At 60.1% G+C, this 224,484-nt stretch carries 206 protein-coding genes, 2 pseudogenes and 2 riboswitches (1 of these 210 only partly in view); of the genes and pseudogenes, 91 read left to right on the top strand and 117 right to left on the bottom strand.

Annotation, left to right across the window (positions count from 1 at the left end):
* From ACIQWP_RS17060 to ACIQWP_RS17070, 3 genes are all read left to right on the top strand, one after another.
* On the top strand, positions 1-676 hold the 3' portion of the coding sequence (locus tag ACIQWP_RS17060) for an aldehyde dehydrogenase family protein (protein ID WP_402789304.1). Its footprint begins 857 nt before the window's first position; the window shows 676 of its 1,533 coding nt (coding positions 858-1,533); its start codon lies beyond the left edge, outside the window; it ends in the stop codon at positions 674-676.
* Positions 677-681: 5 nt separating this feature from the next.
* Positions 682-1,917, top strand: coding sequence for a pyridoxal phosphate-dependent aminotransferase (locus tag ACIQWP_RS17065; protein WP_402789306.1), 1,236 nt, complete (start codon positions 682-684; stop codon positions 1,915-1,917).
* 123 nt (positions 1,918-2,040) lie between these two features.
* The gene (locus ACIQWP_RS17070) at positions 2,041-5,076 is read left to right on the top strand and encodes an FAD-binding and (Fe-S)-binding domain-containing protein (protein ID WP_402789309.1); all 3,036 of its coding nucleotides are present in this window, start codon (positions 2,041-2,043) and stop codon (positions 5,074-5,076) included.
* A gap of 85 nt (positions 5,077-5,161) precedes the next feature.
* Here the strand turns inward: ACIQWP_RS17070 and ACIQWP_RS17075 are convergent, their stop codons facing one another.
* The gene (locus tag ACIQWP_RS17075) at positions 5,162-6,265 is read right to left on the bottom strand and encodes a saccharopine dehydrogenase C-terminal domain-containing protein (RefSeq protein WP_402789312.1); all 1,104 of its coding nucleotides are present in this window, start codon (positions 6,263-6,265) and stop codon (positions 5,162-5,164) included.
* Positions 6,266-6,403: 138 nt separating this feature from the next.
* Between ACIQWP_RS17075 and ACIQWP_RS17080 the strand changes: the two genes are divergently transcribed.
* Positions 6,404-6,835, top strand: a complete 432-nt coding sequence (locus ACIQWP_RS17080) for an Lrp/AsnC family transcriptional regulator (RefSeq protein ID WP_402789315.1) — start codon at positions 6,404-6,406, stop codon at positions 6,833-6,835.
* A 10-nt stretch (positions 6,836-6,845) separates the two neighbouring features.
* Here ACIQWP_RS17080 and ACIQWP_RS17085 read toward each other — a convergent pair whose 3' ends face one another.
* From ACIQWP_RS17085 to ACIQWP_RS17120, 8 genes are all read right to left on the bottom strand, one after another.
* The gene (locus ACIQWP_RS17085; protein ID WP_402789318.1) at positions 6,846-7,670 is read right to left on the bottom strand and encodes an ABC transporter ATP-binding protein; all 825 of its coding nucleotides are present in this window, start codon (positions 7,668-7,670) and stop codon (positions 6,846-6,848) included.
* Complete coding sequence (locus ACIQWP_RS17090; RefSeq protein WP_402789321.1) at positions 7,667-8,656, bottom strand: ABC transporter ATP-binding protein; 990 nt, start codon at positions 8,654-8,656, stop codon at positions 7,667-7,669. Before ACIQWP_RS17090 ends, ACIQWP_RS17085 begins: the two co-directional genes overlap by 4 nt.
* A 2-nt stretch (positions 8,657-8,658) precedes the next feature.
* Entirely contained in the window at positions 8,659-9,516 is an 858-nt protein-coding gene (locus tag ACIQWP_RS17095) for an ABC transporter permease (RefSeq protein ID WP_402789324.1), read from the bottom strand.
* Between the two features lie 4 nt (positions 9,517-9,520).
* Entirely contained in the window at positions 9,521-10,525 is a 1,005-nt protein-coding gene (locus ACIQWP_RS17100) for an ABC transporter permease (protein ID WP_402789327.1), read from the bottom strand.
* Positions 10,526-10,643: 118 nt separating this feature from the next.
* Entirely contained in the window at positions 10,644-12,545 is a 1,902-nt protein-coding gene (locus tag ACIQWP_RS17105) for an ABC transporter substrate-binding protein (protein WP_402789329.1), read from the bottom strand.
* Between the two features lie 128 nt (positions 12,546-12,673).
* Positions 12,674-14,182: an alpha-N-arabinofuranosidase gene (locus tag ACIQWP_RS17110; protein ID WP_402789331.1), complete on the bottom strand. Its 1,509-nt coding sequence runs from the start codon at positions 14,180-14,182 to the stop codon at positions 12,674-12,676.
* Positions 14,183-14,400: 218 nt separating this feature from the next.
* Complete coding sequence (locus tag ACIQWP_RS17115; protein ID WP_402789334.1) at positions 14,401-15,330, bottom strand: ArsR/SmtB family transcription factor; 930 nt, start codon at positions 15,328-15,330, stop codon at positions 14,401-14,403.
* A 157-nt stretch (positions 15,331-15,487) separates the two neighbouring features.
* Positions 15,488-15,988: an invasion associated locus B family protein gene (locus ACIQWP_RS17120; protein ID WP_402789337.1), complete on the bottom strand. Its 501-nt coding sequence runs from the start codon at positions 15,986-15,988 to the stop codon at positions 15,488-15,490.
* A 162-nt stretch (positions 15,989-16,150) separates the two neighbouring features.
* On the opposite strand from ACIQWP_RS17120, the gene ACIQWP_RS17125 reads away from it, so the two are divergent.
* Both ACIQWP_RS17125 and ACIQWP_RS17130 read left to right on the top strand, forming a co-directional pair.
* Positions 16,151-16,573: a GNAT family N-acetyltransferase gene (locus ACIQWP_RS17125; RefSeq protein WP_402789340.1), complete on the top strand. Its 423-nt coding sequence runs from the start codon at positions 16,151-16,153 to the stop codon at positions 16,571-16,573.
* Between the two features lie 292 nt (positions 16,574-16,865).
* Positions 16,866-17,888: an LLM class flavin-dependent oxidoreductase gene (locus ACIQWP_RS17130; protein WP_402789343.1), complete on the top strand. Its 1,023-nt coding sequence runs from the start codon at positions 16,866-16,868 to the stop codon at positions 17,886-17,888.
* Positions 17,889-18,007: 119 nt separating this feature from the next.
* Here the strand turns inward: ACIQWP_RS17130 and cml are convergent.
* Positions 18,008-19,208: pseudogene (gene cml, locus ACIQWP_RS17135) on the bottom strand (CmlA/FloR family chloramphenicol efflux MFS transporter).
* Positions 19,209-19,544: 336 nt separating this feature from the next.
* Between cml and ACIQWP_RS17140 the strand changes: the two are divergent.
* Positions 19,545-21,047 (top strand): methyl-accepting chemotaxis protein, encoded by a 1,503-nt coding sequence (locus ACIQWP_RS17140; protein WP_402789346.1) that lies wholly within the window; start codon positions 19,545-19,547, stop codon positions 21,045-21,047.
* Positions 21,048-21,138: 91 nt separating this feature from the next.
* Here ACIQWP_RS17140 and ACIQWP_RS17145 read toward each other — a convergent pair whose 3' ends face one another.
* Positions 21,139-22,017 carry a LysR family transcriptional regulator gene (locus ACIQWP_RS17145; protein ID WP_402789349.1) on the bottom strand — a complete coding sequence of 293 codons (879 nt, stop codon included), beginning with the start codon at positions 22,015-22,017 and terminating at the stop codon, positions 21,139-21,141.
* A gap of 170 nt (positions 22,018-22,187) precedes the next feature.
* On the opposite strand from ACIQWP_RS17145, the gene bla reads away from it, so the two are divergent.
* The 8 genes from bla to ACIQWP_RS17185 all read left to right on the top strand — a co-directional run bounded on the left by bla (position 22,188) and on the right by ACIQWP_RS17185 (position 31,007).
* Positions 22,188-23,084, top strand: coding sequence for a class A beta-lactamase (gene bla, locus ACIQWP_RS17150; protein WP_402789352.1), 897 nt, complete (start codon positions 22,188-22,190; stop codon positions 23,082-23,084).
* 97 nt (positions 23,085-23,181) lie between these two features.
* Complete coding sequence (gene ampC, locus ACIQWP_RS17155; RefSeq protein ID WP_402789895.1) at positions 23,182-24,369, top strand: class C beta-lactamase; 1,188 nt, start codon at positions 23,182-23,184, stop codon at positions 24,367-24,369.
* A gap of 532 nt (positions 24,370-24,901) precedes the next feature.
* The gene (locus ACIQWP_RS17160; RefSeq protein ID WP_402789355.1) at positions 24,902-25,318 is read left to right on the top strand and encodes a hypothetical protein; all 417 of its coding nucleotides are present in this window, start codon (positions 24,902-24,904) and stop codon (positions 25,316-25,318) included.
* 198 nt (positions 25,319-25,516) lie between these two features.
* The gene (locus ACIQWP_RS17165; RefSeq protein WP_402789898.1) at positions 25,517-26,206 is read left to right on the top strand and encodes a GntR family transcriptional regulator; all 690 of its coding nucleotides are present in this window, start codon (positions 25,517-25,519) and stop codon (positions 26,204-26,206) included.
* Positions 26,207-26,274: 68 nt separating this feature from the next.
* Positions 26,275-27,789, top strand: a complete 1,515-nt coding sequence (locus ACIQWP_RS17170) for a putative N-acetylmannosamine-6-phosphate 2-epimerase (protein ID WP_402789357.1) — start codon at positions 26,275-26,277, stop codon at positions 27,787-27,789.
* A 47-nt stretch (positions 27,790-27,836) separates the two neighbouring features.
* Positions 27,837-29,162 (top strand): ABC transporter substrate-binding protein, encoded by a 1,326-nt coding sequence (locus ACIQWP_RS17175; RefSeq protein ID WP_402789360.1) that lies wholly within the window; start codon positions 27,837-27,839, stop codon positions 29,160-29,162.
* Positions 29,163-29,317: 155 nt separating this feature from the next.
* Positions 29,318-30,184 (top strand): carbohydrate ABC transporter permease, encoded by an 867-nt coding sequence (locus tag ACIQWP_RS17180; protein WP_402789362.1) that lies wholly within the window; start codon positions 29,318-29,320, stop codon positions 30,182-30,184.
* 1 nt (position 30,185) lies between these two features.
* Positions 30,186-31,007 (top strand): carbohydrate ABC transporter permease, encoded by an 822-nt coding sequence (locus tag ACIQWP_RS17185; protein WP_402789364.1) that lies wholly within the window; start codon positions 30,186-30,188, stop codon positions 31,005-31,007.
* 87 nt (positions 31,008-31,094) lie between these two features.
* On the opposite strand, the gene ACIQWP_RS17190 is transcribed toward ACIQWP_RS17185, so the two are convergent.
* The 4 genes from ACIQWP_RS17190 to ACIQWP_RS17205 are packed head-to-tail and all read right to left on the bottom strand — an operon-like array spanning position 31,095 to position 34,526.
* Positions 31,095-32,081, bottom strand: coding sequence for a branched-chain amino acid ABC transporter permease (locus ACIQWP_RS17190; protein ID WP_402789368.1), 987 nt, complete (start codon positions 32,079-32,081; stop codon positions 31,095-31,097).
* Positions 32,078-32,986 carry a branched-chain amino acid ABC transporter permease gene (locus tag ACIQWP_RS17195; protein WP_402789371.1) on the bottom strand — a complete coding sequence of 303 codons (909 nt, stop codon included), beginning with the start codon at positions 32,984-32,986 and terminating at the stop codon, positions 32,078-32,080. Before ACIQWP_RS17195 ends, ACIQWP_RS17190 begins: the two co-directional genes overlap by 4 nt.
* Positions 32,983-33,732, bottom strand: a complete 750-nt coding sequence (locus ACIQWP_RS17200; RefSeq protein WP_402789374.1) for an ABC transporter ATP-binding protein — start codon at positions 33,730-33,732, stop codon at positions 32,983-32,985. The genes ACIQWP_RS17195 and ACIQWP_RS17200 overlap by 4 nt, the downstream gene beginning before the upstream one ends.
* Positions 33,729-34,526 (bottom strand): ABC transporter ATP-binding protein, encoded by a 798-nt coding sequence (locus ACIQWP_RS17205; protein WP_402789377.1) that lies wholly within the window; start codon positions 34,524-34,526, stop codon positions 33,729-33,731. Before ACIQWP_RS17205 ends, ACIQWP_RS17200 begins: the two co-directional genes overlap by 4 nt.
* 122 nt (positions 34,527-34,648) lie before the next feature.
* Here ACIQWP_RS17205 and ACIQWP_RS17210 point away from each other — a divergent pair, with 122 nt between their 5' ends.
* From ACIQWP_RS17210 to ACIQWP_RS17245, 8 genes are all read left to right on the top strand, one after another.
* On the top strand, positions 34,649-35,383 hold the full coding sequence (locus ACIQWP_RS17210; protein ID WP_402789380.1) for a GntR family transcriptional regulator: 735 nt from the start codon (positions 34,649-34,651) through the stop codon (positions 35,381-35,383).
* Entirely contained in the window at positions 35,380-35,868 is a 489-nt protein-coding gene (locus ACIQWP_RS17215) for a DUF3830 family protein (protein ID WP_402789382.1), read from the top strand. Before ACIQWP_RS17210 ends, ACIQWP_RS17215 begins: the two co-directional genes overlap by 4 nt.
* A 1-nt stretch (position 35,869) precedes the next feature.
* Positions 35,870-36,223, top strand: a complete 354-nt coding sequence (locus ACIQWP_RS17220; RefSeq protein ID WP_402789385.1) for a TIGR04076 family protein — start codon at positions 35,870-35,872, stop codon at positions 36,221-36,223.
* A 5-nt stretch (positions 36,224-36,228) separates the two neighbouring features.
* Positions 36,229-37,284 (top strand): aldo/keto reductase, encoded by a 1,056-nt coding sequence (locus tag ACIQWP_RS17225; RefSeq protein WP_402789387.1) that lies wholly within the window; start codon positions 36,229-36,231, stop codon positions 37,282-37,284.
* Positions 37,281-37,709 carry a hypothetical protein gene (locus ACIQWP_RS17230; RefSeq protein ID WP_402789390.1) on the top strand — a complete coding sequence of 143 codons (429 nt, stop codon included), beginning with the start codon at positions 37,281-37,283 and terminating at the stop codon, positions 37,707-37,709. Before ACIQWP_RS17225 ends, ACIQWP_RS17230 begins: the two co-directional genes overlap by 4 nt.
* Before the next feature lie 55 nt (positions 37,710-37,764).
* Positions 37,765-39,021, top strand: coding sequence for an ABC transporter substrate-binding protein (locus ACIQWP_RS17235; RefSeq protein ID WP_402789393.1), 1,257 nt, complete (start codon positions 37,765-37,767; stop codon positions 39,019-39,021).
* 130 nt (positions 39,022-39,151) lie between these two features.
* Positions 39,152-40,441: an NAD(P)/FAD-dependent oxidoreductase gene (locus ACIQWP_RS17240; protein WP_402789396.1), complete on the top strand. Its 1,290-nt coding sequence runs from the start codon at positions 39,152-39,154 to the stop codon at positions 40,439-40,441.
* Positions 40,442-40,615: 174 nt separating this feature from the next.
* Positions 40,616-41,833: an SfnB family sulfur acquisition oxidoreductase gene (locus ACIQWP_RS17245; RefSeq protein ID WP_402789399.1), complete on the top strand. Its 1,218-nt coding sequence runs from the start codon at positions 40,616-40,618 to the stop codon at positions 41,831-41,833.
* A gap of 86 nt (positions 41,834-41,919) precedes the next feature.
* Here ACIQWP_RS17245 and ftsZ read toward each other — a convergent pair whose 3' ends face one another.
* From ftsZ to ACIQWP_RS17265, 4 genes are all read right to left on the bottom strand, one after another.
* A complete protein-coding gene (gene ftsZ / locus ACIQWP_RS17250; protein ID WP_402789401.1) occupies positions 41,920-42,927 on the bottom strand; it encodes a cell division protein FtsZ in 1,008 nt (335 codons plus the stop codon).
* A 378-nt stretch (positions 42,928-43,305) separates the two neighbouring features.
* Positions 43,306-44,511, bottom strand: coding sequence for an acyl-CoA dehydrogenase family protein (locus ACIQWP_RS17255; protein ID WP_402789404.1), 1,206 nt, complete (start codon positions 44,509-44,511; stop codon positions 43,306-43,308).
* A 72-nt stretch (positions 44,512-44,583) separates the two neighbouring features.
* Positions 44,584-45,627, bottom strand: a complete 1,044-nt coding sequence (locus tag ACIQWP_RS17260) for a substrate-binding domain-containing protein (protein WP_402789407.1) — start codon at positions 45,625-45,627, stop codon at positions 44,584-44,586.
* Positions 45,628-45,845: 218 nt separating this feature from the next.
* Positions 45,846-46,517, bottom strand: a complete 672-nt coding sequence (locus ACIQWP_RS17265; protein WP_402789410.1) for a TetR/AcrR family transcriptional regulator — start codon at positions 46,515-46,517, stop codon at positions 45,846-45,848.
* A 107-nt stretch (positions 46,518-46,624) separates the two neighbouring features.
* On the opposite strand from ACIQWP_RS17265, the gene ACIQWP_RS17270 reads away from it, so the two are divergent.
* The gene (locus ACIQWP_RS17270; protein ID WP_402789413.1) at positions 46,625-47,992 is read left to right on the top strand and encodes a cytochrome P450; all 1,368 of its coding nucleotides are present in this window, start codon (positions 46,625-46,627) and stop codon (positions 47,990-47,992) included.
* A 45-nt stretch (positions 47,993-48,037) separates the two neighbouring features.
* On the opposite strand, the gene ACIQWP_RS17275 is transcribed toward ACIQWP_RS17270, so the two are convergent.
* On the bottom strand, positions 48,038-49,075 hold the full coding sequence (locus tag ACIQWP_RS17275) for a dipeptidase (RefSeq protein ID WP_402789416.1): 1,038 nt from the start codon (positions 49,073-49,075) through the stop codon (positions 48,038-48,040).
* A 680-nt stretch (positions 49,076-49,755) separates the two neighbouring features.
* On the opposite strand from ACIQWP_RS17275, the gene ACIQWP_RS17280 reads away from it, so the two are divergent.
* The 3 genes from ACIQWP_RS17280 (at position 49,756) to ACIQWP_RS17290 (ending at position 51,985) form a co-directional block, all read left to right on the top strand.
* Positions 49,756-50,859 (top strand): helix-turn-helix domain-containing protein, encoded by a 1,104-nt coding sequence (locus tag ACIQWP_RS17280; RefSeq protein ID WP_402789419.1) that lies wholly within the window; start codon positions 49,756-49,758, stop codon positions 50,857-50,859.
* A gap of 272 nt (positions 50,860-51,131) precedes the next feature.
* Positions 51,132-51,353 (top strand): hypothetical protein, encoded by a 222-nt coding sequence (locus ACIQWP_RS17285; protein ID WP_402789422.1) that lies wholly within the window; start codon positions 51,132-51,134, stop codon positions 51,351-51,353.
* 194 nt (positions 51,354-51,547) lie between these two features.
* Positions 51,548-51,985, top strand: coding sequence for a VOC family protein (locus ACIQWP_RS17290; RefSeq protein WP_402789424.1), 438 nt, complete (start codon positions 51,548-51,550; stop codon positions 51,983-51,985).
* A gap of 138 nt (positions 51,986-52,123) precedes the next feature.
* On the opposite strand, the gene ACIQWP_RS17295 is transcribed toward ACIQWP_RS17290, so the two are convergent.
* A complete protein-coding gene (locus ACIQWP_RS17295; protein WP_402789426.1) occupies positions 52,124-52,501 on the bottom strand; it encodes a hypothetical protein in 378 nt (125 codons plus the stop codon).
* Between the two features lie 131 nt (positions 52,502-52,632).
* Positions 52,633-53,253 carry a glutathione S-transferase gene (locus tag ACIQWP_RS17300; RefSeq protein ID WP_402789429.1) on the bottom strand — a complete coding sequence of 207 codons (621 nt, stop codon included), beginning with the start codon at positions 53,251-53,253 and terminating at the stop codon, positions 52,633-52,635.
* Positions 53,254-53,361: 108 nt separating this feature from the next.
* Here ACIQWP_RS17300 and ftrA point away from each other — a divergent pair, with 108 nt between their 5' ends.
* Positions 53,362-54,405: a transcriptional regulator FtrA gene (ftrA, locus tag ACIQWP_RS17305; RefSeq protein WP_402789432.1), complete on the top strand. Its 1,044-nt coding sequence runs from the start codon at positions 53,362-53,364 to the stop codon at positions 54,403-54,405.
* A gap of 6 nt (positions 54,406-54,411) precedes the next feature.
* Here ftrA and ACIQWP_RS17310 read toward each other — a convergent pair whose 3' ends face one another.
* The 4 genes from ACIQWP_RS17310 to ACIQWP_RS17325 form a co-directional block, all read right to left on the bottom strand.
* Complete coding sequence (locus ACIQWP_RS17310) at positions 54,412-54,837, bottom strand: hypothetical protein (protein WP_402789434.1); 426 nt, start codon at positions 54,835-54,837, stop codon at positions 54,412-54,414.
* 117 nt (positions 54,838-54,954) lie between these two features.
* Positions 54,955-55,779, bottom strand: a complete 825-nt coding sequence (locus tag ACIQWP_RS17315) for a hypothetical protein (protein WP_402789437.1) — start codon at positions 55,777-55,779, stop codon at positions 54,955-54,957.
* A gap of 242 nt (positions 55,780-56,021) precedes the next feature.
* Positions 56,022-56,390 carry a hypothetical protein gene (locus ACIQWP_RS17320; protein ID WP_402789440.1) on the bottom strand — a complete coding sequence of 123 codons (369 nt, stop codon included), beginning with the start codon at positions 56,388-56,390 and terminating at the stop codon, positions 56,022-56,024.
* Positions 56,391-56,596: 206 nt separating this feature from the next.
* The gene (locus tag ACIQWP_RS17325) at positions 56,597-57,619 is read right to left on the bottom strand and encodes a LacI family DNA-binding transcriptional regulator (RefSeq protein ID WP_402789443.1); all 1,023 of its coding nucleotides are present in this window, start codon (positions 57,617-57,619) and stop codon (positions 56,597-56,599) included.
* 140 nt (positions 57,620-57,759) lie between these two features.
* Here ACIQWP_RS17325 and ltnD point away from each other — a divergent pair, with 140 nt between their 5' ends.
* From ltnD to ACIQWP_RS17355, 6 genes are all read left to right on the top strand, one after another.
* Positions 57,760-58,695 (top strand): L-threonate dehydrogenase, encoded by a 936-nt coding sequence (gene ltnD / locus ACIQWP_RS17330; RefSeq protein ID WP_402789901.1) that lies wholly within the window; start codon positions 57,760-57,762, stop codon positions 58,693-58,695.
* Between the two features lie 3 nt (positions 58,696-58,698).
* Positions 58,699-59,973 (top strand): 3-oxo-tetronate kinase, encoded by a 1,275-nt coding sequence (otnK, locus tag ACIQWP_RS17335; RefSeq protein WP_402789446.1) that lies wholly within the window; start codon positions 58,699-58,701, stop codon positions 59,971-59,973.
* Positions 59,970-60,620, top strand: coding sequence for an aldolase (locus tag ACIQWP_RS17340; RefSeq protein WP_402789449.1), 651 nt, complete (start codon positions 59,970-59,972; stop codon positions 60,618-60,620). Before otnK ends, ACIQWP_RS17340 begins: the two co-directional genes overlap by 4 nt.
* A gap of 2 nt (positions 60,621-60,622) precedes the next feature.
* Positions 60,623-61,387: a hydroxypyruvate isomerase family protein gene (locus ACIQWP_RS17345; RefSeq protein WP_402789452.1), complete on the top strand. Its 765-nt coding sequence runs from the start codon at positions 60,623-60,625 to the stop codon at positions 61,385-61,387.
* A gap of 99 nt (positions 61,388-61,486) precedes the next feature.
* A complete protein-coding gene (gene denD / locus ACIQWP_RS17350; protein ID WP_402789454.1) occupies positions 61,487-62,473 on the top strand; it encodes a D-erythronate dehydrogenase in 987 nt (328 codons plus the stop codon).
* A complete protein-coding gene (locus ACIQWP_RS17355; RefSeq protein ID WP_402789457.1) occupies positions 62,470-63,246 on the top strand; it encodes an SDR family oxidoreductase in 777 nt (258 codons plus the stop codon). The genes denD and ACIQWP_RS17355 overlap by 4 nt, the downstream gene beginning before the upstream one ends.
* Before the next feature lie 59 nt (positions 63,247-63,305).
* Here ACIQWP_RS17355 and ACIQWP_RS17360 read toward each other — a convergent pair whose 3' ends face one another.
* Both ACIQWP_RS17360 and ACIQWP_RS17365 read right to left on the bottom strand, forming a co-directional pair.
* Positions 63,306-64,268 carry a S1C family serine protease gene (locus ACIQWP_RS17360; protein WP_402789460.1) on the bottom strand — a complete coding sequence of 321 codons (963 nt, stop codon included), beginning with the start codon at positions 64,266-64,268 and terminating at the stop codon, positions 63,306-63,308.
* Positions 64,269-64,441: 173 nt separating this feature from the next.
* Positions 64,442-64,924: a MarR family winged helix-turn-helix transcriptional regulator gene (locus ACIQWP_RS17365; protein ID WP_402789463.1), complete on the bottom strand. Its 483-nt coding sequence runs from the start codon at positions 64,922-64,924 to the stop codon at positions 64,442-64,444.
* Between the two features lie 93 nt (positions 64,925-65,017).
* On the opposite strand from ACIQWP_RS17365, the gene ACIQWP_RS17370 reads away from it, so the two are divergent.
* A complete protein-coding gene (locus ACIQWP_RS17370) occupies positions 65,018-66,232 on the top strand; it encodes an FAD-dependent monooxygenase (protein ID WP_402789466.1) in 1,215 nt (404 codons plus the stop codon).
* A 105-nt stretch (positions 66,233-66,337) separates the two neighbouring features.
* Positions 66,338-66,970, top strand: coding sequence for a lysozyme inhibitor LprI family protein (locus tag ACIQWP_RS17375; protein ID WP_402789468.1), 633 nt, complete (start codon positions 66,338-66,340; stop codon positions 66,968-66,970).
* 170 nt (positions 66,971-67,140) lie between these two features.
* Here the strand turns inward: ACIQWP_RS17375 and ACIQWP_RS17380 are convergent, their stop codons facing one another.
* The 4 genes from ACIQWP_RS17380 to ACIQWP_RS17395 form a co-directional block, all read right to left on the bottom strand.
* Complete coding sequence (locus ACIQWP_RS17380; protein ID WP_402789471.1) at positions 67,141-68,370, bottom strand: c-type cytochrome; 1,230 nt, start codon at positions 68,368-68,370, stop codon at positions 67,141-67,143.
* Positions 68,367-70,133: a GMC family oxidoreductase gene (locus ACIQWP_RS17385; protein WP_402789474.1), complete on the bottom strand. Its 1,767-nt coding sequence runs from the start codon at positions 70,131-70,133 to the stop codon at positions 68,367-68,369. Before ACIQWP_RS17385 ends, ACIQWP_RS17380 begins: the two co-directional genes overlap by 4 nt.
* A gap of 10 nt (positions 70,134-70,143) precedes the next feature.
* Positions 70,144-70,899 (bottom strand): gluconate 2-dehydrogenase subunit 3 family protein, encoded by a 756-nt coding sequence (locus ACIQWP_RS17390; RefSeq protein WP_402789477.1) that lies wholly within the window; start codon positions 70,897-70,899, stop codon positions 70,144-70,146.
* Between the two features lie 535 nt (positions 70,900-71,434).
* Positions 71,435-71,683, bottom strand: coding sequence for a hypothetical protein (locus ACIQWP_RS17395; protein ID WP_402789480.1), 249 nt, complete (start codon positions 71,681-71,683; stop codon positions 71,435-71,437).
* A gap of 372 nt (positions 71,684-72,055) precedes the next feature.
* Here ACIQWP_RS17395 and ACIQWP_RS17400 point away from each other — a divergent pair, with 372 nt between their 5' ends.
* Positions 72,056-72,214 carry a hypothetical protein gene (locus ACIQWP_RS17400; protein WP_402789482.1) on the top strand — a complete coding sequence of 53 codons (159 nt, stop codon included), beginning with the start codon at positions 72,056-72,058 and terminating at the stop codon, positions 72,212-72,214.
* A 259-nt stretch (positions 72,215-72,473) separates the two neighbouring features.
* Positions 72,474-73,694: an ROK family protein gene (locus tag ACIQWP_RS17405; protein ID WP_402789485.1), complete on the top strand. Its 1,221-nt coding sequence runs from the start codon at positions 72,474-72,476 to the stop codon at positions 73,692-73,694.
* Positions 73,695-73,769: 75 nt separating this feature from the next.
* Here the strand turns inward: ACIQWP_RS17405 and ACIQWP_RS17410 are convergent, their stop codons facing one another.
* The 8 genes from ACIQWP_RS17410 to ACIQWP_RS17445 form a co-directional block, all read right to left on the bottom strand.
* Positions 73,770-75,797, bottom strand: a complete 2,028-nt coding sequence (locus ACIQWP_RS17410) for a beta-N-acetylhexosaminidase (protein WP_402789488.1) — start codon at positions 75,795-75,797, stop codon at positions 73,770-73,772.
* 22 nt (positions 75,798-75,819) lie between these two features.
* Entirely contained in the window at positions 75,820-76,290 is a 471-nt protein-coding gene (locus tag ACIQWP_RS17415) for a GNAT family N-acetyltransferase (RefSeq protein ID WP_402789491.1), read from the bottom strand.
* A gap of 13 nt (positions 76,291-76,303) precedes the next feature.
* Positions 76,304-77,230, bottom strand: a complete 927-nt coding sequence (locus tag ACIQWP_RS17420) for an ABC transporter ATP-binding protein (RefSeq protein WP_402789495.1) — start codon at positions 77,228-77,230, stop codon at positions 76,304-76,306.
* Entirely contained in the window at positions 77,227-78,042 is an 816-nt protein-coding gene (locus tag ACIQWP_RS17425; protein WP_402789497.1) for an ABC transporter ATP-binding protein, read from the bottom strand. The genes ACIQWP_RS17420 and ACIQWP_RS17425 overlap by 4 nt, the downstream gene beginning before the upstream one ends.
* Positions 78,039-78,941 carry an ABC transporter permease gene (locus ACIQWP_RS17430; RefSeq protein WP_402789501.1) on the bottom strand — a complete coding sequence of 301 codons (903 nt, stop codon included), beginning with the start codon at positions 78,939-78,941 and terminating at the stop codon, positions 78,039-78,041. The genes ACIQWP_RS17425 and ACIQWP_RS17430 overlap by 4 nt, the downstream gene beginning before the upstream one ends.
* Entirely contained in the window at positions 78,938-79,921 is a 984-nt protein-coding gene (locus tag ACIQWP_RS17435) for an ABC transporter permease (protein WP_402789504.1), read from the bottom strand. The genes ACIQWP_RS17430 and ACIQWP_RS17435 overlap by 4 nt, the downstream gene beginning before the upstream one ends.
* Before the next feature lie 21 nt (positions 79,922-79,942).
* Positions 79,943-81,511: an ABC transporter substrate-binding protein gene (locus ACIQWP_RS17440; RefSeq protein ID WP_402789904.1), complete on the bottom strand. Its 1,569-nt coding sequence runs from the start codon at positions 81,509-81,511 to the stop codon at positions 79,943-79,945.
* 557 nt (positions 81,512-82,068) lie between these two features.
* Positions 82,069-82,464 carry a RidA family protein gene (locus ACIQWP_RS17445; RefSeq protein WP_402789507.1) on the bottom strand — a complete coding sequence of 132 codons (396 nt, stop codon included), beginning with the start codon at positions 82,462-82,464 and terminating at the stop codon, positions 82,069-82,071.
* A gap of 256 nt (positions 82,465-82,720) precedes the next feature.
* On the opposite strand from ACIQWP_RS17445, the gene ACIQWP_RS17450 reads away from it, so the two are divergent.
* Together ACIQWP_RS17450 and ligD are read left to right on the top strand one after the other, a co-directional pair.
* Positions 82,721-83,515 carry an SDR family NAD(P)-dependent oxidoreductase gene (locus ACIQWP_RS17450; RefSeq protein ID WP_402789509.1) on the top strand — a complete coding sequence of 265 codons (795 nt, stop codon included), beginning with the start codon at positions 82,721-82,723 and terminating at the stop codon, positions 83,513-83,515.
* Between the two features lie 90 nt (positions 83,516-83,605).
* Complete coding sequence (ligD, locus tag ACIQWP_RS17455; protein WP_402789512.1) at positions 83,606-84,493, top strand: non-homologous end-joining DNA ligase; 888 nt, start codon at positions 83,606-83,608, stop codon at positions 84,491-84,493.
* Between the two features lie 2 nt (positions 84,494-84,495).
* Here the strand turns inward: ligD and ACIQWP_RS17460 are convergent, their stop codons facing one another.
* The 5 genes from ACIQWP_RS17460 to ACIQWP_RS17480 all read right to left on the bottom strand — a co-directional run bounded on the left by ACIQWP_RS17460 (position 84,496) and on the right by ACIQWP_RS17480 (position 87,159).
* A complete protein-coding gene (locus ACIQWP_RS17460) occupies positions 84,496-85,062 on the bottom strand; it encodes a methyltransferase family protein (protein ID WP_402789514.1) in 567 nt (188 codons plus the stop codon).
* A 3-nt stretch (positions 85,063-85,065) separates the two neighbouring features.
* A complete protein-coding gene (locus tag ACIQWP_RS17465) occupies positions 85,066-85,803 on the bottom strand; it encodes a glutathione S-transferase (protein ID WP_402789517.1) in 738 nt (245 codons plus the stop codon).
* A gap of 262 nt (positions 85,804-86,065) precedes the next feature.
* Positions 86,066-86,380, bottom strand: coding sequence for a plasmid stabilization protein (locus tag ACIQWP_RS17470; RefSeq protein ID WP_402789520.1), 315 nt, complete (start codon positions 86,378-86,380; stop codon positions 86,066-86,068).
* A 39-nt stretch (positions 86,381-86,419) separates the two neighbouring features.
* Positions 86,420-86,614, bottom strand: a complete 195-nt coding sequence (locus tag ACIQWP_RS17475; protein WP_402789523.1) for a hypothetical protein — start codon at positions 86,612-86,614, stop codon at positions 86,420-86,422.
* Positions 86,615-86,889: 275 nt separating this feature from the next.
* Positions 86,890-87,159 carry a DUF2934 domain-containing protein gene (locus tag ACIQWP_RS17480; RefSeq protein ID WP_402789526.1) on the bottom strand — a complete coding sequence of 90 codons (270 nt, stop codon included), beginning with the start codon at positions 87,157-87,159 and terminating at the stop codon, positions 86,890-86,892.
* Between the two features lie 334 nt (positions 87,160-87,493).
* Between ACIQWP_RS17480 and ACIQWP_RS17485 the strand changes: the two genes are divergently transcribed.
* From ACIQWP_RS17485 to ACIQWP_RS17495, 3 genes are all read left to right on the top strand, one after another.
* Positions 87,494-88,957: a phosphatidylserine/phosphatidylglycerophosphate/cardiolipin synthase family protein gene (locus ACIQWP_RS17485; protein WP_402789528.1), complete on the top strand. Its 1,464-nt coding sequence runs from the start codon at positions 87,494-87,496 to the stop codon at positions 88,955-88,957.
* 123 nt (positions 88,958-89,080) lie between these two features.
* Positions 89,081-89,920, top strand: a complete 840-nt coding sequence (locus tag ACIQWP_RS17490) for an endonuclease/exonuclease/phosphatase family protein (protein ID WP_402789531.1) — start codon at positions 89,081-89,083, stop codon at positions 89,918-89,920.
* A 103-nt stretch (positions 89,921-90,023) separates the two neighbouring features.
* A complete protein-coding gene (locus ACIQWP_RS17495) occupies positions 90,024-90,821 on the top strand; it encodes an NAD-dependent epimerase/dehydratase family protein (protein WP_402789533.1) in 798 nt (265 codons plus the stop codon).
* A gap of 3 nt (positions 90,822-90,824) precedes the next feature.
* On the opposite strand, the gene ACIQWP_RS17500 is transcribed toward ACIQWP_RS17495, so the two are convergent.
* The 11 genes from ACIQWP_RS17500 to kdpF all read right to left on the bottom strand — a co-directional run bounded on the left by ACIQWP_RS17500 (position 90,825) and on the right by kdpF (position 103,567).
* The gene (locus ACIQWP_RS17500) at positions 90,825-91,871 is read right to left on the bottom strand and encodes a sulfate/molybdate ABC transporter ATP-binding protein (RefSeq protein ID WP_402789536.1); all 1,047 of its coding nucleotides are present in this window, start codon (positions 91,869-91,871) and stop codon (positions 90,825-90,827) included.
* 11 nt (positions 91,872-91,882) lie between these two features.
* Positions 91,883-92,755, bottom strand: a complete 873-nt coding sequence (cysW, locus tag ACIQWP_RS17505; protein ID WP_402789539.1) for a sulfate ABC transporter permease subunit CysW — start codon at positions 92,753-92,755, stop codon at positions 91,883-91,885.
* A complete protein-coding gene (gene cysT / locus ACIQWP_RS17510; RefSeq protein ID WP_402789542.1) occupies positions 92,745-93,602 on the bottom strand; it encodes a sulfate ABC transporter permease subunit CysT in 858 nt (285 codons plus the stop codon). Before cysT ends, cysW begins: the two co-directional genes overlap by 11 nt.
* 6 nt (positions 93,603-93,608) lie before the next feature.
* Positions 93,609-94,637, bottom strand: a complete 1,029-nt coding sequence (locus ACIQWP_RS17515; RefSeq protein ID WP_402789545.1) for a sulfate ABC transporter substrate-binding protein — start codon at positions 94,635-94,637, stop codon at positions 93,609-93,611.
* A gap of 161 nt (positions 94,638-94,798) precedes the next feature.
* Entirely contained in the window at positions 94,799-95,254 is a 456-nt protein-coding gene (locus ACIQWP_RS17520; RefSeq protein ID WP_402789548.1) for a PTS sugar transporter subunit IIA, read from the bottom strand.
* Positions 95,255-95,357: 103 nt separating this feature from the next.
* On the bottom strand, positions 95,358-96,050 hold the full coding sequence (locus tag ACIQWP_RS17525; RefSeq protein ID WP_402789551.1) for a response regulator: 693 nt from the start codon (positions 96,048-96,050) through the stop codon (positions 95,358-95,360).
* On the bottom strand, positions 96,047-98,758 hold the full coding sequence (locus ACIQWP_RS17530) for a DUF4118 domain-containing protein (RefSeq protein ID WP_402789554.1): 2,712 nt from the start codon (positions 98,756-98,758) through the stop codon (positions 96,047-96,049). The genes ACIQWP_RS17525 and ACIQWP_RS17530 overlap by 4 nt, the downstream gene beginning before the upstream one ends.
* Positions 98,759-98,822: 64 nt before the next feature.
* The gene (locus ACIQWP_RS17535) at positions 98,823-99,425 is read right to left on the bottom strand and encodes a K(+)-transporting ATPase subunit C (RefSeq protein ID WP_402789557.1); all 603 of its coding nucleotides are present in this window, start codon (positions 99,423-99,425) and stop codon (positions 98,823-98,825) included.
* 12 nt (positions 99,426-99,437) lie between these two features.
* Entirely contained in the window at positions 99,438-101,525 is a 2,088-nt protein-coding gene (kdpB, locus tag ACIQWP_RS17540; protein WP_402789560.1) for a potassium-transporting ATPase subunit KdpB, read from the bottom strand.
* A gap of 221 nt (positions 101,526-101,746) precedes the next feature.
* Complete coding sequence (gene kdpA / locus ACIQWP_RS17545) at positions 101,747-103,450, bottom strand: potassium-transporting ATPase subunit KdpA (protein WP_402789563.1); 1,704 nt, start codon at positions 103,448-103,450, stop codon at positions 101,747-101,749.
* A gap of 27 nt (positions 103,451-103,477) precedes the next feature.
* A complete protein-coding gene (kdpF, locus tag ACIQWP_RS17550; RefSeq protein WP_041678183.1) occupies positions 103,478-103,567 on the bottom strand; it encodes a K(+)-transporting ATPase subunit F in 90 nt (29 codons plus the stop codon).
* 647 nt (positions 103,568-104,214) lie between these two features.
* On the opposite strand from kdpF, the gene ACIQWP_RS17555 reads away from it, so the two are divergent.
* Complete coding sequence (locus tag ACIQWP_RS17555; RefSeq protein WP_402789567.1) at positions 104,215-105,234, top strand: LacI family DNA-binding transcriptional regulator; 1,020 nt, start codon at positions 104,215-104,217, stop codon at positions 105,232-105,234.
* A 24-nt stretch (positions 105,235-105,258) separates the two neighbouring features.
* On the opposite strand, the gene ACIQWP_RS17560 is transcribed toward ACIQWP_RS17555, so the two are convergent.
* The 7 genes from ACIQWP_RS17560 to ACIQWP_RS17590 form a co-directional block, all read right to left on the bottom strand.
* Positions 105,259-106,269 carry a zinc-dependent alcohol dehydrogenase family protein gene (locus ACIQWP_RS17560; protein ID WP_402789570.1) on the bottom strand — a complete coding sequence of 337 codons (1,011 nt, stop codon included), beginning with the start codon at positions 106,267-106,269 and terminating at the stop codon, positions 105,259-105,261.
* Positions 106,270-106,373: 104 nt separating this feature from the next.
* Entirely contained in the window at positions 106,374-107,432 is a 1,059-nt protein-coding gene (locus tag ACIQWP_RS17565) for a carbohydrate kinase family protein (RefSeq protein ID WP_402789573.1), read from the bottom strand.
* A complete protein-coding gene (locus ACIQWP_RS17570) occupies positions 107,432-108,103 on the bottom strand; it encodes a D-lyxose/D-mannose family sugar isomerase (RefSeq protein ID WP_402789576.1) in 672 nt (223 codons plus the stop codon). The genes ACIQWP_RS17565 and ACIQWP_RS17570 overlap by 1 nt, the downstream gene beginning before the upstream one ends.
* The gene (locus tag ACIQWP_RS17575; protein ID WP_402789578.1) at positions 108,100-109,257 is read right to left on the bottom strand and encodes a Gfo/Idh/MocA family protein; all 1,158 of its coding nucleotides are present in this window, start codon (positions 109,255-109,257) and stop codon (positions 108,100-108,102) included. Before ACIQWP_RS17575 ends, ACIQWP_RS17570 begins: the two co-directional genes overlap by 4 nt.
* A 21-nt stretch (positions 109,258-109,278) precedes the next feature.
* On the bottom strand, positions 109,279-110,103 hold the full coding sequence (locus ACIQWP_RS17580; RefSeq protein WP_402789581.1) for a class I fructose-bisphosphate aldolase: 825 nt from the start codon (positions 110,101-110,103) through the stop codon (positions 109,279-109,281).
* A gap of 222 nt (positions 110,104-110,325) precedes the next feature.
* Positions 110,326-111,327, bottom strand: coding sequence for a Tim44 domain-containing protein (locus ACIQWP_RS17585; protein WP_402789584.1), 1,002 nt, complete (start codon positions 111,325-111,327; stop codon positions 110,326-110,328).
* Positions 111,328-111,462: 135 nt separating this feature from the next.
* A complete protein-coding gene (locus tag ACIQWP_RS17590; protein WP_402789587.1) occupies positions 111,463-111,684 on the bottom strand; it encodes a hypothetical protein in 222 nt (73 codons plus the stop codon).
* 352 nt (positions 111,685-112,036) lie between these two features.
* On the opposite strand from ACIQWP_RS17590, the gene ACIQWP_RS17595 reads away from it, so the two are divergent.
* Positions 112,037-112,315: an HU family DNA-binding protein gene (locus ACIQWP_RS17595; RefSeq protein WP_402789589.1), complete on the top strand. Its 279-nt coding sequence runs from the start codon at positions 112,037-112,039 to the stop codon at positions 112,313-112,315.
* A gap of 134 nt (positions 112,316-112,449) precedes the next feature.
* Here ACIQWP_RS17595 and ACIQWP_RS17600 read toward each other — a convergent pair whose 3' ends face one another.
* From ACIQWP_RS17600 to nrdH, 5 genes are all read right to left on the bottom strand, one after another.
* Complete coding sequence (locus ACIQWP_RS17600; protein WP_402789592.1) at positions 112,450-113,280, bottom strand: glycerophosphodiester phosphodiesterase family protein; 831 nt, start codon at positions 113,278-113,280, stop codon at positions 112,450-112,452.
* A 198-nt stretch (positions 113,281-113,478) separates the two neighbouring features.
* Positions 113,479-114,453 (bottom strand): class 1b ribonucleoside-diphosphate reductase subunit beta, encoded by a 975-nt coding sequence (nrdF, locus tag ACIQWP_RS17605; protein WP_402789595.1) that lies wholly within the window; start codon positions 114,451-114,453, stop codon positions 113,479-113,481.
* 20 nt (positions 114,454-114,473) lie between these two features.
* On the bottom strand, positions 114,474-116,627 hold the full coding sequence (nrdE, locus tag ACIQWP_RS17610; protein ID WP_402789598.1) for a class 1b ribonucleoside-diphosphate reductase subunit alpha: 2,154 nt from the start codon (positions 116,625-116,627) through the stop codon (positions 114,474-114,476).
* Complete coding sequence (gene nrdI, locus ACIQWP_RS17615) at positions 116,615-117,010, bottom strand: class Ib ribonucleoside-diphosphate reductase assembly flavoprotein NrdI (RefSeq protein ID WP_402789601.1); 396 nt, start codon at positions 117,008-117,010, stop codon at positions 116,615-116,617. Before nrdI ends, nrdE begins: the two co-directional genes overlap by 13 nt.
* Positions 117,011-117,021: 11 nt before the next feature.
* Positions 117,022-117,243, bottom strand: coding sequence for a glutaredoxin-like protein NrdH (nrdH, locus tag ACIQWP_RS17620; protein ID WP_402789604.1), 222 nt, complete (start codon positions 117,241-117,243; stop codon positions 117,022-117,024).
* Positions 117,244-117,491: 248 nt separating this feature from the next.
* Positions 117,492-117,710: riboswitch (cobalamin riboswitch) on the bottom strand.
* A gap of 161 nt (positions 117,711-117,871) precedes the next feature.
* Between nrdH and ACIQWP_RS17625 the strand changes: the two genes are divergently transcribed.
* The gene (locus ACIQWP_RS17625) at positions 117,872-119,110 is read left to right on the top strand and encodes a hypothetical protein (RefSeq protein WP_402789607.1); all 1,239 of its coding nucleotides are present in this window, start codon (positions 117,872-117,874) and stop codon (positions 119,108-119,110) included.
* A gap of 173 nt (positions 119,111-119,283) precedes the next feature.
* Here the strand turns inward: ACIQWP_RS17625 and ACIQWP_RS17630 are convergent, their stop codons facing one another.
* Positions 119,284-120,429 carry an acyltransferase family protein gene (locus tag ACIQWP_RS17630; protein ID WP_402789610.1) on the bottom strand — a complete coding sequence of 382 codons (1,146 nt, stop codon included), beginning with the start codon at positions 120,427-120,429 and terminating at the stop codon, positions 119,284-119,286.
* Positions 120,430-120,800: 371 nt separating this feature from the next.
* Here ACIQWP_RS17630 and ACIQWP_RS17635 point away from each other — a divergent pair, with 371 nt between their 5' ends.
* Genes ACIQWP_RS17635 through ACIQWP_RS17660 form a run of 6 tightly spaced genes read left to right on the top strand, consistent with a single transcriptional unit; the run spans position 120,801 to position 128,122 of the window.
* The gene (locus ACIQWP_RS17635; protein WP_402789613.1) at positions 120,801-121,814 is read left to right on the top strand and encodes a LacI family DNA-binding transcriptional regulator; all 1,014 of its coding nucleotides are present in this window, start codon (positions 120,801-120,803) and stop codon (positions 121,812-121,814) included.
* Between the two features lie 22 nt (positions 121,815-121,836).
* Positions 121,837-123,156 carry an ABC transporter substrate-binding protein gene (locus tag ACIQWP_RS17640; protein ID WP_402789617.1) on the top strand — a complete coding sequence of 440 codons (1,320 nt, stop codon included), beginning with the start codon at positions 121,837-121,839 and terminating at the stop codon, positions 123,154-123,156.
* A 49-nt stretch (positions 123,157-123,205) separates the two neighbouring features.
* The gene (locus ACIQWP_RS17645; RefSeq protein ID WP_402789620.1) at positions 123,206-124,051 is read left to right on the top strand and encodes a carbohydrate ABC transporter permease; all 846 of its coding nucleotides are present in this window, start codon (positions 123,206-123,208) and stop codon (positions 124,049-124,051) included.
* Positions 124,048-124,881 carry a carbohydrate ABC transporter permease gene (locus ACIQWP_RS17650; RefSeq protein WP_402789623.1) on the top strand — a complete coding sequence of 278 codons (834 nt, stop codon included), beginning with the start codon at positions 124,048-124,050 and terminating at the stop codon, positions 124,879-124,881. The genes ACIQWP_RS17645 and ACIQWP_RS17650 overlap by 4 nt, the downstream gene beginning before the upstream one ends.
* A 29-nt stretch (positions 124,882-124,910) precedes the next feature.
* Positions 124,911-127,019: an ADP-ribosylglycohydrolase family protein gene (locus ACIQWP_RS17655; RefSeq protein WP_402789626.1), complete on the top strand. Its 2,109-nt coding sequence runs from the start codon at positions 124,911-124,913 to the stop codon at positions 127,017-127,019.
* On the top strand, positions 127,019-128,122 hold the full coding sequence (locus tag ACIQWP_RS17660) for an ABC transporter ATP-binding protein (protein ID WP_402789629.1): 1,104 nt from the start codon (positions 127,019-127,021) through the stop codon (positions 128,120-128,122). The genes ACIQWP_RS17655 and ACIQWP_RS17660 overlap by 1 nt, the downstream gene beginning before the upstream one ends.
* Before the next feature lie 71 nt (positions 128,123-128,193).
* On the opposite strand, the gene ACIQWP_RS17665 is transcribed toward ACIQWP_RS17660, so the two are convergent.
* Positions 128,194-128,931: a GntR family transcriptional regulator gene (locus ACIQWP_RS17665; RefSeq protein ID WP_402789632.1), complete on the bottom strand. Its 738-nt coding sequence runs from the start codon at positions 128,929-128,931 to the stop codon at positions 128,194-128,196.
* Between the two features lie 151 nt (positions 128,932-129,082).
* Between ACIQWP_RS17665 and ACIQWP_RS17670 the strand changes: the two genes are divergently transcribed.
* Positions 129,083-130,396 (top strand): MFS transporter, encoded by a 1,314-nt coding sequence (locus ACIQWP_RS17670; protein ID WP_402789635.1) that lies wholly within the window; start codon positions 129,083-129,085, stop codon positions 130,394-130,396.
* A 29-nt stretch (positions 130,397-130,425) separates the two neighbouring features.
* On the top strand, positions 130,426-131,628 hold the full coding sequence (gene manD, locus ACIQWP_RS17675; protein ID WP_402789637.1) for a D-mannonate dehydratase ManD: 1,203 nt from the start codon (positions 130,426-130,428) through the stop codon (positions 131,626-131,628).
* Positions 131,629-131,649: 21 nt separating this feature from the next.
* Here the strand turns inward: manD and ACIQWP_RS17680 are convergent, their stop codons facing one another.
* The 5 genes from ACIQWP_RS17680 to sfnG form a co-directional block, all read right to left on the bottom strand.
* Positions 131,650-132,768 carry an FUSC family protein gene (locus ACIQWP_RS17680; protein ID WP_402789640.1) on the bottom strand — a complete coding sequence of 373 codons (1,119 nt, stop codon included), beginning with the start codon at positions 132,766-132,768 and terminating at the stop codon, positions 131,650-131,652.
* 229 nt (positions 132,769-132,997) lie between these two features.
* Entirely contained in the window at positions 132,998-133,540 is a 543-nt protein-coding gene (locus tag ACIQWP_RS17685) for a DUF1269 domain-containing protein (protein ID WP_402789643.1), read from the bottom strand.
* A 51-nt stretch (positions 133,541-133,591) separates the two neighbouring features.
* On the bottom strand, positions 133,592-133,882 hold the full coding sequence (locus ACIQWP_RS17690) for a hypothetical protein (protein WP_402789645.1): 291 nt from the start codon (positions 133,880-133,882) through the stop codon (positions 133,592-133,594).
* Positions 133,883-134,063: 181 nt separating this feature from the next.
* Positions 134,064-135,695: a Na+/H+ antiporter gene (locus ACIQWP_RS17695; RefSeq protein WP_402789648.1), complete on the bottom strand. Its 1,632-nt coding sequence runs from the start codon at positions 135,693-135,695 to the stop codon at positions 134,064-134,066.
* A gap of 368 nt (positions 135,696-136,063) precedes the next feature.
* Complete coding sequence (gene sfnG / locus ACIQWP_RS17700; RefSeq protein WP_402789651.1) at positions 136,064-137,167, bottom strand: dimethylsulfone monooxygenase SfnG; 1,104 nt, start codon at positions 137,165-137,167, stop codon at positions 136,064-136,066.
* A gap of 668 nt (positions 137,168-137,835) precedes the next feature.
* Between sfnG and ACIQWP_RS17705 the strand changes: the two genes are divergently transcribed.
* A complete protein-coding gene (locus tag ACIQWP_RS17705) occupies positions 137,836-138,600 on the top strand; it encodes a putative nucleotide-diphospho-sugar transferase (RefSeq protein WP_402789654.1) in 765 nt (254 codons plus the stop codon).
* Positions 138,601-138,639: 39 nt separating this feature from the next.
* On the opposite strand, the gene ACIQWP_RS17710 is transcribed toward ACIQWP_RS17705, so the two are convergent.
* The gene (locus tag ACIQWP_RS17710) at positions 138,640-139,569 is read right to left on the bottom strand and encodes a phytanoyl-CoA dioxygenase family protein (protein WP_402789656.1); all 930 of its coding nucleotides are present in this window, start codon (positions 139,567-139,569) and stop codon (positions 138,640-138,642) included.
* A 97-nt stretch (positions 139,570-139,666) separates the two neighbouring features.
* Between ACIQWP_RS17710 and ACIQWP_RS17715 the strand changes: the two genes are divergently transcribed.
* Positions 139,667-140,491, top strand: coding sequence for an AraC family transcriptional regulator (locus ACIQWP_RS17715; RefSeq protein WP_402789659.1), 825 nt, complete (start codon positions 139,667-139,669; stop codon positions 140,489-140,491).
* Between the two features lie 42 nt (positions 140,492-140,533).
* Here the strand turns inward: ACIQWP_RS17715 and ACIQWP_RS17720 are convergent, their stop codons facing one another.
* Positions 140,534-141,427 carry a helix-turn-helix domain-containing protein gene (locus tag ACIQWP_RS17720; protein ID WP_402789662.1) on the bottom strand — a complete coding sequence of 298 codons (894 nt, stop codon included), beginning with the start codon at positions 141,425-141,427 and terminating at the stop codon, positions 140,534-140,536.
* A 95-nt stretch (positions 141,428-141,522) separates the two neighbouring features.
* On the opposite strand from ACIQWP_RS17720, the gene ACIQWP_RS17725 reads away from it, so the two are divergent.
* Together ACIQWP_RS17725 and ACIQWP_RS17730 are read left to right on the top strand one after the other, a co-directional pair.
* Positions 141,523-143,085: a 4-hydroxyphenylacetate 3-hydroxylase N-terminal domain-containing protein gene (locus tag ACIQWP_RS17725; RefSeq protein WP_402789665.1), complete on the top strand. Its 1,563-nt coding sequence runs from the start codon at positions 141,523-141,525 to the stop codon at positions 143,083-143,085.
* 10 nt (positions 143,086-143,095) lie between these two features.
* Positions 143,096-143,608: a flavin reductase gene (locus ACIQWP_RS17730; protein WP_402789667.1), complete on the top strand. Its 513-nt coding sequence runs from the start codon at positions 143,096-143,098 to the stop codon at positions 143,606-143,608.
* A gap of 88 nt (positions 143,609-143,696) precedes the next feature.
* Here the strand turns inward: ACIQWP_RS17730 and ACIQWP_RS17735 are convergent, their stop codons facing one another.
* The 8 genes from ACIQWP_RS17735 to ACIQWP_RS17770 all read right to left on the bottom strand — a co-directional run bounded on the left by ACIQWP_RS17735 (position 143,697) and on the right by ACIQWP_RS17770 (position 154,137).
* Entirely contained in the window at positions 143,697-144,398 is a 702-nt protein-coding gene (locus ACIQWP_RS17735) for an ABC transporter ATP-binding protein (protein ID WP_402789670.1), read from the bottom strand.
* Complete coding sequence (locus ACIQWP_RS17740; RefSeq protein WP_402789672.1) at positions 144,395-146,110, bottom strand: ATP-binding cassette domain-containing protein; 1,716 nt, start codon at positions 146,108-146,110, stop codon at positions 144,395-144,397. Before ACIQWP_RS17740 ends, ACIQWP_RS17735 begins: the two co-directional genes overlap by 4 nt.
* Complete coding sequence (locus ACIQWP_RS17745) at positions 146,097-146,966, bottom strand: branched-chain amino acid ABC transporter permease (protein ID WP_402789675.1); 870 nt, start codon at positions 146,964-146,966, stop codon at positions 146,097-146,099. Before ACIQWP_RS17745 ends, ACIQWP_RS17740 begins: the two co-directional genes overlap by 14 nt.
* A 106-nt stretch (positions 146,967-147,072) precedes the next feature.
* A complete protein-coding gene (locus ACIQWP_RS17750) occupies positions 147,073-148,254 on the bottom strand; it encodes an ABC transporter substrate-binding protein (RefSeq protein ID WP_402789678.1) in 1,182 nt (393 codons plus the stop codon).
* A gap of 52 nt (positions 148,255-148,306) precedes the next feature.
* Complete coding sequence (locus ACIQWP_RS17755) at positions 148,307-149,968, bottom strand: amidohydrolase (protein WP_402789681.1); 1,662 nt, start codon at positions 149,966-149,968, stop codon at positions 148,307-148,309.
* Between the two features lie 454 nt (positions 149,969-150,422).
* The gene (locus tag ACIQWP_RS17760) at positions 150,423-150,920 is read right to left on the bottom strand and encodes a lysozyme inhibitor LprI family protein (RefSeq protein WP_402789683.1); all 498 of its coding nucleotides are present in this window, start codon (positions 150,918-150,920) and stop codon (positions 150,423-150,425) included.
* Between the two features lie 226 nt (positions 150,921-151,146).
* The gene (locus tag ACIQWP_RS17765; RefSeq protein WP_402789686.1) at positions 151,147-152,625 is read right to left on the bottom strand and encodes an aldehyde dehydrogenase; all 1,479 of its coding nucleotides are present in this window, start codon (positions 152,623-152,625) and stop codon (positions 151,147-151,149) included.
* 57 nt (positions 152,626-152,682) lie between these two features.
* Entirely contained in the window at positions 152,683-154,137 is a 1,455-nt protein-coding gene (locus ACIQWP_RS17770; RefSeq protein WP_402789688.1) for an APC family permease, read from the bottom strand.
* A 316-nt stretch (positions 154,138-154,453) separates the two neighbouring features.
* Between ACIQWP_RS17770 and ACIQWP_RS17775 the strand changes: the two genes are divergently transcribed.
* From ACIQWP_RS17775 to ACIQWP_RS17850, 16 genes are all read left to right on the top strand, one after another.
* Positions 154,454-155,239, top strand: coding sequence for an IclR family transcriptional regulator (locus ACIQWP_RS17775; RefSeq protein WP_402789691.1), 786 nt, complete (start codon positions 154,454-154,456; stop codon positions 155,237-155,239).
* Positions 155,239-156,492 (top strand): Tm-1-like ATP-binding domain-containing protein, encoded by a 1,254-nt coding sequence (locus ACIQWP_RS17780; protein WP_402789693.1) that lies wholly within the window; start codon positions 155,239-155,241, stop codon positions 156,490-156,492. Before ACIQWP_RS17775 ends, ACIQWP_RS17780 begins: the two co-directional genes overlap by 1 nt.
* On the top strand, positions 156,489-157,139 hold the full coding sequence (locus ACIQWP_RS17785) for an HAD-IA family hydrolase (RefSeq protein ID WP_402789695.1): 651 nt from the start codon (positions 156,489-156,491) through the stop codon (positions 157,137-157,139). Before ACIQWP_RS17780 ends, ACIQWP_RS17785 begins: the two co-directional genes overlap by 4 nt.
* Before the next feature lie 17 nt (positions 157,140-157,156).
* Entirely contained in the window at positions 157,157-158,512 is a 1,356-nt protein-coding gene (locus tag ACIQWP_RS17790; RefSeq protein WP_402789698.1) for an aspartate aminotransferase family protein, read from the top strand.
* Between the two features lie 2 nt (positions 158,513-158,514).
* Complete coding sequence (locus tag ACIQWP_RS17795) at positions 158,515-159,798, top strand: aspartate aminotransferase family protein (RefSeq protein ID WP_402789701.1); 1,284 nt, start codon at positions 158,515-158,517, stop codon at positions 159,796-159,798.
* Between the two features lie 6 nt (positions 159,799-159,804).
* Positions 159,805-160,824, top strand: coding sequence for a homoserine kinase (locus ACIQWP_RS17800; protein WP_402789703.1), 1,020 nt, complete (start codon positions 159,805-159,807; stop codon positions 160,822-160,824).
* A gap of 54 nt (positions 160,825-160,878) precedes the next feature.
* Positions 160,879-161,265 (top strand): 5-carboxymethyl-2-hydroxymuconate Delta-isomerase, encoded by a 387-nt coding sequence (locus ACIQWP_RS17805; RefSeq protein ID WP_402789706.1) that lies wholly within the window; start codon positions 160,879-160,881, stop codon positions 161,263-161,265.
* Positions 161,266-161,308: 43 nt separating this feature from the next.
* Positions 161,309-162,826, top strand: a complete 1,518-nt coding sequence (gene hpaE / locus ACIQWP_RS17810; protein WP_402789708.1) for a 5-carboxymethyl-2-hydroxymuconate semialdehyde dehydrogenase — start codon at positions 161,309-161,311, stop codon at positions 162,824-162,826.
* A gap of 40 nt (positions 162,827-162,866) precedes the next feature.
* Complete coding sequence (hpaD, locus tag ACIQWP_RS17815; protein ID WP_402789711.1) at positions 162,867-163,847, top strand: 3,4-dihydroxyphenylacetate 2,3-dioxygenase; 981 nt, start codon at positions 162,867-162,869, stop codon at positions 163,845-163,847.
* A 68-nt stretch (positions 163,848-163,915) separates the two neighbouring features.
* Positions 163,916-165,370: an NADP-dependent succinate-semialdehyde dehydrogenase gene (gabD, locus tag ACIQWP_RS17820; RefSeq protein WP_402789713.1), complete on the top strand. Its 1,455-nt coding sequence runs from the start codon at positions 163,916-163,918 to the stop codon at positions 165,368-165,370.
* Positions 165,371-165,393: 23 nt separating this feature from the next.
* On the top strand, positions 165,394-166,266 hold the full coding sequence (locus tag ACIQWP_RS17825) for a fumarylacetoacetate hydrolase family protein (protein ID WP_402789715.1): 873 nt from the start codon (positions 165,394-165,396) through the stop codon (positions 166,264-166,266).
* The gene (gene hpaH, locus ACIQWP_RS17830; RefSeq protein ID WP_402789718.1) at positions 166,266-167,069 is read left to right on the top strand and encodes a 2-oxo-hept-4-ene-1,7-dioate hydratase; all 804 of its coding nucleotides are present in this window, start codon (positions 166,266-166,268) and stop codon (positions 167,067-167,069) included. Before ACIQWP_RS17825 ends, hpaH begins: the two co-directional genes overlap by 1 nt.
* Before the next feature lie 11 nt (positions 167,070-167,080).
* Positions 167,081-167,887 carry a 4-hydroxy-2-oxoheptanedioate aldolase gene (gene hpaI, locus ACIQWP_RS17835; RefSeq protein WP_402789720.1) on the top strand — a complete coding sequence of 269 codons (807 nt, stop codon included), beginning with the start codon at positions 167,081-167,083 and terminating at the stop codon, positions 167,885-167,887.
* A gap of 166 nt (positions 167,888-168,053) precedes the next feature.
* Positions 168,054-168,842 carry an SDR family NAD(P)-dependent oxidoreductase gene (locus tag ACIQWP_RS17840; RefSeq protein WP_402789722.1) on the top strand — a complete coding sequence of 263 codons (789 nt, stop codon included), beginning with the start codon at positions 168,054-168,056 and terminating at the stop codon, positions 168,840-168,842.
* Positions 168,843-168,857: 15 nt separating this feature from the next.
* Positions 168,858-169,637, top strand: coding sequence for a MoaF C-terminal domain-containing protein (locus tag ACIQWP_RS17845; RefSeq protein WP_402789725.1), 780 nt, complete (start codon positions 168,858-168,860; stop codon positions 169,635-169,637).
* Between the two features lie 7 nt (positions 169,638-169,644).
* Entirely contained in the window at positions 169,645-170,034 is a 390-nt protein-coding gene (locus tag ACIQWP_RS17850; RefSeq protein ID WP_402789728.1) for a nuclear transport factor 2 family protein, read from the top strand.
* 41 nt (positions 170,035-170,075) lie between these two features.
* Here ACIQWP_RS17850 and ACIQWP_RS17855 read toward each other — a convergent pair whose 3' ends face one another.
* The 13 genes from ACIQWP_RS17855 to ACIQWP_RS17915 form a co-directional block, all read right to left on the bottom strand.
* The gene (locus ACIQWP_RS17855) at positions 170,076-171,020 is read right to left on the bottom strand and encodes a helix-turn-helix domain-containing protein (protein ID WP_402789731.1); all 945 of its coding nucleotides are present in this window, start codon (positions 171,018-171,020) and stop codon (positions 170,076-170,078) included.
* 37 nt (positions 171,021-171,057) lie between these two features.
* Positions 171,058-171,774, bottom strand: coding sequence for an ABC transporter ATP-binding protein (locus tag ACIQWP_RS17860; RefSeq protein ID WP_402789734.1), 717 nt, complete (start codon positions 171,772-171,774; stop codon positions 171,058-171,060).
* A gap of 1 nt (position 171,775) precedes the next feature.
* Positions 171,776-172,480 (bottom strand): ABC transporter ATP-binding protein, encoded by a 705-nt coding sequence (locus ACIQWP_RS17865; RefSeq protein WP_402789736.1) that lies wholly within the window; start codon positions 172,478-172,480, stop codon positions 171,776-171,778.
* Entirely contained in the window at positions 172,477-173,514 is a 1,038-nt protein-coding gene (locus tag ACIQWP_RS17870) for a branched-chain amino acid ABC transporter permease (protein ID WP_402789739.1), read from the bottom strand. The genes ACIQWP_RS17865 and ACIQWP_RS17870 overlap by 4 nt, the downstream gene beginning before the upstream one ends.
* Positions 173,511-174,377 (bottom strand): branched-chain amino acid ABC transporter permease, encoded by an 867-nt coding sequence (locus ACIQWP_RS17875; protein WP_402789742.1) that lies wholly within the window; start codon positions 174,375-174,377, stop codon positions 173,511-173,513. The genes ACIQWP_RS17870 and ACIQWP_RS17875 overlap by 4 nt, the downstream gene beginning before the upstream one ends.
* A gap of 170 nt (positions 174,378-174,547) precedes the next feature.
* Positions 174,548-175,801, bottom strand: coding sequence for an ABC transporter substrate-binding protein (locus ACIQWP_RS17880; RefSeq protein ID WP_402789745.1), 1,254 nt, complete (start codon positions 175,799-175,801; stop codon positions 174,548-174,550).
* Positions 175,802-175,860: 59 nt separating this feature from the next.
* Positions 175,861-177,456 (bottom strand): GMC family oxidoreductase, encoded by a 1,596-nt coding sequence (locus ACIQWP_RS17885; RefSeq protein ID WP_402789748.1) that lies wholly within the window; start codon positions 177,454-177,456, stop codon positions 175,861-175,863.
* A 2-nt stretch (positions 177,457-177,458) separates the two neighbouring features.
* Entirely contained in the window at positions 177,459-178,865 is a 1,407-nt protein-coding gene (locus tag ACIQWP_RS17890; RefSeq protein WP_402789751.1) for an aldehyde dehydrogenase family protein, read from the bottom strand.
* A gap of 102 nt (positions 178,866-178,967) precedes the next feature.
* A complete protein-coding gene (locus ACIQWP_RS17895) occupies positions 178,968-179,954 on the bottom strand; it encodes a helix-turn-helix domain-containing protein (RefSeq protein ID WP_402789754.1) in 987 nt (328 codons plus the stop codon).
* A 97-nt stretch (positions 179,955-180,051) separates the two neighbouring features.
* Positions 180,052-180,573, bottom strand: a complete 522-nt coding sequence (gene hpaR, locus ACIQWP_RS17900; protein WP_402789756.1) for a homoprotocatechuate degradation operon regulator HpaR — start codon at positions 180,571-180,573, stop codon at positions 180,052-180,054.
* Between the two features lie 126 nt (positions 180,574-180,699).
* Entirely contained in the window at positions 180,700-181,407 is a 708-nt protein-coding gene (locus ACIQWP_RS17905) for a GIN domain-containing protein (protein WP_402789759.1), read from the bottom strand.
* 34 nt (positions 181,408-181,441) lie between these two features.
* On the bottom strand, positions 181,442-182,014 hold the full coding sequence (locus ACIQWP_RS17910) for a DUF1700 domain-containing protein (RefSeq protein WP_402789762.1): 573 nt from the start codon (positions 182,012-182,014) through the stop codon (positions 181,442-181,444).
* Positions 182,011-182,337 (bottom strand): PadR family transcriptional regulator, encoded by a 327-nt coding sequence (locus ACIQWP_RS17915; RefSeq protein ID WP_402789765.1) that lies wholly within the window; start codon positions 182,335-182,337, stop codon positions 182,011-182,013. Before ACIQWP_RS17915 ends, ACIQWP_RS17910 begins: the two co-directional genes overlap by 4 nt.
* Positions 182,338-182,515: 178 nt before the next feature.
* Here ACIQWP_RS17915 and ACIQWP_RS17920 point away from each other — a divergent pair, with 178 nt between their 5' ends.
* The 3 genes from ACIQWP_RS17920 (at position 182,516) to ACIQWP_RS17930 (ending at position 184,815) form a co-directional block, all read left to right on the top strand.
* Positions 182,516-183,481, top strand: a complete 966-nt coding sequence (locus tag ACIQWP_RS17920) for an alpha/beta hydrolase family protein (RefSeq protein WP_402789907.1) — start codon at positions 182,516-182,518, stop codon at positions 183,479-183,481.
* 78 nt (positions 183,482-183,559) lie between these two features.
* Complete coding sequence (locus ACIQWP_RS17925) at positions 183,560-183,979, top strand: NUDIX domain-containing protein (protein WP_402789768.1); 420 nt, start codon at positions 183,560-183,562, stop codon at positions 183,977-183,979.
* A gap of 362 nt (positions 183,980-184,341) precedes the next feature.
* Entirely contained in the window at positions 184,342-184,815 is a 474-nt protein-coding gene (locus tag ACIQWP_RS17930) for a MucR family transcriptional regulator (protein WP_402789771.1), read from the top strand.
* 154 nt (positions 184,816-184,969) lie between these two features.
* On the opposite strand, the gene ACIQWP_RS17935 is transcribed toward ACIQWP_RS17930, so the two are convergent.
* The 3 genes from ACIQWP_RS17935 to ACIQWP_RS17945 all read right to left on the bottom strand — a co-directional run bounded on the left by ACIQWP_RS17935 (position 184,970) and on the right by ACIQWP_RS17945 (position 188,467).
* Positions 184,970-186,241 (bottom strand): CynX/NimT family MFS transporter, encoded by a 1,272-nt coding sequence (locus ACIQWP_RS17935; RefSeq protein ID WP_402789774.1) that lies wholly within the window; start codon positions 186,239-186,241, stop codon positions 184,970-184,972.
* Entirely contained in the window at positions 186,238-186,912 is a 675-nt protein-coding gene (locus ACIQWP_RS17940; RefSeq protein WP_402789777.1) for a FadR/GntR family transcriptional regulator, read from the bottom strand. Before ACIQWP_RS17940 ends, ACIQWP_RS17935 begins: the two co-directional genes overlap by 4 nt.
* Before the next feature lie 331 nt (positions 186,913-187,243).
* The gene (locus ACIQWP_RS17945; protein WP_402789779.1) at positions 187,244-188,467 is read right to left on the bottom strand and encodes an MFS transporter; all 1,224 of its coding nucleotides are present in this window, start codon (positions 188,465-188,467) and stop codon (positions 187,244-187,246) included.
* Between the two features lie 93 nt (positions 188,468-188,560).
* Between ACIQWP_RS17945 and ACIQWP_RS17950 the strand changes: the two genes are divergently transcribed.
* Positions 188,561-189,574 (top strand): LacI family DNA-binding transcriptional regulator, encoded by a 1,014-nt coding sequence (locus ACIQWP_RS17950; RefSeq protein WP_402789782.1) that lies wholly within the window; start codon positions 188,561-188,563, stop codon positions 189,572-189,574.
* A gap of 153 nt (positions 189,575-189,727) precedes the next feature.
* Here ACIQWP_RS17950 and ACIQWP_RS17955 read toward each other — a convergent pair whose 3' ends face one another.
* Positions 189,728-190,420, bottom strand: coding sequence for a GntR family transcriptional regulator (locus tag ACIQWP_RS17955; protein WP_402789785.1), 693 nt, complete (start codon positions 190,418-190,420; stop codon positions 189,728-189,730).
* A gap of 324 nt (positions 190,421-190,744) precedes the next feature.
* Between ACIQWP_RS17955 and ACIQWP_RS17960 the strand changes: the two genes are divergently transcribed.
* The 6 genes from ACIQWP_RS17960 (at position 190,745) to ACIQWP_RS17985 (ending at position 197,846) form a co-directional block, all read left to right on the top strand.
* Positions 190,745-190,867, top strand: a complete 123-nt coding sequence (locus ACIQWP_RS17960) for a hypothetical protein (protein WP_402789788.1) — start codon at positions 190,745-190,747, stop codon at positions 190,865-190,867.
* Positions 190,864-192,690: an ABC transporter ATP-binding protein gene (locus ACIQWP_RS17965; protein WP_402789791.1), complete on the top strand. Its 1,827-nt coding sequence runs from the start codon at positions 190,864-190,866 to the stop codon at positions 192,688-192,690. Before ACIQWP_RS17960 ends, ACIQWP_RS17965 begins: the two co-directional genes overlap by 4 nt.
* Before the next feature lie 44 nt (positions 192,691-192,734).
* Positions 192,735-194,270, top strand: coding sequence for an ABC transporter substrate-binding protein (locus tag ACIQWP_RS17970; RefSeq protein WP_402789794.1), 1,536 nt, complete (start codon positions 192,735-192,737; stop codon positions 194,268-194,270).
* A 63-nt stretch (positions 194,271-194,333) separates the two neighbouring features.
* On the top strand, positions 194,334-195,257 hold the full coding sequence (locus ACIQWP_RS17975) for an ABC transporter permease (protein WP_402789797.1): 924 nt from the start codon (positions 194,334-194,336) through the stop codon (positions 195,255-195,257).
* Between the two features lie 5 nt (positions 195,258-195,262).
* A complete protein-coding gene (locus tag ACIQWP_RS17980; RefSeq protein ID WP_402789800.1) occupies positions 195,263-196,111 on the top strand; it encodes an ABC transporter permease in 849 nt (282 codons plus the stop codon).
* 4 nt (positions 196,112-196,115) lie between these two features.
* Positions 196,116-197,846: a M14 family metallopeptidase gene (locus tag ACIQWP_RS17985; protein ID WP_402789802.1), complete on the top strand. Its 1,731-nt coding sequence runs from the start codon at positions 196,116-196,118 to the stop codon at positions 197,844-197,846.
* Here the strand turns inward: ACIQWP_RS17985 and ACIQWP_RS17990 are convergent.
* Positions 197,843-198,706, bottom strand: a complete 864-nt coding sequence (locus ACIQWP_RS17990; protein ID WP_402789805.1) for a LysR substrate-binding domain-containing protein — start codon at positions 198,704-198,706, stop codon at positions 197,843-197,845. The genes ACIQWP_RS17985 and ACIQWP_RS17990 overlap by 4 nt on opposite strands.
* 103 nt (positions 198,707-198,809) lie before the next feature.
* Here ACIQWP_RS17990 and ACIQWP_RS17995 point away from each other — a divergent pair, with 103 nt between their 5' ends.
* The 3 genes from ACIQWP_RS17995 (at position 198,810) to ACIQWP_RS18005 (ending at position 201,906) form a co-directional block, all read left to right on the top strand.
* Entirely contained in the window at positions 198,810-200,078 is a 1,269-nt protein-coding gene (locus ACIQWP_RS17995; protein ID WP_402789808.1) for a YbfB/YjiJ family MFS transporter, read from the top strand.
* A gap of 3 nt (positions 200,079-200,081) precedes the next feature.
* A complete protein-coding gene (locus ACIQWP_RS18000; RefSeq protein WP_402789811.1) occupies positions 200,082-200,564 on the top strand; it encodes a YybH family protein in 483 nt (160 codons plus the stop codon).
* Positions 200,565-200,640: 76 nt separating this feature from the next.
* The gene (locus ACIQWP_RS18005; protein WP_402789813.1) at positions 200,641-201,906 is read left to right on the top strand and encodes a glycoside hydrolase family 5 protein; all 1,266 of its coding nucleotides are present in this window, start codon (positions 200,641-200,643) and stop codon (positions 201,904-201,906) included.
* Between the two features lie 44 nt (positions 201,907-201,950).
* Here ACIQWP_RS18005 and ACIQWP_RS18010 read toward each other — a convergent pair.
* Positions 201,951-202,700 (bottom strand): annotated as a pseudogene (locus tag ACIQWP_RS18010) (glycosyltransferase family 2 protein).
* Positions 202,701-202,942: 242 nt separating this feature from the next.
* Complete coding sequence (locus tag ACIQWP_RS18015; RefSeq protein WP_402789815.1) at positions 202,943-203,737, bottom strand: SDR family NAD(P)-dependent oxidoreductase; 795 nt, start codon at positions 203,735-203,737, stop codon at positions 202,943-202,945.
* Positions 203,738-203,932: 195 nt separating this feature from the next.
* Between ACIQWP_RS18015 and ACIQWP_RS18020 the strand changes: the two genes are divergently transcribed.
* Positions 203,933-204,871, top strand: coding sequence for a GlxA family transcriptional regulator (locus ACIQWP_RS18020; RefSeq protein WP_402789818.1), 939 nt, complete (start codon positions 203,933-203,935; stop codon positions 204,869-204,871).
* Between the two features lie 116 nt (positions 204,872-204,987).
* The gene (locus ACIQWP_RS18025; protein ID WP_402789821.1) at positions 204,988-205,590 is read left to right on the top strand and encodes an inorganic diphosphatase; all 603 of its coding nucleotides are present in this window, start codon (positions 204,988-204,990) and stop codon (positions 205,588-205,590) included.
* Positions 205,591-205,696: 106 nt separating this feature from the next.
* On the opposite strand, the gene ACIQWP_RS18030 is transcribed toward ACIQWP_RS18025, so the two are convergent.
* Together ACIQWP_RS18030 and ACIQWP_RS18035 are read right to left on the bottom strand one after the other, a co-directional pair.
* Positions 205,697-205,855: a helix-turn-helix domain-containing protein gene (locus ACIQWP_RS18030; protein ID WP_402789824.1), complete on the bottom strand. Its 159-nt coding sequence runs from the start codon at positions 205,853-205,855 to the stop codon at positions 205,697-205,699.
* An 18-nt stretch (positions 205,856-205,873) separates the two neighbouring features.
* Positions 205,874-206,002, bottom strand: coding sequence for a hypothetical protein (locus ACIQWP_RS18035; RefSeq protein WP_402789827.1), 129 nt, complete (start codon positions 206,000-206,002; stop codon positions 205,874-205,876).
* A gap of 75 nt (positions 206,003-206,077) precedes the next feature.
* Between ACIQWP_RS18035 and ACIQWP_RS18040 the strand changes: the two genes are divergently transcribed.
* Positions 206,078-206,209 carry a hypothetical protein gene (locus ACIQWP_RS18040; protein WP_402789830.1) on the top strand — a complete coding sequence of 44 codons (132 nt, stop codon included), beginning with the start codon at positions 206,078-206,080 and terminating at the stop codon, positions 206,207-206,209.
* 288 nt (positions 206,210-206,497) lie between these two features.
* Here the strand turns inward: ACIQWP_RS18040 and ACIQWP_RS18045 are convergent, their stop codons facing one another.
* From ACIQWP_RS18045 to ACIQWP_RS18055, 3 genes are all read right to left on the bottom strand, one after another.
* Positions 206,498-207,106: a hypothetical protein gene (locus tag ACIQWP_RS18045; RefSeq protein WP_402789833.1), complete on the bottom strand. Its 609-nt coding sequence runs from the start codon at positions 207,104-207,106 to the stop codon at positions 206,498-206,500.
* 480 nt (positions 207,107-207,586) lie between these two features.
* Positions 207,587-208,777: a formaldehyde dehydrogenase, glutathione-independent gene (fdhA, locus tag ACIQWP_RS18050; RefSeq protein WP_402789836.1), complete on the bottom strand. Its 1,191-nt coding sequence runs from the start codon at positions 208,775-208,777 to the stop codon at positions 207,587-207,589.
* Positions 208,778-209,002: 225 nt separating this feature from the next.
* A riboswitch (cobalamin riboswitch) is annotated at positions 209,003-209,203 on the bottom strand.
* 188 nt (positions 209,204-209,391) lie between these two features.
* Positions 209,392-210,726, bottom strand: coding sequence for an aspartate aminotransferase family protein (locus tag ACIQWP_RS18055; protein WP_402789838.1), 1,335 nt, complete (start codon positions 210,724-210,726; stop codon positions 209,392-209,394).
* A gap of 143 nt (positions 210,727-210,869) precedes the next feature.
* Between ACIQWP_RS18055 and ACIQWP_RS18060 the strand changes: the two genes are divergently transcribed.
* Entirely contained in the window at positions 210,870-211,418 is a 549-nt protein-coding gene (locus ACIQWP_RS18060; RefSeq protein WP_402789841.1) for a cupin domain-containing protein, read from the top strand.
* Positions 211,419-211,910: 492 nt separating this feature from the next.
* On the opposite strand, the gene ACIQWP_RS18065 is transcribed toward ACIQWP_RS18060, so the two are convergent.
* From ACIQWP_RS18065 to ACIQWP_RS18095, 7 genes are all read right to left on the bottom strand, one after another.
* The gene (locus ACIQWP_RS18065; RefSeq protein ID WP_402789844.1) at positions 211,911-212,288 is read right to left on the bottom strand and encodes a hypothetical protein; all 378 of its coding nucleotides are present in this window, start codon (positions 212,286-212,288) and stop codon (positions 211,911-211,913) included.
* A 56-nt stretch (positions 212,289-212,344) separates the two neighbouring features.
* The gene (locus ACIQWP_RS18070) at positions 212,345-214,363 is read right to left on the bottom strand and encodes an SUMF1/EgtB/PvdO family nonheme iron enzyme (protein ID WP_402789847.1); all 2,019 of its coding nucleotides are present in this window, start codon (positions 214,361-214,363) and stop codon (positions 212,345-212,347) included.
* A gap of 45 nt (positions 214,364-214,408) precedes the next feature.
* Positions 214,409-214,804, bottom strand: coding sequence for a hypothetical protein (locus ACIQWP_RS18075; RefSeq protein ID WP_402789849.1), 396 nt, complete (start codon positions 214,802-214,804; stop codon positions 214,409-214,411).
* A gap of 124 nt (positions 214,805-214,928) precedes the next feature.
* The gene (locus tag ACIQWP_RS18080) at positions 214,929-216,179 is read right to left on the bottom strand and encodes a hypothetical protein (protein ID WP_402789852.1); all 1,251 of its coding nucleotides are present in this window, start codon (positions 216,177-216,179) and stop codon (positions 214,929-214,931) included.
* Positions 216,180-216,346: 167 nt separating this feature from the next.
* Complete coding sequence (locus tag ACIQWP_RS18085) at positions 216,347-219,193, bottom strand: peroxidase family protein (RefSeq protein WP_402789855.1); 2,847 nt, start codon at positions 219,191-219,193, stop codon at positions 216,347-216,349.
* 212 nt (positions 219,194-219,405) lie between these two features.
* Entirely contained in the window at positions 219,406-221,121 is a 1,716-nt protein-coding gene (locus ACIQWP_RS18090; RefSeq protein ID WP_402789858.1) for a thiamine pyrophosphate-binding protein, read from the bottom strand.
* Between the two features lie 404 nt (positions 221,122-221,525).
* Positions 221,526-224,078, bottom strand: a complete 2,553-nt coding sequence (locus ACIQWP_RS18095) for a patatin-like phospholipase family protein (protein WP_402789861.1) — start codon at positions 224,076-224,078, stop codon at positions 221,526-221,528.
* Between the last annotated feature and the right edge of the window lie 406 nt (positions 224,079-224,484).

The following is a 224,484-nucleotide window of genomic DNA, read 5'->3' on the forward strand; positions in this document are numbered from 1 at the left end:
CGCCTTCGGCGCCATGGGCACGGCCGGCCAGCGCTGCACGACGCTGCGCCGCCTCTTCGTCCACAGAAGCGTCTACGATCAGCTCGTACCGCGTCTGAAGAAGGCTTATCAGAGTGTCTCGGTCGGCGACCCCCTGCATTCCCAGGCTCTCGTCGGCCCGCTGATCGACAAGACCGCGTTCGACGGCATGCAGAAGGCCGTTGCCGAGGCCAAGGCTCATGGTGGCTCCATCACCGGCGGCGAGCGCATCGATGTCGGCCACGCCGACGGCTATTACGTAAAGCCAGCACTGGTGGAAATGCCGAAGCAGGCAGGCCCTGTTTTCGAAGAGACCTTCGCGCCTATCCTTTACGTCATGCCCTATGACGATTTCGATACCGTCATCGACGAGCACAATGCCGTTGCCGCCGGCCTTTCGTCGTCAATCTTCACGCGCGACATGCAGGAATCCGAGCGCTTCCTCGCAGCCGATGGCTCCGATTGCGGCATCGCCAACGTCAACATCGGCACGTCTGGCGCCGAAATCGGCGGCGCATTCGGTGGTGAGAAGGAAACCGGCGGCGGCCGTGAATCCGGCTCGGACGCCTGGAGAGCCTATATGCGCCGGGCGACCAACACGGTGAACTACTCCAAGGCCCTGCCGCTGGCGCAGGGTGTCTCCTTCGACATCGAGTAAGCTCCATGACGATCGCCACGAGAATCGATGAGGCGGCATTTAAGCCCGCCTCGCGGATCGCCTCTATCGGCGTTTCCACCATTCTTCAGATTGGCGCGCGCGCCAGTGCGATGAAGCGGAAAGGCCTGCCAGTCATTATCCTCGGCGCCGGCGAGCCGGATTTCGATACGCCTGATAATGTGAAGGAAGCGGCGAAAGCCGCCATCGATCGTGGCGAAACGAAGTACACCGCGCTCGACGGCACGCCAGAGCTGAAGAAGGCGATCGCCGGAAAATTTCAGCGCGAAAACGGCATCGACTACGCGCTCGACGAAATAACCGTGGCGACGGGTGCCAAGCAGATCCTGTTCAACGCCTTCATGGCGTCGATCAATCCGGGCGACGAGGTCATCATCCCGACACCCTACTGGACCTCCTATTCCGATATCGTCGAAATCTGCGGTGGCGTGCCCGTTCTGATCCCTTGCGATGCCGAAGCCGGCTTTCGCCTCAAGGCTGATCAGCTGGAAGGGGCAATCACGCCGAAGACGCGCTGGCTGCTGCTCAACTCGCCGTCGAACCCATCGGGTGCGGCCTATTCCAAGGCCGACTATCTGCCGCTGATCGAGGTGCTGCTGCGTCATCCGCATGTCTGGCTGATGGTCGACGACATGTATGAGCACATCGTCTATGACGGATTCGAGTTCGTCACGCCCGTTGCGATCGAGCCTAGCCTCAAGAGCCGCACGCTGACGGTCAACGGCGTCTCCAAGGCCTATGCCATGACCGGCTGGCGTATCGGCTATGCCGGCGGCCCCAAGGCGCTGATCAAGGCGATGGCGGTCATTCAGAGCCAGGCGACGTCCTGCCCCTCCTCCGTCAGCCAAGCGGCGGCGGTTGCCGCACTCAATGGCCCGCAGGGCTTTCTTTTAGGTCGCAAGGCAAGCTTCCAGCGTCGGCGCGATCTGGTGGTCGGAAGGCTGAACGCTATCGAGGGTCTGGATTGCCTTGTACCGGAAGGTGCCTTCTACACATTTTCAGGCTGCGCCGGCGTGCTCGGAACGACAACGCCATCCGGAAAGTCCATCGAAACGGATGCGGACTTCTGCGCCTATCTGCTCGATGAAGCCCATGTTGCCGTCGTACCCGGCTCGGCCTTCGGACTGTCGCCCTATTTCCGCATTTCCTACGCGACGTCGGAAGCCGATCTTGTCGAGGCCCTCGATCGCATCGAAAGGGCCTGCGCGGCTCTCCGGCGCTAAAGCAATTCTCGTGGAAGCGCGAAGTCGAACTGCGTGAAAACAAAGAGATAGAGCATCTCCGTAATTCTGTTTAGAAACGGGGATGCCCTAGTCATCGCGTAAAGCGCCGGAAGCCTTCACATCATGATACCACGCCTCGTTTCGGCGAAAGACAGCCTCAGACAGCAGATCGGCGCCCTTACGCGCCGACTGACTGCACTCAACTTTCAAGGCCATGTCGAGACGGATGACGGCGCGCGGACGGTCGCCTCGACCGACAATTCCATCTATCAGATCAAGCCGGCCGCAATTCTCTATCCTCGCGGCGCCAACGACCTGAAGGTCATCGCAGCCACCATATCCGAGCCTGCCTTCTCCGACCTTGCCATCACACCGCGGGGCGGCGGAACCGGGACGAACGGTCAATCCCTGACATCAGGCATCGTCATCGACTGCTCCAGGCATATGGACCGCATTCTGGAGATCGATCCAGTACGAAGGATCGCGCGTGTCGAGGCTGGCGTCGTCAAGGATCAGCTCAACAAGGCGCTCAAGCCATACGGGCTGTTCTTCGCACCCGAACTTTCCACCTCCAACCGCGCTACCATTGGCGGCATGATTTCCACCGATGCCTGCGGTCAGGGCTCGTGTCTCTACGGCAAGACCAGCAACCATGTTCTCGGCCTTCGCGTGGTGCTTTCCGATGGCAGCGATTGGTGGTCGCGCCCGCTCGCCGAGACCGAGCTGGAAGAGATCAAGACTCGCAAGGATCGCATTGGAGAGATCCACAGGGTCGTCGATGCAATCGCCAGGGACAAAAGCGAACTGATCGCGGCGACCTTCCCCAAGCTCAATCGCTACATAACCGGCTACGATCTCGCCCATATCAGACACGACGACGGCCGCTTCGATCTCAACGCGGTACTGTGCGGCTCGGAAGGCACGCTTGCCATGATCGCCGAGGCCGAACTCAACGTGCTGCCCATCCCGGCGCAATCGGCTCTCATCAACATTCGCTATGACAATTTCAACGCGGCGCTTGAGGATGCACGGCGGCTGGTGGCGCTGAAGGTTGCTTCGGTCGAGACGGTCGACGAGAAGGTGCTGGGTCTCGCCAAGGGCGATATCGTCTGGACCGGCATCGCCCACTTCTTCCCCGAGGATGCCTCCGGCGCGGCCAATGGCATCAATATCGTCGAAGTACTGGCTGATGACGGCCACGAACTGGAGCGCAAGCTGGCGGATGTGACCACCGCCCTCGATAACAGCTCTTCCGCGCGCCACAAGGGCTATACGGTCGCCCGCGAAAGGGCCGAGATCGAGGCGATCTGGTCGATGCGCAAGCGCGCTGTCGGCTTGCTTGGCAATGTCGAAGGGCCGGTGCGGCCCGTCCCGTTTGTCGAGGACACCGCCGTTCCCCCGGAGCATCTGGCCGCTTACATCAGCGAGTTTCGCGCGCTTCTCGATGCCGAGGGGCTGGATTACGGCATGTTCGGCCATGTCGATGCGGGCGTGCTGCATGTCCGCCCTGCCCTTGATCTCACCCGCGCCGACCATCAGCCGCTCGTCCGCAAGATCAGCGACGGCGTCGTTGCCCTCACCCGCAAATATGGCGGCGTGCTTTGGGGCGAGCATGGCAAGGGCGTGCGCTCGGAATATGTACCCGCCTACTTCGGTGATCTCTACCCCAGCCTGCAGGAGATCAAGCGCGCCTTCGACCCGGGAGATCGGCTCAATCCCGGCAAGATCGCTTCCGGCTCATCGCGCTCGTTGCTCAAGATTGACGAAGTGTCACTGCGCGGTGACTTCGATCGCGTTATCGGCAACGATATCCGCGCCGCCTTCGATAATGCCGCCTATTGCAACGGCAACGGCGCCTGTTTCGATTTCGATGCCACAAGCCCGATGTGCCCTTCCTTCAAGGCGACAGGCGATCGTCGCTACTCTCCAAAGGGGCGCGCAGCGCTGATGCGGGAATGGCTGCACCTGCTCGCCGAGCGGAGGGTCGATCCGCGGCACGAGGCGGAAGTGCTACGTCGCACCAACCCTCTCGGCAATCTCCTGCGGCGGGCGGTCAACTCGCTCAATCCCACCAACCGAGATGACTTTTCCCACGAGGTGCGGGCGGCGATGGACACCTGCCTCGCCTGCAAGGCCTGCGCCGGCCAATGTCCCGTCAAGGTCAGCGTCCCGGCCTTCAGATCGAAATTCCTTGAGCTCTATTATGGTCGATACCTTAGGCCGCTGAAGGACCCAATCGTCGCCGCCATCGAAACGACATTGCCGCAGATGGCGCGCTTCAGGCCAGCCTATAATCTTATGACTGGTTCCCGCACCGGCCAGACCTTGCTACGGCTTGCCGGCCTCACCGCGCTTCCGACCATGCCTGCCATATCGCTCGAACGGGAAGCCGGTCGTCTCGGCGTGCGGATCGCCACGCCGGAACATCTACAGAAACTCTCGTCGGAAGAGCGCGCCCGTGCGGTCGTCATCATTGCCGATGTGTTCTCGGCTCATTTCGACCCGGCGGTCGTACTGGCTGCGCTCAAACTCGTCCTGAGAATGGGCTTCAAGCCGTGGCTCGCCATGTCGCAGAGCAACGGCAAGGCCCTGCATGTGCATGGCTATCTCGGCCGCTTCGAAAGGGCGGCAGGGAAATCCCGTGCCTATCTCGATCGCATCTCGCAGACGGGCATCCCGCTTGTCGGCATCGATCCGTCTATGACGCTCACCTATCGCAGCGAATATGCCGCCCTGCCCTCTGCCCGGCTACAGGCGCCGGTGCTGCTGCTTCAGGAATGGCTCGCGGCTAATCTCGACCGATTGCCGCCGCCACGGGCGTTGCCGCAAGAGCGCTTCACGCTGCTTGCCCATTGCACGGAACGGACGAATGCTCCGGCCGCCCTCAAGCAATGGTCCGCTCTCTTCGGGAAATTGGGTATCAAGCTCGATATGGCCGATGTCGGCTGCTGTGGCATGGCCGGCACCTTCGGCCATGAGCTGCGCAATCGCGCCATCTCGGAAAAGCTCTACGCGATGAGCTGGCAGGACAAGATCGCCGAGCACGGCAATCAAACCGTGGTCATGGCAACCGGCTTCTCCTGTCGTTCGCAGGTTGCCAAGATTGATCGTCAGACCATCCAGCATCCCGTTGAGATTCTCGATCGGCTGATTGCCTAGCCGCTTCAGAGCCGCTGCCAGCGGCCAAAACACATGTGGCGCCCGAAGGCGCCACATCTCGAAAATAGTAAGTGGAAATAGCCGCTTAGACTGCTTCTCTCATCCTGAATTTCTCCAGGCTGTAAACCTGCCCGAAGCGATTGTTAAGGAAGTCACCGAGGTCGATTTCCTCCTGGCAGACGAAGCCCTTGGCGGGAAGCTTGCCATGCGAAAGCAGATCGAGAACCGTCGTGATGCCGGCGGCCGTGGTGATCTGGATGGCGCTCATCTTCTTGCCGGCGACGACGCCCGCATAAACCTTGTTGGCATAGGTCTCCTGCATGTAGCGGCCATCGCGCCAGCCACAAACAGTGACGAAGACGACGACCACGTCCTGCATGGTGGCGGGCAGCGCGTTTTCGAACAGATCCTTCAGCACATCGCGACGGTTCTTGAGGTTCAGGTCGTTGAGCAGCGCCTTGATGATGGCCTGGTGGCCGGGATAGCGGATGGTGCGGTAGTTCATGGTGCGCACGCGGCCAGCGAGCGTCTTGGCGAGCGTGCCGAGGCCGCCGGACGTATTGAAAGCCTCATAGGTAACGCCATCGAGGGAGAATTCCTCCCGCTCTTCCATGGCTGGCACGGTGACCAGCTTGCCTTCGACGATCGCTTCGCACGGCTCGATATATTCGTTGATGAGGCCGTCCGTGCTCCAGGTCAGATTGTAGTTCAGGGCGTTGGACGGATATTGCGGCAGTGCGCCAACGCGCATGCGGACACTGTCGAGGCTGTCAAAACGCTTGGCAAGATCATTGGCGACGATCGAGATGAAGCCCGGTGCCAGGCCGCACTGCGGGATGAACGCGGTGTTTGCCCCTTGCGCCAGCTCTTCAACCTTCTTCGTCGTGGCGACATCTTCGGTGAGATCGAGATAATGAACGCCAGCTTCAAGCGCCGCTTCCGCGACGAAGCCTGTGAGATGGAACGGCGCTGCCGATAATACGGCGAACTTGCCCTTCAGGACCGCAACAAGCCCGGCGCGGTCTGCGATATCGACGGCGGCGGTGGAAATCGCAGGGTGGCGATCGATCTTGACCAGCTGCTCCTGGCTGCGGTCAGCGACGACAACCCTGTAATCGCCTGTATCGGCCAGAATGAGAGCGATCGCCCCGCCGATCTTGCCTGCACCGATGACCACTATGTCCTTCATATAAATCCCCTGCATTTCATTGATAAGATTTTTATAAGTGTAGGCAGGAGTTGAACGATTCATAGCGACATAAAACGCATTTCGTTGTATAATTCTATACAAAACGACGAAGATATTTCGCAGAATGCAGGAAACGTCATGCAAGTTACAGATAAGGACCGCGAACTGATCGCCTTGCTGGGCCAAAATGCCCGCATGCCGGTGGCAACGCTCGCCAAAAGGCTGTCGTTGTCGCGCACCACCGTCCAGGCGAGGCTCGAGCGATTGGAGCGAGAAGGTGTGATTGCGGGCTATGGTGTGCGGCTGTCGGAGACCTATCTTTCCAGCCTTATCCGCGCGCATGTGCTGATCACCATCGCGCCGAAGGCGCTGTCGGCCGTGACGGCGTCGCTGGACGCAATCCCCGAGGTGACGACGCTTCATTCTGTCAGTGGCACCTTCGATCTGATCGCCATTATCGCGGCGCCGTCGATCTCTGAGCTGGACCAGCTGATCGACGGCATCGGCACGATCGACGGCGTCGAGCGCACCCTGTCATCCATCATTCTTTCGACGCGGATCTCACGCTAGCACCGGCATATCAGCCAAGCGTCGCCGGCTCCATCTCAGGGGTGGTGGAAAGGACTGCCTCCTTCAAAGCCCGCGAATAGGGATGCTGCGGGTTGTCGAGAACGGCGCGAGCGCCACCCTGCTCGACGATCTCGCCCTTCTTCATGATGATGATGCGGTCGCTGATATAGTAGGCAGTCGCCAGATCATGGGTGATGTAGATGATCGAGAGACCGAGCTCCTTCTTCAGCTGACCGAAGAGATTGACGATCGCCATTCTAAGCGACGCATCGACCATCGAGACCGGCTCGTCGGCCACCAATAGCCGCGGCTGCGGAATGAGTGCTCGGGCGATCGCGGTTCGCTGCAACTGCCCGCCCGACAGCTCATGCGGAAATCGCCCCTTCACCTCGGCAAGCGTCAGGCCGATATGGGCGAGCGCCGTATCGGCCATATGCTCGATTTCGGCACGACTCGGACGAGATCTATCGGGCGAAAAATTCTGCGCTGTTTCAAATAGATATCGGTCGATCCTCTTAAGCGGATTGAACGCCTCGAACGGGTTTTGAAGGACTGGTTGAACTTCGCGCATGAAGGCCCGCCGCTCACTCTTGCCGTGAACGGCAACGGGACGCCCGCGAAAATTCAGGCTTCCCTCGGTCGGCGCCGTCTGACCGAGGATCATCGCCGCAATCGTCGACTTTCCCGAGCCGGATTCACCGACGATGGAGAGGATTTCCGGCTCCTCTCCCAAGGTCAAACTGACATCATGCACCGCCACTATCTGACGATGGCTGAGCATGCCGCCCTGACGATAGATCTTGCTGACATGCTGGAGTGAAAGAAGATCGCTCAAACGTGTCCTCCCGTCACTGCGAAGCAGGCAACGCGCCGATCCGGCTCGACGGCCACCATCGGCGGCGCTTCGCGGCTGCAGATATCCATGCGCTTCGGACAGCGCGGATGAAAACGACACCCCTCCGGCGGCATGGCAAGATTGGGCGGTCGGCCCTCAAGCGACGGGCGCTCGGAGGCGTCGCCGATCCGCGGCAGGCTTGCGACCAGATGCTGCGTATAGGGATGCAGCGGCAGCTGGAAGAGCTTGCGCGTCGGCGCCTCTTCCACCAGCCGGCCGGCATAGACGATGCCGATTCGGTCGGAAACCGCGGCGTGAACGCCCATGTCATGGGTGACGAACAGGAAGGACGAGCCCATCTCGCGCTGGATCTCGCGGATCATCGACAGCACGTCGCGCTGGACGATGACATCGAGCGCCGTCGTCGGTTCGTCGGCGATGATGAATTCCGGCGTCAGGATGGTGGCGAGCGCGATCGTCATGCGCTGCCGCATGCCACCGGACAATTCATGCGGATAGGCGTCGAGGAGATGGGCGTCGAGCTTCAATCGCTGGAGATGAGCGCCTACGCGGTCGAAGAAGGTGGCGCGATCGGCCTTCATGTGGCGGAAGGCGAAATCGGTGAACGAATGCCGGATACGCCGCACAGGATTGAGCACGTTCATCGAACCCTGCATGATGTAGGAGAGATGCCGCCAGCGAAGCGACGCCCGCTGCTCCGGCGTCATCGCGTATATATCCTGCGTTCCGCCGTTGAAGTGAAAATTGACTGCACCCGATACAACGCGAAGCGGCGGCCGGATGGCACCCGCGATCGTCTTGATCAGCGTCGTCTTGCCGCTGCTCGATTCACCCGCAACGCCATAGATCTCGCCGCGACCGATCGACAGGCTGACATCATCAACCGCCCGCACCTCTCGGTCGATGCCGTAGAGGAAAGCCCGGTAATATGCCTTGAGGTTGTTGACCTCGACGACAGCCTCCATGCCTAGCCCCCCATCCGGTTCAAACGACTGCGAGGGTCGTTGTATTCATTCATCGACATCGACAACAGGAAGAGCGCCATGAACAGCACGACGATGGCGGCGACGGGTGCTGCGACCCACCACCATGTGCCGGCGATCAGCGCCGAATGCGCATTGGCCCAATAGATCATCATGCCCATCGTCGGTGTCTCGATGTCGGTGAAGCCGAGCACCGACAGCGTGATCTCCATGCCGATCGACCAGATCATATTGTTCATGGTCGTGGCGAAGACGATCGGCAGCACATAGGGCAGATGCTCCTGGACGAGGATCTTGGACATGCTCATGCCGGAATAGACGCTCTGGGTGGTGAAGGGCCGCGTTTTCAGGCTGATCGCCACGGAGCGGATCAGGCGCGCGTCGTAGGACCAGCCGAGCGCCGCCATGACGACGATCAGCACCGTCCAGGTCATGCCGTCCTTCAGCACGAAATAAAACAGAATCAGCAGCGGAAACTGCGGAATGACCATGATGCTGTCATTGATCGCCATCAGCACGCGATCGACGGCACCGCCGGCATAGCCCGCCACCAGCCCGACCACCAAAGAGATGATACGGGACAGAAAAGCGACGCCGATGCCGAAATACAGCGTGTTGCGCAGCGCGACGGCAAGCTGCCAGAAGACGTCCTGCCCACGCGACGTCGTGCCCAGCCAATAGTCCCCATCCGGCGGCATGTCGGGTGGCAGCAAATAGAGGTCGGAAGGACCATAGGGCGAGAAATAAGACAGGATCACCATGCCGACGATCACGGCAAACAAAAGCAGGCCGCAGAGGAATTCGCCATTCTGTCGAGCAAGATCACGAACGATCGTCAGCATGGGCCTATTCCACCTTGATGCGCGGGTCGATCAGCGGACCCAGTATGTCGATGATGAAGACGGCGGCGGCAACGCCGACGATCGACAGCGCGCTTAGCCCCAAAACAAGGCTGTAGTCGCCGGCATGCACGGCCGAAATCAGGAGATTGCCGATGCCGGGATAGCCAAAGACGATCTCGGTGATCACGGTGCCGTTGAAGACAGCACCGAGCGACATGGCAAGGCCGGTGAACTGCGGCACCATGGCATTGCGGGCGATATAGGAGCGCAGAATCTTGCGCTTCGGCACGCCGCCGAGCTCGGCGAAGACAACATAGTCCTCGGTGATGATATTGGAGACGAGCGCCCGCATACCGATGAGCCAGCTACCGGTCCCAACGAGGATCAGCGACAGCGCCGGCAGGATGGAGTGGCGCAGGATGTCGAGTACCAGCGTCAAGGAGAGATCCAGATTGGTGTTCATCTCATAGCCGCCATTGATCGGCAGGATCGGCCAGATGTAGCCGAACAGGATGATGAGAACGAAGGCAAGGATGTAATAGGGTATCGGCTGCATGGCGATGAAGACGAGACTGATCGCCTTCAGCAACATGCTCTTGCGATAATAGCCCGCCAGCGCGCCGATCATGTTGCCAAGCAGGAATGTGATGATGACAGAAACGGTCATCAGCCCGATCGTCCAGGGCAGCGCCCTGGCAATAATGGCAGAAACGGGCGTCGGAAATGCCGAGAGCGATGGCCCGAGATCGCCGGTCGCAAGGCGTCCCCAGAAATGCAGATATTGCTGCCAGATCGAACCTTCGAGCCCGTAGAGTTCGCGAAGGGACTGACGCATCAGTTCGACGGCGCGGGGATCGGATTGGCCCATCTGCTGGATGGCGCCGATGCTTTCCTCGACGGGGTCGATCGGCGTCATATGCGTGATGAAGAACGTCGCGGAGATGCCGAGGAAGACAACGAGCAGAAACTGGCCAAATCGTTTCATTACAAAAACTGGATAGGACGTCATGCCGTCGTCTTCCTTGCTGCTCGCAGCTCACCGCTGATCGAAAAGATCGCCGGTCCGCTTCTCGCGCCCGGCGATAGGTGCCTGATGCGGCATATCTGCCGCATCAGGGTAGGGAGATTTACGGCTGTGCCGGCTTGAGCTTCACCATCATCAACCGCGAGTTTGCCCAATTGGGAACGGGGTCGGTATAGGGATCTGCGATCGTCGGGTAACCCTTCCAGTAGGTCGTATCCATAGACGTGAAGACGTTATAGGACATCAGCGGAATGGTCGGCATTTCGCGGGCCACCAGCTTCAGATAGTCCTTGCCAAGCTCGATACCTTTCGGATCATCGGCGCTGATGCGACGAATGTTCTCGATGATCTTGTCGAGCTCAGGATTGGACCAGCGTTGCCAGTTACGTGGCGCCTGGTTCTCACCCTTCTTGGCGACGAATTCCGAATGCCAACTGTCGAGGAAGAAGGACAGGTCGGGATCGCCGCCCCATGTCTCGACGCTCCAGGCGATGGCGACTTGGTAGCTGCCGGGCTGCAGCCCCACCTGCCAGAGATTTGTCGTCGGCGCCGCCTTGGAGTCGATCCCGAAGGCCGCCCATTGCTGGGCGATCAGCGTGCCGGCCCGAGTGAAGACGGAGCGGGTGTCGCCCTCGACCGTCAACCGGATCTTGAAGGGTTGGCCATCCGGCGTCATCCATTTGCCGCCCACCTTCTTGAAGCCAGCCTTTTCCAGAAGCTCGGCGGCCGCCTGCGGATCGGGCTTCCACCAACCATAGCCGAAGGCGGCGCTGATCGCGGCCGGATCGGTCGGGATCTGATCCTTAAACTTCGGCTGCTTGCGCAGGATATCGGCAATCTGCTGGCCGATCGTTGGATCATAGGGTTTGATCTTGCGCTTGCCGGTGTCGACCTCGAAATTCTTCAGCCAATCCTGCAGCGGCGCCTGATAGTCGGTCATGGCAATCGCGGTCGGCGGAACACCGAGCGCGGAAAGCGTCGCCGCGCCGCGATAGCTCGCCATATCGACGGCCTTGATATCGATCAGCAGCGCCAAGGCCCAGCGTACGTCGGCATTTTGGAACAACGGGTCCTGATTGTTGAAGATCACCGCCGGCAACGTCGGATCGGGATGGGCGAAGGGGAAGCCGGGGAACCAGCTTTCGACCGTCTTCGACTTTTCCTTCAGCGTGAACATGCCCTCCGGCGTGTTGTCGTGAATGATATCGAGGTTATGTTCCAGCTGGGCGATGGTGCGCTTATCCGGCGGACCGGGATCGACATAGCTCACATATTTCGGCGCCGGCTCGCCGAAGCGGCCAAGCGAGGTACGCTGCCAGTCGTCGCGCTTCTCCCAGGTGTACCATTTGCCCTGCGGGTCAAAGGCCTTCAGCTTGTAGGCGCCGAGCGAAATGGGATTGGCGTTATCATAGCGGACGGGATCGGCGACCTTCTCGAAGACATGCTTCGGCATGATCCACGCCCCGTTCCAGCGGACGGTAAAGATCGCATGGAAGCGCGAATTCGGCTTTTTCAGCTTAAAGACAACAGTGTAAGGGTCGGGCGCCTCGACGCTTGCAACCTGCACCGAGAAAGCCGCGCTCCAGACCATGCCCGGATGGTCCATCTGCGTCTTGACGGTGTAGACGACATCGTCTGCGGTGAATTCGACGCCGTCGCTCCAGTAGAGACCTTTGCGCAACTTCACCGTCATCTGGGTGAAATCATCATTATATTGCGGCTTGTCGGCGGCGAGCGAATTGTCCCAGGCCGAGCCGCCCAATCCCTTTTCCGGATCGATGTACCAGAGCGTATCCATGGTCAATTGCTGGAGACCGGTCGAAACACCGCCGCCGCCATTGACCCAGATGTTGAACCAGCCGGGATTCTTGATCGTTCCCTCCGGGTTCTCGACGATCAAGGTCTCCTTGCGAGGCAAGGACGCAAAATCCTGAGCCTTGGCTGTCGCGACGAGGCCGAATGTGGCCAGCGCGACGCCGAAAGCGAGCTTTTTCCATTGCTGCATGATCTCTCCTCCCTTTGTTGTCGATTGAGCGCAGTGCCGAACAGGGTCGGGCGGACCGCGACTTTCTTCCCCTTATGCTTCCCAAGCCAAGCGGGACCGCCTCCTCGCGATCCAGCAGCCGCCGTCTGTCACACCGACAGTCGGATCACCGTGTAGGACAGCGGTTTCAGCGTGGCGCGAAGCCGACCGTCCTCCACTTTCGCGTCGCCCGTGTTTGTGGGAACCACAGCATTCGGATGGGATGCCGTGTTGACCGCACGCAAGTCCTCATGAACCATCTCGTGCTGCTCGATGACGCGGGCGCCGGCAAAGCCCTCCAGTCGGGTATCGAGATCGAGCGAACTGTTGGGATGGCGATTGACGGCGAATAGCGTCACCATCTTGCCCACCTCGTCGTGAACCGCCGATACATCGAGATAAGGCACGTCGTCGGCCTCGTCGCTGTCATAGGTCGGACCATCGGTGATGAGACGCAGCGCATAACCGCGACCGTATTTCGAGGCGAAATAAAGCGGATAATAGATGGTCTGCCGCCATGCCGGGCCGCCATCTTCCGTCATGATCGGCGCAATGACGTTGACGAGCTGCGCGATGCACGCAATGCGGACGCGATCGGCGCGGCGAATGAAGGTATTGAGGATGCCGCCGACTTGCAGCACATCCTCGAAATTATAGACATCCTCAAGCAGATGCGGCGCATCCGGCCATTCGTCCCGCGCCAGAATATCCTTGTCCTGCTGGTTGGAATGGTACCAGACGTTCCATTCGTCGAAGGAGATGCCGATCGTCTTCTTCGAGCGCTTCTTCGCCTTGATATAGTCGATGACGCCGCCGATGGTGACGATGTAGCGATCGAGCTTTTCCGCCTTGGCCAAATAGTTGAGCGTATTCCTCTCGCGATTAGCGAAATACATGTGCAGCGAGATGTGATCGGCGCTGTCGTAGCACTGGTCGAGAACCTGCGCTTCCCAATCCGGATAGGTCTTCATGTCGGAATTGGAAGAACCGCAGACGACTAGTTCCAGCGATTTGTCGAAACCGCGCATGGCTTTTGCGGTTTCATCGGCGAGACGGCCATATTCGAAGGCCGACTTGTGACCGACCTGCCAGGGGCCATCCATCTCGTTGCCGAGGCACCACAGCTTCACGCCGTGGGGATCAGCCCAGCCGTGCTTGCGCCGCAGGTCCGACCAATAGGTGCCGCCGGGATGGTTGCAATATTCGAGGAAGTTGCGGGCGTCGTCGAGACCGCGTGAGCCGAGGTTGACGGCAAGCATCGGCTTGGTGTTGGCCTTCCTGCACCAATCGACGAATTCGTTGACGCCGATCTGATTGCTCTCGCGGGTTCGCCAGGCAAGATCGAGGCGCACGGGGCGCTCTGATCGTGGCCCGACGCCGTCCTCCCAGTTATAGGCGGAAACGAAATTGCCGCCGGGATAGCGGCAATAAGGCGAGTTCAGCTCGCGCACGAGCTCGATAACGTCCTTGCGAAAACCATGCTCATCGGCAGTTGGATGGCCTGGCTCGTAGATGCCGCCATAGATCGCCCTGCCGAGATGCTCGAGAAAGGAGCTGTAGAGCCGATCGTCAATATCGGCAATTCGGAAATCACGGTGGACGATCACATGCGCCTTCACGGCCTTCCTCCCTTATATATCAAATATCTCGTTCTTATACCTTGATCTTGATATACTTTTGGAGGGCCGTCAACGCAGCTGAAACGAAAAACAGCACAAAGGCAGCAAGGCCAGTACCTGTACATCGACAATATAAATAGCAAAAACAATAGTTTATAAAAAATATGACTTATCGGAATTTTACTCCGGTCACGTGTTATATATCACATTTTTTGATATTATTGCGCCAGATCAATGCGCATCAGGATATCGCGGCCGTAATTGCCGAAACCACGACCGAAAATATTGACGCCGCCCGTGTTGCGGGCATCTTCGGCAATCCCCACCCGCAGACGGATCGAGGAATGCTGGCCGATAGCGAGATCATCGACGGTCACGTCGGAAGCGGCAACGCCGTCAATGAACGTGCCCTTCTTCGAGATTCGCCAGGTCTTGAGCTTGCCGTATTGAGAGCCTTCCAACTTCCACCAGCCTGGCGTGAAGGCCCCGCGCTTGTCGCCGTAATCGCCGGGTGACGTCCACGTGCCGACGGCGACACCGTTGATCCAGACGGTGATGTCGGACGGCCAGTCCGGATTGGTGCCGGGCACCTCGGAGGACAGCTCCATCGAGAATTCGATGGCGTTGACATTTCTGTTCAAGATCTTGGCATTGTTCGGGAATTTATATTCGACATGGCCGCGGCCGAACCAGAGAAGGCCGGCCTGCATGCGCTGCGGATCGAGAAAGTAATCAGGAACATCGAGCAGGCCGATCACGCCCTCGGTCGAACATAGGCCGCACGGCGCATGCGTCTCGCAGCTCGTATAGAGGCCGATCGGCATGGCGACTTCGATCACGTCTTCATCGTGCTTGAAGGCCTGATCCTCGAAGCTCAGCAGAATTTCGTCGTAAAGCGCAGTGCAGATCTTCTGGTAGCCCTTGCGCGCTTTCGCAGCCTTGGTCTCGACAAGACCGGCCTCCTCCAGGATCATAATGCCCGTTGCGACCGTCGATTGCGGCAGATCCAGTTCCCGGGCGATCTCGTTCACGTTCAACGAGCCCTTGACGCAGAGCAGCTTCAACATGTCGACGCGTGCCGGCGCCGAAAGCGCCCTGAAGACCGCCGCGTTCTCACCCGCATAAATTGTTAGAAAGCCGCGCTTCATCGAATCCCGAATACCCCATCAACAGCTTTCATTTATATCAGGATTTTTGATTTCACAAGAGATATCGGCTCGAACGCCCTGACAGGCGCCTTCCCTGGGGAATAGGAAGGCGCCATTCCGCTCAGCCGCTACACAACTCGGTGTAAAGCCGATGGCCTCATTTGCATGTCTCTATCCGCTTCAAGGCAGCCGTAATACCGGAGAGCGAGTAGGAATAGCTCGTTTCTGTGCCTCGCCTGGAGCTTGCCTGCAGCTGCAGCTGGGCGCCGCCTTTCATGGCGCTCACCAAGGTCGGTTCCTGCCCCTCGTTCCTCACCCAGCCGTGCCGGTCTTTCGTAAACATCGGGAAGCTCTTGTCGCCGACCGTCGCCGTCATCTGCGCGCCGTCTTTCAGGTCATAGCCCATGGCCGCTTCCGGAACCAATTTGCCGCCGGGGGACAGGCGCGAGACGATGAAGAAGTTGTCGCCATGGTCGACACTGGCGGGCTGCTGCGCAACCGGCCGCGATAGAACATAGCAGCTGACGCTGTCGCCGGATTTATAAGAATATGCGCCCCAATGATCGAATTGGTCGATACGAACGGGCACTTCCGCATGGGCGATACCAGCACCGAATGCGACAAAGACCAGAGCGGGGGCGAAATTTCTTGCAAACATAATTTCCTGCCATTTCTTGTTTCAAGGACATTGAAAGCGAGAGATGTACTCACACACGGGCGGCAGTTTCGGTGCGGTGCGTTATCCGATTGTTAACGTGTTCCTTAAAATTTGTTCATGTTAGAAGACACGCAGAGAACCATACCGGAGGAGAGTGCAACCATGTCGAGCGTTACCATTTCGGTGCTGGACAGTCCGTCGGACGCCGATCGCCGTTCAATTCTCGCGCCTCTGGACGCCTTCAATACGGCCAAGGCCGGCAACGAGAACTACGAGCCGATCGCCGTCGTGCTCCGCAACGAAACAGGCGGTATCGTCGGCGGCATCTGGGCGCAGCTTTACTTCGACTGGGCCTTTATCGAACTTCTTTTCGTCCCCGAAAGCCTGCGCGGCGGGGATTTCGGATCGAAGCTGATCCACGAGGTGGAGGAAATCATCAGGGCGAAAGGTGCTGTCGGCATATGGCTCGATACATTCAGCTTTCAGGCGCCGGGCTTCTATGAACGGCAAGGCTATGAACGCTTCGGCGCGCTCGAAAACTATCCGAGAGGCATGACGCGTTTCTTCTATCGCAAGGTCTTTTGATCGTCAGCGCCAAGCCCGAGACATTCGCACTCAGAACGAGCAAGCCGAACCCACTGAACTGTCAAGGCTTCATCCATTTTCACCGCCTCTATCGGCGTTGACGATCAGTTCACAGATTGCGCTGTTCCATGCAACCGCATCCATGCACATATACGCGCATGAACTCGCGGCCTTTGCGAGCCATGGCATGAAGAGGCATGCAAGAGATGTATCGAATATGTCTCGCCGCATCTGCCTGGACGTGCGTGGCGCAAAATCGAGCCGTGCCAACCGGATACAGTAGGATGATATCATGAAGAAGATCGGTTTCCTTTCATTCGGCCACTGGACGCCTTCACCCCAATCGCAGACACGCTCGGCGTCCGACACGCTGCTGCAATCGATCGATCTTGCCGTGGCTGCGGAACAATTGGGCGCGGACGGCGCCTATTTTCGCGTGCACCATTTCGCGCGTCAGCTTGCTTCACCCTTCCCGCTGCTGGCAGCCGTCGGCGCCAAGACCAGCCGCATCGAAACCGGCACGGCCGTCATCGACATGCGCTATGAGAACCCGTTCTACATGGCCGAGGATGCGGGCGCTGCCGATCTTATCGCCGGCGGACGTCTCCAGCTCGGCATCAGCCGCGGTTCACCCGAACAGGTGATCGATGGCTGGCGCCACTTCGGCTATGCCCCGATGGAAGGCGAAAGCGATGCCGACATGGGGCGTCGGCACACGGAAGTGCTGCTCGACCTCCTGCGCGGCGAAGGATTTGCCCAACCCAATCCCCGGCCGATGTTCCCCAATCCACCCGGTCTGCTGCGCCTGGAACCCCATTCCGAGGGCCTGCGCGAGCGCATCTGGTGGGGCGCCGGCTCCAACGCCACGGCGGTTTGGGCGGCAAAGCTCGGCATGAACCTGCAAAGCTCGACGCTTAAGGACGATGAAAGCGGCCTGCCCTTCCACGTCCAGCAAGCCGATCAGATCAAGGTCTATCGCGAGGCTTGGAAAGAGGCCGGACACAAGCGCGAGCCGAGGGTGTCGGTCAGCCGCAGCATTTTCGCGCTGGTGAATGATCTCGACCGCGCCTATTTCGGCCGTAGCGGCCAGGATGCGGACAAGGTCGGTTTCATCGATGAGAACACCCGCGCCATTTTCGGCCGCAGCTACGCCGCCGAGCCGGACGTTTTGATCGAAGAGCTGGCAAGGGACGAAGCCATCGCGGCAGCGGACACGCTGCTCCTGACCGTGCCGAACCAGCTCGGGGTCGACTACAACGCCCATGTCATCGAAAGCATCCTGACTCATGTCGCGCCGGCATTGGGCTGGCGTTGATACCAGTCTGGCGATAGGCGCCCGCATTGGCAGGAAATAACGTCAAGCTGCCCGCGAAACCTGAATTTCGCGGGCAGCCATTTCAGATGCATCCCATGGAGGTCGCACGCCTAGCAAATTCAAGCCAAGGCATTGCGACGTCCCAACATATGAAGTGCTGCCAGCACCAATAATGCCATGACGGCGGAGAAAGCCACCAGCGGCCATGCGCTATCGCCATCCAGGACGGTGACTGCCAGCGTCCCCGCCAGGCTCACGATCAAGCTCTGAATGCAGAAATAGAACGCCACGGCCGATCCGGCGATGTCGCCGAATTCCGCAAGCGCTCCATTCGCCGTTACTGATCCGGCGAAGACGATGCCGACGGCCATGATCCACATCGGAAGCACAAAGCTTGCGAAGGACGGCGAGCCGTAGAGCTGACCAACCGCAAGGGCAGCCGCGCCGGCAAGCAGCAGCGTCATGCCCCGTGCCACACAGCCAGCGACGCCCCATTTCTCGACGAACGAGCCGGCAAAGCGTGTCGTTACGATCATCACGACGGCCACCGTTGCGAATGCGACGCTGAAACCGAGTTCCGAATAGCCGGCCCGGCCGATCAGCACGCGCGGCGCGGTCGAGAAGAACACGAAGAAGGTTGCCCATGCCCGCACTGAAGGCCAGCGTGTAGGTCCAGAATGGGCGGCTTGTGAAAATCGGCCATATGGAGCGTCGTGGCTTGGTTGAGCCCTGAGGCCGCGTTTCATGCCACTTCACCATCGCATGGAGGGTGGCAGCCAGAGCCAGAATCGCGAGCAATATGAAGATGGCGCGCCATCCGAACCGATCGGCGATCATTGCACCTGCTATCGGGCCGAGTGCCGGCACGAAGGACAGTATCGCGCCGAATGTGGCGTAGATAATGGCCTGTTCCGGACGATTGCCGTAGACATCCCGCACGGTCGCGAAGGTCGCGACCAAGACTGCGGAAGCGCCTATCGCCTGCAGCAGGCGGCAGAGCACGAAGGCTGCCGCGGTCGACGACAGGGCCGCTCCGAGGGAAGCGGCGGCAAAGAGAACCGCCCCTGCAAGCAGGACGGGGCGACGACCGATACGATCCGAAAGCGGGCCGAACGCGACCTGCCCGAGACCGAGCATGATCATATAGAGGCTCAGCGTCAGCTGAATCACCGAGGGCGTCGTGTTTAAAATGCCGGGCATCGACGGCACGACGGGAAGATAGATATCCATGGCCAGCGAGGCGAGGATATCAAAAGGCGCCATCAGCAGCAGCGCCGCCGGCAGCGTGTGGGCCCATGACGACGGGCGTGTATTGGACATGTTAAAATTCCGCTCGAAAGAGAGTTCGGGCGGCGTCTGCCTCGGATTTCAATCAGGATGAGTTCGACAGCACGCCGCAACAACAAGAAGCTGTTGCGGCTTATCTATCTGCTGACTTGGAGTTCCCCATACCAATTGCTCCGTGGCGAGATACTTGATGGTGGCTAGCCTTTAACAGATGCCGCCAGGTCCGGCAATGATGTTGCAATCCGCAGACAGCCACAACCGCTACCTGTGAAACAGTTGGTCGCACTCTCGAAAATGAGGTGTGAATCTAATGAATTGTTAACCATGACCATGCCCTAACTGCTTGTAATTTCTTTCTTGGAGCAGATTATGGTGCGCGCATCGAAAATGGACGAGTTGAACGATCGGCTCGACTTTGTTGGACTGGGACAGGATGCCCGGCAGGCTCTCTCGGAGCTACAGCCGACCATCGAAACCGCCGTCAAAGGCTCCCTGGATGCCTTCTACGAGAAGATCACCAAACATCCGGCAATGTCGAAGCTGTTCTCGTCGCAGCAGCATGTGGCGCATGCCAAGTCCAAGCAACAGGACCATTGGAAGACGATCGCTTCGGGCAAATACGGCCCCGACTATGTCGAAGCGGTATCGGCTGTCGGCAGGACCCATGCCCGCCTGGGTCTCGAGCCGCGCTGGTACATCGGCGGCTACGCTCTGATCCTCGAGGGCATGGTGCGATCGATCGTCGCGCAGCAGCTCAACGGCTTCATGCAGCGCAAGCATGAGCAGGCCTTGTCGCGGCGGCTGTCGGCGATCGTCAAGGCCGCGCTCGTCGACATGGATTACGGCATTTCGGTCTATCTGCAGGTGCTCGGCGATGAGCGGCATCGGGCAGAAGCCGAGCGGGCCGCCGCACAGCGCGAGCAGGAGCGCGCCCTCAACGCACTCGGCCTCGCCCTGAACGGCCTTGCGAACGGCGACCTGACGGCCGATATCACCGAGGCCCTTTCGACCGAGTTCGAAGCTCTGAAGAGCAATTACAACGAATCGCTCGCATCCCTCGGCACGGCGATGCAGCACATCGAGGATTCGGTGACCCGCGTTCGCGATGAGGCCGGTTCGATCTCATCTGCCGCCGACAACATGGCACGGCGCACGGAACAGCAGGCGTCCGCGCTTGAGGAAAGTGCCGCTGCCATCGACCAGATCACCACGATCTCCGAACAGACGGCCGAGCGGACACGCGAGGTACAGGCGATCGTCAGGGAATCCGCCTCTGAGGCGGAGCGCTCGCGCGAGGTCGTTCAGCAGGCCGTGTCCGCCATGGATGATATCGAGACCTCCTCGCGCAAGATGACCGACATCATCTCCGTCATCGACGATATCGCCTTCCAGACCAACCTCCTCGCGCTGAATGCCGGCGTCGAGGCGGCACGAGCCGGCGAACAGGGCAAGGGCTTCGCGGTCGTCGCCCAGGAAGTCCGCGAGCTGGCACAGCGTTCAGCCACCGCCGCAAAGCAAATCAAGGACCTGATCGACAGGTCGTCGAACGACGTGCGCCGTGGCGTCGAACTGGTCAACCGCACGGGCGAGGCACTGTCCCTGATCGGCAATCAGGTCGCCTCCATCGACAGGAATGTCGGCGCCATCGCCCGCTCGACGCAGGAACAGGCCGTCGGCATTAGCGAGATCAACTCTGCGGTGCGCAACATGGACCAGATGACCCAGCAGAACGTGGCGCTGATGGAGGAGACGAACGCCTCGACCCGGCACCTCGCCGATATCAGCAACGAGCTCGCCGGTCTGGTCGGCCGGTTCAAGACGGTGCGCTCGGGCACGCGAACCGGGGCTGTGCGGCTGAAGCTCGCAAGCTGAGGCCGCCGCCGCTTGCCATCATTACCGGCGTTGTAGTCGTATCATTCAAAATGGCCCCACACAGATTTGGGGCCATTTCTTGCTGCCCAGCCTATCCCGGCATCTCCTCGATCTCCGCAAGCAGCCATCGGCGAAACACCTTCATCGACGCCGTCTCCGCCCGCGATTTCAATCTGGTTAGCCAATAGCTTCCGGTCATCGCGGTAATCTGGAACGGCTGCATGATCCTGCCGGCCTCGATGTCATGAGAAAACATCGCGACGGGCACGAGCGCGGCACCGACGCCGCGCGCCGCAGCCTCCACCAGCGTCAGCGACGAATCAAACATCCAGCCGCGAAGATGCGGCGGCGGCAGATCCGCCGCCCTGAACCAGAGCGACCATTCATCGATCCGATAGGATCGCAGCAGCTCGACCTCGGCAAGATCGGCAGGCGTGCGCAATCGCGCGCCGATATCGGGCCTACAGACCGGGGAGAGCGGCGCATCCATCAGATGGATCGCCTCGGTTCCATGCCATGCGCCGTCACCGAAGCGCAGGAAGAAATCCAGCCCGTCGAGCACCATGTCGGCGCGGTTGTTGTTGGTCTTCAGGCGCAGATCGACATGCGGATGCTGCGCCTTGAAGCCACCGAGACGCGGCAGCAGCCAACCAATGGCAAAGGTGCCGACGACGCCCACGGTCAGGATCTCGGCAAAATTTCCTTCCTCCAATTGGCTGAGTGTCGCGCTCATGCGGCGAAAGGCGTCGGTCAGCACCGGCAACAGCGCGTGGCCTTCATCGGTCAGGGCAAGACCGCGCGGCAGGCGCTTGAAGAGGGTCACTCCCAGCACATCCTCGAGCGCCTTGACCTGATGACTGATCGCCGTCTGCGTAACCCGAAGCTCGAGGCCCGCGCGCGTAAAACTGCAATGCCGTGCCGAGGCTTCGAAAACGCGCAGGGCGTTCAGCGGCAGCTGTGAGATGTCCATTGTGTCCTAAGGCCAAGTTTTTCTCATGTCTAAGCCCATAATTGATCGTTTGTCTAGGCCACGAAGCAACGCCATAGTCTGGCTCGCAAGGTGATTTGCCGGGTCCCAATGACGTCCACGGGTTCCGATAGGCGCACCTTTTGCCCAACATAAATCGAAGTGGAAACAAGATGACGATCTTATTGTCGCGCCGGCAAAGCCTTGCCGGTGGCCTGCTTGCGCTGCCTGTTCTCGCAGGGCTAAGCGCGGTTGGACGTGCTGCAGACGACACGTCGGGTGAGGCGCAGATTGCCGCGCTCGAAAGCAAGCATCCGGGCCGCATCTGCGTCAGCATTCTCGACATGGCCAGCGGCAGGCGCATTGAACACCGTGGCGACGAGCGCATCCTGATGTGCAGCACCTTCAAGGCCCTGGCGGTGGCTCTGGTGCTCGCTCGCGTCGACAAAGGCGAGGAAAAGCTCGACCGGCGCATTCGCTACTCGAAAAGCGATCTTGTCGACGGCTCGCCTGCGACCGGAGCGCATGTGGGCGATAGTCACGGCATGACCGTCGCGGATCTTTGCACTGCGGCGATGACGCTCAGCGACAGCACAGCCGCCAATCTATTGCTTGCAAGCTTTGGCGGCCCGAAGGCGCTGACAACCTTCTGCCGCAGCCTTGGCGACGAGATCACCCACCTCGACCGCATCGAGCCGGAACTGAACTACCACGATACGCCGGACGATCTGCGCGATACGACGACAGCGGCCGCCATGTTGGAAAACCTGCGGCGGCTCTTGTTCACTGATGTACTTTCACCGTCATCACGATCGCAGCTTGCGACCTGGCTGATCGTGAACAAGACGGGCGATGCCCGCCTGCGCGCCGGCCTTCCGAAGGATTGGCTGGTGGGTGACAAAACCGGAACGAACGGTGACAAAGCCGGTAATGCCAACGACATCGCGGTAATCTGGCCGTCGAGCCGCGCGCCCATCATCGTAACAGCCTATTGCCAAATCCCGGCAATCGCAGCCGATGAGCGTAATGCCATCATTGCCGAGATCGGCCGTATCGCCGCAACGATCTGAGATCACAAGCATCGGGTAATAGGCGCCGCCAATTACCCCTTTTCCGACCGCACGATCTTGCGCGGCCGATCATCATAATGAGGATATCATCTTGAACATACGTTTCAAATCGCTGCCAAAGCTCGGCATTGTCGCGAGTTGCCTTTTTTACGGCATCGGCGCCCATGCCGCGGAGGACACAGACCAAAAGCAGCTGGAGAGGGTGGTCAACGAAACCATCCGCCCGCTCATGAAGGAAAACGACGTACCAGGCATGGCAATCGCGATTACCGTGAAGGGCAAGCGCTATGTCTTCAACTACGGCGTCGCCTCGAAGGAGAGCGGCCAGACGGTGACGAACGAAACGATCTTCGAGCTCGGCTCCATCAGCAAGACCTTTACCGCCGCCCTTGGCTCCTACGCCCAGATCAGCGGGAAGCTGTCCTTCTCCGACAACGCGGCGAAATACATGCCGGAGCTTGCGGGCAGCAGCTTCGACAAGATTACCCTCCTCGATCTCGGAACATTCACGGCGGGCGGTCTGCCGCTGCAGTTTCCGGATGGCGTGACCGATCAGGACAAGATGGTTGCCTATTATCGCAACTGGCACCCTTCCTTTGCGCCCGGCACATACCGGCAATATTCCAACCCCAGCATCGGCCTGTTCGGCTATCTGGCGGCGCAGGCCATGGGCAAACCCTTCGATACGTTGATGCAGGACAAGATTCTTGTGGGTCTTGGCCTCAGCCACACCTACGTTCGCGTTCCACCGGCCGAGATGGGCAACTATGCCTATGGCTATTCGAAGCAGGGCAAGCCGATCCGCGTCAATCCCGGCGTTCTCGACACGCAGGCCTATGGCATCAAGACCACCGCATCCGACATGCTTGCCTTTCTCGAAGCCAATATGGGCGGCGTGAAGATCGACGGTACACTGCAGCGCGCTATCGATGCGACGCATGTCGGCTATTACGGCGTCGGCAACATGACGCAGGCGCTCGGTTGGGAGATCTATGCCTATCCGACGACGCTTGCCCGGCTCCTGGCCGGCAACTCGTCCGACATGGCGCTAGATCCGCATAAGATCGACCGCCTCGACCCACCGCAACAGCCGCGTAAGGACGTCCTGCTGAATAAAACGGGTTCGACGAATGGCTTCGGCGCCTATGCGGCCTTCATTCCCGCCCGGCAGGTCGGCATCGTCCTGCTGGCGAATAGGAATTTTCCGATCCCCGCGCGCGTTTCAGCCGCCTACAAGATCCTGGCCGCTGTCGAAAACCTGCCGGGATCGAACGAGGCGCAGTAGAAACTGGATGTGAAGATTTAGTCCGCCTCAACAAACGGCCGGCCCTCGCAAAAGCTGAAGAGGCCGGCCAACGTCATTTTACGAGTTACCAGCAGACCGGTGTGGGGCAGGATCGGCTTGGGAGGCCTCTGTCCCGTTGAAGAATTCCTGCAGGAGCCGGGTTATGCGCTCTGGCGATGTACCCTTTGCATACTCTTCCTGCATCCGGCGTCTGACTAACATTTCCAAGACTGACATGTCTTTCACCTCATAATTCCGGCGCAAGGAAAATGTCGCTCTCAATGACGTGGGAGGCAAGTTACAGTTTTTTCATGATTTTAGCGGCACCGCCGGAAGACTTCCGGCTTGCCGTCACCGCTTCCGCACCTGACGCGAAGTTAATCGGAGCGTGACCGATCTGCCACTTGCCAAAAGTCGGCTCATCGTAGAATTGAAAGCGGCCAAACGGTCGGTTGTTTGCGCTTCCTTAACTTCCGTGCTTTAGCGGGCCACACCCCGACCTTTGGATGATGTCGCCTGCAAGGAATGAATAATGCCCATAAAAAAAAGCTCTGCCTCTGACGTTTTCCAGCGCAAGATTTCGGATTTTTGCGATATGCGGCTCAAGCCGCTGCTTCAGCCGCGTAGCTTCGAGAATATCAAAGGCTTCATGATCGGTCTGATCGTGTTCCAGTCGCGTCCCCCTCTTCGGGCAGGACGTGTGGACTTCCAGGAAATCGCCGCCCTCTGTGGCATGAACGAAGAAGTGAGCCCGGAATTCAAGCGGGCTGCCCAGCCCGGCTTCGACGCTATCCTTCGCTGGCTGAGGGCAACGAAAACCAATACGGCGCGCATTTCGCCTTCCGTCTCCACGACCCGCATTTCACCTGCCGCCCGCGCGAAGGCGCCTCTGCGGGTCTCCGGCAAGCCTATGCCGGCACAGCCCGAACGCCGCGCCTTGGCCTCCTAAAACGAACTTCATACCGGTCCGCCCTTGTGGACCGGTATGCCCTTTACCAGTCTCGACAGATCACAAAAACCTCTACAGTATAATACCAGTATCGAGCAGGGCGAAATTTTCGCCGCCGTACCATCGAAGGGAAGGTTTGCCTTGGCAACTGATATTATCGAACTGGTCAGAAGTGAGCTTGCTTCCGGCGCTCAAGGGATGCCGCTCTACAAGCAGTTGAAAAGCGCGATCGAAGCGGCCATTCGCAGCCATGCCTTCAAATCCGGCTCGGTGCTGCCGGGCGAACGATCGCTTGCGGAAACCCTCTCCCTATCGCGCGTCACCGTTCGTAAGGCGCTTGCCATGCTGGAAGAGGAAGGCATGCTGAGCCGGCGACAGGGCGCGCGCAGCGAGATCGGCTCGCGCGTCGAAAAATCCCTTTCCACCCTCACCAGCTTCTCCGAAGATCTGCGCGCCCGTGGAATGGAACCAGGCTGTGTGTGGATTTCCAAGCAGTTAACCCGACCCTCGCCGGCCGAAATGATGGCGCTCGGCATCTCTGCCAATGCGCAGGTCCTGCGTATGCGCCGCGTGCGGACCGCAGACGGCGCCCCGATCGCAGTCGAACATGCCGCCGTGCCGGTTCGCTTCCTCCCCTCGCCTTCGCTCGTCGGCGACTCCCTGTACGAAGCACTCGCCGAGCACGGCTTCCTCCCGAAGCGCGCCGTGCAGCGCATGCGCGCGCGCGCCGCCACGCAGGAGGATGCGCAGCATTTGCGTTGCGAGCCAGGCGCGCCGATCCTGACGACCGAACGGCGATGTTTTCTCGCCGACGGAGAGATCGTCGAATATTGCGAGACCCGTTACAAGGGAGAGGTCTACGACTTTGTCTTCGAACTGCAAAGATAATACCAGTTTAAAACCGGTTGCTTTCTGGTGACCATTCTCTATCGTTGCACTCCGAAAAGGGGTGCCGAATGCGCAAGGAAGATCTCAATCTGAGCCTCATCGTCTCATGCCAGCCCGTACCGGGCGGGGCGATGGACGAGGCCATTTTCGTCAGCGGTTTCGCGCGTGCGGCGCTGGCCGCTGGCGCCCGCGCGCTGCGCATCGAATCGGCTGCCTATGTCGCGGCCGTCCGGGCCGCCGTCGAGGCGCCGATCATCGGCATTGTCAAGCGTGACCTCGATGACAGCCCGGTGCGCATCACTCCCTTTATCGCCGATGTCGAGGCGCTGGCCGACGCCGGCGCAAATATCATCGCCTTCGATGCCACCGACCGGCCGCGTCCTGAAACGATCGAGGCGCTGCTGGCCGCCATCAAGGCGCGGGGGCTGCTGTCTATGGCGGATTGCTCCTGCGTGGAGGATGCAAAACGCGCCCTCGACGCCGGCGTCGACTTCGTCGGCACGACCATGTCGGGCTATGTCGGCAGCGCCGAACCGGTCGAGCCGGATATCGCCCTGATAGCCGCCATGCGGCAGCTGACACCCTATGTAATCGCGGAAGGCCGTATTCGCACGCCCGAACAGGCGGCCGACGCCGTGCGAGCCGGCGCTTGCGCCGTCGTCGTCGGCTCGGCGATCACGCGAACCGAGCATGTGACATCCTGGTTTGATGACGCAGTCTCCGCTGCCTTCTTGGAGCGCGATGGCGCAACACTGGCGATCGATATCGGAGGTACGAAAAGCCTGGCAGCGCTTGTCCGAGGTTCGCAGGTGCTTGCGGAAACGACGATCGCAACCAGCAGAGAAGCAGGCCCGGACGCCTGGCTGGCGGCCATCGCAGAACAGTCAAAATCCTGGGCCGGTCGATATGAACGCGTTGGCGTCGCCGCGACCGGCTTGATAAACGACGGACGTTGGTCGGCCCTCAATCCCGCCACGCTGTCAATTCCGGACGGTTATCCGCTGGCGGCACAAGCCAGCAAGCTTTTCGGCAAGCCGGCCTTTACCGTCAACGACGCCCAGGCCGCGGCCTGGGGCGAACACAGGTTCGGCGCCGGCAATAACGAGGATACCGTCTTCCTGACGATCTCCACCGGCATCGGCGGCGGCGTCGTGGTCAACGGGCGGCTGCTGCTTGGGCTTGCCGGTCACTTCGGCCTCATCCGCAGCCCCACAAACGACCAGTCCCCATTGGAAGATGTCGCCTCAGGCCGATGGATGGCAGCCGAAGCCGCCCGCGCCGGGCATCCGGCCGAGGCGCCGGAGATCTTCCGCAAAGCGCGCGAGGGTGCCGGCTGGGCGGAGGCAATCGTCGCACAGTCCGCGTCGCGCGCGGCCCTTCTATGCCGCGACATTCAGATGATGTTCGCACCAAAGCGTATCGTCATCGGCGGTGGCATCGGTCTGGCCTCCGGCTATCTCAAGGTCATAGGCGCGCAACTCGCTGGTTTGCCTCAGCATCTCGCACCTCACCTGGTTGCCGCAAGCCTTGGTTCCCATGCCGGCATCATCGGCGTGGCGGACCTTGCTGGGCGTCATCGATGAACAAACCTGCCTAGTTCGACCAACAACGATAAAGAAAGGGAACAAGAATGAAATTCAAACACATATCATCCGCACTGCTTGCCCTGATGCTGTCGGCGACGGCGTTGCCGGGACTGGCAAACGCCAAGGTCGTCGTCCTCGGCTGGCCGGGAGGTTCCGAGGAAACGGCGCTGCGCGCCACCGCCGATCTCTACAACAAGACGGCATCGGATGCCGACAAGGTCGAGCTTCTGTTCTTCAACCGCGACGGCTTCTTCGACAAGCTGCAGGCCGATATGGCGGCCGGCTCCAATGCCTTCGACGTCAATCTGGTCGCGACCTATTCGATCGGCCGCTATGCGCCCTATATGGAGCCGATCGAGCTCAATGCCGACGCCTCCAAGGTGTTCGGCGATACCGTGCTGAAGACCATGCAGTTCGACGGCAAGCAATATGGCGTGCCGACTGATCTGTCGCTGCATTTCATGTATTACCGCAAGGATCTCGTCGATGCCCTCATCGCCGATCCCGATGCCAAGGCGAAGTATGCCGAGATCTCCAAGAAGTATCTCGGCAAGGAGCTTGCCCCCAAGCAGCCCGATGATTGGACCTGGGATGATTGGGCAGCCACGTCACTCTATTTTAGCAAGCAGGTGAACCGTCAAAGCCCGGTCCGCTATGGCACCGTGCTGCAGATGAAGAACCTGCTGTTCAACATGATGGTGTTCCAGTCCCTGCCGCGCTCCTATGGCGGCGACTGGATGGACGCGAGCGGCAACGTCACGATCGACTCGGATGCCTATAAGACTGCGCTGAAGCTCTACAAGACGCTTTACGACGCCGGCGCCTCGCCGAAGGATTCGCTGAGCTACGAATATGCGGAAACCAACGCCGCCTTCAGCTCGAGACAGGCCGCGACCGCCCTGCAATGGAATGCAGCGGCGGCCGAGCTCACCGATGCGAAGAAATCGCCCGCTGTCGCCGACGTCACCGGCATCGTTGCGCCACCGGCGGGGCCGAACGGACGCGCCGACCATATTCACGGTCTCGGCCTCGGGCTGAACAAGAATGCGCAGAACAAGGAGGGCGCGGTCAAGTTCCTCAAGTGGCTGTCCTCCGAGGATGCCGCCCTTGCCTATGCGCGCGCCGGCGGCTCCCCCGCATTGACGCCGGATGTCGTCGCCAAGGTGGCAAAGGAGCGTCCCGATCTCGTGAAGCTCGGCGAATTTGCCAGCAAGTACGGCTACGTCATGACGGGTGCCACCTCGGCCAAGGCCCTTTCCGTCTATGAGCTGCAGGCCAAGGAATTCACCGGCTACTGGTCCGGCCAGCAGAGCCTCGACGATGCGCTTGCCCATACCAAAGCGGGCATGCAGGATCTCCTGAAGAAATAAGGACAAGGCCGGGTGCCTGCTTTGGACCAATTCCAGGAAAAGTGTATTGCGGTTTTCCGTCCGGAATTGCGTAAAAACAAAAGAATAGAGCCTTTCCGCGATTCGAAGAAAAGCGGAAAGGCTCTAGCGGCATCCGGCCAAAACGGCTGACACCCATGGCTCTTGTAAAACGCTCTGAAGGCAGGCTCTACCTGGCACCCCTTGTCGGGTTTCTGCTGCTGTTCCTCGGCTTCCCGGCCCTCCTCAATCTCGTCTATTCCATCTCGACAGTTTCGTTCGAGACCCTGCGCAGTCCCCGGATCAGCGGCTTTGGCAATTATGTCTCGGCGCTCACGGACGCGTCGTTCTGGCAATCGGTCTGGTTCTCCTTGCGCTTCGGCATCATCACGGCTGTCTCGGAGTGTCTGCTCGGCCTTTTCCTGGCGATTTTCCTCAAGCCGCTTCTGTCGGCGCGGCCCGTGCTGATGGCGCCGATGATGCTGCCTTTGATGGTCGCGCCCGCCATGGTCGGCCTCATGTATCGCCTCGTGCTGCACGAATTCGCCGGACCCGTGCCCTACTATCTGTTCGAGTGGTTCGGCGACAGCCCGGCCTTCCTCGACTACACGAACGCCTTTCGCACGCTCATCGTCGTCGAAGTGCTGCAGTGGACGCCCTTCGCCTTTCTGCTCTTCTACGTCGCCTATATCGCCATTCCCGAGGATGTGCGCGAAGCGGCGGCACTGGACGGCGCGACCGGCCTACAACGGCTATGGCGCATCGAATTGCCGCTGATGATGCCGACGCTGATCGTCGCCTTCTTCATCCGCTTCATCGACGGCTTTCGCGTGTTCGACAACGTCTACGCCCTGACAGGCAGCGGCGCTGGCGGATCGACGACGTCACTGTCGATTTACATCTATCAGGCCTTTTTCAAGGAAGGCGCCATCGGCAAGGCGGTCGCAGCCTCCGTCGTACTGTTCATCACATCGCTGCTGGTTCTCTCCGGTCTGAACTGGCTGGGCGCGCGAAGGAAGAAATGAGATGCTGAAGCCTCTGCGCTGGATCGTCTACGGCATCGTGGTCCTGGCCATGAACTTCCCGATCCTCGTCACTCTCATCACCTCGTTCAAGACGACGCGCGAGATCTCCGGCAATCCCGGCCTTTGGATCGAGCAGCCGACCTTCGACAACTATCTGAAGGTACTGACGGACACCGAGCGCTTCAATATCTTCCTCTATCTCGCAAACAGCGCGGCGGTGGCGCTCACCGGCACGTTGCTGGCGATCCTGCTCTCCTTCCCCGCGGCTTACGTGATAGCCCGCGGCGAGACCGGGCAGAAGATCCTGCTGCCGCTCGTCGTCAACCTTCGCGCCGTGCCGCTGGTTGTCTTCGCGATCCCGCTTTACATGATGTATCAATGGCTCGGCCTGCTCGATACGAGGATCGGCCTGGGGTTGATCCTGACGATCGTCAACATCCCGCTGGCGCTGGTGATGCTGGTCAATGCCATATCCGACATTCCGGTGGAACTCGATGAGGCCGCGACGGTCGACGGCGCCAGCGTTTTCCAGATCATGGTCAGGGTCATTCGTCCGGTGGTCCGACCCGCGCTTGTCACCACCTTCATCTTCGGCTTCATCACCGCGTGGAACGAATTCCTCTTTGGGCTGATGCTGACGACCAACCGAGCCGTGCCGATGACGGTCGGCGCTTCCTTCTTCTTCGCCGCCAGCGGCGGCGGCGTGCAATGGGGCCTGGCATCCGCCGTCATGATCCTCGGCGCCTTGCCGCCGGCTCTCCTTGGCCTCGTAATGTATCGGCAGCTTTCGGGCTCGATGACGGCGGGCGCAGTCAAAGGCTAGCGTCCGCGGGAGCTGCAATCCGAGACATGATCCAACCCCATGCGCCCCGAAGGCATAGGCAACATTCAAACCCCTCCTGACGCCGCCCTACGAGGCGGCGTTACTCTCATCCGCGACCGGCTTCGGTTGCGGCGTGACCGCGGCTCGACGCTTCGGCATGTCGCCAAAGAGGCCGCCGGGGCGCACGAGCAGGATGACGCAGAGCATGACACCGATCGCGACGATCTGCAGCGAGGCGGCGCGCGCCTGCTGTTCCGGCGACACAAGTGCGCTCGTCAGCGCGCCGGAACCCGCCCAGATCGCCCAGACCAGAACGCTGCCGACAATGGCGCCCTTGTTGCTTCCCGAGCCACCGACGATCAGCATGACCCACACCTGGAAAGTCAGGATCGGAACATAGTTGTCCGGTGCGATGAAGCCGATGAAATGCGCCTGTATGGCGCCGGCAAGCCCCATGATGGCGCCGCCGACGGCAAATGCCTGCACGCGATAGAAGCGAGCGCTCTTGCCAAGCGAAACGGCGGCACGCTCATCCTCGCGCAGCGCCTTCAACACTCGTCCCCAGGGGCTTTTCGCCAGATGCTCGAGCGCGAAATAGACGACCAACATCACGACGACGACGACGCCGAGATTGGCGAGATTGAAGAGTAGCGGCGTTTCGGCAAGGCTGGAGAATGGGCGAGGAATGAAGCCGATGCCGAAGGGTCCGCCGGTCAGCTTTTGCGCATTCAGCGCGACGAGCTGAACGACGACAGCGACGCCGAAGGTGGTGATCGCCAGGTAATCCGATTTCAACCGCAACGTCGCCACGCCAATGATGGCGGCGGCAAGACCGGCCACGACCATCGCACCCAGCCAGCCGACGAGGATCGGTAGATCGAATCCGCCAAACCGCCCGGCCGTATCCGGCGTCGTCAACAGGGCCGACGTATAGGCGCCGATGGCAACGAAGCCTGCGAGACCGACGTTGAACAGGCCGGTCAGGCCCCATTGCAGATTCAGGCCGAGCGTGATGAAGGAAAAGATCAGCGCCGTGGTCAGGAAGAAGGCGCCGTAGCCGATAATGTCCATCATCGCTCTCTCACTCCGAAAAGGCCGATCGGCCGGATGAACAGCACTGCCATCAGGATGAGGAAGGAGATGGCGGCGCGCCATTCTGCACCGATCAGTTGAACAGCGGCCGCCTCGGCAAGACCGATGATGAGGCCGCCGAGAACCGCGCCCGGCACGCTGCCGATACCGCCGAGAATGGCCGCGGCAAACATCGGCAGCAGCATGTCGAAGCCCATCAGCGGACGGATCTGCACGAGAATGCCGATCATGACGCCGGCGACGCAGGCCAGGCCCCCGCCGATCAGCCATGTCACGCGCACGACCTTGGCGACATCGATGCCGACGACACGCGCAAGCGCCGGGTTCTGGCTGAGCGCCTGCATGGAACGGCCCGTCTGTGTCCTCGTCATCAGCATATGCACACCGAAGACCAGAAGTGCCGTAACGATCAAAAGGGCAATCTGATCGGGCGTGATGCGGATGCCGAAGCCGACGGGCATGGCGATCTGGATGGCGCGGCTGAAATAGGTCGGGCGCGAGGTGAAAAGAAACTCGAGCAGGCTGCGCAGCGCCATGGATGCGCCGAAGCTCGCCATGACGACGATGATCGACTGGCCCTTGGCCCGCAGCCTGGCAAACAGCACCTTGTCGAGCGCAAGAGCCAGAACGCCGGTAAAGCCCATGGCGGCGATGACCGCCACGATCAGCGGCCAGCCAAAAGAGAGCGGGCCGATCGGCGCGACCTTGCCGAAGATTGCGCCGATGGCGCTGACGACGGCAAGGGTCGCATAGGTGCCCCAGGCCATGAAATCGCCATGGGCGAAATTCGAAAAGCGCAGGATCGAGTAGGTCAGCGTGACACCGATGGCGCCAAGGCCGATCATCGAACCTGTCAGCAATCCGTCGACGATGAATTGCAGGTTCATGCCGTACCTCCTGTTGCCGGCGCAGTCGGGCGCTGTCCAAGATAGAGTTCGGCCACGACAGGGTCGTTCCAAAGCTCCGAGGCAATCCCTTCGTGCCTGTCCTTGCCCTCGACGAGGACATAGGCGCGGTCGCCGATGGCGAGCGCCGCCTTGGCATTCTGCTCGACAAGAAGAATGGTGACGCCCGACTTGCGGATATCGGTCAGCATGTCGAAGACCATGGAGACGAACTTCGGTGAGAGACCTGCAGAGGGTTCATCAAGGACGAGAAGCTTTGGATGCACGATGAGGGCACGCGCAACGGCCAGCATCTGCCGCTGCCCGCCCGAGAGATTGCCTGCCGCGATGCGGCGATGACGGGCAAGATCCGGAAAGGTTGCATACATTTCTTCGATGCGCGTAGGCACGTCCTTTGGCCTCAGAATGCCGCCGGCAACCTTCAGATTGTCTTCGACGGACATCAGCGGGAAGACATTTTCCGTCTGCGGCACAAAGGCGAGGCCGAGCCGCACCATGTTATGCGCAGGCGCGCGGGTGATATCTCTGCCCGCCAGTTCCACCTTGCCGCCTTCGACCGGCACGAGGCCGGCAATCGCCTTGATAAAGCTAGACTTCCCGGCACCGTTAGGCCCGAGGACGACAACGATCTCCTTTTCCGCGACGGTAATCGAGGCACCGCGGACGATCGGTACGCCCGGTTCGTACCCGGCGACGAGATCGCGAACGATGAGAACGGGTTCGCTCATGCCGCGCCTCCCAGATAGGCTTCGATGACGCGCGGATCGCGCGCCACCTCTTCCGGCGTGCCCTCGCAAAGAAGCTGGCCGCTCGCCATGACGAGCACGCGGTGACACAGGCGCGTCACCATATCGATATTGTGCTCGATCAGGAGAAAGGTGACGCCGCGCTGATTGATATCGCGGATACGATCGATGATCGTCTCAAGCAGAGTGGCATTGACGCCTGCTGCCGGTTCATCGAGCAGAATGAGCGCCGGATCGGCCATCATGACGCGGGCAAGCTCCAGAAGCTTGCGCTGCCCGCCGGACAAAACTCTTGCCGGCTCGTGCGTCAGGCGCGTTAGATGGACGAGCTCGAGCAGCTCCATTGCCTTGGCTTGAGCGGCCCTTTCTTCGGCAGCCACCTTCCACGGACGCAGGAAATTCGTGAGCAGACGTTCGCCCGACTGATCCTGGGCGGCCAGCATGACATTGTCGAGAAGCGACAGATTGGGGAACGGACGCGGAATCTGGAAGGTCCGTCCGAGCCCGCGACCGATCCGGCGATGAGCAGCCTCGCCCGCGACAGGTATCCCGTTCAACGTGATCTCGCCGCTGCTCGGCGCGACGCTGCCGGCCAGCAGATCGAACATCGTCGTCTTGCCGGCGCCGTTCGGGCCGATCAGGCCGAGAATTTCGCCTTGCCGCACGTCGAACGAAACATCGCCGACGGCAATGATGCCACCAAAACGGCGCACAACGTTCTTTGCGCTCAGAACGGGCCGGGCTTCCTCCCCATGCCGTTCACTTATCGTACTCATGAGATCCCTCTGGTCGGAAGGCGGTCGCAGCCGCTCCCTGATTATTTGATTTGTGATCACACTTGCATTGATCACGCTAATCAGCTTTAATCCACTCTGCAAGCCGAAAAAAGGGATTTCGAATGCAAAAGGCCACCGCCGACAAGAGCGATCCGATTGCCGCGCAGCTTGCGCCCGTTGGCCGTGAGACGGTGCAGGACCGCGTCTATTCCGAGCTTCGACGCGCGCTGATCGGTGGCCTTTTCGAACCGAGCCAGGTGCTGACCATCCGTGGCTTGGCCGATGCGTTGATGACCAGCACCATGCCGGTGCGCGAGGCGCTCGGCCGATTGATTACTGAAAAGGCGCTGGAAGCCCTCCCCAACAGATCCGTTCGCGTGCCGCCGATCACGCTTGAGCGCATGGATGACCTCTTGCGCGCCCGCATCCTCATCGAGGGCGAGGCAATCGCGCTCGCGGCCTCCCGCATGACCCCGCGACAGATCGCCAACATCGAGAGCATGCTCGGTGAATGGGACGAAATGCGCGCGCTGAAACAGAAGAAGGACGTCGACCGGGAGGTCACGCTCAATCAGGCTTTCCATTTCGAGATCTACCGCGCCTGCGGCTCGGCGGTCTTGATCCCGATGATTGAAAGCCTGTGGCTGCAATCCGGCCCCTGTATCCGCGTCGCCATCTATGCCTTCTCGGATGCCGGCGAAGTCGACACCGCTCATTATCACCGCACCATCGTCAAGGCGATGGCCGCACAGGATGCCGAAGAAGCCCGCAATGCGCTGGCCGCAGATATCAGCCGGCCTTTCACCTTCCTGCGCAGCAAACTCGAAGCCGATTCCAAGAAGGGCCTATCCGCATGAGCCAACGCGCCATCAAGATCTCCGAACCACGCTCCGGCCTCAGCGTCTTTGCGCCGTTGCTGGAGGCCAAGGCGCCCGACAACGCTGCCTTTCTCTGGAATTATCTCAGCGAACCGCGCGTGGTCGGCGGCATTCATGCCATGTGGACCGGCCCCGAAATCTCCTGCCCGATCCCGCCGGCCCATCTGAAAGGCGTTTCCTATGCGAGCGCCCTGCCCGCCGAGAATGCGACGCTGACACCGCAGCCCGGCGATATCGTGCTCAGCTATGTGCCACCGCGCATGTGGGGCGGCAATCCCGACGCCATCTTCGATATCGGCCTGTTCTATGGACAAGGCGCGCGGCTGCTTTTCCCGATCGGCTGGCTTGCCGGCAGCGTCGTCGCACAGGTCCGGCCCGAGGAACGCGAGCAGTTCGCCGCTGCCTGCGGCATCATCCGTCGCAATGGCGCCTGCGACGTTACCTTCGAGCGTGCGGAGATCTGAGATGGCAGCGGCAACCGACGACAGTTTCGAGCTGTTCGACCTTAGGGTCGAGGCCATCATCCCCGAGGGCAAGCCGATCTATTGCGGTGCCAAGCCGGGCGACTATTTCGAACTGAAGGGCGAGATGCTGTCCCTGCCGCCGGGACAGGGCTTCTCGATCTACTCCATCTCCGCCGTGTTGCCGTTACTGGCAGCCAAGCAGCGGCCGACCCACAAGAATGACTGGATGACCTCGGACGCGGACATCGCCTGCCCCGACCCCAACTGCGCGAGCCGGCTGCGGATCGTCAGAACGGGCAAGCGGCGGTTCAGCCACGCCGAAACAACGGCCGTGCCGTTGCCCGAAGGAGAATGAACCGCATGACCGCCAAGACTTTTGAGCTCAGTCCCGGATACAAGATCTCCCGCGTCATTCGCGGCGGCTGGCAGCTTGCCGGAGGACACGGCACCATCGATCGCGCCCAGGCCGTGAGCGACCTGATCGCCGCTTTCGACGTCGGCATCCGCACCTATGACTGCGCCGATATCTATACAGGCGTCGAGGAGCTGATCGGCGATGCACGGGAGCGGCTTCGCAATGAGCGCGGCGAGGAAGCTGCGAGTTCGATGAAGGTACACACGAAGCTCGTGCCCGATCTCGAGAAGCTGGCAACGATCAGCCGCGACTATATTCGCGGCATCGTCGACAAGTCGCTGCGTAAGCTGAAGACGGAGCAGCTCGACCTGGTGCAGTTTCACTGGTGGGACTATTCGCTGCCGGGCTATCTCGAAGCCCTGAGCTGGCTGGACGAGATGCGCCGTGAAGGCAAGGTGCGCAATGTCGGCACCACGAATTTCGACACGTCGCACATTGCTGAAATCCTCAATGCCGGCATCCCCCTGGTCAGCCAGCAGCTGCAATATTCGGTTCTCGATCAGCGCCCGTCGCACAGTCTCGCCAAGCTCGCCGCTGAGAATGACGTGAAATTCCTCTGCTACGGCTCAGTGGCCGGCGGTTTCCTGAGCGACAAATGGCTGGGCCAGCCGGAACCGGACATGCCGCTCGAGAACCGCTCTCTGGTCAAATACAAGCTGATTATCGACGATTTCGGCGGCTGGGAGCTGTTCCAGTCGCTGCTCGGCGTTTTGAAAGCCATCGGCGATCGCCACGGCGTCGATATCGCCACCATCGCCAGCGCCTGGGTGCTGGAGCAGCCGCAGGTCGCCGCCGTCATCGTCGGCGCCCGCAATCAAGCGCATGCGCTCGCCAATGCCAAAATCATGGATATCGCGCTTTCGGACGAAGACCGCCGGCAGATAGACGACATCATCAGCCAAAGCCCAGGCGTTGAAGGCGATGTCTATACATTGGAACGCGATCGCACCGGCAGGCACGGCTCGATCATGCACTACAATCTCAACGCGGGGAAAGTATGAGCCAGGAATCGCCCCTCTTTCGAAAAGCCAGCGCCGAGGTTGTCGATTTCCATCGCTTCTTCGAGGATTGGTACGACGCGGCAACCGCCGACGACACCGATTTCGGCCGCTGCGAGCGGACCTTCGGCCAAGCGTTTCATATGATCCCGCCGACCGGCCGCATCTTCGATCGCGCTCAGACCATCGAGTTGATCCGCGCAAACCGGGCAACCTTTCAGGACAATTTCACCATCGAAATTTCGGATATCCGCGCGAGCTATGAAACCGCGGATACGATCGTGCTGACCTATATCGAGGCTCAGTCCCGCGCCGGCAAATTCAGTCGGCGGCAGGCAAGCGCGGTCTTCACGGCAAGTTCATCGACACCCAACGGCGTCGAATGGCAGCATCTGCATGAAACCTGGCTGCAGATGCCGGACAACTGACAGGTTCCTAAAAAAACCAGAAGCGAAAATCGTTGACCGAACAAGGGGAACAAAGATGAAGAAGACGATATTTCAAATCACCACGGCTCTCGCGCTCCTTACCGCAGCCGGCGCCGCCAATGCCGCAGACTGCAAGGTAACGGTCGGCCTGGTGATGGAATTGACCGGCCCCGCCGGCGAATACGGCCAGGCGGGCGCCAAGTCCGTCGAAATGGCCTTCCGCGATATCAATGCCGCCGGTGGCGTGCATGGATGCGATCTCGTGACGGATACGCGCGACAGCCAGAGCCAGGGCAATGTTGCCGTCGATGCGGCCACGCAGCTCGTGCAGGTGAAGAAGGTGCCGGCCATCATCGGCGGCATCATCTCCTCGGTCACGATCCCGATCCTGACCTCGGTGACGGCACCTGCCAAGATCGTGCAAGTATCGCCCGCCGCCTCCTCGCCGACGCTGACGGCGCTTGGCCACGACGGCAAGACCAACGGCATCTTCTTCCGCACCATCACCTCGGATTCGCTGCAGGGTATTGCGGCCGCCAAATATGCGATCGACAAGGGCTTCAAGAAGCTTGCGATCATCCACGTCAACAACGACTTCGGCGTCAACATGGTCGCGGAATTCTCCAAGGCCTACAAGGCGCTCGGCGGCACGATCGTCTCGACCACGCCTTATAATGAGAAGCAGTCGAGCTATGCCTCCGAAGTCACAGCCGGCATGGGCGGTGATCCGGATGGTCTTTATCTCGTCAGCACACCGGTCGACGGCGCGACCATTGCCCGTACCTGGATCTCGCAAGGCGGCCCGCAGAAATTCCTGCTCAACGACGGCATGAACAGCCCGGACTTCATCGATTCCGTCGGCGCCGACTATCTGAAAGAGGCCTACGGCACCTCCTCGGGCACGACACCGACGCCATCGACCGATTACTTCAACAAGAACTACAAGGATTTCTCAGGCATCGAGCCGACCAACCCGGCCGCGGACCGCGCCTACGATGCCGGCGCGATCGTCGGCCTTGCGCTGGCGATCGCCGGCGACGACACATCCAAGGTAAAGGATGCGATGTTCAAGGCCGTCGATCCGAAGGGCACGCCGATCTATGCCGGCAAGGAAGAGTTCGCCAAGGCGCTTGGCCTGATCAAGGAAGGCAAGCCAATCCGCTATGAAGGCGTCATCGGACCGGTCTCCTTCGATCAGTATGGTGATATCACCGGCCCCTTCCGCCTTTGGAAGATTGCCGACGGCAAGGTCGCCACCGATGGCCAGCTGTCGATGGAGGACGTCGCCGCGCTCAAGGACAAGATCAAGTAGGCATCCTTTCCATAAACGGCGAGGCGCACCAACGGACGCGCCTCGCGCGAAGACATCCTGGCGTAACCCCCTTTAGCGGCTGATCGGTCGACACCGCCATCCGGCATAGTTATTGAGAGATCATCCGCTGATGGCCAGCAACGTTGCCAATCCGACCTTGTGGACGCTGACGGCGGGGTCAGCGCCCGAACTTTCTAGCACCACACCTTCCCGCTCGGACGTCATCGTGATTGGCGGCGGCTTCACCGGCCTGACCGCAGCGCTTCACCTTGCCCGTTCCGGCCGATCCGTCACCGTCCTCGAGGCCGGGCGGCTGGGCGCCGGCGCGAGCGGCATGAATGCCGGCTTCGTCGTCCCGAACTTCGCCAAGGCAGATCCAGCAACTGTCCGCCAGAAGCTGGCGCGCGATAAGGCGGACGCCCTATTGTCGTTGGTCGGCGCGGGCGCCGACGATGTCTTTGCAACGATTGCATCAGAAGAGATTTCTTGCGACGCGGCACAGACCGGCTGGCTGCAACCGGCCTATGGCGACGACATGGCTGCAATCTTGCGTCAACGAGCAAAGGATTGGACGGAGCTTGGCCGTCCCGTTGAATTTCTCGACGCACGCGTCATCCAAAACGAAACAGGCATGGAGATCTATTCCGGCGGATTGCTTGATCATTCCGGCGGCACCATTCATCCATTGAGTTATCTCTATGGGCTTGCGCGTGCCGTGATCCGGCGCGGCGGCGCGATCTGCGAGAACGGCAGGGTCGAAGGCGTCGAACGACATGGCGGTACCTGGCGCGTCAGCCTCGCCGGTCGCGAAATCGAAACGGATGTCGTCATCCTCGCCACCAACGCCTTTACCGATGGCATAGCCGCGCGCATGGGCCGAACCGGCGTGCCGCTGAAGGTCTATCAGGTCGCAACAAAGCCGGTCGATGACGACACCGTTGCACGGATCGCTCCGCATCGCCGGCCCGTCGGCGACACGCGCTCCAATCTCTTCACCTACCGGCTCGATCGCGACAACAGGCTGATCAGTGGCGGCATGGCCATCAATCCGATTGGCGCCTTCGAACGGGTCGGCCGCGCCATTGTCGACCGGCTCGCATCCGAACTCCGCCTACCGCGTCATCCCGGCGTGGAGATCGTCTGGACCGGAACCGCGATCATGACGCCGGACTTCCTGCCGCGTCTTTACCGTTTCGGCGATGGCTTCTTCGGAGGGATCGGCTGCAATGGCCGCGGCATCGCCATGACGGCACAGCTCGGCCGAACGCTTGCGAGATTGGCACTTGGCGAAACGGCGGGCTCCCTGCCGATCCCGCTCCAATCCAGCCGTCCTCTGCCATTCCACGGTTTTGCACCGGTCGTCGCCTCGCTTGCGCTGGCGCACGCACGCTTCGATGATTGGCGAGCCGGGCGCCGATAGTCGGCCGGAAGATCCATCTTTATCGTCGCCGACACAGCCTCAGGCAGTAATTGACCATTAATTCTATAGAGAAAGAAATTAAGACGCGACCACATCCCCAAAAACGAAATGCCTTTCCTCGTAGCCCGGCTTTGAATGCTGCATCGTGGCGCCGAATGAAATCGGAGCCTGCCTATGAACGCGCAATTGCACCATATCAACGCCACGCATCCCGAAGCCGACTTGCTGGAGACCGAGCAACAGGCGCTGGCCGTTGCGCAGGCACTGGCCGCACGTTTTGCCGCAAACGCCTCGGAGCGTGACAGCGAAAGGCTGCTTCCGTTTGCCGAGATGGATGCGCTGTCACAATCCGGATTGCTGGCGATTACCGTTCCAGAGGAGTATGGCGGCCTGGATGTCTCGAATGCCATTCTGGCCGAGATCACGGCGATTCTGGCACAGGCCGATGGCTCGCTGGGCCAGATCCCGCAGAATCATTTCTACATCCTCGAAGCCTTGCGTGTCGACGGCTCGGAAGATCAGAAGCGCTACTTCTTCGGCCGCGCGCTTGCCGGCGATCGTTTCGGCAACGCGCTGTCCGAGCGCGGCACGAAGACCGTCGGGCACTACAACACCCGTATTACCCGCGACGGTCCGGGCTATCGCATCAACGGCCGCAAATTCTATTCGACAGGCGTTCTCTTTGCCGACTGGGTGACCGTCTTCGCGCTGGACGAGGCCGACAAGCTGGTCATGGCCTTCGTTCCAAGGGGCACGGAAGGCGTCGAAATCATCGATGACTGGGATGGCTTCGGGCAGCGCACGACCGGTAGCGGCACTACGGCTCTCAATAATGTCTACGTCAATGCCGACCACGTCGTCCTGCATCACAAAGGCTTCGAACGCCCGACGACGATCGGCTCGGTCGGTCAGATCATCCATGCCGGCGTCGATCTCGGCATCGCAAGAGCCGCCTTCGCCGAAACACTGGATTTCGTAAAAACCAGATCGCGCCCCTGGACGGATAGCGGCGTGGAGCGCGCGACCGACGATCCGCTGACGATCGCCAAGGTCGGGCAGATCGCTATCCGACTGGAGGCTGCAACCGCGACCATCGAGCGCGCCGGCCGCAAGGTCGATGCCGCCCAGGTCGAGACGACGGAAAAAAGGGTGGTCGAGGCGACGCTCGCTGTTGCGGCGGCCAAGGTGCTGACGACGGAAATCGCCATCGAGGCGACGAACACGCTGTTCGAGCTTGCCGGAACGGCATCGGTCAAGCTCGACCTCAATCTCGACCGGCACTGGCGCAATGCCCGCACGCATACGCTTCATGATCCCGTTCGCTGGAAATATCACGTCGTCGGCAATTACCACCTCAACGACGTCACTCCGCCGAAGAATGGTGCGCTCTGACGGATAGGCAGACAAAAGCCCCGCCGCGGGCGCCGGGGCTTCAATAGCATTAGAGGGTTAAATCAGGGCAACCAGGCAGGAGCCTATCAGTACCGATCCGCATTGATTTCCCCGGACTGACTAGCGGAGGCCGCGAGACCTTCCAGACCGGTTGCAACGACCGATACCCTGAAGACGCCATCGAGGTTCCTGTCGAAGATCGCGCCGACAACGATATCGGCATCCGCGAAGACTTCGTCGCGTATGCGGCTGGCGGCCTCGTCGACCTCGAACAGCGTCATGTCCGTGCCGCCGGAAATGGAGATCAGCACGCCGCGGGCGCCCTTCATGCTCATGTCGTCCAGGAGCGGGTTGGCAACGGCGGCATCCGCGGCTTTCAAGGCGCGGCCCGGCCCCGTCGCCTCGCCCGTTCCCATCATGGCTCGACCCATTCCACGCATGACGGATTTGACGTCGGCGAAGTCGAGGTTGATGAGGCCTTCCTTGATAATCAGATCGGTGATGCAGCTGACACCCGCATAGAGGACCCGGTCTGCCGTCACAAAAGCATTGGCGAAGGTGGTCGTGGCATCCGCAATGCGAAACAGGTTCTGGTTGGGAATGACGATGACGGTGTCGGCACTTTCGCGCAGGCGCTCGATACCTTCGTCGGCGGTACGCATGCGTCGGTTGCCTTCGAACGTAAAGGGCTTGGTGACGACGCCGACCGTGAGGATGCCCGCCTGCCGCGCGACCTGAGCGATGATCGGGGCGGCACCTGTTCCGGTGCCGCCGCCCATTCCGGCCGTGATGAAGCACATATGCGTGCCCTGGAGATGATCCATGATCTCATCAATGGATTCCTCAGCGGCCGCGCGTCCGATTTCCGGCAGGGAGCCGGCACCGAGACCTTCCGTCACCTGTGCGCCCAACTGAATGCGTCTCGTCGCTTTCGACATCGCCAGCGCCTGCGCATCCGTATTTGCCGCGATGAATTCGACGCCCTGAAGTTTTTCCGCGATCATATTGTTGATCGCGTTGCCGCCGCCACCGCCGACACCCACAACGGAAATCTTCGGTATAACCTCGGAGAGTGGGGTGCGGATATCGGGCATAAAGAACTCCATTGGATCAATTTCATTCTCGATCGCGATCGCCTGCCGCTTGTCAAAGCGGACACCGGAGCGATTCGCGCGAGCGAAGAGATCCTAGTGAGGAACGTGTGCGCATTGCGGCGTGTGCCGGCCGCCCTCCACAGAATAATGAGTTGAACACAGGATTTGTGAGGCAAATATCGAAAGATGCATCATCCCGGCATCGTGTGAAGCCCACACCGGGGGAGTGCGCACAAAGCCGCGGTGGGTTTTGACCTCGGTCAAACCCGCATTGAAAGCCGGTCGCGGTGATCGATCTTGAGTATGGGTGGAGTCATCGCCGACATGGACTGCGACCCCACCCGCTTTTCAGATTGCGCGACGTCTTCCCCTCGGCATTCAACTGTAGAGGCTCACCTCGGGGATCTTGTCGTTGAGAATGAACTCCCCGACTTCCTTGGCCTTGTAGAAGACAGGATCGTGCAAGGTGTGCGTCCGGACATTGCGCCAGAAGCGGTCGAAGCGATGCTTTTCGGCGGTCGAACGCGCGCCAGTGAGCTCGAAAACCCGGGCGGTGACATCGAGAGAGACATGCGTGGCGTTCACCTTCGCCGCATAGGCTTCGGCCGCCGCCTCGCCGCGTTCCCGCGCCGTCGCCTTGTGGCCCCGTGCGAGCGCCTCCTGAACCACGACGGCAGCACTATCGGCCAAGGCAGCCGATGCCTTCAAGGCGGCGGTGAATTCACCGACACGCTCGAGAATATACGGATCGTCCGATGCACGCTCGACGCCGGACGTGATCCAGGGCCGCGTCGTGGTGCGGACATAATCGACAGCCTCGCGCAATGCGCCTTCGGCCGTGCCGAGATAGAAGTTCACGAAGACCAGCTGGATAAGCGGCGTATTGAAGGTCGCAAGCACCGGCGCCTCGCTGCCGACTGTTGCCGCCCTGTCCAGATCCTCCTCATAGACAGGGAAGTCGTGGAACTCGACGCTGCCACTATCGGAAAGGCGCTGACCGAAATTATCCCAGTCGTCATTGGCCTTGTAGCCAGCCCGATTGGTGGGAACGGCAAAGCCGACGATCCTGTCATCAAGCGCGGCATTGGCATTGATATAATCGGAGACATGCGCTGCCGTGGAGAAGGATTTGCGGCCATTCAGAACATAGCCGTTGCCGCGGCGCGTCAGCACGAGGCCGGGATCGCGCGGATTGACCGCAGCGCCCCAGTAAAGGCTGTTGGCAACCGTCTTGCCGCCGAGTTCCTGCGCGCGCGCCTCGTCGAAAGCCCAATTGATATATTGGCTATTGACGTAGTGATAGCCGAGAAGCTGGCCGATGGAGCTTTCACCGCGTGCAAGAATGCGCACCAGCCGCAAGCCATCCACCCAATCGAGACCGCCGCCGCCGATCTGCGCGTCATGCAGCGCGTTCAGTAGCCCGGTATTCTTCAGTTTGACGATTTCGCCGAGCGGCGGCCGACCTTCGCGATCAAGCTCTGCGGCACGCTTGGAGAGATCCGCAGCAATCTCTTCGGCCCTGGCAAAGAAATCCTCCCGCGTGGCGTTTCGATCGCTCGCGAAGACGACGTTGGACTGGCTCATGATATGAACTCCGGTTCATGGACGTAATCCGGCGGGATCGGAAGGTCCCGCCGGCAAATCGAGGACGGCCGCTTAGAAAAGCTTGTCCGGTATCCAGCTGGCGGTCACCGCATCGCTGGCGCTGAAGGCCGGAACTTTCTTGGCCAGTTCCTCGATCGTCTGGACGTTGGCCGCACGAAGCCCCTCCTGCGTCAGCAGTGTCGGCTTGACGGTGATCTGATGCGGAACATCCTGGCCTGCCACCTGCAGGGCGGCAGCACGAATGGAGACAGCGCCGACGACGGCAGGGTTGGTCGCGACGGTCGCAACCCAAGGGCTGCCCGGCTCGGTGATCTCCTGAATGTCGGCCGTCGATACATCAGCCGAATAGATCTTCAGCTTATTGGCGATGCCGAGATCCGTGGCGGCAAGCTTCACACCGCGTGCGAATTCATCGTAGGGCGCGAAGATGACTGATATATCGGGATTGGCCGCGAGCGCTGCCTTGGCCTGATCGGCGGTCGAGGTCGCCGTGGTATCGCTGACATTGCCGAAACGGGCCTTTTCGACCACGCCGACATTCTGCTTCTTGAACGTTTCCCAGACCTCGTTACGGCGGTCGAGCGGCGCGAAACCAGCGACGTAGACATAGCCTGCCTTGAAACTGTCGCCATTCTCCTTGGCGATCTGCTTCAAGGCGAGATCGGCAAGCTCGTGGTCGCTCTGTTCGACCTGCGGGATCTTCGGATTGTTGAGATTGACGTCGAATGCCACGACCTTGATGCCCTTGTCGAGCGCTTGCTGAACGACATCGCCGAGCGATTCCGGCAGGCCATGGTCGATGACGATGGCGGAGACGCCGAGATTGATCGCCTGGAGAATCTGTTCGCGCTGCGCGGCAGCGTCCTGACGCCCGGGGAAGACGCGCAGATCGATATCGAGCGCCTTCGCCTGTGCTTCAGCGCCGGCCTGATAGGCCTGGAAGAAGTCGCCGGCGGATATGTAGCTGACCAAGGCGATCTTCACGCCACCCTTGTCAAAGGGCGCGGGGGCGCCATTCACACCGCCAGCCAACGCCGCCTGCGCAAGAAAAAGCGGAGTAACGGCCGACAGGGCAAGCCGTGTGATAAGTCTCATCGTCGCGATCCTCACGATCCATCGGAAGCGTCGTCTGACGGACAGATAACCCTGCGACGCATATGATTATTAGATATAATCTCTATGCTTTTAGTAGATTAATTCATCCGATTTTCGCTAGCTTCGGAGATTCTTTGTTCGTCGGCGGAATGGTTGGCGGCAAGGACTTGCCCCGTAAATGAGCCGCCTCCCCCAATTCAGACCCAGACGGATAGACCTCAGGCAAAAGGCTCCGCGAGCATCTCCTCGAGATCCGCCCTCGCCTCGAGCGAAAGATAGGGGCGTAACAGGCTTGCGACCTGACTGAGCCCCCAATGCACATGCTGGGGGGTAAGATCGCCAACCCCTTCCTGAAGGCCGAGATAGACGGCCCAATAGGTCGCAACGATCCGCATATTGGTCATCAGTGCCTTGCGATCATCCGCGGCGGCGCTAATCAGCCCGGCATCCTCCATGCGCTGAAAGATGGCATCGACGGAAACACGCATACCGGCGCTGACCATCAGGATCGGCGCTCTCAATCCCGGTGCGATTGCCAGCAGACCGGGAATATCGCGAAACAGGAAACGGTGGGTCCAGACGAGCGAGAACCATTTGCGCAGAAAACCGGCATAGGCTTTCGAATCCGCTCCCTGGACCGTATCGGCCTGCCTGACGAGCGCCAACGCATCAGCCTCGAAGCGGGAAAACAGGGCCAGCACCAGCGATTCCTTGGTGCGGAAATGATAGTAGAGGTTGCCCTGATTGATGTGGACGGACTTGGCGATTTCCGCCGTGGTCACCGCCTCCGGGCCTTTGAGGTTGAAGAGCGACAGTGTCGAGACGAGGATTCGTTCGCGCGTATCGGGCCGCGCCGCCGCCTCCGTCGTCTTGCCTTTGTTGGCAGTCATGTCGGTTCCCCCCTTGAAGCCCTAAGGTATCCACCTTATTCTCTGTAAGGCAAATACCTTAATGCTGATCTACAGGCATCCGCCGGGCTGAACAAGGAGACTGAAGGATGAATGCACACGCGAACGGTGCCGATCTCCCGCAGACGACGTATCCACTCACCCCGCGCTCGATGCCGCATGTCCTCTTGTCACTGATCCGCAATCCGCTCGAGGCGCTGCCGCCGGAAATTTTCACCAAGCCCGTGGTTTTTACCCGGATGGGCGGCAAAATGCGTGTCTATCTCGCCGAACCGGAGCTCATCTATCAGACGTTGGTTCGCAATTCCGATGCGCTCGGCAAAGGCGACGATGTACGCCGCGTCCTGGGTCCTGCGCTTGGCAACGGCATACTTACATCCGATGGCGCGCATTGGAAATGGCAGCGCCAATCCGTGGCCGGCGCCTTTCGCCATGAAAAGCTTCTCGAACTTCAGCCGGCCATGATTGCAGCCGCCGGGCGCAGGCGCGACCTCTGGCTCGCCCACAAGAATGCCTCCCTCGACCTGTGCCAGGAAATGATGCGTACCACCTTCGATATTATCGTCGAAACGATGATGTCGGGTGGCGATGGCATCGATGTCGACAAGGTCGAGCGCAACATCACCAATTTTCTGAAGCCGACAGGATGGAAATTCGCGATCGGCCTTCTTGGCCTGCCCGACTGGATGCCCCATCCCGGCAAGGAGAAGGCGCGAGCGGCCGTCGCTTTCCTGCGAGCGACCCTTGGAACGGTAATCGCCGAGCGGCGGCGAAGCGGCGAGGAAAGAAGCGATCTGGTTTCCATGCTGCTCGAAGCCGCCGACCCCGAAACCGGCCGCATGATGTCTGACGAGGAGGTCATCAACAATCTGATGACCTTCATTACGGCCGGACACGAGACCACGGCGCTCGGCCTTGCCTGGACCTTCCATCTTCTCGCCCGCCACCCCGACTGCCAGGCGAAGCTCTTCGAAGAGATCGCCGAGGTGACCGGCGGCGGCCTATTGCTTGCCGAGCATGTCGGCAAGCTTACCTATGCCAGACAGGTCTTTTCCGAAGCCATGCGGCTTTATCCGCCGGCACCGATCATCTCGCGCGCAGTGGTGCGTGATTTTACCATCGGCGCCTATACGATCCCGGCCGGCACGATCATCTATGTGCCGATCTATGCAGTGCATCATCATGCCGACCTTTGGGAAGATCCGCAGATCTTCGATCCCGATCGTTTCGAACCAGAGGCGGCCAAAAACCGCCATCGCTACGCCTTCATGCCCTTTGGCGCCGGTCCGCGCGTCTGCATCGGCAACGGCTTTGCCGTGATGGAAGCGGTCGCCATCCTTGCTGTCCTTTTGCAGAAATTCCGTGTGACCGGCTCGAACGAGCCCTCGCCGAAGCCAGTCATGAAGGTCACATTGCGGCCGATGCATCCGCTATCGATCAATCTTATCGAGCGATAGACGAGCCGGCTGCTCCACCTTCAGCAGAAGCGAGAGCGTTTCGCCTCAGCCGCCCCAGGTCTGCTCGAGGACACGAACCCAATTCTGATGCGCGATCTTCGCGAGCGCCCCGTCGTCGAAGCCATGCGCGCGCAGAGCGTCGATCAGCTTCGGCAGGCCGCTCGCATCGCCGAGCGCCGCCGGAATGGTCGTGCCGTCGAAATCGGAACCGAGCGCCACATGCTCGATGCCGATCCGCTCGGCGATATAGGCGACGTGGCGAACGAGGATATCGAGCGGCGTATCCGCATTCCTCACGCCATCGTCACGCAGGAAGAGCACGCCGAAGTTGATGCCGACCAGACCGCCGGTGTCGCGGATCGCATCAAGCTGCCTGTCGGTCAGGTTGCGACTGTGCGGGGAAAGCGCGTGGGCATTGGAATGCGAGGCGACCAGCGGCGCATTAGACAATTTCGCAATATCCCAGAAGCCCTGCTCGTTCATGTGCGAGAGATCGATCATGATCCTGAGTTCGTTGCAGGCGCGAATCAAGTCCTTGCCGGCGTCGGTGAGGCCCGGGCCGATATCCGGCGTCGAGGGGAAGCGGAAAGGCACGCCATGGGCAAAGACGTTCGAACGGCTCCAGACGGGTCCAAGCGTGCGCAGGCCGGCCTGATGCAAGACATAAAGGGCATCGAGATCGGCGGCGACCGCTTCCGCGCCTTCGATATGGAACACGGCAGCGAACTGGCCTTCGGCGATCGACTGCTTGATGTCGGCGGCCGAGCGGCAAACTTTCACCGCTCCTTCCGACCGGGCCTCGATCGCGAGAAGAAGCCGCGCCATGGCCAGGGTTTCATTCAGCGCGTCGGGCTGGGCAGGGGTCGCGAAATCGCCGTTCTCTGGCTTAGGCTGATCCGGCGACGGGATGAATATGGCGCAGAGCCCGCCTGCCAAGCCGCCATGACGGGCGCGGGGCAGATCGATATGTCCAGCAGCTTCGCCATTCAGGAAAGCGTTGACGGAATTCAAGCCGCCACGGCGCAGCCGGAGCAGCACGTCGTTGTGGCCATCAAAGACGGGGATTATCGAAGATTCGGTCATGTCTCATTCCAAAAACTGCAGTTGATATCTGCGTGGGTAGGCTTGGCGGGATGGGCAAATGCAAACCACGCACGCGGTCTGCGAAGAACGGAACTGGTCGCTCGCAAGACACAGGGTCAAAGAACGTCGGGAAAATACGATAGCGGCCGAGCCGTGCCAAGCCGGACGTGCCAAAAGCGGAACGGTTTTGGACCGATTTGCAAAATCGCCCACATAAAGCGAGCTTTCGCTTTCACTTGGAAGAGCCGGCGCGGAGGATACAATCCTTTCGCCGCATCAGACCAATAAAATGTATTGGCGCGACACAGGCGGGCTCTGTCAATTGCCATATTTTGGGACAATTGCAGCGGGAATATAAGTTTGACGACCCGTAAGGCTTGCCTTTTCGAAAAGGCGCAGCAAATGAAAGCCTTAGTGTGATAAAAGAGCTGAAGAGACACGGCAGGGATTGCGGCATTCCGGCTCGCGGAAGAGGACAGCTCGAGACAGGTTTCAGACCCTATCCGATCGAAGCAGGGGTCAGTATCCCCTGGTCGTGGATGAAGAGTTGACGGCGATGCCCATTTTCTGCCCCGGTGGTGTTCGAGGAGACCGGATTGTCTGATTTGCGACGCGAAGAACGATCCGAATCTGCGTCAGACGAGACGAAGGAACAGCCATGGCGCAAGGACAGAAAATCCTTGCAGTCAGATCGGCGGCGCTTTCCGCGACAGGAGGAAGCGGCGACAGAGGAAGCGCTGCCTCCGCCAGCCTTGCAGCCATTGAAGTTCTCGACTCGCGACATCGAGCCGGCCGAGCAATTTGCCGCCTGGCAGGCCTATGTCGCTCCCGTGGCCGACGTCCGACTGCCGGATAATGTCTCGCCGGAAGCCGGCTTCGCTGCGGACCACATCGCCTGGAATCTCGGCGGCATGCTCATCGTTCAACAGGACACGCCGCCCCACAGCTACATGCGGTCACAGGCGAAAGCGAAAACCAATCACATCGATCACTGGCACATTTCCTTGCTGAGCAGTGGCCGCACCTGGACAGAGGTCGATAGCCGTGTTCTGGAGGGCAAGCCGGGCAAGGTGGAGCTGCGATCTTTGGGACATCCTTTTCGCGGGCGGTCCACCGAGGCGAAAACGCTTTCGCTGTTTCTGCCGAGAGCGCTGCTGTTTGACGTTCCCACACCCGTGGAGATCGAGAACAACGCCGCTCTCTCCGGCGTATTCACCAATATGCTGATCCAGTTTCTCGATAGCGTCGAAGACAATCTTCCGCGCTTTGCAGCCACCGACCTGCCGCATGTCGTTCAGACGGTACGCAATATGATTGTGGCTTCCGTTTCGACATCAGCGGCTCAATCGACCGGCATGGAGCAGCATAGCACCCTCGCCGTGACTGAGCGCGTGCGGCGGTTCGTCGAAGGCAATCTCAACTCAGGGGATCTGACGGTCGAGCGCATCTGCCGCGAGCTCGGCATATCCCGTACCAGGCTCTATCAGATATTCGAGCAATATGGCGGCGTGCATCACTATATTCAGCGCCGCCGTCTCCTCTCTGCCCATGCAGCCCTCAGCGATCCTGCCAATCGCGAGCAGATCGTCGACATCGCCTTTGCCGTCGGGTTTTCATCGGCTGCGCACTTCAGCCGGGCCTTCGGCAAGGAATTCGGCTACAGCCCTCGTGAGGCCAGAAACCTCACCATTCCGCGCTATCTCGGGCAGGTCATCTCGCCGGCGACGTCCGACAGCAGCCATTCCTTCGACGAGTGGCTGAAAACGCTCGGCTATTATCACTAGACAGCGAATTCTCATGCGCTTTGGACGTTAGCGCGGCCGCTCGGCGCGCGCGTCAATGGCGCGTGCTCCCTCGCCAATCCACAGGCAGGCCAGAATACCGCACTTCAGCAATCGCGAAAATGGACGCTGCTGCAAGTTTCTGGATGCACGGCTAACGACATATGATGCGTAACTCATTAAAAATGAAGGGGAATAGTCGCTTGGACACCGAAGCCCTAGTGTTTGGTTAATGTACCCTGCGTCCACCGGGGCAAGTCATAGGGAAAACAGCAATGGTATCGACTCGCCAGACAATCGAGATCAGCAAGCCTCAGCATCCAGTCAATGACGCATACCGTGCAGTCGAGCGCGAAGAAGTCCTTGAAGTGGCTTTTCGTGATTTCGTTCAAATGATGCTCGCCGCCGGCTGGAATGAACCGGAGGTCGCTTTGACCCTGGCCGATATTGCCGATGATTATGTGATGGCCCTCGCTGTTAGAGTTGCGGACAAATAGTGTTGCGTGTCCGTCCGCGCTCCGCAGGGGTGAGCACGAACGGTTAGAAGCAACTCTTCAGCATGCCGTCGGTGACACCGCTCAACACAACAAGAGGCGGGTCATCGACGGCATGAAATTTATTCAACAAGCAGCAAGCATGCCTCCTTCATGCCCTGCCCCGTCAAGGCAAGATTTGCAGAAAGCGAGTCACGATGAAGGTCAGGCAACATCTCTGGTTCCGGCATGACATGGAAACAGCGATCGAACTCTATACGGCGCTTATTCCAGGTTCAGCAGCCGGATGGGTCTCAAATATTCTAACCGACAATGCGAATGGGCCGGCCGGTAGCGTAAAGTTCGCCGGCTTCACACTTGGAAATCGCCCCTATATGGGCTTCGAGGCAGGGCCGTTCGATCGCTCGGATCATTGCTCCTTCATCACCGTCGAGTGCGCGACACAAGACGAGGCGGATCGTTTGCGGCATGCACTGGGAACAGACCATGCGGACGATCGCGGACACGTGAGAGATCCGTGGGGCATATTTTGGCAATTCCGGGTCAGGTCGCAGGATATCAACGCCGAAACATCTGCCAAATCTGAGCAAATCAACGACGTCATTGCCACGACAAAGAGGTTCGCTGTCGCCTGAAAGCGCGCGAGGAGACCATCGCAAAATTCAACGGTCGCGGCAAACGCATCCCTTTCAGCCAGTCGAAAGCATGCGCTGCCGTGAAAGTAGGCGGAGGCCGATCCGCAATCGGCTTCCGCTTACGCACTATTTCGAGCGTTAGTTGATAACCGGGCAACCGCGCCGATTAGCGAAGACCATGCGGTCGGGGCCGCCGTCATTCCAGCCGCGAACGACGATGCGCCGCCCGTTGCTATCGATCGAATCGATGCGCCGGAAACCTTCGGAGCGCGCGGCACGCATCAGCTCACGCCTGTCGCAGCCCCGATCGCGATCCCAACCCCGATCGCCGTCACGATCACGATCACGATCGCGCGGCGGGCCTCTCCAGTCCCGACCTTGGTCGCGTTGCCAGGGCGGCGGTGCGTAGCCATCATCGCCACCATAATACTGAGCTGCGGCGACAGAGGTCATCAGCTGCAACGCGGCCAGTCCGACCACTGCAACACGCGAAATCCGTACCAAACGTTCAAGCATTCCCTTACCCCCATTTCCTGTCTTGTGGACAGGGAAGAGATACTCCGATTCGCATGAACTCCGCCTGAACGCTGCCGGAGCCCGATGGTGCATGCTGCCGCAAAACCACAGCGCACTCCACCCGGCATCTCTCAGCTGAAGGGAAAGGCACGAAACTCTTCGCTAGCCTCGGCGCGCGCCGAGAGCGCATGAAGGCGCGGACAGGCCTTTGCGTCGACGGCATCGGGCAGCATCTCGCGTGTGAAACGAAGCGCAACCGCACTGGTGATGTCCGCCTGCAGCGGCCGCGTTTCGAAGAGCCAGGAATCCGCCTTCGGCATTTCAGCTTCCAGCAGGCGATATGCCGCGGCAAGCTGGCCATGGACCCGATCGAGCCAGGGCCGGTGCTGCTTTTCGGCCGGGCGCAGATTGTGTTCGTAGACAATCTGAACCGTCTTTTCGCACGCTGCCAGGGCAAGGCCGACGATCCGCAGAGAACGGACCTGGGCCTGCGGATCGAAAGGCATGAGACTACGCCCGGGCACGGCGATGCGCTCGGCATGCTCGAGTATCAGGCTTGATTCCATCAAGACGATCCCATCACCTGTAACGAGCGTCGGCGCCTTCACGACAGGGTTGATATCGGCGAAGGCCTCGAAAGCCCGGAAGACGGAAAGCGGCTCGTGCACGAACGCGATATCGAGCGCGCGAAGCGAGATCGCCACACGCCTGACGAAAGGCGAGTCCAACATTCCGATCAGTCTCATATCCATCACCGTTCCCTTGCTCGATCACAAGGACCGCCACGCGATCCATGGGAAATACTAGTCCTGTGCAGACAGCTATTGCCAGTGGCCGAAAAAGCCATTACCGCAAGGATCATGCCAAAGAACAGCAATCCGCTTGTCGTCATTGCCGCCTATGACCAGCTCTGCACGTTCGAATTCGGATGCGCTTTCGAAGTGTTCGGATTGTCGCGGCCGGAAATGGGTCCGGGCTGGTATCGCTGCATGACGGCGGCGATAGAACCGGGACACATTCGGGCTGCCGGCGGCCTCACCGTCAATTCGGACGGCGGCCTTGAGCTGTTCGATCAGGCCGATACGATCGTCATACCCGGTTGGCGTGCGCCGGACGCCGCAGTTCCCGGGCCATTCCTCAACGCACTGCGCAAGGCGCATGCAAGAGGCGCCCGGCTGGTGTCGATATGCGGAGGAGCCTTCGTGCTGGCTCAAACCGGCCTGCTCTCCGGCAGGCGCGCCACGACCCATTGGCATCACGCCAGAAGGCTTGCGGCCGGCTATCCGGAGATCGATGTCGAACCGCATTCCCTCTATGTCGACGAAGGCGACATATTGACATCGGCCGGCAGTGCCGCCGGGCTCGATCTTTGCATTCATATCGTGCGCAAGGATTTCGGCGCCAAGGCGGCCAACAGCGTGGCCCGGCGTCTTGTCGTTGCCGCCCACCGCGAGGGCGGCCAAACGCAGTTCATCGAGCGGCCGGTCGCGGCGCGCGGTCCCACGCGACTGTCCGCACTGCTGGATACGATCCGAGGAAGCCTTGTCCAACAATGGAGCGTCGAGCGCATGGCAGAGGAAGCCTGCATGAGCGTGCGAAGCCTCCATCGCCACATTCGCGAAGCCACGGGGACCCCACCGGGGGAATGGCTCCTGAACGAGCGTCTCGCCCGAGCGCGCGAGCTTCTGGAGGAGACAAGTCTTCCCGTTTCGGTCGTTGCGACACATATCGGCCTGGGAAGCGCCACGAACTTCCGCCACCATTTTCGTGCAAGCGCCGGATTGTCACCGGCGGCCTATCGATCGCGATTCCGCAGCGCCGGTATCGAGCAAAAATCGCGCACGTTGGATGAGAATGAGTTCGAAGGCTGTTTGGTTGCCGTCGCCAATCCTGGGTTCGACTAGCGATATCTATCGCGATTTTGACCTCTTGGAGACATAAGATCTACTTTCAGCTGCGCGGCGGGGGCGCGCGCTCACTTGCGAAAACCGATCTCCATCGTGCCAGTCCGTGATTGCCGAATGAACCGACCGGGACAGAAACATCGCCCCCGCCAGGCAGTAGAGCAGCACGATGATGGCCGCTTCGACGATCAGGGGCAGAAATGCAAAACGAGCGCCGGGGCTTTCTTCCTCTTCGGGGAGCAGATCGGGCAGCCCGAGGATCATGGCCGTCACAGGCGAGGCCAGTATCGCGACGAAAGCTGCGCCATGAATCCAAAGGCGGAACCGAGGTAATTTTCCCGCGACCCAAAAGGCCAAGAGGGGAGCGCCAATATTGCATAGCAAGCCGAGTGAAACCGCGATCTCCGTCGGCAGGATCGAATCGCCTTGCATGAATTCCCAATCCCTCAGCGCTACCCAGATTAGTACCACGCACTCGAACTGACAACCACTCGTACGCTACCATGCCCAGTAGGCGTAGGACCTTTCACGGCCGCTGACAGCCGGAAATCATTGCCACCACGCCTCGCGTCTATGCCATTTGAGATCACGACGGCGGCTCTTTCCATCAGCCTTCCTGTCGCCCTTCAAATGATCCAGATAGCCACCCAAAACGCTGTTGATGAAGACATGGGTTTTCGTCAGGCTCGAGCCGAGCCGCCTGAACTTGGCTTCCTTGTCTCTTTCCATCTGCTGAAGCACTTTCCAGAAGACGAAGCTGTCATGAGTTTCCTTCATCGTCAGGAAATAGCCCGAGGAATAGGCGCCTTCGAAGCGGTCTACAAAGGTCAATATTGCCGGATGGCGCAGATTGTATCCCACCCATCCGCATTCGGGGTAGATTCGCCTGTTCAGATAGGCGGCAAGCTGATTTCCGCGCGGCGCGATCCCATCGAGAAAGCTCTTCGGAATCGCTCTATGGGTCACCGTATCGGCATCAAGCCATATCAGTTGATCGACCATGCCGTGATAGCGCCTGATAGCATCGGCAATGGCAAAGACCTTGTTGGAAAAACGCACGGCATCCCAACGGAAATCACGCACCAGCCCATTGCGTGACGGAATATAGCCATTTGCCTGCGGATTGTTGCCATGGGCCTCGCGAAAATCGCGCAGCCGGGACAGGGACTTGCAATGGTCGAACACCAGAAGACGCCGATCCTTCTCCTCGATTTCGACATCCTCGGCATAGACGACCAGAGAAACATCTTTCGGCCAGCAGGCAAGGAAGGTCTCGATGCATTTCTTGCCGTATTCACGATAGCCCTTCTCATTGAAGGTGGTGACAACGATATGGCTCAACTCTTCCCGCTGCCACGGATTGGTAAGGAACATCGGCAATCGGACTCCAAAGCAAGGTAAACTCTTGACGATCTATCCGATCGTTTTGCCGTGCCGGTTTCCGAATGTTTCCAAATCGTGAATTTTCCGGGAAATCTTATTGCTAAGCGTAGCCTTACAGTGCCGCATGCCATCATGCATGCGTCAAGGCGCATCAAGCCCACACCCAAATGCCGCCGATGTGCATCCCGACAACGGAGCCGGTTTCGCCCGCCGGCCGCGACTATGCGTGTGGCTCATTTAATAGTGAAATCGGTCTTTTCCATCACTTTGCCATCGACGGAAAACTCGATCTCGTAGCTCCCGACGGGCCAACCGTTGTTTGGTTTCGTCATCGCTGATTTCACATTGTTGATCAGGGAGCCGATGTGCAGATCGACACTGTCGATCTTGTAGTTCGGCCGCGCCGCTCCGCCGGTGTCGACGGCAATCCATGCGATATTCACCTCACTCCCCGACGACACCTCCTTGGTCAGATGCGCGGAAACAAAAATCTTCGGCGTATTCGGGGCGAAACTGGCTTGCGCTGGTTCCGAACCTTCCTTGGCGGAAATGACGATGTTTTCAAAGCCGGCAGCCCACACACCCGATGAGATGGCGACCATGGCACTGACAAATCGTAGACTGGGGGAAACGCATTCTCGAAGATCCTTTGCTTGAGAAGAGCATGTCGTGCCGAGCAAGAGAAGCCGTCAAGGGGCGCCACGGTTCCCGAGTTCAAGCAACCAAAGAAGGGGATATTGGTCCCTATCGCGTGCTGGCAAGGCTTCGACTTTCATCGCTCCTTCGCGAGAATTGCCTTATTGGGAGATTAGGAAGCGCGGCCGGCGGTCACATAGTCATCAACTCCGACGATTGTCGGCTTGAACACGATGGTTTTCCGCGCCGCATGCTGTTCTGTCGCCACCGCCTGCCGCACCAGTTGCGCCGCAACCTCGCCGATTGCGCGCCGGGGCGAGCAAGACGTTGCGATCGGCGCCGGTAAAGAACTGATCAGGTCCAGCCCGTTGAAGCCGGCGATCAGGATCTTCTGGGGAACTGCAACGCCCAGCTGCATGCAGGCAAACAATCCGCCGCTCGCCATGTCGTCGTTGGAATAATAGATGCAATCGAGATCCGGCACCGCCGCAAGCATCGCCATTGTCAGCTGTTTGCCGAGCGCGATTGAGGAAAAGGCATCGTCAATCCGTTGCTCGGCAAAGCCGAGACCATGCGAATGCAATACGCGCTCGAAGCCGTCCTTGCGCTTGCCCGCCCGCAGATCCCTACCCAGCGCGCTGCCGACATAGCCAAACCGCCGTCGCCCGGCCGCGATCAGCGCTCGGGCCATATCTTCGCCCGCCGCACCATGTGACAAGCCGACATTGAAATCGATCGGCGTGCCATCGAGATCCATCAGCTGAATGACCGGAATATTGGCATGGCGGAGCAAGTCCACCGTCTCTTCAGGTTGATCGAGCCCGGTGACGATGATGGCGCAGGGTTGCCAGGAGAGCATGTCGCGAATGATCGCCCGCTCCTTTGCCACATCATAGTCGGATATGCCGAACACGGCCTGCATGCCGGAACCGTCCAGCCCGGCGGAAATACCGGCAAGCACCTCTGGAAAGACGATATTCGACATGCTGGGAACGACGACGGCGACCAGATTGGTGCGCTGCGCGGACAGCGAGAGCGCCAGCCTGTTGCCCACATAGTTTATCCGCGTCGCCGCCTCGATCACTCTGTCGCGTGTCTCGCCGGAGACGTCTGCAACACCGCGAAGCGCACGCGATGCCGTCATCTTGCTGACGCCCGCTTCGATCGCGACTTCTTCCAGAGTGGGTTTGCGCATCCCCAAGCAACCCTCGATGAACCATGCCGGCCGGCTCGTTGCCGTTCCTCTTCATAGAATATTTCACGGAAAAGGCAAACATCCGCCTCTTGACAATCACCGACAATCTGAGGCTTGTTACCGATACCGGTATCGATAACATGGCTCTAAATCACAGAGGTAACGCCGTGCAGCACACGAAGAAGGCCGCCGTCATCGGCCTGGGGTCCATGGGTTGGGGCGCAGCCTTGTCGCTTCTCAAGGCAGGGTTCGCCGTCCGTGGCTGCGATGTTCGCAGCGAGGTCCTTGCCCGTTTTGCCGATGCCGGCGGCCTGCCCTCCACGACGCCTGCCTCAGCCGCCGAAGACGCTGACGTGATCCTCGTCTACGTCGTCAACAGCAAGCAGGTCGAAGAGGTGCTTTTCGGGCAGAACGGTGCCTTGGAAACCGCATCGCCCTCCACCGTATTCCTGCTCTGCACCACCATGGCGCCGAGTGCCACGACAGCCATTGCCGAAAGGCTCGAGGCAGCCGGCATGCGCGTCATCGACGCCCCCGTCTCCGGCGGTCATGTTCGTGCGCTTGCAGGCGAGATCACCGTTATGGCGTCGGGTGCGCCTGAGGCTTTCGATCACGCAACGGACGTGCTTGAGGCCATCTCGGCCAAGGTCTTCCGGCTCGGCGACCGCCCCGGCGCCGGCTCGCAAGTCAAGATGATCAACCAGTTGCTTGCAGGCGTGCATATCGCAGCGACAGCCGAAGCGATGACGCTTGCCGCCAAGGCCGGCATCGACCTGAAGACGCTCTATGAGGTGATTCGCGTTTCTGCGGGCTCGTCCTGGATGTTCGAGAACCGCGGCGAGCACATCGTATCCGGCGATTACACGCCGCGCTCGGCGGTGAACATCTTCGTCAAGGATCTTGGCATCGTGACGTCGGAAGCCGGCAAAGCCGGCGCCGTCACCCCGCTCGCAGCAGCGGCGCTGGATCTCTTTGTGGAAGCATCGCAAGCGGGTCTGGGCCTGGAGGATGACGCAGCCGTCGCAAAGATCCTGGCAGCCAAGAGCGGCGCCCACCTGCCCGGCGTCAAGGACTAGGCCATGACACTCCTGCTTGGCTGCATCGCGGATGATTTTACCGGGGCGACCGATCTTGCCGCGCTGCTCGCCCGCAGTGGATTGCCCGTTTCGTTGCGGATCGGCATACCAGAAGAAAAGCGCCGTCGGGACGAGACAGCAGCCTTCGAGGTCATCGCATTGAAATGCCGGACATCGCCGGTCGACATCGCCGTCGAACAGGCCCGGCAAGCGCTGCAATGGCTGAGGGAAGCCGGCGCCAGCCGCTTCTTCTGGAAATATTGCTCGACATTCGACAGCACGGCCAATGGCAATATTGGCCCGGTCGCGGACATGCTGATGGCGGAGACTGGCGCGACGCAGACGATCTATTGCCCAGCCTTTCCGGAGAACGGGCGCAGCGTCTTCATGGGCCATCTCTTCGTCGGAGAACAGCTTCTGTCGGAAAGTCCGATGAAGGACCATCCGCTGACGCCGATGCGCGATTCAAGCCTCATCCGGCTTCTGACGCCGCAGGTGGCCGGCCCAGTCGGCCTGGCCAATCGCAATATCGTCTCGAAAGGCCCGACGGCACTCAGGGCGAGATTGGCGCAACTCGGTGATGACGGCATCCGGCATGTGATCGTCGATGCCGTTGGCGACGATGATCTCGGCACAATCGCGGCTGCATCATTCGACATGCCGCTGCTGACGGGCGGCAGTGCGATCGCTGGCCAGCTTCCGCGACTTTATCTTGAGCAAGGGCTGGTAACCCTCCCTCAACATCAACAGGCACTGCCAAAAGTCACAGGCGGCGCCATCGTTCTGTCCGGCAGTTGCTCTGCCATGACGCGCAAGCAGGTCGCCAACTATGCCGGCAAGGTCGCCAGCCTGCGGCTCGATCCGATCGCACTTGCACAGGACGGTGCAACCGCCGCGCTGGAATGGCTAGGTCGGCAATCCCCCGATACGGCCAAGCTCATCTACGCCACCGCCGAACCCGACGACGTTCGGCGGGCTCAGGAGCGATTGGGACGGGAAAAAGCTGGGCAAGTCGTCGAGGACGCCCTTTCCGAAGTCGCGCGCGAAGCCTTCCGTTATGGTACGCGCCGCTTCGTCGTTGCAGGCGGCGAGACCTCGGGCGCGATCACCCAGGCCCTCGGCGTCACGCATCTGACGATCGGACCGGAGATCGCGCCGGGCGTCCCCTGGACATTCGCGGCCGTAAGTGGGGAGCCGATTGCCCTCGCCCTAAAATCTGGCAATTTCGGCGGCGAAGGCTTCTTCTCAGATGCCTTTGACCTGTTGGAGGGCGCATGAGCGAAGAAGCCGCATTGCGCGAACAAATATGTGTAATGGCCAAGTCGCTTTACGATCGCGGCCTGACCGCCGGCTCCTCCGGCAATATTTCCGCCCGCCTCAGCGACGGTCGGCTGCTGGTGACGCCTACGGGTAGCTCCTTCGGGCGCCTCGATCCCGCCCGTCTCTCGCTGTTCGATAGCGAAGTACGCCTGATCGGCGGCGACAGGCCGACGAAAGAAATGCCGCTGCACGCCGCCTTCTACGAGACGCGGCCTAAAAAGACCGGCGCCGTCGTCCATCTCCATTCCAGCCATTCGGTTGCACTCTCGATCCTGCCCGACGTCGATGCCGACAACATGCTGCCGCCCCTGACGGCCTATTCAATCATGAAGCTCGGCAAGGTGAAGCTTCTGCCCTATTTCATGCCCGGCGATCCGGCCATGGGCGATGCCATTCGCGGCCTTGCCGGCAAGCGCAGCGCCGTAATGCTGGCGGCACATGGTCCGGTCGTTTCTGCCAGGGATCTGGAAGCGGCAGTCTATGCGATAGAGGAACTGGAGGAGACGGCAAAGCTTGCCATGCTGACGCGCGGGGCCAATCCGTCGTTGCTGACGGATGCGCAGATCGCCGAGCTCGTTCGCACCTATGATGTGGAGTGGGACTGAACATGATGCGCTTTTCCGCCAATCTGGGATTCCTGTGGCAGGAGCTTTCGCTTCCTGATGCGATCCGCGCCGCCAAGGCTGCAGGTTTCGATGCCGTGGAATGCCACTACCCCTATGACACGCCCACTGAGGCCGTGCGTCAGGCACTGGAAGAAACCGGTCTTCCCATGCTCGGTCTCAATACCGCCCGCGGCAATGTCGCGGCTGGCGATAACGGGCTTGCTGCCATTCCGGGACGCAAAGAGGAAGCGCGCCGGGTTATCGATCAAGCGATCGACTATGCAGCCGCCATCGGCGCGCGGAGCGTGCATGTGATGGCCGGCAAGGCTTCGGGCGAGGAGGCGCGCGCCACCTTCATCGCGAATCTGGGTTATGCCTGCGAACGCGCTGACAAGGCGGGCGCGACCGTGTTGATCGAGCCGCTCAATCACCGCGATGCGCCGGGCTATTTCCTGCAGACGGCAGATCAGGCGCTGGACATTATAACTGCGGTCGGCGCCGAGAACCTCAAGCTGATGTTCGACTGCTATCACATCCAGATCATGCAGGGCGATCTGACACACAGGCTGCAGGCGCATATGACCGCAATCGGCCATATCCAGATCGCCGCCGTGCCGGATCGCCGCGAACCGGACCATGGGGAGATCAATTACCGTCATCTTCTGCAGTTTCTGGAAGAGCTTGGCTATGACAGGCCGATCGGCGCGGAATATCGGCCGGCGACCACGACGGACGCGGGATTGGCCTGGCTACAGGCATACAGATGAAATGAGGGCCTGCATCCCGGATGTCTGAAGGCCATCAAAGAGATTCGCTCGGGAATTCTCCCGAACACTGACACCCGCTGATGGGGAGGAAAAGCCGATATGCATGTTTTGATCTTGGGCGCTGCGGGCATGGTCGGCCGCAAGCTTGTCAACCGCATCGCCGCCGAGCCGAAGGCTCTCGGACAGACGATCGATCGCCTGACCCTGGTCGATGCCTTCCAGCCGCCGGTGCCGGAAGCGCTTGCATCGGTATCGAAAGCCCTGACCATCGATCTTGCGACATCGGGCGTTGCCGACAAGCTCATCGAAGATCGCCCGGATATGATCTTCCATCTCGCCGCCATCGTCTCCGGCGAAGCCGAGGCCGATTTCGACAAGGGCTATACCGTCAATCTCGACGGTACGCGGGCGCTGTTCGAGGCCATCCGCCAGCAGGGCCTGAAATCCGCCTATGCCCCGCGCGTCATCTTCGCCTCCTCCATCGCCGTGTTCGGAACCCCCTTCCCCGACGTCATCGGCGACGAATTCCTGACCGCGCCTCTGACAAGCTACGGCACCCAGAAGGCGATCACGGAACTTCTGCTCGCCGACTATTCGCGGCGTGGCTTTTTCGACGGCATCGGCATCCGTCTGCCGACAATCTGTGTGCGCCCCGGCGCCCCGAACAAGGCTGCTTCCGGCTTCTTTTCCAACATCCTGCGCGAACCGCTCGCCGGCAGGCAAGCCATTCTGCCTGTCAGCGATACCGTGCGGCATTGGTTCGCGAGCCCCCGCTCGGCTGTCGGCTTCTTCGTACACGCCGCGACGCTCGACACGGCGAAGGTCGGGCCGCGGCGCAATCTCACCATGCCTGGGCTTTCGGCACTTGTTTCCGACGAGATCGATGCCCTGCGCCGTGTCGGCGGCGACAAGGCCGTTGCGCTCATCCGGCGGGAACCGGACCCGGTGATCGAACGGATCGTCGCCGGCTGGGCGACCCAATTCGACGCCAAGCGCGCGAGCGATCTCGGCTTCAAGGCCGAACGGAGCTTTGACGAGATCGTGCAGGCACATATCGAAGACGAGCTCGACGGGAGGGTCGCATGACGCAGGCGTCATCGCACACGCAAAACGCAATCGCTTTGGTGACCGGCGGCGGTACGGGTATCGGCCGAGCCATCGCCAAGGCACTTGGTTCGGCGGGCTTCAAGGTCGTCATATCGGGACGCCGGGCTGACGTTCTCGAAAAGGCAGCCGACGAACTCTCCGCGGAAACGGGGGCGGAGTTTCTTGCTGTTGCGGCCGATGTCAGCGACCCAACGTCCGTCCGCAGCCTTTTCGATGCCATTGCCGGCCGCTATGGCCGCCTTGACCTCCTGGTCAACAATGTCGGCATGGGGCTGCCGGCGGTGCCAATGGAGGAGCTGAGCTTTGAGCAATGGAATGCCATTCTCGGCGCGAACCTGACCGGCGCATTCCTATGCACGCAGCAGGCGTTCCGCTTGATGAAGGCCCAGATGCCGCAGGGCGGCCGCATCATCAACAACGGCTCGATCTCGGCAACGACGCCACGGCCGCATTCCGCACCCTATACGGCCACGAAGCACGCAATCACCGGCCTGACGAAATCGACGGCACTCGATGGCCGGCCCTTCGATATTGCCTGCGGCCAGATCGATATCGGCAATGCCGCCACCGACATGACGGCGCGGATGAGCGCGGGCGTGCTGCAGGCGAATGGCGGCACAGCGGCGGAACCGACGATCTCGGCGGAGCATGTGGCACGCGCCGTCGTCTACATGGCCACGCTGCCGCTTGACGCCAACGTTCTCTCCATGACCGTCATGGCAACGAAAATGCCGCTCGTCGGCAGAGGTTAAATAGACAATCGGCAGCGTCGTGGGTGTGACGCTGCCGATATTACAAACTGGCGCATGGGCTAGATGGCGGGGCGCGCAGAAGGCCTCACTTGCCTGCGCTCGATCAAACCGCCGACGCTGAAGATCAAAACCTCGATCTCGGTATCGATCTTGTCGCCATCAAGCAGCCTGACGATATCGTCTATGCCAGAGACTGGGTGGCCGCTGATGGCAAGCAGATAGTCGCCCTCCTGCAGACCACCCTTTTCGGCCGGACTATCCTTTTCGACGCGACGCAAACGCACGGCCGTCGAGTGCGTGACGCCGGCCTCCAGTGCAATGCGCCGATGTAACTCGACCGTATCGGCGGCAATACCGATATAGGCGCGTCTGACGTGGCCGAAGCGCAGGATTTCGGAGACGACGTGCTTTGCCGTGTTGGAGGCAACCGAAAAGGCGATGCTCTGCGCGCCCTGGATGACCGCCGTATTGACGCCAATCACCTCGCCGGCCGACGAGACGAGCGGACCGCCGGAATTGCCGGGGTTGAGGGCGGCATCCGTCTGGATGATGTCTTCCATCAGCCGCCCGCTGGCGGCGCGCATCGACCTGCCAAGCGCCGAGATGATGCCGGCGGTAACGGTCCATTCGAAACCAAGGGGATTGCCGATGGCGATGGCGATGTGGCCGCGCTTCAGCGATTTGGAATCCCCGAGCTTGGCCCAGTTGCCGGGCCAGTCATTGGCGCGAATGAGTGCAAGGTCGGTATCCGGATCGCGTCCGAGCACCCTTCCCTCGACGGTTGTCCCTTCCGGGGTCTTGATGCGCACGGCCTTCGCATCCTCGACGACATGATTGTTGGTAACAACGAGGCCATCCGGTGAAATGGCGAAGCCGGAACCGTGTCCGGCGCGGCCGCCCAGCCGCTCGATCCGGCTGACGGCCGGCCCGACGAGATCGACGGCACTCGATACCGATTGGGAATAGGCATCCAGCAGACCCGCGTCGGATGACGGCTGGATGTCGCGATCAATGAAGCCCATGAAAACTCCTCCGACGCAGGCGCGTCGCTACGAGGACCGGCAGCAACTGTTGGAAAGCAGGAGACTGTCAGTTCGACAGATTAAAATGATGACTACTCAAATGAGATGTCGCTCCGTCGAGTTCAAGGGTCGGCCGGACGCGCACGAGCGCAGCCTTGCTTCGGCAGCCGAAATCAGCCCTTGTCCTGCTGCAATAGCCGGTCGAGTTCGCGCTCCTGCATCTCGATCGCTTGCATAATGAACCGCAAAACCACCCGCTTTTCCGCCTCGGAAAACTGCTCGAGCATTTGCGCGCCGGCCGCCGCGATCGGGCCATAGGCTTCTCGTCCCAGCCTGATCGCTTTCTCGGACGGCGCCACCAGCACGCGACGCCGGTCGCTCGGATCGGGAATGCGGTGGAGAAGGTCGCGGGCCGAGAGCCGATCGATCAGCGCCGTGACCGATGGAGGCGCAAGGCCGATGGCCTTGGCGACGGCGTTTGCGGGTTGCGGCGCGCGCATGATCACGCTGAGGCAACGGCGCTCGGCGCTGTTCAGCCCATGCAGCTTGCCGAAGGTTTCGTCGAAGCTCTCGGTCGCCTCCTGCCAGCGCATGCAGGCAAAGCTAATGGCTTCAACAAGACGTTCAGTTTCTTCATTTGACTTTTGTTCGATCATCGAATAATTCATTCGTCAAACTATTTGAAGGAAGAACCAATGTGCCCTATTGAAGAGCATGCAGCAACCGCTAATCGAGCAACGGGTTCGGAGATGACGATCGGCATATGCGGCGCCGGCATTGGCGGGCTTGTGCTGGCGCTCCGTCTGGCAAAACTTGGCTTTCGACCGATAGTGTTCGAAGCCCGCTCGAAAGAAGCCGCTTTGTCCGAAGGTGAGTTTTTGACGCTTGCCTCCAACGGCATGAACGGGCTGCGGACGGTGGATTGCCACGAGGCGGTACTGCGCCAGGGATTGGAGACCCGTGCCATCGAACTCTGCAATGCCCGCGGCAAAAGGCTCGCACTCGTCGATCAAAGCGACCATCTGGCAACCTTCGGGACGCCCGCCGTGACGATCAAGCGCGGCACCCTGACCGCCATCCTGATCGAGAAGTGCCAGAAGGAAGGCATCGCCGTGCAATTTGACCGGCGCGTGACCAAGGTCGACAATCATGCACACACAGTAACGCTCGCCTTTTCCGAAGGAGCCAGTCTTGCCGTTGACCTGCTGGTCGCCGCCGACGGGCTGCGATCCCTGGTCCGCGCGCATGTGTTCCCGGATTACCCCCTGCCGCAGTTTACCGGCCTGATCGGCACAGGCGGCATCGTCAATGCGGACATTCCGGATACGGATGGCGTGATGCGCATGACCTTCGGAGAGAGGGCCTTCTTCGGCTACATCAAGACGGCATCCCATCCCGTCTATTGGTTCGATTCTTTCCCTGCCGATACGCCTGATGCGGTGCGCGCATTGGAACCCGAGGCACTGGCCGCTCACCTTCGCCAGATACATGCGGACGATCCTGAACCCAACATGTCGATCCTGCGTGCCATCGACAGCATCGAACGCAGCTATCCCATCTTCGATATGCCACAGCTTCCGATCTGGTCCAAGGGACGCGTGGCGCTGCTCGGAGATGCCGCCCATGCGATCGGCCCGCATTCCGGCCAAGGCGCCTCGATGGCGATTGAGGATGCGGTGGTCCTGTCGGCCTGCCTGGCGGATACGCTCGACTACGGCCATGCCTTTGCCCGTTATGAAGCCCTGCGGCGACCGCGTATTGCGCGCGTGGTGAAACTCACCCGGCAAAATGCTTCCCGGAAGAGGAAAAACAGTCGACTTAGCCTGTTTCTAAGAGATTTGCTTTTGCCTCTGCTCATTCCGATGAGCGTCCGGGCCGGCCGCAAATTGTTTGCGTATCGGGTCGATCTCGATCCCCTGGAGGTAGGGCATTCGGTTGAGGGTGGCCGCAAAGACGCCGCCTGAAACGCCGGGGCGATATTCGTCGGGCATGACTGCAGTCATCGACACGACCTTTACGAAGCCGCGACACGACATAGTTAGCGGGGATACCGGACAATGGAGGTATCCATGAGGATTTCGAGATCAGTCGCGGCGATGGTCGTCATCGGCTTGTTTGCGGCACCCGTCGAAGCCGCAGGAATCGATTGCGCGAAACCCGCCTCAGCAAGCGATCACATGATTTGTCGGGACAAATCGCTGCTTGCCCGAGATGCGATCGTCAGGGACCTCTATGCCGCCGCTTTGAAGCACGATGAGGCCGATAAGATCCGGGAGCGGCAACGGCGCTGGATTGCGACGGTGCAGTCCTGCGGCGATGCGGCCTGTATCCGGCAAGCCTATGACGACCAGATCGGCTTTCTCCTCACGACCAAGGGCGGGCGAAGCACATCGGCTGATTTCCAGTCGAACACCAGCGACGGCAACGAGGGCCATCTTGCGATTTTCGGACCAGTTGATGGTCTCGTCGCTGTTTCGCTCGCCTCGACCTATGTCGGCCCGGGCGGCGCCGAAGCCGGCGATGTCAATGCCGATGGCGTTGACGGTGTTGTGCCTCTGACGAGAGAGCACGCCCAGCTCTCCAGAGACGCGTGCAAGATCAGCCTTGATCGCCTCAACGCAAAGACCTGGCGCGTGTCGCAGGCGGGCGTGTGCGATTTTGCGAACGGCGTAACCTTGCAGGGCACCTACCTCAAGCAATGAGATGGCCTAGCTCGCGGGCAGGAATCGCGCTTGCTTGCGCAATGCCTGCTCGTGATCATGGGTGCAGCCTGGAGCGATTCAGCTTTTCATGGAATCTCTGAAGCGCTCTATCTCTTTGTTGTCACGCAATTCCGGACGGAAAACCGCTGCGCACTTTTCCTGGAATTGCTCTAGTTCTGCGCACTTCCTCTTATATCGCTGACATCGCTTGCGCTGACCGGCGCAGCAGCATTGCCCCAGCTGTTGCGAACATAGGTCAGCACGTCGCTCACCTGCTGGTCGCTGAGCCTCCATGCAAATGATGGCATGGCAGGAGTCGTCTGCTTCGACGGCGTGTAGACACCCTGGCTTCCCGCCAGCACGACATGGCCAAGCGTCTCCGCGCTCGGCTGCTGGACGAGGCTGTTGCCGGCCAGCGCCGGAAACAACGGCATGGCGCCCTTTCCATCCAGGCCATGGCAGGCCGAGCAGGTGTCGTGGTAGATCGCGCCACCCGCCACCATGCGCCCGTCATCCACCTTCAGCGGCGCTGGTTTTTCCGCCGAAGCAGCGGTGAGGCTCTTCAGATAGACCGCAATCGCCTTCAGGTCGGCGTCCTTCATTAGAGACGTCGATTGTGCGATGGCCTCCGCCATCGGGCCGGAAGCGATCGTCTTGTCCGTCGAGCCGGTCTTCAGATAGGCGACGATGTCATCCTCGCTCCATGACCCGATGCCGACATGAGGATCGCCGGTGATATTGGGAGCATACCAACCCTGCAGCGAAGCCCCCTGCAGAAATTGAGAGTCCTTGTCGGCGCCGAGGAAGGATTTGGGCGAATGGCATGTCCCGCAATGACCCGGTCCCTGAACGAGATAGGCGCCGCGATTCCACTCGGCCGTCTGCTTCTCGTCCGGCACGAAAGCCTGCGGATCGAAATTCAAGAGATTCCACCCCCACATGGAGAGCCGGATGTTGAGCGGGAATGGCAGCTGGTTGGCGACGACCTTGTTTTTCACTGGCTGCAGTGTGGTCAGATAGGCCCACATGTCGGACAGATCCCGGTCCGACATCTTGCTATAGGCCGGATAAGGCATGGCCGGATAAAGCCGGATGCCATTATGGCCGGTGCCGGTCTTCATCATGCGGATGAAATCGGCCTCGCTCCAATTGCCGATGCCGGTTTCCTTGTCCGGCGTGATGTTCGGCGGCACCAGGGCGCCGAAGGGCGTCTGCAACGGTTCGCCGCCGGCAAAGGGCTGCCCATCCTGCTTGGTGTGACAGGCCGAACAGTCGCCGAGAACGGCCTGATAGCGGCCGTTGATGACTCTATCCGCAAGATCGGTAGAGTCTGCAAAAGCAATGTTGGCGGATGCCGAGAGGGCGCCAAAGGCGATCAGAATGGAGAGTTTCTTCATCATGCCGACACCAGGGGAGCACCGGGGTTGCGGAGATATTGGTTGCGGATCGCATCCGCCGCGACAAAGGCCAGCGCACCCACAGTCCCTGTCGGGTTCTTGCCGGCATTGTGGGCAAAGGCGGAAGCGCCGATGACGAACAGGTTCGGCACATCCCAGCTCTGCAGATAGCGATTGACGGCGCTGATCTTCGGATCGGCGCCCATGATCGCGCCGCCTGTATTGTGCGTGCTCTGATAGGGCACCGAATCCCAACCCTTCTTGCGCCGCGCATTGTTGTACTGACGCGCGCCGAGCGCCTTGGCGATATCCTCCATGCGATCGGAAAGGTAATCCGACATCTTCAAATCATTGTCGGGGAAATCGAAGGTGATACGCAGCAGCGACCGTCCGAAGCGGTCCTTGTAGGTCGGATCGAGATCAAGGTAATTGCCTTGCGTCGGATAGCTCGATCCCTGTGAGCTGTAGGTCATGGTGCTCTTGTAGGCCTGGGTGGTCGCAGCTTTCCATTTCGACCCCCAGCGCGGCGTGCCAGGCGGCACCGGCCGCATGGCGATCGGCCTGCCATTGGTGGGAATGCAGTTGATTCCTGCGCCGCCGACGAAGCCGACCGAGCCGTGATCGAAGGCATCGCCATTGAAATCGTCGACCGACTGGCCGAGCGCACCGGAGGCGATGAATGGATTGAAGTTCTTGTCGTCGAAGAAGACCTGCATCCCGGCATTGGTCTGGTAACAGTAGTTGCGCCCGACCGCGCCCTCGCCGCTATTCGGATCATAGGGCTTGCCGATACCCGACAGCAGCATCAGGCGCACGTTGTGGAGCCCATAGGCACAGAGCAGCACCATATCGGCCGGCTGGAAAAACTCCTCGTCGGAGGTATCGACATAGGTGACGCCCTTGGCCATCTTGCCGGAGCCGTCGAGATCGACACGCAGCACTTCGCTATCCGTGCGCAGCTCAAAATTCTTCTTCTTCATCAAGACCGGCAGGATCGTCGTCTGCGCGCTGGCCTTGGAATAGTTGGCGCAGCCGAAGCGTTCGCAGAAGCCGCAAAGAGTGCATTCGCCCATCGCAATCCCAAGCGGATTGATGTAGGCCTTCGAGAGGTTCGCCGACGGGGTCGGGAATGGATGGTAACCGAGCTTGCGCGCCGCTTCGGCAAAGAGGCTTGGCGCATAGCTCATTTGCATCGGCGGCAGCGGATAATCCCGCGCCCTTACATCTTCGAAGGGATTGCCACCCTCCTGGATCTGCCCTTTGATGTTGCCAGCTTTCCCGGAAATACCGGCCAGATACTCGAACCTGTCGTAGAAGGGCTCCATTTCCTCGCCGGTCACGCCCCAATCCTGGAGCTGCAGGCCGTCGAACTTCGGCGCACCGTAACGTTCCGTCAAATGGGACTTGATGCGGAAGTCGCTGTCCCAGAAGCGCCAGGTATGACCATTCCAGTGGACGCCGGCCCCGCCGACGCCGTTGCCGGGCAGGAAAGAGCCATAGTCGCGCATCGGCAAGGCCGTCTGCGAGAGATTGTTGCGCATCGTCATCGCCTCGACGCGCGGCTGCAGGAAAAGGTCGCGCCGGATGCCGTAACGCAGCTCGTCCTGAACATAACCGATATTGAAATCGGTCGCCGTGTCCCGCCAGGGTCCGCGCTCGATGGCAAGAACATCCAGTCCCTGCTCGGTCAGCTCATGGGCGAGAATGGAGCCGGTCCAACCGAGACCGACGATGACGACATCTCTACGGGGAAGAATCTTTGTCATGGCTGGCCTCCTACTTTTCCGCCCAGAACGGCTGGCTTGCTATGGAAATCGGCGGATGCGGATAGGGCTCGTTGAACTTGCCGACATGATCGCGGTAGTCGTAACGCGCACCGGGGAAACCCAGCATCTTCCACGAGGCCATGTCCTTGTTGCCGCCATAGACCGGATCGGCGAAGAACCCTTCCATGACATTGGCGAGGATGACGTTGAACAGGGCCTTGCCGTCGACATTGTTGCCGAGCTTGACCTTGCCTGCCTCCAGATCCGTCAGAAAGCCGTCCTGCTCTTCCGGAGGGAGATCGGCGAAGGCTTTGCCACCCTTGTTCTGCTTCAGATAGGCATCGATCTCCGCCAGACCTTTGCGGTAGATCTGTGCCGGATTGTCCGCCCCCTGATAGCCCTGGGTCGGCAGGCCGGGCAGGAAAGGTCCCTGCGTATAGAGCCGGCTGGAATTGCCATAGGACCCAGCCAGTTGCCGGTCGAGATAAATGGCACAGCCCGCTTCCTTGCCGCCGATGCTGAGATTGTCGGCCGGGATCATCCGATCCGCGATCGCCTCGATCGTGCGCGCTTCCAACTCCGTGAAGAACTTCCAGCCACCGGGCATCACCTGCCTCGGCGGATCGGCGGCGTAAGACGTCCAAGGGAGATTGCCGCCTTGATATGTTCGCGCCAGCACCGGGCCGGCGCTTCCGGCAAGAACAGTCAGGGCAACGGAGGAAAGGAAATGGCGCCGCGACAGGCGCTTGGGACAGAGTTCGGACACTGGGGGCTCCCGATTGGCAAGATGATACAGGCTATCGTCGGTCGTACGTCAGAAGCGCCACCGGTCACCGCCGCAATCATCCAGCGCGGGCGACCGGCAGGGATGGGGAATCCGCAGAGCGCCGATTCCACCCGCAGTATACATACCCACATGCAGAATCCCATACATAATATGAATCAAAGGGTGACAAGATGCCTTTGAAAACTTGAGCTTTCCGGTTGATTTTAAAGGAATAACGGCTGCGAGCCGTTCGCGTGATCGCCACCGTGCCGGCGCGGGAAAGATCGCCGATGGTTAACCGGGCTTTACTTGTCTCTTGGTTGCCGCCAGCGGCGCCAAGCTCGGCAAAACGTAAGGTCTGGATGACGATCGGGAGAAATCAGGCACGGTTGATCGCAGGCACGCAAATGCCTGACAAGGCAGGTCTCGCGACATCGCGATAGCATTGCACGCCGCGTCATCACGCGATGACCAATGCGTTGCGACCCGGCCGTCAGCGACGGCCGAAGTCCTTTGAAAAATCGAAATCGTGCGATCAGCCGCCGGTCGCGTCGGAGGTGCACTTCTTGACGAAGCTCGTCTTGGCGGCGCCAGCGAGCTTCTTCGATGCCGCTTGCGTATCGCAGGCGCTCGCCGCATCCTTCTCGCATTTCTTGGTAAAGCTGGTCAGAGCGGCGCCTGCCAGCTTCTTGTCGGCCGCCTGGGCCTTGCATGTGGCATCCGCCGCCATCGCACCGCCGGCAATGCAGGTCGAGACAATGGCAATTCCGAGCAGTCTGATCATCGAATTCCTCCGGGGCTCACCACGGCAAAAGGCCGAGGTAAACAAACAATAACGCAATGCCAACTGCAGTAAAGAGACGCTCTGAGCAACGCGAGGATCATGCATTTCCTCATCCGATGGAACGTGTGCCAAAGACAATTAACGCCTAACTATTGGCGCAACCTCAACTTCGAGTTTTCCAGAAGTGTTGCTTTACTGCCGCAGCGGGAAATTTGATTGATTGTCCCGTTTCACTATAGAAATCAATTTGCTAGTTGGATGCGATTTCAAATCTGAACTCTCAGGAATTCACCTAAAAATTGATCCTAGATTGCCTCCGAAAGACCGACGTGAATCTCACCACCCATTCGAATGCAGCGTGAAAGCAAGTCCGTGAACGCCAAGATCACCTTCGGACTCGCCACTATCGCAATACTTGTCGGCTACAACAGCCTTGGCTTGGATGTAAAATACCTTGTCTACTTCGCGATCCTCATGATCGCCGTTGCGGTTGGCGCATGGATGGACAGCATCGCAGAGGACGAAGATTGAAATCCATCGTCCTCAAAAGGCGATGCAAACATCCTCGGGCACCTTCTGAACTGGAGTGACAAGTCTGATCTCTTCGGAAAAGAGGCATGCGTATCAGGCATCGGCCCTCGATTGTTTGGCCTGGTACGCCTTGAAGAGTTCGACAAAAGAATAGAGACTAGCCACATTGGGGCAAACAACGGCGCACTGCCGCCCTCCTCTCACGCAATGGCAAAGCGTGAAATGTAACAACACGAACTGAATGCTCTCCAATCCTCTCATGAAGACAATTTCAGGCACGAATCTCGAACAGGCCAAATCGCACAACCGGCGTGTCGTGATCGAAGCCATCCGCACCAATGGGCCGATGTCGCGCGCAGCCATTGCCCGCATGACGGCACTCACCACCCAGACGGTTTCGAATATCGTGGAGGAGCTCGCGCGTTCGCACCTGCTGATCCCGATGGAGGTGCAGAGGATCGCGCGCGGCCAGCCGATCACTCCCTATGCCATCAATCCGACCGGCGCTTATTCCATCGGCCTCGAGCTTGGCCGTCAGCGCGCCGCCGGCGTGCTGACGGATCTGTCCGGCACGGTCTGCGCCCGCATCGAATATCATGTCGACAGGCCGGGACCGACCGAGGCGATGCCGGTGTTTGCCGAGATCGTCAGAGATCTGCAGCAAGCCTTTTCCTTCGATCGTGATCGACTACTCGGCGTCGGCGTCGCCCTCCCCGGACGCTACGCCGACGGCGGCGTGACATCGCTGAGCCCGCTCAATCTCCCGGGCTGGCAGGATTTCCCCGTTGCAAGCGAACTCGAGCGGCTCATCAATCTGCCCGTGCTCGTCGAAAACGACGCGACGGCCGCGGCAATCGGCGAGCGGCTCTATGGCGTTGCCCGCGGTCTTGGCAGCTTCGTCTATCTCTTTCTGGCGGGTGATGGCGGCATCGGCGCCGGCATGTTCCTGGACGGCCATCTCTACAAGGGCAGCCGCGCCAATGCCGGCGAGATCGGCCATATCATTGTCGAGCCGCATGGCAGGCTCTGCACCTGCGGCAAGCGCGGTTGCCTGGACCGCTATGTCTCCCCATCCGTCGCTTATGAATGTCTTGGCATCAAGGATGCCCAGGAGCTGGACCCGGATGAGCTGGATGCGATGATCGCAGCCAACAGCCACGGCCTGCAGGTCTGGCTGGAACAGGCGGTGCAGCCGCTGCGGCAAACGATCGATTTCCTTGAGCTTGCCTTCGATCCGCAGACGATCGTGCTTGGCGGCAGCGCGCCGACATCCCTCATGATCGGATTGGCCGAGCGCGTGGAGCCGCTGCACATTCCGGTGAACCCGGCGGAAAAGCGGACCATTCCGCGCCTGATGATCGGGGCAACCGGCAGGGATACCGCCATTCTCGGCGCGGCTGCCTTGCCGATCTTTTCAGAGACGAACCCGCAATTCGATGTCCTGCAGAAGCCGCTGACGCATCGCGCGAGCGTAGGTTAGGCAAATCGCTCTACGACCAGCTTCGCTCAAGCGCGACCCGTGCGGGGCCGCGCTTGAGGGCCATGCATCAAGCTGTCAAAATTGATGCAGGCCGTAAAGCAGCGGCATCGTGCCGGCAAGCGCCCTGAAGCGCTCCCAGGATTTTGCCGATGGCCTGGTCCAGCCGGTTTCCGCCAGTGCCGAAAGGCGTGGGAAGACAAGCCGATCGAAGACGGCGCGGTCGGTCATCGGTTCCGACCAGATGCAGGCCTGTATGCCGCGCAGCTTTTCCTTCTGCACATCGGTCCAGCCGCCGATCGGATCGAAGGTGTAGATCTTCTCCGCATCGGAATAGCCGGCCCAACTGCCACCCGGCTCGTCCCAGTCGGGGCGCATTGCCATGTCGAGATAATAGACCTGGCCTGGGCAGACGACGATCTCATATCCGCGTCCGGCAAGCTCGGCCGCGACTTCGACATTGCGCCAGCTGCAGAGATAGCTCTTGTCCTTGTCGATCCTGTCGCCATGCGCCGCCTCTTCCCAGCCGCCGGTCACGCAGCCCTTCGAGGCGAGAAATGCCTGGATGCGCTCCAGAAATTCGGCCTGAAGGACAGCCGCGCCCGAACCGTGAATATCGTCGGCTCCATGCGTATTGGTGATGACGTTCAGGCGCTTGGCATGTGCATCGGCAATCTCGTCGCCGGCAAGTTCGCGCAGCTGCGTCAACGCTTCCGGCGAGCCGGACCAGGCGCCCAGAGGCACCTCGTCGGCACCGATATGGATGGTCTTGAACGGGAAGAGTTCGATCAGTTCGGACAGGATCGTCTCGATCACCTCATAAGTCTTCTCGCGAGCGGGATTGATGCAATTGTCCGGGAAGCCCTGAACCGAATAATAGCTGCCAATTTCGTTCGGATCGCGAAGCTCCGGGATCGCCTGCTGCATCGCATAGCAATGGCCCGGCATGTCGATCTCTGGCAGGATTTCGATGCCGAAGCCCTTGGCGTAGCTGACGATCTCGCGAACCGCTGCCTTGGTGTAATAGCCGCCGGTGCGAGCCGGGCTCGAGCCCAGAAGCGGAGGCATCGGCAGGCCGTGGCCGCGCCATGCGCCGATCTCCGTCAATGCCGGATAGGCGTCGATCTCGACACGCCAGGATTCATCGTCGGACAGGTGCCAGTGCAAGCGGTTGAGCTTGTTCCAGGCCAGCACGGCCATCAGCTTCTTGATTTCAGCCGAACCATAGAACTGGCGTGCAACGTCGAGATGCAGGCCGCGCCAGCCCATGGCCGGTTCGTCGACGATCTCGCCAGCCGCCGGAAAATGGAAAGCCTGCGGATGCAGGCGCGCGCCGCGCCAGATCTGGCCGATCGTCACGAGGCCATAGACAAAGCCGGTCTGGGAGCTTGCCTCGACGGTGATGATCTCCGGCGAAAACTCCAATCTATAGGCCTCGGGGCCAAGACCTTCCGTCTGACGCAGCACCACCGCCACAGCGCCTTCCGCCTCGGAGCGGACAAGACCTTCGGCGGCGAAGAGATGCTCGACAAGAGCCGTGAAGCTTGCGGCTGCGGCCTGTGCCTCCGGCGTATTCGCCTTCAAAGCAAAGCCTGCCGGCAGCGGACGGCGAGAGGAAACGGTAACGCGGTTCGGCCAGGGAATGATCGAGAGCGGAACAGGCGGATTGGCCGGAACGGGATAGATTTCGGCGCCGCGCTTCAATGGCGCATTGCTCGACGACGTGCGCGTCGGCTCGGCGGCAAGCGATACGGCGGTTCCATTCGGCAGCGCCAGATAGGCACTGGTGGCGCCATCGGTCCAGTGACGGAACGGCCAGCTCAGCGCATGAACCGTGATGGTCCATGTATCGCCGGCTCCCAGCACGAAGCCCTCCGGCGGCTGAAACTCGGTAAAATTGGAAAGCCGTTTTGTCACAGTCGCACCTTCGACGACGCCGGCTGGGTCGACGCGGCCAGGACCGCTGACGCAGAGCGCGAAGCCCGAAAGCGGCTCCGATGACAGGTTCTTCAGCCGCAGGACGTAGGAAAACTCCTTGTCGCCGGTCGGCGGGTTCCAGGTTGTTTCAAGCCGCAGAGCCAGGGATCGCGGTGTGGACATGAGCATTCTCTTTTCTTTACTGGATCGTTCAAAGCTTGAGCATGCCGGCATAAATGCCGGGCTCGGAATTGGGGATCTGCATCGCGCCGACCGTCTTCTCGTAGAATTCCGAAGGGCCGACGTCGCCAATGACGGTGTAGGCGTAGCCCATGGCCTTCTGGTCGTTGAGGCAGGCAAAAAGCAGCGCGCGGCCGATGCCGAGGCCGCGAACGCTTTCGTCGACGCCGGTCGGTCCGAAGAAGCCGCGCGCCGTCGCCTCGTGGCAGGCAAAGCCGACAAGCTCCTGATTGCGCGTGGCGACGAAGCATGTCGGCGGCTGGCGCGTCATCGCTACCGTCGTCTCGCTCGCCCAGCCCTGACTGAAATGTTCGGCCACCCAGCCGGTGATGAGCCGCAGCTCCGGCGGCAGCGCGCGCCGGATGGTGACGTCAGCCTTCGCCATGCGCTCAGCCGATTGCGTGTCGACCGGCAAGGTCGATAGATTGACCAGGTAATCCAAGGCAAAAATCCTTCTAGTTCGATGCGACGAGCGCACGCATGAAATGATTGGGACCGATCTGTTCGACCTCGGTCGAGATCGGCCGGCTGAGCGCACGGATCTTCTCCGCCTGCTCCAGGAAGCGAGCGCTACCGCCGGTCACGAACCTGCGGCCGCCATCCGGCACCGCTGAAAGCAGAAGCTGCGTATAGGGGTGCTTCGGATTGGCGAGGACGGCATTGGTCTCGCCCCACTCGACCATCTGGCCGGCAAACATCACCACGATCCCCTCTGCGACATGGGCGGCCGTTGCGATATCATGGGTGATGTAGAGCATGGCGAGATGGTTTTCCCGCTTCACCCGCGCCAGTAGTTCAAGAATGTCCTTGCGGATCGAGACGTCGAGCATCGACGTCGGCTCGTCCGCTACGAGCACGCTCGGCGAAACTGCCAAGGCGCGGGCGATGTTGACGCGCTGGCGTTGCCCCCCGGAGAGCTCGTGCGGAAATTTCTGGCGCGTCACCGAAGGGTCTAGCCCGACGCTTTCAAGCAGCTGCGCTATATCATCGTCCCGTTCGGCCTTCGGCTTGTCCTCACCGTGCAACTGCAGCGGCCTTGCGATGTGATGATTGATCGTGAAGGCCGGATTAAGCGACGAGAACGGGTCCTGGAAGACCATCTGGACGTCCTTGCGGTACATCCGCTCTTCCTTGCCGGAGCCGCGTGAGCTGCGATCCTGTCCGCGGAAAAGCAGTTTTCCAGCGGTCGGCTTGTCGAGCCGGGCGATGATGCGGGCGCATGTGGTCTTGCCGCAGCCTGATTCGCCGACGAGCGCCAGCGCCTTTCCCGCAAACAGCGAAAAGGAAACGCTCTTCAATGCATGCACGGAGCCGAAATGGCGCTGGATATCATCGAGCCGGATGATGGGTTCTGCGGTCACTGCCTGCATCTGCGGTTTCATGCGAAAACTCCGGAAAGGTGGGCGCTGGCCGGAAGCTGCGGAATGGCGTTCCAGAGCTTGCGCGTATAGTCATGAACCGGCGACTGGCTGACCTGGGAGACATCGCCGACCTCGACCAACTCGCCCTTCAGCATCACGCCGATACGATGGCAGAGCTGCGCCATCAGATGCAGGTCGTGGGTGATGAACAGCACCGAGAAACCATAGGTCTGCTGGAGGTCGAGAACCTGCTCCAGGATCTCCCGCTGCACGACGACATCGAGAGCCGTCGTCGGTTCGTCCATGATGATGAGTTCGGGGCGCAGCGCCAGGCAAATGGCGATGACGATGCGCTGGCGCATGCCGCCGGAAAACTGGTGCGGATAGTCGCCGACGCGATGCGGAGGAATGCCGACCAGCTTGAACATTTCTTCGGCGCGGGCACGCGATTCCTGGCGCGAGCATCCGGTATGGCGATGCAGCACGTCATGGAATTGCGCTTCCACCCGCATCAGCGGGTTGAGCGAGTTCATGGCGCTCTGGAACACCATGCCGATGCGCTTCCAGCGGATCTTCTGCAGATCGCCTTCCGGCATCTTGAGTAGATCCTGCCCGTCGAGCCGGATGCTGCCACCGCTGATCCAGGCGGGAGCCTTGGAGAGCCGCGTGATCGCATAGGCGATCGTGCTCTTGCCGCAACCGGATTCGCCGGCAAGACCGAAGATCTCGCCTCGGCCGATGTTGAAGGACACGTCCTTCACCGCGCGGAAGTCGCCCTTGTCGAGCAGATAGTCGATGTTGAGGTGTTCGATCTCAAGCAGATTGTCGCTCATTGGCCTGACCTCATCATGCGATTGCGGGCGCGCGTCAGGCGAAACCAGCGGGTCAATGCCGGGCCGGAGCGCAATTGCGGATTGGCGATTTCGTCGAAGGTGAAGTTGATCAGCGCAAGGCCAAGCCCCGTCAGCGCGATGCCGATGGCGGGAATGCCGATATCCCACCAAGCACCGACCATGATGGCCGAGGCATTCTGGGCATTGTAGAGCATGGTGCCCCACGTGACCTTCAGCGGATCGCCGAAACCCAAATATTCGAGCGTGGTCTGGGCAACGATCGCGTAGATGATGCTGCCGACCAGATTGATGCCGATGAGCGGCGTCAGGTTGGGCAGGATCTCGACGAAGATAACGCGCCAGGCCGGCTCGCCGATCATCTTGGCGGCTGTCACGAAATCGCGGGTGCGCAGCGCCATCGTCTGCGAACGCGTCATGCGTGCGCCCCAGGGCCACGAGGTCAATGCGATGATGATCATGATCGTCATCGGACCGACCGTGCCCGCGAAGGAGGCAAGCAGGATAAGCAGCGGCATGTTCGGTATGACCAGTACGGCATTGGTCGCAAGGTCGAGTGCGGCGTCGGTCTTGCCGCCCGTATAACCGGCGATGAGACCGATGGCGGTGCCGATGATGGTAATCGCGATGCCGGTGGCAAAGCCGACGGAAAGCGAACTTCTGGCGCCCCAGACGAATTGTTTATAGACATCGCGACCCATTTTGGTGGTGCCGAAAACATGTTCGACGGATGGCGGCTGATGCGACCGGCCGACGCGGGCGCCGGGTTCGCCGGGTGCGATGATCGGCGCGAAGATCGCCATCAGGCACAGCGCCGCAACGATGATGAAACCGACAAGCGCTTTCTTCTGGCTGAAAATAGTTCGGAAGGAGAAGCTCATCGGCCTGTCTCCCTCAATCGCGGATCGACAAGGCCGTAGATAATATCGACGATGAAATTCGCGCCAAGGGTCGCCAGCGTCATCAGCAGCAATTGCCCTTGGATGACGGGATAGTCGCGTGCCACGCTGGCGGTAAACAGCGTCAGGCCGAGGCCTGGATAATTGAAGACGATCTCGGTGACGATCGAGCCGCCGAACACGGCGCCGAGTATCAGCGCGAGATTGGTGAGGACAGGTAAGAGCGCATTGCGTGCGCCGTAGCCGAACATGACGGCGAGGTTGCTCAGCCCCTTGGCTCGCCCCATCGTCACATAGTCCTCTCCGAGCACGACGATCATCGACGATCGCATGGTCGTCTGGAACTCGCCGATAAGGAATGGAGACAGCGTCAGGACCGGCAGTATCGCATGCATGAAGACGCTGCCGAAGAAAGTGAAGTTGAAGCCCGGATCGAGATTGGGATCATAGGCATATCCCACGGGGAACCAGCGCAGCGACACCGCGAAAACGAACAGGCTGGTGAGCGCCACGATGACGGGCGGTATCGAAAACAGGATGACGGCGAAGGGCGATACGATCGTATCGAACCGCCCGCCGCGCCTCCAGGCTGCAATCGCGCCGAGCACGACGCCGACGCAGAGCGAAAAAATGATCGCGGTGACGACAAGGAAAACGGTCCACAGCGTGGCCCGGCTCAGCACCTGGACCACCGTCTGCGGATAATACTTCACCGAAACGCCAAGATCGAAGGTGGCAAGGCCTTTGAGATAGCCGAGGAACTGCATCATGATCGGCTGATCGATCTCGCCGAAGCGGGCCTTGATCGCCTCGACAGCCGCGGGCGTGGCCCGCGGCCCGAGCTGGGCGACCATGGCATCTACGGGACTCCCCGGCATAAGCCGGGGAAGAATGAAGTTCACGACGATCGCGAAGGCCAAGGCCACCGCATAGACGCCGAGGCGCCGGCTTGAAACACGCATGTCTGTTCCTTCGCTGTGGTCTTATTGGACCGGCTTCAGACGCAGCAGATGCATGAGACGCATGCGGTTGTTATCGTGGTTCTCCGGGTTCATCACCGGGTCCTTGTCCGTGACCCAACCGGTGAAACGCTTACTGGAATACTGATACCAGGTCGGGCCGTTGAAGACGGGAACAACCGGGAAGTCGTCGGCAATCAGCACCTGGATGTCGTTGAAGATCTTCTTGTGATCCTCATCCGAAGACGACTTCAGATATTGATCGAAGAGCGCATCGAGCTTCGGGTTGGAGTAGCGCGGTGCGGAGACTGTGAGCTTGCCGGCATAGTTGGTCGACAGGCTCTGATAATAACCCTGGAACGGCGTGGCGCTGTCGGCGCGCGAATTCATGACGACATCGAAGCTGCCATCGAGAAGCTGCTTGCGCCACTGCTCATATTCAGGCGTGGCGACGGAGGCATTGATGCCTGCGGCGCGCAGCCCTTCGACTGCGATCTGCACGGCATCGATCCAGTCGGTCCAGCCGTTCGGCACGATGATCGGGAAGGTGATCGGTTTGCCGCTCGGCGTGGTGCGGAAGCCGTCTGCACCCTTCTTATAGCCGGCATCATCGAGAATCTTGTTCGCCTTGTCGGTATCGAAGCCCATGAAGGCGTCCTTGTCGCCTTCGGCGGCCTTGTTGCGCCAGCTTTCGAAGCGCGGCGGCAGGCCGCTCGCATGCAGGTTGACGACCGGATAGCCGAAGCCGGCAATATCGACCATCGACTTGCGGTCCATCACCAGGCTGAAGGCATGGCGGAAATTGAGATCCTTGAAAGCCTCGAGGTTGCCGGCATTGCTCGACTTGAAGTTCATCTGGAAGGCAACGGTTTCAGCCGGCGGCTGCCAGTAACCATTGTGCTGCGGGTCGAGTGCGACAAAGGTCTTGTCGATCTGCGGCAGGAACGAACCGATCCAGTCGACGGTGCCTTCCGGCAGCAGCGCCAGCATCTGGTCGTTGCCCGAGATCTGCGGCAGGCGCAGGCAATCGACATGCAGCGACGCCGCATCCCAGTAATTTGGATTGCGGCACTGCTCGTAAACCTGCGGCGTAAAGCGGCGAACCTCGGTCATCGGGCCGGAGCCGACCGGCCTTTCATTCTTGAAGGCGACCGGATCGGCAACATCCTTCCAGATATGCTCCGGCACGACGGCGAGATCGGCGAGCGATTCGGGGAATTCGGAATTTATGGCCTTGAGGTTGATCTTCACCTGGGTCGGCGAAGGCGCTTCGACGGAAGCGACGGTCTGGCCAACGCCAACGGTATCGACGGCCGGGTTCTTCAGCATCAGGTCGATCGTGTATTTTACGTCGGCCGAAGTCAGCGGCTGACCATCCGACCATTTCACGCCAGAACGCAGATCATAGGTGATCGACTTGAGATCGTCGGAGAACTTGTAGTTCGTCGCCAAGCGCCAGACCGGCTTGCCTCCGTCATTGGCGTTGAAGATGACCAGTGGCTCGTAGATGAAGTCCATCGTGCTCTGACGACGACCGGCCAGGTCGAAAGGATTGAAGTTGCTGACCCAGCTGGTCTGCTCCTCGATGTGCATTGTCAGCACGGATTCCGCTGCGGAGGCGACGCCCGCACCAAATGCCAACGAAGCGCCAAGCGCTGCCGCTACCCAGGATGTCCGTTGAAATAGATTCCGCAATGACTTTTTCCTCATTCCCATTTTCAGCCCCTCTTGCTGTTTTGGAGTAGTCAATCAAATTGATTTAATCGTGAGTTTCGAGACTCGTCAATCGCTGATTGGAAATCAACAGGCATTGATTTCGACGTTTGCAGGAACGCCTCGGCTGCCCGGCGGCGATCTATTGCCATCCAGGGTCGGTAGAGAAATTCGCGACTTGTGCAACTCTCGCCAGCGGCCATGACGGGGAACGCGAAGTGACGCATCGCGCGTTGGCGCGACGAAAGCAGCCGTCAAAGGGAATAGGAAACCTATCGTCAATGCCGGAGCGAAGTGCCGACACTAAAGATGTGACGATCAGATGTGTCGGAGATCAGCCAACCGCTTGGCGTCCCCCACTCAGGGGAAACGCCGGATAGTTCGGATTGCGATACGGCAATGCCCCATCGCAATCGAAACGGCAGAGGCAGTTACGCCTAGTCGAGCGGCTTGTAGGCGATGACGTCCATTTCGACCTTCACATCGACCATCATCGGCGATTGCACCGTCGAGCGCGCCGGCGGATGATCGATGAAATGCTTCTCGAAGACGGCGTTGAAGCTCGAGAAATCGCGCGCGTCGTCCAGCCAGACATTGACCTTCACAACGTGTTCGAGCGTGCAATCGGCAAGGGCAAGAACATCCTTGATATTGGCGATGACCTGCTCGGTCTGCCTGACGATGTTGCCGGTGACGATTTCGCCGTTGATGGTCGGCACCTGGCCCGAAACATAGACGAAATCCCCGGCCCTGACGGCCTTGGCGAAGGGGCGCCGCTGGCCGCCGGCCTGATTGTCGGCGACGTCGAAACGGATCAGCTTGTTCTTGCTCATGATATGTTCGGTCTCTCCCTGTTGCCGGAAGCCGCAAAGCCAGCATATCAGAACGATAAAGAGCAGGCGCGCGACTCTCCTGCGCTCTTCCATATCCGCCATGGCGCGGTCACGCCAGATCGATTCGCCGCTGGCCGACGCCTCACATGCGACCGCGTCTTTTTGTCGGCATCGCCGTCATTGCCTTGCCGCGCCCGCCCCTGTTAAGACTGAGCCGATTTCGTCATATGATTGTTGAGCTTCAGGAGGAGCCGCCATGACCGAACTCGCGCAATCGCTCGCGTCCATTCGCATTCCCGATCTTGCCGGCAAAAGGGCGTTGATAACAGGCGCTTCGACGGGCATCGGAGCCGCCGTCGCACGCGCCTTTGCCGCACAGGGCATGAAGATCGGCCTGCACTTCAATGCAAGCCGCGAGCCGGCTGAAAAGCTAGCCGCTGAAATCACGGCCAGCGGCGGAACAGTCCATCTCATCCAGGGCGATGTCTCGCGGGACGGCGAGAGCGAGCGCGTCGTCAAAGACGCAGCCGAAGCTCTGGGCGGTCTCGATGGCCTCATCAACAATGCCGGCGGCATGCTGGGGCGGCTTCCGACCGCCGACATGACCGATGAGCATTATGAGCGGGTAATGAACCTCAATGCCCGTTCCGTACTCGCGGCGACCCGCGCCGCCCATCCTTACCTCAAGCGGCAGGGCGGCTTCGTCATCAACACGACCTCGATCGCCGCGCGCAATGGCGGCGGCAACGGCGCGATCCTCTACGCGGCTTCCAAGGGCTTCGTCTCGACGATAACCCACGGTCATGCGAAAGAATTCGTCAACGACAAGATCCGCGTCAATGCCGTCGCACCAGGCGTCATCGCGACGCCGTTCCACGACCGCTATACCAACGACGAGCAGATGGAACTGCAGCGCAGGACGATCCCCATGGGCTTCGTCGGCACATCGGAGGATTGCGTCGGCGCCTACCTCTTCCTCGCCTCTCCGACGCTATCCGGCTATATCACCGGCCAGATCATCGAGGTCAATGGCGGCCAGCTCATGCCGTAAAATGCGGCTATCGATCGCTTTGTGTGCCGGGCAATGCTAATCTTGCACGGCGTGACGCCTTCGCGGCGCGGAAAACGGAGCGCATGCAATATGGCAGAGACGCCCATCCAGGACGGCATCAAGACATCAGTGGAATTGACGCATCCAGAGCGAATCTACTGGCCCGACGACGACGTCAGCAAACAGGACCTGCTTGATTACTACGCTTTGGCCTGGCGGCGCATGGCACCCTTCGTCGCCAATCGCCCCCTCGCTCTCCTGCGCTGCCCCGACGGCATCGAGGGGCCGCGCTTTTTCCAGAAGCACGTCTGGAAAGGGATCAACCGGCATATCGAGGAAATCGCCGATCCGGAGGATAAGGACCTCGCGAAACTCCTGAAGATCGAGGATTTCGACGGTTTGGCCGCTCTCGTCCAGTCGGCGGCGCTGGAGATCCACCCCTGGGGTACGACGACGGACCATTGGGAAAAGCCCGACATGGTCATCATGGACCTCGATCCGGGCGAAGATGTCGCCTGGAGCAAGGTCGTGGCCGCAGCGAAAGAGATCAGGGAACGCTTCTCCGCCCTGGGACTAACCTCCTTCGTCAAGACCTCGGGCGGCAAGGGCCTGCATGTGGTCGCGTCCGTCAAGCCGCAGGCGACCTGGCCTGACATCAAGGATGCGGCCGAAGCGATCGCCCATGCCATGAGCGCCGATAGTCCTGAGGCATATTTGTCGGTTGCCAGCAAGGCTAAGCGGGCTGGCCACATCTTCATCGATTATTTGCGCAACGGCCGCGGCAATACGGCCGTTGCACCCTATTCGACCCGCGCGAGAAAGGGTGCCGCGGTGTCGATGCCGGTCAGCTGGGAGGAATTGGACGGCAAGATCGGGCCGGCCTCTTTTACCGTCAGGAACGCAGCCTCACGCCTCGGCCAATCGAGCCCCGATCCCTGGGCCGATTTCTTCAAGGCAGCAACGCCACTCAAGGTCTGACGCTACACCAGAAAGGGGACCAGTGCCGGCGTGCTGGCCTTGTAGTCGGCATAAGCCGGGCCGAACATATCGCTCATCCAGCTTTCCTCGATCTGCACGCGGCGCAGCACGGCATAGAGAACTGCGGCGATCGCAAGGACGGCCGCGATATCGCCGCGCGCGATTGCCGAGCCAACGATGGCGAGCAGCAGACCTGAATAGATCGGATGCCGCACGAGCGCATAGGGGCCGGAGCGGATGAGAGCGTGATCCTCCTTGAGGGTAATCACCCCGCTCCAGTTGCGGCCGAGGTGATAGCGGGCCCAGACGGCGAAGAGAAGACCGATGAACGTCAGGGCCGCACCGATCGCATAGGACGTCAGGTCCTGCGGAATGATGCGATATCGCAAGGGGCCGAACCAGGAGGGATTGACCGCCAGAAGGAAGGCGCCGATCCAGATCGGCGCGGTATTGCCGAGCCGCGACAGCGGGTCCTCCTGCCGCACGCTCTTCTTGGTGCCGAACGAGGCAAAGAGCCAGATCAGCAACCAGACGATCCAGCACGCAGGAATGAATTGATAAAGCAGCATCGCTCAAGCCACATCTCTATCCAATTCCGGATAACGCCGGAAAATGCCGTCCTCATTGAAGGGAATGCGGCGATCGGACTGAAGATAGCGGGCAATGTTAGGCCGTTTCATGACGGCTGCATGCAGCGCCGTCAGGTGCGGATATTGGCGATCCAGATGCGCAGTCGCGCGGGGGAAGGCATAGCGCAGCCCCTCATAGACCTGAAACAGCGAGAGATCGACATAGGTCAATTCACCGCCGAAGATATGGCTCGCCCCGTCCGAGTTCTGTCGCAGCGTCCGCTCGAAATAGCCGAGGAACTTCGGGATGCGGTTTTCGATGAATTCCGCGGCTCGCGCCTTCGCCTCTTGCTTCTGATCCTCATAATATTTCGACGTGGCAATGGGGTGGTGCGTGTCGTGCACCTCGGCGACAAGATCGGTGATCGTCAACTGCAGTCCGTTCAGCACATGACGCTGCCCTTCGTCGCCGGGAGCCAGGCCGAGCCTCGGCCCGAGATACATCAGGATATTCGCCACATGCGGGAGGATCAGCTCGCCGTCCTTCAGAAACGGCGGAGCGAACGGAATGTCGAACTCGGATTTGCCGTCCATAATGGCCAGCATGGCGGGCATTCCCTGCCCCTTGCTTGCCGGCCCACGACAAACATCGACATAGTCGGCTCCGGCCTCCTCCAGCGCAAGCCGGACGAATTCACCACGCCCCTGGATGCCGTCCCAGTAGTAAAGCTCATAGGGCATTCGTTTATCCCTCCCGTGAATCGTTCAGCGGCGACAAGCGGTCCGGCGCCCTGCCGGCACCTTTCCATCGCCTGCAACACCGACATCCGTTGCCGAATGAGCCGAATACCAGCCCGCTCCAAACTTGCAATTTAGCGTCGGTATCGCAGAAGGTAAGAGGCAATCGGCGATCACGGACCGAAACGCATGCCCCGGAAGCTAGGTCGACGACACCGCCGCCGACCCGAAAGGTCTCGATGATGGTACCGGTTCCACGGATAGACTAGGAATGCGTATTGTGCTCGTGGCGTTTACGCGTTGCGCCCGCCTTCTTTGCGGAGGCAGAGCGCTCGGCCGCAGGTCGATTTGCAGCGGCACGTCCGCCGATCCTGCCGCCTTTTTCGGACGATTCATGGTTTTCGGGATGACCGCGACCCGAGCCGGATTTCTTGCCGCCGCCGCTTTCCTTGTTCACCGTTGCCCAGGCACGCCGCTCCGCCTCCTCGTGGGAGACGCCGCGGTCTTCATAGCCTTCCTCGATATGCTCGGCCTTGCGCTTCTGCTTGTCGGTATAGGCGGATTTATCGCCTCGGGGCATGATCTTTCTCCTTGCTTGGCATGAAAGACCAACCCGTCGTCAGGGAAAAGGTTCCGAGATTTGGCCGGGTGAATTGCGAGGCACCGGAAGTATCCTGAAGCGCCGATCATGCGGTGCCTTGGGGCGCTGTCTGGCCGAGGCCGGGAAAAAGACGCCGACTGAACGATCGATAATCAGAATGAGGATCAAGGCCGCCAGAAGATAGAGCGCGGCGAGGACAAGAAGCGATGTCATCGCATCGCCTCCAAGCCGTCAGCAAAACATGAAAAACGGCGCGCCGCGACGATCGTCGTAACAATCATTTCCAGATCATCGATATAGCTGCGACACATGGCTGAGCTCCCTTGGCGATCTGTAGCATCGATGTGTGACAACTATTTCGCGTATGGGAGCCAAATTACCGAAATTATTGAGAATATTTCGCCGGTGGCGACCCAGAAGAAGAGAGGCGGTACGATGTCGCCATCGAACCGCCCCTCTTTCCGCCACACCCCTAAGACTGACGCGCCCTACGCCTTTGCAACTGCAGCCTTCTTCGGCGCTTTCTTCGCTGGTTTGACCACCTTCTCCTCGACAACAGCTGCCGCGGCGATTGCCGGCTTGCGCTTGGCTTTTGGCTTGACGTCGATCGTGCTGCCGTTTGCAGCAGTTTCTTCAAGGGCGACGCGCTCGCCGCTTGCTCGAGCCCAGTGCTCGGCATCGCGTCCGGAAGGATGGCCCTCCTCTTCCCAGATGGCGTATGCGCGCTTCTTGATCCATTCGTCCCGAGGTTCCAACATCTGCTGTTCTCCGTTCGCATCATTGAACATGGTTTTGATGAACAATGCCCGTTCTTGACATGCGGGCTTTCACGCCTCCCCCGAGCAGCCAAGACGCCATGGCTGGCGTTCTTCGGTCTCGACTCTCGAACCGCAGTGGCGCTTCAAACAAGAAACAGGGGTTACCGTGGGGGACGGTAGCGAAGCAGCCGAAGCACCCTAAGTATGATGCTGGTAAGAACAGGGTTCAATTAAAAATATCTAATAAGATGAGTTTTCGCACTGCTATCGATGACATCCCGGCGATCGCAAGCCGGCTCATTGCAGCTTTTACGGGCAAGGATATACTTGCGTCATGATCGACCTCGTGGCTGCCCATTGGGGCCAAGTTCTCGCCGTCCTGTCCATCGTGATGGGAGCCGCTGCTGCAATCCATGCAGCCATGACCAAAGAAGATGTCCGCGCAGCGATCGGCTGGGTCGGCGTCGTCATTCTGTCACCCATCATCGGCGCGCTGCTCTATGCCGTCGCGGGCATCAATCGCATCCGCCGGGCCACTCTCAGCTCGCAGCGCGACGCACTCTTCCGCACGGATGCGAACGGCGAACTCTCCAGCTTCGATGCCAATGACGAACAGGCGCGGCGGCTTTTCGGCGAGCGTTTCGGCTCGATGAAGACGCTCGGCGATCGTGTTGTCCGCTATACGATGAGTACCGGCAACACCATCGAGATGCTGACGAACGGCGACGTCGCCTATGCTGCGATGAAAGCCGCGATCGACGGCGCCGAACGCGCCATCCTGATGGAGACCTATATCTTCGATCGCGACCCGATCGGCCTTCGCCTTGCCGACGCCCTTATTGCCGCGACCAAACGGGGCGTCGCCGTACGCGTGCTGATCGACGCCGTCGGCGCCCGTTATTCCGTGCCGAGCATCATGGGTTATCTGAGCCAGGGCGGCGTGCAGGTCGACGTCTTCAACGGCAACGTCATCATCGGCCTCAGATTGCCCTATGCCAATCTGCGCACCCACCGGAAGATCCTTAGTATCGACGGGCGGATCGCCTTTACCGGCGGCATGAATATCCGCCAGGGCTTCACGCGTGAATTCGCGCATGACCATTGCGCCCGCGACATGCATTTCTGCGTGACGGGTCCCGCTGTCGCGGATCTCTTCAACACCGCCGCCGAGGATTGGCGCTTCACCACCGGCGAGGTACTGAGCGGCGAGGAATGGGGGGTTGCCGCTCCCGCCAACGAGCCTGGGGCGCCTGTCTTCATGCGGGTCGTCCCGTCAGGCCCGGATCGCAGCGTCGAGACCAATCACAAGATGCTCATCGGCGCGCTGTCGGTGGCGCACAGGTCCATCCGCATCATGTCGCCCTATTTCCTGCCGGATCGGGAGTTGATCAGCGCGCTCGTGACGGCAGCCCGACGTGGCGTCGAGGTCGATATCGTCGTGCCGACTGCCAACAATCTCGTCCTTGTCGACCGCGCCATGACGGCGCAATTCGACCAGATGCTGAAGAACTATTGCCGCATCTGGCGCGCTGAAGGTCCGTTCAATCATTCGAAGCTTTTGGCCATCGACGGCATCTGGGCCTATGTCGGCTCTTCCAACCTCGATCCCCGCTCCCTGCGGCTCAATTTCGAAGTGGATCTTGAAGTGCTCGATCACGGTTTTGCCGGCACGATCGATGCCCATATCGACACGATCCTGGAAACGGCACATCCGGTCGAACTCGAAAAGCTGAGGGCGCGGCCCTTTGTCGTACGGCTTATCGAGAAGGTCCTCTGGCTTGGCTCGCCCTATCTCTGACGGCCGCAACCAGGGACTATTCGCCGTTGTCGCAGCCTTTTTACATGACAATGCCGACCATCGTTTCTTATACTCCCCTCCATGTGCCCGACATGGTCTGATCAAGGAACGGTCGACGGATAGATGCGAAAGAAGAAAGAAAGTCTCCGTGCGAGCATTCTGGAAAGCCTGAAGAACCGGAGCAAATCTCGCGCCAAGCAAGCCGGCAAACCGGCTCGCCCTGAAGGCACATTGATCGCCTCCTACAATGTCCACAAATGCGTCGGCGCCGACCGCCGCTTCGATCCGGAGCGGACCAGCCGCGTCATCCACGAAATCGATGCCGACGTCATCGGCCTGCAGGAAGCGGACACACGCTTCGGCGAACGCACGGGTATTCTCGACCTACGCCGGCTCGAGCGCGAGACAGGGCTCATCCCCGTGCCTATCGCCGGCGTCACCAAGGCGCACGGATGGCATGGCAATGTCGTTCTCTTCAAACAGGGCACGGTGCGCGACGTGCATCAGATCAGCCTGCCCGGACTTGAGCCACGCGGCGCCCTGATTGCCGAACTGGAATTGGCAAGCGGCGGCAGTCTCAGGATCATCGCCGCGCATCTCGGCCTGCTGCATCGCTCGCGCGCCCAGCAGACGCGCCTGATCGTCGACCTGATGAACGACGGCAGCGACACGCCCACCATCCTGCTTGGTGACCTCAACGAATGGCGCCTGGGCGACCGATCATCCCTCAATACGATACAGAATGCGTTCGGACCGCTGCCGCCCGCCGTACCGAGCTTTCCGTCGACACTGCCGCTTCTGGCGCTCGATCGCATCATGGCAAACCGCCGCGGCATGATCGCGGCAGTGGAGGTCCATGACTCGCCGCTGGCGCGCGTGGCGTCGGACCATTTGCCCATCAAGGCCATCGTCAGCCTGCAAACGCTCGATATCGAGGCCAGGGTGCATACGCGGACGGCCTAGACATCGTCAGCATGCCTCATGTTGAATTCACAGATATATAGGATGACTGCCGGAAGGCCATCTTATAGTCTGCCCGCCGAAATGGATGATCCGGGAGACAATCATGCTGAAAACTCTGTTGCTGACCGGCGCTGCCGGCGGCGTCGGCCAGGCACTCAGGCCGCTTCTCTCGCAAATTGCCGAGAGCGTTGTGCTGTCCGATCTCGCGCCGATAGGCGATCTGCGTCCGAACGAGCGTTTCGTCGCCTGTGATCTCGCCGACCGCAGCGGCGTAGACGCCATCGTCCAGGGTGTCGACGGCATTATCCATCTCGGCGGCATATCAGTGGAGAAGCCCTTCGATCTTATCCTGCAGGGCAATATCGTCGGCCTCTACAATCTCTACGAGGCGGCGCGCGCCGCCGGCAAGCCGCGCATCGTCTTTGCAAGCTCCAACCACACCATCGGCTTCTATCGCCGGGACGAGCGGATCGACAACAAGGTGCCGACGCGGCCGGATTCGCTCTATGGCGTATCGAAAGTGTTCGGTGAGGCCGTCGCCAGCCTCTACTTCGACAAGTTCGGCCAGGAAACGCTTTCGGTGCGCATCGGCTCCTGTTTCCCCGAGCCGCGCAACACGCGCATGCTCGCCACCTGGTTCAGCGTCAGGGATTTCCTCTCGCTTTGCGGCTGCGCTTTCGAAGCACCAAGGCTCGGGCACACGATCGTCTACGGCGCGTCCGACAATGACGAACAATGGTGGGACAACGGCAACGCCGCCTTCCTCGGCTGGAAGCCGCGCGACAACGCCGCCCCATGGCGGGCGGAGATCCTGTCGAGAACACCAGCCGAAGATCCGAACGATCCGGCCGTCATCTACCAGGGCGGTGGCTTCGCCTCGGCTGGCCATCCGGAAGACTGATCGTCAGAGGCCGTTGCGAAACAGCTTCCAGCGCGTCGGCCGGAAGGCGATGCGATTGCGGTCCAGCGCATCGGCCTTGTTCGGCGGCAGCTCGATCTCGATGCCTTCATGCCCGGCACCGATATTGATCTCGAGATGACGGGTGCCGGCAACGCGGCGGCTGGCGACAAGCAAGCCCGCGATCGCGCCGGCATCGCCGTCGCGCAGTTCGATGTCATGCGGACGGAAATAGAGATGCGCCTCGCCATCCGGCTCGTGTGGCGTGCTGAGCCCAAGCGGCTTGTCGTCGAACCAGATCTCGCCGCTGGCTATGCGAACCTTGACGCGGTTGGACTGGCCGATAAAACCATAGACGAAGGGCGAATTCGGCGTGTCGTAGATCTCGTCCGGCGTGCCGACCTGCTCGATCGCACCCTTGTTGAGCACGACGACGCGGTCGGCAAGCTCAAGCGCCTCTTCCTGGTCATGGGTGACGAAGACGGTGGTGTGGCCGGTCCGGTCATGGATCTCCCGCAGCCACCTGCGCAGGTCCTTGCGCACCTGCGCATCGAGAGCGCCGAAGGGCTCGTCGAGAAGCAGGACATTCGGCTCGACCGCCATGGCGCGCGCCAACGCCACGCGCTGTCGCTGACCGCCGGAAAGCTGGGTCGGGTAGCGCTTCTCCAAACCGTTCAACTGTACCAGTTCCAGCAATTCCATCGCGCGCCGGCGAATTTCATCACGCGGCGGGCGACGCGATGCGGAGCGGACTTTCAGTCCGAATGAGATATTGTCCAGCACCGTCATATGTCGGAACAGCGCGTAATGCTGGAACACGAAGCCGATATTGCGCTGTTGCACGGTCTTTCGCGAAGCATCCTCTTCGCCAAAGAAGATCTGGCCCTCCGTCGGCGTTTCCAGCCCGGCGATCAAACGCAGAAGCGTCGTCTTGCCGGAACCGGATGGACCGAGAAGCGCAATCAGTTCGCTCGAACGGATATCGAGAGAGACGTCATGCAATGCAGGAAAGCGACCGAATTCCTTGCGCAGGTTTTGAACGCGAACTTCCATCAAAAATTCCTTCAGTGACGCCGGCTGGCTGCGATCTCTTCGCTATAGCGCATTTCCAGCAACGTCTTCAGTATCAATGTGACAAGGGCAAGCAGGGCCAGCAGCGTGGCAACGGCAAAGGCCCCCGAGAAATTATAGTCGTTGTAAAGGATCTCGACCTGCAGCGGCATGGTGTTCGTTTCGCCGCGAATATGGCCCGACACGACCGAAACGGCACCGAACTCGCCCATGGCACGAGCGTTGCAGAGCAGCACGCCGTAAAGCAGACCCCATTTGATGTTCGGTAGCGTGACATACCAGAAGGTCTGCCAACCATTGGCGCCGAGCGAGAGTGCCGCCTCCTCGTCCGCATTGCCCTGCTCCTGCATCAGCGGGATCAATTCACGGGCGACGAAGGGAAAGGTGACGAACATCGTCGCCAGGACGAGCGCGGGAACCGCAAACAGGATCTGTATTCCGTGGCTCTGCAGCCAGGGGCCGAGTGTGCTGCTGGAACTGAACAGCAGCACGAACACCAGACCGGATATGACCGGCGAGACGGAGAAAGGCAGATCGATCAGCGTTGTCAGGAAGGCCTTGCCCTTGAACTCGAACTTGGCGATCGCCCAGGCTGCCGCAACACCGCAGACAAGATTGAGCGGCACGCTGATGCCGGCAACGATCAATGTCAGCCGGATCGCTGCGAACGTCTCATCATCGACCAGGGCATCGAAGAACGCCTCTATACCCTTGCGGAAGGCCTCGACGAAGACGGCAGCCAAGGGCAACAACACCATCAGCGTCAGAAAGGTGAGCGAGATCACCACAAAGATGATGCGCGCCGCCCGGCTCTCGGTAACGACCGGATGCTCCACAGAGGTGGTGGCAGAAAGATCATGTGCCATAGCCGTACCTCCTTCTGCTCCAGGCCTGAATGAGGTTGATGATCAAGAGCATGGTGAAGGAGATGAACAGCATCACCGTCGCGATCGCCGTTGCCGCCGCGTAATTATATTCCTCTAGCCGTATGACGATGAGCAAGGGCGCGATTTCCGAGATGTATGGCTTGTTGCCTGCGATGAAGATGACTGATCCGTATTCGCCGGCAGCGCGGGCAAAAGCCAGCGCGAAACCGGTGAGAGCGGCAGGCGCCAATCCCGGCAGCAGTACCCTGGTAATCGTCTGAAAGCGGGTCGCCCCCAAGGTCGCAGCCGCCTCTTCGACTTCGCGGTCGATCTCTTCCATCACGGGCTGGGCGGTGCGCACCACGAAGGGCAGGCCGACGAAAATCAGCGCGATGACGATGCCGATCGGCGTAAACGCGATCTTGATGCCGAGCGGCGCCAGGAACTGACCGATCCAGCCGTTCGGCGCATAAAGCGCCGTCAGCGCGATACCGGCAACCGCCGTTGGCAGCGCAAACGGCAGATCGACCATGGCGTCGATGATACGCTTGCCGGGAAAGCGGTAGCGCACCAGCACCCAGGCCAGGACAAGCCCGAGCACGGCGTTGACAAGCGCGGCAATGAAGGCGCCGCCAAAACTCATGCGCAGCGCGTAGAGCGTGCGCAGATCAAGGGCCAGCGCCCAGAATTTATCCCAGCCGAGAGAACTGCTCTTCCAAAGCAGTCCAGACAGCGGGATGAGAACAATGAAGATGAGCCAAGCCAAGGTAACGCCGAGTGCCAATCCGAAGCCCGGAATGACACTCGGCTGCCGAAACCGCCACCGTTTGCGGGTTATGGAATGCATTCAGACTTATTGCCCCGGCTTGTAGACCTGATCGAAGACGCCACCATCGTCGAAAAACTTCGGTTGAGCTTGGGCCCATCCACCGAAATCGTCAATCGTCGCAAGCTTCAACGTCGGGAAACGGGCAATATCCTTGGGATCGGCCACTTCCGGCTTGATCGGCCGGTAGTAATGCTTCGCCGCAATCTTCTGGCCTTCATCCGAATAGAGATAGTTCAGATAGGCTTCCGCGACCTTGCGCGTGCCCTTCTTATCAACATTGCCATCGACGACGGCAACCGGCGGATCGGCACGGATCGAGAAAGACGGGGTCACGACTTCGAATTTATCCGGGCCAAGCTCGTCGAGCGAGAGATAGGCTTCATTTTCCCAGGCAAGCAGGACGTCGCCAAGGCCACGCTGGACGAAGGTCGTCGTTGCGCCGCGCGCACCGGTATCGAGAACCGGTACATGCTTCAGAAGCTGCGTCAGATATTCCTGTGCCTTGGCATCGTTGCCGCCATTGGCCTGCTTGGCCCATGCCCATGCCGCCAGAATGTTCCAGCGGGCGCCGCCTGACGTTTTCGGGTTCGGCGTGATGACTTCGACGCCGTCCTTGATGAGATCCGGCCAGTCCTTGATGCCCTTGGGGTTGCCCTTGCGCACCAGGAAGACGATGGTCGAGGTGTAGGGAACCGAATTGTTCGGGAATTTGGTCTTCCAGTCGGCGGGAATCTTGTGCGTCGCCTTGGCGATCGCATCGATATCGCCCTCAAGCGCCAGGGTTACGACGTCGGCATCGAGACCATCGATGACCGAACGCGCCTGCGCGCCGGAGCCGCCATGCGAGGTCTTGATATTGATGGTTTCGCCCGTGTCCTTCTTCCACTTGACAGCAAAGGCCGCGTTGAAGTCCTTATAGAGCTCACGGGTCGGATCGTAGGAAACATTGAGAAGCGTCTTGTCCGCCGCCCATGTCGGCGCGACGGCCGCGATCGAGAAACTGCCGATCAGAACTGCGGTGGCGAGAAGCCGGGAAAGCTTAATCGTCTGCATGGATACACCCCCTTCGTTTGTCCTTAAACCCTATCAACTTGGTCGTATAAAGTAACGAAGACAGTTCCCGTTTTGGGTAACTCCAGAGAACAGCATCCCATAGAATCGGGAAAAGTGAAATCACATTCCCGAATGACAATCTGCACGCGATGGGCAGGCCGTCAAAGAATGGTGTCGGACATGAACACGGAATAAAGTCCGTCGGCGGTCCTTGTCTGCCGCATCGCCGTCAAGACACCCTCCGTCCGCAGCCGCCGGGCGATCGCAGCAAGCACGTTCAGATAATCGCTACGGCCACCCTCACCGAACAGCAGGACGAACGCCCATTCCGTCGGCACGTCGTCGATGGCCTCGAAGTCGACGGCGTGGGCAAAATGCACCATCAATCCCCGCGGCCTCGTCATGCCGGCAATTGCGGCATGCGGGACGGCAACGCCGTTGCCGATACCGGTCGTACCCAGTCTTTCGCGTGTCTCGAGCGCCCGTAGGACCGTTCCCTCATCCAGGCCGAAGCAACTGGCCGCCTTCGATGACAGCATCTGCAGCGCCCGCCACTTGGTCGGAGCCGCAACTCCGACAAAGACATGCTCGGGAAGAATGATCGTGGAAAGGTCCATGGTTATGCTCAAGATCGAGTAATCAATTGTTCTGAAATAATATTCATCACCACGGAACTGGGCCGGCAGCATCTCGCCCCCATGGTTCGAAGCCCTTGCGATCTCACTCCGGTTCGCGCAGCCGATAGCCGACACCTGTCTCGGTGGTGATATATTTCGGCTGATCGGGAACCTCCTCGATCTTCTGCCGGAGTTGACGCACATAGACGCGCAGATACTGCACATCCGCCGCAGGACCCCAGATCTGCTTTAGCAGGAATTGATGCGTCAGCACCTTGCCCGCATGCTGGGCAAGCACCCGCAGAATGTCGTATTCCTTCGGCGAAAGCTTGATCTCCTTGCCGTCGACCTTGACGATGCGCTTGACGAGATCGATCGAAAGGCCGCCCGTCTGAAAGATCGCCCTTTCGCCCTGCTGCTGCAGCCGATGGCGCAGCGCCACGCGGATACGGGCCGCGAGTTCGTTGACGCCGAAGGGCTTGGTCACGTAATCGTCCGCGCCGCTTTCGAGCGCCTTGACGATACCGGCCTCATCCGTGCGGCTGGACAAAATGACGACTGGAATCTGCACCCCGTCCTCACGCCATTCCAATAGCAGGTCCTGCCCCGATTTGTCGGGCAAACCGAGATCGAGCACGATTAGATCGGGCTGGTCCTCATGCACCGATGCCTGAGCGGACGCAGCACTTTGCGCTTCGTTGACGACATAGCCCTGGGCGCCCAGGCCGACACGCAGCAGTTTGCGGATTGGCGGCTCATCATCGACGACGAGAATTTTGACGGCAGTGGTGTTCATTTCAGTTCATCCAGCTTCGGGACTTCTGTTGGTTTCGGTAGGCGGATGGTGAAGACAGCCCCCTGACGATCCGTTCTATTGCCTGCAGTGATCGAGCCGCCCATCGCCTCGATAAAGCCGCGGCAGATGGAAAGGCCAAGGCCGGTGCCGGCACGCACCTGATCACCCTTGCGCACGCGATAGAAGGTGTCGAAAACACGCTCGAGATCGGCAGGCGGAATGCCCGGTCCCTCGTCCATGACCCTGAAGACGATATTGTCGATATCGGCCCAGGCTTCCAGGCGGATGGCCGATCCTTCCGGCGCATACTTGGCGGCGTTGTCGAGCAGGTTGAACAGCACCTGTTCGAACAGGACCGGATCGACCTTCACCATCGGCAGATCGATGGGCATCTGCACCTCGACGCGATGAAGAGCGAGGATTTTTTCCGCTCGCCGCAGCGCGCTGCCCACGATATCGCCACCATAATGCAGGGCATAGTTCGGCTCCATGGCGCCGGACTCGATCTTGGTCATGTCGAGCAGGTTGGCGATGAAGCGATTGAGGCGTTCGGATTCATCGATGACGGTTGACAGAAGATCGACGCGATCCTCGTGCGGCAATGTTTCCAGATAATCGCGCAGCGTTCCCGCCGCACCAAGGATGGCCGCGAGCGGCGTTTTCAAGTCATGAGAGATGGACGTCAGCAACGCCGAGCGCAGCCGGTCGGCCTCGACGGCCAGTTTGGCACGATCGACATCCGCGACCAGCTGCACGCGCTCGATGGCGAGCGCCGCCTGGTCGGCGAGAGCATCGAGCAGCCGCTGCTGCTCGGGCGTCAGGAGCGGACCGTCGCGGCGATCACTATCGAGGCCGATGACGCCGACGGCGGTTCGGCCGGTGCGCAGAGGAACATAAAGACGCTTGGCGCCGGGTAACGTATCGGCACCGCGACCGGCCGCGTGATTGTGCTCCCACGCCCAGCGCGCCGCCGCGATATCGGCATCGTCAAGCGTGTCATCAGGCGGATAGCCGGCCTTGACCGCGATCGTACCGTGCTCTGGCAGAAGCAGCACGACGCGCAGTTTCAGCATCGAGGCCAGTTGAAAGGCGGTTGCCCATAGAACATCGTCGAGCGTGCCCGTGCCGGCGAGCTTCTTGGAAAAAAGGTAGAGATCCTCGGTCGTTCGGGCGCGCTGTCGCGCCGCCGCCGCCTGCCGCTGCACCGTCGCCGTCAGATTGCTCGCAATGACCGCCACACCGAGGAAGAAGAAGAAGGCAAGCACGCTTTCCGGATCGCTGATCGTCAGCGTGTAGCGCGGCGGCAGGAAGAAGAAATTGAAGGCGAGTGCGCCGAGGATACAAGAATAAAGTGCCGGGCGCAGGCCTTGCGTCACGGCACTGGCCAAGACCGCCATCAGGAAGACCAGCGCCAGATTTCGGACATCCAGCACCTGATCGAGGATGACGCAGAAGCCAAGCGCGATGGCCACATAGAGCGTTGCCAGAATATAGCCGCGCAGCTGGAAGGGTGCAGGCGTAGAGGCGACCTTGACGCCGCGGCCTGCAGCCTGGCCATCGACTTCGTTGCCCGAGATGACATGAACGCTGATCTCGCCGGCTCTGCGGATGAGATCATAGGAAACCGAGCGGCGCGACCAGTCTCGCCAGGACCCGATCTTCGGCGAACCGATGACGATATGGGTCACGTTGTTGCTGGCGGAATGGCGGATCAGTTCCTCCGCCACTTCCCGGCCGGGAATGGTGATGGCCTCGCCACCGAGCTGTTCGGCCAGCCGGAGCGTTGCGGCAATCGTATCGCGCTGCGCCTCCGTCAGATTGATGGAGTGATTGGTCTCGACATAGACGGCAGCCCAGGGCGCGCGCAGGCGCGAGGCCATGCGCGCTGCGTAGCGCACAAGCCGGGCGGAGCGCGGATGGTGATCTATGGAAACAAGAACGCGCTCGCCGGCAGCCCAGGGACCCGAGATCGCATGCGCCTGCATATGGGTCAGGAGCTGGTCGTCGACGCGTTGGGCGGTGCGCCTCAGCGCCAGTTCGCGCAGCGCCGTCAGATTGCCTGGCGTGAAATAGCTGGTGAGCGCCCTTTCGGCCGTCTTCGACACATAGACCTTGCCGTCGTGCAGCCGCTTGATGAGATCATCGGGCGTCAGGTCGATGATCTCGACATCGTCGGCCAGGTCGATGATCGAATCCGGCACGGTCTCCCGCACGCGGATGCGGGTGATCTGCGAGACGACATCGTTCAGGCTTTCAACATGCTGGATATTCAACGTCGTGTAGACGTCGATGCCGCGGTCGAGAAGCTCCTTGACGTCAAGATAGCGCTTCGGATGACGGCTGCCCTGCGCATTGGTATGGGCCAGCTCATCGACGAGCACGAGTTCCGGCCGGCGCTTCAGGATGGCATCGAGATCCATCTCCTCAAGCGCCCTGCCCCTGTAGTCGACCTGCACACGAGGAATGATCTCGAAACCCTCGAGGAGAGCCTGCGTCTCGCGGCGGCCGTGTGTCTCGACGACACCGACTACGACATCCACGCCGTCGGCAATCTTTGCTCTTCCCGACATCAGCATCTCATAGGTCTTGCCGACGCCGGGTGCGGCACCCAGAAAGATTTTCAGCCGACCGCGTGTCTCGGCCCGCGCCTTTTCGAGAAGTGCATCGGGCGAAGGCCTGCTCAGCATGTCGCGGCTGTCATCTGCCATCAGAGTGGTTTGTCTTTCATCACGAGATTGAGACGGCGTTGGCCGTCTCAATCTGTTCAACTTACTATTTCATAGAAGCATCAAGCGCTTGGTTCAATGCCAGCACGTTGACGACAGGCTCGCCGAGAACGCCCAGCTCCCGCGGCTCGACAGCTGCATCCACAAGTGCCTTGACCTTGGCCTCATCCATGTTGCGCGCCTTGGCCACGCGGGGAACCTGGAAATAGGCTGCTTCGGGCGAGATATCCGGATCGAGGCCGCTGCCGGAGGTGGTCACCAGGTCCATCGGAACCGGCGTGTTGGGGTTCTGAGCCTGCAACGTCGCGGCATCGCCCTTGATACGGGTTATCAGGGTCGAACTGGTCGGACCGAGGTTGGAGCCCACCGAATTGACCGCGTTGTAGGGTGCAGGAACCGTTTTGGTTGAGTCATTCGGGTCTGCTGCGGTTGTCGCCGAAGGGCGACCATGGAAATAGCGATCGGTGGTGAAGTTCTGACCGATCAGGGTGGAGCCGATCACCTTGCCGTCCTTCTCCACCAGGCTGCCATTGGCCTGGTGGGGAAAGAGCGCCTGGGCGACACCCGTCATGGCAAGCGGGTAGGCAAGGCCGGTCAGGACGGTCGTGGCGACGATCATGACAATGGCGGGTCTGATTTCTTTAAGCATGATGGGAACTCCTTAGGCGAGGCCGATGGCAGTGATTGCCATGTCGATGGCCTTGATGCCGATGAAGGGGACGATGATGCCGCCAAGGCCATAGATCAGCAGGTTGCGGCTGAGCAGCGCACCAGCACCGATGGGGCGGTAGCGGACACCCTTCAGCGACAGCGGGATCAACGCGACGATGATCAGCGCATTGAAGATGATCGCCGAGAGGATGGCGCTTTGCGGCGTTGCCAGATCCATGATGTTCAGCGTCTTCAATTGCGGATAGAAGGCGATGAACATGGCCGGGATGATGGCGAAGTACTTCGCGATGTCGTTGGCGATCGAGAAGGTCGTCAGCGCGCCGCGGGTCATGAGCAGCTGCTTGCCGATCTCGACGATCTCGATCAGCTTCGTCGGGTCGCTATCGAGGTCGACCATGTTGCCGGCCTCGCGGGCGGCGACCGTACCGGTGTTCATGGCGACGCCGACATCAGCCTGAGCAAGTGCGGGAGCATCATTCGTGCCGTCGCCGCACATGGCGACGAGCTTGCCCTGCGCCTGTTCCTGACGCATGAGCGCCAGCTTCATTTCCGGGGTCGCCTGGGCGAGGAAGTCGTCGACGCCGGCTTCGGCGGCGATGGCTGCAGCCGTCAGCGGGTTGTCACCCGTGATCATGACGGTGCGGATACCCATGCGGCGCAGCTCGGCGAAACGTTCGCGGATACCGCCCTTGACGATGTCCTTCAGATGGATGACGCCGAGCAGGCGCCCATCGCGGGCAACGGCGAGCGGCGTGCCGCCGGCCTTGGCGATCTCGTCGGCGATCGCCTGCATCTCACGAAGCGTTTCGCTCGACGTGCGGGAGATGACGGCGGTGCCTTCCGTGGTCCCATTGGCCGCGCCTTCGACATAGCTGACCACGGCATCGACGGCGCCCTTGCGGATGGAAGAGCCTTCGAGGTCGACGCCGCTCATGCGCGTCTGGGCGGTAAAGGGTACGAAGGTCGCCTTCAGGCTCGTCATATCGCGGCCGCGGATCGCATATTTTTCCTTGGCGAGCACGACGATGGACCGTCCTTCAGGCGTCTCGTCGGCAAGCGAGGCGAGCTGGGCCGCATCGGCCAGATCCTGTTCGCTGATACCGCGGACCGGGCGAAAGGCGGTTGCCTGACGGTTGCCGAGCGTGATCGTGCCGGTCTTGTCGAGCAGCAGCGTGTCGACGTCGCCGGCGGCCTCGACGGCGCGGCCCGACATGGCAAGCACGTTGAAGCGCACCAGGCGGTCCATGCCAGCGATACCGATCGCCGAAAGCAGCGCGCCGATGGTGGTCGGGATCAGGGTCACGAACAGGGCGACGAGCACGACCGTCGGGATCGAGCCGCCGGCATAGGCGGCAAAGCTCGGGATCGTGACGGTCGCCAAGACGAAGATCAGCGTCATGCCTGCAAGCAGGATGTTAAGCGCGATTTCGTTCGGCGTCTTCTGCCGTTCGGCACCTTCCACCAGCGCGATCATGCGGTCGATAAAGGTCGAGCCGGCGGCGGCGGTGATGCGCACGCGAATTTCGTCCGACAGAACCTGGGTGCCACCAGTGACAGCCGAGCGGTCGCCGCCCGATTCACGGATGACGGGCGCGGATTCACCGGTGATGGCTGCTTCGTTGACGGATGCGACGCCCTCGATGACTTCGCCATCCGAGGGGATGATGTCGCCGGCTTCGACCAGCACGACGTCACCGACCTTCAGGCTGGTGCCCGGCACCATCTTGTAATCGGTGCGGCTGTTGCCGGTCAGCAGCTTCGCCTGGGTTTCGGTGCGCGACTTGCGCAGCGAATCCGCCTGCGCCTTGCCGCGACCTTCGGCAACGGCTTCGGCGAAATTCGCAAACAGCACCGTGAACCACAACCAGATGTTGATCTGCAGCGAGAAGGCGAGATTGCCGCCGCCGGTGATGAGGTCACGCAGGAAGAGGACGGTCGTCAATGCCGAAACGACAGCGACCACGAACATGACGGGGTTCCTGGCGAGCGTGCGCGGGTTCAACTTCTTGAAAGCAGCGCCGATCGCCGGAAGGAGGATGCGAGAATCCAGAATACTCGCTGATTTTAACTGGCTCATAAGAGGCTCCAGCGTGAGGAGGAAAACGTCAGATCGGAACGCTGCCGATCAGCCGATTAAGAATCCGAAGACGACAAGGCCGAGGAACAGGGCGACCATCGCCAACAAAATGGCATCGGAAGCGCAGGTTATTCCGGCCGGGCCACGCCCCCTGTCCAAGGGGCGTGGATCGATGACTTTTCTAAGCCTGGCCAAAAGCGGTTGGCTCATGACATCATTCCTTAGAAGGTCTGGCCTGCGATCATCGACAGATGATCGACGATCGGTCCAAGCGCCAGCGCCGGGAAGAAGGTCAGACCACCGACAATCAAGATCGTGCCGACCAGCAGGCCGACGAAGAGCGGGCCGTCCGTCGGGAAGGTGCCGGCCGAAGCGGGGACCGTCTTCTTGCCGATCAGCGAGCCGGCAATCGCAAGCCCCGGTACGATGACCAGAAAGCGGCCGATCAGCATGACGATACCGAGCGTGGTGTTGTACCAGGGGGTATTGCCGGACAGACCACCGAAGGCAGAGCCATTGTTCGCCGCCGCCGAGCTATAGGCATAGAGGATCTCCGAGAAGCCGTGCGGGCCGGAATTGCCAACCGAAGCGACGGCAGCGGGCAGCACAACGGAGATTGCGGTGAAGATCAGCATGCCAAAGGGCAAGCAAAGCACGGCAAGCATTGCCATCTTCACTTCCTTGGCTTCGATCTTCTTGCCGAGATATTCCGGCGTGCGGCCGACCATGAGGCCTGCAACGAAGATGGCGATGATGACGAACATCAGGATGCCGTAGAAGCCGGCGCCCACGCCGCCGACGATGACTTCGCCGAGCTGCAGGTTGATGAGCGGGATCATGCCTCCAAGTGCGGTGAAGCTGTCGAGCATGCCATTGACCGCGCCGCAGGACGCGGCAGTTGTGATGACGGCGAACAGCGAGGAGGCGGTAATACCGAAGCGGACTTCCTTGCCTTCCATGTTGCCGCCCTGCACACCGAGCGCGTGGATCAGCGGGTTGCCCGCAGCCTCAGCCCAGTAGGTCACAATCACGCCAGCGATGAACAGCGTGCCCATCGCGGCCAGGATCGCCCAGCCCTGACGCTGACTGCCGACCATGCGACCGAAGACGTTGGTCAGCGCAGCGCCGATGGCGAAGATCGACAGCATCTGGATGAAGTTGGAGATTGCATCCGGATTTTCGAAGGGATGAGCGGAGTTGGCGTTGAAGAAGCCGCCGCCGTTCGTGCCGAGCATCTTGATGGCAAGTTGCGAGGCAACGGGGCCGACGGCGATCGTCTGCTGTGCGCCCTCGAGCGTCGTCGCGTTGACATAGGGGCCGAGCGTCTGCGGCACGCCGAGATAGACATAGACCAGCGTCAGCACGATGCAGATCGGCAGCAGGACGTAAAGCGTCGCACGGGTCATGTCGACCCAGAAATTACCGATCGCCTTGCCCGAGGCACGCGAAAATGCGCGGATCAAGGCAATAGCAATAGCAATGCCGGTTGCGGCGGAAACGAAGTTCTGCACCGTCAGGCCTGCCATCTGCACGAGATAGGACATCGTGCTTTCGCCACCATAGTTCTGCCAATTGGTATTGGTGACGAAGCTGGTCGAGGTGTTGAAGGACAAGTACGGATCGAGCGACGTCATTCCCGCCGGATTGTACGGCAGGCTGCCCTGAAATCGCTGAAGTAAATAAAGAACGATGAAGCCGGCAAGGCTGAACAGCAGCATGGAGACCGAATAGGTTGTCCAGTGCTGCTCTTCGCGCTCGTTGGTGCCGGACAAACGATATAGCCCCCGCTCCACCGGACCGAAGACATAAGAAAGAAAGGTGCGCTCGCCGGTAAAGACGCGTGTCATGTAACCGCCGAGCGGTTTGACGAGCAGAAGAAGAACCCCGATGTAAATGAGGATCTGAAGCCATCCGTTGAAGGTCATGGAGGTAACTTTCCCTACCCAGCGCTGCTAGAAGCGCTCGGGGCGAATGAGAGCGTAAACCAGGTAGACGGTGAGAAAAATCGTCACGCCGCCACCGAGAATGTAATCGAGAAGCATTGCCGTCTCTCCGACTAGAGGCTGTCGCAGGCCTTTGTATAAGCGACGCAGAGGAGGAAGAATAAAACGCCGATCCCGACAAGAATAATGTCCATCATCGATCGCGATTCCTTGATTGTTATTGTTGATTGCAGAATGACGGAGAGCGCCCCGCTGGGAGCGCCTCTTTTTTCTGCCGAGAACGAAGAACACTTCACGTGTAACTTCGCCATACAATATGCGACCAAACTGCATTAAGGTTCGAGACGGCGGGAAAGCGGAAGATATAAAAATCTTATAAATGCCAACATCGGCGGCGGCGATCGGCAAGTGCGCCTATACGCCAACCCGATGCGTGTCTGCGTTGCCAGATTCGCTCGAAGAATCGGGCCAATTCCATAGATATCCAACTGCTATTTCATTGAATTTTATGGATTTTCTGCACGAAATGCCAAGGTCGCCTCAGCAATACCCACCACCCTCATTGATTGCATCATACCATATGCAGAAAATCTAACATAGATGGAATTGGCACGGCCGAATATAAAGCCATATGTATCGCGCTTGATGCAGCATCCCGGCAATGATTTAGTTTGGAGCGAGATGGCTTGCAGTTCGACGGCCCCTCTCTTCACCCGTTTGACCATAAGCCAAAGAAGCACGAGCCCGTGACGACCAGCATCCGACATATTGCCAAGCTAGCAGGAACCTCGGTCTCTTCAGTCTCGCGCGTGCTCAACAGCAGCGGCTATGCTTCTCCCGAACTCCGGGAGCGCGTGGAGGCTGCCATCCGCACGCTCAACTACACGCCGAGCAAGGGCGCGCGCATGCTGCGTGGCGCACCGAGCCGGATGATCGGGCTAATACTGCCGTCGATTGACGTGCCCTTCTTCGGCATCCTCGCCCATGCCATAGAGCAGGAATTGTTCCAGCGCGGCTACCAGACGCTGATCTGTAGCACCGCCGAAAACATGGACCACGAGGCACGCTACATTTCCATGCTGCTCTCCCAGCGTGTCGATGGCGTCATCGTGGCCAGCGCCTTCGGCAGCACAAGGCATTTCGAGACGCTGCGCGACGCCCACATCCCGATCGTCGCGATAGATCGCGAGCTTCCCGGAATAGCTGACGATGCCGTCATGGCCGATCACGAGGTGGGCGGGAGGCTGATGGCACGTCACCTGATCGAACGCGGCCATCGCGCAATCGGTATTGTCGGCGCCCCTGCCCACAGTCAGCCCGTCCAGCTTCGGCTTCGCGGCATCGCAAAAGAGATGGCGGCGTGCGGCATCGCACCCGTTGCGATATCCATGGCCGAAGAGCATAGCTTCGCCGCCGCTTATCCGCTGGCAAAGGAGTTGGTGGCTTCCCGGCCCGAGGTGACCGGTATCATCGGTACGACCGATATTTCGGCTATTGCCGCGATCCATGCCGTTCAGGATCACGGTTTTGCCGTGCCGCGCGACTATTCGGTGATCGGCTTCGACGACCTGCCAGAGGCGGCTTACGTCTTTCCGCGGCTGACGACCGTCGCGCAGCCGATCCGCGGGGTCGGCGAGCAGGCAGTCCGGCGATTGGAAACGCTGATTGAAGAGCCACGGGCGGATAGCGAATCTCAAAAAGACACCATCGTCAAACTACCCGTCACTTTGATCGAACGCGATTCCACTGGGCCGGCCCGCAAATGAATGAATGGAGCCTAGCGGCGAGGCTCACGGCCGGACGATGACCTTGATCTCGCCCGCCAATGGCGCGCTGCCCACTACGCTTGCGACGTCCTCGAGGCCGATCGTCTTCGTGACCAGCGAATCCAGCTCCAGAATCCCGCTTGCCACCATGGCTGCAGCCCGGGAATGGGTGAAGGGATTGAGATAGGCTGGCCTGATCTCGACTTCATTGACGAGCAGATCGAACGGTAGAACAGGCACGTCGAGACCGGCCGGCGTCACCCCAAACAGTATGAAGGCGCCGCCGCGCCGCACCATCTGCAACCCAGTCTGGAGCGTTTCGGGGACGCCGGCGCATTCTATGGCGACATCCACGCCGCCGTCCGTCATATCCCGAACGGCGGCAACGGCATCGATCGCCGTCGGATCAAGCGCCTGGGTCGCACCCAGCCTCAGCGCTGCCTCGCGACGTGACAGCTGCCTCGTCATCAGGATGATTTGACCCGCGCCCGCCAGGCGCGCCAATTGCACCATCAGCAGGCCGATGACGCCGCCGCCCAAAATGGCGACACTGTCGCCCGGAGGGATCTCGGCCTTGTCAATGGCATGGATGCAGCAGGCCAGCGGCTCGCAAAATGCGCCGTGGACGGGATCGAGATCCGGAGGCAGAGTAAATGCCTGTCCGCAGGGAACCGCGACATATTCGGCAAAGCCGCCATCCTGCGTCACCCCGATCGCTTTCAGATTGGCGCACAGGTTCGGCCGGCCGCGTCGGCACGCGGGGCATGTGCCGCAAGCAATATTCGGGTCCACCGTGACGAGCTCTCCGCCGAGAACCGACGAAACGCCCTCCCCCACCTCCTCGACGAGGCCGCAGAACTCGTGTCCCAGGGTCACCGGGATCGACGTCGGGTATTCGCCTTTGAACATATGCCGGTCGGACCCGCATATGCCGGCGGCCAGAACCCGGACGATGATGTCTCCGGGCCCAGCAGTCGGCTTCTCGACCACGCGCATGGCCATATCGCCGGTCGCTTCCAAACGGACTGCCCTCATTCGCCTCCTCCGAGCATAAGGTTCGATTCTCTCTCGCCACAGCGCAGCTCCTACCAGCACTATAGCATCCAATGATACGCATGGCCGCCCCGCGGCCAGCGGCGCTAAACGCAGGCGGGCTGCATCTTCATCACATCCTCCAGAAGTGCCGCCATGTCAGGGACACCATCCGTTGCCGTCGCTCCTCTGAGGCAATGGGCGGCAGCAGCATGGGCAACGGCGCAGATCCTCTCGACGGGCCAATTCTCATGCAGGCCGTAGAGCACTGCGGCGCAGAAGGCATCGCCGGCGCCGACCGTGCTGACGATCTCTGCCGGATCGACCGGTCGGGAACGTGAAAGGATCGGCCTGGTCCCCGGCGCAAACCAGAAGCAGATTTCAGGGGCGTGAATGATTGCCCCCTTGGCGACACCCGCCGCCAGCAATCGCTCGCCGGCCGTCAGAAGCGCCGCTTCAATCAGCTCCCCGTTCGGGTCCCGCACGAACACCCCGGTTGCGCGCCCTGCCTCTATCTCGTTGATGACGAGGAAATCGCAGTATGGCAGCGCCGCGCCGACTTTCACCGCGAACTCCGGATCTTCGCTCGACACGAAATCGACGCAGGTAGTCAGGCCGGCATTGCGGGCGGCCTCCAGCAGGCGCGATGCCCCCGATCGGCCATCCGCATCGATGACATCGAGACCGGGGAGCAACATCAGATAGCCGAGATAGAACAGCCGGTAGCCGGAGCCTGCGAAGAACTCCGGCGAGACGAGCGCATCCGACACAGCATCATTGGCACCACCATGATAGAAGAACGTGCGGTTCTGCCCCGGCACATTCATGACATGGGTATGCGCCGTCGCATGGTCGGGAAGCTCCCGCAACCCGCTGACATCGATGCCGGCGCCTCGCAGGCGTGTCTTGACGATCTCGCCATCGGTGTCCGTGCCGATGCAGCCAGCCGCCGAAAGCTTTCCTGAAAAACCGAGCGAGGCGAGATCGGTGACGACATTGGCAGCCCCACCGCCAACGCCAACGTCCTGATGCTGGATATAGGCGAGATTACCCTGCTCCGGCCAGTAGGACAGTGTGTGTACGCGATCAACGATGAAGTTTCCCGCGCAGACGATGCCTCCCTTGTCTTTCCTTTCGCTGCCGCGAACCTCCTCCCCGGTTCGCATCAGCTACCTGCCTCGTTCCACAAGGGTCTCAGCGGCGGTTCGTCCTCCTCGATCGCGGCGAAGCGCCCGATCGGCTCCAGAAAGTAATTATCGCTATTGTCGTCGTTGACCTGGCTGACCTCGCCGACGAAGACAGGCCCGCCACCCTTGCGGCCGTGGAAGCGATGATAGAGCCCGGTGTGGATCGTCACGCTCTGGCCGGGTGAAAGAACCAGCGGCTCCCATGGGCCAAGCTTTCTCGGCAAGCCATCCACCGGAACGGTCACATCGTCCTGCAGCACATTGCCTCCGGCATCGGTCGCGGCAAATTCGATCACGAGATCGCCGCCGGCCCTGTTGATGATATCTTCCATCTTGGCTTGATGGCGATGGGTCGGCGTTACCTGCCCTTCCTCGACGAACAGCAGCTTCTCGGCATAGGTGCGCTCGCCCTCGGCGCCGATGATGCCGTTGCGCAAGCAAAACAGCACGAGACCGCATTCGGCAAATCGACCTGAGCCGAAGTCCGTGACATCCCATCCCAGCTGATGGCTACGCAGATAGCGTGCCGCTTCCGGATTGGCGGCAAAATCCGCCGCGGTCCAGTGGCCCCACTCCGGCAGCGACCATCGCCACTGTTCAAGGGTCTTGCTTGCGCGTCGCAGTGCTTCATTGATCTCCGAGCGCTTCATCGGGCGGCCACTCCTTCATACTCGACCGGCACCACGATATTCTCGCGGCCGGATCTGAGTGCTGCCGTCAGCACCGCGTGGTGAGCCTCCGCCTCCTCCGGCGTGGCGCAGGCAAAGCCGTTGGCGTTTCCGCCGGCCAGTTCATCGACAAAGGCCGCCCACATCTGCTGGATGGCATCGGCGAAGCCGAATTCGAAGATCCTGCCTGTTATCGCCGGGAAGAGCGAGCCGTATCCCAGATCCTCGGTGCTCCAGGCCTGCGCACCGCCATTATAATCCATCCACTGCCATTGCCTCGGCGACTTGGTGGTGAAGAAGGCACTCTTCCTCATGCCGAGGATGCGAATGTACCAGGTATTGGCCTCTCCCGGTGCGATACGCCAGGTCTTCAGCACCATCGGAAAATCCTGGTCGCCGGCGCTGACGCGTGTGCTGATCGTTGCATTATCCCAGGTCGTGCAAGGCGCCATGCCGCCCTTTCCGTCGGGGCGCTCGGTGATCTTTTTGACCAGCTGCGCATGCAAGGTCTGCGGACGCCAGCCAAGCCGCAGGGGCACATGCAGCACATGCATGCCGAGATCGCCCATGCAGCCATAGTCGCCGTTGATCTCGGCCATGCGCTTCCAGTTGATCGGCTTTTGCGTGTCTATGTCGGACGAGTGCAGGAAGCCGGCCTCGACTTCAAGGATATCGCCCATCTCGCCGCTTTCGGCGAGCGCGATGACTTTCTGTGCCCCGGGAAAGAACGGCATTTCCGACGAGCAGCGAACAAGAAGCTTGGGGTTTTCGGCAATAGCCTGCATGATTTCACGGTTCTGCGCCGCATCCATACCAAACGGCTTTTCGCCGAGCAGATGCTTTCCGGCCTTCAGAATATCGATATAGAACTGCTGGTGCAGCACATGCGGCACGGCGCAATAAACGGCATCGACATCGGGATTGGCGAGCAGCTCCTTGTAGTCGCCGGTGAACTGCCGGATCGACGGCACATTGCCCTTGAACCAGTCGAGAAGCGCCGCATTGGTGTCACAGACGGCAACGATTTCCGGCCGCGCCCTCGTGTCGGCCAGATGCAGCCAGCGCGCGGCGGCGCTCGCGAATTCACGCCCCATCAGGCCGCAGCCGATGACGCCGAAGCGGAATACTCTTTTCATATGTCCTCCTCCCAGGATGCGTCAGGCGAGATGCCGCGAGGCGTCTTCGACCGAAGCCTCGTCATGAACGATCGCCATGAGCGCACGTGTCATGCCAGCGGGATTGTTGTGCTGAATGACGTTGCGGCCGTAAACGATGCCGCGGGCGCCCTGCTCCATCAACTGTTTCGTGCGGGTCAGGATCTCCCGATCCGACACGCGACCTCCGCCACGCACCAGGACCGGCAGTCCTTGGGCGATCTCGATGACACGATGATAGTCCTCGACATTATCGCACGGGTCGGCCTTGATGATGTCGGCTCCCAATTCGGCCGCCTGGCGCACCAGCGGCAGGATCTTGTCGATCGCGCCATCGACCATGTAGGCGCCCCTCGAATTGTCCTGCATGACCAGCGGCTCGACCATGAGCGGCATGCCGTAGATCTCGCATTCGCGCTTGAGGCTGTTCACGTTGCGCACGCAGGCGCGGTAGACCTCCGGCTGGTCCGGCAGCATCAGCAGATTGACGACGACGCAGGCGGCATCGAGCGTGACCGCCTGCTCGGCGCCCCGGTCGATCATCTCGGAAAACAGCGCCGAGGGCAGCGGATTGCCGTAGATATTGGCGATGTCCGTCCGCAGCACCAGAGCCGGACGATGCTTGCCGGGGATCGCCTGCAAAATGGGCGCGGTGCCCGGCGGAAGCTGGATGGCATCGGGCGCGGCATTCGCAATCACCTTGATCGCCGTCCGCATATCCTCGATGCCGGCCAGGAAGGTCCGCTCATTGAACATGCCGTGATCGATGGCGACGTCGAAGCAATTACCGGACACGCCAAACAGGCGGTTGAGCCGCGCGGATTTCATCGATTTCCTCCCAATGTGGTAACGTTTCCACATTCAGATTAATGGACGCCGCATTCGAGTCAAGACGGGCGTGGATCGTTTCCACGCCCGTCTTGCATATTGGAAGAAGGTTGCGAGGCAGGCGCTTCAAAGCGAAGGCTGGCGGCCGTCCGAAGGAGCGCAATCGGCATTTGCCCCACGACATGTCGAGATCGAAGGGCAGAGCCTTTAATGGAAGCTGACTTAACCGTGACCGGTTTCCGTTCCCTGGATTGCGGAAAGCGTCCAGTCGGCACCCGGCTTGCGCACGAAGGTCCAGAGCTCGGTCGTCTCCGAAGGATTGCGATCGTCGCCGTCGACCAGCTTTCCGGTTGCGCGATCGACCATCGCGTCGATGCTCGAATAGTGCATCGCAAGCGTTGCATATTCGGCATTGTCCTCACGCCAGGCTTCGGCAATATCGCCCTGCAGCAACCGGACGTCGGAAACGCTGTTGCGCACGCCATCCGTGGCGTTTTCGCCGAGCTCTTCGGCAAGATAGGACATCGCTTCCGGCGTGGTCAGCCTGCGGATCGTCGCGTAATCCTCGGTACCGTAAGCCGTTTGGATTTCGGTGAGAAGGTGCTCGAAGCGGTCGAGATCCGCCTGTTGCAGCCCGATCTCGTCATTGGCCTGCCGTGCCTTCTGCGCAGCCGCGGCTCCACCGCCGATGGACGGTATGGAGAAGGAGGGACGCGTGGAAGCACCCGCATTGTTCATGGCATTCATGTTAAAGGATGCGCCCGGCCCGGGTGAGGCATATTGCGTGCGCTGACGGTTTGCGAAGAAGCGCATAGCAAAGCTTATCAGCAGCACGATCAGACCGATCTGCAGCAGCATGCCGAGGAAGCCGAAGCCGCCGCCGAAACCATGGCCGAGCATCATACCGAGAAGACCGCCGGCGATCAGACCGCCGATCATCGATCCGCCGAAGCCACCGAAGAGGCCAGGACGCTGCGGTGCGCCAAGCGGCGGCTGGGTCGTGGTCTGCTGCGGCCGCTGCGTCATCGTCCGATCGATAGGCGCAGCCTGCGTGGGGGCCGTCCTCGTTATGGCTGGGGTATCGAAAGTGCGCGTGCCGCGGCTTCCGAATCCGCTCGAGCCTGCCCGACGCGCATCGGCGGCATCAAAGGTCGCTAAAGACGAAGCGGCGGCAAGGACGACGATGGCTGCGATCTTGGCAAAACGCGGTACTGCACTCAGCATTGGCTCTCCTGTCATTGGGCAGAAAAATGGTTTCCGCCCATATATGGGAACGCCAGGTTGCGATTGTAAGTTGGCAGATAGTCAAATTTCAATCCTGAGCACGTCGAGACCCGCTCCGATCGGTCATAGGTGCTCCTAGCGCTCGTCGAGCTTTTCGAGCAGGCCGTCGTAAACTTCCATCAGCGCATTGGTGATCGCCTGCCCGAGCGCATTGCCGGCCACGCGAACATCATCGTCCGTACCATCACGCGCAGCCTTGGCCAGTTCGAAGCCCTGCTCACTGATGATCTGCTTTGCAACCTCGATGGCCCAGAGCCCGAAGTCGCCGCGAGTGTCTATGTTGATCTCATCTTCCATTGCCTACCCCATCTTTCGTCATGACCAGGCACTATACGCCAGGCCCGCGAAAGGCCAGTCCTGATTGCGCGAATGCGTGGCATCACCCCTCGCCGGAGGCGTGATGGCGGCGCCGATATCGGCCCTTGCAACAGATTCGGGGTGATTCAGGGAGGGGCGCGGTTGCGTCCCGAGGCATCGGCGTACCGCTCCTTGCCTTCCGCGATTACCTGCAAAAGACCTGGAAAATGGCTTCAATGCGTCGGAACCTGTGGAAATACAGGCATTCTCGGCCTTTCCGGCCCGGACTCCAGGTGACAATGGGCATCGGCAATGGAAATGATTCACGTGTCATCAATGCGGGGGAAGCCTCATGACCACCACCAATGAAATCGCAGACCAGATTGCTGCCGACCACAAGCTTACCAAAGTCCAGAGCAAGGCGATTGTCGAAGCCGTCTTTGCAGCCATTACCGGAGCCGCGACATCCGGCACCGAAACCTCGATCCCGGGTTTTGGCAAGTTCAAAGTCAAGGACACGCCGGCGCGCGAAGCACGCAATCCGGGAACGGGCGCAACCATCAAGGTCGCTGCATCGAAGAAGCTCGCCTTTACGCCGGCCAAGGCGCTGAAGGATGCGCTCAACAAGTAATCCCGATCCGGGTCATAAAGGCCCGATTGGTTAAATGGCCGGCTCTATCCGCTAGAGCCGGCCATTTGCGTTTTTCAAACGAAGGCGAGCGGCTCTGCCTGACAGACTTGCGGGCATGACATCGACAAGACTGACTATACCTGGCGGGTCTCGAGGTAAGTCCTCAGCGCCTCGGCTTCATCCGTCTGGATGGCGGAGACGCCTGCATCGATCAGGCGACCCCAAATCGCCGCCGGGTCCTGCAGTGCGGCCGTATCCGTGAAGCCGGCGCAGGAAACGGAATCAAGCGTGTTGACCCACAGGCGTATGCCCGCCTTCTCAAACAGCGCCCTGCGGTCTGCGAGCTGATCCAGACTATCGAAGTAGATTTCGCACAGAAGCGGATTGAGCTGAAATAGAAGATCGAGCTGGCTGTCGGCATCCGTGGCGCCGAGACGGGTCTTGGCCATGAAGAGGACCATCTCTGGCGACACGCTGCCCCGGACCCATGCAAGATCCTCCGGGGTTCTCAGATCGCCCCAGAAATCGACTTGACGATCGACGCCCATGGCGCGGGCGCAGGCGATTACGCCCGGTATCATCTCCCTGCGCTTGACATCGAGGTGCAGGAAAATGCGGCCGCGCGTCAGGTCGAAAACGTCCTTCAGGCTCGGCAGCTTTTCTCCTGTCATTAAGTTCGCCTCGCCGCCATCGCGGTCGCGCAGATGAAAGCTCGACAATTGCCGCAGCGTCAGCCCCTCTGCCTCATGGGCGAGGCCAGCTGTCCGTTCGAGCGTATCGTCGTGCAGCAGGAAAAACTCGCCGTCGCTGCTGCATCGCACGTCGATCTCGACCGCATCATAGCCGGCAGAGATTGCTCGCTCGATCGCAAGCAGGCTGTTTTCCGGCGCGGCGCGCCAGACGCCGCGATGAACGACGATAGCGCAGTCGCGTGCCGGATCGGCGATATAGTCGGCATAATTCATGATACGTCCTCATTCCGCGAGGGATGCGCGCGAATCGTCCGGAACCGGACATCCGCGCCGGGGCGTATCATGGGATTTTGACAGATCTGCAAAGCGCAATGCCGGTTACTGCGGGCGGCATGTGAAAGCAGCGATCGCAGCCGAACAGCTGCGATCGGACGTGACGGGCGGCTTATCCAAGCTGCGCGAGACGCAATCTCAGAAATTCCAATCCTCATCCTCGGTGGCGACGGCCTTGCCGATGACATAGGACGAGCCGGAGCCGGAAAAGAAGTCGTGGTTCTCGTCGGCATTGGGCGACAGCGCCGAAAGGATCGCCGGATTGACCTTGCAAGCCTCGGCAGGGAAAAGCGCCTCGTAGCCAAGGTTCATCAGCGCCTTGTTGGCGTTGTAATGCAGGAACTTCTTGACGTCCTCCGTCAAGCCGACGCCATCATAGAGCGCCTCGGTATATTTTGCCTCATTGTCGTAGAGTTCGAGCAGCAGGTCGAAGGCAAAGTCCTTGACTTCCTGCTTGCGCTCTTCAGACAATGTTTCAATGCCACGCTGGAACTTGTAGCCGATATAGTAGCCATGCACGGCTTCGTCGCGGATGATGAGACGGATCATGTCGGCGGTGTTGGTGAGTTTGGCGCGGCTCGACCAGAACATCGGCAGATAGAAGCCCGAATAGAACAGGAAGCTTTCGAGAAAGACGCTCGCGACCTTTTTCTTCAAGGGATCGCCGGAGGAATACTGCTCCATGATCAGCGTCGACTTCTTCTGGAGGAACTCGTTCTCCTCCGACCAGCGATAGGCGTCGTCGACGTCGGGCGTCAGGCAGAGCGTCGAGAAGATCGACGAATAGGAGCGTGCATGCACGGCCTCCATGAAGGAAATGTTCGACAACACCGCCTCTTCATGCTGCGTGGCGGCATCGGCCATCAGCTTGACGGAACCGACGCCGTTCTGGATCGTATCGAGCAGCGTCAGGCCGGTGAAGACCCGGATGGTGAGCTGTTGCTCCTCCGGCTTCAGCGTCGCCCAGGACTGAATGTCATTCGACAGCGGCACCTTCTCCGGCAGCCAAAAATTGCCGGTCAGGCGGTTCCAGACCTCGAGATCCTTGTCGTCCTCGATACGGTTCCAATTGATGGCGCGAACGCGGCTTGCCGGCTTGAATTGCATATTCATTTTCATGGTCCCTCAAAGGTTCAGAGCGTGCAGGAAACGCAGCCCTGGACCTGCGTGCCTTCGAGCGCCATCTGGCGAAGGCGGATGTAGTAGATGGTCTTGATACCCTTCTTCCAGGCGTAGATCTGCGCCTTGTTGATATCGCGCGTGGTCGCGGTGTCGCGGAAGAACAGCGTCAGCGACAAGCCCTGATCGACATGCTGGGTCGCGGCCGCATAGGTGTCGATGATCTTCTCCGGCCCGATCTCGTAGGCATCCTGATAGTAGTCGAGATTGTCGTTGCTCATGAATGCGGCCGGATAGTAGACGCGGCCGATCTTGCCTTCCTTGCGGATCTCGATCTTCGATACGATCGGATGGATCGAGGAGGTCGAGTGGTTGATATAGGAGATCGAGCCTGTGGGAGGCACGGCCTGCAAGTTCTGGTTATAGAGACCGCCCTTCATCACGGCCTGCTTCAACTGCGCCCAATCTTCCTGTGTCGGGATGGCGATACCAGCCGTTTCGAACAGTTCGGCAACGCGCTCGGTCGCAGGCAACCATGCCTGATCGGTATATTTGTCGAAATAGTCACCTGACGCATATTTAGAGCTCTCGAAGCCCTTGAAGCTCTGTCCGCGTTCGACCGCGAGCAGGTTCGAGGCGCGAATGGCGTGATAGGTGACGGTGTAGAAGTAGATGTTGGTGAAATCGACGCCCTCTTCGGAGCCGTAGAAGATGCGCTCGCGAGCGAGATAGCCGTGCAGGTTCATCTGGCCGAGACCGATGGCGTGGCTGTCGTCATTGCCCCTTTCGATCGAGGGGACGGAGGAGATATGGCTCATGTCGGAGACGGCCGTCAGCGCGCGGATCGACATTTCGATCGTCTTGCCGAAATCGGGGCTGTCCATCGCGGCCGCGATATTGAGCGAGCCGAGATTGCAGGAGATGTCCTTGCCCATATGCTTGTAGGAAAGATCGTCGTTATATTCGCTGGCCTCACTCACCTGCAGGATTTCCGAGCACAGATTGCTCATGGTGATGCGGCCGGCGACCGGATTGGCGCGGTTCACCGTGTCCTCGAACATGATGTAGGGATAGCCACTCTCGAACTGGATTTCGGCGATGACCTGGAAGAATTCGCGCGCCTTGATCTTTTTCTTGCGGATGCGGCTGTCGGCCACCATCTCGCGATACTTTTCCGTCACCGAGATTTCGGTAAACGGCACACCATAAACGCGCTCCACGTCATAGGGCGAGAACAGGTACATGTCCTCGTTGTTCTTCGCGAGCTCGAAGGTGATGTCGGGAATGACGACACCGAGCGACAGCGTCTTGATCCGGATCTTTTCGTCGGCATTTTCGCGCTTGGTATCGAGGAAGCGCATGATGTCGGGATGATGCGCGTTGAGATAAACAGCGCCGGCACCCTGTCTTGCGCCAAGCTGATTGGCGTAGGAGAAGGAATCCTCCAAGAGCTTCATCACAGGAATGATGCCCGACGACTGGTTTTCGATGTGCTTGATCGGCGCGCCGGCCTCGCGGATATTGGTGAGCGACAAGGCCACGCCGCCACCACGCTTAGACAGCTGCAGCGCGGAATTGATGGCCCGGCCGATCGATTCCATATTGTCTTCGACCCGAAGCAGGAAACAGGAGACCAGCTCGCCGCGCTGCTTTTTGCCGGCGTTGAGGAAGGTCGGCGTTGCCGGCTGGAAACGGCCGGAGATGATCTCGTCGACCAGATCGCGCGCAAGCTGCTCGTTGCCGCGCGCCAGCGTCATCGCCACCATGCAGATGCGATCCTCGTAGCGCTCCAGATAGCGCTTACCGTCGAAGGTCTTCAGCGTGTAGCTGGTGTAATATTTGAAGGCGCCGAGGAAGGTCGGAAAACGGAACTTCTTCGCATAGGCATGATCGAAGAGATCGCGCACGAAATTGAAGGAATAATAGTCCAGTACCTCCTGCTCGTAATAGCCCTCCGTCACCAGGTAATCGAGCTTCTCCCGCAGATTATGGAAGAAAACCGTATTCTGGTTGACGTGCTGGAGGAAATATTGCTTGGCCGCCATACGGTCCTTGTCGAGCTGGATCTGTCCCTGCTCGTCGTAGAGATTCAGCATGGCGTTGAGGGCATGATAGTCCAATGCCGTTTCCGTGGCCTTCGCTGGCCGGTCGAGCGTTAGCGTGTCCAAAATCGTTCCAATCCGTGTCTGACATTCACGACATCATCGTCTGTGCCCAGAAGCTCGAACCGATAAAGGTACGGTACCTGGCATTTGGAGGAGACGATGTCGCCGGCGATACCGAAGGTCGCGCCGAAGTTGCTGTTGCCCGCGGCGATCACTCCGCGGATGTTTGAACGGTTATTCGCATCATTGAGGAAGCGGATCACCTGCTTAGGCACGGCACCCTTGCCGCCTTCACCACAATAGGTAGGGACAATGAGAACGTAAGGACGGGCCACTCGAAGCTCTTCTCCGGCGTTGAGAGGAATGCGAGCGGCCGACAAGGCAAGCTTGGTAACGAAGCGATGGGTGTTCTCGGATCTGCTGGAGAAATAGACGATCTCGCCCACCGCCCTGCTCCTCAGGCGAGAGAGCTGATCATGTCAGGGCGGAAACCGGCCCAATGCTGCTCACCTGCAACAACGACCGGAACCTGGCGATAGCCCAGACCCTGAACCAGCTCATAGGCCGCCGCATCGGCCGATACGTCGATGATGGTGTAGTCGATGCCTTGGCGATCGAGGGCGCGGGTCGTGGCGGTGCATTGGACGCAGGCGGGCTTGCTGTAGACGGTGATGCTCATTGGATATCCTCGTATGTGACTGGCATGGAAAATCGTTCGGGCATCGGATGATGCTCGCTTCGCGGGGGTAAAAATGGAGGCAAACCTGGCCGGCAGACGGACGCTTAAGCGACCGTCACTCGCGCGGGTGGCTGTGGATACTCAAGAACATGGACTTCACCCCGAAGTTATTGATGCGGGGTCTTCGAGGAAGCGATGACGGCGATCATGCCGCATGAACCATCGCTCGCCAGCCGGACACCCCGCCCGTGGACGTCATTGCTCAAGGCAGGTCTCCTGGCTCGCGGGTCATTGCATCCGTCTCGCCTTCCCAAGACACATGGCCTCAGTGACTTCATCAAACGAATGCTCACCACTCACAGTTGCGGGGGCAGCTCCGGCTTGGCAATCATCATGCTCGCCGACCGGATTCCCATCTTAGCCTCTAATCCTTGCGAATCAGAAGAACCTCGAACACTATATATAGTATCTTCGGTTAAGATTACGTCAACTGCTCCGATAGCATCAAGCGAATTTCGATGTTGATAAGTTCGGACAACCTCGCCTGACGCCCGCACACCGGGGCTGGACAGGCGCCGTGTTATAATATTACGCTACTTATGTAATGTTATTACATAAAGGATTTTCCATGCCTCGTACAAGTTCTGGTACCCTCCTTGCGGCCTCATCGCTGGCTTGCGCCTTGCTGCTTCCATTTCCATCTTTCGCGGAAGACGAAAACGAGATGGAAAGCTGGCGCCTCTTCGTCGCCGATCACAGCCTGCCGATCGTCCGCGCGATCGATGCAATAAGCGGCAAGGAAATCGGCCGGTTCGAGGTTGACGGCCATGCCGCGCTGTCGCTCAGCCAATCCGGCCGAACAGTCTTTGCCGTGCAGGGCGAAAAGAATGTGGTCCATGCCATTGCGACCGGCGTATCTCTCTCCGATCACGGAGAACACCGCGACATTGAGCTTTCCGAGCCAAAGCTGCTTTCGACATCGATCAAGGGCGAAAAGCCGGGGCACGTGGTGACACACGGCAATGATGTCGCGATCTTCTACGACCGGGACGACAAATTCGACCTCCTGTCCGAGAGTGCCCTTGCAGGAGGCAACCCCGACATCCATGAATTCAAGACGATCGCTGCCCATCATGGCGTTGCCGTACCGATGGGTAACCATCTTCTCGTGTCGGTGCCGAACATGGAGGCTCCCATCAAGGACGGCGAGTTGCCGCCGCGCCTCGGCCTGCGCGTGCTGGACCGAAAGGGGCAGCAAGTCGGCGAGGTCGCGCGTTGCACCGGCCTGCACGGCGAAGCGACATCTGCTCGCCTCGTTGCCTTTGGCTGCGAAGAAGGCGTCCTGATCGCCCGTCCCGGCGGTGTCGACGGCCCGAAGATCGAGATGCTCGCCTATGGCTCGTCCCTGCCCAAGGGCAAGGTCTCGACGTTGCTCGGCGGCACGTCGATGCAATTCTTCCTTGGCAATTACGGCGAACAGAGCGTCGCGCTGATTGATCCCGACAACACCGCCGAACCCTACAAGCTGATCGAATTGCCGACGCGACGCATCGACTTCACCCTCGATCCGGCAAGACCGCAACATGCCTATATTCTTACCGAGGACGGCAATCTTCATCTTCTCGACGTCGTGAAAGGCGAGATCGCGAAGTCAGAGACCATTACCGAACCCTACAGCAAGGACGGTCACTGGCGCGAACCGCGGCCACGCCTCGCCGTCGCCGGCGATCTCATCGCCATCACCGACCCACGCCATAGCCTTGTGCGCATGGTCGACAACCGGTCGCTGAAGGAAGTCCGCAGCATTCCGGTCGAGGGGCAGCCTTTCGCGATCGTGTCGGCAGGCGGATCGGGAGCCGTACACTGAGAGATCTGACATGTCGGCATTGCACAATCGCTGCCCATTCTTACGCGGTAGGTTTTAGACGCACTGTCACCGATCGCTAGAAATGGAGCATTGCCACGGGAGCCGGTTGTTCTGCCGGCTCTCGCATAATTGACCATCTGTGAGAATGCAGCACTCCCGACCTGCGGTTAGTGTCACGCAGCATACGGACGAAGGATGGCTTTCGCGATAGCCTCCAGGCGGAGCTTCAGCTCGTACACCACTGCGCAGATCGCCAATGTGGCAACGGCAATCGGGATAAACGCCGACGCGGACAAGAGCCCCATACGGTTCAATTCGTAGGCGATCAGCAGCATGACGGTCTGATGGAGAACGTAATAAGTGAGAACCGCCCTGTTGAGGTAGCGGATCGTAGCGTTTTCCGATCTGCACCAAATCCTGGCATAGCCGAGAACGGCGACGATCGCGCACCATTGGAATGCGCCGCCGAGAATTCTGCCCGCGGATAGCCGCCACATTTCAGGGGCGCTGGACGGCAGTGTCGGGAACAGGAGCACCAGGGCCAGCGCAGAAGTTAGAGCCAGATACAGCGCCGGCCTGCGCATGTTGACCACGGCATCCCAGTAATCGTCCCGCGTTGCCATCATGACCCCGATCAGGAACGCGGCCATATAGACGGTGTGGCTGTACCAATCGGTCAAAAGATCCAGCGTCGGCGGAAAGACCGGCCGCAAGACGAGCCGCAGCGCGATAAACAGCAAAGCGGGCGTTATCAGCACCCATTTGCCTGTAAGCCAAGGAGCCAGCCGATCTCCCGCATAGGGCAATAGCCACGGCCATGCGGCAACGGCAAGCGTCACGATAACGGTATAACTCCAGAGATAGGCGAGATACCACAGATGCTGCACTCCGACGAGCAGCGTCTGTTCACCGCCCGGCAAGGAAACCGGAGTCAGGGTCACGTAATGCCAAAAGACCTCCGAAAGGCTGATGTGCATCCCCATACTGGCATTCAAAGACACATATATCTGCGGCGGGATCAGAAACAGGATACCGGCAAAAAAGGGCATCAGTAATTGTCTTGTTCGCACGCGCCTCAACGAACCGGGGGACTGCCTCGCCAGCAGGATGCCGGTCACGGCGCCGGAAATGAAAAACAGCAGCGTCATTCGCCACGGATGCGTCAACAGATGAATGACATCGAATGCGGGAGTACTGTCCGGCGCCTTCAGGAGAAAGTTGCTCGAATTGTATATCAGGCTGACGTGATAGACGATCAGCAGCATGAATGCTGCTACCCTGACGAAATCCAGATCGTGCCGACGCGACATCTTTTCCATGATTTAGCGATCATAGATTACAACCGTTAATGGATTGCGTCGGAAAGCGCCTCGGCTCGCCCTTCGAAAGGTTGCCAAGCCGAACCAATCAAACCGCTTAAGCCTCCCGAAGCAACCCAAATTTGCACGCACGTAGCCCTATCCATCAACCAGCGCAGCCATACGGCCTATAGCCGCTGTCCGGCGCCGCATGCGGGAGCTTTCGGGATCGCCGGCGGCCTATCCGCCTTTGAATTTCACGCCTTGCGATCTTCCCCAATCTACCGCCTCTACCGGCAAGTGAACCGCTTGAACGACCCAAGGCGATGCTTGACATCGGGCAATCGGCATTTTATTGATACGTATAACTAATACGTATAAGCAAATGAGAAATGACGAACGGACGAGCAACGCAAAAGGATGTCGCAAGGGCTGTGGGGGTCTCGCAGGCTACCGTTTCCATGGTGCTGAGCGGCGGTGGAGCATCAATCCCGGAAGAGACATGGGCACGCATCACGAAGGCGGCAAAAGACCTCGGTTACGTGCCGAACCGCTTCGCACAAGCGCTCAAAACGAGCCGCTCAATGACCATTGCCTGCATCGTGCCCGACATCACCAACCCGTTCTACCCATCGCTGATCCGCGGCATACAGTCAGTCGCTGACGGCCTGAATTACGATGTCATCACGGTCAATACCGATGGCACCCCGGAGCGTGAGCGCCATTTTCTCGACTGGGCAAGGCAAGGGCGCGTCGACGGCGTGATCGGCGTGTTCTTCACGCTGAAGGCCAAGGATTTCAATCCGCTGGTTGAGGCCGGCGTTCCCATAGTCAGAATTGAATCATCCAAGAAGCGCGGCGGCGAGATTCCGGTTGACGATATCTATGTCGACAGCCGGGCGGCAGCGCAGACAGTGACCGAATATCTGCTTGGCCTTGGCCATACGCGCATCGCACTTGTCGCAGGCCGCGGCGGCCCCCAAGCACACCGCATAGAGGGCTATCGTAAGGCGCTCGCAAAGCTCGGCCATCCCGATCACGTCGTCATCGACGACGAATTTTCCGAAATGGGCGGTATTCGCGCGGCCGAAACTATCCTTGGCGGCGATTTCAAACCAACCGCCATCTTCGCCGCCAACGACCTGATGGCGATCGGGGTCATGCAGTCGCTTCGCGAGCGCCGCATTCGCATCCCCGAGGATATTGCCGTCGTCGGGTTCGATGACATTTCCGCCGCCAAGCTTGTCACCCCGACGCTGACGACGGTCGCACAGTTTCAATGGAAAATGGGAGAACGCGCGGCGCAGACCCTGATGGACCGGCTGCGTGGGGAGAAGACTGGTGGAGGCACAGCCGTAGAGATGCCGTTTGACCTCATTGTCAGAGGCTCGACGAACAACGAATAAAACAAATTGGAGGAACAAACCTATGCGCAGACGTACAGTTTTGAAAGCCGGCCTCGGCCTCGCCGCCTTGCCGCTCATGTCCCGCCTTGCATTCGCGGCGGATCAAAAGCCCGTATCCTTCTGGTATGAATCCGCGTCGCCGGAGAACCAGGACAACCTCAAGAACATCCTGATCGATCCCTTCAATGCGGCTCATCCCGAGGAGCTCCTGAGCATCGACTTTCGCGGCTCCGATCTCGACAAGCAGTTACGCATCGCCATGCTCGCCGGCACGGGTCCCGATGTCGTCTTCACGGGTGGCCCGAGCTATGTTGCCGCGATGGCCCAGGCCGGTCAGCTCTTGCAGCTCGACGACTACGCCAAGAAATATGGATGGAACGAACGGCTGCTGCCGCTCTTCCTCGATCTCGGCCGTTACAACGGTAAGCTTTACGCGCTGGCGAAGACCTACGAGACGCTTGGCCTCTTCTACAACAAGACATTGTTCGACCAGAATAAATGGAAAGTGCCGGCGACGATCCCCGATTTCGAAGCCCTCGCAGACGAGATGAAGGCCAAGGGCCTCACTCCTTTCGGGGCTGGCAATGCCGACTGGCGCCCGGCCAATGAGCACTATGTCTCGATTGCCCTCAACTCGATCGCAGGACCCGAAAATGTCTACAAGGCGCTGACCGGCGCTATTCCATGGACCGATCCCGCCTTCGTCCACTCGATCGACAAGCTCGCGGAGTGGTGGGACAAGGGCTATTTCGGCGAGAACTACTTCTCCCTGACGCTGGAACAAGCCTTCGCGCAGATCGCAACCGGCCAAGCCGGCATGGCGCCGACCGGAACATGGAGCTTCACCAACGTCCAGACCTATTTCCCGCAGAACAATGCGGAGCCCGGCTTCGTCGGCTTCCCAAGCGAGAAGGGCGATCCGATCTTCGCGCTCGGCATCGGCTCCACATTGTCGATCAACGCCAAGTCAGGCAACGCCGATGGCGCCGCCGCCGTTCTCGACTACATGTTCACGGACGACTATTACAGCAAGATGAACTCCGCCTGGCAGGGTGAATGGAACCTGCCGCTTGTGGATCTTTCCAAGGTCAAGCTTTCCGACAAGGTTCTGCCGCTCTACGAGACGGCGATGAAGGAACTCGCCGCGGCGGTCGGCGCCGGCAAATACGGCTACACGACCTGGACCTTCCTGCCGCCCGCCACGGACACTTATCTGGTCAGCGGCATGGAGGAGGTCTGGCTCAAGAAGACGACTTCGGCCGACTTCCTCAAGAAGCTGGACGAGACCTTTAAGCAGGAACGCGATGCCGGCAAGGCGCCCGCCGTTCCGGCCCGCATCTGATCTGGTCACAGGGCGGCGGAGCGAACGCCGCCCTCCCCCGGAGGATAATATGCACCGACTTTTTCTCGTTCCCACGATGGTCATCAACATTGCCATCGTCCTCGTGCCCGCGTTGCTGACAGTGGCGCTCGCCTTCTGTAACTGGGACGGCATCTCCTCGCCCACCTTTGCGGGCCTCGACAATTTTCGCGCGCTCGCCGCCGATCGCGTCTTCTGGCTGGCGCTCGGCAACAACATCATCTGGACGCTGGTCTTCCTGATCGTGCCGATCCTCATGGGATTGCTGGCCGCTTCGATGCTGCTGATCGTGCGTCGCGGCAGCAACTTTTTTCAGGTCGTCTACTTCATACCCGTCGTCATCGCCACGGCGATCACGGCCCGCATTTGGCAGGGCATGATCTACAGCCCGGTGACCGGCGTCTTCGGCCTCCTCAAGAAATACGGACTGCCGATCCCCAATCCGCTGTCCCAGCCGCCAATTGCTCTCTTCGGTGTCGCGACCGTCGATCTCTGGCACTGGTGGGGCTTTCTCTGCGTCATCTTCTTCGCTGCACTCCGGCAGGTGCCGCAGGAGCAAATCGAGGCCGCCCGTATCGAAGGCGCGACCTATTATCAGATGATGCGCTACGTGTTGCTGCCGGGCATCCGGCCGACTATCACGCTGATGATGATCATGAGCGTCATCTGGTCGTTCCTCGCCTTCGACTTCGTCTACATCCTGACCCAGGGTGGCCCTGCCTTCTCAAGCGAACTGCTTTCGACGCTCGCCTATCGCAAGGCATTTTATGACCTGAACGTCGGCCAGGCCGCGGCCGCAGCATTGGTCATCAGCCTGTTCGGACTGGTCGGCACATTCTTCTATGTTCGCATCCAAACCAAGGAGGGCGAGCAATGAGGCTCGTGGAAAGCCGCCTGACCCTCTGGGTCTGCTACACCCTTCTCGCCATCTTCGGCTTCATTGCGCTCTTCCCGATCGCACTTCTGGTGTTGAATTCGCTGAAGCCGGCCGCGCAGATCGTCCAGAATCCGCTCGGATTGCCGCAGCCGATCCGCTGGCAGAATTTCGCCAACGCCTGGGACCACGCGAAATTCTCGAAGACTTTCGTCAATTCGCTGATCGTATCCGGCACAACGATCGCGCTCGTCTGCACGACGTCGTCGCTGACCGCCTACGTCGTCGCGCGCCGCAAGATCAAAAGCTGGAAGATTTTCACATTCTATCTGTTGGCGACCACCACGGCGCCGATCCAGCTCTACATCTTCCCGCTCTATTTCGGTTTCGCCAAGCTTGGCCTGATCAACAACGTCTTCGGCGTGGCGCTGATCTATACGGCACTTTACAGCCCCTTCGCCGTGATGTTGCTCAGAACCTATTTCATCGCGGTTCCAAAGGAACTCGAAGAGGCGGCGATCGTCGACGGCGCTACGAGCTGGCAGGTCTTCTGGCGGGTAATGCTGCCGATCGTCTCGCCGGGCATCCTCACCGTGGCGCTGATCATCGGGTTGAATTCCTGGAACGAGTTCCTGATCGCCACGACTTTCCTGCAGAAGCAGGAGAACATGACGGCCGTCATCGCCTTCTTCCTTCTGTCCGGCCAGTACAGCTCCGACTGGGGCGAGATCATGGCCGCAGCCCTCATCATCGTCGTGCCCGTCGTGACGCTCTTTGTCTTCATGCAGAAGCGCTTCATCGAAGGCATGGCCGGCGGTTCCGTCAAAGGCTGAACGATTTTCCAACTATTATGGAGTGAGCAATGCAGCTTCCGAACGACTATCTCGAACGCGTCTATGCCGGCGTCCTGGGCAAGCTCATCGGCGTCTATCTGGGCCGCCCTTTCGAGGGATGGACCTATCAGAAGATCATGGAAGAGCTCGGCCCGATCGAATACTACGTACATGAACGCCTGAACCAGCCGCTCGTCGTCACCGACGACGATGTGGCCGGCACCTTCACCTTTGTCCGCGCTCTTGAAGACTACGGCATCAAGCCGAACCTCTCTGCCGAAGAAATCGGCAAGGCCTGGCTCAACTACATCGTCGAGGAACGGGCGATCCTCTGGTGGGGCGGCAACGGCAATTCGACCGAACACACAGCCTGGCTGAACCTCAAGAAAGGCGTGCCTGCCCCGCATTCCGGTTCGATCGCCACCAACGGCCAAGGGGTAGCCGAGCAGATCGGCGCCCAGATCTTCATCGACGGCTGGGCCATGGTCGCTCCCGGCCAGCCGGAACTCGCAGCCAAATTAGCCGAGCAGGCCGGCAAGGTCAGCCATGACGGCGAGTCCGTCTATGCCGCCATGCTTTGGGCCGCCATGGAGGCCGAGGCTTTCGTCGCCTCTGATATTGATCATCTGATCGATATCGGGCTGAAGCAGATCCCGAGCGACAGCCAGATCGCCAGGCTGATCGCCGACATACGGACCTGGCACAAGGCCCATCCCGATTGGCGCGACACGCGTCAGAAGATCCAGGATCATTACGGCTACGACAAATATCCGGGCAATTGCCATATCATGCCCAACCACGCCCTGATGATCATGACGGTGCTCTATGCACCGCACGATTTCCAGAAGGCCCAGATGATCGTCAACACGTCGGGCTGGGATACAGACTGCAATGCCGGCAATGTCGGTTGCCTGCTCGGCATCATGAACGGGCTCGATGGACTTGCAGAAGGTCCGGATTTCCGCGGCCCAATCGCCGACCGCCTGCTGATCTCGTCAGCCGACGGCGGCAATTCCATCAACGACGCCGTCCGTCAGGCTTATTTCCTGACCAATCTGGGCCTTCAGCTTGCCGGCCACCAGTCGCTCATCGCGCCAAAGAACGGTGCGCAATTCCATTTCTCGCTCCCCGGCAGCCAGCAGGGCTTCCGCGCGCAGACCGGATTGGGCATCGCAACGGGTGTACGCATCGGCAACGTGGAATTCGAAGGCAGCCGCGCGCTGGCCGTCTACTACGAAGCGCTCGGCCCGGCCCAAAGCGCCGTGGTGACGACGCCGACCTTCTCGCCGCGCGAAATGCTCGACATGCGGACCTATGACCTCATGGCGACGCCTCTGCTCTATTCCGGGCAAACGGTGAAGGCGAGGATCAAGGGCGACGCGCAGAATCTCGGTGCGATCGAAGCCCGACTACGCATACGGGTCTATGACGGGCGCGACGAACTCAGCGACATCGACGCGCCGGCAGTCGTCGTCCAGCCCGGCGGCGAAACGGTCCTCGAATGGACCCTTCCCGACACGGGCGGCCAGCCGATCGCGGAGCTCGGCCTTGTCGTGACCGGCACCGGCAGACGCGCCGATGGCCGTTTGCTCGTCGACTATCTGCGCTGGGACGGCACGCCGAACCTGAAGCTCAAGCGTCCGGCCGGCGACGGCGATTTCTGGCGCATGGCCTGGGTCAACGGCGCAAGCTTCTTCTCCAAGCGCTTCCCGGCCGCCTTCCGCATCGCGCAGAATCGCGGCGAAGGCATCATAATTCATGGCACCCGTCAGTGGACGGATTACCAGGCCTCCAGCCAGGTGATGATCCATCTCGGCAATTACGGTGGCCTTGCCGTCCGGGCACAGGGTCTGCGCCGCTACTACGGCGCACGCGTTACGCGCGACGGCAAGATGCAGATCGTCAAGGTGCGTGACGAGGATACGAAGGTGCTTGCCGAAGCCGAATTCAAGACCGAGTTCGACAAGAATATCGCCATGAAGGTCTCGGCGCAGGGTGCGCGTATCACCTTCGAGGCCGATGGTATCTCGGTGACGGCGGAGGACACCTCCGCCGACGCCTTCCATGATGGCGGCGTCGGCCTGCTCGTCCATGAAGGCGCCTTGTCGTCGAACGAGATCCGGATCGGAGGAGTATGATGGCAACAGTCACCATCGACAAGGTGCGCAAGGCCTATGGCGCCGTGGAAGTTCTCCACGGCGTCTCCGCCGACATCGCCGACGGCGAATTCGTGGTCCTCGTGGGGCCGTCGGGCTGCGGCAAGTCCACGCTGCTCAGAATGATTGCCGGCCTTGAAGACATCACAGGCGGCTCGATCGGCATCGGCGGCCGCGTCGTCAACGATCTGCCTCCCAAGCAGCGCGACATATCCATGGTCTTCCAGAATTATGCGCTTTATCCGCATATGACGGTTGCCGAGAACATGGCCTTTTCGCTCACTCTCGCCGGCGCACCGAAGGAGGAAAAGCAGAAACGCGTGGCACATGCGGCGCAAATTCTCGGCCTCACCGAGCTGCTCGGGCGGTATCCGCGCCAGCTTTCCGGCGGTCAGCGCCAGCGCGTCGCCATGGGTCGCTCGATCGTCCGGAATCCGCAGGTCTTCCTGTTCGACGAGCCTCTGTCCAACCTCGATGCGAAGCTGCGCGTCGCCATGCGCGCCGAGATCAAGAGCCTTCACCGCCGCCTCGCGACGACGACGATCTACGTCACCCACGACCAGGTCGAGGCGATGACCATGGCCGACCGCATCGTGGTCATGAACGGCGGCCATATCGAGCAGATCGGCCGGCCGCTCGAGCTCTATGACAATCCGCAAAGCACGTTCGTGGCCGCCTTCATCGGCTCTCCGGCGATGAACCTCCTGAACGGGTGCTTCGACAGCGACGGCGGTCGGCCGGTCTTCAAGACGAAGGACGACATCCTATTGCCCCTGCCCGACGATGCGCCAAAGCTCGTTGGCGTCGAAGGAGTCTACGGCATCCGACCGGAGTATTTCACTTTGTCGCAGACGAATGTCGGCATTCCGGCGCGCGTCGTAGTGGTCGAGCCGCTTGGTTCGGAAACGCATGTGACGGCAACCGTCGGCGAACAGACGATCGTGACAGTCTTCCACGACCGGCTCGATATGGAACCGGAAGAGACAATCTGGCTGCAACCGCGGACGGAACGCATCTGCCTGTTCGATGCAGGCGGGCGACGGATGACCGCCAAAGCCGTCGAACGAAATCTGCAGCACTCGTGAGGCAAAAGCGCCGCCGCAAGGCGGCGCATCACTCGCTGCTGCCTAGCGAAACCAGTCGAGACAGCTTTCTATCAGTTGACCGGTCCGGCCACGCCGGTTCTGACAGCCATATCGGCGAGACTGACATCGAGCGTCGCCGGGTCGATCGACTGGCGCACTTTCAGCAGCATCTCGCCGAGATCTCCCATCATCTCGCGAACGAATTTCTCGGTGCGGGCGCGGTCTCCCGAGACGATGAAGCGGAGCAGCGAAATATGGCTCTCGACCGTCGTCTCCATCGGCGCGCCGGGACCGAGATAGGTATGATAGATCCAGCCGGTACGGCGATAGAGCGTCTGGAGCGGGATGAGCGTGTTCGCCAGAAGCGGCTCTCCGGATGCTGTGAGGATTGCCCCGTTCAGCAGCCGGTCGGTGACGTTGAAACGCTCAAGGCTGAGGTCCGCCTTGGATGCCTCCAGATCCGTGATGAAGGTTCTGAGGATCTTGTGATCCTGAGGGGTTGCTCGCTCGCTCGCCAGCCCGCAGGCAATCGCCTCCATCTCCGTGCGCAAGGGAAGCAATGTCCTCTCCTGCGCCAGATTGACTGGCGCGATCCGCAGGCCCGAGCGTGGGCTGACGTGAATGAGCTGGTTTGCCGAGAGGCGCTTGACCGCATCGTGAACCGGCGTGCGACCAAGGCCAGATTGCTGCTGCAACTGCTGGATTGTGTAGCGCGCACCCGGCAACAGCTCCGTCGAAACGATCATGCCCTCGAGGCGATCATAGGCTTCCTCAGACAGGCTCCGGGGCTGCTTTTCTTTCTTCGTCATCACGCTGTCGATCTTTTCTCGCCCGGACTAACCGTCGCTTTCCACAACCGATCCGCTGAGATCGGCATTGACTTTCGGCTGCATATATCAAAATTATTGCCTCATGTGAAATTTCAGATCACTAGCGTGATATTTCATATTGGGAGGAATTATGACAATCGAACACACAACCGCTGCCGAAGCCATGCAGCGCCCATCCACCAATCGCCGTTGGTGGATTGCCGGGCTACTCGCAATCGGCGTTCTCGTTAATTATTTTGATCGGGTGAACCTGACCGTCGCCTCGCCGCTCATCCAGGATGAGTTTCACATCGGGCCGGCGGAGATGGGCATCCTGTTCAGCGCCTTCGGCTGGACCTATGGCTTCCTGCAAATCCCAGTGGGCATGCTGCTAGACCGCTTTGGTGTAACGCGCGTAATGCGGTGGAGCACATTCTCCTGGGGCATCGCCTCGGTGATAACAGCCTTTTCCACCGGCATGTCGACGCTCTTTCTCTCCCGCATGCTTCTCGGCGTGGCGGAAACCCCCGGCTTTCCAGCCAATTCCAAGGCAACGGGCTATTGGTTCCCCCGCCAGGAGCGAGGTCTTGCGACGGCCCTCTTCGATGCAGCCGCGAAATTCTCCAACGTCATCGCCATTCCGCTGGTTGCCTTCCTGATGCTGCATTTCGGCTGGCGCGGCGGCTTCATCGCAACGGCTATCATCAGCTTCGTGTTCTTCGCGATGTTCTGGCTGTTCTATCGTGACCCGAGCGCAGACAGGAACCTTTCCGCCGACGAGCGAGCCTATATAAAGGCCGGTGGCGCTGCCCCGGAAGGCGAAGCCTCCGCCAATGCCGTTGGCATGCTCGGCTATCTCCTGCGCAATCGCAAGGTCTGGGGCCTCTCGATCGGTTTTGCCGCCTACGGCTATGCCTTCGCCCTCTTCATCTTCTGGCTTCCGGGTTATCTGGTCAAGGAGATGCACATGGACATCTTGAAATCGGCAAGCTTCACGACGATCCCCTGGATCTTCGCCACGGCCTCCGATCTCCTGATCGGCGGCTGGCTTATCGATCATCTCATCCGCAAGGGCCACGACGAATCCCGCGTGCGCAAGACGATCATCGTATTCGGCATGCTGATGGGCCTCGCGGTCGTCGGCGCCGGCCTGACCGCCGACCCCTATTGGGCGATCTTCTGGATTACCATTTCACTGAGCGGCCTTGCTGCCGCGGCACCGGCCGGGTGGTCGATCCCGGCACTCATCGCGCCGAAGGGTGGTGCCGCCACAATCGGCGGCATCATGAACTTCCTCAACAGCGTGACCGGCATAGCCGCGCCGATCATCACTGGCTTCATCGTCGGCGCCACGCAATCCTTCAGCCGTGCCTTCCTGCTGGCCGGCGTGATGCTGGCAATCGGCATCGTCTCCTACGTCTTCGTCCTCGGTCGCATCGAGCAGATCCCCGATCCGAAGGCTTGATTTCGCCTAAAGACCAAGAAAGGTTTCCCATGAAAATCACCAATGCGAAGGTCATCGTCTGCTCGCCCGGCCGTAACTTCGTCACTCTCAAGATCGAGACGGACGAGGGCATTTACGGCATCGGCGACGCCACGGTGAACGGCCGCGAACTGGCCGTCGCCTCCTATCTTCAGGATCATCTCGTCCCCTGCCTCGTCGGTCGCGACGCATCGCAGATCGAGGATATCTGGCAATATTTCTACAAGGGCGCCTATTGGCGTCGCGGTCCCATCACCATGGCGGCGATCGCCGCCGTCGACGTAGCGCTCTGGGATATCAAGGCCAAGGCGGCCAACATGCCGCTCTATCAGTTGCTCGGCGGCGCCAGCCGCACCCATATGCTGACCTATACTCATGCGAATGGCGAGACGATCGAGGAGACGGCCGACAAGGTCGCCGCTTTCAAGGAAGAGGGCTGGAAGGCAATCCGCGTGCAAAGCGCCGTCCCCGGCCTGCCGGTCACCTATGGCGTGGAAAAGGTCGGCTCCCTGGCGCAGGCCGAGGACAAGCCGCGCGAGACGCTCTGGGACACGCCGGCCTATCTGCGTTTCCTGCCAGAGCTTCTCGACCATCTGCGCGATCGCTTCGGCTATGAGCTTCACCTTCTGCACGACGTTCATCATCGCCTGACGCCGCAGGAAGCTGCGGGCCTTGCCAAGGAAGTGGAGCGTCACAAGCTCTTCTGGCTCGAGGACGCCGTTCCAGCCGAAAACCAGGAGTCCTTCCGTCTCATCCGTCAGCATTCCACCACGCCGCTTGCACTCGGCGAGGTCTTCAACTCGATCCACGACTGCCGCCAGCTGATCCAGGAACAGCTGATCGACTATATCCGCACGACGCCGCTTCATGCCGGCGGCATTACCCATGTGCGGCGCATCGCCGATCTCGCCGGCCTCTATCATATCCGCACGGCTTGCCATGGCGCGGCCGACATGTCGCCGATCACCATGGGTGCGGCGCTGCATTTCGACCGTTGGGTGCCGAATTTCGGCATTCAGGAATATGCTTTCCATCCCGACGAAGCGAAGAACGTCTTCCCGCACGAATGGCACCTGAAGGACGGCCATCTCTACAGCGGCGAAAAGCCGGGTCATGGCGTCGATATCGACGAGAAGGCCGCCGAGAAATATCCCTATCGGCAAGCCTATCTCGACGTCGCACGGCTTTCGGACGGAACCATGTGGAGTTGGTGATTGCTTTCGGGGCCTGCCGGCTTACCCAAGCCGGTCGGTCCCTTCTTTGACATCGCTTTCGCGGATGCGGTCGGCAAGATCCAGAAAGTTCTGCCGCATCCGGCGCAATGTGAAATCAAGACCGAACAGACGGCCGGTTTCGCTGAAGCCCATCGATTGGGCAGCTTCGGAACTCTGAAGAGCGCTGAAAGCGGCTTCGAACGCCTCGTCGCCAGCCGAGAGCACCTGTGGATCGATCTCGCCACCTGCACGCAGCGCCCGGCCACAGGCCTCGGCAAAGCTGGCTTGTGCCTCAAGTACCCGTCCTGCCTGCGGCCCGATCGCCTCGACGATCGCCGACGGAAAGGGTTTTTCCACGATGTGGCTGACATAGGTCATGTCGTTGCGAATTCGCCAGAGCGAGCGCGGGATGGCTTCGGAAATCCCATGCTTCGTCAACCAGAAGGCGCGTTCGCGCTGGGCATCGGTCAGAAGCGTCTCGGTTGCCATCAGGGACTGGCGCAGCGCAATGTTGGCTTCCGTGGCCGAGACCGCCTCGCCCTTTTCGACCGCGCTTGCCAAGGTTCGCAATATCTGTGCCGTCACGTCGAGGGCCGATCCGAAGCGATCGAGCACCACGGTCCGCGAGCGCGTCGGCAGAATGAAAAGACTGGCGAGCACGCCGACGACACCGCCAAGCGTGATCTCGGCGATGCGGTCGATGACGAAGATCTCGACCGGAACTGCTGCGGAATGCGTCAGCATGACGATTGCGGCGGTCAACCCGGCATTGCGCAGGCGAGGCACGCGTGCCGCCACAAAACTCGAAAAACCAACGACACAGATAAGCGCGATCCCGATGGCGAGCGGCTCGTGCGGTGTGATGAACACCGCTATCCCTCCAAGCACAGCGCCTGCGACGGTCGCCACCAGACGATCGACGGCCATACCGGCCGTGGCGCCGACCGACGCCTGCATCACGATCAGCACGGTAAAGACGGCCCAATAGCCTTGCTGAAGATGCAGAAGCTGGGAGACTGCATAGGTGATCGTGCAGGCGATCATCACCCGCAGCGCCTGCACCGCTGCGCGCTTGGTCTGGATAAGTGATGCTTTGGGTTTTGACGGAGTCTGGCTTTGAGGAGAGGCGGGCTCGCTCATCGCGCAACTTTCCGTATGGAAACGTATGCTGACAATGGCCGTTAGGGTCTTGCCCCTCCCTTGCTGCAATGCTGCCGATCGTGGGATGGACCCGGTGCTTACAATGGCAGCATTCGGCCTAATATGGAAGGCGAGCGAAGACCGCAACCGACGGAGGGAGCCGTCGTCCACCGTGCTTCCTATTCGGAAGCACGGCTCTTGGTCGATAACCGCAGATCGGCTCTTACGCTCAAACCGTGGCGGACGCCTCTGGCGTTGGCGAGGTCTCTTCAACGAGAACCTGGCGCAGCCGCGCCTCCTGATCCGGGGAAAGCGAGGTGCGCAGCAACCGCGCATGCTCGCCCTTGAACTCGGCAAGCACCTTTTCCGGCTGCACCTTGCGGATCAGCAGGAACAGCGCGGAACTATGCGCCGGAATGGTTTCAGCGAGCTTCTCGATGAGACCGTCATCGATGCCGTAGTCGGCCATCGATCCCGCGAGTGCTCCCGATCCGGCACCGATTGCGCCGCCGACCACCAGGCCGGCAAGGGGATTGAGGAACAGGAGTCCGACGAGCGATCCCCAGAGGGCGCCCGAGAGGCCGCCGCTTGCGGCACCCGCCGCAGTCAGATTGAAACTCTGCTTGAGACGAACCTTGCCGGACTCGTCACGAACGGCAATTACGGCGTCTTCCAGGTCGATCAGATATTCCTTCTCGAGCTGGACGAGGCGGTTTAGAACAGCGTCCGCCTTATCGGCATCGTCGAAACCAAGCACTATCAGTTCTGACATCGAAATCCTCCAGTTCGTGTTGTCGAGGCAAAAAGTAGGGTATCCGGCCGATTAGTGAACAGCCGTGCTGATCAACCGGTAAGGATGAGTAGCATTGAACTGCGAGATCATTGCGACAGCCTGTTGCAGCAGTTCTTCTGCCTGTTCGAGGTCGTCGCGCGCGAGTTCCTCGGCGTTGATGCGGATTGCTTCCGCCATATTGGTGGAAAGCGCTGCAAACTGTTGATTGCCCTCGACAAGGGCCTCGCGTGCATTGCCCTCCAGCGTCCGGGCGACATCGATGAGGATTTCCTCGCGCTCTTCGACGCTGAGGTCTTCGATGGTTTTCGTTCTATCTTCCATTTTGGTCACTCCTAACAGACGTGATTGGAACCGAGCTCATGAAGCCTCGGTTATCACTCACGTAGGAAGACGCAAATTCGGGTTCAAGGTTCCAAGCCGTCCGCCCCGTTGGATGCGAAATCACGATCTCGACGATGATGCGCCCAGCCGCGAATGCCGCCAGGTCGCAGAGACGGTGAAATCAGCTCGCATAGCGCGCCTCCAGCAAGTCCAGCTCCCGTACCAGCTTCGTCGCAATTTCGTTGCCGAGCTGCCTCGCCCGCAACTTGCGAAAGATTTCGGTGCGCTCCGCTCGAACGGCCGCCAGCCGCAACTCCAGTTCGATACGCATCATGCGCTTGGAAAGCGCCACGTCCTCGCCTTCACCGGTCTGGTTGCGGATGCGTTCGCGATAGAGCTCCATCACCCTTGCAGCCGTTTCAACATAGAGATCCGCATCCTCCTGTCCCTTGGATAGCGAGTGCTGCAGGCGCGCAATTTCCGTGATCGCGGCCTTCGCGGCATCGACCCTTGCGGCAGCCTCGTCCTCCTCATGTTTGGTATCTTTCGGGAGTTCGAGATTTTTCAGAAGCGGCGGCAGGAAGAGCGTCGCCAGGATCAATGACATGATGATGACGCCCATCGCCAGGCAGATCGCGAGATCGCGGGCTGGAAAAGGCGAGCCGTCATTCAGCGTGAATGGCAGGGTAAGCACACCGGCAAGCGTGATGGCTCCACGAACGCCTGCAAAGGAGAACGCCGCCAGGATGCGCCAGTTCGGCGAGGTCTGGCGTTGTCGACGCTGACGAAAGAGTGTCAGATGCAGCGACAGCCAGACCCAGGTGAACCGCAATGCGGCAAGACCGAAGGTAAGCCCGACGACGTAGGCGGCGAGCCACCAGAAGCCCTGATGCCCGGTCACTTGAACCGTGGCGGATGCCTTTTCCACGATCGAAGGAAGCTGTTCGCCGAGAAGAACGAAGATTGTGCCGTTCGCGGCGAATTGAATCATATCCCATACCGAGTTCCTACGCACGCGGGTCGCCGCCATGGCACGCCCCGAGCTTTCGGCGACGCTCATGGTCGTTCCAGCCGACACAGCCGCGAGAATACCGGAGCAATGGAGCTGTTCGGCGATAAGGTAGGCCGCGAAGGGAATCAGGATGCTGACCAGGATTTCCGAGCCGCTCTCTTCGCCATAGCGAAGCGATATGCTTGTGCTCAACCAGGTGACGGCCCAGGTCACGCCGACACCGATCGCCAGACCGCCGAAAGCGGTCCAGAGGAAGGTCAGCGTGGCGTCATAAAGCGAAAAGCTGCCGGTCAGGGCCGCAGCAATCGCAAACCTCAGGCAAACGAGGCCAGACGCGTCATTCAGGAGGGATTCGCCTTCGAGTATGTGCATCATGCGCGGCGGAATGGGTACTCTTTGCGCGATCGCGGATACCGCGATCGGATCGGTCGGCGAAATGACGGCCGCAAGCGCAAAGGCGACGGCAAGCGGCATTGCAGGGATCATCCAGTGAACGAGCAGGCCGGCGCCGAGAACGGTGAAGACAACGAGCCCCAGAGCCAGTTCCACCACGACATTCATGTCCTGCTTCAGCTCGTCGGCGGCAATGCGCCACCCATCGAGGAAGAGCAGCGGCGGCAAGAACAGCAGGAAGAAAATCTCAGGATCAAGTCTGACGCTGAGATCGGCCGACAGGCCGATGATTGCGCCCAGGGCGATCTGGATCAACGGCAATGGCAGAATGATCGGTATGGCGCGAGAAATCGCGCCACTGACGACGATCGCCAGCAGAAGGACGAGTGTCGTGGTGATTATGTCCATTGCCCCGCCTTTCGCTTGGCATGCTTCTGCAGTCTCAGGGCGGCCGTCGGCGCACCCTCGCCTTCACATTCCTTAAGACAAACCCAACGGGAAACAAGAAGTCCTGCGCTTCTTCCTGTTCGTCAGACCATGACCATCTGCAGCATATAGAAAACGCCTCATGGTCTTCCACCGGCGTCGTTGAGATGGACGCCAATACCCGCCCGCATAAGCGATTGACATATTTGGGCGCCGGCTCAACCGGATCGAGATAAGACCTTTCGAGATTTCATGTCCGGCGCTCCCAAACGGCTGAAGCCGGGCGCCATCGCAAATGGCACCCGGCTCCGAAAATGTCGATCGATCGCGCTCGAAATGTCTATGGAGACCTATTCCGCCGCCTCGGCGATGGCCTCCCGCGACCCTTCGAGCGCACGCACCAGCGGAATGACGTGCTTTCCGAAATACTCCACCTCCTCCTGAAAATGCAGGAAGCCGAGCAGGATCAGGTCGGCGCCGGCCTGCTTCAGACGGATGATGCGTTCGGCGACCTGCTGCGGCGTGCCGATCAGATTGGAACGGAAGCCGTCATTGTATTGCACGAGGTCCTCGAAGCTGGATTTGGCCCAGTTGCCCTCACCTTCGGGGGAGGCCTTGCCGGCATTCTTCACCTCGTGACCGAAAGCCTTGACGGCTTCGGGATTGGCCTTTTCGATGATCTCGGCAAGCACTGACTTTGCCTCTTCCTCGGTATCGCGGACGATGGCAAAGGCGTTGACGCCGATGCGGACGTGATGGCCGTTGGCCTTTGCCTTGGACTGGATGTCGTCCACCTGCCTGGCGATCTCTTCGGGCGTATTGCCATTGGTGAAATACCAGTCGGACACCCGCGAAGCCATGTCACGCGCGGCGCGCGACGAGCCACCCTGGAAGATTTCCGGCTGCGGATCGATCGGCTTCGGCTTCAGCGAATAATCGGTGAAACGATAGAAATCGCCACGGAAGGTGAAGCTGTCCTCCGTCCAGATACCGCGCAAGGCGCGGATAAACTCTTCGGAGCGACGATAGCGCTCGTCATGATCGAGCCATGGCTCGCCGATGGCATGGAACTCGCCGCGGAACCAGCCGCTGACGATATTGACCGCGACACGGCCATTCGTGAGATGGTTGATCGTCGCGATCTGCTTGGCGGCCAGCGCCGGTGTCCAAGGACCGGGCAGGATTGCCGCGATCACCTTCAGCTTCGTCGTTGCCTCCAGAAGCGAATGACTGAAGGAAACCGATTCATGCTGATATTCGGCACCGTAGCCTGCCGTGAAGCGGATCTGGCTCAGCGCATAGTCGAAGCCACTCGCCTCGGCGATCTGCGCCAGCTTTCTGTTGTAGTCGATCGTCCAGCTCGTCCGCTGCTCGATATCGGAGATGACCAATCCGCCCGACACGTTCGGAACCCAGTAGGCGAATTTCAAGGCTTCCCTGTTGACATCGCTCATTGCTATCTCCCGGTTTGAATTGTCCTCTGCCGAGCACAAGGATGAAGATCCCAACCCGCTCCAATTATACTCTATAGATTTTATGGCTTATCGAACAAACTCATCCCAAGTTTCAGCTGCTTTGCGAAAAAGTTACTTTGCAAACCATGCTCCACGGGAACGTGGGCGTAAGAAGGAAGATTAGACCCTAAAGTTGGGGGCCAGTCGTCGAAGGTCATAATCCGGCCGCAAAACGAGCAAATCAAAGCACTCGCCGTACCGAGATCTCGATCGGGCAATCAGGAAATCGGCTTGAGATCGCATAGATCGCGAGCTGATTAGAATGTCGGGCCGGCTGCGCCGCCTTTCAGCGCGAAGTAGGCAAAGGCTGCGACGAAAAATGCGATCACGGCCAAGATCGCGATGAGACGCTTGAGCCAAGGAGGCGTTTGCCTCGGTGGCTTGGGCTTGGGACGACGTTGAAACTTGATGACATTATCGGACATGACAATCGATTAGCGAAGAACAAACGGTTTGCCAATCCGGTGCGGGCGTCAGGGGCGCGACGTTTCCGTAATCGGCCAGACGGAATGCCCAATTCATCCGATTTCTCAAATCTCGTCCGCAACGCTTCGGGGGCTGTGGTGGCGGATGTTCGATAGAAATCCACAAACCCCGAAGGTGCCTCTTTGAATATCCTGAATAAGGTTCGCCCCTGGACTGCCCAGCAGCGTGCATTGATTATCCCGTTTCCGGCCGACCCGGATCTGGTGGAACGCAGATCGGAAGCTGCAACCGCTGACGGCCCGATTGTCGCTTTCTTCACGCAAGACAGTTTCTACGAACAGGAGAAGGATCGCATGGTCCGCTCGGCCGAGCGCATCGGATTGAGTGTTCAGGCGACGGCACTGCCCAGTGCCGGTAGCTGGGTGCTGAATGCCGGGCTCAAACCCAGCTTTCTGCAAAGGGAAAGAGCAAGACTGCGTGGACCGATCCTCTATGTCGATGTCGATGCGGTCTTCCATCGCAATCCCTGGCCGGAACTTCGCAAGCTCGACTGCGACATCGCCGCCTATTATGAGGCGAACGGGAGGCTTGTAAGCGCTACGATTTTAATCAACGACACTCCCGGAGCAGCGCAGCTCATCGAACTCTGGCGGGAAGGATGTCTTGCCAAGCCCGATATGTGGGATCAGCTTGTTCTCGAACATATCATCGCCGAGGATGCTGCGAGCACCAATCCGCAGTTCCGCGTGGTTAAACTGCCGGTATCCTTCTGCTGGATCTTTGATCGCATCGAGAACGAGCGTATCAGCGAAGTCTTTATCGAGCAGCTCCAGGCAAGCCGCGAGGCGACCAAACGCAAGCGCTGGTTCGGCCGCATCGGCAAACGCCTCTCGCGCCGGCGTGATCGGGTCGAGGAGATAGAGCGCATCCTGAACGGCCGCGGCTGAAGCGCCCTCAGACGAACCGACGACGAGATCGAGCTCCAATCACAGCATGTCGCCGAGCGTCCAGTGGTTGTTCCATCTGATATCGATCTCGTCCTCGACGTTCTGATAGCGAATGTCGGTGGAGAGGCGTAGCCGTTGCTGCCTGTCCTGATTGGTGGTCGAGGCGTGGATCATGAACGGTGAATGGAGCATGACGTCGCCGGCCTCGTAGTCGGCGACCAGCCAGCGCGTATCGAAACGCTCCGCCATGTCTGGCAGGTCCTTCGAAACCCAGCCGCCCTCCGTCATGTTGCGATTGTAAGCGCTCACACGCTCCTCGGCGCTTAGATCTCCATTCTGTTCGCTGAACTCTCGCTCCATCTTCGCGCCGATCGCGTGCGAACCCTCCAGATAGGTGAGGCCGCCCATTTCGACAGGGGTATCGCCAATCGGTATCCATGCCGTCACGATCCGGCTGGTGCCGCCGCGAAGATAGACCAGATCGTAATGAGCCGGCGTTGCCGTCGTCGTTCCCGGCCGGACATGGCGCATGATCTTGCGCTTGTGCAGATAGGAAATGCCCGACAGGAATTCGTCCATGAAGCGCGAGATGCGCGGCTGCGCGCAGAAGCCTTCATAGGCGACGGAACGCACGAGCGACATAAGGCAACGATCGACGTCCGTTCCCTCGGGCGTCGTGGCAGACGATATCCCGTCCCTTGGGTCCGTTCCCCTCTCGATCAGCCCCGTTTTCGCCATATGGCCGAAGACCCAGCCGCGAAAGTCGGTGACGTCGTTACGCGGCAGGAAACCCTTGAGCCACACATAACCATTCTCTTGGTAAAGGCGGCGGATCGCCTCTACGCCGATCCCAGGATCGGTCGGGGTCAGATAACCGAGGCGATTGGGCGCGGTCGATAGAACCTTTCCGTTGGCAGCAAGGTTGGGCTCACTCCTGACCGATTGAACGGCCTGTATGGAAATCGACATTTCACTCGCCTATGGCTCGAGTTGATCGCCCATTGAATCTAGCAGGCAGTGGTGTTTCACTACATGGACGAAAATTATACTGGACTTTTCGCTCATCATGAAATCCACGGAAGCCATCTATCGATCCCCGCTTGCAGCCGCCGGAGGACTGGCCGTCACCGGCAGCGGCAGGCAGCATTCCATGCATGCCGTCAAGGCGCGGAAGCTGCCGAGCTATGCGGTGGTTCTCGTCGAAAACGGCCAAGGGTTTCTCGAAGCGGATGCCGGCGGTCGCAGAAGCGTCAAGGGACCGGCGCTATTCTGGCTGTTTCCGAACCGCCAGCACTCATACGGCCCCGATAGCGATGGCTGGAGCGAGCGATGGGCGCTTTTCGAAGGCTCTCTCGTGCGCGACTTCCTGCGCCTGCGCCTCATCAGCGAGCAGAACCCACTCACCATCCTTCGTAATCTCGATGGCGTGCAGCGTCTCTTCAGCAATATCCACGGCGATCTCATCGAAGATAGCAACCTATCGAGAGCGGCCGCGGCATCCGCTCTTCATCAGATCGTCATTCTGGTCGCGCGACAGGCAAGCCAGACCGCCCCCACTCCTCAGGAAGGGGCGGATATTGGCGAAATCATTGAAGCGCTTCGCAAGAGAGCAACGCAATCCCTCGATATGGCAGCCTTTGCCGCCGAACACGGGATGTCGCCCGCAACGCTCCGCCGGAAAATCACCGCGGAAGTCGGGCTGCCGCCGAAGAGCTTTCAGCTTCGCGTGCGGATGGACCACGCCAAGGAACTGCTGACGATGACGGATGACAAGATCGAGGTCATCGCCTCGCGGGTCGGGTTTGACGATCCGTTTTACTTCTCCCGGCTATTCCATGAGCGTGAAAACTGTACGCCGCGCGAATTCCGCACGCGCTATCGAAGAAGCTGACGGGTCAAGACAGATCGAACACGCCGTGGCGGTCCGCCCTTGCTACGCCGCGTCGTTGCCCGCTGGCTCCCGCTCCAAATTCCGGCGCCGCCAGGCCGCCGGCGCCTCACCCACCCGCTTGCGGAAAAAGCGCGAGAAATAGGCGGGATCTTCAAAACCCACCTCGCGGCCGATGTCCTCCACCGAGCGAATGGTGAACATTAGCAGACGCTTGGCTTCCAGCAGCCGCCGATCCAGGAGCATTTCCTTGACGGTATGGCCGAACACCTCGCGCGCCGCCTTGTCGAGCAGATGTGGCGTCGTGGCCAACAGATCGACATAGCGGCCAACGGGCCAATCGCTCTTGTAATGCCGATCGACAGCGCTGCGCAGCGCCAGGGCAAGCGCGACCGTTGGTGAGGCCGAGGGAAGCGCCGCACTACCGCCAAGCCGATTCATCAGCGACAACGCGACGCCGATCAATCCCAACATAACCTTTTCGCTTTGGCCGCCGCGCTCGCGGTATTCGGCGCTCACCATTTGCAGCAGCGCGTCGACCTTTTGCCAGGCAGGGTCGTCCGGATGAGCCGTCAGAAAGGTCGGCACATCAAGACTCAGATCCACTTGGGGGGCGAGCGCCTTCAGCGTATCGTCCGAGATCGAGACGACGATGGCATCCGACTGATCGTCGACCTCAAATCCATGGATGATGTTGCTCGGCACGAAGCTGATCGTCGGAGCGGAAAAATTCCAAGTCCGATCTTCTATCCGATAGCGGCCACCACCCTTGTACCAATAGGTGATCTGCCCCATCAGCGGGTGTTTATGGGACGCAACATGGCCAAAATGCAGGGTCTTGCGCTCCATGACCGTTTCGACATGCAGAAAACCGACGTCCAGCGCCCGACTCGGCACGCCATAGACAAAGAAATTCGGGATCTCGTTCTTCTGCGACATGCCCGAAAAAGTACCAGCGAATTGCCCCCTTTGTCCATGGCCGCGACAGGGCGTCGGACGTAGCATCAATGATAATCTCAAGGGAGGAATACGAGATGCGAGCCGAAGATTACCGAAGCGACAAGACCCGTCCGTTTACCGGCGCTGAATATCTGGAAAGCCTGCGCGACGGCCGCGAAGTCTACATCAACGGCGAACGCGTCGCCGATGTGACGACGCACCCCTCCATGCGCAATTCCGTCCGCTCGCTGGCGCGTATGTATGATGCGCTGCACGACGAAAAGACCAAGGAGCGCCTGACCTCGCCGACCGATACCGGATCGGGTGGCTATACCCACAAATACTTCCGGGTCGCGAAATCCTCTGCCGAACTTGTGGCACAGCAAGGCGCCATCGCCGATTGGGCGCGCATGTCCTATGGCTGGATGGGCCGCACCGCCGATTACAAGGCAGCCCTCATGAACACGCTCGGCGCCAATGCCGACTGGTACGGCCCCTTCAAGGACAACGCGCTTTCCTGGCACAAGCGCGCGCAGGAATCCGTGCTCTTCATGAACCACGCGATCGTCAATCCGCCGATCGATCGGCATAAGCCTGCCGATGCCGTCAAGGATGTGTTCGTTCACATCACCAAGGAAACCGATGCCGGCATCTATGTTTCCGGCGCCAAGGTGGTGGCAACGTCTTCGGCCCTCACCCATTATAATTTCCTTGCCCAGAGCTCGGCGACAGTCACGGAAGACCCGTCGCTGTCTGTCATGTTCATCGTTCCGATGAATGCGCCAGGGATCAAGATGTTCTGCCGCGTCTCCTATGAGCAGACCGCCAATACGGTGGGACATCCCTTCGACTATCCGCTGTCCTCGCGCTTCGACGAGAACGACGCAATCCTGGTGCTCGACAATGTCTTCGTGCCCTGGGAGGACGTGCTCGTGCTGCGCGATGCGGCCAAGATCCTGTCCTTCCATCCGGCCTCGGGCTTCATGCATGGCTACTGCTTCCAGGGTTGCACGCGCTTTGCCGTCAAGCTCGACTTCATCGCCGGGCTGCTGGCCAAGGCATTGCGCGCAACCGGCGGCGATGCCTTCCGCGGCAATCAGGCAGCACTCGGCGAAGTCATCGCGCTTCGCCACATGTTCTGGTCCTTCTCCAACGCCATGGCTTACAATCCACAACCCTGGGCCAATGGCGCGGTATTGCCGAACATGGAGGCCGCCCTCTCCTACCGCACCTTCATGTCGGAGGCCTATCCGCGTGTCATCGAGACGGTGCGCAGGGTCATCGCTTCGGGCCTGATCTACCTGCCATCTTCGGCCAAGGATTTCGGCAATCCGGAGATCGACCGCTACCTCGCCCAGTATGTGCGCGGTTCCAACGATATGGGTCATATCGAACGCATCAAGATCATGAAGCTGCTGTGGGACGCTACAGGCACCGAATTCGGCGGACGCCACGCCCTCTACGAGCTCAACTATGCTGGCGCCCCTGAGGAGGTCCGGCTGCAGGTGCTGAAAGGCGCCGAGCGTGGCGGCCGGTTGAAGGAAATGGAAGCACTCGTCGATCGCTGCATGAGCGACTACGACGAAAACGGCTGGACCGGAGACACCTGGCTTCCGCCGCTCGGTGATACCTCTCCCGTCCGCAATGCCGCCGAGTGAGGCCGTTGCCATGGAGGAGCAACTCTCGAAAACCGAATTCCGCAACGCCATGGCAAGGGTTTGCGCGCCGGTCAACGTGATCACGACAAACGGCCCTGCCGGCCGCGGCGGCTTCACCGCCACCGCCATGTGCAGCGTCACCGACGAGCCGCCGACGCTGCTGGTCTGCATGAACAGCCGCTCGGCGCAAACAAGCCTCTTCCTCGATAACCGTCGGTTCTGCGTCAATGTGCTGACGCAGGAACACAAGGAATTGGCCGGCTATTTCGCCGGTCAGCGCGCCGACATGGAAGAGCGCTACGCCGCGGCGGAATGGATCAACTTCCGCTCCGGCAGCCAGGCGCTCTCCGATGCCATCGTCTCCTTCGATTGCCGCCTGACCGAAGCACGCCTCGTCGGCACGCACCACATCTTCATCGGCGAGGTGATGGATATTCGCAGCCGCAAGGACGGGCACGCGCTGCTCTATTTCGACCGCAACTATGTGCATGTGCCGACCCAGGCGGGCAGCTTCGGCGGTTGAGACGTAAATATCGAAGAGCTTCAAACGAATGGGGGATGCGGTTACCGATCGCATCCCCCATGGGATTTTGCCAAATACTCGTGCTTCGTCAGGCAGCGGCATCCCCGAGATAGAGGCGATGAAGCTGCGCCGGATCATCCGCGAGTGCGGTGCAATCGCCGTCATAGACGATCGCTCCTCTGCGCAGCACATAGGCGCGATCGCCGATCGCAAGCGCAAGGGCCGCAAACTGCTCCACCAGAATGACCGCCATGCCGGCGTCGGCCAGTTGCCGGACTGCCCGCATCAGGCGGCTGACGATGACGGGCGCCAGCCCCGACGACATTTCGTCGATCATGATCACCTTCGGCCGCGTCAGCAGAGAACGCGCAATAACGACCATCTGCTGTTCACCGCCGGACAGCATGCCTGCCTTGATGCTGCGCCGCTGCAGCAGCTCGGGAAACAGATCGTAGGCCTCCTGGAGATCGGCGGCCGGATCGAGTGCCACCTTCAGATTCTCCTCCGTCGTCATCTCCGGAAAGACGGTGCGCCCCTGCTCGACATGGCTGATGCCGGCGCGGGCGCGCAAGCCCGCCCGCAGCTTCAAAAGCTCCGTACCATCCAATGAAACTGAGCCTGCTGCAGCCGGGATGATCCCCGAAAGGCTTTCGAGCAGCGTCGTCTTGCCCGCCCCGTTCGAACCGAGCAGCACGCTGATCTCGCCACTTGATACGCTAAGATCCACACCGCGAACGACCGGAATTCCGGATCGATTGACAACGAGATCCTTGATGGAAAGCGCGGTCATTCGGCAGCCTCCTCGAGTTCGATGCCCATATAGGCTTTCTGGACGATCGGCATGGCGAGAACGCTTTGCGGCGCGCCATTGGCGATCACGCGCCCGAAATCGAACACGGTGATCGCCGAGCAGGCCCGCCGCACGAGATCCATGTCATGTTCGATCAGAAGCACGGCGCTGCCGAAGGTCTCGGGAATTTCGGCGATGCGCTCGCCGAGCTTCACAGCATCGGCGTAGGATTGGCCGGCCGCCGGCTCATCGAGAAGGATCACGGGTGCCCGAGATGCGACGACGCCGGCGACATCGAGTAGGCGGCGTGTGCCGGCGTCGATGGAGGCGATCGGCGTGTCTGCCGGTGGGCAATCGAACCATTGCAGGATAGCGGCGAGTTCGTCATCGCCGATAGCGCCGGCCGCAAGCCGCACGTAGTTTCCGACGCTCAGTTCCGGCGCAATGCGCGTCGTCTGCCAGGTGCGGCGAATGCCCAGCCGGGCGCGGCTTGTCGCAGATAAGCCTTCCAGCGCTTTGCCATTCAGCTTGATCGAGCCGTCATAGCGAGCAAGAAATCCAGCGATGGCATCGACCATGGTCGACTTGCCTGCGCCGTTCGGTCCGACGAGGCCGACGACGGTGCGCGCAGGCACCTGCAGATTGACCTTATCGAGCGCAACGACGGCACCATAGCGGACCGTGAGATCGCTGATCTCAAGCACCAGCCCTGGTTCATGGACCGCAGCAGCCGGAAGACGACCCAACTGGCTGTGCGTGGTAGCCGCATGACGCTTGGGGAGCAGTTTGCGACCAAGCCGTGCCCAGGTCTCGCTGATCGTTTCGCCCGAGGAAAGGGCATGCACGGCACCGATCGCGAAGAAGACGTTGCCGACATCCTGCGGCAGGTTGAGCCTGCGAAGCAGTTCCGGAAACAGCGTGATCAACATGCCGCCGATGACGGCTCCGAGGGTGAAATGCGCACCCACCATTGTCGCTACGGCAAAGAGCGCCAGCGACTGCATCATCGAGAAGTTTTCTGACACAAGCGTCCCGAGATAGCCGGCCAGCAGGCCGCCCGACACTCCGGAAATAAAAGCGCTGATGGCAAAGGCGCTGAGCTTGGCCCTTGGGATCGAGACGCCATGCGCCGCCGCCGCCCGCTCCGAATGCCGGACGGCAAGCCAGGATGCTCCGAGCCGCGAGCGGCTGACGAATTCGAGCGCCACGGCGATCGCGCCATAGGTGAGAAGCACGAAAATGAAGAAGCCGTAATCGCTCTCGAAGAGCGCGGGACGGACAACCTGCGTAAACGTCGTCTGCCCCGGGAAGGTGATCGTCGCGAGTACCGTATCGAAGGCTGCCGCAAAGCCGAGGGTGACGATCGCGAGATTGATGCCGCGCAAGCGCAGCGCCGGCAGGCCGATGGCGATACCGACCGGCACGGCCGCAAGGCCGCCGATGATCATCCAGACGACCAGACCGCCAGGCGCCTCGATGACATTCAGATATCCGGTCACCCAGGCGCCGACGCCGGCAAAGGACATCTGGCAGAGCGAGATCATGCCGGTGCGCCCGGCGACGAGACCGAGGCTCTGCAAGGCGATGCCCGTTATGAAAACGGCCGTCAGCAGAAATACCCAGTATTTTGGCAGGAGCAAAAGAATGAGGGCGCCGACGGCCGCCAGCGAAAGGGCCGTCACAATGGCGGCGCGGAAACTAGCGTGCTTCATCCCAGCGGGCTCCTCTCTGCGACCATAGAAGGACGGCAAGAATGACGATGAAGGGAACGGTGCTGCGGTACTGGCTGACGAAATCGATGGCGCTGACCGCGCCTTCCAATATGCCGATCGTCAGGCCACCGAGCAGGGCCGCGCGGAAACTGGCGAAGGCGCCGATCAGGGCCGCGGCCAGGGCCGGCACGACGAGCAGGCTCAACGAGGCGAAATCCGGCGAGCGCAATGGCGCGATAATCATCAGCGCGAAGGAGGTCACGGCTCCCGTCACAGCCCAGACGCCGAGCGCCAACAGCCGCACCCGAATGCCGATCAGCTCCGCCGCCATCGGTCGCTGCGACAGCGCTCGCAATTGCAATCCGATGCGAGTGCGGGCGAGGAACTGTTCCGTGACGATGGTGAAAACGACGGATAAGAGAAGCGTCGTCACGGCAGCCCACGTCACCTCAACACCGGCGAGGCGGAAGGCCGATCCGGCGATGATTTCCGGAAAATTATGCGGATGCTGGCCGCCGGTCAGCCGCAGGCCGATGGCGATGATGCCGACGAGAAGCGCCGCAGTCACCGCCGCCTTCGTCGAGGCATTGGCGTTGGCAAACCATGTCGTCATGACAAGGCCGATCAGGATGCCGGCGGCAGCACCGGCGGCGATGCCCAAGAGGGCGGCCGGCAGCAGCGGCACGCCGGCCTCATGCAGCGCAACCATGATGAAGGTGCCCGTGGCGCCGATCGCGGCACCGGTGAAATTCACGACGGCGACAAGGCGATAGGTGAAAATCGCGCAGACCCCCAGGATGGCATAGGCGCCACCTGCGGAAAGACCAGCCACGGCGGCTGTAAAGAGAGTGTTCATTGCAGAACTCCGAAAGCGGGCACCTTATGCCTCGCCAGATCAGATCGTCGTCGCATCAGGCGATGCCGGTCCTGTCGTTCGAAGACAGGACCGGGCCTGCAAGCCGTTACTTGGCCTTCGCCAGCGTGTACCAATCCGGCGTCTTGACGGCCCACTTGCCGTCGACGAGCTGCATGATCTTCGTTGACTTCATTGGCGAGTGCGCCCGGGCATCACCGAAGACGTAAGGGCTGCCGGCCAGCGAATAGCGCATCTCCTTGCCTTCCTTCAGCGCTGAGGTCACCGCATCGCGGGTCACGTCGCCATCGATGCCGGAGATCGTGTCGATCATAACCTTGGCAGCAAGATAACCACCCTGCGAGAAGGCGGTCTTGGCGAGACCCGCCTTGTCCATGGTCCTGATCCAGTCGGCATTCGCCTCGTTGTTCTCTGTGTAGGGTTCCCACTCGGTGCCGACGTAGATCGGCTGTTTGCTGTCTGCGAGCGCCTTGGCAACACCCTCGGTATAGCCGGGAGCGAGGAACAGCCAGTTGATGCCCGAAATCTTCTGGGCATCTGCGGTCTTCACCCACTGCACGACGCCCGGCTCGACCTGATTGGTGAGTACCGCGTCGCAACCGGCATCGCGCGCCTTGATGACGTAAGGCGTCAAGTCACCCTGTGGCGGCAGGGTCATGTCGACCAGACCGATAGCGTTGCCGCTCATCTTCTGCCAGGCGGCAACTGCATTACCATAGGCCTCCTGCGTGCCGCCGAGGATCAGGAAGAAGGCACAGACCTTCTTCGCCCCGAGGTTCTTCGTCGCATAATCGAGCATGACCGTCGTCAGCGTGAAGGGGCCGACATTGACGGGAGAGATGCTAGGCGCATTGAAGCAGAGCGGATCGACACCGACGCCCTGAACGGCAAGCACCTCGTTGCGGTTATAAGTACCGGCGTTGACCGCGCAGTCGAGCAGGCTTGCACCGCCCGCGAGCGCCACGACGCCCTTGTTGTCGATCAGGTCGCGCGCAGCCTGCGCCGCAACCTGCGGATCGCCCTTGTCGTCGGCCAGGGAATACTCGATCTTGCAGCCGTTGATGCCGCCCGCTTCGTTCAGCTGCTCGAAGACAGCCTTGGTGGCCTTCGGCGCGTCGGAAAAGTCCACCACGCCCGTAACGGTCGAGACGGCACCGATCTTGATCGGCCCGCCCTTGCAGGTCGGGCCGGCCGCAAAGGCGGATGATCCCGTGAATGCCAGCCCGGCCGCGGCCAGACCCAGAGCGATGAATGCGGATCTCAGTTTCATGCTGTTCCCTTCCCTTTTTATGAAATGCGGCGCTTCCTCTTCGCCGCGCCAGCTAACGCTGGTAGACGGCCTGACCGGCGAAATAGGTGGTCAAGACCTTGGTGTCGGCGATCCGATCGGCCGGCACCTCGAAGACGTTCTGATCGAGCACGATGATGTCGGCGGACTTGCCGACGGCAAGCGAACCCGTCTCCTCATCGATCCGCATCGCCTTGGCCGAATTGAGCGTGTAGATTTCGATCGCCGAAGCGAGGTCGATCGCCTGTTCGGCCCAGAGCGAGATGCCGGGGAAGGCGCCGGATGGATTCTGGCGTGTCACCATGCCTTCGATGCCATTCCACGGATCGGGGATCGGGATGACCGGCCAGTCGGAACCGCCGGCAAGCAGCGCTCCGGTGGCCTTCAGGCTCGCGATCGGCCAGAAGCGCGTGGCGCGTTCTTCGCCCATAGCCTCCTTGTGCCCTTCCAGGAAGGTTGTCGGATACCAGATCATCGGGCAGAGATCGGCGACCACGCCGAGCGGGCCGAAGCGGGCGACATCCTCATCCCGGATATAGCTCGCATGGGCGATGTGATGTTTGACATCAGTAGGGCCGTTGAAGTGCCTGACGGCCTCGACCGCATCCAGCATTTCGGTGACGGCGTAATCGCCGGTGCAATGGATCTTCAATCCCATGCCGAGCTTTTCGGACTTGTCGATGTGGCGAACGAGATCCGGATAACTCACCAACACTTCGCCGCGATAACCTTCCGGATGGGCAGCGTCGGCAATATAGGCATCATGGAACGCCGCCGTGCGCGCGCCGGGGACGCCATCCAGAAAGATCTTCGTGAAATTCGGCCTCACATGCGCGCTGCGATATTCATCGCGCAAAGCCAGCAGCGCATCGCCCGAAAGACCGAACATGAAGCTCGGCTCGATCAACGGGAGCGAGGTCACGGCCCAGGCGGTCAGCTTGCCCTTGGTATCAAGATGCTTCAGCGCCTTCATGATCGGCAGAACCGAAGCAGCGTCCTGGAAGGCGGTCACGCCGTAGGAATTGACGATTTCGATGGCGCGCGCCACGGCGGCCTCGCCCATCTCCTCGGTAAAGGCCTCGGCCGCTGTGCGCTCAACGATACCGGCAGCGGATTCGATCAGCAGACCCGTGAGCCTGCCGGTTGAGGGGTCACGGCCGAAGGAACCCTGCGGCGGATCGGGCTGGTTATCGGAAATGCCGGCAAGCCGCATCGCCTCGCTGTTGACCCAGCGATTGTGCATGGTCTCGTCGCGCAGCAGGACGGGATGGCCAAGGCCGGCCGCATCGAGCTTCCTGAGCGAGGCCTCGCTATTGAGCGCCGTCATCATATCGGCGCCCCATTGATTGGCGACGATCCATTGCCCCTGCGGCACGATCTCTGCCTGGGCGCGGACATGGGCGCAGATCGCATCGACGGAGGCGCCGGCCGGGATCTGCGTTTCGAACAGGTCGGCCTGCCCGCCCATCATGATGTGATTGTGGACATCGACGAAGCCAGGCATCGCCATTTTGCCCTCGAGATCGATGACCTGCGTCACCGCGCCCTTCAGTGCCTCGATCTCGGCCCAACTCCCGACAGCCACGATGCGACCGTCCTTGATTGCAAGAGCTTCCGCCCATGGCTGGGCCACTTCGACAGTATAGATTCGTCCGTTCACGAAAATGAGGTCGGCAAAGCCGAGCATAGCAGTCATTGATCTGTTCCCGCTTAGGTTCATTATTTGAACCATTTATTCAAATATTAAGGTTGATGCAGACCGGCACGTTTGTCAATATAGTTCACACGTTAATTACATTGATTGCGACGGCAATGGCGTGCGAGTGCCTGGGGTCAACGGTCGCTGATGGTGCCGCGCTGACCTGAGCCGGAAGGCGCAAGTTTGAATACAGATCCGCAATGGCTTCGCACCCGGCCTGAAAGTGCGGTTATCTGGGGCTTTCGTTCCCGCCACGCATGGCGGAATCGCCGGTCTGTGCGCAGACCTCAAATTGGCATATCGCCTTCAGCAACGGCGATGTCACTTCGCCACCACAACCACCCGCACATGAAATGAAGCCGAAAATCATGCCATCGAGCACGAACCGGACTTGTCATTGCGACCACGAAGGGCACAGGCTCGGATCGAAATCCCTTGCTTCTGATCTCTCTTACGGCCCATCGATCTCGAGGACGCGAAGATAGCTTTCCAGAAGCAATGTCCGGTCCCGGGTTAAATCGGTCTCGGCGTCCGCCTGCATGGGCGCGTACATGGTCCCCTGCCGGGTTTCGAACAACTCGCCCCGCGCCCGGGCCTCCAAATCGCGATAGTCTATCCAGGCTCTTTGAGCAGCCTTCAGGTCTTGCGCGGCCTGGGGCGGCAACGACTTGATCAGTTTGGAATAGGCCACATTCATTCGTTTGTCATAGGATGACAACGCTGCAGCCTCGCATTCATCCTGGCCTCCGGTCGATCCGTGCTCCGGATCGTTCAGGCATGCATTCAAGGTCAGCTGCGTGGGATCTGGCGCGGATGCCGCGAATGCGGGAAGCGCAAGACATTGCAACAGCAAGAGGATGGCGATGCGACCGCGTCGACTTCTCATATCTGAACCGCGCCGGGCTAATAGAAGAAATAGAGAATCCCTGTCGGGAGCAAATCCGAGCACCCAATTCGGTCTTTATCGCTGAATGTCCCTATAAGCGCCGGCATGTCAATCGACACCGAACATTGGCCCGCTTTTTAGACAAACCGGCTGGATCACGACGAGAGGAAAACGAACACACTCAGCGGGCCTTGAACAGATAAGGCCCATCAAATGCAGGGGATATCCCGTCGAGATGAGACCCAGTTCGCCCATGGCGAACCCGGTGATCAGGAGGACGAAGCCAACGTCAGAGCTGTATCCACGCCGTCTTCAGGTCGACATACTTGTCGAGCGCGTGCAGCGACTTGTCATGTCCGTTGCCGGATTGCCTGACGCCGCCGAGCGGGACGCTGTTATCGGCGCCGCCATAGGTGTTGACATGCACCACGCCCGCGCGAATGCCCCGCACCATCCGGTGGGCACGCGACAGGTTCGATGTCCAGACGGCCGAGGCAAGGCCATATTCTGTGGCATTGGCGATCTGCAGGGCTTCGGCTTCCGTCTCGAAGGGAATGATCGAGAGGATCGGACCGAAAACCTCTTCGCGCGCCAGAGTCATCGAGGGTGTTACGTCGAAGACGGCGGGCCGCATATAGTAACCACCCGTTTCCTCGAGAATGCGCGAACCACCGGTGCGCAGCGACGCACCTTCCGACACCGCCTGCGAGACATAGCCGAGGTCCTTCTTCAGCTGGATCTCGCTGGAAATAGCCCCAGCTTCCGTCGCCAGTTGCAGCGGGTCGCCGATCTTCATGGTGTCGGCGATGCGTGCGACCTTCTCTGCGAAGGCCGCGTGGATCGACTTTTCGACCAGCAGCCGTGAGCCGGCGACGCAGACCTGCCCGGAATTGCGGAAAATGCCATAGGCGGAGACCTTGGCCGCCTGATCGAGATCGGGCGCATCGGCAAAGACGATGTTGGGAGACTTGCCGCCAAGTTCCAGATAGACGCGCTTCAGGTTCGAGCGCGCCGAATATTCCAGAAGTCGCCGGCCGATGGGGCCGGAGCCGGTGAAGGCGAGCACATCGATATCCATGTGCAGCCCCAGCGCCTCGCCGCAGACTGCGCCGCGGCCGGTGACGACGTTGAACACGCCTTCGGGCAAGCCGGCTTCAGCACAGATTTCGGCAAGCTTGAGCAGCGTCAGCGACGCACCCTCGGCGGGCTTCAGCACGACGGAATTGCCGGCAGCAAGCGCTGGCGCGATCTTCCAGGCGCCGATCATCATCGGGAAATTCCAGGGCACGATGGCGGCGACGACACCGATGGCCTCCCGGTGGACAAGGCCGAGGATGTTCTCAGCCGTCGGCGCAATCTCGCCATAGACCTTGTCGATCGCCTCGGCGTAATAGCGGAATGTGCCTCCGGCGCTGCCGGGCTCGGCCTTCAGCGCCATCGAGATTTCCGTGCCATTGTCGCGCACGCCAAGCACGGCCAGCTCAAGCGCGCTCTTCTCGATCAGCTCGGCAATTTTCAGCAGCACCTTCTTACGTTCCGCCGGTGCAGCCTTCGACCAGCTGCCCTTTTCGAAAGCATGGCGAGCGGCCTTGACGGCGAGATCGACATCTTCAGTGCCGGCATCGGCGATCGTGGTCAACTTCGTTCCATCGATCGGCGAAATGACGTCCATCGCAGCACCGCTGACCGGCTGGCGCCATGCGCCGCCAATGAACAATGCCTGCGGCGAAACGGATAATGTCCGGAGCTGGTCGATCTTGTCCTGCATCTCATTTTCTCACAAAGAGGGTGGCGGGTCCTCCCCGCCACCGCGATTGGAACTGGTTCAGGCTTCCTGGCCGGCACCGAGGCGGGCATAGCCTGCCGCATCCGACGACTTCAGGCGAGCCGCAGCGATAAAGCCGATGATACCGGCGATCAGCACCAGGCCCGGCAGGACCACGGCGAGCACGCCATTGGCACCGGCAATCGCGCCGAAATTCGCCGAGATATAGTAGACGAGCGCCAGAAGGATCAGACCCGTGACAACAGGCAATATCTTGACCGCCAGAACATTGCGTTCAAGCCCCGGATTGCGGCTGAAGAAAACCACGATCGAGAAAGCGGTGAAGGCCATCAGCAGGATGATTGCCAGCGTCGCGACATTGGTGAGCCAGGAGAACAGCGCCAGCACCGGGTCCTGACCCGTCACCGCAAAGAGCGTGACGACGAGCACGGCGATAACGGTCTGGATAATCGAGCCGACATGCGGGCTCTGGAAGATCGGGTGCGTGACGCCGACCGACTTCGGCAGCAGGCCCTCGCGACCGGCGACATACATGTAGCGCGCGACGCCGTTGTGGAAGGCAAGGATGCCGGCAAACAGGCTGGTGATGAAGAGAACGCTCATCACGACGGTAATCCAGTGGCCGACATAGCGCTCGGCAAGGCCGAAGAGGAAGGTCGTGGGGTCAGCAAGGCCCTGCAGCGTCGGAACGAGCTTGTCGGCGCCGGCGCCGGTCACCATCAGCCACGAGGTCAGCATATAGAAAAGGCCGATGATGAGGACGGAGATATAGGTCGCGCGCGGCACGGTCTTTTCCGGCTCACGAGCCTCTTCGCTGTAAATGGTCGTTGCTTCGAAACCGATGAAGGCGGCAAAGCAGAACAAAAGACCGATGGCCGGCGTTCCACTCCAGAAGGCTGTCGGCGTGAAAGGCACGGCGGTCAGGCCGCTGTCGCCGCCCTTGACGAAGATCGCGGCGTCGATGACGAGCACGACGAGATATTCGAGAATGACGAGCACCGTCAGCACCTTCGCCGATAGATCGACGCGACGGTAGCCGAAAACGGCAACAAAGGCGATGCCGACAAAGCTCCAGACCCACCAGGGAAGGTCAAGGCCGAGCTGCTCGGCAAAAAAGCCCTTGGTCGCCGCGCCGAAGAGCCCGAGGACGCCCACCTGCATGGCGTTATAGGCGAGAATGGCGATCAGCGCGGCGGCACCGCCCATCAGGCCGCCAAGGCCCTGGGCGGTATAGGCGTAGAAGGCGCCGGCATTTCTTATATGGCGGGCCATGGCGACATAGCCGACCGCAAACAGCAATAGAATACCCGTCACCAATAGGAAGGTGAGCGGTATGCCCGGCCCGTTGCCGAGCATCATGGACAGCGGCACGCCACCGGCGACGGCAGTGAGCGGCGCTGCGGCCGAAACCACGAGGAAGGTCACGGCACCGACGCCGAGACTGTTTTTGCGTAGCTGGTTCTCAGCCGTGCCTTGCGAATTTTGTGTGTTCATCTGCGTTCGTTCCCCTTGTTTAAGTACATCCGATCGTCGCCGCGATTGCACGCGTGCGACCTCCACCAAAACCGGACTGACGAGCGGGGCTTATGCTTTTGTTGATTTTGCCGCCGTCAGCGCTTATGGTTCATTATTTGAACCTTAGCTTCAAATATAGACTTGCAAACATTGCCGGCCTCTGTCAAGTTATTTCGCATGTTAAGTATCTTGGGTCGCTGCTATCGTGCCGCGGCGCAGGCTCAGCAAGCTGATTTGACGGCAAGCCCCGGCTGAACGCACAAATCGAACGCTGACCAACCCAAGAGGAGGAACGATGAGCACGATCGGAAAGGCGCTGGCATTGCTGGACACCCTGTCACGGCTGGACAAGGAGGCGGGTCTGACCGACATCGCCCGCCTGTGCGACCTGGATAAGGCGACGGCACGACGCTTTCTGGTGGAGCTGGAAAAGCACGGCTTCGTCGAGCAGGATCAGGACACGCGCCGCTACCGCATCGGCTCGGCACCGGTTCGCCTCGCCCGCATCCGGGAAGCGCGCTTTCCCTTCCTGCGAGTTGCCATCCCCTTCATCAAGACGCTCGCCGAATCATCGACGGAGACGGTGCATCTTTCGGAATTTTCGGGCGGGCAGCTTTCGACCATCCACGTTGAAGACTCACCCCGAGCGCACCGCATCATCGTCGATGTCGGCAGCCTCCTTCCCTTCCACGCCACGGCGTCCGGCGTTGCATACCTTGCCTTCTGCTCGCGGGCGGAAATCGATGCGGCTCTTAAAAAACCGCTTGAGAAATTTACCGACCACACCGTCATCGATCCGCAGCTGGTACGCGCCATGCTCGATGAGACCGCAGCACGCGGCTTTTCCATCAGCCACCAGGGCCTCGAAGCCGGTGTCATCAGCACGGCCGCGCCGGTGCGCGCACCGAGCGGCCACCCCATCGGCTGCGTTGCCATTGCCGCACCCCTCTCGCGCACCACAAAGGCAGCCATCGACGAATTCGGCGCACAGGCAGCCGCCACGGCCAGCGCGATCTCAGAAAAATATTACGGGTCGGAAAGACCCATGGGAACCATTGCAAAAATCAGGAGGACAGATTGATGAGCCCCGCGGCTCCCCTGCCAAGGATACTCGTCATCGGAACCGGTGACACCAAATGCGACGAACTGCAATTCATGGCGTCCGTCATCAATGATGCCGGCGGCCAGCCCGTTATGATGGATGTCAGCATTCTCGGCGATCCACCCTATAGCCCCGATTATTCCAAGCATGACATTGCCAAGGCCGCCGCAACCACGATCGCGGCGATTGCCGAAAGCGGCGATGAAAACAGCGCCATGGCAGCCATGGCAAAGGGCGCGGCGGCACTGACTCGGCACCTCTACGACGACGGGCTGGTCGATGGCATCATCGTCCTCGGCGGTTCCATGGGCACGGACCTGGCGCTTGATGTCGCTGCCGTTCTGCCGCTCGGCGTCCCAAAATTCGTGGTTTCGACCATCGCCTATTCCCATCTCATTCCGCCCGAACGCATAGCCCCCGACCTGATGATGATCCTGTGGGCCGGTGGTCTCTACGGCCTCAACAGCATCTGCAGTTCGGTTCTCTCGCAGGCCTGCGGCGCGGTCGTCGGCGCAGCGAAACACGGCACCAAGCCCGACCGTGGGCGGCCGCTCGTCGGCATGACCTCTCTCGGCTCGTCCTGCCTGAAATATATGAAGTATCTGCGGCCCGAGCTGGAAAAGCGAGGCTATGACGTCGCCGTATTCCATTCGACCGGCATGGGCGGCCGCGCCTATGAAGCGATTGCCGCCAAAGGCGACTTTGCCGCCGTCTTCGACTTCTGCATCCAGGAAGTCAGCAATCATCACTACAGCAGCGTCGTCACCTCCGGGCCGGACCGGCTCGAGAATGCAGGACGCGCCGGCATTCCGCAGATCGTTGCCCCCGGCGCCGTCGACATGGTCGATCTGCAGGCGTGGCAAGCCTTGCCGGAGATCTTTGCCGACCGGCCCTATCACGCCCACAACCGGCTGATCGGATCGGTCACGACATCACCGGAAGGCCGGCGCGAAGTCGCACGACTGATCGGGGAAAAACTGAAGCGCGCCCATGCGAAGGTCGCCTTCCTCCTGCCGACCGAGGGCTTGCAGGAATGGGACAAGCCTGAAGAGCCGTTGCATGATCCGGAAGGCCTCAACGCCTTCATCGACGAGATGCGCCGCGCTGTTCCGCCTTCCGTCACCCTGCAGGAAGTCGATGCCCACATTAACGCTCCGGCCTTCTCGGCGGCGGCACTCGCCATCTTCGATCAATGGGTGGCCGAGGGCGTCATTCCGGAGGGACGGCCATGACGCAGGACCGCGCGCTTATCCTCGACTTCGGCGGTGTCGTCACGCGCACCCTCTTCGAGACGCATGACATCACCGAACGCACGCTCGGCCTTCCCGGGGGATCGCTGACCTGGCTCGGGCCGTTCGACACGACGACGGACCCGCTCTGGGTCGCGATGCAGAACCGCGAGATCACCGAACGCGACTATTGGATGACGCGCACCAGCGAAGTCGGCAAGCTGGTTGGCGAAAACTGGACTGACATGCAGACCTTCGTCCGCCGGGCGCGCGGCGCCGAGCCGGAGCTGGTGCTGCGTCCGGAAGCCCGCGACGCTATCCTGCGTGCGAAAGAAGCCGGCCTCAAGCTGGCGATCCTCTCCAACGAACTCGACCTTTTCTACGGCGTTGAGTTCCGCCAGCGTTTTCCGCTGATCGAGCTTTTCGACGTCATCGTCGATGCCACCTACACGAAGATCCTAAAACCCGATCCGCGCGCCTACGAGCTCGTTCTTGCCGAGCTCAATTTGCCGCGCGAAGCCTGTGTCTTCGTCGACGACCAGAAGAAGAACATCGAGGGTGCCGAAGCCGTGAGCCTGCCTCACGTGCATTTCGACGTGACCCGTCCTGCCGAAAGCTATGCCCGCGCACTTGCGATGCTGGGGCTCTGAACCAAGAGGAATCTGATATGCGTGAGACCAATTTCATCATCGAAAACAACGCCCGCCACCTGTGGCACCCGATGGCACATCCGGCCGAGATGCAGGCGCATCCGCCGCGCATCATCAATTCGGGCGAAGGCGTCGAGATCGTCGATATCCAGGGCAAGAAGGTGCTCGATGCGGTCGGCGGCCTCTGGAACGTCAATCTCGGCTATTCCTGCGAGCCGGTGAAGAAGGCGATCCGCGACCAGCTCGACGATCTGCCCTATTATTCGACCTTCCGCGGCACGACGAACTCGCCGCTGATCGAACTCTCCTACGAACTTGCCGAATGGTTCAAGCCGGATGGCCTCAGCCGTTCCTTCTTCACCTCGGGCGGCTCGGATTCGGTCGAGACATGCCTGCGGCTGGCACGCCAGTACCACAAGGTCAACGGCCAGCCGGAGCGCACCAAGTTCGTCGCGTTGAAGAAAGGCTACCACGGCACACATTTCGGCGGCGCGTCGGTGAACGGCAACCAGAATTTCCGCCGCAATTATGAACCCCTGCTCCCCGGCGTCATCCATCTGCCGGCCCCCTTCACCTACCGCAACCCGTTCAACACCACCGATGGCGCCGAGATTGCAGCTGCCATCGGCAGGCTCTTCGAGGATGAAATCGCCTTCCAGGGCGCCGATACCATCGCAGCCCTCATCGTCGAGCCGGTGCTCGGCGCCGGCGGCGTCATCGTCCCGCACGAGACCTTCCTGCCGTTGATGCGCGAGATTTGCGACCGCCACGGCATCCTCTTGATCGCCGACGAAGTCATCACGGCGTTTGGCCGTACCGGCGCCTGGACCGGATCTCGCCTCTGGGGCGTCAAGCCGGACATGATGTCGACCGCCAAGGCCATCACCAACGGCTATTTCCCCTTCGGCGCCGTGATGATTTCGGACAAGGTCGCCGAGGCCTTCGAGAGCAACAAGAACGCGGTCGGCAATATCGGCCACGGTTACACCTATTCCGGCCACCCGGTGGGTGCCGCCGCAGCGCTTGCGACATTGAAGGAGACCAAGCGTCTTGATGTTGCGGTCAACGCCGCTGCCCGCGGTGAAGAGCTCCTGGTCGGCCTGAAGAAGCTGCAGAATAAGCATGAACTGGTGGGCGACGTGCGCGGCAAGGGGCTGATGTGCGCCCTCGAACTCGTCAGCGACCGGGCGAAGAAGAGTGCGGCAGCCAAGGACATCGTCCAGAAAGTCCATGACGCGACTTACGATGCCGGCGTGATGGTCCGCACCTCCGGCGCCAATGTCATCATGTCGCCGCCGCTGATCGTGACGGCCGGGGATGTGCAGACGATCCTGACCGCGCTCGATGCCGGCCTTACCGCTGCGGGAGCCTGACGATGTCCGACAATGCAGCCCTTATCGCGCGCCGCGACCGGCTTCTCGGCCGGAACATGTCGCTCTTCTATGACGACCCGGTCCACCTGGTGCGTGGCGAAGGCGTCTGGCTCTGGGACGCCGACGGTCGCAAATACCTCGATTGCTATAACAATGTGCCGCATGTCGGCCATTGCCATCCCCGCGTGGTCGAGGCGATCACGCGGCAGGCCTCGACGCTGAACACGCACACGCGTTACCTGCACGAGGGCATTCTCGATTATGTCGAGCGGCTGACGGCGACTTTCGACAAGAGCCTCAATGCTGCGATCCTGACCTGCACCGGCAGCGAGGCGAACGACGTAGCGCTGCGCATGGCGCAGGCTGTGACCGGCAAGACCGGCGTCATCGCCACCAACCACACCTATCACGGCAACACGGCGGCCGTGTCGCAGCTATCGACCCGCATGCCGCCGGTCGGCGGCTTCGGTGGCCATGTCCGGCATGTGCCGGCTCCCGACAGCTATCGTCCGCTCGGCGGCGAAGGCGGAGACGCCTTTGCCACAGCCTTCGCAGCAGAGGTCGAGAAGGCGATCGCCTCGCTTCAGGACAGTCCGCACGGCTTTTCGGCCATCATCATCGATCCATTCTTCGCCAATGAAGGCTTCCCGGATCTGCCGCCGGGCTTTCTCGACAAGACGGTTGCTGCCGTGCGCAAGGCCGGCGGCCTCGTGATCACCGACGAGGTTCAGCCCGGTTTCGGCCGCACGGGCACGCATGTGTGGGGCCATCAGCACGCCGGCATCGTTCCCGACATCGTCACGCTTGGAAAGCCGATGGCCAACGGCCACCCGGTCGGCGGCGTCATTGCCAATGTCGACACGATCAATGCCTTCCGCAAGGCCTTCCGCTATTTCAACACCTTCGGCGGCAATCCGGTCTCATGTGCGGCAGCAATGGCGGTCCTCGATGTCATCGAGGATGAGAACCTCATCGAGAATGCCCGCAACGTCGGCGAATATACGCGCGATGCCTTCAAGCGGCTTGCCGAAAAGCACTCGATCATCGGCGATGTGCGCGGCAGCGGCCTCTTCATGGGTACGGAATTCGTGCTCGGCAAGCAGACGAAGGAGCCGGCCACGGCGCAGGCGACCCGCATCGTCAACGAAATGCGCGAACGCGGCGTGCTAATGGGCAAGATCGGCATTCACCAATGCGCCACGAAAATCCGCCCGCCCATGCCGTTTACTCGGGAAAATGCCGACTTCATGTTGTCGATCTTCGACGACGTCCTGTCCGGCCTGTGAGGCGATATGGCTGATCAGTTGCCGCAAAACATCCGCGACGCCTTGCAGAAGCGTGTGCGGGAGGCGCTCGACCATTGGTCCGCGCGGGCGCACGAGCCTGTGCTGATGAAATATCGGGAAAATGCCGTCTTCCGCATCACGCTGGAGGACGGCCAGTTCGCCGCACTCCGGCTGCATCGACCCGGCTACCATGACGAGACGAGCCTGCGCTCGGAACTGCATTTTATGGCCGCCCTCAAGCTCGGCGGCCTCGATGTACCGAGCCCGGTGCCTACGATGAACAGGCAAAGCCTCGTCCGCCTGCCAGCCAACAGGCATTTTCCTGACCAACATGCCGATGTGGTGAGCTGGATCGATGGCGTTCCGCTCGGACAAAGTGGTACACCTCTGTCGCAATCAATTGAAATGCAGGAGGCAATCTTCTTCCGCATCGGTCAAAACATGGCCGCCATGCACGCGCTTGCCGATGCCTGGGAACCGCCGGAGCGCTTTCGCCGACCGGCTTGGGACGCCGATGGGCTCGTCGGAGAAAAGCCGCTTTGGGGACGTTTCTGGGATTGTCGCGGCCTTTCGTCCGAGAGCACCATCGCCCTCTCGGCATTGCGCCACGAGCTGCGCCGCGCCCTCGCGAATGTGGACCGTCAAAACCTCGACTACGGGCTGATCCATGCCGATCTCGTGCGGGAAAATATCTTTCTAACGGGCACCGAAGGCAATGTTGCCTTCATCGATTTCGACGATGCAGGGCACGGCTTCCGCCTGTTCGATCTCGCGACGACCCTGCTGAAGAACCGCAGCGAACCCGCCTATCCGGCAATCGAGAAAGCGCTGGTATCAGGTTATCGCAGCCGACGAACTCTATCCGACGCTGCCCTGGCAAGCCTGCCGCTCTTCATGGTGCTCAGAAACCTCACCTATATCGGATGGCTTGCCGAGCGTCCGGAAATTCCGGACGCCGCCGAGCGGCTGTCGCGCTATGTTAGCGAAAGTCTGGAGATGGCAAGAAAGCTCAATACGGCCGCTTGACATCCTCCATATAATTGTTAACGTGTTAAGTAAATAAGAGATCGGGAGGACTCAATGCCACATCTCGCCATCGAATATTCGGCCAATCTGGAGGGCCGCGCCGATATCGGCGCGCTTTGCGAGCGGCTGCTGAAGACGGTTCTGGACACCGGTCTCTTCGAGGTCGGTGCCGTGCGTGTCCGCGCCTTTCGCGCCGATCACTACGCAATCGCCGACAAGCTCCCCGAAAACGCCTTCATCGATCTGAATTTCCGCATCGGCAAGGGCCGCACGGACGAAGAGAAAAAGCGCACCGGCGAAGCGATCTTTGCAGCGGCGATCGACGTCCTCGGCGCTCTCTTCGAGACGCCGCATTTCGCCCTGTCGCTGGAGATCCGCGAGATCAATGCGGAGCTCAGCTGGAAGAAGAACGCCATTCATCCGCGTCTGCGCGGCAAATGACACCTCCCCTTCGCGGGACGACGTAACACCAAAGGAATAGACGATGTCCAAACTGCAGGAAAACATCGCAAAGGCCGAAGGCTATCTGGCCCGGTTCAAAGATAGCGGCGTACTGAACCGCATCAATGGCGAGGATGTGCGCGCTGACGATGGTTCCACCTTCGAGACCATCTCCCCCGTTGATCTGAAGCCGCTCGCAACCGTTGCCCGCGGCAAGGCTGCAGATATCGACCGCGCCGCACGCGCTGCAAAAGCCGCCTTCGCCGAATGGGCCGCGATGCCTGGCGACGCGCGCAAGAAGCTCCTCCACAAAATCGCCGACGCAATCGTTGCGCGCGCCGAAGAGATCGCTTTCGTCGAATGCATGGACACCGGACAATCCATGAAATTCATGGCCAAGGCCGCTCTGCGCGGCGCGGAAAACTTCCGTTTCTTCGCCGACCGCGCGCCGGAAGCGCGTGATGGCAAGACGATCCGTGCCGAAGGCCAGGTGAACATGACGACACGCGTGCCGATCGGCCCGGTCGGGATCATCACGCCGTGGAATACCCCCTTCATGCTGTCGACGTGGAAGATCGCGCCGGCGCTTGCCGCAGGCTGCACCATCGTCCACAAGCCGGCCGAATTCTCGCCCCTGACCGCCCGCCTGCTGGTGGAGATCGCCGAGGAGGCCGGTCTGCCGAAGGGCGTGTGGAACCTCGTCAACGGCTTCGGCGAGGATGCCGGCAAGGCTCTCACGGAACATCCCCTGATCAAGGCGATTGGCTTCGTCGGCGAAAGCCGCACCGGCTCGATGATCATGAAGCAGGGCGCCGACACGCTGAAGCGCGTGCATTTCGAGCTTGGCGGCAAGAACCCGGTCATCGTCTTTGCCGATGCCGATCTGGAGCGGGCAGCCGATGCGGCCGTCTTCATGATCTACTCTCTGAATGGCGAGCGCTGCACCTCGTCCTCGCGCCTGCTGGTCGAGGAAAGCGTCTACGACAAATTCACCGCGATCGTCGCCGAGAAGGCCAAGCGTATCAAGGTCGGTCATCCGCTGGACCCCGAAACCGTCGTCGGCCCTCTCGTGCATCCGGTCCATGAGAAGAAGGTGCTGGAATATATCCAGATCGGCAGATCGGAAGGCGCGACCCTCGCGGCCGGCGGCGAAAAGGTCAACGGCCCGGGCGGTGGTTGCTATGTCTCGCCGACCCTGTTTACCGGCGCCAGCAACCGGATGCGCATCGCCCAGGAGGAAATCTTCGGACCGGTGTTGACTGCCATCCCGTTCAAGGACGAGGCCGATGCGCTGGCGCTAGCCAATGATGTGCAGTACGGCCTGACCGGCTACCTCTGGACCTCCGACGTCACCCGCGCCTTCCGTTTCACCGATCATCTCGAAGCCGGCATGATCTGGGTGAACTCGGAAAACGTCCGCCACCTGCCGACGCCGTTCGGTGGCGTGAAGAATTCCGGCATCGGCCGCGATGGCGGCGACTGGTCCTTCGATTTCTACATGGAAACCAAGAACGTCGCATTCGCCACCAAGCCGCACGCCATCCAGAAACTCGGCGGCTGAGCCGCCAATACAAACAAGTACGCATAAAGAGGAGGAACCCATGCCCCTGCCGAAACCCAATCTCTACCCGCCCTTCAACATCGTGCGCCTCAGCCACATCGAATTCGGCGTCACCGATCTTGCCAAGTCGCGCGCCTTCTATGTCGACACGCTTGGCCTGCAGGTAACGGACGAGACGGCTGATACCATCTACCTGCGTGCGCTCGAGGAACGCGGCCACCACTGCATCGTGCTGAAGAAATCCGACAAAGCCGAAGCCCGCGATCTCGGCTTCAAGGTGTTCAGCGACGAGGACCTCGACAAGGCGGCGCATTTCTTCAAGAGCAAGGACCTGCCGGTCCAATGGATCGAGCGCCCCTACCAGGCGCGGACATTCCGCACCCGCGACCCGCATGGCATCCCGCTTGAATTCTATTCGAAGATGGACCGCCTGCCCCCGATCCACCAGAAATACGCGCTCTACAAGGGCGTGAAGCCGCTGCGCATCGACCACTTCAATTGCTTCTCGACCAATGTCGACGAGAGCGTCGCCTTCTATAACGAACTCGGCTTCCGCGTCACCGAGTACACGGCAGACGAAGAAACAGGCCGTCTATGGGCCGCATGGACGCATCGCAAGGGCGGTGTCCACGACATCGCCTTCACCAACGGCCGCGGCCCACGCCTGCATCACACCGCCTTCTGGGTGCCGACGCCGCTCAACATCATCGACCTGCTCGATCTGATGGCGACGACTGGCTGGGTCGCCAATATCGAGCGCGGTCCGGGGCGCCACGGCATCTCCAACGCCTTCTTCCTCTACATCCTCGATCCGGACGGCCACCGCATCGAGATCTATTGCTCGGACTACCAGACCGTCGATCCCGATCTGGAGCCGATCAAATGGGATCTGAAAGATCCGCAGCGCCAGACACTTTGGGGCGCACCGGCTCCCAAGTCCTGGTTCGAACATGGTAGCCTGTTTGCCGGTGCGGAAGTGGCGGAGCCTGACCTGAAGGCACAGCCGATTATCGCTCCCTAAGCGTTACCCTTGAGAGCGGGTGAAGAACGTCCGCTCTCATCAACGTTCGAAAGCGCGAGGAGGCAGTCATGAATTTGAAAGACCCATCATTGTTCCGGCAGGCGGCATTGGTCGGCGGCGAGTGGATTGAAGCCGATCCATCCAATGCGATCAAGGTCGACAATCCGGCGACGGGCGAGATCATCGGTCTCGTTCCCAATCTGGGCGCAGTCGAGACAAAGAAGGCAATTGCCGCAGCGGAAGCCGCACAGAAGGAATGGGCAGCCCGCACCGCCAAGGAGCGCTCCGGCATCCTCAGGCGCTGGTTTGAGCTGATGATGGCAAATCAGGACGATCTCGGACGCATCCTGACGGCTGAACAGGGCAAGCCGTTGCCTGAGGCCAAGGGCGAAATCGCCTATGGCGCAAGCTTCGTCGAATGGTTTGCCGAAGAGGCCCGCCGCGTCTATGGCGATATCATCCCCGGCCACCAGAAGGACAAGCGCATTCTGGTCATGAAGCAGCCGATCGGCGTCGTGGCAGCAATCACCCCCTGGAATTTCCCCAATGCGATGATCACCCGCAAGGCTGGCCCGGCCTTTGCCGCCGGCTGCGCCATGGTGTTGAAGCCAGCCTCGCAGACACCGTTTTCTGCGATCGCGATCGCCATCCTTGCCGAACGTGCCGGCCTGCCCAAGGGCCTGTTCAGCGTGATTACAGGCTCGGCACGCGCCATTGGCGCCGAAATGACGGGTAGCCCTGTCGTGCGCAAACTGACCTTCACCGGCTCGACCGAAGTCGGTGCCGAACTCTACAAGCAGAGCGCGCCGACCATCAAGAAACTCGGCCTCGAGCTCGGCGGCAACGCACCCTTCATCGTCTTCGACGACGCTGATCTCGATGCCGCCGTCGAAGGCGCGTTGATCGCCAAGTTCCGCAACAACGGCCAGACTTGCGTCTGCGCCAACCGTCTCTACGTGCAGGATGGTGTCTATGACGCCTTTGCCGAGAAGCTCGCAAAAGCCGTCGGCACGCTGAAGACAGGCAACGGCTTCGACGAGGGCATCAATCTCGGCCCACTGATCGATGAAGCAGCCCTTGCCAAGGTCGAGGAACATGTTTCCGATGCGCTTTCCAAGGGCGGCCGCGTGGTGGCCGGCGGTCATCGCCATCAGCTCGGCGGACGCTTCTATGAGGCAACCGTGCTTGCCGATGTCACACCCGCCATGGCCGTTGCGAAGGAAGAGACCTTCGGGCCGGTGGCTCCCCTCTTCCGCTTCAAGGACGAGGCCGACGTCATCGCCCAGGCGAACGACACCGAATTCGGCCTCGCCTCCTATTTCTATGCCAAGGACCTCGCCCGCGTCTTCCGTGTCGCGGAAGCGCTGGAATACGGCATGGTCGGGGTCAATACCGGCCTGATCTCGACGGCCGAAGCACCCTTCGGCGGCGTCAAGCTCTCCGGCCTTGGCCGCGAGGGTTCGCGCTACGGCATCGAGGAATTCACCGAAATCAAATATGTCTGCCTCGGCGGCGTCGCCTGAGATCAAGAGAAGGCCATCAAAGCATGACCCATCCAAGATTCCTGTCCTTTTCGCGAAACGGCCGTCATGGCTACGGGCTTGCGGTCGACGGCGGTGTCGTCGACCTCTCGGCCCGCCATGGCGCGACATGGCCGACGCTACGCGAAGTGATCGAGGCCGGCCGCCTCGTTCAGCTCGCCGAGGAAGCCAAGACGTTGAAGCCGGATTTCACGCTTGACGACATCCGCTTCGAAATTCCCATTCCGTCGCCGGAAAAGATCATTTGCGTCGGGGTCAATTTCCCCGACCGCAACGAGGAATACAAGGATGGGCAGGCTGCCCCCTCCAACCCGTCGCTCTTCATCCGCTTTCCGCGGTCCTTCGCCGGCCACGGCCAGCCGCTGATCCGGCCGCCGGAAAGCCCGCAGCTCGACTATGAGGGCGAAGTCGTCATCGTCATCGGCAAGGGTGGCCGCCGGATTGCCGAAGCCGATGCCTTCAGCCACATCGCGGCTCTCTCGCTTTGCAACGAAGGCACGATCCGTGACTGGGTTCGGCACGCGAAATTCAACGTCACCCAGGGCAAGAACTTTGACAATACAGGCTCGATCGGCCCGTGGCTGATCCCCTTCACCGATGCCGCCCAGCTCGACGACATCGAACTAAAAACCCGCGTCAACGGTGAATTGCGCCAGAGCGACCGCACCAGCCGGATGATCTTCTCCTTCCGCAAGATCATCAACTACATCTCCACCTTCACCACGCTCGTTCCCGGCGACGTCATCGTCACAGGCACGCCGACCGGCGCCGGCGCCCGCTTCGATCCGCCGATCTGGTTGAAGCCGGGCGATGTCGTCGAAGTCGAGGCCGATGGTCTCGGCATCCTCAAAAACACGATCGCCGACGAGGTGCGCTGATGTTGTCGCAAGATGAAATCCAGGCTGCGGCCGAGAGCCTCGATCAGGCGGAGCGGACACGCGTTCAAATGGGGCTCCTCTCGCTGAAGCACCCGCAAATGACCATGGACGACTCCTATGCCGTCCAGAGCGCATGGGTGAAAAAGAAGATCGCTGCCGGCCGCAAGCCGATCGGCTGGAAGATCGGGCTGACATCGAAGGCGATGCAATATGCCCTCAATATCAACATCCCGGATTCCGGCGTGCTCTTCGACGACATGGTCTTCGAGGACGGCGCGACGGTGCCGCCCGACCGCTTCATCCAGCCGCGCATCGAGGCCGAGATCGCCTTCGTCATGAAGGCACCGCTCAAGGGGCCTGACGTCTCGATCTTCGATGTGCTGAATGCCACCGACTACGTAACGCCTGCGCTTGAAATCCTCGACACGCGCATCCTCCGGGTCGATCCCGACACGAAGAAGGCGCGCACCATCGTCGACACGATCTCCGACAACGCCGCCAATGCCGGCATCGTCACCGGCGGACGCGCGGTGAAGCCCGACCAGATCGACATGCGCTGGATGGGCGCGATCGTCAGCCGCAACGCCGAGGTCGAGGAAACAGGCCTTGGCGCGGGCGTGCTCAACCAGCCGGCACGCGGTATCGCCTGGCTTGCCAATCGCCTGTCGCAATATGGCGACGGCATCGAAGCCGGCCAGATCGTGCTCGCCGGTTCGTTCATCCGCCCGATCGAGGCGCGGCACGGCGATACGATCAATGCCGATTTCGGCCCCTACGGGTCGGTCAGCCTGTTCTTTGCATGAAGGAGTGAGCCATGCCGGCGCCCAAAAATCTCTTCAAACAGGCCCTGAAGGAAGGGCGGGCGCAGATCGGCCTCTGGCAGGCCCTCGCCAATGCCTACACCGTCGAGATTTGCTCTGGTGCCGGTTACGATTGGCTTCTGCTTGACGCCGAGCATGCGCCGAACGACGTGCCGCTCCTCGTCTCGCAGCTGCAGGCGATGAAGGGCACGGCGAGCCACGCAATCATCCGCCCGCCGATCGGCGAGACCTGGATTATCAAGCAGTTGCTCGATATCGGCGCCCAGACTCTGCTCATTCCCATGGTCGAAAGCAAGGAAATGGCCGAGGCCCTGGTCAGGGCGATCAGATATCCGCCGCACGGCGTGCGCGGCGTCGGCGCAGCCCTTGCCCGCGCTTCCGCCTTCAACCGCATTCCCGACTATCTTGCGACGGCCAATGACGAGATCTGCCTGCTGCTGCAGGTGGAAAGCCGCGCCGGGCTTGCGGCGCTCGACGATATCACCTCGACCGAAGGCGTCGACGGCGTTTTCATCGGCCCGGCCGATCTTGCCGCCGATATGGGCTACCTCGGCAAGCCGGGCGCGCCGGAGGTGCAGGCCGAGGTCGAGAAGGCGCTGGCGAAAATCCAGTCGCACGGCAAGGCAGCCGGCATCCTGATCGGTGATCTCTCGCTGGCCAAGCGCTACCTCGAGCTTGGCGCCACGTTCGTCGCGATCGGCAACGACGTCACCCTGCTTGCCAACGCCACGACGAAGCTCCTCGACGATTTCAAGAATGCGGATGCCGCCAAGCCGCCGGAGGATGCCAAGGTCTACTGATCGCCGACGCCGCCCTCCCCGGCGTCACGTGACCTTGTGCCTCATCGCGCAAATTATCGGCCTATAGGATGCGTTGTGCACGCTCAGTCAAAACGGACTGCACAGCTGGACGCGACGCCTCCGCTCGCATCGGTCATCATGAACCGGAAAGCCAAGAGGAGGAAACATGCGTTTCAAGAACAAGACCGCCCTGATCACTGGCGGCGGCACGGGCATTGGTGCGGCCGTCGCGCGCTGCATCCGGCAGGAGGGCGGCAATGTCGCGCTCGTTGGGCGTCGTCCCGAACCGCTGCGGGCCGTTGCCGAGGAGATCGGCGCAACCATCGTGGCAGCAGATGCCGCCGACGGCGCCGCGATGAAGGCTGCCGTAGAAAAAGTGGTCGAGACCCATGGCGGCCTCGATATTCTGATTGCCAATGCCGGCGGCCATGGCGTTGGACCGACGGTCAGCATGTCGGACGAGACCTGGGATCTCGCCGTACGCCTCAACCTCAACACCGCCTTCGTCAGCGCCCGCGAATCCCTGCCGCATCTCATCAAGAACCAGGGCAATATCGTCGTCCTCGCCTCGATCGCCGGGCTGTTTGCCGGTCCGGATGCGGCGGGCTACGTCACCATGAAGCACGGCTGCATCGGGCTCGCGAAATCGCTGGCGCGCGACTACGGCCGCAAGGGCGTCCGCACCAACACCGTCTGCCCGGGTTGGGTGACGACCGCCATGGCCGACGAGCAGATGGAATTCATCGTCGAGAAGTACAAGCTGAAGAACGTTGAGGAAGCCTATGCGCTCGTCACCAAGGACGTGCCACTTGGCCGGCCGGCAACCGCCGAAGACGTCGCCAATGCCGTCTGCTTCCTCGCCTCGGTCGAAGCATCGATGATCAATGGCGCAGTCCTGACCGTCGACGGCGGTGCCGGCACCGTCGACCTGCCGACGCTGGCCTTTGTAGAATAACGGGAGGAGAGACAGATGAACCAGAATCCCAAGGACTGGAAAACCTACGACGAGTTTGCCTATGGCATCGACACGAACCGGCTTCCGGCAACGGAGGCTCTTGCCGGCTCGTCTCACAAGATTTCGTTCGACGACGGACGTACGCTGGAGCTTGCCTTCGCCAAGGGCGAGGTCAAATGGTCTGATGGCCAGGGCAGCGGCACCGATCTATCCGAGGTGATCGAAGTCGCGCCGAAGACCTATTTCGTCGAGATCATCTTTGCCAGCCGGCCCAAGGAAGCCGAGACGCTGATCGTCAACACCGAGACGCGCCGGGCGCTTTCCATCTATTCCATCGTTCGCGACCTCAAGGAGTCCGTCGGCGAGCCGCAGGTCGCTCAGATCTTCCGCGCGGGTGTCATCGAAGGCGGTGCGGCAAGCGGACCGGTGCCGCATGAAAGCCGCGATCTGATCGGGCTCAGGGCGCACTTCACCTACAGCCCCAACCATGTCTACGAACACACCTATCTTTCGTCGCAGCGCTATGCATGGCAATGCCTCGTCGGCGTGCAGCGCGGCCATGGCGATGTTGACCTCACGACGACCTACAAGTTCGACGATAATCTCTACATCTTCACCTTCCGCGAGTTCAAGATCGCGGTCGCATCCACCTTCTTCTATAATTTCAACGAGATGCGCTCGACCGGTAAATTCCTCGGCATCACCGGCGACGGCCGCATCCAGAACAGCCCCGCCGGCGCCTTCATCCGCAAGGCCTCGATGACCTATTATCTGCCCGGCCAGGAACCTGTGTGAGGACGCCATGCGCAAAGCATTCGATATCGTAAAGGCACATTACGACGCCAACGACCGCCGCGACATGGATGGCATGCTCGCCGACATCGCACCGGATTGCCGCTGGACGGAGATGGATGGCTTTCCCTGCGCCGGCACCTATGTCGGCCCGCAGGAGATCGTCAAGAACGTCTTCCAGGCACTCGGGCAGGCCTTCGATGGCTACACCTTCAAGCTCGAACGTCTCCTCGACGCCGGCGACGAAGTGGTTGCAGTCGGGGATTATAGCGGCACGAACAGACAGACCGGCAAGGCCTTCAAGGCTCGCGTCGTGCATGTCTGGGGTATCGCGGGAGACAAGATCCGGCGTTTCGAGCAATTCACCGATACGCTGAGAGTGGTCGAATCCATGCGATGAGAAACGAGGCGGCTTGGCTCCGGCCGAGCCGCCTTATCTGCCTAGGATATGCTGGCCTTGCGCCATTGCGACGGCGAAACACCATAGCGATGGCGGAATGCGCGGGAAAAATGAGCGCTGGAGGAAAAGCCGAGGGCAAAGGCAATTCCGGATATTTCACCCGCATAACCGCTGGCTTCCTGCAATTGTGCCGCAGCTTTCTGCACGCGCAGATCCCAGATGTAGTCAGAAGGCGTCATGCACTCGACTTCGAACGCGCGGTAGACGTAGCGCACCGAGCAGCCCATGCGGCGCGCGATCATCGTTACGGTCAGATCCGGCCGCTCCAGATTGATATCGATGAAATCCTTGATCCGCTGCAACAGGACATAAAGCGGATTTGCAACAGATCTCGCCTGCTGTAAATCGGCACCGATCATGGTGCGCACAAGGTCGATCATGGTTTGGCCGACGCTTGAGCGCCGAGCCTCATCAAGCAAATCGATCTCGTGGATGGTCGAGTCCATCAGGGATAGAAGTATCCGGCACATGCCGTCCTGCTCGGCATGCGCCGTAAAGGGTTGTGCCAATCGTTCCACGGCGGTGGCGGGCAGTGCGTGACGCGGCAATTGCAGCAGCATCTGACGGACCGGGGTACTGTTCGTCAGCATATAGGGGCGGCTGGGGTCGTAGATCACGAGCGCATTCTGCGGGACGAGCGCCTGCAGTCCCCCCTGCGTCAGTGAGGCGCTGCCCTCCGTCTGCACGATCAGCTTGATCGCGTCCGGATCGTCCGGTGCCGCCGTCACATGATCGCCGAAGACGACATGCCGATCCGCCTCCAGCCGCGTCAGCCTGCAAGCCCCCAGCATGGCCGAGGTCATCCGGCTCTTTTCCTCGCCGCCGGCACCGAAATCAAGCCGAACATTGCCGAAGAGATTGCGGGCCAGCCCCGCAAACGCGCGTCCGCTGGCGCTGTCGACCTGTCGTTGAAGTGCTGCAACCATGATAGGTGTCCTCAGGAGGAGAGACGTTTCCTCCGTTTCAGCTTGCCAGATAGGCTCCGTGCAGAATGTCCGGCTGGGCCTTGAGCGTTGCGGCAGCGCCGGAAAAGACCAGACGCCCACGCTCCAAGACGAGAGCCTGATCAGCAAGATCAAGCGCGAGATTGGCGAACTGCTCGATCAACAACACGCCGATGCCGCGCGCGGCTGCAATTTTCAGTGCCTCGGCCAGCCGCTTGACGACGGCCGGCGCCAGACCAAGCGACAACTCATCGACGATCATGAAACGGGGCTTGGCGACAAAGGCCTGTGCCATCGCCACCATCTGCTTCTGACCGCCGGAAAGATCCGCCGCCGATTGGCGCCGCCGCTCCGAAAGCTCGGGAAAGATCTCATAGGCATGTGCCAAGCCTTCGCGTCGTGCAGCCGCCGATCCCTTGAGCGCCGCGACGAGAATATTGTCCTCCACGGAAAGCTGCCCGAGCACGCGATGCCCTTCGGGCACGAGCGCAAGGCCGGCTCGGCGAATGCGATCCGGCGCGAAGCCTTCCAGCGCCGCATCGCCGAGACGCACCGAACCGCCGCGCGGCAGGACGCCGGCCATGGCCATGACCGTGCTCGACTTGCCCGCCCCGTTGGCGCCAAGCAAGGTCGTTATCTTGCCGGCCATGACCGAGAAGGAAATATCGTGGATAACGCGCTTGCCGCCGCGCTCGACGGTGAGATTCTCGACGCGGACTTCGGATGTGGTGTCCATGTCAGAACTCCCCCAGATAGGCGCGGCGCACATTGGGATCGGCAAGCACTAAATGCGTCGGCCCAAGCGCCAGAAGCTTGCCGTAGTCGAGCACCATGGTTTCGCTGCACATGGAGCGGATGAGATCGACATCATGGTCGATAATCAGCACCTGCGCCCGGAACTCCGCTGGGATGCGCAGCACAAGCTCGCGAAAGGCCTTGCCCTCCTCCTCGGTCAGACCCGCGGCCGGTTCATCGAGCAGAATGAGCTTCGGCTCGCCCACGACGCATTTTGCCAGCTCGACAAGGCGGCGCTGGAAGAGATTGAGGGATTGGCCGAGCCGGTCGGCAAGATCAGCCAGACCAGCAAAGGAAAGAGCCTGGTCGACTGCATGGGCATGATGTCCAGCACCGACGACGTGATCGGCGATGGCGGCAATATTACCGGCAACTGTCAAATCCTCCACCACCTGCTCGGTCTGGAAGGAACGGCGCAAGCCGGCACGCACCCGCTGCAGCGGAGTCATCGACAGCAACGACCGCTCACCAAGCGAGACAGAGCCCTGCACGGGTTTCACAAAACCGGAGAGCACGTTGAGCAAGGTGGTCTTGCCGGCGCCATTCGGACCAATGAGACCGGCAACGGGGGCCGTCAACACGGCACTCAGCTCATTGATCGGCCTGACGCCGCCGAACTGCACGACGAGATTGTCGATCTTGATCATCGCCCCTTCCCTCCGGAAAGCCGATTGCCCAGCCAGGCAATGACAGTCGATATCTGACCGGCAATACCGGTCGGAGCCGTCGCCAGCGCATGGAATAGCGCCATGCCGAAAATGCCGATCGTGACATAGCCGTCGATACCGAGATCTGTCAGCAGCGCCGGCACCGCGCGCAGCAAAAGTCCAGCGATCAAAGCGCCGTACCAGTTGAAGACCCCGCCAACGATGGCCAGTGCGAAGAGATTGAGGCTATCGAAAGCGCCGAAGGCGCGCCCGTCAAGCTGGCCGACATTGCCGGCCAGCAGGCCGCCGGCAAGGCCGGCGAGAAAGCCGCTCAATGCGAAAGCCCAGGCCTTGTAGATCAGGACATTGACGCCGCTTGCGATCGCAACGGGCTCGCCCTTGCGGATCAGCGCCCAGGCCCGGCCGGGGCGCGCAAGCTTATGCCACTGGGCAATCAAAAAGCCGATCGCGGCGGCGGCACAGACGTAGAGGAAATAGGCAACCTCGCCGTCGGCTATCGCTGGCCTTGCCAGCATCGCGCGTCCGACACCATCGGCCCGACCCAGGAAGCCGGGACCGCCATCGGGAAAACCCCAGGCGCTGATGGCGATCTGGAAGGCGCCCGCGAGCATCAGCGTCACAAGCGCGAGATAGAGACCGCGCAGACGCAGTGCCGGCACGCCGAACGCCAAACCCACCACCGAAGCAACGACACCGCCGGCAAGCAGGCTCAATTCGAACGGCGGATGAAAGGCGTGGCCGACGCGGAGCGTCACCCAGCCGCCAACGCCGACAAGCGCGAATTGACATAGGGAGACGAGACCAAGCTGGCCGTAGAGAATCGCAAGCCCGGCAACGGACAGCGACAAGGCAACCGCCGAGGTAGCCGCGGACAACCAGAAGGAATTGGCAAGCAAGGCGACGACGAGCGAAAAGATCACCATCGTCACAGGCACATGAAGAAGCTGCTTGGGCAGACGCACCATCGATATGCTTTCGGCTGTTGGGGCGATTGTTTGCTCCTGAATGGTCATCGGTCCTTCAACGCGGTCTTCGCCGCGCCCCCCAGGATGGTGACCGCGACGAGCGCGATAATGAAGGGTGCCGCCGCGCGGTAGGGCGATATCCAGGCAATTGGTGTCAGCGCGGCCTCGGCGATGCCGATCAGAATGCCCGCAATGGCCGTTTGCCACAGCGACTGCAACTGACCGAGGATCGCCGCGGCGATTGCCGGGATCACCAGCAGGGTCAGAAAGGTTCCCTGCAGTCGGACCAGATCGGCAAGCAACAGGCCGGCAAAGCCGGAGAAGATGCCGGTCATGATCCAGGCGGCGGTCTCCGTGTAAAGAATGCGCACGCCGAGAACGGCACTCAGATCACGGTCATTGGCGAGCGCGCGCATGTCCAAACCAAGGCGCGTGCGGGTCAAAAGCAGCGTGATGGCGACGACCATCACCACCGCGAGGATGATCGCGATGATGCGTGTGAAGGTCAGGCGCACGGCAAAGATGGAGACGAACATCTGGTCGGTCGGGAACTGCAGCCGGCGTGGCAGCTCGCCCCAGACGACGCCCATAATGGCGATCAGCACGAGCGCGGGTGCCAACGTCCCGACGGCACGCACAACGATATCGCGATGCGACAGCATGGGGGCGAAGACGCGGCCGTAGAGAAAGCTGATCGCCGTCGAGACGACGACGGCGGCAAGGATGGCGACGGCGAGCGGCATCTTCCACTCGAGCAATTGCCAGGCGCAATGCGCACCGATCGCGCCAAAGGCACCGAATGCGAAGTTGAGAACGCCCGTCGCTCGGAACAAAACGACAAGACCGACGCCGGACAGCGCATAGACGGCGCCAATTCCCAGCCCGGAAATGACGAAGGGTAGAAGGTTCATGGATCGATCCTCTACGGCGCAGCGCGTCTTTCAGAGGCGCAAAGGACGCCGTAACACTTTGAATCAACGCATCGCGCTTTCTAAAAATCGATACCGATGTTCGGGCTGATGCGTGGGGTCGTTCGACTCCGCGGCTTGTTTGCCGCGGAGTCGATGGCAAGCGTCGGGGCTCAGTTGATGCCGGCGGATTTTTCGAAAGCGCGGATGTCCTTCAGCTCCGGGTCCGGCGATGGCACGCAATCGGAAACGACCTTCCACTTGCCGCCCTCGCTGACAGCCATGCGCGTCGTCGAATTGGCGTTGTGACGCGGTTGGCCATCACCGAAGTACCAGGGAGCGCAGAAGATATCGCTCTTGAAGTCCTTGATCTCACGCACGGCGGCAGACGCTGTCTCGCGGTTGATCTTGGCCGGATCGAGCGTCATCAGCGCCTTCTCGGCGATGCGGGCCGAGAGATAGCCGGCCTGGGCGAAGGTATCGCGCGGGTCGGACTTCTGGCCGTACTGATCCATGACGGCGAGCCAGTTCTGATTGTCCGGGGTCTGCGCGTTCAGATCGTTGAATTCCATGTTGACGTAGAATTTGTCGTCCCAGCCGGAGCCGATGGTGGCAGGAACGGAGAGATCATAGGCAGAGGCAGCACTCAGGAAGGTAATCGTCTGGTTGAGCCCCTGCTCTTCGGCAGCCGTCAGCAATGGCACGGCAACACCCTTCGACAGACCGAGCACGATGACATCGGGCTTGCTCGAAGCCGCCTGCAGGATGATCGATGTGGCATCGGCCGAGCCGGGGTCCATGAGGATGGTCTGGGCGGCGAAGCCCTTTTCCTTGGCAAGCAGCATCACGCCATCGCAAGACCAGGTGCCGACATTCGGGATATTCGGGCTGATGCAGACGACCGACTTGGCATTCAGCTTGTCGAGCGCATAGCCCATCGCACCGAGCATGGAGACGCGCGGCCCGGCATTCGTCGGAGCGATGTTGTCGGCGAAGAAGCATTCACGCGGCACGCCGACGCCGGCCAGTACCAAGATGCCAGCCTTCTTGTAGAGTTCGGCATTGGCGCCGCATTCGACATAGCTGGAATTGCCGACCATCAGCACGGCCTTCTCGTCATTGACGAGCTTTGCCGCCAGCTGCGCGGCGATTTCCGGGTTCCATTGGTCGTCCTCGACCAGATACTTGACCGGCCGGCCCTTGATGCCGCCATTGGCGTTCAGGCAATCAAAATAGGCCTTCGCCGCCTTGGTGGAGTTGGAAAAGTCGTCCGGCCCGGTCTTGCCGGTGATGGCGCCGATGATGATCGGCTCGCCGGTTGCCGGCTTGCCGCTATTGTCGCCACAGGATGGCGCCGCATGTGCTGTGAATGCAGACACGAGCGTCAGCAAAAGGCCGATTGCCAGCCCTCTCAGATTGATAGGCATTGTCTCCTCCAGTTTGTTGTCCCGTTCCCCACGGGATCTTTGCTTCGATAATCTCCGGCTCAGCCGGAAATCGCCTTTCCAGTCATGAAGGCAGCAGCCCTTGCCGCAATCATCATCGTCGGGGCATTGGTGTTGCCAGATACCAAGGTCGGCATGACGGAGGCGTCGCAGACGCGCAGCCCCTCGATCCCCCGCACCTTCAAGTCTGGCCCGACGACGGCCATGCGATCGTCCGCCCGGCCCATGCGGGCCGTTCCCGCCGGGTGGAACACCGTCTTGCATGACTGGCGGATGTAATCGCGCAGGGCTTCGGGGTCTCTCTCGACGCCAGGTTTCGGCAGCACCCGGCGTTTGACAAGCTTGGCAAGAGCCGGCGCGTCGAGGATGCGGATCGCCGTTTCGACACCGCGCACCAAAGTCTCGATATCGGCCGGATCGGAAAGCATATTGGCGTTAAAATCCGTCTGCTCGGTCGGATCGGCGCTCTTCAGCTTTATCCAGCCGCGCGAGCGCGGCCGCAGATAGCATGGGCCGATGCTCAGACCATGCCCCGGTTCCGGGTCACGGTCGACAAAACCGATCAGAACAGGCAGCACGTGGAACTGGACATCCGGCTGCCCGGTACCGGCGGTGTCGACGAAACCGCCGCACTCGACAACGTTGGAAGTCAGCAACCCGCGATGCGAGGTCAGATAGCGCAGCATGTGGCCGGCGGCCCGCAGCCCCTTGTCCTGGCCGAGGATCGAGATCGGTTCATGCGTCTCGCCCTGCACCGGCACTTCCAAATGGTCCTGATAGTTAGCGCCGACGCCCGGCAGGTCGGCGACGACCTTGATGCCGAGCGAGGAGAGATGCTCGCCATCGCCAATGCCGGACAGCTGCAGGATCTTCGGCGTTGCGATGGCACCCGCAGTGAGCGCGATCTCGCGCGATGCCTTGAAGACCTTACCGTCAAGCAGTTCGACGCCGACCGCCTTTTGCCCTTCGAACAGGATGCGGGCGACCTTACGCTCCGTCAGCACGGTCAGGTTCGGCCGCTTCTCCGCCTCGCGCAGGAATGCCTGGGCCGAACTCCAGCGACGACCGCCATAGGTCGTGCTCTGATAGAAACCGACGCCGGCCTGATCCGCGCCATTGAAGTCGTCATTGTGGGGAATGCCGATCTCGATCGCGGCCTTGATGAAGGCTTCGCTCAGCGGATGGCGGTGGCGGGGATCTGAAACGCGCAAGCCACCCTTGCTGCCGTGGAACTCGCCATTCAGCCGCTCGTTATTTTCCAATGAGCGGAAGGCCGGCAGCACATCATCGTAGGACCAGCCCTGGCAGCCCATCTGCGACCAGGTATCGTAGTCGTTGCGATGACCGCGAATGTAGATCATCGCGTTTACCGAGCTGCCACCCCCAAGAACATTGCCCTGCGGCACGATACTCGGCCGGCCGTTCAAACCCTTGTCGGGGTTCGAGGCATAGGGATGGATGTCGATGCCCTTGCCCAGCACCTTGAAGAAGGTCGCTGGGATATGAATCCATGGATCGGAATCCCGGCGACCGGACTCGATCAACAGCACCTTATGCGCCGGATTTTCCGAAAGCCGGTTTGCCAGTACGCAGCCTGAGGAACCACCACCGACGATGATATAATCGTAACTCGCCATGGTCAGCTCAGTACCGTCTGGATTGTGGTGAATTCCTTCAGCCCTTCCGCGCCGAACTCGACGCCGATACCGGACTGCTTCACGCCGCCGAAGGGTGCGTTCGGCTGAATCGTGCCGTGCTTGTTGATCCAGACCGATCCGCATTCGAGCTGCACCGCATAGCGTTTCGCCTTCTCCGCATCGGAGGACCAGACGGAGCCGCCGAGGCCGGCCGGATTCTGATTGGCGCGGGCAACCACCTCATTGACATCGCTGTAACGGATGATCGGCAGGGCCGGGCCGAACTGCTCTTCATCGACCAGCCGTACGCCATGATCGACATCGGCGACGAGCGTGATCGGATAGAAATAGCCGGGGCGATCCATCGGCGTTCCGCCGGTCAGGATACGGCCGCCATGGGCGCGCGCATCGTCGACAAGCTCACGCACCTTGTTGAACTGCATCTCGTTCTGCACCGGGCCCAGGATGCTGGTCTCGTTCAGGCCGTCACCGACGACGATCTTGGAGGCATAATCCGCAAGGCCGCGGCAGACCTCCTCATAGATGCTGTCATGCACATAGAGGCGCTTCAGCGCCGCGCAGGTCTGGCCGTTGTTGATGAAGGCGCCCCAGAACAGGCCTTCGACGATCGCTTTCGGGTCGGCATCGGGCAGAACGATGCCGGCATCGTTGCCGCCAAGCTCCAGCGTCAGCCGCTTCAGGGTCGCGACCGCGGAAGCCATCACCTTCTTGCCGGTTTCCGTCGAGCCGGTGAAGGTCATCTTGGCGATGCCGGGATGGGCCGAAAGCGCTCCGCCGATGCTATTTTCGCCGGTGACGACGTTGACGACGCCGGGCGGCAGAACCTCGTTCATGATCTCGACGAGACGGATCGTCGACAGCGGCGTCAAAGGCGACGGCTTGATGACGACCGTATTGCCGGCCCGAACCGCCGGAACGATATGCCAGCAGGCGATCATGACAGGCCAATTCCAGGGCGTGATCGATCCGACGACGCCGATCGGCTTGCGATGCAGCTCGACGCGGCCTTCATTGTCGTCCTGCAGGATCTCGACCGGCAGGTCGAGCTCGGCCGTATGGCGGGTCCAGGCGAGCGCACCGCCGATCTCGAAGCGGGAACCGAGACCATTGAGCGGCTTGCCCTGCTCGCGCGTGAGGATCTGGGCGAGCTCCTCGGCATGTTCATTAATCTTTTCCGCCATGGCACGGCAGGCGTTGGCACGCTCTTCGTTCGGGACCTGCGACCAGGTCCTAAAGGCCTTGGCGGCAGCGGCGACCGCTTGGTCGAGGTCTGCTTCCGAACCGAGCGGCATATAGCCAACCACTTCGCCATTCGACGGATTGGCAACCGCTGCATGATGGGACGTGGCAACAGGTTCGCCGCCGATAAGCAGGGTATACTGCTTCACGATATTCTCCTCCCGTGACTTTCGAGAGGACTATGGCCCTAGCCGCAAAACTCGTCTTGGGGAGAAACGCGCCTCGTCTTGGACTGGAACGCAGGCTGCGCGTCAGTCCAACTTATGCACCGGCTCGGCGGCGCGAAGCAGCTCGCCCGGCGCACAATCGAACAGTTCCTTGAAACTGCGATTGAAATACGAAATGTCGTTGAAGCCGGCCGAATAGGCGACTTCGGCTATCGTTGTGGGATTGCGCTGCTCCTTGAGCTGCTCAATCTTTTCGCGTGCAAAACGCAGCCGCTTGTCGCGGATAACGGTGGTACACGTCATGCCCATGCCCTGGAAATCCTGTTGCAGGGTGCGGATCGACACACCCAGCCGTGTCGCCAGCCATTTGGCGCTGAGGTCGCTCTCGGTCAGGTGCCGATCGATCAAAATATCGACCGCCTGCATGCGCTTGCTGGCGCTGTCATGCAGCGAATTGAGGCTCGCCGTCTGAATGCCGGTCGACAGAAACGCCTGGCGGGTCGTATCGAACATCAACTGACGAAGATAGGGCGAAGCCGCTTCGTTATCCGGCGTGGTCATCATCTTGGCAATCAATGCACGCAGCATCATCGCCATCGGATCGCTCGCCTCGAGCTTGCGGGCGACATCGAAATCGATCCTGCTGTCCGAGTACATCAACTGCCTCGGCAGATGCAGCGACAGATGATTGGAGAAGTGGCCACGGAAATAGAAGGTCGTCGGCCGCGTTGAATCGACAAGAATGCATTCGCCGACATCGAGGATATTCTGCTGCCCGGAATGCTCGACACCGCAGACGCCTTCCAGCTGCAAGATCAGGAACAGATGCTCGTTGGCATCGCGGCGAATGTCATCCCAATCGCGGTGGACATAATCGAGATCGTTGGAGACATGGGCGAACTCCATGCCGCAGACGTCGATGCGGCTCGCAGTGCCGATAACGCTATCGCCACGCTGCACCGTATGCGGATTGAAATTGCCGCAAATGCTTTGAAGATCGTCCACCCACTGGTCGTAGGGCGTCGGCGACCAGGTCCGGTCAACCAGGCTGCGGTTCTGTAACAGGTCCAACTCCGCCTCCCAACAGTGTCAGCACCATGGGAGACTGCTATAGATCGCCTGACGCGTCAATCAAATACTTAACATATTAATGAAATCGACGAGACGGTCACTCCTCCCCGACCGAGCCGTTTTCCAGTTTGAGAGAGGCCAGCTCATCCAGCATGTCGAGGAGCTTCTCGACGCGCTCCACGCCGAAGCGGGCGTCGATATCGGCATAGACTTTCTGGCTCTCCGGCATCACGTCCTCAACGATCGCCTGCCCCGCCGAGGTGATCTGCAACAGCACCCTCCGCCCATCGGCATCATCCTTGTGCTTGGTGATGAAACCGCGCTCCTCAAGCGAGCGGATCATGCGCGTCAGGCTCGGCGCCAGGATCGAGGCCTTGTCAGCCAATTCCGTGGCGTCGAGCTTGCCACCTTCATAGAGAACACGAATGACGCGCCATTGCTGTTCGGTCACGTCATGCGCGGCCAGGATCGGCCGGAAATGGCTCATGACCGCTTCACGGGCACGCAGAAGTCCGATTGCTAGGGAACGGCGGCGATCCCGCAACGGCCGCTTGGATTGCGCTGTCTTGGTCTCGGGCTCCGGACGTTGCCTGACGTCACCATCTGTTTTGTTTTGCATATGTGCGTGTTCGCTTCGATTAGGACCCTCATTGATTAACATGAGAATCACTCAGCGCAAGGCAATCACCAGATATCGGTGGAACACCGATGGCAAATACCCGCAGCGCGATTGCTGCTGGATGGATCATGGCACCTGCACGAGACGACCGCTGCCTCTGATCACGGAGCGCCGCAGAACCGGATGTCCGTACAATTCGATATTGCCGCTGCCGGAAATCGAGATGTCCGCATCCGCAGCGGCGGCGACTTCCGCATCGCCGCTGCCGCGAATTCTGATCTTCACGGATTGAGCGGCCAGATCCTTGAGACGGGCGGCGCCCGAACCTGAAACATCGAGATCGACAGTCTTTACGCTGCCGGTGGCCACGACACTGCCGCTTCCCGTTATGCTCAGGCGCAGATCGGTCTGATCCAGCTCGGACAAGGCAAGATCCCCGCTGCCGCGCACCTTCCAGTCGGTGACGAGCGGCCCCGACAGGCTGACGTCGAATTTGGCGTTGGACCAGCCCGGATTGCAATCCAGGCTCAACCTGCCACCCTCCAGTTTCACGTGATCGAGAAGCGCGGGGTCGCCGCTGACGACGGCCTCGGCCTTTCCACCCGGCTGATATTGCACGGTGGCCGGTATATCGATGGCCAGGCTGCCATTAGAACTGAATGGCAGGACGATCTGATTCCGGCCGGATGCCGTAGCCGCGCAATCGGACCCTACGCCGCCCCACCAATGTCCCGCATTGGCCCAATCCGGCCCCGAAAGCCCGATGCCCAAGGCAAGAAAGACGAATGCACAAATCAGTCCGGTCGTCGCGACAGTCGCCAATTTCCCGTTCATTGTCCATTTCCTCCAACGATCGATGATCCGCGGCTCAAGCACGACCTTCATCGGCTTGCGCCAAACGGAAATGCAGGCGGGCATATTGCCCGAGCACGCGCGTACCCAAACTCAGCCCCATCAACAGCAGGGCGCCGCCACCCACGAAGCAGCTCACCAATCCCGCGCCGATCAACAGCCGGGCCAACATCGCGACGGAGGGCAAGCCGATATGAAACAGCAGGGTCGTGACGATGATCTTCAGGCCAACGGCGCCGACGGCCACCAGCCCGATCGCGAGACCGAGCGTGACGAACATTGCCGCAAACAACAGAGGCAGCAGGAAGAAGATGTCGACGATGGCAAGACCGGCCAGCGCCGCCATGGCGGCAAACAGGTTTGGCACGCTCCAGTGTGCCTCGAAGCGCCGCAGCCCGGCATCGGCGCGCAATTCCCTGGCAATTCTGGCTGGATCGCCCAATGCCGCCGCCACTTCCGCCTCGCTGCGGCCCGAAGCTTCGGATTCGGCAAAATGGGCGGCGTAGTCCGCGACAATATCCTCAATCTCTTGAGTCGAAAGGCCGGCAAGCCCCAGTCTCAGCGTGCGCAAGAAGGCGTCCCTGGTCATGGCAAATCCTCAAGAAGTTTGTCGACCGCATCCGCAAAGGAACGCCAGTCGCGGCGATGCGCTTCAAAAATCGCCCGGCCGAGCGGCGTGAGCCGGTAATACTTGCGCGGCGGCCCGTTGGCCGACTCGACGATGCGTGTCGCCACCAACCCGTCATTCTGCATCCGCCGCATCAAGGGATAGATCGTACCCTCCCCCATGCCGACTGCAGCGACCAGAGTGCTGGCGATCTCATAGCCATAGCTTTCACCCCGCGACAGTACGGCGAGGACGCATAGATCGAGAGCGCCTTTTCGCAGTTGAACTTGGATCGAGTCGGTCATGTATGATTCCGGTTTACAACATGGATATAACAAGCTATCTGTTTATGCAAGATAGCTAGCTACTTCAGAATGCAGCTACCGCCTGCTGCCGGAACCGCAGCGGTTCAAGACTCTCTTCATGACACAATGCACACGGCCCGATCCCGGGCGCCGCTCTCTCGACAAAGGAGTTGTTATGATGATCCGCCTCGGCTTCATTTTTGCCGCCTCCCTGTATCTTTCAAGCTCGCTGGCCGACGCCGCCGGCTTCCAACGGATCGAAATTCCGGGCGATGGCACTCTTCCGGCGATCAAGGGAGGCGTCTGGTATCCATGTGCTGAACCGGCAGGCGAGGTTAAAGTCGGACCTTTCACCATGGCTGCCGTGAAGGATTGTCCGGTAACGGGAGAAAAGCTGCCGCTCGTCGTCATCTCGCATGGCAAGGGCGGCACGTTTATCGGCCACTACGATACGGCCGAGATATTGGCGGACGCAGGTTTCGTCGTCGTCGCCATCAGTCACCCCGGCGACAACGCCACGGACAAGAGCCGTATCGACGACCCCTCGGTCTTCGTCGAACGGCCAGCCGATATCAAGCGCACGATCGATTTCATGCTCGGCCCATGGCCGGACGCCGGGAAGATCGATGCAGCGCGCATCGGACTGTTCGGCTTCTCGCGCGGCGGATATACCGGGCTCGTCGCCATCGGCGCCAACCCGTATTTCAGCAAGAATCTAAGACTATGCGAGGGCAATGACAGCCCACTTTGCGATCAGGTCCACAAAGGCGAGCTTCCCGAACTCGTCCATGACCCACGCATCAAGGCCGCTGTGATCGCCGACCCGCTCAACGTCTCCTTCACGCCGGACAGTTTCAAGACGGTAAAGGTCCCCGTGCAGCTCTGGGGATCGGAGCACGGTGGCGACGGCGTGACGCCGGAAAGTGTCGTGGCGATAGCCAACCAGCTACCGGAAAAGCCCGAATTTCGCGTCGTGCCCAACTCACAGCATTTCGATTTCCTGCCTCCTTGCCCACCCGAACTGGCAAAAGCTGTGCCGGTAATCTGCGCCGATCCACCCGATTTCGATCGGGCCGCATTTCACCGGGAATTGAATGCCGCGACACTCGCATTCTTCCGCAGGCATCTGGTGAGTGCGCAATAGCCCGCTGACGCCCCGGCATTCGATATGGCGACCATCGCAATGGTTGAAACGCCGCCGCGAATCCGATCAGATCGAGGCATGACGAAAACGCTACGGATAGCGGCGGCTTTGCTGCTGCGCCCCGATGGGGATACGCTGCTCGTGCGCAAGCGCGGTACGGCGGCCTTCATGCAGCCGGGCGGCAAGATCGAACCGAAGGAAGCACCCGAGCAGGCCCTTGTCAGGGAGCTCTTCGAAGAATTGGGACTTGTCGTGGCAACGAAAGAGCTGGTGTTCCTCGGCAAATTTCAGGCACCGGCTGCCAATGAGCCGCAGCACATCGTCGTTGCCGATCTCTTCCGCCTGCGTGTTGGCAATATCGAAATCGCGCCAACGGCGGAGATCGAAGAAATTCGCTGGGTATCACCGCAAAATCCACGGGATATCATCATGGCGCCACTCACCGAACATCATGTCCTGCCATTCTGCCGACAACAGGACACATCCGCGAACGATTGACGTTCCATTCCGCCGGCAGCATCTCAAGAAGACGTAAGCGCAGGTCCAAGCGCCCGATTTGCGGGCACGCGGCAGACACATCGACCTCAGGCAAGCGGATCGGGCGGCAATCGTCATCGGGGTTGCCTGAAATCCGGCGCCGCCCCGGCGGAACGAATATTCTATCGCCCCACCCCGCAACGACGACACCCGCAATCCGAATATTGTGGTAAAATGAGAAAATAACAATTTTAAACTTCCAGACCCTCGCGTTTACTACGAAAATAAACCAAGGACATAGAATATCTAAAGTCCTAGTAATTTTTATTGAAAGCAAAAACGACATTGGATACATAAATAAAAAACATTGCGTGAGGCCGAAAATGAAAAAGGAAAATACTGCCAGCCACGAAAGGTTTATTGAGCTTACGAGCAAGATCGTCTCTGCCTACGTACTTCGCAATGCGACCGCGCCGGAAGATTTGCCGAGGCTCATCATGGAAACTTATTCGGCACTGACGGGCTCTCAGCGGCCCGAGTCATCAACATCGACAGCGGAAAAACTGTTGAGACCGGCAGTGCCGATCAAAAAGTCCATAACTGATGACTATCTGATCTGCCTGGAAGACGGCGGAAAATACAAATCGCTGAAGCGGCACCTGAACAGCAAGTATGGCCTCACCCCTGAAGAATATCGAAGAAAATGGGGCCTGCCCGTGGACTATCCGATGGTATCAGCTTCCTACGCAGCCACGAGGTCGACATTGGCGAAAAAGGCTCTTCTGGGCCATGCGAAGAGCGTAACGGACATTCCTCCGGCGGTTGAGCCTCCACGGCGCCAGCGCAAGGCCGGCTGACCCGGATCGTTTCGTCACGGGTCACAGCCTCTTCTATCCGCTCAACGAGCGGGTGAAGCTTTTTGCACAGTCAACATTGACCGCAAGCGCGGAGGCATCAATTCAAGACCAGCCCCTCGGTAGCCGGGCCTGCATACGGCCGGCGCAGCACTCATCAGGCTGTTTCGATCGTCTTGGTGTTGACGGTGATCGCGCGGCCGGCGAACCAGCCGTTGATCGCGGCGCCGAGGCCGAGCAGCACGAACAATACGGAACTCCAGGCAAAGCCTCCTGTCCAACCGTGGATCATGCCGACGACGAGCGGGCCGATCGCAGCGAGCAAGTAACCCACGAATTGCGCCATGCCGGAGAGATGTGCGGCCACATGCGCATCGGGAGAACGCAACACGATGACGGTCAGCGCCACCGCGATCAATCCGCCCTGCCCGATGCCCTGGAGTACGGCCCAGAACCAGACCGTCCAAAGCGGCGCAAAGAGCAGGCCCAGCAAGGCAACGACGGCGATCGCGCAGAGAATGACGTTGATTGCCCGCTGATCTTTACCCCTGACGGCGATATGAGGGGCCACAAGGCATGCGACCGCCTGCACCATGACCGAGGCCGACACGATGACGCCAGCCGTCACGCCATCGAGGCCACGCTCGCGCAGAATCGGGACGAGCCACCCGAAGATGCAATAGGCAAGCGCCGATTGAAGCCCCATGAAAAACGTCACCTGCCAGGCAATGGGATCGCGCCACAGACCGGTTACGCGAAAGCCGCTGCCGCGCGTCTGGCTGCGCGTTCCAATCACCTGTGGCAACCAGAGAAGTCCGACGGCCAAGGCAGGCAAGGCCCAGACGGCGAGCGCGCCGCCCAGCGAGCCACCAAGAGCATGCTCGGCCGGAAGCGTGAGCCCGGCCGCACTCGCAGCGCCAGCGCACAGCGCCATCGTGTAGCAACCCGTCATGAGGGCCGCCTTATCCGGAAAATCGCGCTTGACCACGCCTGGCAACAACACATTGCCGATCGCAATACAGGCGCCGGCCAATGCGGTCCCCAGGAACAACAGGGAGATCGAGGAAAAGCCTCGCAATGCCGTGCCAAGTGCAAGCAGAAGGATCACGCCCAGCAGGACACGTTCGGTTCCCACACGCTGCGCAAGCCGTGGTGCAAACGGTGAAAACAGCCCCATGCAGACGACAGGCAATGTCGTCAGGATACTGGTACCGAAAGCGGAAAGGCCAAGTCCGGTACGGATTTCCGGCAGAAGTGCCGACGCACTGGAGAAGACCGGCCTCAGATTATAGGCGATCAGCACAAGGCTCGCACCCAGCAGAAACCTGCCGATCGGCGATTTGCCTCCATGTGGCTGCGGCGCGGGAATTTCATCGACCTCGGCGTCGATCAATTCGACGGAGGCGGGGTTCTGCGAAGGCATGGTCATGACATAAGCAACCGATCAAGAGTAGCAATAATGGGAGCCATGAAGCGGCGCACGGCGATATCGGCCGACTCGGGATTACCGGTTTCGATGGCATCGACGATGGCTATATGCGCCTGCATATCCGGCTCGGGGATATCTTCGCCGAGTGTCGCCTCGATGGTCTCGGCAATCGAAAGAGAGAAGAACTCGTAGATTTCGATCATGGCACTGTTCTGCGAGGCCGCGACGACGGCCCTGTGGAAGGCGAGGTCTCGCTCTATGAACGTGGCCGTGTCACCGGCATAGTTGCCGCGCGCCACCAGCAAGGCACGCAATTGCAGGACGACTTCCGGGGAATGGCGAAGAGCGGCGAGCCGGGCAGCTTCGACCTCCAGGGCAAGCCGGGTCTCGAACTGGTCTCTCAATCCGGCGCGGCGCGCCATGTCAAGCGGACGACGGACATCCGTGTTCGACCGAACATAGGTTCCCGACCCCTGCCGCGTCTCGAGATAGCCCTGGGACACCAGCACCCTCACCGCCTCGCGGACCGTGCCGCGACTGACTGACAGCATGGATGAGAGGGAGGCTTCGTTGGGCAGCTTTTCGCCGACAAGCCAGCGACGGCCAGTGATTTCGCCGCGAATTGCCTCGACGGCCGTATCCGCGAGCGTAGTTTTGATCAGAGCGCGCATATTGGATTTCATCAAATCATCAGATGACTTTATCATTTAGTCAATCGGCGATCCTCAGTCAATCATATTTTCAGTGAGGCGAACGATCGGCTAAAGTAATTCCAGGAAAACTGCGTAGCGGTTTTCCTGGAATTGCGTAAAGGCAAAGGGATAGTGCGTTTTCGCGGTTGGAAGAAACGCGGAAAGGTTCTAGCCGTATCGCTTGGCTTTTCGAAGAAGAGCAACAGGCCAAGTCCTAGTAGACCCGCCGCCGCGCCGATAAGCGCCGTTCCGGAATAATTGCTGAACCTGCCAAAGCAAAATATCAACTGCGCCGACATGCGGCAGGGCGCTATCGGATGACGCCGCGCCGCGCCATGACTGCCAGGCCGACAACGGCCACCAGGGAAAATGCCGCCGGTAGATAGAAAACATTGGGAAGCCCGAGATAGGCGACCCCGACACCGCCGACACCACCACCGAGGGCACTCGCAAGCGCCGAAGAGCTCATGAAGATCGCCGATGCGGTTGCGACAGCATTGGGCAGAAGGCGCTGGGCAACGATCAGGCCCAGAACCATGTAGAGCCCCCAGACGCCGCCCATCAGAATTTGCCCGACAAACATGCCGATGGCGCTTGGCCAGGCAGCAAAACACAAATTGGCGACGACGCCGAAAGCTGCCGCCATGCACATGAGCCAAAGAGTTCCGATCCGCCGCGCCAGCATGACGCTGAACGGCATCAAAAGCAGCTCGATCAGCGGCTGCGTTCCGATGACCGCGCCCCGCACGCCGGGTTCGATCCCGAGTTGCTGCTCCATATAAAGCAGAAGGAAGCCGTATTTGATCGGCTCGCCGGCATAGACGAGAATGTAGAGCCCGGTAAATGCCAACAGCGGCAGCATATCGGACAGATGCGTCGGCGTAGCCACATCCGTCGCATGGCTTGCTCTTGGCTTGTGGCTAGCCGAGACCTGCATGGTTCCCAACGGAATGATCTGCGCGAGGAAACAGATTGCCGTTGCCCAAAACATGGTACGCAGACCCGTTTCCGCCGCGAGCCAGGCGCCTAGGAATGGGCCGACGACCCAACCTGCCGTCAAGGCAATTCGAACGATTGCGACGACGCTTTCGTTTGCTCCCTCCACGCTCCTGCTCAAATCATCGTGGATGGCGGTAAAGAGCTGCGAGGTCGCAGAGCCGGAGAAGCCAAGAACAACGGCGCCGATGACGAACGGTATCCACGGCGCGTTGGAAACAGCGAAACCCGCCCATCCGAGAGCCCCGGCGAGAGCGCACAGCCGAAAGAGGCCAAGACGCCGGCCGGTCCTGTCGGAGTAGCTACCCACCAGGTAGCCCGCAACCGGCGCGGCAAGGCCGGTCAAATAATAGAGCCCCGCCACAGGCAGGGACGTGCCGAGTTCCTTCACGAGGAAGACGACGATCTGCGGCAGCGAAGCCGATGTTCCGAGCCCGGAGAGGAACAGAGCAAGCGTTGCGCCGCGATAGAGTGGCGAGGCCCATACCTGCTGAAGCGCGGTAGCTCTGCTGGAGGTCGTCGAGGATTGCACTTCCATGGGATCAAAATCCATAGTAACCGGTTACTGTCTTGCGTATTCCGCTTCACCAGTGTTGTCAATGTCCGACGAACCATATTGAGGAGAGCACGATTGGGTGGCGCAACAACCGGCGCAAAAAGCATACGTGATGTGGCGCGCGCTGCCGGCGTATCCGTCGCCACCGTATCGCGTGTCATGGCTGGGACCAGCTACCCCGTCGCCGAAACGACGCGTGCAAAGGTGCTGGAGGCGGCCCGCTCCCTGGGCTTCGTGCCAAATGCTCTGGCCCGAAGCCTCGCCCGCGCACGAAGCGACAGCATCGGCGTCGTGGTTCCCAGGCTGATCAACCCCTACTACGCAGCCATGATCGAAGGGATAGACAGCGCGGCACAGACGCAAGGTCTTTCCATGCTCCTCAGCCTAACCGCAGGCGACGAGGCGCGGCGCGAAACGGCGATCAGTGAACTGCTCGCCCGGCGCGTCGATGGACTTATCATATGCGCAGGCGCGGATGACCACGTGCCGGGACGCTCCGCCGAAACGCTCGGCGTCCCCGCCGTGTTGATTGGTCGACAACCCAACGGCGGCTTTCCGCTGATCACCACCGACAACCGGCAGGCGGGCTTTACCGCCACTGAATATCTGTGGAGCCTTGGCCATCGCCGGTTTGCATATCTGACGAGCCACGAGAGCTGGCACGACTTCCATGATCGCGCCCTCGGCATGTTCGATTATCTCGGGACAAGGAGCGAGGAGTACGAGGCGCGGATATTCGACGGGATTATCACCGAGGCGGATGCCTATCGCAGCGTTCGGGAGGCCTATGCATCCGGACTGAAAGCAACGGCCGTGCTCGCGTCTACCGATCGACATGCCCTGGGCGCACTGGCCGCGCTTGCCGATGCTGACTATCGCGTGCCCGATGATGTCGCCGTCATGGGTTTCGATGACTATGTGACGAGCGCCTACGTTCGACCGTCGCTAACCACAATGCAGATGCCAGCGGAAACCATGGGTCGCATGGCCGTGGCGAAGCTGCGCGCCCTGCTCGACGGCGGCGTTGAGGTCGAAGATCTCACACTCCAGGCAACGTTGATCGAACGGGGCTCGACCAGAAGAATCTAGTTGCCGAATGGTGCCGTCCCCAATCGCCTAGGGAACCATTGCCTGGTTAGATTTCGGTCCCGCAGGACAAATTAAACACCACGAAAATTCTTGCAGACGAGGGCAGCAGATCCTTGAAGAAGTTTTTCCGCCGCGGCCTTGCCCGCCCGCTCTTTAGCTCGGCATCGCCCGCGAATAGGCAGCCAGGATGAAACGTTCGGCCTGGAACAGATATTTCTCCAGCGCATCGGCTGCGCTCGCCGGTGAGCCCTCCTCGAGATGCGAAAGGATGGTCGCGTTCTGGCCGACATAGGGAGCGTGCAGATATTCCGGATCGCGTATCAGGCCGAAGACGAGACGCAACTCCAGGGAGATCTGCGCATAGAAGGCGGAAAGCCGAGGACTGTCGGCGAGTTCCACGATCGCGGCATGAAAAGCGATATCGGCGCTGCCGACTTCCAACCATTCGCCGAGATCGCGATGCCGGATGGCGGTCTCGATGGCAGATCGCATCTTGGCAACGCTCGGATGTCGGTGATGCGCATTGGCAAGCGCCGAACATTCGATCAGGCGACGAATATGGAAGATGTCGATGATCGTCGAGATGCTCGGCGTGGAAACGAAGACGCCGCGATTGGCCTCATGGCGCAGTGCGCCCTCCTTCGTCAGCAGCCGGAAAACCTCGCGCAGCGTATTGCGAGAGACCTGCAGCTCGTCACAAAGAGCCGCCTCGGACAGATGACTGCCCGGCGACAGCGTGCCGTTGATCACACGCTCGCGGATGCGGGCAGCCGTCATTTCCGCAACCGTCTGACCGGTCTCCGCCACCGTCGTCGGCTCGATGCTCGCAAGATTTGTCTGCTTCATTTGTTCTCCTGACGCTTGCGCTCAATCGTTTGCCGATGCCTGCTTGTGACGGAAATGGCCTGGAAACCAGATCCGCAATCCCCTGCCTGCCGCTGTCGGAATGCTCCAACGGAGAGGTCCGTTGGACGATCTTGCGCGAACGCCTCCCCTTTTTTGATTGGCAACACGAAAATTGTTCAACAATATAGACCAGATTGTTGTTTGATGCTATCTCGTGCTCTAACAAATATAAACGGGAACGTGGATACAGGTGCTCATGAGACGCTTGTTTTGGAGAAAAACGTTACCTGGCCTTGCCAGGCTCGAACGGGTGCGGGCGCGAGCATGCTAGCATCCGATCTTAACGGCGATCCCGGCGAGGGTTTCAGCATGTCGAAAGCAGAGAGCGACGGCGCTGCCGTCTCGGATGCCATGATTGATCTTCCCAATACCGAGGCAAACGCATGACCAAAGCTACAGGCGACAACAAGCCGCTTCTGTCTGTAGCGGAGTTGACTGTCCGGTTCGGCGAAAACCGCGTGGTCGAGGGGCTTTCCTTTTCGGTCGAGCCGGGCAGAACGCTTGCGGTCGTCGGCGAATCCGGCTCAGGCAAATCGGTGACCTCGCTTTCGATCATGCGCCTGGCCGACATGATGGGCGCGCGCTTCGAGACCGGCAACATCCTCTTCAACGGCAAGGACCTGCTGAAGCTCTCGCAGAAGGACATGCGCTCCGTCCGCGGCAAGGAGATCGCCATGATCTTCCAGGAGCCGATGACCTCCCTCAACCCTGTTTTCACCATCGGCGACCAGATCTGCGAAGTCCTTCTTCTGCATGAGAACATCGGCAAATCCGCCGCCATGGCCGAGGCACGGCGTCTGCTTGAAATGGTGCGCTTGCCGGATGCCGAGGCGCTGTTGAAGCGCTATCCGCATCAGTTGTCCGGCGGCATGCGCCAGCGCGTCATGATTGCCATGGCGCTTGCCTGCCGACCGAAACTGCTGATTGCCGACGAGCCGACGACGGCGCTCGACGTGACGATCCAGGCGCAGATCCTCAACATCATGCGGGATCTGCAGAAGGATCTCGGCATGGGCATGATCTTCATCACCCACGACATGGGCGTGGTTGCCGAAATGGCCGACGACGTCGTGGTGATGTGGAAAGGCAAGAAGGTCGAGGAAGGCCCGGTTCGCGAGATCTTCGCCAATCCCAAGCACCCCTATACGAAAACGCTCCTGGCTGCGGTGCCGAAACTCGGCAGCATGATCGGTCAGGATTTTCCAAAGCGCATGCCGTTGACCGTGCTCGACGGCAGCGAGCCGAAAGTCGTCGGCGAGGAACGGGTACAAGATACCGCCCGCTACGACCAGCCGCCGTTGCTATCGGTACGCGACCTCTTCGTGCGCTTCGATATCAGAAAGAACCTGTTCGGCCAGGTCACGCATCGCTGCAGCGCCGTCCAGAAGGTCGCTTTCGACATCCATCCCGGCGAGACGCTGGCCCTCGTCGGCGAATCCGGCTCCGGCAAATCGACGATCGGCCGCACCATTCAGCAATTGCAGAAGGCGCTGTCGGGCGAAATCACCTTCAACGGCAAGAGCTTCGCCGCCATGTCAGGCGCGGAGCGTTTCCGCCTGCGGCGCGACGTGCAGTATATTTTCCAGGACCCCTTCGCTTCGCTCGACCCGCGCAAGACTGTGGGATTCTCGATTGCGGAACCGATCAACACCCATGGTATCATCTTGGGATCGAAGGAGGTTCGTCGCCGGGTGGACGAGCTTCTGGAGCGTGTCGGCCTGGCGTCCGCCCACGCCGATCGCTATCCGCATGAGTTCTCCGGCGGCCAGCGCCAGCGCGTCTGCATCGCCCGCGCGCTTGCCTCCAATCCGAAACTCATCATCGCCGATGAGGCACTGTCCGCGCTCGACGTGTCGATCCAGGCCCAGATCATCAATCTGCTGATGGATCTGCAGGCGGAGCGCGAACTCGCCTATCTGTTCATCAGCCACGACATGGCGGTGGTCGAAAAGATCAGCCATCGCGTCGCCGTCCTCTATCTTGGCCAGATCATGGAAATCGGCAGCCGTCGGCAGGTCTTCGAAACGCCGATGCACGCCTATACGCAGCGCCTGATCTCGGCCGTGCCGATCGCCGATCCGACGCAGCAACGTAGAACCGCGCTCATCGAGGGCGAGATCCCCAATCCCGTCCGCCGTGTCGGCGACGAGCCGCAAATCCTGACCCATGAGGAAATCACAGCAGGCCACTTCATCGCCAAGAGCGCCTGAACGACCGCCAACCACCGCATCGATCTGAAGAGGAAACAGGTTCAATGAAAAAAATGAAATGGGGATTGAAGACCGCTCTGACAGCACTTGTCATGTCGAGCGTCGCCATCAGCGCCGCTCCGGCTTTCGCCGCAGGCAAGCTCACGGTGTCGTCGTCGCAGGACCCGGGCAGCTGGGACCCGATCGACACCTTCCTGGTGGCATGGGCTGCAGTCTCGACCAATATCTTCGATGGCCTTACCTATCGCGGACCCGATCTCAAGCTGGTGCCCGGCCTTGCCGAATCCTGGGAAGAGCTGGATCAGGGCAAGCGCATCCGCTTCAAGCTCCGCCACAACGTCAAATTCCATGACGGCGAGCCCTTCAATGCCGAAGCGGTGAAGTTCACCTTCGACCGCCTGCTCGGAGAACAGGGCGCTAAGGGACCGCAGCGTTCGAACTACACCGCGATCGAAAGCGTTGATATCATCGACGACTACACGGTCGACATGAAGCTGAAGACGCCCGATCCGGTTCTGCTGACAAAGCTCGCCGGCTATGGCGCGATGATCGTTCCACCGAAATACATCAAGGAAAAGGGCGAGGATTATTTCAACCTCAATCCGGTCGGCACCGGCGCATTCAAGTTCGTTTCCTATACGCCGAAGGTGAACATCAAGCTCGAAGCCAATCCGGATTATTGGGGCGGCGCGCCAAAGCTTTCCGAGCTCGAATTTCGCTTCATCAGCGAGCCGGCGACAGCGGTTGCCGAGCTTCAGGCGGGCCGCGTCGATATCGTCATCCCGCCGACCATTCCGATCGGCATGCTCCCGGTCATCCAGGGCGACTCCAAGCTTGAGATCGCCAGCGTTCCCGGCCCGACGGTCGATGCGCTGCGCTTCAACACCCGCGACGGTATCACCGCTGATCCGCGCGTGCGCAAGGCGATCATCATGGCCGTCGACCGCGACACGATCGTCAAGTCGATTCTCGCAGGCCAGGGAACCGAGATCGTCAGCTTCCAGAATTCCCTGTCCTTTGGCTATGATCCCGACCTTAAGCCGCTTCCTTACGACCCCGCAGGCGCCAAGAAGCTGCTCGCCGATGCCGGTGTTAAGGCCGGTGCCGCAATCCAGATCGACATCCGCGGCAATGATGCCACGATGAACGAAGTGGCGCAGGTCGTGGCAAGCTATCTGCAGATGGTCGGCCTCACCGCCACCATCAAGCCCTATGAAACCAACGTTCTGCTGAACGACATCATCCCGCAGGGCAAGACCGGCGCGATGTTCCAGCAGAAATGGGGCGGCTGGACCTTCGACTACGACAACACCGCCTATTCGATGTACCACTCGGGCGAAAAGTGGAACCCGTACGAGAAGGACACGACGCTGGACAAGCTGCTGGAATCGCAGCGTCCGCTCACCGATCGCGCCGAGCGCGAAAAGGTGCTCAAGGAGATCGGCAAATATGTCGCCGACAAGGCGCTGGAACTGCCGCTCTACAACAGCAACGCGATCTATGGCGTCAGCAAACGGGTCAAGGGCTTCGTGCCCGCACCGGATACCCGCATCAAGCTGAACGAAGTCACCGTCGACTAATCATCAGGTAGGACGCCGCCGGCTCGGTCGGCGGCGTCGTCCGAAAGCTCTCGGGGTAAGAACGTGGCCGGTTTTCTCATCAAGCGATTGCTGCAGGCGATTTTCGTCGTGATCGCGATCACCCTTCTCGTCTCATTCGCCATCCGCCTGACGGGCGACCCTGCCGTGATGATGTTTCAGGGCGGCGGCAGCATGACGGAAGACGATCTCCAGCGCATTCGCACCGCACTCGGCACGGATCAACCTTTCCTCGTGCAATACTTCACCTTCCTGAAGGGACTGCTGACGCTCGATTTCGGCCGCAGCTTCACAGGCGGCACGCCGGTTTCCCAGCTGATTGCCAATGCTCTGCCGGCAACGCTGCTGCTCGCCTTCATCTCCATGGTGGTCTCGATCGCGCTCTCTATTCCGCTCGGGATCAAGGCGGCAACGGCGCGCGGCAAGACGGCGGACCAGATCATCCGCGTTCTCTCGCTGCTCGGCCTCTCCTTCCCGAACTTCTGGCTGGCGCTCATGATGGTGCTCTTGTTTTCCATCACGCTCGGCTGGTTGCCGCCAAGCGGCATGGTTGGGATTTCGAGCTATGTCATGCCGGCGGTGACCATGGGCGTGATCCTGACGGCAACCAATGTCCGCCTGGTGCGCACCGCCATGCTGGAAACGTTGCAGTCGCAATATATCATGGTTGCGCGAGCCAAGGGCCTGAGCGAAACCAAGGTGCTCTACAAGCATGCGCTGCGCAATTGCGCGATACCGCTCATCACCTATTTCGGTATCCAGTTCGGCGGCCTGCTCGGCGGCATCGTCGTCATCGAGCGCGTCTTCAATTGGCCCGGTCTCGGGACGCTGGCATTCGACGCCGTCGGCGCCCGCGACTACCCGGTGTTGCAGGGCGTGATCACCGTGCTGGCGTTGTTCATCGTCGGCGTCAACCTTCTCGTCGATATCGCCTATGGCCTCGTCGACCCACGTATCCGCACGGAGTAACGCCCATGGCAGCCACGATCTCACGCCGTTCGCGTTTCCTGAGCTTCGAGTTCATAGTTGGAGCGCTCATCACTGTCGTCATCTGCCTTGCCGTGCTGCTCTCCGACGTCCTATTTCCCGGCGGCGCTGAGAAAATCGACCTGATGGCGCGGCTTGCCAGGCCCTTCGCCAGCTTCGCCCATCCCTTCGGCACCGATCCACTGGGACGTGATGTGCTTGCCCGCGTCGTCGCGGGCGGCAAGATATCGCTGACGGTCGGCCTTATTTCCGTGATCGGCGGCGTTGTTCTCGGTGTGCTTGTGGGGCTTGCCGCGGGCTATTACCGCGGCATCTGGGATATGATCCTCATGCGCTTCGCCGATATTCAGCTTGCCATGCCCTTCATTCTGCTGGCGATCACCTTCATCGCCATCGTCGGCGGCAGCCTGACCAACACCATCATCCTGCTGATCGTTTCGCAATGGGTGCAATATGCCCGCCTCGTGCGCGGTTCGGTGCTCAGCCTGCGCGAGCGGGAATTTATCCTGTCGGCACGCGCGATCGGCGTCAAAGACTGGCGCATCATCTTCCAGCATCTGCTGCCGAACCTTGTCGGGCCGGTGATCGTACTGATGACGCTGAACATCGCCAATAACATTCTGCTGGAAAGCAGCCTGACCTTCCTTGGAATGGGCGTCGATCCCACCATTCCGAGCTGGGGCGGCATGTTGGCCGATGGCCGCACCTATCTGCAGACGGCCTGGTGGGTCAGCCTCTTCCCAGGCCTCGCAATCCTTTTGACCGTGCTTGGCCTCAATCTCCTCGGCGACTGGCTGCGCGACAGCCTCGACCCTACTGGCAGAACGACAAGGTGACATCATGACCATGATTTTCGAAAGAAGCTTTGAGCGCACGCTCGCACGCCTCGTCGCCAATGCCACGGCCGGCCAGAGTTTCGAGGCTTGGACCTTCGATGATAGGGAAAGCCGCCAGGAGGCTGAGCGCAGACTCAAGGAAAAGGGCGTGCAAGCACGCATTCGCGGCGCCTATAAGCCGCTGGTCAACGCCTTCATCGAAGAGATCGATCTGCAGGATGTAAAGGCGATCGAAGTCCGCTATCCCGTCCATCCCAATGCACCGGAAAACCGCTTCAGGCTTGAAGCCTATCCGCTTGCAGCCATGGTCGGAAATCGCGCGATCACCTTCGTCGCAAGAGCTGACAGCGACTTTCACTATGACGTTCTTTTGAAGAGCGTTGCGGGCAACGAGCGTCGGTTGAAGGTGCTGGTGCCCAATCGCATCCATATCGATGCAGCCGGTGAGACGAGCGTTTCCCCGACCGGTTGGCTGGTTCGAGACGATGCCGCCGCTGGTCAGCGGCTGGCTACGCACTACGAAGAGCTGTTCGAAGACACCATCGCGGCAATAAAGCACTTCGACTGGGGCGCAACCGAGCCCTATTTCGAGGAGCTCAATATCCGCGTTTCCCTGCCGGCGACGGATGAGGCTTTGCCTGTGGGCGATGAAGTCATGAGCCTCCGGGAAGCGTTGCATGAGGACTTTTATTTCTCGCTGCTCGAATTCTTCCAGAAGAAGTCCAGCCGGCCGCTGGGCGATCGCGGGTTGAAGCCGGGGCAAATCGTTCCGCAGATCCTGCCATCCTCCGGCGAGGTCTCTGTCAAAGTCGAAACGCAGCCGCTATCCACTCGCTACTGGGATGGAGCGGAGCAGCCGATCGAGACGGCGGCGGAACCTCTGGCCGTGCGGCAGATCGAAGCCGCACTCGACGGGATCGGCGGCGAGGTATTTGAGGCAATGACCCGCTCCGGCCGCACGGTTCGGGCACGCTATATCAAGGGCCGTGATGCGGCCGTGATGATCAGCGGCGGACAGCACGCCAATGAGACGACTGGAGGCGCGGGTGCGCTGCGGGCTGCGCAACGGCTCACCGGGATCGAAGGCGCACACTTCACTATCTCGCCGCTCGAAAATCCCGACGGCTACGCGCTGCATCAGCGACTGCGCCAGGATAGCCCTCGCCATATGTATCATGCCGCCCGCTATACCGCGCTCGGCGACGACCTCGAGTACCGCAGCGAGGACAGTGCCGGCCCATATCTCTTTGAAAAGAAAATCCGCATCCAGGCTGAAAAGCTGAGTGGTGCGCAGCTGCATGTCAACCTGCATGGCTATCCGGCCCATGAATGGACCCGCCCGCTTTCAGGCTACGTCCCTCGTAATTTCGCCATGTGGACGCTGCCGAAAGGCTTTTTCCTGATTGCACGCTATCATTCCGGCTGGGCGGGTCAGGCGGAGCAGCTTCTCGACAAGGTCACCAGACACCTTGGCGCCATCCCCGGCCTTCTGGACTACAATGACCGCCAGATCGCGCTCTACGAAACCCATGCCGGCGAAACGGGCTTCCGCATTATCAACGGTTTCCCCTGCCTCGCCGATATCGACGATCGCCACACGGTGCCAATGACCTTGATCACCGAATATCCGGATGAGACCATCTATGGCGACGGGTTTATCGCCGGCCATACCGCCCAGATGGAAACCGTGCTTTCGGCCTATCGCGCCTGGCAGGAGATCATGGCTTCGAGCTAGGTCGGGCGGATCATGTCGAGAAGTGCGGTCATGGCGCTGGACGTATAGGCGTCCGAGCGGCGAACGAAGAGCGTATTCACCAGCGACCGCTCCGGCGGAACCTCATGGATCGCGACCCTGCCATCCTGACGCGCGGCAGCTACAACGCCCTTCGGCAGAAGGGTAACGCCGACGCCCGCCGACACGCAGCTGATGATCGTATCGAGGGAGCCAAATTCCAGCGGCTTCGACGTCACGATCCCCATGTCGGCGAGAAGCGACTCCAGCCGCTGCCGATAGGAACATCCGATCTGGAAAACGATGGTCTTCAGATCGGCGACCTTGACCAAATCCGACATCGCCCGAATGGCGGGCGATGTCACCAGAACGAGCTCCTCCTGAAAGATCACCTCGTGATCCAGATCCGGATGGCTGACGGGACCCGCCACGAAGGCACCCTCGACCCGGCATGAAACGACATCGTCGATGAGCCTGCGGGTCGTACCGGTTGTGACAACGAGGCGGACCTGGGGATAGGTCTTGGCAAACTGGCCCAGCAGCGGCGACAATCGCAACGCCGTGGTTGTCTCCAGGCTGCCGATCGCAAGCGTGCCGCCCGGCTCGCCATCATCCTTGGCGGCAGTGCGCGCATCAGCCAGAAGTTTGGTGATGCGGCCGACGAATGGAAGGATGCGCTCTCCTGCCGGCGTGGTCGATACGCCCCGGGCATGCCGCCGAAACAGGCTGACGCCCAATTCCTCCTCCAGCGCCCGGATACGCGCCGTCACATTCGATTGAACCGTATGCAGCTCCTGCGCCGCCCGGTTCATGCTACCGTGCCGCGATACTGCCTCGAAAACCCTGAGGTCGGACACATCCATAGTTACATATCTCCTTTAGAGATAACTTCTCTCATAATAATTCAATTTTTATGATATATGCAGAGGCGTATTCTCTCAAGCACAGATACCTGAGAGAGTTTCGATGACAGACGCGACGACAGATGAAATTGACCGCAACCACCATGGCACCCGGACGGCATGGCGCGCTATCTTATCGGCATTTTGCGCCTGCTTGATCGGCATCGGGCTTGCGCGCTTCGCCTACACGCCACTTCTGCCTGCCATTGTCGATGCGCATTGGTTCGAAGCCTCCGCCGCCGCCTATCTCGGTGCGGCCAATCTTTCCGGCTATCTGGCAGGCGCATTGCTCGGACGGCCGGTCGCCATGCGGCTTTCGACCGTTTCCACACTCAGGATCATGATGCTTGCCACGACGGCAGCATTCTTCGCCTGCGCCTTTCCCTTGAGCTTCCTGTGGTTCTTCGCCTGGCGCTTCGCGGCCGGCTTTGCGGGTGGCGCCTTGATGGTACTGGCGGCACCGACCGTGCTGCCGATGATAGCGCCCTCGCGCCGAGGGCTTGCCGGCGGTGTGATCTTCATGGGTATCGGCGCGGGCGTGGCATTGTCTGGCACGCTGGTGCCGCTGTTACTGCAGCAGGGGCTGAGCAACACCTGGCTTGGCCTCGGCGCACTCTCCCTGCTGCTGACCATCATTGCCTGGGTCGGATGGCCGCAGGAGAATGAGGCAGCCCCTGCTCCACAACGCCATTTCGCCCATGTGCCGGCCCGCGGGACGTTGCGCGCCCTCTATGTTGAATATGCCTTGAATGCGGCAGGCTGGGTTCCCCACATGATTTTCCTCGTCGATTTCGTCGCGCGGGGAATGGGGAAAGGCCTGCAGGTGGGTGCGGAATATTGGGTGCTGTTCGGGATCGGCGCGACGGTCGGGCCGATCCTTGCCGGCCATCTTGCCGATCGTACCGGCTTCGGTGCCGCCATGCGGTTTGCCTTCCTACTCGAGGCGGTCGCGGTCGCCATTCCTGCCTTTGGCCTCGGGCAGGCGTGGCTCATCGTCTCGAGCCTGGTGGTGGGCGCATTCGTGACCGGAACCGTGCCACTGATGCTGGGTCGGATCGCCGAGTTGCTGCCGCATCACCCCGCACAGCAGAAAGCGGCCTGGAGCCTGGCCACCGTTTTCTTCGCCCTGTTTCAAGCGGCTGCCGCCTACGGGCTCTCCTTCGTCTTCGCCCGCAGCGGCGGAAACTACCAGCAGCTCTTTTTCATCGGGACGGCGGCGATGGTCCTGGCGCTCACGATCGACCTTGCCGCCGCGGTGCTCTTCCGCGCACCCCAGCAACGACAGGACGCGGTCGACCCCCACGGCAACCGACCGACAGCAACAGGAGACTAGACAATGACTGCAGCCACAACCGAGATTACCGGTGCCGAGAACAGAATTGGCGACGGCGGCGCCCTCGACGCCCTCGTCGATTTCTACCGCGCCTTCAACACCGGCGATCTGGATAGCCTGGCCGCCAATTGGGCCGATGGCGACACGCCCAGCATGGATAACCCGATTGGAGGAATCCGCCGTGGGTGGCCGTCGATCCGTGCGGGTTATGCCAAGCTGTTCAGCGGGAAAGCGACGATCCAGGTCGCCTTCCATGATTTCACCGGCCAGGGCGGCAGCGATTGGCACCTCTTCGTCGGGCGTGAGAAAGGAACCTGCACGACGGTAGACGGGAGCATCGAACTTCGCATTCGCACGACGCGCTGGTTCACCAGGATCAACGGTGTCTGGCGTCAACTTCACCACCATGGCTCCATCGAGGAACCCGCGCTGCTCGCCGCTTATCAGACACTCATCTTCGGCACGCCACTGCAACACCCGGCCTAGAAGGCCGTCGCAAGATTTTGCTCCTCGCTGCGTATCGTGCCCACATGGCGCCAAAGTTTCGGGCGACTTGAGATTTATGAAGCACTTTCTGCTCTTGCTAGCCAGCCTGTCTGTCATCTGCCTGATGTCGAGCGCGCCACGAGCGCAAACGCAAGGCTTTGTCGGCGCCGATCATCAGCAGATCGTTGATGGCAAGGGCCAGCCGCTCATCCTGCGCGGTCTGGGTCTCGGAGGTTGGATGGTACAGGAGGGCTATATGATGGGCCTCGCCAACCTGAAGGCTCAGCACGTCATTCGCCACCGCATCTCCGAAGTCATCGGCGAGAAAAAGACCGAGCGGTTCTATCGATCCTGGCGCGACAATGGCGTAACGAAAGCCGATATCGACGCGATGGCCCAATGGGGCTTCAACAGCGTCCGCCTGCCGATGCACTGGAAGCTGTTCATCAAGGGCGAGCGAGGCAAGGCCGGCTCGAGGGATATCGTCTGGAACGAAGAGGGCTTTCGCCGGGTCGACGCGCTGATCGGCTGGCTGAAAGCCAATCATATGTATCTGATCCTCGATCTCCATGCGGCACCCGGCGGCCAGGGTCACGATATTGCCATTTCCGACCGCGATCCGAACAAACCATCGCTCTGGCATAGCGAAGAAAATCAGGCGATGATGATCGCGCTGTGGAGCGAGATCGCGCGTCGCTACAAGGACGAGACCACGATCGCGGGGTATGATCTGCTCAACGAGCCGAATTGGGGCTTTCAGGACGAGAGCGACAAGGGCGGTTGCCGCGAAACCGAAAACAAGCCGCTGCGCGACATCTACCAACGCACCATCCGCGCAATCCGCGCGATCGATACCAATCATATGCTTGTTATCGAAGGCAATTGCTGGGGCAATAATTATGCCGGCGTGCTGCCAATCGAGGATCGCAACACGACACTCAGCTTCCACAAATACTGGACGCCGACCACGCAGGAATCGATCGAACCATTCCTGAAGCTGCGGCAGCAATATGACATGCCGCTATGGAACGGCGAATCCGGCGAAAACAACAACGACTGGTACGCCCGCGCCGTCACATTGCAGGAGAAGAACGGCATCGGCTGGTCATGGTGGCCCTTGAAGAAAATAGGTGCCGGCAATCCGCTGGAGATCAAGTCGAATGACAGCTACAACCGGTTGACGGCCTATCTTCGTGGAGAGGGCAAAAGGCCTTCGGCAAAGGATGCCTTCACGGGCCTGATGCAGCTTGCGACCGACAGCCGCTACGACAGGAATATCCATCATCAGGGCGTGGTCGGCGCATTGATGGGGCCTTCGCGCACATCAGGCGCATCCGACTAGGCGCGCAATTTCAGCAAGACATGTTCTGAATTCCCGGATTTGTTCTACCCCATCACATGCCGAATGGTTTTCGACAGGCGTAGCAGAAACTGAGGCCGCGACGAGCTTCCAGGAAAGAACGGCTTTCGCCATTTTCCGGGGAAGGACACCGACCGAGAGGAACCAGGTCGCCAGCATCACACGACGCCTTCGCGACGCATTCATCTTCAGGCTGGCAATCACGCCGGCGACGGCGAGAGAAAGCCTGGAATCGCCGGTGACGGGGTGCCTGTCCCTATCGATGCAAAGCGATGCCAGACACTCCTCCAAATGTACGGCGTCGCGCAATCCGGCATCGTCAGGCACATCCAATCCGATCTCCGCCGCCTGATCCGACAAGGCCTCAAGCCGGCGAAAATCATGCTCTATGCGCCAGCGCGCGCTGGCCGAGCTTTTCCGCAAAGACGGAATGGTTCGCGCCGTGCATGCGATGGGCGCCGAGGCAATCTTCGATGGACGTAACCTCGCCATGCAGCGGCGTGACCGCGACAAGATATCCATCGGCGCCCTGCCGGAACTCCGGCTCCGGGACCGGCATGACCGCCGTTCACCTCGCGTAGACATGTCTTTGTTCGCGGACCGTAGGAGGCAATGATGTCAGCGGTCGTATCGGTCGATGCGTCGTCGACGACGATGACTTCGGTATCGTCGTAGTCCTGTTCCAATGCACTGTCGATGCTGCGCCTCAGAAAGTGCGCGTAGCTGTAGTTTGCAATAACGATGGAAATAGGAATGTGGTCTTGGATGGAATACATCGCATTGAACCTCGCAGTTCTGCTTTGGTCGCGGCGAACCTTCTCATTCAGGTCCTTATAGGAGATCGTTGCTGGCTAGAACATGTCGTGACATGCAGGTCGTGTGTCACGAATATATCAAGCAGTGGATGTTTGGATCATGTCGACCCATCTGCCTGCTCGAGCCTCGTCAGTTTTATGGCCTTTGAATGACCGACGCTCATGAATTGAATGCCGGTCATCCCATCAGCTCGACATTCTCTTCACTTCACCTTGTAGCGTGGAGCTGCGGCGGAGCGTGACAGATTGGGCTTCAGAGCCTGCCGCGCATCCTCATAGGCATTCTGCAGCCCGACGTCTTCGAGAGCGGGGATCGTCACCAGTTCCCCCTGGTCAAAGCCGACCAGAGCAGCGTCGACCATGTCCTCCGTCGACATCACGATCTCGGATGGCAGATGCTCGACGTTGACGCCGGCGACCGCCCAGAACTCCGTCGCGGTCGCGCCGGGCAGAACTGCCTGTACGCGAATATTCTTGTCCGCCAGCTCATGTTTCAGGGATTGGCTGAAAGCGAGAACAAAGGCTTTCGTGCCGCCATAAACGCCATTCAGCAGTTCCGGCGCGATCGCGACGATCGACGCAATATTGATGACGGAACCGCCACCGCGCTGAACAAAGCCGGGCACGACGGCATAAGTAAGCCGCATCAACGCCGTAACGTTCAGATCGATCATCTGCTGCATCCTGTCGACATCCGCCTCCAGCAGGGGGGCTGCTCCGCCAAAACCGGCATTGTTGACGAGAAGCGTGATCGCTTCATCCGTCTTGAGCACATGTTCGATGCGGCGCAGATCGCTCTGAGAGCCCAGATCCGCGGCAATGACTTCGACATTTCGCCCCGTCTCCGCGCGCAGCTGAGCCGCGATCGCCGAAAGCCGCTCCTCATTGCGTGCCACGAGGATGAGGTCGAAACCCCGATTGGCAAGCCGATGCGCGTAAACAGCGCCAATACCCGATGAAGCGCCCGTTACCAGTGCTTTGCCCAATGAATTTGTCATAGTCTCCATTCCTTGTCCTGCGGCGTTGCTATCCCGCGTGCCATGACAATACGCGCGAAAGTCTATGACCAAAATGTCATATTCACCACGTTTTCAGACATTCAACGCGGCGAATAATGCTTGGAATTGCAGGAAATAGGTGCATTTAGCGGCTGAGAAATGCTATAAGCACCTTTTCCAGCCGCGAGCTTTGTCATGCACTCCATTGGATTTCTGATCTTTCCCGGCTTTCAGGTCATGGGATTTACCGCAGTGACCGCCTTCGAGGTCGCCAATCTCGCAAGCGAAAGGGAACTCTACCGCGTGACGCTCCTTTCGGAGGCGGGAGGGCTTGTGCGCTCGTCGGCAGGGTTCAGCGTCGAAACAGAGGCCTTTGGCGAGACTTCGTTCGATTCTCTTTTCATCGGTGCCGCCACGGAAGTCTCGGCGATGTCTCCGGCGACCCTCGACTTTATCCGTCAGGCCGCGAAATCCTCGCGTCGCGTCGCCGCGCCTTGCACCGGCGCGTTTGCCTTGGCCGAAGCCGGCCTGCTCGATGGCCGCCGTGCAACGACCCATTGGGTCTTTGCGCGCGAGCTGCGGGATCGTTTCCCCGCCCTGAAAGTCGACGAGGACAAGATCTTCATCGTCGATGGGTCGATCTGGACATCGGCTGGCATGACCGCGACCATCGATCTTGCGCTTGCGATGATCGAGAAGGATCATGGAGAAGAGCTGGCACGTGCGGTAGCCCGAAAGCTCGTCGTCTATCATCGCCGCGCCGGCGGACAGTCGCAGTTTTCGACCCTGCTGGAGCTCGAGCCGAAATCGGATCGTGTGCAACGGGCACTCGACTTTGCGGGACGAAACCTGCGCAAGATCGTATCGGTCGAGGAACTGGCTGACGCGGCAAGCCTCAGCCCTCGCCAGTTCAACCGCGTCTTTCGCAGCGAAACCGGCCAGTCCCCCGCCAAGGCGATCGAGAACATGCGGGTCGAAGCCGCGCGGCTGATGATCGAGGATGGTCGCCATTCGATGGACGAAATCGCCAGCGAAGTCGGCTTTGCCGATCGCGAGCGCATGCGCCGCGCCTTCCTGCGCGTGCTCGGCCAGCCGCCGCAAACGATCCGCCGCAATGTGCGTGCATTCGGTTGAATGCCGAAGCGGCGACCGATCGCGGGCACTTAACTGTGCATTCACCGATTTATGTCACAAGCCCGTAACAACCCCTGATTAGGTCGACTACGTTCAACCTTAACGCGGGGGCGTATATGAAAAAGCTTATCTCTCTCATTGCATTTGCCATGCTGTCCGGTACGGTGGCTTCGGCTTCCGACTATGTATCCTATATCGACTACCCACAGCCGAAGGACGAGAGCCGGGAGTTCTACACCGCTATCGAGATTCCGGCCGGCAGCTTCACCAAATACGAGATCGACGCCAAGACCGGTCACATCGTTGTCGACCGCTTCCAGTCCATGCCGGTTGCCTATCCGGCAAATTACGGCTCCATCACCAGCTCGCTGGGCGGTGATGGCGACCCGCTCGACGCCATCGTCTATACGCGCGAACCGATCGTTCCCGGTGCCATCGTCCGCGTGCGCGCGATCGGCGTGCTGAAGATGATCGACGGCGGCGAGGTCGACAACAAGATCGTTGCCGTACCGACGACGAAGATCGACCCGACCTATGACAGCATCAAGGAGATCTCCGATCTTCCCAAGCTCGAGCAGGATCGCCTCCAGGCATTCTTCCGCGTCTACAAGCAGCTTCCCGATGCCCGCAAAGTCGTCGAAGTCGGCGGCTTCGAGAATGCAGAGATGGCCAAGAATGAAGTTGCTGCCGCTCTCAAGGCCTATAGCGACAAGAAGTAAGAACGACTGGAAGGGGCGGCAAGCGCCGCTCCTTTCGGATCGCAGGCAGAGCACGAGACAAACCTTCTCAAAGCCGAGTGCCATCGCGCCCCCTCGATCGGCCGGCTCAAGGAGAAGCTTCGCTCAGTGCGCTTGCCTGCCACAATCTCCTGCCGTCCTCTCCGGGCGGAAAGCCGAACTGGCGGCGATATTCGCGGCTGAACTGCGAAGGGCTGTCATAGCCAACGGCAAAGGCGACTTCGGCGACGTCTTCCGCTGCTGACATCAGGCGGGAGCGCGTCGTCTACAGGCGAAGCTGCTTCTGATACTGGATCGGCGTCAGCGACGTGACGCCAAGAAAGTGACGATGGAAGGTACTCACGCTCATGCCAGCCATGCGCGCCAGCGCTTCGATGTATTTCGGTTCATCCACTGGATCTCCTCGCGCCCGCTTCTGTTCATCATTGGCACCGAGGCTGTGACGTCATGGATGGCGAGCGAGGCATATATGGCTGCGCGCGAACCCAAGAAAGCGTTCTGGATCGAATGTGCCAGCCATGTCGATCTTTACGACAGAGACGAATATGTGTCGCTTGCCATCACCAAGCTCGCCTCCTTCTTCAAGTCGAGCCTTGCATAGCTGCAGTATGCGTAATGGTCAGAGCCAAGTCTACCTTGATCACGATCCAGCGGTCCCTTCCTGGCCGCTGAACTGCATCAAACGACATGAGGCATGATGGCGGCGTATCGACTGCCTTGATACGCCGCCGTCTCATGGGGGCTTTCCAGTCATCCATTCTTGGCGACATAAAGGCTGTTCGTCCGTTGCGGTTAACCGCAAACGAATACGCGATCGAGCTATCGCTTGTGCTGCATCTGCTGCAGAACCAAGACAAAGTGAAGCCCGTGTGAGGCGGGCTTCCTTGTCTTATTCGGCTGCGCCAGCAGCCTTGGTCTTACGCGTGCGCTTCGGCTTTGCTGCTTCTGCAGCAGCTGGTGCGGGAGCGGCAGCAGCAGAAGCAGCCTTCGCCCGAGTAGCCTTCGGTGCAGCCTTGGCGACAGCAGCCTTGGCAGCGGCAGGCTTGACGACGGCCGACTTTGCCGCTGCGGCGGGCTTGGCAGCCTTCGCCTTGGTCTTCGAGGCGGGTGCCTTGCCTCCGGTCTTTGCTGCATTCAGAAGCGCAACGCGACGCTGGCGGTTCTGCTCAAGAGCCTGCCGGAAGCCGGTATCATGCTCCGCGTGATGGGCGAGATCATCGAGAAACTCTGCCACATCCTTGACGGTGTCAACAACGACATAGTTCAATCCACGACCAGCGTTGACGGAGTCGCGACCGACCGTCACGCCGAAGCCGCCGGGCACACGCTGGAACCAAGTGGAGCGCCACTTCCTGAAGCCGGCCGCGTCACGCTCGTACTCCTCCAGATATGCCTTCTGTTCTGCTACTCGAGCACGAAATGTATCAATAACATTCCGCGCGCCAGCCTTCGGCTTATCAGCCTTCTTTGAAGTCCATTTCTCAAGAAAGTTTGCCATTGGTCCGATCTCTTCAGGTTAGCGTTCCTTGCCAAGCCGCCATTGACTAGGAAGCAATGACGGAGCTCCTCCACAGGGATGCCCGCATATATGTAAAGGATAGATGTATAATGGCAACATAATCCGTTATTATTATCGATAATTGGCCATTACAGCGGCGTCATTGCCGCTCGTGGAGCTCAAAAGGCGTGAATTTCGCTACTTCCCCCTTCATAATCGACCGCCTCTCACCAAGATCTGGAATATCGACAGGCCAGTGCTGCGGTGCATACTTGCCTGAAGTACTCCATGGCAGTGCAAAAGATTGCAGACGTATTCATGGGCTACCTGATGTCAACGCCGGCTTTTGTTGCCGTTTTGTTGTCCGGCAAACTCATAACCGTTCGCCGATACGACATCGGGAGCGGAGATATCAACCTCCACTCCCGACCTATCTTCGTCTTGAGATCGCCGCATGATCCCGTGAGTTTTTCTTCTTCTCTATGCCGCCTTCAGCAACTCGCCATGCGGATCAAGCACGAATTTCGTTGCAGCGCCCTGATCGAAGCTTTCATATCCTTGTGCCGCATCTTCGAGCGAGATGATCTTGGCGTTGACGATATCGGCAATGGGCAGCCTGTCATGCAGGATCGCCTGCATGAGCTGCCGATTGTACTTGAGCACCGGCGTCTGACCCGTATGGAAGGATTGCGCCTTCGCCCAGCCGAGGCCGAAACGTAACGACAGACTGCCCTGCTTGGCTGCATTATCCGCGGCGCCAGGATCTTCCGTCACATATAGTCCGGGAATGCCGATCGAACCGGCCGCGCGGGTGATCTCCATCATCTGATTGAGCACGATTGCCGGCTGCTCGCCGCCCGAATGCCCTCGGGCTTCGAAGCCAACAGCATCGATCGCGCTATCGACTTCATTCGTGCCGACGACCTCGGCGATCATGTCGCCGAGACGATCGCTCTTGGAGAGATCTATGGGCTCGAAACCGACCTTGGCGGCATGCGCAAGGCGATCCTTGTTGAAATCGCCGATCATGACGACGGCGGCACCGAGAATACGAGCGGAAGCTGCAGCCGCCATGCCGACGGGGCCGGCACCTGCGACATAGACGGTCGAACCCACGCCGACGCCTGCGCGAACGGCGCCATGAAAGCCGGTTGGCAGAATGTCCGAGAGCATGGTGAGATCGCGGATCTTCGCCATGGCCTTGTCGCGGTCGGGGAATTTCAGCAGGTTGAAATCCGCGTAGGGTATCATGACGTAGCGCGCCTGGCCGCCGATCCAGCCGCCCATGTCGACATAGCCGTAAGCGCCGCCGGCGCGCGACGGGTTCACCGTCAGGCAAACGCCGGTGTCTTGCGACTTGCAGCAACGGCAGCGGCCGCAAGCGACATTGAACGGAACCGAGACGATGTCGCCGACATCAAGCATCTCGACGTCGATGCCCTTCTCGATGACCTGTCCGGTGATCTCGTGCCCAAGCACGAGGCCCGGCATCGCTGTCGTGCGGCCGCGCACCATGTGCTGATCGGAGCCGCAGATATTCGTGGAGATCACCTTCAGGATCACGCCATGCTCGATGCGGCGGCCATCCGGCGCCTCCAGTTTCGGATCGTCGATATCGCGAACCTCGACCTTGCCGGGTCGCATATAGACGACGCCTCTGTTCCCAGTCATGCCATCTCCTCCTTGGTTGAACGCTTGATCATGACAGCCCGAGATTTCGGGCCTCTTCGGATCGGCCCGCTCCTCAACGGGCAGAACAGCAGCAAAATCGGTCACGTCAGCCGCAGCTTCAGCGGCATTCCGACCGGCGCATGCGTGACTGAACATGGAGCTGCGAGATTGGAACGGGGTGATCTCAAGACACCCGCATTCGTCTCTCGATCGCCCACCGCGATCAGTCGAGCCTGCCGTCAAGGCTGGTTTCCGGGCTTCAGACCTGTCCGTTCGGACATCCCGACACCTTCCCGGCCCATTTGCCAGTGGCATCAATCGAGACATTCGGTCCGCTACCGTTGCGGGGGCAGCACCGGCCTAAGACCGGTTTCCCAATTATCCATCAGGGCATTTCCCGATGGCACCTTGAACGTATCCAGAAGATCACGGCAAGCGACGTGGCGCGCCTAAGAAAACGACATCGGCATCTTGCTGGACGACATCGGTTTTTTTCACTTCATATGGCAAACCGCTGCCAGCGATCATATGGCGGCACAGCATGGCAGCAACCGCAGCGCTTCACGAATCGTGACTTGGCCGGCGCCATTAGCGCCGGCCAGGCTCAGAGATTATCAGGCAGCCCGCTTCAGTGCATCGCCGAGCATGGAGACGAGCGTTTCGATCTCGGCGCGCTCGATGATGAGCGGCGGTGACAGCGCGATGATATCGCCCGTGACACGGATCAGCAGCCCCTTCTGGAAACAATCGACGAAGACGTCGTAGGCGCGGGTGCCGGGAGCGCCGTCGCGCGGCGCGAGTTCGATGGCGCCGACGAGGCCGAGATTGCGGATATCGACCACATGCGGCAGGCCTTTCAGCGAATGCAGCGCCTTCTGCCAGTCTTCCGCCAGCTCGCTCGCGCGGCTGAGAAGGCCTTCCTCCTCATAGATTTCCATGGTTGCGAGACCGGCGGCGCAGGCGACCGGATGACCTGAATAGGTATAGCCGTGGAAGAGCTCGATCTGGTTTTCCGGACCGTTCATCAGGCCATCATAGACCTTGCGGCTGGAGAAGACCGCACCCATCGGTATGGTGCCGTTGGTGATGCCTTTTGCTGTCGTCACGAGGTCGGGAACGACACCGAAATACTCGGTCGCAAATGGCGTCCCCAGTCGGCCGAAGCCGGTGATCACCTCGTCGAAGATCAACAGGATGCCGTATTTGTCGGCGATCGCCCGCAGCCGTTCGAGATAGCCTTTCGGCGGCAGGATGACGCCGGCCGAACCGGACATCGGCTCGACGATGACGGCAGCGATCGTTTCAGCGCCATGCAGCGCCACCAGCCGCTCCAGATCTTCGGCAAGCTCGATACCGTGAGCCGGCAGCCCCTTGCTGAAGGCGTTGCGCTCGACATCGAGCGTGTGGCGCATGTGATCGGCGGGGATCTGCGGGAACATGCGGCGGTTGTTGACAAGGCCGCCGACGGAAATGCCGCCGAAGCCGACGCCGTGATAGCCCTTTTCCCGGCCGATGATGCGGGTGCGGGTGCCCTGCCCGATGGCCCGCTGATAGGCGATGGCGATCTTCAGTGCGGTGTCCACGGATTCGGAGCCTGAACCGGTGAAAAACACACGGTCGAGCCCGGCCTCAGGCCCGCCCGGCGCGTGCGCGGCAAGCTTTGCGGCAAAATCGAAGGCGATCGGATGGCCCATCTGGAACGTCGGGGCGAAATCCATCGTCGCCAGCTGCCGCTCGACCGCCTGCGCGATCTTCTTGCGGCCATGGCCGGCATTGACGCACCACAGGCCAGCCGTGCCGTCGAGCACCTTGTTGCCGTCGACATCGGTGTAATACATGCCATCCGCGGCCGCGAGCAGCCTCGGTGCGGCCTTGAACTGCCGGTTTGCCGTGAACGGCATCCAGAAATTGTCGAGAACTGGGGTGTTGGGATGGGTGATCTTGTCCATTATCGCCTCCATTACGCTGCCATTGACATCAGCGATTTTCCTGTTCCGAACAAGTCCTTTTCTTGACATATTTAAGCCATTGATTTTGTTTGATCGAAATGGGATGTTTTCGATATTCCGAACACCTGAAAACCGAGACCACAATGTCCGTCGATATTGGCAATCGCCTGCGTCATCTCCGCCTGGCACGCAACCTTTCCCAACGCGAACTCGCCAAGCGCGCCGGCGTGACCAATTCGACGATCTCGCTCATCGAATCGAATTCGGCCAATCCGTCCGTCGGCGCGCTGAAACGCATTCTCGACGGTATCCCGATCGGGCTTGCCGAATTCTTTGCCTTCGAACCGGAGACGTCGAAGAAGGCCTTCTATGCGGCCGAGGAATTGGTCGAGATCGGCAAAGGCCCGATTTCCTATCGCCAGATCGGCGAAAACCTCTTTGGCCGCAGCCTGCAGATCCTGAAAGAGTGCTATCAGCCCGGCGCCGATACCGGCAAGGTACCGCTGGTGCATGAGGGAGAGGAAGGCGGCATCGTCCTGTCCGGCCGCCTGGAGGTGACGGTTGATGACGAGCGGCGCATTCTCGGCCCCGGCGATGCCTACTACTTCGAGAGCCGCCGTCCGCACCGCTTCCGCTGCGTCGGCCCAGTGCCTTGCGAGATCATCAGCGCCTGCACACCGCCGAGCTTCTAGATCCCGCCATTCCCCTTTAGGTCCATGGGATCGTTAAGCACCGACAACCCGGCTTGGCACCACGACGATGCAAGCCTCAAGCACTCAGATGGAACAGGAGCCGAAGTCCAAATGATTGAGTGCCGAAGAGCCAGGCACGCCGACCTCGAAGCCATCGTCGCACTGCTTGCGGAAGACGATCTCGGCGCGGGCCGAGAAGATGCAAGCCTTCCGATCCGCCATCAAAAGACGGATGGTCAGACGAACCAGGAGGGGTTAAAAATTGGACGCCGGTCACCCCGCCAGAGGGGCAATATTCAACGCCGAAACACAGTCACGGGCGACGCCGGCATGATGCCATTTTCTCCATAAAACAAACATATTCAATGGCTCAATCTTCATCGCCACGGCGTCATCATTGGATGCTTTTCACAGCAAACTGCCAAGAATTCCAGATGAGTTTACGCCTCACCGTGAATTCGTATAGGTTGCTCTCCCTATCGATCATGGTCTCTAACTCTTACCGGTTTCGGATTTCTGTATCTCCTTTTTCTTGAATATCAATCTGATAGCGCCATTGCCGCCAATCTTGCCGCCACTGCCCAAGATGCGGACTTCACCTTCCGAACTGATCTCAATTGAGAGCTGCACCTCATCGAGTGCCAGGGTCGAACTGGCAAGCGATTGATCGAAAACAAGGCTCACCACCTCCAGCAGGTTGGACATTTGTGTTTTCAATAGATCAGCGCTGAGCGTCACTGCTTTGAACGGTGAGCCGAGGATGGAGCCGAAACCGCCACCGATGTCGTCGCTGCCTCTGGAACCATGACCTTCGGTTATAGGGCTTGCCGGAGACATGGCGTCCGTTATGATTGCGATTTCCCTGTCCATAATATTATCCCCTTTCCGTGTTGTTAGCGAAACTCCAATCGAACGCCTTCCGTCGCTCATATGACGCAGGCCACTCTAAAGCCGACACGCCCCTCCCATCCGGTCAGGGTTTCCTCCATCCAGTCTCGATAAGCGGATCTACAGAGTGCCGGATTGTGCGAGAAGGAACCGCCGCGAAGAACGCGCACGGTCGAACTTCTGTCCACGAATGGGCTACCATCACGCGGCAAAGCCGTCAGAGCCTCACTCCAATTGTCGAGACAATGTTCCCAGACATTACCGTGCATCTCGAACAGCCCAAAGCGGTTCGGTGGAAAGGATCGCACCGGCTTGGTCGATCCATAGAATGTCCCTGTTGGCCCTTTAGCATAGGAACCCTGCGGATAGGTGACTTCGGCATAGTCGGGGCGAGCAACGTCGCGTCCGAAGCTCGATCCACAAACCGCACCACCTGTACCACAATAATTGGCGAGCTCCGGCGTCAAGGTTGGCCCGAAGTGAAAAGCCGTTATCGTTCCTGCCCTGCAGGCCCTTTCCCACTCCGCCTCGCTCGGCAGGCGGATCACACGATCGGTCAACCTCGAAAGCCTGGCGCAGAATTCGGTTGCCTGTCGCCATGTGATGGTTTCGACGGGCCGCTCGTCACCGGGAAAGGATGATGGTGTGGGCGACAATGCCATGCCAATTTGCTGCGGATGGGCATCCAAGACCGCACGCCAAATCCGCTGCGTGATCGTCGTGCGGCTGATCGCTATGCGACTGACGGAAACGTCGATCTGTCGCTCGAATTTGCTCACTCGAAGCATCTCGTCCTCCGGTGAGCCCATGGTGAAGGAGCGGAGCGCGGGAATTACGCTGAATTCGATCGCGTTATCTTTGTCGACAGTTTGGGCGAAAGTCTCCACACTTTCCCAACTTGTATCGAGCAGTTCACCCTTTTCATCGACCGTTGTCACAGGAATCGTCTCTCCCCGCGTCAACAACGGACGCTGCTTCATCCTCGTGTCGATGAGAAAGGCACCGACGCCGACCGCAGCCACGGCGCCGGCAGCGCCAGCGCCGTAAAGTAGCAGTCGTCGCGATATATTCACTGGGGCCAGTTCTTCCCTCTGCGTGAGCGGCGAATGAGGCACGGCAGCGCGCGCATCATCATCACTCCGATCAAGCTTGCCTTTCAGCGTAATTCGTCGAATCCCCTCCCTCGCCTGCGCATCTGTTGGCGCGACGGCGTTTACACGCCACCATAGCTGTTCGGCCTCGGCCAGATTGTCATTTGCCTCCGCCTCCAGGGCCTCAAGTTTCAGCGGCTCGAGATCGTCAGGAGTGGCCAGCGCCGGAAGCAGGATGAAATGGCGTTTCGAGAGCGGCTCGACAAACGTCGATGGCGTCTGACGAGGCTTTCCGTACTTGCGGCAAAGATCGGGAACGGCGAATTTCAGATAGTTGTCGAGCTTTTCGACGGTGGCGCAATTCTGTTGGCCTTCCATTCCGAGACCTTCGAGAAGTTCGTAGGTAAAGGCACCGTGACGAAGTTCGGCGATTTCGTAGGAAAATTCCGACGGGCTGCAGGAGCATATGGTCACCGCACCTTGCTGCCGGTCGAGACCAAGACCTTCTCCGCTGCGTGCTCCTTCGTTCCGACAGGCATCGAGGAGCAAGATCACATTACTCGCGCCACTGCGTTTCAATCGTTCGGTAACATGGCGCACCGAAATTGCCGTCTCCTCGACATTTCCAGGATCGGCATCGATCGGCAGCAGATAGTCCTGATCCTTCTCGCGCCTCCCGTGACCAGCAAAAAAGAACCAAAGATTGTCGCTGGGGCGAAGGAAACGCTCGTCAAAACGCACCCTCAGGAAGCGCATCAGATTGCCAAAGGTCGGACGCGACTGGAGAGGGCTTCCGAAATCCGAGGTGAGAGGCGGCGCGTCTTCTGCGAGATGATAGACCTGTTTGAAGTGGGCGGCATGACTGAAGAATTCACTGATTGCTTGGGCATCCTGCTGTGCATACTCAAGCGGGCGCAGGTTGTCGTAGCGATTTATCCCTATGCAGATCGCCCAGTTCTCGCTCATATCCGCAATGCCCGCTCCTTCGAGGCGCCGGAGAAAGCCAGTGCCTCACATGTTGCCTTTGGAACTACCGCTCCCACCCATGTTGCCGCTGGAAGTGCTGCTGTTACCGGAGCTACTTCCGCCCATATTGCCGCTCGTGTTACTGCTGCCGCTTGATGCATCACCGGAGTGACTGCCGTTGTGGCTTTTCTGGCCCGATTGGCTGGCATTGTCCTGTCCCGGAGCCCATGGCCACCGAAACGGTTTGCGGACATATTGGCTTTCGATGAGAACACCATCCGTTGACCGATAGCTGGAGATGTCATCACCATCTCCGCATTTATCGCTGTCTGGTCGGACCATGGCCATGACGTTCTCGCCGCCGAACTCCGGTGGGGCGCCGCTACCTATCCCTGTGATCGAAACCATTATCGTGGCCGATATCGCGCACAAGCCGTTCATGACGACCTCCCATTTGCGTGAGAAAACTATCATATGCAGACATCTTACCTCGCACCGTGAATTGCGATTCTGCTGCGAGAGGCATTTTGAACGCTTCAAGAGGACCGACGCGCCATCGCGTCCGTCAATGCCAGTCCCGACGGTGCGAACGGTGCGCCGGCGTCAATCCGTTCCTGAAGAAGCGGTCATAGTAGTCGATCTCAACGTGATGCGCCTGCAACCACACGCCCGGCACGTGGATGGCGTCGCAATGCGCGGGAAAACGGCCGTGGGTCTCGTAGATATAGCTGCAGATATCACGGACGCAGTCGATGACATCGCTGTTGTAGGCGGCGGCTTCGGCCAGGTAGCGCTTGCCATAGTCGTCCTTGTAGATCTCGGCAAAAAGCGTCTGATTGTTAAAAAGTCCATTTGGGCCGAATTTGTCCTCGACGACCGCGGTCACGGCCTCGGCCATATTGTCGTAATAGGGCGGGGACATGCCCTTGATCAGATGCTCGCCTTTGTAGCGCAGGCCGATCGGGTTACTGCGGAGATTGGAATAGCGTGGCAACGGAATCTGCCAGCGGAGAATATCCATAAGCTTCCAACGCGGCGTCACGACGTCAAAACCCAGCATGGCACCGTAAGTCTTCACAAATTTTGGATCGCCGACCAACACGGGAGGGCTGATGGAACCATGAATCCACGCTCCAAGCCCCATGCCTTCGGCCATGAGAAACAGGTTCTGCAGAAGCAAATCAGCCTCGATTTGCGTGCGAAGAGACCCGATGACGCCGAGCGGTATCTTGATATCCTTGTTTAAGAAACCTTTATCCACCCACCGTTTGACACCCGCCAAACGATAGAAGTTTCTGTCGTCGACAATCGCCGGACGGGCACCGTCTGGCTGCGTCAGCAGATACATCATGCCATTTATGTATTGCCGCGAAAGATCGACGACGGGCAGGAAGATCGTGGTTCCCGGCAGGTTCGACAGGAAGCGGTTGGAATCGAGATAGGCAGGGAAATCGCGCTGACCCGGCGCCACGTCGAGGCGATGATCGAGAATGCGTACCTTTGCCTCGGTCGCACGGGCAATGAGCCTCTCAGCGGTAAGAGATTTCTCTCCGTCTGGCGGAAGTGGTAACTTCCGAATGAAGTATGTCCCGCTGTCATTGATCATGAAGAAGTGGGTGCCCTGAGCATTGTCCGGGCTACCAGCGGTACGACCCTCCATGACAAGATTTGGCTTCGCCATGATCGGCTGGTGCGTTGCCGGATCTTCGAAAGGCCGATCAGGCATGGAAAGCCCCGTCGCGCCAGTCGCAGCGATCAAGATTGCTTCCTCCAGCTCGGACAGGGGTTCTCGTGGCTGATCGGATTGATAGCTCATCGTACCGGCCAACACCGAGCTGCCCTGGCTGACGCGATGGGTCCGTCGGCGCCATATTGTCTCGAAGAGCGACCGGCGCAACAGCATATCAAGACCGCGATGGCCGGTGGAAATCTCGATTCCACCCGGCCCGGTTGCCGGAGGATCGCTGGCTTCGGTCGGGCTGCTCATGATGACGCCCTCCTTTCCATGTCCTGACGCTCGCCGCCCGCAAGGATCGGGCGCCACGGGGCAAAGGCGCTGGCCGTACGCGGTAGCATGGAGGCAAGGTCTGGACAGTGGCGCAGAATGAGGCTCGTCATGCCATTGTTTGCGATCCAGTCGATACCGAAAGGCGAATAGACCTCTGGTCGGAAATCCACAGTCAGAAACCGGTCGCTCTGCAGCCGGCGCGAGGCCATGAGAATGAAAATGCGGAAAGCGGTATCGCTGAAGCCGAAACCAGCGGGTGGTGGTTCGGCAAAGAGGCCTACGACAGTGTCGACGCGGTCAATATCGCCGTAGATCGCCTTGAGCAGGCGCGCGTCCTCCGGATCGGTGGTCAACTCCTCCCAATGCCGGATTCGCGGCCGATGCAGGCCCGAACGGAAGTCGTTGTAGCGCGGCACGCCGCGACGGCGTGTGCGGACAAGGTCGACGACAGAGAGATCGATGATCTCATCATCTCGCGTGAAGGCTTGCAGAGCGCGGGGAAAGTTGTGCAGCGTGATAGCGCCGGGATGCGCGGTACCGAAGGAATAGAGCGTATTGCGCAGGCCGTACTCGCGCATGATGGTGTCCGCGCCTGGACCTTGTATGTCCATGAAGCTTTTCTCGGCAATCTTGTTGCCGGTCTTGTGATCGAAGAAGCAATAGTCATCCGGCAGCAAAGGATGCATCCGGTAGACGGTTACGAAGTCCTCCGTCAGCGAGTAAGGCGTTCCATGGTGGTCCGGCATCGTCTTTGGAATGCCCGTCGACGCATGGGCGTCCAGTAGCCAAAGGCCGGCCTTCGCCAACCAATCGCCGGCCGGTGGGCCGTTCCAATTGCTGGAGAGACCGATTTCGATTGCCTTGGTCGCAAGGATCGCTGGCGTCCATTCGACAGTGTGGATCTTGGCAATCAACGCCGTGACGATCAATCTGGCGGTCTGATAGATGCGCTCGTCGTCCCAATTGCCATATTGGCGCCGCAACTCGTCGCAAAGAAGATTATGCTCGCGCGCAAATAGGGTATGCATCGCGCTGAGCCCTAGCCACCAGCTTTCGTTGAAGCCGGTCACCTCGAAGCCGTGAATATCAACCGGCAGGTGGCCGTTGACGAGACGGATCTTCGGGCCTTCACGCAACTCCTTCGCTTTCTTGCTATCTGGACCATAAACCTCCGATCCATCCCACCAATGCGAGGCCGCATTTCCGAAATAGATGGGTGGCTTGCCGTTATAGCCGGGCATTTCCTCATTTCCAGCGATGCGCATCACATCCTCTTGAATACCTCCGACCTTGCTGGTCCATGTCATGCCCGACGGCATACGAACCACGACGTCTTCCTTGCCCAATGGATGGCGCGCGTGATTGACCCAGTCATGAACCTGAAACTGAATCCAGGCAGCGGCGAGAATATTGAGAGAACGCGCCGGAATGAACACTTTGCGATGTAGCAGCTCCCGTGCCACCTCCACAGGATTCGGCGTATCAAAGAGTTCGGGGGCGTAGACGGGCGCCAGATTGCGCCCAAAGGACGAGCCAACCGCCCCCATCTTCGGCGCCGACAGGTCGTTGAAGCTGCCGTCATAGCTACGCATCTGCCGTTCAGCCTCGGCAACGGTTGCGGGAGGCTCCGGACGAGCAATGGGCGGTGCCTCCATGACATCGGTGTCGATGAGGTTCTTCTCACGCAGCACATGACGAAAGGCATCGAGATTGAGCAGGCTTAGCCACAAGGGCAATCTGTGCCAGTCGACGAAGCGGTTGACGATCAAGAAGATACGGCGAGCGATACCGCCAAACAGGCGATTGCGGAACGGCACCGGGCTCACCCAGCGGAAACTGTGACGATAGGAGGCACTGGCATCGTAGACCACTTTTCGAGCACGATTCAGATTGCCGAGTGGTCTGAAGGCGTTGGTCGTATTCCACGGATTGAAGGCGAGCTCATCGACACGGCGCGCATCGGCGATGGTTTCGGCATCGCCCGTTCCTGGTTTTCGCACTCTAAGCTCCGCAACCTTTATTGGCGGCGAAGCAGTCGTCATCCACTCGATAGATGTATCTTCAATCGGGGTCGACTGCGCATCGACAAACGATTGAAGGCAGAATTCGTAGCATATGTCCCCGAGGTCCAGCCGCTGGGCAAGTTCAGCCGAGAGATAACTGGGGTCGGTGGCTGACGGATCAGGGGCTGCCGCAGCACCGGGGGTGGGGCGGAACAAATAACGTACGGCATGTTGTTCACCCCAGCAAATGGCGCCTCGGCTCCAAAATGTCTCAAGTGCCATGCTTCTGACCTTGCGATTGCGGCCGGTCGTTACATTGCGGATCATTCGCAAGGTTTCCGAAGGGCCGAAGGTAAAGACGAGGCCCAACACGCCGAAGAGTCGGCTGATCCGGCCGCCGGCAGTCGCCTTTGCGAACGCGACGAACTGTCTAGCATCCCGAGCATGTGAAACGGGGAAGTTTGTCGCCAGAAGATCATGCTGTTCTTCGTCCGACACCTTTACTCGGACTGCCAAGCCTCGCAAATCAGGCTTGTAGTCCGGTTGTCCGTAGCCGCTGGCATTGGACAGGCGCACTATCGCGGAATAGGTCCTGCCGGGCTGAGCAAAGCCAACCGTCAGGTCGTCGGGGAGATCATCTGCGAATGTCAGCTCTGCGTCGACTGCGGCAAAAACTGCCTTGCTATGAAAGGCACGTTGAATCTCAGCCGCATTAGCGTAGGCGCGCGTCCGATACTGAACGCCCATCATGTCCTGGGCCAGGCGCTGGAACATCAGGTGTTCGGCCTCGACACCACCCTGATATGATTCATTCCACATCGTCATCGTTCCCCTCCTTGAACGCATCTAACAACGGCTTTTCCGCAAACTTTGGCGATGGGAATGCACTGCCCGACGAGAAACAATGTGCGGAGTATCTACCGCCGGTTCCCACTGCCCGGCAGAGCATACCCTCACAGTTCAATGCCCGCCCGAACCCGCATGAGATAGCAATAATTAGGCCCGCACTATCGCGAGGGATCGCACAACACCTAGCGTTCTCTGTTCGGGAAGAGGCGTTCCTCGATCATCTCTCCGATCCCAGCGATCAATCCTTTCGGTGAAGGGCTGTAGTGCGGAAGTGCAAGCCGCGTAATGTGGACGTCGATGATGGCCGGCTTGCTGAGCGCCAGCGCCTCGTCGAATGCGCTTTCGAATTCTTCGATCGTGTCTACCCGGTAGCCATTCGCGCCGCAGGCCTTGGCATAGGCGACGTAGTCTGGATTGTCGAACTCGACCAAACCGGACTCCTGATAGGCTTCAAGCTGATAGAGCTTGATCAATTTGAATTCACCGTCATTGAAGATGATCCAGATGACGGGAAGGTCATATTGTACGGCCGTCAGCAGCTCGAAGCCTGACAAGAGGTAGCATCCGTCACCGCAGCCGACGATGACAGGGCGATCTGGGTTGGCGCATTTTGCCCCGAGCGCGCCGTTGACATGTCCTGCCATCGGTCCGAAGCCGCCTGGCTTGCGGAAGAATTGGCCCGGCGAAAGCTCCAGATAATAACCGAGCCAGGCAAGATGTGCACCCGCATCCGCCAGTACGATGGCGTTGGAAGGCAGACGCTTGGAGATTGCCTGAGCAAGCTGACCGGGATGAACTTCATCGCCGAGATGGATAATCCGCTCGGCATCATAATCGCGCTGTTCAACCACTCTTGCGGCTGCGGGTCCCGCCAGCGGCCAGATTTCCTCATTTAACGCTTCGATAGCAAGTCTGGCGTCTGCAATTATCGCCGCGTCGGCCTTGTAAACCTTGTCGATTTCACCAATGTCGATGTTGATGTGTATGAGCGTCTTGCCAGCGAGCAGATCCTCACGAAAACCGAAGGTTGCGTGTTGTGCAAAGGAATTGCCTACGGCAAGGATAACGTCTGCTTGAAGGAATGCCTTCCAGGCCGCGCTGTGGCCGCTATCACAGAAGACACCAACCGAAAGCGGATGGCGTTCCGAAATGATCCCCTTGCCATCAAGAGTCGTCGCGAAGGCTATCTGGTAGCGCTCGAGCAGTTTAACCAAATCAGGACCGGCGCCGCTGCGAACAGCGCCGAAACCGAGCAACGCGAGAATGTTCTTACCTTTCCCAACGGCATCCGCCAGCAGGTTTGCAACCTCTCCAACTCGTTTTTGATCCGGCGTCACAGGACGCCGATCCAGATTGATCGGGCGGAAATTGTCGACAGAAATGCCGTGATGGGTGAGGTTCTCCGGGACGTGGATATGAACCGGTCCCGGCCGGCCCGCGAACGCAAGATTGATCGCTTCCTCGACCACATCGCAGGTCTTGCTAGCATCGGTAAGCAAGAATGACTTTTTTGTCGTCGCAGCGAACATTGCCTGGGAATCGGGCGTTCGGCTGACGCCAGAAGTCTCGTTCAACGCACCCTTTCCCTTCCAGTCGAGCGAAGCATAGCCCGAGACTGCCAGGACGGGATAAGAATCCGACATGGCAACGGCCAAACCTGAAAAGAGGTTGAAGGCGCCCGGCCCCGCCGTCGCAAAGCAGAAGCCGAGGCGATCCGAGTGCATTGCACAACCGCATGCCATAAAGGAGGCAGCCTGCTCGTGACGGGTAATGACCGGCCTGATTGAGGAATGCTTCAGCGCGAGCATAAGACCCGCCGCATTTTCGCCCGCTCCGCCGAAGGCCGCTTGCACGCCGATGCCTTCAAGCCCCTTTACGATCGCTTCATAGACTCTCATCGACAATCCCCCAGCGCTCGGACAAGCCGGCGCGATTACCTCCCGACCGAGCTATGCATGCGCGAGGTCGCTCGCTATTGCATTCCAGTCATCGCTAACATCAGGAAATAAACATCAGAGTCGGATTTGGCCGGCTTAACCCAAAGCGCATGTGGGTCTGAAGTTGGGGTAAGCGAAGCCGCAATTTATGCCGAATGAAACTGTCATTTGACGGAACGGCCATGCCCTCCCGTCGACCTCACCTAATATTTGCGCATTTCAACATAAAATTCAACTACAGATAACCGAAGCGGCGGCGATAGGCGATCCAACTAGGCTTTTTTCGCCAATACCAGGTCCAGGAATCGACTGATCATACAATCTGCAGATGTTTTCATCGAACCCTTCGACCTTATCACGCGCGTCTAAAGGATATCGACACGCCTGCGGAAGGCGGCTCGCATCGCCGTAGGAATGTTCAGGAGTGCAAGTGCCATCTCGACTTGATCCGGCCAGTCGGCAGACGGTGGCGAAGGCTGCGCGATGTCATCGGCACCACTGAAGAAATGCTGAACTGCGTGGAAACCAAGTGCGCGATAGACCTCAAATTGCTCTTCGCTGAAAAATTGATCGAGCGTGGTCTCGTGGGGAAAGCTTGGATTTCGTCGCTTGTAGTCGGTGATGTAGTCGTTCTCATCGCCGCTCAGGGATGACTTGACATAGAGCAATACGCCTTGCTCCTCCTTGCCGTATTCTATGATGCCGACGGCGACGTGCGGCCCCTTGCAGTTTGCCGGCAGATCCGCTCCTTCGGCAGCTACTGCGTTGATCTCAAGTCCCTTTTTCTGAATCTGCTGCCACGGAAGGTCAATACGAATGCCGAGATCGATACGGGCCATGACCTGGAGCTTGACGAAAGCCTCGAACGTCATGCTCGGATCAGCTTCGGCATCGATTGCCAGAATGACCTTGCATCGCCGGCGCAGCAGTTCGTAAATGCCGAGATCCTCGATATGCCCGCCATCGGTCAAATAGACATTCAGCTTCTTCTCATCCAATCGTCCGGCTGTCTCATTTGCAAAATACCAAGTACCGCAATTCGACCACAAGCGGTTCGCCCAATGCCGGTATGCCCCAAGCCTCGCGGGATTGGCGAGCCAGTAGCCAAGGCGGACGTTCAACAACGAAAGACTGAATGTCAGAACGCGAACCGTATGGTTTCCCATATTTGCGGATGCGGCTGCGCCTGATGTGGCCATGGCCGTTGCAAGTGTGAGCGACGGTACAACTCGTTCCATTTGCTTGGTTTTCACGTATCGCGTCGCCTGACTGCCGACGTACAGAGGGCTGAAGATAAAATTGTCGGCATTGCGGCCGCGTTTGTTGAGTTCCTTCGAGCCGATGAGATTGATTGCCGTATTGACGAGCAGATATGGGGAATAGGCCGCACCCTTATCCCAGATCTGTGTCCTAGTATCGAATTGCTTCAAAGATGAGAACTTCCATCGGTCGACATCAATAGACGGCTTGTTGTGGACAACGCGCGCACGCTGAATGAGGAAAGCGCGGCTCAGGCGGTCACGATACAACTGATTGAGTGAGTTTGAGTTCGGGCCTATGAAAAGGCAGATAAACGTCAGCGCTAGTGCTATCCACAGATACAACGAACCAATCGGTCCAAGTCGATCGAAAGCGGAGATATAGTTTGTAACCAACTCCGAAAGACTGGACAACCAACGAGGCGCAATGGCATCGGTACTCTGATCGATTTTAGGCCTGACAGCCCAAAGGCTTAGATATAGATAGCAAACCCACAATAGCAGGGGCACGACGAGGGCCGAAAGATAGAGAATGATGCGGCTCGAATACTTCTGCATGGTTGCGGTCCACGTCGCTTCACCGAGTGCCGCTCTTGCAATGTTGGCCAGTTTTTGCGCCGCACCTATCAAAACGACGGCGGAGGGCAACAATATGTTGGCGAGCGTAGGTACAACATGTGCGACAAGCAAAAGTACATATTTGAAACTGCTATCTTCCATCTCGACCAGGGCGCTCTTTCCGGTCTTTTCCGCAAACATGGCATTCAGGACAAGCGGTTGTAATTCTATAATAAAAACAATAATGATAGCGGCCACCAGCCAACCAAGCCAGCGCGCGAGCCGTTCGCGGATAATCAATTGACTTGTCTGAAATGTAAGCGAAGTTGCGATTGCGCTGGCAAACATCAAGATCAATGCTGCAGCCGTCACGTTGATTGTCAGTGAAAAATCCTCAAGTCCGTCAATTTTAATGACCGGCAGCCAGCTGATGATCGGAGCATTGAGAATCGCAGACTGCCCCAGATCGCTGGAATAAGGATTGCAGGCGATGGTAAAAACCGCGAGAAAAAGCAAAGCAGGCAGAACAATCAGTGTGTTCACCAATAATCCGCGCAGGAGCAATGCCAGGCTCGTCAGATAGTCAACGGCTCCGTTCGGAACAAGGAAATTGGAATAGTTGCGTAGATGCTGGGTTTCCGGCGTCTCCTGGGAATCAAGTTTGCTCGCGAACGGAAATGTGTAGGGAGCTTGCATCATACCGCAGACAATGGAAGTCCCAACATAGCCGCCACCCGATACGGTCGAGAGGTAATCGAATGCATCGAGAACACGCGGCTCGCCATCATCTGATAGGGAATCCAGCGCTTGCGAGGCGCCAAGGCAGAATGCAGCCGAGCGAATGCCGCCACCGGAAAAGGCAAGTCCGGTCAGGTTGCTCTCATCTTGCATCCGCACCGTGCCACGATCGTCGGCACCGGGCTTATCCTTCAATAACTCGGCATTCTTCCGAACGGTATGAAACCGGCTTGTTGTTTGGCGCTCCGAAGTCTCCTCGCGGACCTCATCGCCATCGCTTACTGCACCTGACTGAAGGAAGTGGCGTCGAAAGTTTACGACGTCCAGCTCCTTTTTGAAGATTGTTTTGAAATCCGATCTCATGCGCACGCGCGTCCCCCAACCAGGGTTGTTTCGACACTCATGGATTTCTTCCTATGACTGTAGCAGAAATATGTGCCAACGTAAGGCGCTTTTTGTGCCGCGAGACGCGCGGTACGCAACTTGATGCTACATAGGTTTATGAGCCGATTGCAGCGCGCGGTTTGGCCTGTTGAAGAAGGCTATCTGACGCCAAAACACCGCGAAGGCCACGATGCATGGCAAAAGCAAGCCGCCGCTTACAATCTGTCATATTATTGACGTAAACGATCACTTAACTCTAGGTTGGTTTTTTGGACTCGACTTTTTCAGACTGGTCTGCCCCCTGAAAAGTGATCCTTCTTGAAGTATGGCTTATGAGCCGAAGAAGGACATTGAAATGGCAGCGAAAAGACACAAGGCGGAAGAG

The organism is Rhizobium sp. NPDC090279, assembly GCF_044769665.1.
Classification (GTDB): Bacteria; Pseudomonadota; Alphaproteobacteria; order Rhizobiales; family Rhizobiaceae; genus Rhizobium.

What these genes read in the sequence shown, in the direction of transcription:
- ACIQWP_RS17065 (WP_402789306.1), top strand. Translation starts at nt 682, where the DNA reads ATGACGATCGCCACGAGAATCGATGAGGCGGCATTTAAGCCCGCCTCG.
- ACIQWP_RS17070 (WP_402789309.1), top strand. Translation starts at nt 2,041, where the DNA reads ATGATACCACGCCTCGTTTCGGCGAAAGACAGCCTCAGACAGCAGATC.
- ACIQWP_RS17075 (WP_402789312.1), bottom strand. Translation starts at nt 6,265, where the DNA reads ATGAAGGACATAGTGGTCATCGGTGCAGGCAAGATCGGCGGGGCGATC.
- ACIQWP_RS17080 (WP_402789315.1), top strand. Translation starts at nt 6,404, where the DNA reads ATGCAAGTTACAGATAAGGACCGCGAACTGATCGCCTTGCTGGGCCAA.
- ACIQWP_RS17090 (WP_402789321.1), bottom strand. Translation starts at nt 8,656, where the DNA reads ATGGAGGCTGTCGTCGAGGTCAACAACCTCAAGGCATATTACCGGGCT.
- ACIQWP_RS17095 (WP_402789324.1), bottom strand. Translation starts at nt 9,516, where the DNA reads ATGCTGACGATCGTTCGTGATCTTGCTCGACAGAATGGCGAATTCCTC.
- ACIQWP_RS17100 (WP_402789327.1), bottom strand. Translation starts at nt 10,525, where the DNA reads ATGACGTCCTATCCAGTTTTTGTAATGAAACGATTTGGCCAGTTTCTG.
- ACIQWP_RS17105 (WP_402789329.1), bottom strand. Translation starts at nt 12,545, where the DNA reads ATGCAGCAATGGAAAAAGCTCGCTTTCGGCGTCGCGCTGGCCACATTC.
- ACIQWP_RS17115 (WP_402789334.1), bottom strand. Translation starts at nt 15,330, where the DNA reads ATGAAGCGCGGCTTTCTAACAATTTATGCGGGTGAGAACGCGGCGGTC.
- ACIQWP_RS17120 (WP_402789337.1), bottom strand. Translation starts at nt 15,988, where the DNA reads ATGTTTGCAAGAAATTTCGCCCCCGCTCTGGTCTTTGTCGCATTCGGT.
- ACIQWP_RS17125 (WP_402789340.1), top strand. Translation starts at nt 16,151, where the DNA reads ATGTCGAGCGTTACCATTTCGGTGCTGGACAGTCCGTCGGACGCCGAT.
- ACIQWP_RS17130 (WP_402789343.1), top strand. Translation starts at nt 16,866, where the DNA reads ATGAAGAAGATCGGTTTCCTTTCATTCGGCCACTGGACGCCTTCACCC.
- ACIQWP_RS17140 (WP_402789346.1), top strand. Translation starts at nt 19,545, where the DNA reads ATGGTGCGCGCATCGAAAATGGACGAGTTGAACGATCGGCTCGACTTT.
- ACIQWP_RS17145 (WP_402789349.1), bottom strand. Translation starts at nt 22,017, where the DNA reads ATGGACATCTCACAGCTGCCGCTGAACGCCCTGCGCGTTTTCGAAGCC.
- bla (WP_402789352.1), top strand. Translation starts at nt 22,188, where the DNA reads ATGACGATCTTATTGTCGCGCCGGCAAAGCCTTGCCGGTGGCCTGCTT.
- ACIQWP_RS17160 (WP_402789355.1), top strand. Translation starts at nt 24,902, where the DNA reads ATGCCCATAAAAAAAAGCTCTGCCTCTGACGTTTTCCAGCGCAAGATT.
- ACIQWP_RS17165 (WP_402789898.1), top strand. Translation starts at nt 25,517, where the DNA reads ATGCCGCTCTACAAGCAGTTGAAAAGCGCGATCGAAGCGGCCATTCGC.
- ACIQWP_RS17170 (WP_402789357.1), top strand. Translation starts at nt 26,275, where the DNA reads ATGCGCAAGGAAGATCTCAATCTGAGCCTCATCGTCTCATGCCAGCCC.
- ACIQWP_RS17175 (WP_402789360.1), top strand. Translation starts at nt 27,837, where the DNA reads ATGAAATTCAAACACATATCATCCGCACTGCTTGCCCTGATGCTGTCG.
- ACIQWP_RS17180 (WP_402789362.1), top strand. Translation starts at nt 29,318, where the DNA reads ATGGCTCTTGTAAAACGCTCTGAAGGCAGGCTCTACCTGGCACCCCTT.
- ACIQWP_RS17185 (WP_402789364.1), top strand. Translation starts at nt 30,186, where the DNA reads ATGCTGAAGCCTCTGCGCTGGATCGTCTACGGCATCGTGGTCCTGGCC.
- ACIQWP_RS17190 (WP_402789368.1), bottom strand. Translation starts at nt 32,081, where the DNA reads ATGATGGACATTATCGGCTACGGCGCCTTCTTCCTGACCACGGCGCTG.
- ACIQWP_RS17195 (WP_402789371.1), bottom strand. Translation starts at nt 32,986, where the DNA reads ATGAACCTGCAATTCATCGTCGACGGATTGCTGACAGGTTCGATGATC.
- ACIQWP_RS17200 (WP_402789374.1), bottom strand. Translation starts at nt 33,732, where the DNA reads ATGAGCGAACCCGTTCTCATCGTTCGCGATCTCGTCGCCGGGTACGAA.
- ACIQWP_RS17205 (WP_402789377.1), bottom strand. Translation starts at nt 34,526, where the DNA reads ATGAGTACGATAAGTGAACGGCATGGGGAGGAAGCCCGGCCCGTTCTG.
- ACIQWP_RS17210 (WP_402789380.1), top strand. Translation starts at nt 34,649, where the DNA reads ATGCAAAAGGCCACCGCCGACAAGAGCGATCCGATTGCCGCGCAGCTT.
- ACIQWP_RS17215 (WP_402789382.1), top strand. Translation starts at nt 35,380, where the DNA reads ATGAGCCAACGCGCCATCAAGATCTCCGAACCACGCTCCGGCCTCAGC.
- ACIQWP_RS17220 (WP_402789385.1), top strand. Translation starts at nt 35,870, where the DNA reads ATGGCAGCGGCAACCGACGACAGTTTCGAGCTGTTCGACCTTAGGGTC.
- ACIQWP_RS17225 (WP_402789387.1), top strand. Translation starts at nt 36,229, where the DNA reads ATGACCGCCAAGACTTTTGAGCTCAGTCCCGGATACAAGATCTCCCGC.
- ACIQWP_RS17230 (WP_402789390.1), top strand. Translation starts at nt 37,281, where the DNA reads ATGAGCCAGGAATCGCCCCTCTTTCGAAAAGCCAGCGCCGAGGTTGTC.
- ACIQWP_RS17235 (WP_402789393.1), top strand. Translation starts at nt 37,765, where the DNA reads ATGAAGAAGACGATATTTCAAATCACCACGGCTCTCGCGCTCCTTACC.
- ACIQWP_RS17240 (WP_402789396.1), top strand. Translation starts at nt 39,152, where the DNA reads ATGGCCAGCAACGTTGCCAATCCGACCTTGTGGACGCTGACGGCGGGG.
- ACIQWP_RS17245 (WP_402789399.1), top strand. Translation starts at nt 40,616, where the DNA reads ATGAACGCGCAATTGCACCATATCAACGCCACGCATCCCGAAGCCGAC.
- ftsZ (WP_402789401.1), bottom strand. Translation starts at nt 42,927, where the DNA reads ATGCCCGATATCCGCACCCCACTCTCCGAGGTTATACCGAAGATTTCC.
- ACIQWP_RS17255 (WP_402789404.1), bottom strand. Translation starts at nt 44,511, where the DNA reads ATGAGCCAGTCCAACGTCGTCTTCGCGAGCGATCGAAACGCCACGCGG.
- ACIQWP_RS17260 (WP_402789407.1), bottom strand. Translation starts at nt 45,627, where the DNA reads ATGAGACTTATCACACGGCTTGCCCTGTCGGCCGTTACTCCGCTTTTT.
- ACIQWP_RS17265 (WP_402789410.1), bottom strand. Translation starts at nt 46,517, where the DNA reads ATGACTGCCAACAAAGGCAAGACGACGGAGGCGGCGGCGCGGCCCGAT.
- ACIQWP_RS17270 (WP_402789413.1), top strand. Translation starts at nt 46,625, where the DNA reads ATGAATGCACACGCGAACGGTGCCGATCTCCCGCAGACGACGTATCCA.
- ACIQWP_RS17275 (WP_402789416.1), bottom strand. Translation starts at nt 49,075, where the DNA reads ATGACCGAATCTTCGATAATCCCCGTCTTTGATGGCCACAACGACGTG.
- ACIQWP_RS17285 (WP_402789422.1), top strand. Translation starts at nt 51,132, where the DNA reads ATGGTATCGACTCGCCAGACAATCGAGATCAGCAAGCCTCAGCATCCA.
- ACIQWP_RS17290 (WP_402789424.1), top strand. Translation starts at nt 51,548, where the DNA reads ATGAAGGTCAGGCAACATCTCTGGTTCCGGCATGACATGGAAACAGCG.
- ACIQWP_RS17295 (WP_402789426.1), bottom strand. Translation starts at nt 52,501, where the DNA reads ATGCTTGAACGTTTGGTACGGATTTCGCGTGTTGCAGTGGTCGGACTG.
- ACIQWP_RS17300 (WP_402789429.1), bottom strand. Translation starts at nt 53,253, where the DNA reads ATGGATATGAGACTGATCGGAATGTTGGACTCGCCTTTCGTCAGGCGT.
- ftrA (WP_402789432.1), top strand. Translation starts at nt 53,362, where the DNA reads ATGCCAAAGAACAGCAATCCGCTTGTCGTCATTGCCGCCTATGACCAG.
- ACIQWP_RS17310 (WP_402789434.1), bottom strand. Translation starts at nt 54,837, where the DNA reads ATGCAAGGCGATTCGATCCTGCCGACGGAGATCGCGGTTTCACTCGGC.
- ACIQWP_RS17315 (WP_402789437.1), bottom strand. Translation starts at nt 55,779, where the DNA reads ATGTTCCTTACCAATCCGTGGCAGCGGGAAGAGTTGAGCCATATCGTT.
- ACIQWP_RS17320 (WP_402789440.1), bottom strand. Translation starts at nt 56,390, where the DNA reads ATGGTCGCCATCTCATCGGGTGTGTGGGCTGCCGGCTTTGAAAACATC.
- ACIQWP_RS17325 (WP_402789443.1), bottom strand. Translation starts at nt 57,619, where the DNA reads ATGCGCAAACCCACTCTGGAAGAAGTCGCGATCGAAGCGGGCGTCAGC.
- ltnD (WP_402789901.1), top strand. Translation starts at nt 57,760, where the DNA reads ATGGCTCTAAATCACAGAGGTAACGCCGTGCAGCACACGAAGAAGGCC.
- otnK (WP_402789446.1), top strand. Translation starts at nt 58,699, where the DNA reads ATGACACTCCTGCTTGGCTGCATCGCGGATGATTTTACCGGGGCGACC.
- ACIQWP_RS17340 (WP_402789449.1), top strand. Translation starts at nt 59,970, where the DNA reads ATGAGCGAAGAAGCCGCATTGCGCGAACAAATATGTGTAATGGCCAAG.
- ACIQWP_RS17345 (WP_402789452.1), top strand. Translation starts at nt 60,623, where the DNA reads ATGATGCGCTTTTCCGCCAATCTGGGATTCCTGTGGCAGGAGCTTTCG.
- denD (WP_402789454.1), top strand. Translation starts at nt 61,487, where the DNA reads ATGCATGTTTTGATCTTGGGCGCTGCGGGCATGGTCGGCCGCAAGCTT.
- ACIQWP_RS17355 (WP_402789457.1), top strand. Translation starts at nt 62,470, where the DNA reads ATGACGCAGGCGTCATCGCACACGCAAAACGCAATCGCTTTGGTGACC.
- ACIQWP_RS17360 (WP_402789460.1), bottom strand. Translation starts at nt 64,268, where the DNA reads ATGGGCTTCATTGATCGCGACATCCAGCCGTCATCCGACGCGGGTCTG.
- ACIQWP_RS17365 (WP_402789463.1), bottom strand. Translation starts at nt 64,924, where the DNA reads ATGATCGAACAAAAGTCAAATGAAGAAACTGAACGTCTTGTTGAAGCC.
- ACIQWP_RS17370 (WP_402789466.1), top strand. Translation starts at nt 65,018, where the DNA reads ATGACGATCGGCATATGCGGCGCCGGCATTGGCGGGCTTGTGCTGGCG.
- ACIQWP_RS17375 (WP_402789468.1), top strand. Translation starts at nt 66,338, where the DNA reads ATGAGGATTTCGAGATCAGTCGCGGCGATGGTCGTCATCGGCTTGTTT.
- ACIQWP_RS17380 (WP_402789471.1), bottom strand. Translation starts at nt 68,370, where the DNA reads ATGATGAAGAAACTCTCCATTCTGATCGCCTTTGGCGCCCTCTCGGCA.
- ACIQWP_RS17385 (WP_402789474.1), bottom strand. Translation starts at nt 70,133, where the DNA reads ATGACAAAGATTCTTCCCCGTAGAGATGTCGTCATCGTCGGTCTCGGT.
- ACIQWP_RS17395 (WP_402789480.1), bottom strand. Translation starts at nt 71,683, where the DNA reads ATGATCAGACTGCTCGGAATTGCCATTGTCTCGACCTGCATTGCCGGC.
- ACIQWP_RS17405 (WP_402789485.1), top strand. Translation starts at nt 72,474, where the DNA reads ATGAAGACAATTTCAGGCACGAATCTCGAACAGGCCAAATCGCACAAC.
- ACIQWP_RS17410 (WP_402789488.1), bottom strand. Translation starts at nt 75,797, where the DNA reads ATGCTCATGTCCACACCGCGATCCCTGGCTCTGCGGCTTGAAACAACC.
- ACIQWP_RS17420 (WP_402789495.1), bottom strand. Translation starts at nt 77,230, where the DNA reads ATGAAACCGCAGATGCAGGCAGTGACCGCAGAACCCATCATCCGGCTC.
- ACIQWP_RS17425 (WP_402789497.1), bottom strand. Translation starts at nt 78,042, where the DNA reads ATGAGCGACAATCTGCTTGAGATCGAACACCTCAACATCGACTATCTG.
- ACIQWP_RS17430 (WP_402789501.1), bottom strand. Translation starts at nt 78,941, where the DNA reads ATGAGCTTCTCCTTCCGAACTATTTTCAGCCAGAAGAAAGCGCTTGTC.
- ACIQWP_RS17435 (WP_402789504.1), bottom strand. Translation starts at nt 79,921, where the DNA reads ATGCGTGTTTCAAGCCGGCGCCTCGGCGTCTATGCGGTGGCCTTGGCC.
- ACIQWP_RS17440 (WP_402789904.1), bottom strand. Translation starts at nt 81,511, where the DNA reads ATGCACATCGAGGAGCAGACCAGCTGGGTCAGCAACTTCAATCCTTTC.
- ACIQWP_RS17445 (WP_402789507.1), bottom strand. Translation starts at nt 82,464, where the DNA reads ATGAGCAAGAACAAGCTGATCCGTTTCGACGTCGCCGACAATCAGGCC.
- ACIQWP_RS17450 (WP_402789509.1), top strand. Translation starts at nt 82,721, where the DNA reads ATGACCGAACTCGCGCAATCGCTCGCGTCCATTCGCATTCCCGATCTT.
- ligD (WP_402789512.1), top strand. Translation starts at nt 83,606, where the DNA reads ATGGCAGAGACGCCCATCCAGGACGGCATCAAGACATCAGTGGAATTG.
- ACIQWP_RS17460 (WP_402789514.1), bottom strand. Translation starts at nt 85,062, where the DNA reads ATGCTGCTTTATCAATTCATTCCTGCGTGCTGGATCGTCTGGTTGCTG.
- ACIQWP_RS17465 (WP_402789517.1), bottom strand. Translation starts at nt 85,803, where the DNA reads ATGCCCTATGAGCTTTACTACTGGGACGGCATCCAGGGGCGTGGTGAA.
- ACIQWP_RS17470 (WP_402789520.1), bottom strand. Translation starts at nt 86,380, where the DNA reads ATGCCCCGAGGCGATAAATCCGCCTATACCGACAAGCAGAAGCGCAAG.
- ACIQWP_RS17475 (WP_402789523.1), bottom strand. Translation starts at nt 86,614, where the DNA reads ATGACATCGCTTCTTGTCCTCGCCGCGCTCTATCTTCTGGCGGCCTTG.
- ACIQWP_RS17480 (WP_402789526.1), bottom strand. Translation starts at nt 87,159, where the DNA reads ATGTTGGAACCTCGGGACGAATGGATCAAGAAGCGCGCATACGCCATC.
- ACIQWP_RS17485 (WP_402789528.1), top strand. Translation starts at nt 87,494, where the DNA reads ATGATCGACCTCGTGGCTGCCCATTGGGGCCAAGTTCTCGCCGTCCTG.
- ACIQWP_RS17490 (WP_402789531.1), top strand. Translation starts at nt 89,081, where the DNA reads ATGCGAAAGAAGAAAGAAAGTCTCCGTGCGAGCATTCTGGAAAGCCTG.
- ACIQWP_RS17495 (WP_402789533.1), top strand. Translation starts at nt 90,024, where the DNA reads ATGCTGAAAACTCTGTTGCTGACCGGCGCTGCCGGCGGCGTCGGCCAG.
- ACIQWP_RS17500 (WP_402789536.1), bottom strand. Translation starts at nt 91,871, where the DNA reads ATGGAAGTTCGCGTTCAAAACCTGCGCAAGGAATTCGGTCGCTTTCCT.
- cysW (WP_402789539.1), bottom strand. Translation starts at nt 92,755, where the DNA reads ATGGCACATGATCTTTCTGCCACCACCTCTGTGGAGCATCCGGTCGTT.
- cysT (WP_402789542.1), bottom strand. Translation starts at nt 93,602, where the DNA reads ATGCATTCCATAACCCGCAAACGGTGGCGGTTTCGGCAGCCGAGTGTC.
- ACIQWP_RS17515 (WP_402789545.1), bottom strand. Translation starts at nt 94,637, where the DNA reads ATGCAGACGATTAAGCTTTCCCGGCTTCTCGCCACCGCAGTTCTGATC.
- ACIQWP_RS17520 (WP_402789548.1), bottom strand. Translation starts at nt 95,254, where the DNA reads ATGGACCTTTCCACGATCATTCTTCCCGAGCATGTCTTTGTCGGAGTT.
- ACIQWP_RS17525 (WP_402789551.1), bottom strand. Translation starts at nt 96,050, where the DNA reads ATGAACACCACTGCCGTCAAAATTCTCGTCGTCGATGATGAGCCGCCA.
- ACIQWP_RS17530 (WP_402789554.1), bottom strand. Translation starts at nt 98,758, where the DNA reads ATGGCAGATGACAGCCGCGACATGCTGAGCAGGCCTTCGCCCGATGCA.
- ACIQWP_RS17535 (WP_402789557.1), bottom strand. Translation starts at nt 99,425, where the DNA reads ATGCTTAAAGAAATCAGACCCGCCATTGTCATGATCGTCGCCACGACC.
- kdpB (WP_402789560.1), bottom strand. Translation starts at nt 101,525, where the DNA reads ATGAGCCAGTTAAAATCAGCGAGTATTCTGGATTCTCGCATCCTCCTT.
- kdpA (WP_402789563.1), bottom strand. Translation starts at nt 103,450, where the DNA reads ATGACCTTCAACGGATGGCTTCAGATCCTCATTTACATCGGGGTTCTT.
- kdpF (WP_041678183.1), bottom strand. Translation starts at nt 103,567, where the DNA reads ATGCTTCTCGATTACATTCTCGGTGGCGGCGTGACGATTTTTCTCACC.
- ACIQWP_RS17560 (WP_402789570.1), bottom strand. Translation starts at nt 106,269, where the DNA reads ATGAGGGCAGTCCGTTTGGAAGCGACCGGCGATATGGCCATGCGCGTG.
- ACIQWP_RS17565 (WP_402789573.1), bottom strand. Translation starts at nt 107,432, where the DNA reads ATGCGAACCGGGGAGGAGGTTCGCGGCAGCGAAAGGAAAGACAAGGGA.
- ACIQWP_RS17570 (WP_402789576.1), bottom strand. Translation starts at nt 108,103, where the DNA reads ATGAAGCGCTCGGAGATCAATGAAGCACTGCGACGCGCAAGCAAGACC.
- ACIQWP_RS17575 (WP_402789578.1), bottom strand. Translation starts at nt 109,257, where the DNA reads ATGAAAAGAGTATTCCGCTTCGGCGTCATCGGCTGCGGCCTGATGGGG.
- ACIQWP_RS17580 (WP_402789581.1), bottom strand. Translation starts at nt 110,103, where the DNA reads ATGAAATCCGCGCGGCTCAACCGCCTGTTTGGCGTGTCCGGTAATTGC.
- ACIQWP_RS17585 (WP_402789584.1), bottom strand. Translation starts at nt 111,327, where the DNA reads ATGCTGAGTGCAGTACCGCGTTTTGCCAAGATCGCAGCCATCGTCGTC.
- ACIQWP_RS17590 (WP_402789587.1), bottom strand. Translation starts at nt 111,684, where the DNA reads ATGGAAGATGAGATCAACATAGACACTCGCGGCGACTTCGGGCTCTGG.
- ACIQWP_RS17595 (WP_402789589.1), top strand. Translation starts at nt 112,037, where the DNA reads ATGACCACCACCAATGAAATCGCAGACCAGATTGCTGCCGACCACAAG.
- ACIQWP_RS17600 (WP_402789592.1), bottom strand. Translation starts at nt 113,280, where the DNA reads ATGAATTATGCCGACTATATCGCCGATCCGGCACGCGACTGCGCTATC.
- nrdF (WP_402789595.1), bottom strand. Translation starts at nt 114,453, where the DNA reads ATGAATATGCAATTCAAGCCGGCAAGCCGCGTTCGCGCCATCAATTGG.
- nrdH (WP_402789604.1), bottom strand. Translation starts at nt 117,243, where the DNA reads ATGAGCATCACCGTCTACAGCAAGCCCGCCTGCGTCCAATGCACCGCC.
- ACIQWP_RS17625 (WP_402789607.1), top strand. Translation starts at nt 117,872, where the DNA reads ATGCCTCGTACAAGTTCTGGTACCCTCCTTGCGGCCTCATCGCTGGCT.
- ACIQWP_RS17630 (WP_402789610.1), bottom strand. Translation starts at nt 120,429, where the DNA reads ATGGAAAAGATGTCGCGTCGGCACGATCTGGATTTCGTCAGGGTAGCA.
- ACIQWP_RS17635 (WP_402789613.1), top strand. Translation starts at nt 120,801, where the DNA reads ATGACGAACGGACGAGCAACGCAAAAGGATGTCGCAAGGGCTGTGGGG.
- ACIQWP_RS17640 (WP_402789617.1), top strand. Translation starts at nt 121,837, where the DNA reads ATGCGCAGACGTACAGTTTTGAAAGCCGGCCTCGGCCTCGCCGCCTTG.
- ACIQWP_RS17645 (WP_402789620.1), top strand. Translation starts at nt 123,206, where the DNA reads ATGCACCGACTTTTTCTCGTTCCCACGATGGTCATCAACATTGCCATC.
- ACIQWP_RS17650 (WP_402789623.1), top strand. Translation starts at nt 124,048, where the DNA reads ATGAGGCTCGTGGAAAGCCGCCTGACCCTCTGGGTCTGCTACACCCTT.
- ACIQWP_RS17655 (WP_402789626.1), top strand. Translation starts at nt 124,911, where the DNA reads ATGCAGCTTCCGAACGACTATCTCGAACGCGTCTATGCCGGCGTCCTG.
- ACIQWP_RS17660 (WP_402789629.1), top strand. Translation starts at nt 127,019, where the DNA reads ATGGCAACAGTCACCATCGACAAGGTGCGCAAGGCCTATGGCGCCGTG.
- ACIQWP_RS17665 (WP_402789632.1), bottom strand. Translation starts at nt 128,931, where the DNA reads ATGACGAAGAAAGAAAAGCAGCCCCGGAGCCTGTCTGAGGAAGCCTAT.
- ACIQWP_RS17670 (WP_402789635.1), top strand. Translation starts at nt 129,083, where the DNA reads ATGACAATCGAACACACAACCGCTGCCGAAGCCATGCAGCGCCCATCC.
- manD (WP_402789637.1), top strand. Translation starts at nt 130,426, where the DNA reads ATGAAAATCACCAATGCGAAGGTCATCGTCTGCTCGCCCGGCCGTAAC.
- ACIQWP_RS17680 (WP_402789640.1), bottom strand. Translation starts at nt 132,768, where the DNA reads ATGAGCGAGCCCGCCTCTCCTCAAAGCCAGACTCCGTCAAAACCCAAA.
- ACIQWP_RS17685 (WP_402789643.1), bottom strand. Translation starts at nt 133,540, where the DNA reads ATGTCAGAACTGATAGTGCTTGGTTTCGACGATGCCGATAAGGCGGAC.
- ACIQWP_RS17690 (WP_402789645.1), bottom strand. Translation starts at nt 133,882, where the DNA reads ATGGAAGATAGAACGAAAACCATCGAAGACCTCAGCGTCGAAGAGCGC.
- ACIQWP_RS17695 (WP_402789648.1), bottom strand. Translation starts at nt 135,695, where the DNA reads ATGGACATAATCACCACGACACTCGTCCTTCTGCTGGCGATCGTCGTC.
- sfnG (WP_402789651.1), bottom strand. Translation starts at nt 137,167, where the DNA reads ATGAGCGATGTCAACAGGGAAGCCTTGAAATTCGCCTACTGGGTTCCG.
- ACIQWP_RS17710 (WP_402789656.1), bottom strand. Translation starts at nt 139,569, where the DNA reads ATGTCGATTTCCATACAGGCCGTTCAATCGGTCAGGAGTGAGCCCAAC.
- ACIQWP_RS17715 (WP_402789659.1), top strand. Translation starts at nt 139,667, where the DNA reads ATGAAATCCACGGAAGCCATCTATCGATCCCCGCTTGCAGCCGCCGGA.
- ACIQWP_RS17720 (WP_402789662.1), bottom strand. Translation starts at nt 141,427, where the DNA reads ATGTCGCAGAAGAACGAGATCCCGAATTTCTTTGTCTATGGCGTGCCG.
- ACIQWP_RS17725 (WP_402789665.1), top strand. Translation starts at nt 141,523, where the DNA reads ATGCGAGCCGAAGATTACCGAAGCGACAAGACCCGTCCGTTTACCGGC.
- ACIQWP_RS17730 (WP_402789667.1), top strand. Translation starts at nt 143,096, where the DNA reads ATGGAGGAGCAACTCTCGAAAACCGAATTCCGCAACGCCATGGCAAGG.
- ACIQWP_RS17735 (WP_402789670.1), bottom strand. Translation starts at nt 144,398, where the DNA reads ATGACCGCGCTTTCCATCAAGGATCTCGTTGTCAATCGATCCGGAATT.
- ACIQWP_RS17740 (WP_402789672.1), bottom strand. Translation starts at nt 146,110, where the DNA reads ATGAAGCACGCTAGTTTCCGCGCCGCCATTGTGACGGCCCTTTCGCTG.
- ACIQWP_RS17745 (WP_402789675.1), bottom strand. Translation starts at nt 146,966, where the DNA reads ATGAACACTCTCTTTACAGCCGCCGTGGCTGGTCTTTCCGCAGGTGGC.
- ACIQWP_RS17750 (WP_402789678.1), bottom strand. Translation starts at nt 148,254, where the DNA reads ATGAAACTGAGATCCGCATTCATCGCTCTGGGTCTGGCCGCGGCCGGG.
- ACIQWP_RS17755 (WP_402789681.1), bottom strand. Translation starts at nt 149,968, where the DNA reads ATGACTGCTATGCTCGGCTTTGCCGACCTCATTTTCGTGAACGGACGA.
- ACIQWP_RS17765 (WP_402789686.1), bottom strand. Translation starts at nt 152,625, where the DNA reads ATGCAGGACAAGATCGACCAGCTCCGGACATTATCCGTTTCGCCGCAG.
- ACIQWP_RS17770 (WP_402789688.1), bottom strand. Translation starts at nt 154,137, where the DNA reads ATGAACACACAAAATTCGCAAGGCACGGCTGAGAACCAGCTACGCAAA.
- ACIQWP_RS17775 (WP_402789691.1), top strand. Translation starts at nt 154,454, where the DNA reads ATGAGCACGATCGGAAAGGCGCTGGCATTGCTGGACACCCTGTCACGG.
- ACIQWP_RS17780 (WP_402789693.1), top strand. Translation starts at nt 155,239, where the DNA reads ATGAGCCCCGCGGCTCCCCTGCCAAGGATACTCGTCATCGGAACCGGT.
- ACIQWP_RS17785 (WP_402789695.1), top strand. Translation starts at nt 156,489, where the DNA reads ATGACGCAGGACCGCGCGCTTATCCTCGACTTCGGCGGTGTCGTCACG.
- ACIQWP_RS17790 (WP_402789698.1), top strand. Translation starts at nt 157,157, where the DNA reads ATGCGTGAGACCAATTTCATCATCGAAAACAACGCCCGCCACCTGTGG.
- ACIQWP_RS17795 (WP_402789701.1), top strand. Translation starts at nt 158,515, where the DNA reads ATGTCCGACAATGCAGCCCTTATCGCGCGCCGCGACCGGCTTCTCGGC.
- ACIQWP_RS17800 (WP_402789703.1), top strand. Translation starts at nt 159,805, where the DNA reads ATGGCTGATCAGTTGCCGCAAAACATCCGCGACGCCTTGCAGAAGCGT.
- ACIQWP_RS17805 (WP_402789706.1), top strand. Translation starts at nt 160,879, where the DNA reads ATGCCACATCTCGCCATCGAATATTCGGCCAATCTGGAGGGCCGCGCC.
- hpaE (WP_402789708.1), top strand. Translation starts at nt 161,309, where the DNA reads ATGTCCAAACTGCAGGAAAACATCGCAAAGGCCGAAGGCTATCTGGCC.
- hpaD (WP_402789711.1), top strand. Translation starts at nt 162,867, where the DNA reads ATGCCCCTGCCGAAACCCAATCTCTACCCGCCCTTCAACATCGTGCGC.
- gabD (WP_402789713.1), top strand. Translation starts at nt 163,916, where the DNA reads ATGAATTTGAAAGACCCATCATTGTTCCGGCAGGCGGCATTGGTCGGC.
- ACIQWP_RS17825 (WP_402789715.1), top strand. Translation starts at nt 165,394, where the DNA reads ATGACCCATCCAAGATTCCTGTCCTTTTCGCGAAACGGCCGTCATGGC.
- hpaH (WP_402789718.1), top strand. Translation starts at nt 166,266, where the DNA reads ATGTTGTCGCAAGATGAAATCCAGGCTGCGGCCGAGAGCCTCGATCAG.
- hpaI (WP_402789720.1), top strand. Translation starts at nt 167,081, where the DNA reads ATGCCGGCGCCCAAAAATCTCTTCAAACAGGCCCTGAAGGAAGGGCGG.
- ACIQWP_RS17840 (WP_402789722.1), top strand. Translation starts at nt 168,054, where the DNA reads ATGCGTTTCAAGAACAAGACCGCCCTGATCACTGGCGGCGGCACGGGC.
- ACIQWP_RS17845 (WP_402789725.1), top strand. Translation starts at nt 168,858, where the DNA reads ATGAACCAGAATCCCAAGGACTGGAAAACCTACGACGAGTTTGCCTAT.
- ACIQWP_RS17850 (WP_402789728.1), top strand. Translation starts at nt 169,645, where the DNA reads ATGCGCAAAGCATTCGATATCGTAAAGGCACATTACGACGCCAACGAC.
- ACIQWP_RS17855 (WP_402789731.1), bottom strand. Translation starts at nt 171,020, where the DNA reads ATGGTTGCAGCACTTCAACGACAGGTCGACAGCGCCAGCGGACGCGCG.
- ACIQWP_RS17860 (WP_402789734.1), bottom strand. Translation starts at nt 171,774, where the DNA reads ATGGACACCACATCCGAAGTCCGCGTCGAGAATCTCACCGTCGAGCGC.
- ACIQWP_RS17865 (WP_402789736.1), bottom strand. Translation starts at nt 172,480, where the DNA reads ATGATCAAGATCGACAATCTCGTCGTGCAGTTCGGCGGCGTCAGGCCG.
- ACIQWP_RS17870 (WP_402789739.1), bottom strand. Translation starts at nt 173,514, where the DNA reads ATGACCATTCAGGAGCAAACAATCGCCCCAACAGCCGAAAGCATATCG.
- ACIQWP_RS17875 (WP_402789742.1), bottom strand. Translation starts at nt 174,377, where the DNA reads ATGAACCTTCTACCCTTCGTCATTTCCGGGCTGGGAATTGGCGCCGTC.
- ACIQWP_RS17880 (WP_402789745.1), bottom strand. Translation starts at nt 175,801, where the DNA reads ATGCCTATCAATCTGAGAGGGCTGGCAATCGGCCTTTTGCTGACGCTC.
- ACIQWP_RS17885 (WP_402789748.1), bottom strand. Translation starts at nt 177,456, where the DNA reads ATGGCGAGTTACGATTATATCATCGTCGGTGGTGGTTCCTCAGGCTGC.
- hpaR (WP_402789756.1), bottom strand. Translation starts at nt 180,573, where the DNA reads ATGCAAAACAAAACAGATGGTGACGTCAGGCAACGTCCGGAGCCCGAG.
- ACIQWP_RS17905 (WP_402789759.1), bottom strand. Translation starts at nt 181,407, where the DNA reads ATGAACGGGAAATTGGCGACTGTCGCGACGACCGGACTGATTTGTGCA.
- ACIQWP_RS17910 (WP_402789762.1), bottom strand. Translation starts at nt 182,014, where the DNA reads ATGACCAGGGACGCCTTCTTGCGCACGCTGAGACTGGGGCTTGCCGGC.
- ACIQWP_RS17915 (WP_402789765.1), bottom strand. Translation starts at nt 182,337, where the DNA reads ATGACCGACTCGATCCAAGTTCAACTGCGAAAAGGCGCTCTCGATCTA.
- ACIQWP_RS17920 (WP_402789907.1), top strand. Translation starts at nt 182,516, where the DNA reads ATGATCCGCCTCGGCTTCATTTTTGCCGCCTCCCTGTATCTTTCAAGC.
- ACIQWP_RS17925 (WP_402789768.1), top strand. Translation starts at nt 183,560, where the DNA reads ATGACGAAAACGCTACGGATAGCGGCGGCTTTGCTGCTGCGCCCCGAT.
- ACIQWP_RS17930 (WP_402789771.1), top strand. Translation starts at nt 184,342, where the DNA reads ATGAAAAAGGAAAATACTGCCAGCCACGAAAGGTTTATTGAGCTTACG.
- ACIQWP_RS17935 (WP_402789774.1), bottom strand. Translation starts at nt 186,241, where the DNA reads ATGACCATGCCTTCGCAGAACCCCGCCTCCGTCGAATTGATCGACGCC.
- ACIQWP_RS17940 (WP_402789777.1), bottom strand. Translation starts at nt 186,912, where the DNA reads ATGCGCGCTCTGATCAAAACTACGCTCGCGGATACGGCCGTCGAGGCA.
- ACIQWP_RS17945 (WP_402789779.1), bottom strand. Translation starts at nt 188,467, where the DNA reads ATGGAAGTGCAATCCTCGACGACCTCCAGCAGAGCTACCGCGCTTCAG.
- ACIQWP_RS17955 (WP_402789785.1), bottom strand. Translation starts at nt 190,420, where the DNA reads ATGAAGCAGACAAATCTTGCGAGCATCGAGCCGACGACGGTGGCGGAG.
- ACIQWP_RS17960 (WP_402789788.1), top strand. Translation starts at nt 190,745, where the DNA reads ATGCTAGCATCCGATCTTAACGGCGATCCCGGCGAGGGTTTCAGCATG.
- ACIQWP_RS17965 (WP_402789791.1), top strand. Translation starts at nt 190,864, where the DNA reads ATGACCAAAGCTACAGGCGACAACAAGCCGCTTCTGTCTGTAGCGGAG.
- ACIQWP_RS17970 (WP_402789794.1), top strand. Translation starts at nt 192,735, where the DNA reads ATGAAAAAAATGAAATGGGGATTGAAGACCGCTCTGACAGCACTTGTC.
- ACIQWP_RS17980 (WP_402789800.1), top strand. Translation starts at nt 195,263, where the DNA reads ATGGCAGCCACGATCTCACGCCGTTCGCGTTTCCTGAGCTTCGAGTTC.
- ACIQWP_RS17985 (WP_402789802.1), top strand. Translation starts at nt 196,116, where the DNA reads ATGACCATGATTTTCGAAAGAAGCTTTGAGCGCACGCTCGCACGCCTC.
- ACIQWP_RS17990 (WP_402789805.1), bottom strand. Translation starts at nt 198,706, where the DNA reads ATGGATGTGTCCGACCTCAGGGTTTTCGAGGCAGTATCGCGGCACGGT.
- ACIQWP_RS17995 (WP_402789808.1), top strand. Translation starts at nt 198,810, where the DNA reads ATGACAGACGCGACGACAGATGAAATTGACCGCAACCACCATGGCACC.
- ACIQWP_RS18000 (WP_402789811.1), top strand. Translation starts at nt 200,082, where the DNA reads ATGACTGCAGCCACAACCGAGATTACCGGTGCCGAGAACAGAATTGGC.
- ACIQWP_RS18005 (WP_402789813.1), top strand. Translation starts at nt 200,641, where the DNA reads ATGAAGCACTTTCTGCTCTTGCTAGCCAGCCTGTCTGTCATCTGCCTG.
- ACIQWP_RS18015 (WP_402789815.1), bottom strand. Translation starts at nt 203,737, where the DNA reads ATGACAAATTCATTGGGCAAAGCACTGGTAACGGGCGCTTCATCGGGT.
- ACIQWP_RS18020 (WP_402789818.1), top strand. Translation starts at nt 203,933, where the DNA reads ATGCACTCCATTGGATTTCTGATCTTTCCCGGCTTTCAGGTCATGGGA.
- ACIQWP_RS18025 (WP_402789821.1), top strand. Translation starts at nt 204,988, where the DNA reads ATGAAAAAGCTTATCTCTCTCATTGCATTTGCCATGCTGTCCGGTACG.
- ACIQWP_RS18030 (WP_402789824.1), bottom strand. Translation starts at nt 205,855, where the DNA reads ATGTCAGCAGCGGAAGACGTCGCCGAAGTCGCCTTTGCCGTTGGCTAT.
- ACIQWP_RS18040 (WP_402789830.1), top strand. Translation starts at nt 206,078, where the DNA reads ATGGCTGCGCGCGAACCCAAGAAAGCGTTCTGGATCGAATGTGCCAGC.
- ACIQWP_RS18045 (WP_402789833.1), bottom strand. Translation starts at nt 207,106, where the DNA reads ATGGCAAACTTTCTTGAGAAATGGACTTCAAAGAAGGCTGATAAGCCG.
- fdhA (WP_402789836.1), bottom strand. Translation starts at nt 208,777, where the DNA reads ATGACTGGGAACAGAGGCGTCGTCTATATGCGACCCGGCAAGGTCGAG.
- ACIQWP_RS18055 (WP_402789838.1), bottom strand. Translation starts at nt 210,726, where the DNA reads ATGGACAAGATCACCCATCCCAACACCCCAGTTCTCGACAATTTCTGG.
- ACIQWP_RS18060 (WP_402789841.1), top strand. Translation starts at nt 210,870, where the DNA reads ATGTCCGTCGATATTGGCAATCGCCTGCGTCATCTCCGCCTGGCACGC.
- ACIQWP_RS18065 (WP_402789844.1), bottom strand. Translation starts at nt 212,288, where the DNA reads ATGGACAGGGAAATCGCAATCATAACGGACGCCATGTCTCCGGCAAGC.
- ACIQWP_RS18070 (WP_402789847.1), bottom strand. Translation starts at nt 214,363, where the DNA reads ATGAGCGAGAACTGGGCGATCTGCATAGGGATAAATCGCTACGACAAC.
- ACIQWP_RS18075 (WP_402789849.1), bottom strand. Translation starts at nt 214,804, where the DNA reads ATGAACGGCTTGTGCGCGATATCGGCCACGATAATGGTTTCGATCACA.
- ACIQWP_RS18080 (WP_402789852.1), bottom strand. Translation starts at nt 216,179, where the DNA reads ATGAGCTATCAATCCGATCAGCCACGAGAACCCCTGTCCGAGCTGGAG.
- ACIQWP_RS18085 (WP_402789855.1), bottom strand. Translation starts at nt 219,193, where the DNA reads ATGTGGAATGAATCATATCAGGGTGGTGTCGAGGCCGAACACCTGATG.
- ACIQWP_RS18090 (WP_402789858.1), bottom strand. Translation starts at nt 221,121, where the DNA reads ATGAGAGTCTATGAAGCGATCGTAAAGGGGCTTGAAGGCATCGGCGTG.
- ACIQWP_RS18095 (WP_402789861.1), bottom strand. Translation starts at nt 224,078, where the DNA reads ATGAGATCGGATTTCAAAACAATCTTCAAAAAGGAGCTGGACGTCGTA.